Genomic DNA, 223,964 nt, shown 5'->3' with positions numbered 1-223,964 from the left:
TCGGGCTGGACGGGCTGGGCTTCCTGTTCCAGATCGCGGCACTGCGCTCGCTGCCGATCTACGCGGTCGGCGCCGCCCTCGCGGCCAGCCTCGCGGTGACGGCGGTGGTCGCGGCGCGGCTGCTGGGGGTGCGGCTGCGCGGCATGGAATGGGGCGCGGTGGGCGTCGTGTGCGCCGGGCTCGCCATGCTGGGCCTCGCCTCCGGACCGGAGGGCGGCAAGGCCGGTTCGGACACGCTGCGGTGGGTGATGCTCGGGGTGGGGGTCGGGCTGCTGCTGCTCGGGCTCGCGGGCGGGCGGCTGTCCGGGCGGGCGCGGGGGCTGGTGCTCGGGCTCGGCGCCGGGTTCGGGTTCGGGGTGGTCGAGGTGTCGGTCCGGCTGATCGACAGCCTCGCCCCCGCCACCCTGCTCACCAACCCGGCGACGTACGCCCTGCTGTTCGGCGGCGGTGCCGCCTTCATGCTGCTGACCTCGGCCCTCCAGCGCGGCTCGGTCACCACGGCGACCGCCGGAATGGTGATCGGCGAGACGCTCGGACCCGCGGCCATCGGCGTCGTCTGGCTCGGCGACCGCACCCGCGAGGGCATGGCCTGGCTGGCCGTGCTGGGCTTCGCGGTGGCCGTGGCGGGCGCCCTGGCCCTGGCCCGCTTCGGCGAGGCCCCGGCGGCGGAGACGGCGGAGGAGACCGCCGAAGGCTGACGAGCGCGGCGGACCGCCGGAGGCTGACGAGCGGCAATCCGCACCGACCGGACTGGCGGCGCGGGGTCCCTGGAGAACGAGGGACCGGCTGCGCCCCCCGCAGCGCAACCGGTCCGCGCACCATCCTGCGGTCTGCGGCCGTCCGTGACCAGGAGCCGGATTTTCCGGAACCGGATTTTCAGGAACGTAGACTTCCGGTATTTGCCGGGCCGGTCAGGCGGCCCGCGCCGAGAGGGAGTTGGGATGGACCGGGATGCCCTGCGGTCGCTGCTGCGGCACAAGCGCTCGCTGATCGATCCCGTCGAGCTGGGCTGGCCCCGGCGCAGCGGCCGCGGCCGGCGGTCCGCCGGGCTCTCCCAGGCCCAGGTGGCGCACGCGCTGTACGTCTCCGAGCGCACCTACGCCCAGCTGGAGCGGGGCGACATGTCCTCCCCCGCGTCCGAGTTCCTCGACGCGGTCGCCGGGGTGCTGCGCATGGCGGAGCCGGAGCGGACCGCGCTGTACGTCTACGCGCTGGGCCACGAGCCGCCGGTCCCCATGAACCCGGAGGCCGGCACACGGGTGGACCCGGCCTGGTTCACGGCCGTCCAGAGCATGTCCGGCGTGCCCTGCTACGTCAACGACGTGGCGTGGAACCTGCTCGCCTGGAACGACGACTTCCTGCGCATGTTCCCCCGGCGAGCGGGCGCGCGGCCGGAGTTGCCCGAGCGGAACGTGATGCGCTGGCTGCTGCTGCGCGAGGAGGCGCGCGAGCACCATCTGGTGGACTGGGAGCAGCGGTGGGCGGCGCCGGTGGCGGCCCAGCTGCGGGCGGCGGTGGCGGCCCACCCGGACAACCCCGATCTGCGGCAGCTCGACGCGGAGGTGAACGACGACCCCGTGGTGGGGCCCGTCTACCGCCGGCACGACATCACCTACGTGCAGCAGGACGGGGACACCCGGCCGGTACGGCACGCGGGGCTCGCCGCCGACGGGGCCGACCGGTGCTGCGCCGAACACGCGCCGTCCACGCGGGGCTTGGTGACCCTGTGCGCGGCGCAGCCGCTGGGCTCACCGGGCGCCCGGTTCTTCTCCCTGGTCTTCCGCCCGGCCGCCGACTGACCCGCCGCCGCTCAGGGCAGCACCCTGCACAGCGCCTCCAGCGCGCCCGCCCACGCGCTGTCCGGTGGCGTCCCGTACCCGACCACCAGCGCGTCCACCTGCTCGGCGACGGCCTCGGGGTGGCGGTGGAAGGAGAGGCCGTGCAGGGCGAGGCCCTGCCAGGCGGCGGCCTGGACGACGGCGGCCTCGGTGCCCGGCGGCAGCCGCAGCAGCGCGTGCAGACCGGCGGCGACCCCGGTGACCCGGACGCCGGGCGCGCGCTGGGCGACGGCCGCGGCGAGGGCGTCACGGCGGCGCCGGTAGCGCAGGCGGGCGGCGCGGACCTGGCGGTCGTAGGCGCCGGAGGTGAGGAACTCGGCGAGGGTGAGCTGTTCGAGCGCGCCCACGGTGTCGGCGTGCCCCTTGGCCGCGAGCACCTCCCCGACGAGGGCCGGCGGCAGCACCATCCAGCCCAGCCGGAGGCCGGGCGCGAGGGACTTGCTGGCGGTGCCGAGGTAGACGACACGGTCGGGATCGAGACCCTGGAGGGCGCCGACGGGCTGTCGGTCGTAGCGGAACTCGCCGTCGTAGTCGTCCTCCAGGACGAGGGAGCCGGTGCGGCGGGCCCAGTCCACCACCGCCGTGCGCCGGTCGGGGTGCAGGGGCATGCCCATGGGGAACTGGTGGGCGGGGGTGAGGAGTACGGCGCCCTCGGTGGTCAACGGGCCCGGATCGGTGCCGAGTTCGTCCCAGGGCAGGGCGGGGGTGGCGAGCCCGGCGGCCTGGAGGAGTCCCCAGTAGGCGTCGAGGCCGTACGACTCGACGGCCACCGAGCGGACCCCGCGGGCGCGCAGCACCGGGCCGAGGACGCGCAGCGCGTGCGAGAAGCCGGCGGTGACGACCAGGTTGCCGGGGTCGGCGCGGACGCCCCGGACGCGGGCGAGGTAGCCGGCGAGGGCGGTGCGCAGTTCGATGCGGCCGCGCGGATCGCCGTAGCCGAGCGCTTCGTTGGGGGCGGCGGCGAGGGCGCGGCGGGCGGCCCTGGCCCACTCGGCGCGCGGGAACGCGGCGAGGTCGGGGGTGCCGGGGACGAGGTTGTGGGTGGGCCGGGCCGGGGTGCGGGGCCGGCGGGCGGGGCCGCTCGGCGGGACCACGGTGCGTGCGGCGACGCGGGTGCCGGAGCCCTGCCGGGCGGTGAGCCAGCCCTCGGCGACCAGGTCGGCGTACGCCTCGGCGACGGTGTTGCGGGCGATGCCGAGGTCGGTGGCGAGGGCCCGTGAGGAGGGCAGCCGGGTGCCGGGGGCGAGTCGGCCGGTGCGGACCGCGTCGCGCAGGGCGTCGGTCAGCCCCCGGCGCAGCCCGCCGGGGCCGGCCGGTTCCAGATGTAGGTCGACGCCCGAAGTGGCCCAGGATTCCGCCATGGAAATGGACCATACTCCTGGGCTGCCCCGCTTCTAGGTTGGAGGCATGAACACGGATGAGAAGACCGAGTACGCCCCCGAGCACGCCCCCCGTCTGAACTGGAGCGAGCACGCTCCGGACGTGTACAAGGCGATGGTGCGGCTGGACATCGCCGCACGTCAGGGGCTGGATGCGAAGCTGCTGGAACTGGTGAAGATCCGCGCCTCGCAGCTGAACCACTGCGCGTTCTGCCTGGACATGCACACCAAGGACGCGCTCGCGGCCGGGGAGAGCGTGGAGCGGATCGTCCAGCTCGGCGCGTGGGAGGAGTCGCGGCACTTCTACACCGAGAAGGAGCTGGCGGCGATCGAGCTGACCGAGGCGATCACCGTGCTCACCGACGGCTTCGTGCCGGACGAGGTGTACGAGCGGGCCGCCAAGCAATTCGACGAGGCCGAGCTGACCCGGCTGATCGCCGCGATCACGGTGATCAACGCCTGGAACCGGTTCGGCGTCACCGCCCGGATGACGCCGGGCCACTACGAGCCGGGGCAGCACCGCTGAGCGACGGCGGGCAGACGCCGCGCGCGAGGCGCCCGTAGGCGGGCCCTCCCCCACGGCCACGGCCCCGCGCCCGCCGCGCTCGGCGGACGCGGGGCCGGGCTGCGCCGGCCGAGGCTCAGGACAGCCACTTCCTCCAGACCGAGGGGTGGCTGTCCACCCACTTCTTGGCGGCGGCGTCCGGGGACATCTTGTCCTGGGCGATCAGCAGCGAGACCTCGTTCTGGTCGTCGGTGGTCCAGCGGAACTTCTTCAGGAACTCCGCCGCCTTGCCGCCCGACTTCGCGAAGTCCGCGTTCAGGTACTTCTGGAGCGGGGTGCGCGGGTAGGCGCAGGCGATCTTCGCCGCGTCCGCGTCGCAGCCGTCCTTGTACGGCGGCAGCTTCACCTCCGTCATCGGGACCTTCTTGAACAGCCACTGCGGCGAGTACCAGTACGTCAGGAAGGGCTTCTTCTCCTTGGCGAACTGCTTCATCTGCGTGATCTGCGCGGCCTCGGAACCGGCGAAGACGACCTGGTAGTCCAGCTTCAGGTTCTTCACCAGGGCCTTGTCGTTGGTGACGTAGGACGGGGAGCCGTCCATCAGCTGGCCCTTGCCGCCGCTCTCCGCGGTGCGGAAGAGGGAGGCGTACTTGTTCAGGTTGTGCCAGTCGGTGATGTCGGGGTGCTCTTTGACGAGGTACGTCGGCACGAACCAGCCGATGTGCCCGGTCACCCCGAGACCACCGGCGCGGGCGATCGTCTTCTTGTCGTCGACGTAGCGCTTCTCCTGGTCGGGGTGGCCCCAGTCCTCCAGGATGGCGTCGACCCGGCCCTGGCTCAGCGCGTCCCACGCGGGCACCTCGTCCACCTGCACGGTGTCCACGCGGTAGCCCAGCTTGTGCTCCAGCAGGTACTGGGCGACGGCCACATTGGACTCGGCGCCCACCCAGGACTGCACGGACAGCGTGACGCTCTTGCCGCCGCCGGTGTGCGCGAACGGGCTGGCCTGCTTGGTCATGTCGGCGGCGCCGCAGCCGGTGGTCAGGCCCAGCACGGCGAGCGCGACGGGAATCGTCGGGCGCAGTCGGATCCGCATGTCAGGCTCCCTTCGCCGGGCGGCGCTCGGTCGGCTGGGTCACCCGGTCCAGCATCAGGCCCAGGCAGACGATGGCGGCACCGGCCACCAGACCGGTCGCCAGGTCGCCCTGGGCGAGGCCGAAGGCGACGTTGTAGCCGAGGGCACCGCCGCCGACCAGGCCGCCGATGATGACGACCGCGAGGACCAGGACCACACCCTGGTTGACTGCCAGCAGCAACGAGCGCCGGGCGAGCGGGAGCTGGACCTGCCACAGCTGCTGCCGCCCGGTCGCGCCGAGCGAGCGCGCCGACTCCAGCGCCGCCGGGTCCACCTCGCGCAGGCCCTGCGTGGTGATGCGGACGACGGCGGGCAGCGTGTAGACGACGGCCGCGGCGACCGCGGGGGCGCGGCCGACGCCGAACAGGGCGACGACCGGGATCAGGTACACGAACTGCGGCATCGTCTGGAAGACGTCCAGGACCGGGCGCAGGGCACGCTCGACCCGGTCGCTGCGGGCGGCGGCGATGCCGGTGGCGAAGCCGAGCACCAGGGTGACGGCGACGGCGGCCAGCACCTGGGAGAGGGTGTCGAGGGAGGGCTCCCACACGCCGAGCACGCCGATCGCGGCCATGGCGAGCACGGCGGTCAGCGCGGTGCGCCAGGTCCCGATCAGCCAGGCGAGGGCGGCGACGATCAGCAGCACCGACCACCAGGGCAGCCACTGGAGTCCGTCGCGGATCGGGTCCAGCACCCAGGTGGTGAAGTGGGCCGCCCAGTCGGCGGTGCCGCCGATGACCGGGACGCCGGTGTAGAGGTGGCTGGTCATCCAGTCGACGGCGCGGTTGACGGGGGCGGCGATCTGCACGCTCCAGCCGTTCGGCCAGTCGAGGGCGCCGAGCAGGCGGGCGGCGAGGGCGGCGGCCGCGGTGACGGCGAGGGCGTACGGCCAGCCGATCGTCCGGGCCCCCTTCGTGCCGGCGCCGGCCGCGCCGGTCACCCGGTCCAGGACCACGGCGAGCAGCACGATCGGGATGCCGGCGGCGAGGGCCTGGCCGACGTCGACGGTGGACAGGGCCTGGTAGACGCGGTCGCCGAGGCCGCCGGCACCGATGACCGAGGCGATGACGGCCATGGACAGCGCCATCATGATCGTCTGGTTGAGACCCAGCAGGAGTTCCTTGCGGGCCAGCGGGATACGGGCGGTCAGCAGCCGCTGGCGGCGGGTGGCACCGAGCGACTCCACGGCCTCCAGGACCTCGGGGTCGGCGCCGCGCAGGCCCAGCGCGGTGAGGCGGGCCATCGGCGGGGCGGCGTAGACGACGGTGGCGAGGACGGCCGCGGGGACGCCGATGCCGAAGACCAGGACGACGGGGAGGAGGTAGGCGAAGGCCGGGAGGACCTGCATCGTGTCAAGGACCGGGCGCAGGGCGCGGTCGAGGCGCGCGGAGAGACCGCCGGCCAGGCCGAGGGCGGTGCCGACGAGCACCGAGGCGAGCACGGCGGCGACCATCAGCGCGAGGGTCTGCATCGTCGGTTCCCACATGCCGAGGGCGCCGCAGGCGAGGAAGGCGACGGCGGTGCCGGCGGCGAGGCGGGGCCCCGCGACGCGCCAGGCGACGAGGGCGCCCAGCGCGGTGACGCCCGGCCAGCCCAGGGCGAGGAGGGCGACGTAGACCCCTCGGACGGACAGGACGACGGCGTCGCTGATGTAGCCGAAGAAGTACAGGAACAGGGGGTGGGTGTCGCGGTTGTCGATGATCCAGTCGCTGGCGCTGGTCAGCGGCTTGGCGAGGCTGACCGTGAGGTGGTGGGGCCAGGCGCGGCCGTGCAGCACCGGGAGCAGGACGGCGGTGATCAGGGCGAGCAGCAGGAGCTTGCCGACGGCTCTGTTGCGCAGCACGGCGGGGGTCCTGGTGCGCAGGGCGGGGACGGTGAGGGTGGCCATCAGACGGCCTCCGGGGTGGAGGTCGCCGGGTTCTTCGCCCGTGCGCGCTCGCGGGTCGAGGCGACGGTGCCCGCCCGCGCCGGTTCCGCGGTACGGCCGCTCGGGGCGGCGGACGCGTTGTCCACCCCCGCGACGACGCCCAGCAGTTGTTCGGAGTCGACCACGCCGAGGCACCTGCCGTGGTCCATCACACGGGCCGGTTCACCGGCGCGGGCGACGGCCTCGATGGCCTCGGCGACCGTGGCGTCGGGGCGGACGGCGGGGCCGCTGCCGGTCTCGTCCGGGGAGGAGGCGGGACGCATGGCCGTACGGGCCGTCAGCACCTGCTCGCGCGGCACGTCCCGGACGAACTCGCGGACGTAGTCGTCCGCCGGGGAGCCGACGATCTCCTCGGGGGTGCCGAGCTGGACGACCTGGCCGTCGCGCATCAGGGCGATGCGGTCGCCGAGCTTGAGGGCCTCGCTGAGGTCGTGGGTGATGAAGACCATCGTGCGGCCCTCCTCCTCGTGGAGGCGGGCGACCTCGTCCTGCATGTCCCGGCGGATGAGCGGGTCCAGGGCGCTGAACGGCTCGTCGAACAGCAGTACTTCGGGGTCGACGGCGAGCGCGCGGGCGAGGCCGACGCGCTGGCGCTGGCCGCCGGAGAGCTGGCCGGGGCGGCGGTGCTCCATGCCTTCGAGGCCGACCTTGGCGACGATCCGGGCGGCGCGCTCGCGGCGCTCGGCCTTGCCGACGCCCTGGATCTCCAGGCCGTAGGCGACGTTGTCGAGCACGCTGCGGTGCGGGAGCAGGCCGAAGTGCTGGAAGACCATCGCGGCGCGGTGGCGGCGCAGTTCGCGCAGCCGGGACCTGTCCATGGCGCGTACGTCCTCGCCGTCGATGGCGATGGTGCCCGCGGTCGGCTCGATCAGCCGGGTCAGGCAGCGCACGAGGGTGGACTTGCCGGAGCCGGACAGGCCCATCACCACGAAGACCTCGCCCTTGCGGACGTCGAAGGAGACGTCCCGGACGGCGGCGGTGCAGCCGGTGCGGGCACGCAGCTCGGCCGCGTCGAGGGTGCCCAGCTCGGGGTCGGCGGGGACGCGCTCCGGCTTGGGGCCGAAGACCTTCCACAGGCCGGAGACCGAGAAGACCGGGGCATCGTCGGTGGTGGGGGGTTTGCGGGTCGGGACGGTAGTGGTGGTGGTACTCATCGGCGATCGCCTCCGATCAGATCGACGGCCTTCTCCCCGACCATCAGCACCCCGATCATCGGGTTGACGGCGGGAAGGGTCGGGAACACGGACGCGTCCGCGATGCGAACGCCGTCGAGACCGCGGATGCGCAACTCCGGGTCGACCACGGCGAGTTCGTCATCGGCCGCGCCCATCCGGCAGGTGCCGGCGGGGTGGTAGACGGTGTGGTGGGCCTTGCGCAGCAGTTCGCTGAGCTGTTCGTCGTCGGTGACCTCGGGACCGGGGAAGACCTCGCGCTTCAGCCAGCCCGCGAACGGCTCGGTCCGCGCGATCTCGCGGGCTATCTTCACGCCGTCGACGAGGGTCCGCGCGTCGTAGCCCTCCTCGTCGGTGAAGTACCGGAAGTCGAGGGCGGGCTTGACCTCGGGGTCGGCGCTGGTGAGGTAAAGGCGGCCGCGGGCGCGGGACTTGGGGATGTTCGGGGTCATCGACACGCCGTGCTCGGGGCGTTCGTAGCCGAGGCGCTCGGGGTTGTCGGTGAAGGGGATCTGGTAGAAGTGGAACATCAGGTCGGGGATGTCCAGCGACGGGTCCCGGCGCACGAACAGCGCGGCGTCGGAGTCCATCGCCGAGTTCTTTGGCAGCGGCCGTTCGGTCTCCCACACGATCACCGACTCGGGGTGGTCCTGGAGGTTCTCGCCGACGCCCGGCAGGTCGTGCACGACCGGGATGCCCAGCTCCTCCAGATCCCGCTTCGGGCCGATGCCGGACAGCAGCAGCAGCCGCGGCGAGTCGACGGCGCCGGCGCAGACGACGACCTCCCGGCGGGCGCTGATCAGCTCGTCCGCGCCGTCCTTGGTGCGCACGCGGACACCGGTGGCGCGCTTGCCGTCCAGCTCCAGCTTGTACGCCCAGGTCTCCAGCAGCAGCGTGAGGTTGGGGCGGTCGCCGGCCTCCAGATGCGGGTGGAGGTAGGCGACGGAGGCGGAGGAGCGCTTGTTGTCCTCCGGGTGGTAGGCGAGGTCGAGGAAGCCGACCCCCTCGTAGAACGGCTTGTCGTTGAAGCCGATCACCTCGGGGACGCCGATCGCGGTCTTCGTCGCGTCGATCCAGTCCTTGGCGATGGCGTTCTGGTCCTTGTCGGCGACGCGCACGATGTTGTTGCGCAGCCGGGCGTAGTACGCCTCCATCGGCACCGCGCCCCAGCCCTCGGCGCCGGCCTGCTCCCACTCGTCCCAGTCGGTGGGCAGCGGCTTGAAGGAGATCAGGGTGTTGTGCGAGGAGCAGCCGCCGAGGACCCTGGCGCGGCTGTGCAGGATGTGCGAGTTGCCCTGCGGCTGCTCGACGGTGGTGTACTCGTAGTCCAGGTCGCCGCCGAGCAGGCCCAGCCAGCGGCGCAGGGTGAGGACGTCCTCGCGGTCGATGTCGCTCGGGCCGCCCTCGATGACGGCGACGGTGACGTCGGGGTCCTCGGTGAGGCGGGAGGCGATGACCGAGCCCGCGGTGCCGCCGCCGATGACGACGTAGTCGTAGACGTGGGGGGTGTGGGACATGGGGGGCGCTACTCCAGGTGGGGAAGGGGTGGGGACGGTCTCAGCCGGCGAACCAGCGCACCGGCTTCGGCGCGAGGTTCTGGTAGACGTGCTTGGTCTCCCGGTACTCGGCGAGCCCGGCGGGGCCCAGCTCGCGGCCGGTGCCGCTCTTGCCGAAGCCGCCCCACTCCGCCTGCGGCAGGTAGGGGTGGAAGTCGTTGATCCAGACGGTGCCGTGGCGCAGCCGGGCCGCGACGCGCCGGGCCCTGCCGGGGTCGGCGGTCCACACCGCGCCGGCGAGGCCGTACTCGGTGTCGTTGGCCAGGCGGACGGCCTCGTCCTCGGTGGTGAAGGTCTCGACGGTGAGGACGGGTCCGAAGACCTCCTCGCGGACGACCTTCATCTCGCGGTGGCAGCCGTCGAGGACGGTCGGCTCGTAGAAGTAGCCGGACTCGGGCCGCTCGGGCGCGGGTTCGGGGCGCTTGCCGCCGCAGCGCAGGATCGCGCCCTCGGCGAGCGCGGAGGCGACGTACGCCTCGGTCTTGGCCCGCTGCTGCTCGGAGACGAGCGGGCCGACCTCGACGCCGTCCTCGGTGCCCCGGCCGATCCTGATCTTCTGGGCGCGGCGGGCGAGTTCGGCGACGAAGCGCTCGCGCACCGACTCCTCGACGATGAGCCGGCCGCCGGCCGAGCAGACCTGGCCGCTGTGGATGAAGGCCGCGTTCAGGGCCTGGTCGACGGCGGTGTCGAAGCCCTCGTCGGTGGCGCAGGCGTCGGCGAAGACCACATTGGGGTTCTTGCCGCCGAGTTCGAGGGCGACCTTCTTCACGCCGGGGGCGGCGGCCTGGGCGACCTTGGTGCCGCTGGCCAGTCCGCCGGTGAAGGAGACCAGGTCGACGTCGGGGTGCTCGGCGAACCGGGCGCCGACGGTGTGGCCGGGTCCGGTGACGATGTTGGCGACGCCCGCGGGCAGTCCGGCCTCCACCAGCAGCCCGATCAGCGCGACGGTGGTCATCGGGGTGATCTCGCTGGGCTTGATCACGAAGGTGTTGCCGGCCGCGAGCGCCGGGGCGACCTTCCAGCTGGCCTGGAGCAGCGGGTAGTTCCAGGGGGTGATCAGCGCGCAGACGCCGACCGGCTCGTGTACGACGACGCTGTGGATGTCGGGCGAGCCCGCGTCCACGACGCGGCCGGGGGCCTCGGCGGCCACCAGGTCGGCGAAGTAGCGGAAGGCGTCGGCGACACAGTCGATGTCGATCCGGCCCTCTTCCACGGTCTTGCCCGCGTCCTGGGCCTCGAGCCGGCCGAGCGCTTCGCGATCGCGCACGAGCAGGTCGGCGACGCGGCGCAGCAGCGCGGCGCGCTCGGCGACGGGGGTGCCCGGCCAGGGGCCGTGGTCGAACGCCTGCCGGGCCGCGGCCACGGCGCGCTCGGCGTCCTTCTCGTCACCCTCCGCGACCACGGCGAACGGCCGGGCGTCCGCGGGGTCGAGGATCTCGCGGGTCGCCCCGGAGATCGCCGTGAGCCACTCTCCTCCCGCGTGGATGGTCGCCTGGGTCTGTCGTGCCGTACTGTCCGCCATGATCGGTGTTGCCTTCCGTTACTGTTCGACGCCCCCGTGTCACGCGAAGGGCGGGCTCAGGGACCGTGGCCCCCTGCCCAAGAGCCCCGTTTGCATGCGGAATCGGCGGCCGAAAGTGCGCGGCGTCACTGAAAAGACGGTGGAAAACGGTCGGAAACGCCCTATCCGGGGCGCTGCGTTCGGTCCATGGGACCGCCACAGCGCGTGGCGGCGGGACCGGCGCCCTCCCCGATCAGCTCGCGGACCCGCTCGCGCAGCCAGGCGTGGGCCGGATCGGCGTCATGGCGGGGGTGCCAGGCGAGGCCGACCGGGAGAGCCGGGAGCCGGAGCGGGATCTCGAAGACGGTCAGGCCGAGGGGCTCGGCGAGCGGGCGGGTCCAGGGGCTGATCAGGCCGATGAGATCGGTCTCGCGGAGCACGAACAGCGACGCCGGGTAGGTGCCGACGCTGGCCACCACCCGCCGGCTCAGCCCCAGTCCGGCCAGCGCCTCGTCGACCGGCCCGCGCAGCCGGCCGCGCCGGGAGACGACGAGGTGGCCGGCCGCGGTGGCGAACCGTTCGGGGGTCAACTCCCCGTCCAGCAGCGGGTGTCCGCAGCGCACGACGCCGAGCATGCGGTCCTCGTAGACCGTCTCCTGGTGCACCTCGGGCGCGCTGGTGTCGATCATGCCGATCTCCAGGTCGGCGGTGCCCTGGCGCAGGAAGGGGGCGTCGACGTGGCTCTCGGACAGGAAGCGCAGCCGGATGCCGGGGGCCTCGCGCGCGGCGCGGGCGAGCAGGGCGGCGCCGTGGGTGGCGACGATGGCGTCGTGGCCGAGGATCGTGAAGGTACGGCTCACCGTGCGCAGGTCGGTGTCCCGGCCGGGCGCGAACAGGGCACGGGCCCGCTCCACCACGGCGCTCACCTCGGCGCGTACGGCCAGCGCGTGCGGGGTCGGCACCATCTGCCGGCCGGCCCGCACCAGGACGGGGTCGCCGAGCGCCTTGCGGATGCGGCCGAGGGTGCGGCTCATGGCCGGTTCGGACAGGTGCAGCCGGCGCGCGGCCCCCTGCACGCTCTGCTCGTCGAGCAGCACGTCCAGCGCGACCAGCAGATTCAGGTCGAGGCGCGTGGATTGCGTCATACGCATTCATCCCTTGCATAAGTTGCACTGGAGTGCAGGTCACAGGCGAGCCTACGGTGAGCGGGCATCCCTTTCACCCGTTCGAGCTCCTCGGGAGGAGCCGTGCCCTCGCACGCCCTGAAACGCCCCGCCCTGCTCGCCCTGTGCGCCTGTGTCCTGGTCGCGCAGAGCATGGTGGCGGCGATCAACCTGCTGATACCGCAGCTGAGTTCGTCCGCGCTGCGGCCCTCGGGCGCCGAGGTCCTGTGGACGGTCGACGCCTACGTCATCGTCTTCGCCGGTCTGCTGATCCCCGCCGGGGCGCTCGGCGACCGACACGGGCGCAAGGGCGCGCTGCTCGCCGGGCTCGCGCTGTTCGCGGCGGGCGCGGCGACCAGCGCGCTGGCGGGGGCGCCGCTGGTGCTGATCGCGGGCCGGGGGCTGTCCGGCGCGGGCGCCGCGCTGATCACCCCGGCCACGCTGTCCCTGCTGATGCGGCTCGCGGCACCCGCGCAGCGGCTCGGCGCGATGGCCGCGTGGACCCTGTCGATCGGCCTCGGCGGGGCGGCGGGCAACCTCGGCGGCGGGCTCGCGGGTCAATTCCTCGGCTGGCGGGCGCTGTTCTGGGCCATGGTGCCGCTCGCGGCGCTGCTGGTCGCGGTGGTGGCGCGCGTCGTCCCCCGCACGGAACGCCCGACGTCGGGCCACACCGATCCGCTCGGCGCGGTCCTGCTGATCGCGGGGCTGGTGGCCGTGCTGTTCGGGATCATCGAGGGGCCGTCGTACGGCTGGCTGTCGGCGCGGATCACCGGCGCGTTCGGCGCGGGGGCGGTGCTGGTGGCGGCGTTCACGGTGCACGCGCTGCGGGCGCGGGGACCGCTGTTCGACCCGCGGGTGTTCGCCTCGCCCCGGCTGCGGGCGGCGTCCCTCGGCACGGCGACGGGGTTCTTCGGCCTCTTCTCCCTCTTCTTCGTCAACTCGCAGTACCTCCAGGACGTCAAGGGCTACGGTCCCGCCGTCACCGGGGTGGCGATCATGCCGCTGGTGATCGGGATGGCCGGCGCGCAGAAGCTGGCCGCGCGCTGGTCCGACCGGCCGCGCGTCCTCGTCGGTACGGGGCTCGCGCTCATCGGCGCCGGGCTGCTCTGCGCGTCCACGGCGACCGCGGCCACTCCGTACGCCCTCTTCGTCTGCTGGCTCCTGGTCATCTCCACCGGCGCGGGCCTGTCCATGCCGCCGCTGACGATGGGCGTCGTCACCTCCCTCCCGGCCCACCAGGCGGGCCTGGGCTCGGGTCTGGGCACGACGGCCCGCGAGACCGGCGCGGCCCTGGGCGTCGCGGTGACCGGCACGGTGCTGTCCGGCCACACCGACCTGGCCCAGGGAATGGGCCCGGCGCTGCGGGTGGTGGGAGCGGTGGTGCTGGTGGCCACGGCGGTGGTGGTGAGGGGGTACGGCGGACGCGAGACGCCGGCTTCACGGCCGGCGCCGGCGGCGACCCCCTAGTGGTGCGGGGCCGGGGGACGGACATGCACGCGGGCCCCGCTCCGGAGGAGAACCGGAGCGGGGCCCGCGTACGGGGCTACCGTCAGATGAGGCCGAGCGCGCGGACCGCCTCGCGCTCCTCGGACAGCTCCTTCACCGAGGCGTCGATGCGGGCGCGGGAGAACTCGTTGATCTCCAGGCCCTGCACGATCTCGTACGCGCCGTCCTTCGTGGTGACGGGGAAGGAGGAGATCAGGCCCTCCGGCACCCCGTACGAACCGTCGGACGGGATGCCCATGGACGTCCAGTCGCCCTCGGCCGTGCCGTTCACCCACGTGTACACGTGGTCGATCGCGGCGTTCGCGGCGGACGCCGCCGACGACGCGCCACGGGCCTCGATGATCGCCGCACCGCGCTTGGCGACGGTCGGGATGAAGTCCTCGGCCAGCCACTTCTCGTCGCCGACGACCTCCGCCGCGTTCTTGCCGCCGACCGTCGCGTGGAAGATGTCCGGGTACTGCGTGGCGGAGTGGTTGCCCCAGATCGTCAGCCGCTTGATGTCGGCGACGGTGGAGCCCGTCTTCTTCGCCAGCTGCGTCAGCGCGCGGTTGTGGTCCAGCCGGGTCATCGCGGTGAACCGCTCGGCCGGTACGTCCGGCGCCGCCGCCTGCGCGATCAGCGCGTTCGTGTTGGCCGGGTTGCCGACGACCAGGACCTTGATGTCGTCCGCGGCGTGGTCGTTGATGGCCTTGCCCTGCGGCTTGAAGATGCCGCCGTTGGCCTCCAGCAGGTCACCGCGCTCCATGCCCTTGGTGCGCGGGCGGGCGCCCACCAGCAGGGCCACGTTGGCGCCGTCGAAGGCGACGTTCGGGTCGTCGGTGATGTCGATGCCCTGGAGCAGCGGGAAGGCGCAGTCGTCCAGCTCCATGGCCGTGCCCTCGGCGGCCTTGAGCGCCGGGGTGATCTCCAGGAGGCGCAGGCGGACCGGCACGTCCGCGCCGAGCAGCTGGCCGGAGGCGATGCGGAAAAGCAGGGCGTAACCGATCTGGCCGGCCGCGCCGGTGACGGTGACGTTCACGGGAGTGCGGGTCATGGCGTTCTCCGTATGACAGCTGGCGGTGGGGCGTCCCTGCCCCGGTTGGATGATCGATCTCTTGGCATCAAGAGAGATCCACCGGTCAGGCTATCGCGCATCCGGCATGCGAGACGTGCGGGGCCCTGTGGCTCAGCCCACAGAGATCGCGCGGCGCGGGAAAAGGCGGCCGTCCGTCCGGAGAGGGTGGACGGATCGGCCGCCGGTGGGGGTACCGGCGGACCGGTCTCCCGTGGGGGGTACCAGCTCGCGTGCCCGGAATCCGGCCGGGCATGCCCGCCGGTCCGGAATTCATCCGTTCGGCTTCACCGCGTGCACCCCGTGCGCCCCGACGCGAGCGTGGCGCACGCCGTCGCCCGGTCCGGACCCGTGACGGCGATCATCGGGGTGTAGGCGATGGTGTCGCCCGCCTCGGTGGCCTCCCCGGTCTCCCGGACCTTGCCCCGCGCCCCGGTGACCTGGACCTTGTCGCCGGGCACCGCACCGGTGATCCGTCCCCATGCCGTGCCGCAGACCTTGCTGTAGCGCACTTCCAGGGTGGTGGTGCCCAGGGAGACGGTCTGGGCGGTGGCCACCTGGTCGCCGCTGCACCCCATCGACTCGGCGTCCTTGCCCACGCAGTCCGCGCCGGAGCAGTGGACCCCGGCCGGGAGGCTCGTCTTGGGGCCGGCGCTCCGGGCGGGCCGCTCGGGCGCGGCCTCGTGTCCGCCGCCGCCGTGCGCCCCGGTGAGGAAGAAGACGCCGAGGATGATCGCCAGCACGGTGACGAACCCGCCGAGGAACATCAGCACCGGCTGCCGGTACCCGGACGCGCCGTCGGGTCCGGAGGGCCGTACCGCGTCGATCCCCCGAGTGGCCTGCGGGCCCGGAGAGTTCCGCGGGATCTCAGGAGGCCGGGGGCCCGCAGGGGACGGAGAGGCCGCAGAGGTCCGGGGCCCCGCAGAGACCCGAGAGACCACAGAGGAGTGCGGCTCCGCAGAGGGCTGAGGGCCCTGCGCGCTCCGCAGGCTCCGGGGAGACTGCGGTTCCGGCGCGCCGGGGACCCGTGCCGGCTCCGGCCACGCCCCCGGCCGCCCGCTCGCCCGTGACGGCCCCTGGTACCCGGCCAGTCCCCACGAACCACCTGCGGACGCGCCCTTCCCGGTGCCCCCGGTGTCCCCGCGCTCCGCCGCCTCCGCGGCTTTCGGCTGGGCGGGGATCTTCGGGACGGTGAGCGTGCCGCCCTCGGCCCCGTTCGCGGCCCGGCGCCCGGCCATGGCGTGCTCGTGCCCCAACTCCGCCCGGCTCCACGCCCGTTCGGCCAGCTCCCACATGGTGATGATCGGCACCGGGCTGGTGCCCGCCGCCTCGGCGAGCGCGACCGCCGCGCCCTTGGGGGCGAGGAGCCGGCCGTCGAGGTAGTCCTCCCAGGACGCCCTGCCATAGCCCGTGCGGTCGGCCAGGGCCGCGCCGCCGAGCCCGCCGAGGTCCACCAGCCACCGCAACTGGCTGACGAACTCCTTGATCTCCGGGTCGAGTTCGTTCGGCAAGGTCTTCCAACGAGGCATCGTTCTCCCCCCTCATCCCCACTTTCGTACCGGACGGTCACCGTTGCGCGGAACGGTCACCTCCGTGCCACAGCGCGAAGACAGCCGTTGATCAGGCCGTTCACCGGAAGCCAGGGTGTGTCCGGCGGCGGTTCGCCCCGCAACGGGGGTGGGGGCGAACCGCTCTGCCGCCGGCCCTATTTGGTCATCGTGAAGTGCAGTGTGTTGCTCAGGAACGGGATCTCCAGCAGGGGATGCGGCTGGGCCATCAGGGCCAGCAGGACGATCGCCAGACCGAGGACGCCGTAGGTGCTGATGTCGGTGAAGCGGGAGCGGACCGCGAGCATGCCGACGCCGGGCAGCATCCACCGCAGCACCGCGCCGGCCAGCAGCGCGGCGCCGATCAGCACGGTGCCGACGCGGAACGCGTCGAACGCGGTCAGCAGCAGGCCGAGCGCGACCGTGCCCAGCACCACCAGCAGGGGCCACTGCCGGGCGGGCGCGGGGGCGTCGCCGGACGCGGCCCGGCCACCGCCCTCGGGCCGCGCGGTGTCCCTGGTGAACAGCGGGAAGCGGCGGGTGACCCGCCGCGGGCGCCCCTCGGCGTCGGGGGCGCTGATCGCGTCGCGGACGGTCTCCTCGCCGTCCCGCGTGTCCTCAGCCGGCACTGCGCTCCGCCGCCTCGACCACGTTGACCAGCAGCTGGGCCCGCGTCATCGGGCCGACACCGCCGGGGTTGGGGGAGATGAAACCGGCCACGCCGGTCACGTCCGGGTGGACGTCGCCGACGATCCTGCCCTCGGCGTTGCGCGAGACGCCCACGTCGAGGACGGCCGCGCCCGGCTTGATGTCCTCGGCGCGGATCAGGTGCGGGGAGCCGGCCGCCGCGATCACGATGTCGGCCCGCTTGAGGTGGGCGGACAGATCGCGGGTGCCGGTGTGGCACTGGGTCACGGTGGCGTTCTCGCTGCGGCGGGTGAGGAGCAGCGGCATCGGGCGCCCGATGGTGACGCCCCGGCCGACGACCACGACCTCGGCACCCTTGATCTCCACGCCGTAGCGGCGCAGCAGGGTGAGGATGCCGTTGGGCGTGCAGGGCAGCGGGGCGGGCTCGTTGAGGACCAGGCGGCCCAGGTTCATCGGGTGCAGGCCGTCCGCGTCCTTGGCCGGGTCCATCAGCTCCAGGATGCGGTTCTCGTCGATGCCCTTGGGCAGCGGCAGCTGGACGATGTAGCCGGTGCAGGCCGGGTCCTCGTTCAGCTCGCGGACGACCGCCTCGATCTCCTCCTGGGTGGCCGTGGCCGGCAGCTCCCGCTGGATGGAGGCGAGGCCCACCTCGGCGCAGTCGCGGTGCTTGCCCGCGACGTACTTGCGGCTGCCGGGGTCCTCCCCGACCAGGATCGTGCCGAGGCCGGGCGTGACGCCCTTCTCCTTCAGCGCCGCCACGCGGGCGGTCAGATCGGACTTGATCGCGGCTGCGGTGGCCTTGCCATCGAGAATCTGGGCGGTCATACCCCCATCCTCCAGGATGACCGCCCCGTGGTTCCAATCCGGGGCCGCACCGGGCCCCCACCAGGGGTCGCGCGCCGGTCTTGGTGATCACCGATGTTGCACTTGCACAACGCCGGGGGATTCCCGCTGGACAAGTCACTATCCGGTCAAGAACGATGAACAGCACAGTGCAGCGGGCAGCTCATCGGGGGGACGGACCGCATCTGTAGAACTCTCCTCCGTGCAGTGCCGCGCCTCGTCCCCGCACTCGCTCGACACGACGGAGGAAACACCAGCCATGAGTTACGGCGACCCGAACAACCCCTACGGCACCCCGCAGGGGCAGCCGCAGCAGCCCGGCTACGGCTACCCGGCCGCGCCGCCGGTGCAGCAGTCGTACGCCGCCGCCCCGATGACCACCATGCCCGGCAAGGTCAACGCGGCCCGCGTGATGCTGTGGGTGATCGTCGGCCTCCAGGTCATCGGCGTGGCCCTCTTCGCCTTCTCCGCCGTGGCCGTCAACAAGGCCAAGCACGACAACTCGATACCGGGGCTCTCCGACTACCCGGTGGGCGCGCTGTGGGCCTTCACCGTGCTCGCGCTCGCCTGGCTGGTGTGGGCGGCCGTGCTGGCCGCGAAGTTCGGCTCCGGCGGCAACGGCCTGCGGGTCACCACACTGGTCTTCGGCATCCTGACCGCGGTGCTCGGCGTCTACCCGTTCGTCGTGATCGTGGGCATCTTCCACATCGTGCTCGGCATCCTGATCGCCTGCTTCGTCGGCAGCGCCGACGGCAAGGCCTGGTTCGGCCGGCCGCGCTACTGAGACCGCGGGCGCCCGGACACCGCGGGCGCCGCGGAGCGATTCGCGCCATTCACCATCCGGGGCCGTGTCTCACCCTTCCGGGGGGAGACACGGCCCCGGTGCGTCGCCCTACTCTGAGAGCAGCCGTCGGGGCTGAGAGAAGCCGCCGGGCACGGGGAGACGCACCTTGTACAGCATCATCGTCGTACCTCCGCCGACCACGGAGGACCGGCAGCGGCGCGGCCAGATCCGCCTCGCCCCCGGCGAGCGCCTCCGCTTCGGGCGCTCTCCCGGCAACGATCTGCCGATCCCGCACGAAGGGGTCTCGCGCCGCGCCGGGGAACTCGCCGCCCAGGGCGCGTTCTGGACGCTGAGCAACCTGTCCGCGCACCAGACGTACGTCGTGGAGAACCCGGAGGGCGCGGGCGAGCACATCAAGGTGGGGCCGGGCCGGCTGGAGGCGCCGGTGCCCTTCGAGTTCTCCCGGATCGTGCTGCCCGCGGGCGGCGACCTGCTCGCCGTCGAGGTGTGGGCGCCGCGCCACGACTATCTGCGCGACGGCTGCGGGGCGGACGGCGACACCACCGCCCCGGCCTTCTCCGTGGACCGCACCAAGCGCTACTTCGCCGTGCTGGCCGCGCTGTGCGAGCCCCGGCTGCGCGGTGATCCGCACGCCCCGCTGCCCACCGTCGACCAGGTCGTCGCCCGGCTCGCCCCCGTCTGGCCGGCCGCCTCGCGCACCTCGGTGCAGTGGAACATCGACTACCTCGCGGTGAAACTGCGGCTCAAACCCGGCCCGGACACGGCGGATCCGGGCCCGCGCCTGAACGGCAAGAAGGAGTCCCTGGTCTCGCTGGCGCTCCGCTTCGACCTGGTGCGCGAGGACGACCTGGTGGTGCTCTCCGGCACCGGGTCCGGGAGGACCCCCACCGGGCGTGCGCGGTGACCGGGCCGTACGCCGTACCGGTCCCCAGGGGCTACCGGGTCGGCTCCTGGGAGGTCCGCGAACCGCTCGCGACGGGCGCCTTCGGCAGCGTGTACGCGGCGCGCCGGATCGGCGGGCCGGACGAACGGCTCCCCGGCACCGCCGCCCTGAAGTTCCTGCCCACCGGCACCGGCACCCCACGCCACCTCGCCCACCTGCGCGAACTCGTGGAACGCGAGGTGGAGTTGTTACGCCGGCTGCGGCGACCGCGCCTGATCCGGATGTACGAGACCCTCGTCGTCGACGACCCCGGACGCCCGGCCCTCGACGGCGCCACCGTCCTCGTACTGGAGCGCGCCGAGGGCTCCCTGTCCGCGCTGCTCGCCGCCGCGCCCCGGCCGCCCGCCGGGCCCGCGCTGCTGGCCCAGATCGCCGAGGGACTCGCCCAGTTGCACCGGGCGGGCTGGGTGCACGGAGACCTCAAACCGGCCAACGTGCTGCTGATGGCGGACGGTTCGGCGCGGCTCGCCGACTTCAACATGGCCGCCGAACTGGAGGGCACCCACGGCTACACGCCCGCCTTCTCCACCCCCGACTACACCCCGCCCGAGCTTCTGTGGGCGGAGATCGGCGAACGCGGCCGGCCGATCCGCCCGTCGGCCGACATCTGGGCCTTCGGGGTGCTCGCCCACCTCCTGCTCAACGGCTCCTTCCCGCTGCCCGGCGGCACCCCGTCGGCCCGCCGGGACGCCGCCGTCGCCTATGCGCGCGGCACCGAGGAACTGCGTCTGGCGGCCGAACTCCCGGACGTGTGGCGGGAGATCGTACGGGACTGCCTGACGCGTACGCACGCGGGGCGGATCGGCACCGAGGCGCTGCTGCGCCGGGTCACGGCCGCCGCGGGCACCGGAAGCGCACCCCGGCCGCCCCGGCTCACGCGCGCCGGCCACCGTCGCCGTACGGCCGCCCTGGCCCTCGCGGCCACCGCCCTCGCCGCCCTCCTCGGCTACGGCCTCGACCAGCGGCAGACCGGTGACGACAAGGGCCTGGCCCGCTACGGCGCCGCGGAACTGCGCACCGACCGGGGCGTGCCGGTGCGCTACCGGCGGCTGATCGTGGACGCCGCCCACGGCTGCCCCCGCCCGGACGTCAGCCCGGCGCTGATCGCGGCCATGCTGAAGGCCGAGAGCAACTTCGACGCGGGCCTCGCCGATCCGGGCGTCCAGGAGTACGGCATCGCCCGCTGGACCCCCTCCGTGCTGCGCTGGTGGATGCGGGACGACGGCATCCCCGCCGCCGCGACCCCCACGCCCCCGCTGACCCCGGCCGTGTCCATCCCGGCCATGGGGCGCTATCTCTGCTACATCGACGCCCATCTGAAGACGGGACTGCCCGGCGACCGGCGGGTGCTGGACGCGGCCGGATACCGGACGTCGTACAAGACGGTCAACGCCACCGGTGGTATCCCGGCGCGTTACCGCGCCTACTGCGCCGAGGTCGCCCGCCACCTCGTGGAGTACACACCCTGAGACGTCCGAGGTACCGGCGGCGGGGCCCGGCTGGGACCGTGAAACCACTCCGCCACGGCGGAGCGACCACCCCCTCGTTCGCACGAGGGAACAGTGAATCGTTCACATGGGGGAACAGTGAAGATCGCCAAGCCCGCCGCGCTGCTCGTCGCGGCCACCGCCCTGCTCGCCGGCTCCACGGCCGCGGCCACCGCCGCCGTCCCGGACGGCACCCGCGTGACCGCCGTCGAGCGCGCCGCCGACCAGATGCTGCCGGGCCACCCGGCCGCGCTGGAGGTGACGAAGGACCGGGTCCGCTACGACGGCCTCACCCTCACGAAGGCCCCGGCGGGCAGGCTCGCCGCCAAGGACCTGGCCTGCGCGTACGGCCACCTCTGCATGGTCGTCAGGGGCACCACGTTCGACTTCTACAAGTGCCAGACCTGGACGGTGAGCAACTGGACCGGTGACGGCCCGTTCACCAACAACCAGACGCCCGGCACGGTCGCCCGGTTCTTCAACCAGGACGGCAGCGTCCGCTGGACCTCGACCGCCTACCAGGCCGGCACCGCCACCTGGGACCCGATCTACTCCCTGCGTCCCTGCTGACCGGAGAAGGACGCGGCGGCCTCCGGCCCCCTCGGGGGAGGGCCGGAGGCCGCCGTGCGCCCGTTTGACGTGCTCAGTGGAAGAAGTGCCGCGTGCCCGTGAAGTACATGGTCACGCCCGCCTTCTGCGCCGCCTCGACGGCCAGCTCGTCGCGGACGGAGCCGCCGGGCTGGACGATCGCGCGGACGCCGGCGTCGATCAGGATCTGCGGGCCGTCGGGGAAGGGGAAGAAGGCGTCGGAGGCCGCGTAGGAACCGCGGGCCCGCTCCTCGCCGGCCCGCTCGACCGCGAGCTTGCAGGAGTCGACGCGGTTGACCTGGCCCATGCCGACGCCGACCGAGGCGCCGTCCTTGGCGAGCAGGATCGCGTTCGACTTGACCGCGCGGCACGCCTTCCAGGCGAAGGCGAGGTCCTTCAGCTCCTCGGCGGACAGCGCCTCGCCGCTGGCCAGCGTCCAGTTGGCGGGGTCGTCGCCCTCGGCCTGGAGCCGGTCGGCGACCTGGAGCAGCAGACCGCCGTCCACCGGCTTGGCCTCGACCCGGTCGGCCGGCGCGCCCGCCGCCTTCAGCACCCGGATGTTCTTCTTCCGGGTGAGGGCCTCCAGCGCCCCCTCCTCGTAGTCCGGGGCGACGATGACCTCGGTGAAGATCTCCGCGACCTGCTCGGCCATCTCCTTGCTGACCGGCCGGTTCACGGCGATGACGCCGCCGAACGCGGACAGCGGGTCGCAGGCGTGCGCCTTGCGGTGCGCCTCGGCGACGTCCGCGCCGACCGCGATGCCGCAGGGATTGGCGTGCTTGATGATCGCGACGCAGGGCTCGTCGTGGTCGTACGCGGCACGGCGCGCGGCGTCCGTGTCCGTGTAGTTGTTGTACGACATCTCCTTGCCGTGCAGCTGCTCCGCCTCGGCCAGACCGCCCGTGCCGTCGACGTAGAGCGCCGCGCCCTGGTGCGGGTTCTCGCCGTAGCGCAGGGTGTTCTTGCGCTCCCAGGTGGCGCCGGCGAAGTCCGGGAAGGACGAGTCGTCCGCGGGGGCGTAGTCGGCGGCGAACCAGGAGGCGACGGCCACGTCGTAGGCCGCGGTGTGTTTGAACGCCTCGGCGGCCAGCCGCTTGCGGGCGGCCAGGTCGAAACCGCCGTCCTCGACGGCCGCGAGGACGTCCGCGTACCGGTCGGGGCTGGTGACCACGGCGACCGAGGGGTGGTTCTTGGCGGCGGCGCGGACCATCGAGGGGCCGCCGATGTCGATCTGCTCCACGCACTCGTCGGCCGAGGCGCCGGAGGCCACGGTCTCGCGGAACGGGTAGAGGTTGACCACCACCAGGTCGAACGGGGCCACGCCCAGCTCGGCGAGCTGCTCGCGGTGGCTCTCCAGGCGCAGGTCGGCGAGGATGCCGGCGTGCACCTTCGGGTGCAGGGTCTTGACCCGGCCGTCCAGGCACTCGGGGAAGCCGGTCAGCTCCTCGACCTTGGTGACCGGGACGCCGGCGGCGGCGATGCGGGAGGCCGTGGAACCGGTCGACACCAGCTCGACACCGGCCTCGTGCAGCCCGCGCGCCAGGTCTTCCAGCCCGGTCTTGTCGTAGACGCTGACGAGCGCCCGGCGAAGGGGCCGCTTGTTGCTCTCGGCGGTCACTGGATAACTACCTTTCGTCCCTCGATGCGATAGCCGTGCCGGGCGAGCCGGCTCACGACCTCGACGAGCAGCCTTCGCTCGACTTCCTTGATGCGCTCGTGCAGCGCGCTCTCGTCGTCCTCGTCCCGGATCTCCACCACGCCCTGCGCGATGATCGGCCCGGTGTCGACGCCGTCGTCGACGAAGTGGACGGTGCAGCCGGTGACCCGGACGCCGTACGCGAGCGCGTCGCGGACCCCGTGGGCGCCGGGAAAACTGGGCAGCAGGGCCGGGTGGGTGTTGACGAACCGCCCGCCGAAGCGCGCGAGGAACTCCTTGCCCACGACCTTCATGAACCCGGCGGAGACCACGAGATCGGGCTCGTACGCCGCGACCGCCGCGGCCAGGGCAGCGTCCCACTCCGCGCGGCTCGCGTGGTCCTTCACCTTGCACACGAACGTCGGCAGCCCGGCCCGCTCGGCGCGGGCGAGCCCCTCGATGCCGTCGCGGTCGGCCCCGACGGCGACGATCCGCGCGCCGTACGCCTCGGCTCCGGTGCGCTCGATCTCGTCCAGGAGCGCCTGGAGGTTGGTGCCGGATCCGGAGACCAGCACGACGAGGCGCTTGGCCACGGGGTTGGCGGCCACGGTGGGGCCCTTTCTCACGAAGCGGTCTGTACGTCGGCGGTTTGTATGGTCATACGAATGCTTCGCGCCCCGTGATACGGGGAAGTCTACGAAGCGGCCGACCGCCAGCAACGATACCGGCACCCCGGACGGCCCCCACGGGACGGGTGCGTGGCCGGGAGGTAGCGTTCGGGGGGAATCGACAGGAGCAGCCCCGGGAACGCGGTCGTCGTGCGACGCGTTGACAAGGTGGAAGCTCACGACGACCAGCCGTGTTGATCTAGGGGAAGACGCTCTTTTGATGCCCGTCCGCAGCCTGCGACTCCGCACGTTCCCGCCAGCTCCGGCCCAGGGAGGGGAGCGTCACGGAGTGCTGCTGCGCGAGCGGCCCTCGACGCCCCCCGACGCTCCGCGGGGCGGGGCGCAGGGCTCCGGCGCGGGGCAGGGCGGCGAGTCCGGCAGCGGTGGCCGCGCCGGTGAGGGCGAGCAGGACAACCCGTTCGCGCCGCCGCCGGAGGGCGCACCGGACCGGCCGTGGCAGCCGCGCCATCCGGGCGGGGCCTCCGGTCCGCAGGGTCCCGGTGGCGGCCAGGGCGGTCGCGGCGGCGGCCCCTGGGGCAGCCAGTGGAGCGACCGGCAGCCCGGCCGGTCCTCCGGCGGCTTCGGCGAGCGTCCCGGCGCGGGCCCCCAGGGCGGGCAGGGCGGACCCGGCGCGGGCACGCGCTGGGACCCCACGGACCCGGTCCAGCGCCGGGCGCGCTACGCACTGCTGTCCGGGATGTGGGCCATCTTCTTCGCCCTGTTCAGCTGGCCGTACGTCTCGCTGCTGCTGGGCGCGCTGGCGCTGTACTGGGGCATCAGCTCCCTGCGCGCCAAGCCCCGCACCCCCGACCCGGCCAAGCCGGCGGCCCCGGCCCCCGGCCGGCCCCAGACGACGGCGGCCGTCGCCGGCCTGGTCACGGCGTCCCTGGCCCTGGTGCTGGTCGCCTCCACGTTCACGGTCCAGTTCGTCTACCGCGACTACTTCACGTGTGTGAACGACGCGCTCACGCACGAGGCGAAGCAGTCGTGCCAGACGCTGCTGCCGGAGCAGCTGCGGAGCGTGCTGGGGGCGGGGAACGAGTAGGACGGGCCGGGGTCAGGGGTTTTCGGGGGTTGCCTCGGGAGCTCCGGGCGTCTCGGCGGCGGGCCGGGGTGCGGCGGGTTCGGCGGGTTCCTTGGTCCCGGCGGGCTCCTTGGTCCCGGCGGGTTCCTTGGTCCCGGCGGGCTCCTTGGTCCCGGCGGGTTCGGTGGCTCCCGCGGTTTCCGTGGTTCCGGCGGTTTTCGGGGGTTCCGTGGTGGGCGGCTCGGCTGCGGGCCGCTCGGGGCGGAAGCCGGTGGGCAGTTCGATGCGGAGTTCCGCCGGAGGCTCGGCGGGGAGGATGTCGTAGGCGTCCTCGTCCCGGCGGTCGTCCTCGCGCTTGGCCTTGCCGTCGCCCTTCCCGGTGTCCTTCGCCTTCCCGGTGTCCTTCGCCTTCCCTGAATCCTTCGCCTTCTCCGGGGCCTTGGGCTTCTGCGAGTTCATCGGCTTCTGAGCCCCCGCCGGCTTCTGTGCGCCCGGAGCCGTCGCCGGGGACCCCGCGCCCCGCAGTCGCCACGCCCGTACGACGAGGGCCGTCGGCATGCCGAGCAGCGCGGTCCAGACACCCGCCGCCGGACCCGTCTGCCACCACAGGGGCCCGAAGCGGGAGAGCGCCCCGACGCCCAGGGCGCCACCGGAGAGGCCGGCGAGCACGGCCAGCAGAAGGATGCAGAGCGCGGCCGTCAGCAGGGTGACACCGGCGGTGCGGGCCGCCGACCAGCGCGGCCGGGGCGGCTCGCCGTGCCCGCGGCGCCGTACCGCGCCGCGGGCCACGAACCACCCGGCCACCACCCCCGCCACCACCGGCACCAGCGCGGCCGCCCAGTTCAGCCGGGTGCCGGGGCCCGCGTCCGGGACCGCCGCGAGCAGCGGGAACGGCGGCAGCAGCGGCGCCGGGTCGGAGGCGAGCGGGTGCACCGGGTGCCCGGCGCCGAGCACGAAACCCGGTCCGAGGGCGTAGGACGCCGCCCACACCGCGGCGTTGGGGACCAGCGCCATACCGAGCAGCAGCACCGCGAACCGGCCCGTCCACCCGTCCGTCAGCTGGACGAACGAGGCCCGCGCCGCACCCCCGTGCCACACCGTCGAGGCGGCGACGAGCAGCGCGCCACCGCCGACCAGCACGGCGGTCGAGGCACCGGCGGCCCGTACCGCCGTGGCCACCCGCGCCCGCGCGTCCGCGCCGAACACCACCCGCCGTACCGGCCCCGGCACCGCCTTCAGCACGACCAGCAGCGGCGCGGGCGGGCAGCCGTGCGCCGACCACACCCCGGCGCCCGCCCCGGCCGCCGCGACCAGGGGGAAGGAGACCGCCAACCAGGCCCAGGAAGGCCGGAGTTCGCCACCGGAGCAGTACAGGGCGACGGCGGTGCCGACGGCGAGGTAGCCGAGGACCACCCCGAGCCAGGCCGTACGCACGGGCACGGGCGGCGGTCCGTCGGGCTCGGCGGAGGCGTCCGTGGCGTACCGGCCCGCCCGGTACAGCAGCCACGCGGGCAGCGCGAGCAGCAGCAACGGGGTGACGCCCACCGGGAGGGGCGCGCCCGAGAGGGTGTCGGTGCGGACCAGTTCGACGCCGTGGCCGAGCAGCCACAGCGCGGCGGCGATGTGCAGCGCGCCGCCCGGCCCGCTGTCGGGGTACGGCGAGCTGATCCACAGGCCCAGGACCAGCACGGTGAGGGCGCCGAGGCCGAGTCCGGCCGCGACCACGCCGTTCAGCAGGCTCGCGGACAGTCCGGGCGAACGGTCGCGCAGCCGGGTGGACAGGGGGGTGAGCGACGGTCGGCGCGCGGTCATCTGGGTCACCCGGCCATGGTCCCAACGACACGCGCTTTCCCGGCGTAACAGGTGAAGCACCGTAGTGTCGCTCAATATATGTTTATGTCACTTATCGTACGAAAGGGCGCATGGTGAGCACGAGCACGCAGATCCCCACCGGGCCGTTGCCACCGCCGAAGGAACGCCGACGCCTGCGCCAGGCCCGCTCCCTGACGCAGGTTCAGCTGGCCAGACGCCTCGGCGTGGCCCGCGCCACGGTGCGCGCGTGGGAGTCCGGGCGCCGGGCGCCGGCCGGTGCCGAGGGGCGGGCGTACACCGAGTTCCTCGGCGCGGTCGCCCGGCCGGCAGATGCTGACGAACCGTCCGGGAAGCCGGAGCCCGGCGGGCCCGAGCCGCTGACGCCCGCTCAGGCCTTCGACGCGCTCTACGCCTTCTGCGCGCCGGCCCTCGTCCGCCAGACCTATCTGCTGTGCGGGCGCCGCGAACTGGCCCGCGAGGCGGTGGAGCGCGCCTTCCAGCTGGCCTGGCAGCGCTGGCCCGAGGTCGCCAGGGACCGGGATCCGGCCGGGTGGGTGCGGGCGGTGGCGTACGACTGCGCGCTCTCGCCCTGGCACCGGTTCCGCCCCTGCTACCGGCAGCCGGAGCCGCCGCCCGCGGATCCGGCCGACCGGGATCTGCTGAACGCGCTGCTCACGCTGCCGCCGTCGTACCGGCGCACGCTCGTGCTGTACGACGGCGTCGGGCTCGACCTCCCGGAGACGGCGGCGGAGACGGAGGCCAGCACACCGGCGGCGGCGAACCGGCTGACGCACGCGCGGGAGGCGATGGCGGCGCGGGTCCCGGAGCTCGCGGACACGGCGCTGCTGCACCGCCGGCTGGCGGAGCTGGCCTCCCGCGAACGCCTGCGCGCGTCCCGGCCGCCGACGGTGCGCACCGTCGGCGAACGCCGCAACGTCTTCTGGACCCGCGCGGCCATCGCCTTCACGGTGACGATCATCGGCGCGACGGCGCTCACGCTGCGGACGGCGCCGACCCACTACGAGCCCCCGATCGCCCCCGCCCGCGCCGTCGAGGGCGTCCCCCGCGCGGTCCCGATGGGCCCGCTGTCCCCCGAGGAACTGGCGCTGCGGACGAAGCTCCGCCGGGAGGCGTCATCGGGCGCCGAACGCGTCGAACCGACACCGCGGTGACCTCCGGCCGCCCGCCCTGAGCCCTCTCGGGGCAGCCACCAGGGTGGCGAGCGCAAACGCCGGTAGGCCCGCCCCGGCGAAACGGGACGGGCCTACCGGCGTTCAGGTCAGAGGCGCACGCTCATCGGAGGGCACGGCTCTGCCGGGGGTTCACGCGCCCAGGATCTCGCGGGCGAGCTTCGCCGTCTCGGTCGGGGTCTTGCCGACCTTGACGCCCGCCGCCTCCAGGGCCTCCTTCTTCGCCTGCGCGGTCCCGGAGGAGCCGGAGACGATCGCACCGGCGTGACCCATGGTCTTGCCCTCCGGCGCGGTGAAGCCCGCGACGTAACCGACGACCGGCTTCGTCACGTTCTCCTTGATGAACGCGGCGGCACGCTCCTCAGCGTCGCCACCGATCTCACCGATCATCACGATGAGCTCGGTCTCGGGGTCCTCCTGGAAGGCCGCGAGCGCGTCGATGTGCGTGGTGCCGATGATCGGGTCGCCACCGATGCCGACGGCGGTCGAGAAGCCGATGTCCCGCAGCTCGTACATCATCTGGTACGTCAGCGTGCCGGACTTCGAGACCAGGCCGATGCGGCCCGGCTTGGTGATGTCGCCCGGAATGATGCCGACGTTCGACTGACCCGGCGTGATGATGCCGGGGCAGTTCGGGCCGATGATCCGGGTCTTGTTGCCCTTCTTGCCGGCGTACGCCCAGAACGCCGCCGTGTCGTGCACGGCGATGCCCTCGGTGATCACGACGGCCAGCGGGATCTCGGCGTCGATGGCCTCGACGACCGCGTCCTTCGTGAACTTCTCCGGCACGAAGATGACGGAGACGTCGGCGCCGGTCTTCTCGATGGCCTCCTTGACGGTGCCGAAGACGGGTACCTCGGTGCCGTCGAAGTCCACGGTCTGACCCGCCTTGCGCGGGTTCACGCCGCCCACGACGTTCGTGCCGTCACCGAGCATGAGCTTGGTGTGCTTCATGCCGGTGGCGCCGGTCATGCCCTGGACGATGACCTTGCTGTCCTTGTTGAGCCAGATAGCCATGGTGTGTCGGTGTCCTCGTCCTCGTGCTTACTTGGCGGCGGCCAGCTCGGCGGCCTTCGCGGCCGCGCCGTCCATGGTGTCGACGCGCTGCACCAGCGGGTGGTTGGCGTCCGTGAGGATCTTCCGGCCCAGCTCGGCGTTGTTGCCGTCGAGGCGGACGACGAGCGGCTTCTCGACCTTCTCGCCGCGGTCCTCCAGAAGCTTCAGGGCCTGCACGATGCCGTTGGCGACCTCGTCGCAGGCGGTGATGCCGCCGAAGACGTTCACGAAGACGGACTTGACGTCCGGGTCGCCCAGGATGATCTCCAGGCCGTTCGCCATCACCTGGGCGGAGGCGCCGCCACCGATGTCCAGGAAGTTGGCGGGCTTCACGCCACCGTGGTTCTCACCGGCGTACGCGACGACGTCCAGGGTGCTCATGACGAGACCCGCGCCGTTGCCGATGATGCCGACCTCGCCGTCGAGCTTGACGTAGTTGAGGTTCTTCTCCTTGGCGGCGGCCTCCAGCGGGTTGGCCGCGGCCTTGTCGTGCAGCGCCTCGAAGTCCGGGTGACGGAACTCGGCGTTGTCGTCCAGGGAGACCTTGCCGTCCAGGGCGATGACGTCGCCGGAGGCGACCTTGGCCAGCGGGTTGACCTCGACCAGGAGGGCGTCCTCCTTGATGAAGGTGTCCCACAGCCTGACCAGGACGTCGGCGACCTTGTCGGCGACCTCGGCCGGGAACTTGGCGGCCGCGACGATCTCGCGGGCCTTCTCGGGGGTCACACCGTCGATCGCGTCGATCGGCGTCTTGGCGACGGCCTCGGGGCGGGAGGCCGCCACCTCCTCGATCTCCATGCCGCCCTCGACGGACGCGATGGAGAGGAAGGTGCGGTTCGCACGGTCGAGGAGGAAGGAGACGTAGTACTCCTCCACGATCTCCGGAGCGGTCTCGGCGATCATCACCTTGTGGACCGTGTGGCCCTTGATGTCCATGCCGAGGATGTCCGTCGCGCGGGCGACGGCCTCGTCCGGGGTGGCGGCCAGCTTGACGCCGCCGGCCTTGCCACGACCACCGACCTTCACCTGCGCCTTGACGACGGACTTGCCGCCCAGACGCTCGGTGATCTCGCGCGCCGCCTCAGGCGTGTCGATGACTTCACCGGCCAGCACCGGTACATCGTGCTTGGCGAAGAGGTCCCTCGCCTGGTACTCGAACAGGTCCACGCGCTTCCGTCCCTATCAGTGATCTCGCGGTTCGTTGGATGCGTGGGCGTGCCGCGAAGGGCAACGTGACGTCCGCTTGTCACTAGGGGGGCGCACACGGTGTCCGAGCGCGCGGCATGTCCGTCTCGCAGGTTATCGCCGCTTGCGGGGGCTCCCTAAATCGAGGGTCACACGCGAGCGGTGATACCTGTCACATGATGCCGGGTTCTCTGGCACGCGGTGCCGCGCCCTCCTCGTCCTACCGGTGGGTACGAGGCCTCACCGGGCTGGGGCCGACCCGGCGAGGCCTCCGGTCGGCCCCGATGGCGCCGGGGTCGCAGCGGGTGGTCCCCACCCCAATGGGGACCACCCGCCCCAGCCGCGGGGCGCGCCCCCGCCGGACCGATGGCGTTCGGCCGACCGGGTGCGACTGCCCCGCGGAGCGAGGGGTCCGGGCGGTGGCCGGAGGTGCCGGCTGCCCGGTGCCCCCTCCGACGCCGCCTACGCCGCACGGGTTCCCGGTTCCGCCCCTCCCTTACGCCGTCTCCGGTATCGGCAGGGGCCGCTTCTCCAGCGCCGCCGCCATCACCTCGGGGAACAGGTCGGGGGTGCAGGCGAAGGCCGGGGCGCCGAGCGCGCCGAGCGCGGCCGCGTGCTGCCGGTCGTAGGCCGGCGCGCCCTCGTCCGACAGCGCGAGCAGTGTCACGAACTGCACCCCGGACGCCTTCATGGCCGCCACCCGCTTGAGCATCTCGTCCCGTATGCCGCCTTCGTACAGGTCGCTGATCAGCACGACGACGGTCTCGGCGGGCCGGGCGATGCGGTCCTGGCAGTAGGCGAGCGCCCGGTTGATGTCCGTGCCGCCGCCGAGCTGGGTGCCGAAGAGGACGTCCACCGGGTCGTCCAGCTGGTCGGTGAGGTCGACCACCGCCGTGTCGAAGACGACCAGGCGGGTGCTGATCGACCGCATGGAGGCGAGGACCGCGCCGAAGACGGACGCGTAGACGACGGACGCCGCCATCGAGCCGGACTGGTCGATGCAGAGGATCACCTCCTTCTTCACCGACTGCGCGGCCCGCCCGTAGCCGATGAGCCGCTCCGGTACGACCGTGCGGTACTCGGGCAGGTAGTGCTTGAGGTTGGCCGCGATGGTGCGGTTCCAGTCGATGTCGTGGTGGCGCGGCCGGCTGACGCGCGCGCTGCGGTCCAGGGCGCCGGTCAGGGTGGCGCGGGTGCGGGTGGCGAGCCGCTTCTCCAGGTCGTCCACCACCTTGCGCACGACCGCCCGCGCCGTCTCCTTCGTGGTCTCCGGCATCGCCTTGTGGAGCGAGAGCAGCGTGCCGACCAGGTGCACGTCGGCCTCCACCGCCTCCAGCATCTCCGGTTCGAGGAGCAGGGCGGACAGTCCGAGCCGGTCGATGGCGTCGCGCTGCATGACCTGGACGACGGAGGAGGGGAAGTAGGTGCGGATGTCCCCGAGCCAGCGCGCCACGGACGGCGCCGAGGCCCCGAGTCCGGCCGCGCGCTCCCGGCCCGGCTGCGGCTTGTCCCCCTTGCCGTAGAGCGCGGCCAGCGCCCCGTCCATCCCCGCGTCCCGCCCGGACAGCGCGCATCCGGTGCCGTCGGCCTGCTCCCCGCCGAGCACGAGCCGCCAGCGCCGCAGCCGCTCGCGTGCCGGGTCCTCGCATCGCGTCGGTACCGTCTCGGTCGTCATGCGCCCACCCCCGTGAGGCTCTTGTCGTCGGTGGCCGTCCCGAGCAGCAGCCGCAGCACGGGGAGCACGGCGTCGGCGCGCCCGGTGTCGGGCTCGGCGGCGAAACCGGGTGCGCCGGGCCCGTGGGCCGCCGGACCGGTCCGCTCTCCGGGTCCGCGCCGCACCAGTTCGCCGAGGGTTCTGCGCACCCCCGGCTCGTATGCCGCGAAAGTGCGCCGCAGCAGCGGCAGTACGTCGGTGAACGCCTCCGCCGGCACGCCGGTCAGCCAGCTGTCGACCAGGCCGAGCAGCCGCTCGTCGTGCACCAGCAGCATGCCGCCCCCGCCGCCGACGAAGCCCTCGATCCAGGCGGCCGCGTCACCGGGCGGCGTCCCCGGTGACAGCGCGAGCCCCATCAGCCGCGCCGCCTCGTCGGCCCCCAGCTCCCCCTCGTCCAGCAGCAGCCGCGCCGCCCGCCCCCGGACCACCCCGGCGACGGTGTCCCGCCCGGCGAGACCGCGCAGCACCCCCCGCCACCGCCGCCGCAGCCCGCCGAGCCCCCGGACGCCGTCACCGGTGCCGGGCGCCGAGGACTCCGCCGCGCCGTCACCGGCGCCGGGGCCGGCGCCGTCCCAACCGGTCGCCCCGGCTCCACCGGTGCCGCTCCCCGACCCGGCGCCCGCATCGGCCGCGTCCGGCTCACCGCCGAGTGCCTCCCCCAGCAGCCCCACCGCCGTATGCACCGCGTCCACACGGCCCCGCATCCGCTCCGCCGCGTCGGTGTCCAGGGAGGTGCAGGCCGGGGGCAGGCCGACGAAGACGCGTTCGGCGAGGCCGGCGGCGACGCCGGCCAGGGCGCGGGTGTCGGTGCCGCGCACGTCGCCGTAGCGCAGGGAGCGGACCAGGGCGGGCAGGGCCTGGGCGAGGTGGCCGACGTCCGTGTCCAGGGCCGCGCGGTCGGCGAGCGCCCGCATGACCGCGGGCAGGGCGTCGGACAGACCGGCGAGCAGGCACCGTTCGGCGAGTGCCGTGACGTCCGCGAGGGCGGCCGCGGCGGCCGCGTCGGCCTCCGCCCTGGCCCGCGCCGCCGCGGCCACGGTCGTCCCCCATACGCCCGCCTCCGCGACCCGCACCGACAGCTCCGGCTCCCAGCGCAGCCGCCAGGTCTCCCGGAACGTGCCCGTGCTCCCCCGCGAGGGGCCCGGCTGCCCCCAGTCGACGCCGAGCAGCCGCAGCCGGTGCAGCAGTCTGCTGCGGCCCGCGTCCGTGTCCCCGCGCAGATCCAGCTCCAGCTCGCGCTCCAGCGCCTCCGGCTTGAGCCGCAGCGCGCGCTGCCGCCGCGCCAGGTCCCGCTGCAACGGCACGGCGGGCGCCGACTCCGGCACCTCCCCCAGGGCGTCCCCGACCACCAGCCGGTCGTGCACCAGCGCCAGCGGCACGTCCGAGCCGTCGCACATCACCGCGCGCACCGCGTCGGTGGTCTCGCCCAGGCCGGGCAGCGGGCGCCCGCGCAGGGCCGCGAGAGTGCCGGCGAGCCGTACGGCCTCGATGACATGCGCCGAGGACACGATCCGGTCCTCCGCCCGCAGCAGCCCCGCCACCTTGGTCAGCCACCGTTCCACCGGCCGGTCGGGGGCGTGGAAGAGATGGCCGTACCAGCCGGGCGAGTCGATGCCCGCGCCGTAGCCGCTCGACCGGGCCAGCCTGCGGTGTGTCCAGGGCACCCAGGTCAGGTCGGCCTTGACCTTGGGCAGCCCCTTCAGCAGCGCCCGGTCGGCGGTGACGGTCGTCTTCTCGCGCAGCGCGGGCACATGCCAGGCCCCGCACACCACGGCCACCGCGTCCCCGAACTCCTTGCGCGCGGCGCGCAGCCGCAGCCGCATCTGCGCCTCGCGCACCAGGTCGCGGGGGTGCCCGCCCGCGCCGTACCGCTCGCGCAGCGCACCCATGGCCTCGGCCAGCGCCTCGAACGGGGCGAAGGGGTCCCGCTCCCCCGCCCCCCGGTGTTCCACGGCGTCCTCCCACCAGCGCTCGGGATCGTCGTACCCGGCGGCCCCGGCGAGCGCGGCGAGCGGGTCGATCCGCAGCCGCTCGTCCTCGGCGACCTCGCTCTCCTCCCCTTCTCGGGGCGGGAGCCCGGTGTCCCGGGCGAGGGTGTGGGCGGCGGGCAGGTCGATGAAGCCGGCCGGTACGCCGTGCTCCAGGGCCCAGCGCAGGGCCACCCACTCCGGGCTGAACGCGGCGAACGGCCAGAACGCGGAGCGGCCGGGCTCGTCCACGGCGTGGGCGAGCAGGGCGACCGGTGGCCGCAGATCCGGGTCGGCGGCCAGCGGGATCAGCGCGTCGGCCTCGGGCGGCCCCTCGATCAGGACGGTGGCGGGCCGGGCGGCGTCCAGGGCGGCCCGCACCGCGCGGGCGGAACCGGGCCCGTGGTGCCGCACCCCCAGCAGCAGCGGACCGGCGCCGGTCATGCGCTCACCTCCCGGCACGCCCGGTAGAAGTCCGTCCAGCCCTCGCGCTCGCGCACGACCGTCTCCAGGTACTCCTGCCAGACCACCCGGTCGGCCGCCGGATCGCGGACGACCGCGCCGAGAATGCCGGCGGCCACGTCCGCCGGGCGCAGCACGCCGTCGCCGAAGTGGGCGGCGAGCGCCAGGCCGTTGGTCACGACGGAGATCGCCTCGGCCGTGGAGAGGGTGCCGCTGGGCGACTTCACCTTCGTACGGCCGTCGTCGGTCAGGCCGTCGCGCAGTTCGCGGAAGACCGTCACGACGCGGCGGATCTCCGCCGTCCCGTCGGGCGCGGCCGGCAGGTCGAGGGAGCGGCCGATCTGTTCGACGCGGCGCGTGACGATGTCCACCTCGGCCTCCGCGCTCTCCGGCAGCGGCAGCACGACGGTGTTGAAGCGGCGGCGCAGCGCGCTGGAGAGGTCGTTGACCCCGCGGTCGCGGTCGTTGGCGGTGGCGATGAGGTTGAAGCCGCGTACCGCCTGGACCTCTTCGCCCAGCTCCGGGATGGGCAGGGTCTTCTCGGACAGGATGGTGATGAGGGTGTCCTGCACATCGGCCGGGATGCGGGTCAGCTCCTCGACGCGGGCGGTCATGCCCTCGGCCATGGCGCGCATGACCGGGCTGGGCACGAGGGCGTCGCGGCTCGGGCCGTGGGCGAGCAGGCGCGCGTAGTTCCAGCCGTAGCGGATGGCCTCCTCGGGGGTGCCGGCGGTGCCCTGGACCAGCAGGGTCGAGTCGCCGCTGACGGCGGCGGCCAGATGCTCCGACACCCAGGTCTTGGCGGTGCCGGGCACGCCGAGCAGCAGCAGGGCGCGGTCGGTGGCGAGCGTGGTGACGGCGACCTCGACGATCCGGCGCGGCCCCACGTACTTCGGCGAGATCACCGTGCCGTCCGGCAGGGTGCCGCCGAGCAGGTAGGTGGCCACCGCCCACGGCGACAGTCTCCAGCGGGCCGGGCGCGGCCGGTCGTCCTGCGCGGCCAGCGCGGCGAGTTCGTCCGCGAACGCCTGCTCGGCGTGCGGCCGCAGGGCCGCCGTGTTCTCGCCCGCGTGCGGTGCCGCGGACGTCGAAGGCGTGGACGCAAGGTTGGCTGACATGGCTGAGGCCCCCTCCAGCTCGGCCGGTTCGGATCTGCCACCAACGATGAACCACCCCACTGACAATCGCTCTGACCAGCGCAAACGCCCGCGCAGGGCCGATTGTCAGTGGCGGGACCTACCGTCGGAGACATGACTGAGCAGGGGGTGCGCTGGACCGCGGACCAGGTGCTGGCACTGGCGCCTGACGCCGCGTCACGCAAGGCCGGAAGCAGGCTCGGCACGGCCGGTCCGTGGTCCGGGGCGGGGAGCGGGAAGGAATCGGTGTGGGGGCTGTGCAAGGGCAGCGGCAGCAGGCCGTACCAGACGGTGGTCGATCTCGACGGGCCCGCGTACAAGTGCAGTTGTCCGAGCCGTAAGTTCCCGTGCAAGCACGCGCTCGGGCTGCTTCTGCTGTGGGCGGGCGGCGACGGCTCGGTGCCGGTGTGCGCCGATCCGCCGGACTGGGCCGGGCAGTGGCTCGCGGGCCGGCGCGAGCGCCCGCGGGACAAGCGGCCGGAGGGTGGTGGCGGCGCGGCCGGCGATCCGGAGGCGGCCCGGCGCCGCGCGGAGCGCCGGGCCGAGCGGGTCACCGCGGGCGCGACCGAGCTGGAGCAGCGCCTCGCCGATCTGCTGCGCGGCGGCCTCGCCACGGCCGAGCAGGCGGGATACGGACTGTGGGAGGAGACCGCGGCCCGCATGGTCGACGCCCAGGCACCCGGACTGGCCGCGCGCGTACGCGAGTTGGGAGCGATACCGGGGTCCGGCGCGGGCTGGCCGGCCCGGTTGCTGGAGGAGTGCGCGCTGGTGCACCTGCTCGACCAGGGCTGGCTGCGCCGCGACCGGCTGCCGGAGCCCCTCGCGGCCACCGTCCGCTCCCGGCTCGGCCTGCCCGCCCCGGCGGACGGCCCGCCCGAGCGCGACCGCTGGCTGGTCCTCGCCCAGTACGACACGGCGGACGCGAAACTGACGACCCGGCGGATATGGCTGTACGGCACCGCGTCGCACCGCACCCGGCTGCTGCTGTCCTACGGCGCGGGCGGCCGGGCCCCGGAGCTGTCCCTGCCGGTGGGTCTCGCCGTGGACGCCGCGCTGTCCGCGTATCCGGGTGCCGGTCAGCCGCGGGCCGCGCTGGGCGAGCGGTTCGCCGCGCCCGCTCCGGCGGGTGTGCGCCTCCGGGGGGTCGGCACCGCCGAGGCGGTGGCCCGGTACGGCACCGCCCTGCGCGAGGACCCCTGGCTGGAGTCGGTCCCGGCGGTCCTGGAGCGGGTCGTGCCGGTCCCGGACGGCGAACAGTGGCAACTGGCCGACGCCGACGCGGACTCGGCGCTGCCCCTGTCCCGCTCCGCCCGCTCCCGTCCCGGCCTGTGGCGCCTGCTCGCCCTGTCCGGCGGCGCCCCGGTGACGGTCTTCGGCGAGTGCGGCCACCGGGGTTTCACGCCGCTCACGGCCTGGCCGGAGGGCGGCGGGGAGGCGGTGCCGCTGTGCTGACCCGCCCGCCCCACTCCACCCGAAGGGATGACCACGCGATGAACGGCACCGCAGCCCGACCGGGCGCCGTGGACGACTGGGAGGACCTGGTCACCACCGCCCTCCTCGGCACCGACCGGCGCCCGCCCGCGCGGCTCGCGCCCGGCCGGTCCGCCCCCGTCACCCTGCTGGACGCGGCCGCCGAGGCGACCGTACGGCGGCGGGCCGGGCTGCGGACCGCACCGGCCGGGCAGCGGCCGAAGCGGGCGCCCGAGGACCCCCGCCCGGCCCTGCCACCGGCCGCGGCCGGCCGGCTGGCGTCGCTGCTCGCCGACCGCTCCGGCGGCGCCGGCGGCGGGCGGCGGGGCGGCTCCCCGGACCTGATGGAGCTGCTCCCGCAGTGGCTCGCGGCGGCCAACGCGCACGGGTACGCGGCCCCCGCGCAGGCGCTCCCCGCGCTGCTGGACGCCGCTCGGGGACGTACGGACCTGCGTCCGGCGGCGCTGGCCTTCGCGGGGCCGCGGGCGCTGTGGCTGGCCCGGTTCAACCCGGACTGGCGGTTCGCCCTGCGCTCGGCCCCCGGCGGCGGTGCGGCGCTCCCGGATCCGGGGGACGCGGAGGCGGTACGACGGCTGTGGGAGGAGGGCCTGTTCGCCGAGCGGGTGGCCCTGCTGGGCGCGCTGCGGGCCCGTATGCCCGAGCGGGCCCGCGAGGTGCTGGCCGGGACCTGGGCGACGGAGCGGGCGGAGGACCGGCTGATGTTCCTGGACTCACTGCGCTCGGGCCTGTCCGCGGCGGACGAGCCGTTCCTGGAGCAGGCGCTGGGCGACCGCAGCCGCAACGTCCGGGCCACGGCGGCGGAGCTGCTGTCCGCGCTGCCGGGTTCGGCCCTGGCCGGACGGATGGCCGTACGGGCGCTGGCGTGTGTGGCCCTGGACCGTTCGGGAGACGGTCCGGTGATCGTGGTGGAGGCGCCGCACGAGTGCGACTCCGGCATGGAGCACGACGGCGTGGTGGCCGGCCCGCCCGTCGGGCGTGGCGAACGGTCCTGGTGGCTGGGGCAGTTGGTGGAGTCCGCGCCGCTCGGCATATGGCCGGACCGGCTCGGCGGGCGCGACGCGCGGGAGATCGTGGCGCTGCCGGTGGCGGACGGCTGGCAGGGCGAGCTGCACGCGGCCTGGTGCCGGGCGGCGGTGCGGCAGCGGGACGCGCGGTGGTCGCGGGCGCTCCTCGGTGCCCCGTCGGCGCCGGAGGCGGGCGGGCCGGGCGCGGTGTCCCTGGCGGAGCGGGCCAAGCTGCTGGCCACGCTGGAGCCGGCGGAACGCGCCGAGTGGGTCGCCGGGTTCATCGCGACGCACGGCCTGTCGGAGGCGTTCCAGCTGCTCGGGGTGTGCGCGGTTCCCTGGTCCGCGCCGCTGGGCCGGGCCGTCGTGGACGCCCTCAACATCGCGCGGGACGCCGGGAGTTATCCCTGGAGCTTCAGCGGCGTGATGGGCCTCGCGGAACGCTGCCTGGACCCGGCCGAGGCCGCCCGCTTGCAGTCCCTGCTGGCGATACCCGACGAACACGAGGACACCGCGCCGGGCGCCGGCGGCTACTGGTCGGAGGCGTTCCAGCGGCTCGTCACCACACTGCGGCTGCGGGCGGCGATGGCCGACGAGCTGACACCGGCGGGGGCGGCCGACGCGGGGTGACGACGACACCGGCGGACGGGAGGGGATGAGGCGGGACAGGGGGTGGGGCATGGCACCCGGCTGAACCGGATGCCGGCACCGCGGGCACGGCCACGCGGCGACAGCGGGCACCGCGCGCCACCGGCGCTCCGGGGCCGCCGCCCCGCCCGACACCCCGGCGGACCAGCGCGCCGCGCCGCCTCGCGCCGCCCGCATCACCCCACGGCCGCGTCGCCCCCGGAACCCCACGCGGGCATCACCCCACGTCGCCTCAGCCTCCCGACGCCGCCGGCTGGCGCGCGTTCTCCCTGACCCACTCCACGATCGACGCGGTCGTCGCCCCCGGAGTGAAGATCTCCGCGACGCCCTTCTCCTTCAGCGGCGGGATGTCCTCTTCCGGGATGATGCCGCCGCCGAAGACGAGGATGTCCTCGGCGTCGCGCTCCGCGAGCAGGTCGATGACCGCGGCGAACAGGGTGTTGTGCGCGCCGGAGAGGATGGACAGGCCGATCGCGTCGGCGTCCTCCTGGATCGCGGTGTCGACGATCTGCTCGGGCGTCTGGTGCAACCCGGTGTAGACGACCTCCATCCCGGCGTCCCGCAGGGCGCGCGCGATGACCTTGGCCCCACGGTCATGGCCGTCGAGGCCCGGCTTGGCCACCACCACCCGGATCGGACCGGCTGCCACACCCATCACTGCCTCCCTCGCACGACCACGTCCCGCGCCACCTCACGCGGCCGGCGGAGACGCTCGCCGCCGCCCTCCGACAAGTACCGCACCCACGGCACGCCCCGCCACCCGTCGCGGGATGAACGGATGTTGTCTCCAGCATCCCGCGCCCGGCTGTTTTACGGTGCGCGACGACGGGGAATTCTTTGAGTGGGACATACAGGCACACGGGGGATGGAGCCGTCCTCGGGTGTGCCGACGGGAGGTCGGCCATGAAGGTCACCGGAGTAGTGCCACTCATCTCCCCGTACTCGTACTGCCGCCGCCTGTGGCCCGGCAGGCTGGCCGGGCTGTCGGTGACGCTGCTGAAGGCGACCGCTCTGGACGCCGCGATCCTGGCGGGACACGTCCTGCTGTATCCGACCGGCCTGTTCCAGGAGCGCTGCGCCCCCGCGCCCGTGGCCGGCGGCGCCGCCCGGCTGCCCGTCCGCCCCAGCCCCCCGGTCGTGCTGCTGCACGGCTTCATCGACAACCGCTCGGTCTTCGTGCTGCTGCGCCGCAGCCTGGCCCAGCACGGCGGACAGCGCGTGGAATCGCTCAACTACTCGCCGCTGACCTGCGACATCCGCGCCGCCGCCGAGCTGTTCGGGCGGCATGTGGAGGAGATCTGCGAGCGCACCGGCAGCGACCGGGTGGACATCGTGGGACACAGCCTGGGCGGTCTGATCGCCCGCTACTACGTGCAGTGCCTGGGCGGTGACCTGCGGGTCCGCACACTGGTCACGCTCGGCACCCCGCACTCCGGCACCCGTGTCGCGCCGCTGGCCGACGCCCATCCCATCGTGCGCCAGATGCGGCCGGGTTCGCAGGTGATCGAGGAGTTGGGCCGGCCCGCGCCCGGCTGCCGTACCCGGTTCGTCAGCTTCTGGAGCGACTTGGACCCGCTGATGGACCCGCTGGAGACGGCCTGCCTGGACCACCCCGACCTCGACGCGCGCAACATCCGGGTGACCGGCATCGGCCATCTCGCGCTGCCGGTACACCCCGCCGTGGCGGCCGGGATACGCGAGGCGCTGGACTTCACCGACGCCGGGGAGCGGCCCGCGAACGGGCTGACCGTGGCATGAGGGGCGTGCGGGGACGGCACACAGCCGACTGACATCGAACACACATCGAACAGAAAGCCAAACTCACGTCGGGTACCCCCGAAACAAGGCCGAATGCCCGTTTCCGGCCCGCGCGGGACCGGTCGAAGATTGTCGCGCCAGCAGACCGCCGGGTACAGTCGCCGCACTGCTCTGGCAGCCCCTGTTGTCGAGGCGAAAGAGAAGTTGGTGAACGACCGTCACCCGTCGGGGACCCTGACCACCCCGGCCCCGGCTTCCGACGCCTCCGCGGCGCCCCCGGCGTCGTACGGCACTCCGGAAGTCCCCTACGACGACTTCACCACGTACGGCGGCCACGACGCCACCGGTTTCACCAGCGGTCCCGCCGGGGGTTTCGACCCGGACCCGCTCTACGGCCACCTCCCCGGCGACACGCAGACCACGGGTGAATATGCCACCGGCCCATGGCACACCGACACCGGCCACACCCCCGCCTACGGCGTCTACGCCCATCAGCATCAGGCCGGTTACGACACCGGCGCCTATGACGGCACCGCCTGGACCTTCCCCGCGCAGGCCACCGGCAACGAGGTGAGCGGCCAGTGGGACACCGGCGCCTGGCAGCACGCCGACCCGTCCGGCCCCGCCGACGCCACTCAGCAGTGGGAGTGGGGCACCCAGACCTTCGACACGGGCGCGTACGACGCCACCCAGTGGAATTCCGCCGGCCCGGCCGCGGTGACGGGCCCCGAGCAGGACGCCGTGCCGTTCGACCAGCAGGAGACCGCGGCCTTCGAGGGGTTCGGGGACCTGGACGGGACCGGTGAACTCGCCGCCGTACCGCAACTGCTGGAGGAGCAGCAGGAGTCCGCTCCGGCTCCGGCCCCCTCGGGTGGGCGTGCGGGAGCGCGGGCCGGGGCGCGTTCCCGGCGTCGTACGCCCGCGAAGCGCTCGGCGCTGCTGACCGTCGCCGTTCCCTCGGCCTGTGTGATGGGGGTCGCCGGGATCGCCGCGGCCTCCGTCGGCGCCCTGCATGACGGCGGCTCCACCGACACCACCGCCTCCGCCTCGGACGCGCACGCGGTCCAGCCGTCGATCGCCAACAGCAAGCTGGACACCCAGCTCCGGGGGCTGTCGGCCGGCGCCGACGACTTCGCCGACCGGGCGAGCCGCACCCAGGAGCGGATCGACCTCAAGCAGCAGCAGGAGCAGGAGAAGAAGAAGGCGGCCGCGGCGGCCGCGCTGAAGGAACGGCTGCGGCCCAAGTTCGTGCTGCCGGTCCTCCAGAAGGGGCTCAGCGCCTACTTCGGCCAGGCGGGCGTCAACTGGATGTCCGTGCACACCGGCATCGACTTCCCCGTCGCCTACGGCACCACGGTAATGGCGGCGACCGACGGCACCGTCGCCACCAAGTGGAACAGCGCCTACGGCAACATGCTGATCCTGACCGCGAAGGACGGCACGCAGACCTGGTACTGCCACCTCTCCCGCTACGTCGTCGCGCCCGGTACGACCGTCAAGGCCGGCCAGCCGATCGCCGACTCCGGCAACTCCGGCAACTCCACCGGCCCGCACCTGCACTTCGAGGTGCGGCCCGGCGGCGGGGCGGCGGTCGACCCGCTGCCCTGGCTGCGCAGCCACGGGCTCGACCCCACGTAGACAGAGCTACCGGAGGAACGGGGCCCGGCCGGTCGGCGCGGGCCCCTTTTCCTGCCCGCCTACAGCTTCTCCACCGGCGCGTACCGCAGCAGCAGCCGCTTCGGCTTGGTGTCGCCGAAGTCGATCGTCGCCTCCGCGTTGGCACCCGTGCCCTTGACCCCGACGACCGTGCCGAGCCCGAACTGGTCGTGGGTGACCCGGTCCCCGACGGACAGCCCGACCACCGGCTTCTCCGCGGTGCGCCGCGTGGCGAAGCCGGACGCGCCGGAGGCCGAGGAGCGCGAACGGGACGAGGACAGCGAGGCCGCGATCCCGGACGCGGGCCCGGAGGACACCGGCGCCGTCGCCCCCGTGCGCTTCCAGTCCACATGGGTGGCGGGGATCTCCTCCAGGAAGCGGGAGGGCGGGTTGTACGACGGCTGCCCCCAGGCGCTGCGCATCGCGGCCCGCGTGAGGTACAGCCGCTCGCGCGCGCGGGTGATGCCCACGTACGCCAGGCGCCGCTCCTCCTCCAGCTCCTTGACCTGCCCGAGGGCGCGCATGTGCGGGAAGACGCCGTCCTCCATGCCGGTCAGGAAGACGACCGGGAACTCCAGGCCCTTGGCGGTGTGCAGGGTCATCAGGGTGATGACGCCGTCGCCGTCCTCCTCGTCGGGGATCTGGTCGGAGTCGGCGACCAGGGCGACCTGCTCCAGGAAGTCGGCCAGCGTGGCCCCCGTGGCGGGGGCGTCCGGGGCCGCTTCGCCCTCGCCGCGCTCCTGCTCGAACTCCAGGGCGACGGCGGCGAGTTCCTGGAGGTTCTCGATACGGGTCTCGTCCTGCGGGTCGGTGGAGTTCTGCAACTCGGCCAGGTAGCCGGTGCGTTCGAGTATGGCCTCCAGGACCGTGGCCGGTCCGGCGCCGGACTCCACGATGGTGCGCAGGTCCTCCATCAGCGTGTTGAAGCGCTTGACCGCGTTGGTGGAGCGCGCGGCCATGCCGTACGCCTCGTCCACCCGCTTGAGCGCCTGCGGGAAGCTGATCTTCTCGCGCTGGGCGAGGGCGTCGATCATCGCCTCGGCGCGCTCGCCGATGCCCCGCTTGGGCACGTTGAGGATGCGGCGCAGCGGCACCGTGTCCTCGGGGTTGGCGAGGACACGCAGGTAGGCGAGGACGTCCCGGACTTCCTTGCGCTCGTAGAAACGGACGCCGCCGACGACCTTGTACGGCAGGCCGACGCGGATGAAGACCTCTTCGAAGACGCGGGACTGGGCGTTGGTCCGGTAGAAGACGGCGACGTCACCGGCGCGCGCCTCGCCCGCGTCCGTGAGGCGGTCTATCTCGTCGGCGACGAACTGGGCCTCGTCGTGCTCGGTGTCGGCGACGTAGCCGGTGATCCGCGCGCCCTGGCCGGCGTTGGTCCACAGGTTCTTCGGGCGGCGGGACTCGTTGCGCTCGATGACCGCGTTGGCGGCGGACAGGATGGTCTGCGTGGAGCGGTAGTTCTGCTCCAGCAGGATCGTCGTCGCGTTCGGGTAGTCCTCCTCGAACTGGAGGATGTTGCGGATGGTCGCGCCGCGGAAGGCGTAGATCGACTGGTCCGCGTCACCGACGACGCACAGCTCGGCGGGCGGCAGGTCGTGCTCGCCGGGCGGTACGTCCGTGTCGTGCTCGCCGGTGCCGACCAGCTCGCGGACCAGCGCGTACTGGGCGTGGTTGGTGTCCTGGTACTCGTCCACCAGGACGTGCCGGAAGCGGCGGCGGTAGTGCTCGGCGACGTCCGGGAAGGCGCGCAGCAGGTTGACCGTCGTCATGATCAGGTCGTCGAAGTCGAGCGCGTTGGCCTCGCGCAGCCGCGACTGGTAGAGCGCGTACGCCTGGGCGAGGGTCTTCTCGAAACCGTCGGCGGCCCGGGCGGCGAAGTCCTCCTCGTCGATCAGCTCGTTCTTCAGGTTGCTGATCTTGGCGCTGAAGGACTTGGGCGGGAACCGCTTGGGGTCGAGGTCCAGGTCGCGGCAGACCAGGGCCATCAGGCGCTTGCTGTCGGCGGCGTCGTAGATCGAGAACGACGACGTGAAGCCGAGCCTCTTGCTCTCCCGGCGCAGGATGCGCACGCACGCGCTGTGGAAGGTCATCACCCACATCGCGTTCGCGCGCGGGCCGACGAGCTGTTCGACGCGCTCCTTCATCTCGCCCGCGGCCTTGTTGGTGAAGGTGATCGCGAGGATCTGGCCCGGATGCACATTCCGCTCGGCGAGCAGGTGGGCGATGCGGTGGGTGAGCACACGGGTCTTGCCGGAGCCGGCGCCGGCCACGATGAGCAGCGGGGAGCCGGCGTGCACGACCGCGGCGCGCTGGTTGTCGTTCAGCCCCTCCAGCAGGGCCGCCGCGTCGATCGGGGGGCGCGGAGCGCCGTCGCGGTAGTGGGTGTCCCGGTCCGGCGGCACGTCGAACTTCCCGCCGAACAGATCCTCCGGAACCGGTTCCGGAGCGGGATCGTCCTCGGGCGGTGGCGGGAGTTCCTCCTCGTGCCCACGCGGGGCCTGGAGATCCGCCAGGAAGCTGTCGTCAAAGAGGCTGCTCATCGCCTTCCGAGTCTAGGGCGCCCCACCGACAACCGGTCCCGCTCCCCGGAACCCGAGGGTAAAGCCGGGGGAATCACGGACGCCGTCCCCGGATCCGTCCCGTACGGGTGCTTTTGCGCCCCCGCGCGCGTGCCCGCGGCGCCCGGCTCGCGAGCCTGCCTAGCATCGGGCGCATGTCCGGTCTGCGCAGCTGGTGGGCGGGCCAGTCGCCGGCCACCGGCGCCGCCGCGATGGCGACCGCCATCGTGTCGACGGGGCTGCACCTGGCCGGCGCCGAGGCACCCTCCCTGGCGGCGCTGGCCCTGGCGGGCGCCGTCTGGGTGCTCCTGGGCATCGGTTTCGGGCGCCGGCTGGTCCTGGACCGGAGACGCTGGTCGGCCGAGGCGCGGAGCCCCGCGGCGCTCACGGCCGCCGCCGCGACCGCCGTCCTGGCCTCCCGGCTGGCGATCCTGGGCAGACACCTCCTGGCCGAGGCGCTGCTGGCCCTCGCGGCGGTGCTCTGGGCGGTGCTGCTGCCGGTCGTCGTACGGCACTGGGACTCGCGCATGCCGGGCGCGGTGTTCCTGTGCTGCGTGGCCACCCAGGGGCTCGTCGTGACGGTCGCGGCGCTCGCGGCGGCCGAGCGCACGGCGTGGCTCGCGCACACCGCCCTGGTGCTGTTCTGGCTGGGCCTGGCGCTCTACGCCCTCGCGCTGCCCCGCTTCGACGGGCGGCAGGTGCTGGAGGGGCCCGGAGACCACTGGATCGCGGGCGGGGCGCTCGCCATCTCGGCGCTGGCCGGGGCGGGGCTGCTCACCGCCGGGGACGCGAGCGGGGCGTATCTGTGGAACGACGACGACCGCGACACCCTGCGCACGACGACGGTCCTGCTGCTCGCCCTGTCCCTGACGGCCTGCGTGGTGCTGCTGGCCGCCGAGGCGGCCCGGCCCCGGCTCCGCTACGACCAGCGCCGGTGGGCGACGGTCTTCCCGCTCGGCATGATGTCCGCGGCAACGCTGTCCGTCGCCACCGCCGCGGGGGTCCCCTGGCTCAGGGGGCCGGGGCGTGTGCTGGTCTGGGTGGCGGTGGCGGGGTGGCTGTGGGTGGCCGCCGGCACGGTCGCCGACGCGGTGCGCACGGCCCGCGCCGGGTCCGGCGAGGTCAGGTCCAGAGCACCGCGATGAAGATGTTCGTCGCGGTCAGCGCGCCGACCAGCCCGAACTGCGCCTTGTCGATCCGCTCCTCGTCGCGCTTGACGTAGACCAGGCCGAGGATCACGATCAGCAGCGCCAGCTTGATGCCGATCTTGACGGTGTTGATGTGGGCGCCCTGTGCCTGGTTCAGCCCGACCAGGGCCACACCGGTGACCAGCATGGTCAGCGCGCCGTGCAGCATTCCGGGCACGAACCGCGCCGTGCCCTGGCCCATCGCCTTCATCTGGGTGAGGAAACCGCCGAGCAGCGCGGCGATGCCGATGATGTGCAGGCCGACGAAGAGATGGATGAGTACGTCCATGGAGCGGGAGCCTAGCCAGCGCACCGCGGCCTCCCGTCACCGCCCCCGGTCCCGCGCATCCGGCGTGAACGCACCCCCATAGCACCTCACTACTCCCCCTTTCGTCACTTATCGCTCTTTGATCACCACACCGCGCGAAGGCGACGCTTCGAACCTCCCGCCCCGGTCGTGTACGGACACATGCCGCCCCATCCGGATCAGTTCCGCACAGTGCGTTACCAACTCGTCACTGTCCGGCCTAGCGTCCTCCCCCAGGCACCCGGCCCCCACCGCCGGGTGCGCATCCCACGCGACGACCACACCGGTCGTATCAGTCGCATGAAAGGACGTGACGGCACAGGTGGCAGCGCACCGCAGGCCACGGCAGCACCCGTTCAGGGGTCAAACGGCCCGGACGGCGGCCATCCTCGCCATGGCGGGGGCGGCCACCGCGACGGGCTTCGACGGCACCGGACAGGCCGAGCCCCGGCTGACGCCCACGCAGGTGAGGACCGAGGTGGACACCCTGTACCGGGAGGCCGAGACCGCCACGCAGAAGTACGACGGCGCCAAGGAGCAGGCCGACGCGGGCGAGCGCCGGCTGAACGCGCTGCGCGACGAGGCCGCCCGCGAGACGCAGAAGCTCGACTCCGCCCGCGACGCACTCGGCACCTTCGCCGCCGCGCAGTACCGCTCCGGGGACATCGCCCCCGCCTGGCAACTCGCCCTCTCCGGCGACCCGGACCGCTACCTGGACGACGCCGCCCTCGCCGAACGCGCCGGTGACCGGCAGACCGCCGCCGTCTACCGGGTACGCCGGCAGCTCCAGGAGATCGAGCGGCTGCGCGGCGCCGCCCGCGTCGAGCTGAAGTCCCTGAAATCCCATCAGGCGGAGCTGCGGCGGCAGAAGAAGACCGTCACCGGCAAACTGGCCGAGGCCCGACGGCTGCTGGCCGAGCTGACCCCGTCGCAACGCGTCCAGGCGGCCGGCGCGGAAGGCACCGGCGGCACCACTCCGGGCGACGCGTCCGGGACGGCCGAGGACACCCGGCAGGCGTCGGCACGGGCCGGGGGCGTCGCGGCCCCCGACTCCCGCGCCGCCGCGGCCGTCGCCTACGCCTTCGCCAAACTCGGCAGCCCCTATGTGTGGGGCGCGACCGGCCCCCACGCCTTCGACTGCTCGGGCCTCGTCCAGGCCGCCTACCGCTCCGCCGGGGTGTCCCTCCCCCGCACCACCTACGCCCAGATCGACGCGGGCCGACGCGTCTCCCGCTCCGAACTGCGCCCCGGCGACCTGGTGTTCTTCTACTCCGGCATCAGCCACGTCGGCCTCTACATCGGCGACGGCCGCATGATCCACGCCCCCAACCCCTCGGCACCGGTCCGCGTGGCCCCGATCGACGAGATGCCGTTCGCGGGGGCGACACGGGTGGTGTGAGGGACCGGGCGAGGCGGGTGTGCGGGTGGCCCCGGCCTCTACGTGGGTCCGCTCCGCCGGGGTCAGACCAGGCGCCGCGCCGTCGCCCAGCGGGTCAGCTCGTGGCGGTTGGACAGCTGGAGCTTGCGCAGGACCGCCGAGACATGGGACTCGACCGTCTTCACCGAGATGAACAGCTGCTTGGCGATCTCCTTGTAGGCGTAGCCGCGGGCGATCAGCCGCAGCACCTCGCGCTCGCGCTGGGTGAGGCGGTCCAGGTCCTCGTCCACCGGCGGGGCGTCGGTGGAGGCGAAGGCGTCCAGCACGAAGCCGGCCAGCCGCGGGGAGAAGACCGCGTCGCCTTCCTGCACCCGGAAGATCGAGTCCACCAGGTCGGTGCCGGTGATGGTCTTGGTGACATAGCCGCGGGCACCGCCGCGGATCACCCCGATCACATCCTCCGCCGCGTCCGACACGGACAGCGCGAGGAAGCGCACCGGCTGCTCGGCGTCGGCCATCAGCGCCGCGCACCGGCGCAGCACCTCGACCCCGCCGCCGCCCGGCAGATGGACGTCGAGGAGGACCACCTCGGGCCGGGTCGCGGTGATGACGGTGACCGCCTGGTCGACGTCCGCGGCCTCGCCCACCACCTCGACACCGGTCGTCGCGGTCCGGCCGATCTCCGCCTGGACGCCGGTGCGGAACATCCGGTGGTCGTCCACCAGCACCACCCGTACGTGCCGCCCGCCCGCCCCGCCGTCGGCGAGCCCGCCGATCGCGGCCGCCTCCGCCGTACCGTTCGTCTCGGTCGCGTCGCTCATGCCGTCTTCTCCGCCCTTTCCATCTCCAGCTCGACCTCCGTGCCGCCCCCCGGCACCGCCCGCAGCCGGGCCGTGCCGCCGTTGCGCTCCATGCGTCCGATGATCGATTCTCTGACGCCCATGCGGTCGGCGGGTATCGAGTCGATGTCGAAGCCCGGACCGCGGTCGCGCACGGAGACGAACACCGTCTTGCACTCGACCTCGGCGTAGACCTGCACGGCGCCGCCGTCGCCACCGTACTTGGCGGCGTTCACCATCGCCTCGCGCGCGGCTTGCATCTGCGCGGCGGTCCGGTCGTCCAACGGGCAGTCGCCGACGACGACCACCTCGATGGGCACCCCGTGCTTGTCCTCGACCTCGGCCGCGTTGCGCCGCACCGCCTCGGCGACCGTGTCCGGTTCGTCCGCCTCGTCCTTGCCGGTGCCCTCCGGCTTGTAGAGCCAGGTGCGCAGGTCGCGCTCCTGGGCGCGGGCGAGGCGGCGGACCTCGCCCGCGTTGTCCGCGTTGCGCTGGATCAGGGTGAGGGTGTGCAGCACGGAGTCATGGACATGCGCGGCGACCTCGGCCCGCTCCTGGGCGCGGATGCGCATCAGCCGCTCCTCGGAGAGGTCCTGGGTCATCCGGACCAGATACGGGCCGGCGAGCAGGGTGATCCCGACGAGGACGGCGAGCGCGGCCTGGAGGACGGCGCCGAGGTGGGCGGCCGAGCCCTGGAGGACGAAGATCGCCGAGACGCCGGCCGTGACCAGCAGGACACCGGCGGCCGCGCGCACCAGCGTCAGGGTGCGGCGGTGCCGGCCGACCTCGACCCAGCGGGCCCGGCGGGCGTTGTCCGCCTGGCGCCAGACGAGGGCGACACCGGCCGCGACGAGCACGGCGGGCACCAGATACGCCTTGGCCGCGCCGGTCGGATTGACGCTGCTCACGAAGACCATGGACACGATGACCATGAGGAGCAGCGCGACCATCTGGCCCCGGTCCGGCTTGCGGGCCACGAGTCGTCTGCGGCCGCCGGGCGCGGTCTCGGCGGTGATCGGGGACGTCTTCTGTTCACCGACGCCACCGACACCGAGCGGGACGAAGAACCAGAACGCCGCGTACAGCAGCGCGCCCAGGCCGTTGGCCATGAACAGGCCGACGAACGCGAGCCGGACCCAGATGACGGGCAGCCCGAGATGCCCGGCGAGACCCCGCGCCACTCCACCGAGCCAGCGTCCGTCGCCGCTGCGGTAGAGCTTGCGCGGCGGCCGCGGGTCGTCGAGTGGCAGGCTTGCGGCTTCCGGCATGGCATCGATGGTCACACGCCCGGCCGGGGCGGGGCATCAGGGTCGGTCCCCGAGACGTCCCTGATCTTCCCCGAGGCCGGGTCGGGGGCCTCGTTCCCGCACGGGCTGCGGCCGGTGCGCACCGCCCGAACGCTTCCCCGGTCCGCGTCAGGGCCGATTTCAGGGTTCGCCCAGGGTTGTCCCGACTGCCGCCGCGCCGCACCGGCCGTCACCATGGACTCATGACGGATCACGAGCATGCCGCGACGGGTCCGGGACCCGGCGGCCCCCGCCCGGCCTCGGGCACCGGGCCGACGGATGCCGCGCCCGCCGCGACGGAAGGGACGGGCGCGGCCGCCGGCGGCGCCGCCCCTCGCGCGCACAGCACAGGCGCGCACGGCACAGAGAAGGCGGAGAGGGCAGTCGGCGCGGAGGGGGTCGGCAGCGCGGACGCGGACCCCCGCACCCGCGCCGGCGCTCAGGAACGGGGACAGGAGCGGGGGCAGGAAGAGAGGCAGGACCTGGGGCGCGGGGAGGGACCGGGGCAGAGGGAGGGACAGCCGCAGGAGTCCGCGCGGCAGCCCGGCCCGGCCGAGACCGCCCCTGACCGGTTCCGGCGCGGGCGACGGCACAAGATGATCGCGGGCGTGTGCGCGGGACTCGGCCGGCAGGCCGACATGGACCCGGTGATATTCCGCATCACCCTGGCCGTCCTGTCCGCGACCGGCGGCATCGGTCTCATCTTCTACGGCTTCGTATGGCTGCTGGTGCCGTACGAGGACGAGGAGGAGAACGAGCTGCGCAAGCTGCTGACCGGCCGGGTCGACGGCCAGGCCCTGGCCGCGGTGCTGTTCGCCCTGGTCGGCTGCGGGACGTTTCTGACCATGCTGAGAAACGGCGGGGCGCTGACCTTCGCCGCGGTGCTCTCGCTGATGCTCGCCGGGGCCGGGTACTGGTCGCGGCGCCGTGGCGCCCCCGGCCCCGACCCGTTGGCCGCGCAGGCCGCCGCCGACGCACCGCCGGAGGCACAGGCACCGCCGGTCGCCATCAGCTATCCCTCCTGGTGGCGGGACCCGATCGTCAAGGACGGCACGCATGTCGGCGGCACCGGCTATCTGTGGGGCCCCGGCGACGCGCGGGTCCGGGAAAATGACCTGCTCTCGGTCGTCGACGTCCGCCTCGCCACCCCCTGGACCCACCCTGGAGCCGCATCGCGGCCTGCAAACCCCGCGCCCCCCAAGCCGCGCGGACCGCGCTGGATAGGCGGCCCGGTGTTCCTGCTGGCGCTGCTGGCGGGCGGCCTGGGCTCCGGGCTGACCTGGCGCACCGAGGCACTGGGCACCAGCCTCCAGACCGGGCTCGCCTGTGCGCTGGCCGTCTTCGGCCTGGGCATCGCCGTCAGCTCGTTCCTGGGCCGCACCGGCGCGGGCACGGTGTTCCTGGCGATCGTCACGGCAGCCCTGCTCGGCGGGGCGGCGGCGATGCCCCGCGACATCACCACGCACTGGCGGGAGACGTCCTGGATACCCGGCGCCGCGGCGCAGGTCCGTCCGGCGTACGAACTGGGGACGGGGCAGGGCAGCCTCGACCTGACCCGGATACACCCGGCCAAGGGGCGGACCGTCGCCACGGACGCGCACATCGGGGCGGGCCGGCTGAAGGTGATCGTGCCGGCCGACGCGACCGTGCGGATGGACATCGAGGTGGGTGTGGGCGACATCAAGCTGCCGGGAGAACACGGAAAGGACGTGGACGTGCTGCCGCGACGGCACCGGGAAGTGACCCTGGCACCGGCCAGGGGCGGAAAGGACAGCGGCACCCTGGACCTCACCCTCCAGGTCGGGGCCGGAGAAGTGGAGGTGGACCGTGCTGCGCCATGAGTTCCGGCCAGGAAAGCTGGTCGCCGGGCTGTTCCTCGCCGCGACCGGGGTGGTGTACGCGGGGGACGCGGGCGGCCTGTGGGGGACACCGTGGTTCGCGATCGTCCCGCTGGTGGTGGGCGGCCTGTGCCTGGCCGGCGTCACGGCGGCACTCAACCGGGCGATACGCGGCCGGGACGGGACCGAGCGGAGCTAGGCGGGGCTGGAGGGCGGGGGGCGGAGCTGGGCGCGCTGGAGGCCGCCGACCGCCCAACGCCGCCCCCACCACCAGCGCGCGCAGCCCTTAGCGTCGCCCAGCCCCCGCCTCCACCCGCACCCGCACCCGCACCCGCACCCGCACCCGCACCCGCCTACAGATAACCGAAAGTCCGCCGTCGGCCCCGCGCGCGCCAGGCGGCGTCCAGGGAGAGGTAGGGGGCGCCGGCGAGGATCAGGGGGAGCCAGGCCATCAGGTACGCGAGGTCGTTGCCGTAGTAGTAAGGGGTCGTCGCCCAGCTCATGGTCAGCCACAGGCTGAGGGAGATCAGCGCGCCGCCCAGTGCGGCGAGGCGGCCGAACAGGCCGAGGAGGGTGGCGATGCCGACGGCGACTTCGCCGAGGGCGATGGCGTAGCCGAAGCCGACCGGACTCCTCAGGGCGAGGTCGATCAGGGCGGGGAGGGCGGCGGTGCCGCGGGCCGCGTGCATGGTGTCGCCGATCGAGCCGGCACCGGCGGCCTTCATGAAGGTGCTGTCGGTGAGCTTGTCCAGGCCCGCGTAGAGGAAGGTGACGCCGAGGAAGACGCGCAGAGGCAGCAGGGCGTAGCGGGCGGCGGTGTCCCGCCAGCCGTTGCGGCTGTCCAGCCGTGTGGTGCGCGTGTCCATCCGGATACCGGTCATCCTGCCCGCCGCCTCTCGCCCGCTGTCCCTGCTGTGCCTGCCCGTTCTCCCGACCATACGTATGACAAGGAGGAGACGCTCAATCATCTCCTGGGGATTTTTCCGGATTTCAGGCGTTCGTATGAGAGGAGGGTCGCGAGCGGAGGACGCTCACTCGGTGATCTGGACCGTGTAGCGGTTGGTCGGCACCCCGGCCGCGGTCACCACCTGGACCTCCACCGAGCCGGGCTCGACGTCGGCCGGGACGGGGACGGTCAGGACGGTGTCCGTGGGGTTGCGGAAGCCGCCGGTGACCGGGACCAGCGGGACATGGACATCGACGGCGCCGATGCGGACGACCATGCGGGAGAGGCGTTCGGCGGTCTGGGCGCCGGGCGGGACGAAGCCGGTGCCGCGGATCTCGATGTCGTCGCCGGTGCGGATCGGACCGTCCAGGTCGCCGGGTTCGCGGGCGCGGACCACGGAGAGGATGACCGCGCGGCCGCCCTCCGCGTACTTGCCCGCCAGATAGGTGGCGGCCGAGATCAGGACGACGACCGCGAGTCCCCAGGGCAGGTCGGGCAGTTGGTCGGGGCGACGGGCGAGCCGTACGGCGGCGAAGACCAGGGCGACGGCGCTGATGGCGACGTACTGGATGTCGGTGAAGGCGCCCCGGCCGGAGTCGTCGGTGAGCAGGTCGGCGGCGCGCGGGCGGTGGGCCGGGACCTTCTGCAGCCGCTGGGCGAGGATGCGCAGGCCCACCACCCGGCGGACCAGGACGGCGATGCCGCACACCACGGCGAGGACGGTCACCACGCCGGCGCCGCGGGCGAGATCGAGGCCCGAGATGAGCGCGTCGCGTTCGGCGTGGCCGGAGGCGGCGGCCAGGCGGGCGGCGAGCAGCAGGACGGCGTAGCCGATGAACAGGACCCAGCAGACGGCGACGGAACGGGAGGTGGACATGCGATGGTCCTCGCCGATCACCGGGGCGAGGGCGCCGCCGCGCGCCCGGTGGAACCAGCAGGCGGCGCTCAGCGCGCCGGCCACGAGGAGGGCGGCGAGCAGGGCCGCGGTGCGGGCGGTGGTCCAGCCGGCACCGATCGCGGTCAGCGCCTCGCCGAGCAGCAGGGCGACGACCGCGCCCCACACCGCGCACAGGGTCCGCAGCCACAGCCGGGTGAGCCACATCTCGCCCTCGGCGCGGCCGCGTTCCGCGACGGCCTCCGCGCGCTGGGTCAGTTCCTCGGAGACCCACTGGCGGGAGGCCGAGGGAGAGTAGGCCACGGCGGCGGGCAGGCCCTGGCCGGCGGCGAACTCGTCGCGGCGGCGCAGGAACGCGGCGACGGCCCGCCGGTGTCCCTCGCGGGCGCCGTGCGGACAGTCCCCGCAGCCGCAGCCGCCCTCGTGGACGCCCTCGGCGTCCGCGTCCTCTCTCGCCTCCTGCACCGCCACGTCCGACGCCCGCCTTCCCCGCGACCTCGCGGCACGGCCGCCGGCCCCTCGGTGAGCCGTCCCATTACCGTGCAACTCCCGTACATCACCAGCGAATTGTGCCCTACCGGGACCGGCCGGGGGCCGCCGACATGATCCTGGAGGGTGAACTGCCGGGCAAGGTGTTGACGCAGCCGCTCCCGGCCGCCCCAGGGGCCTCAGTCGAGCAGGTCGGGTTCGCTGCGGGTGACCTCCTGCCACAGGGGCTGGTAGTTGATCCAGGCCACGAGGTCGCCGCCGAGCTGTTCGCGGGTGGCGACGGCGAGTTCGTGGTCGATGAGGACCGGGCGGCCGGCCGCGCGGGCCAGCAGCTGCACCTGGCAGGCGCGGTCCATGGACAGGAACCACCAGGCGGCGGCGTCCACGGAACCGCCGACGGTGAGCAGCCCGTGGTTGCGCAGCACCAGCGCCTTGCGGGAGCCGAGCGCGGCGGCGATACGGCGGCCTTCGCGGGCGTCGACGGTGACTCCGGTGTAGGCGTCGTAGAGGGCGGCGTCCTCGTAGAAGGCGCAGCTCTCCTGGGTGAGGGGGTCGACGAGGTCGCCGAGGGCGGCGAGGGCGCGGCCGTGCACCGAGTGGCAGTGGGCGACGGCGACGACGTCCGGGCGGGCGGCGTGGATCTGCGCGTGCACGGTGAAGGCGGCCTGGTTGACGTGGTAGCGGCCCTCGACGACCTGCCCGTCCTGGTTGGCGAGGACGAGGTCGCTGACGGTGACGTGCTTGAAGGGCATGCCGAAGGGGTTGACCCAGAAGCAGTCGCCGAACTCCGGATCGCGGACGGTGATGTGGCCGGAGACGCCGTCCTCGAAGCCGCGCCACCCGAAGATCCGCAGGGCTCCGGCGAGCCGTTCCTTGCGGTGCCGGCGCTCGTCCTCGACCGAGTCGTGCGTCGGCGGCATGGCGAACTGCAACTGGTGGGTGGGCAGCGGCAGCGGCGGGGTGGGCCCGGCCATAGGTCCTCCAGCGCTGGGAGTGCGGTACGGGCCGGAAGTTACCGCCGGTCAGCGCGGAAGGGCAGGGCCGTGCCGTAAAGATGACGCGCAGATCGGAAAGGTGACAGAAGATGTCAGGGTTGGGGAGCACACTCGGCCGGTATGAACTGGGCAGACTTCATTGCGGCCGAACCGGACTTCGCCAGCACCGTCGAGGAGCGCTTCGGCGCCTTCCGCCACCACGTCTTCGTCACCCTGCGCCGGGACGGCTCCCCGCGCGCCTGCGGTCTGGAGGTGGACTTCCGCGGCGGCGAGCTGTGGCTCGGCATGATGCCGGATTCGCTGAAGGCCCGCGATCTGCTGCGCGATCCGCGGTTCGCGCTCCAGGCCAATCCGGGCGAGGGGACCGGCATGGGCGGCGGGGACGTACGGATCAGCGGGCGGGCCTACGAGGTCGGGGACGGGGAGACGAAGGCCGGATATGTGAAAGAGGCGGAACCGCCGGAGCCGTTCCACCTCTTCCGCACCGAGCTGACGGAGGTCGTGCGGACCTGCGTCGAGGACGACCGGTATCTGGTCGTCCAGGTCTGGAAGCCGGGAGGGCCGGTGCGGACCTTCCGGCGGACCTGAGCCTCAGCGGAGCCGGGCTCCGCTCAGGCCTACTCCCACTCGATGGTGCCCGGCGGCTTCGAGGTGACGTCGAGGACGACGCGGTTGACGTCCCGGACCTCGTTGGTGATGCGGGTCGAGATGCGGGCGAGGACGTCGTAGGGCAGCCGGGACCAGTCGGCGGTCATGGCGTCCTCGGAGGAGACCGGGCGCAGCACGATCGGGTGACCGTAGGTGCGGCCGTCGCCCTGGACGCCCACGCTGCGCACGTCGGCGAGCAAGACCACCGGGCACTGCCAGATGTCGCGGTCCAGGCCGGCCGCGGTCAGCTCCTCGCGGGCGATGGCGTCGGCGTCGCGCAGCAGGTCCAGGCGCTCCTTCGTCACCTCGCCGACGATCCGGATGCCGAGGCCCGGACCCGGGAACGGCTGCCGCTGGACGATCTCGTCCGGCAGGCCCAGCTCCTGGCCGACCATCCGGACCTCGTCCTTGAACAGCTTGCGCAGCGGCTCGATCAGCTTGAACTCGAGGTCCTCGGGCAGGCCGCCGACGTTGTGGTGCGACTTGATGTTGGCGGTGCCGGTGCCGCCGCCGGACTCGACGACGTCCGGGTAGAGGGTGCCCTGGACCAGGAACTCCACGGCCGGGCCTTCGTCCGCGATGATCTCGGCCTGCGCCTGCTCGAAGACGCGGATGAACTCGCGGCCGATGATCTTGCGCTTCTCCTCGGGGTCGCTGACCCCGGCGAGGGCGTTCAGGAAGCGCTCCTCGGCGTCGACGACCTTCAGCTGCACGCCGGTGGCCGCGACGAAGTCCTTCTCGACCTGCTCGGTCTCGCCCTTGCGCATCAGGCCGTGATCGACGTAGACGCAGGTCAGCTGGGAGCCGATGGCCTTCTGCACCAGGGCGGCGGCCACCGCGGAGTCCACGCCGCCGGACAGGCCGCAGATCGCGCGCTTGTCGCCGACCAGCTCGCGGATGGCCTCGACCTGCTCCTCGATCACATTGCCCGTGGTCCAGGTCGGCTCCAGGCCCGCGCCGCGGTACAGGAAGTGCTCCAGCACCTGCTGACCGTAGGTGGAGTGCATGACCTCGGGGTGGTGCTGGACGCCGTAGAGCTTCTTCTCGTCGTTCTCGAACGCGGCGACCGGGACCAGGTCGGTGGACGCGGTGACGGAGAAGCCCTCGGGGGCGGCGGAGCAGGCGTCGCCGTGCGACATCCAGACCTGCTGCTCGGCCGGGGTGCCCTCGAAGAGGGTGGAGGAGCACTTGGAGACGTGCAGGTCGGTGCGGCCGTACTCACGGGCGCCGTTGTTGTCGACGGAGCCGCCGAGGGTGAGCGCCATCAGCTGGAAGCCGTAGCACATGCCGAAGACGGGGACGCCGGCCTCGAAGATCTCGCGGTCGAGGGAGGGCGCGCCCTCCTCGTACACCGACGAGGGGCCGCCGGAGAGGATGATCGCCGCGGGCTTCTTGGCGAGCATCTCCTTGACCGGCATGGTGCTCGGCACGATCTCGCTGTAGACCCGCGCCTCGCGGACGCGTCGGGCGATGAGCTGGGCGTACTGCGCACCGAAGTCGACGACCAGGACGGTGTCGGGGGCAGTGGGAGTCGCTGATGACACGGGGTGCCTTCTGGTGGTCCGGGCGGGGGTCTGTACTACGAGTCTAACGGTGCGGGCGCGGAGCGCTCCGCCGAGCCGGGAGCGCACTCCGCCGGGCCGCGACCGTGATCCGCCGGGCGGGGAACGCCGTGACGGCGGGGCCGTCGCACCGGCCGTGGCATACTGGCCCCATGCTTCAGCACACGACCTTCGTCTTTACCTATGGCATCCGGCCCGCCGGTTGCCATGGTCGTGCTGCTTAGCCGAACGCTTAAGCGACATCCCAGGCGCTCCGGGCCGACAAGGCCCAGGGGCGCCTGTCGTTTCTCCGGGTCACACGGTTCCGGGGCATCCGCACCCGTACGAAACGATCAGGAGCCCCCGGCATGACCACCACCACCCCCGAAGAGACCACCACCCCCCAGGAGACCCCCGAGGGGACCGGCGCGACGCCGGAGGCGGCCATCGCCGCCGCCCGTGAGCGCATCGACGCGATCGACGACCGGATCATCGGCCTCATCCAGGAGCGGACGGCCGTCTCCGCCGTCGTGCAGCAGACCCGCATCTCCTCCGGCGGCCGGCGGCTCAGCCTCAACCGCGAGATGGAGATCCTCTCCCGCTACCGCGAGGCGCTGGGCAAGCCCGGCACCGCGCTCGCCATGACCATGCTGGAGCTGTGCCGGGGCCGGGTCTGAGTCACCCGATTATCCGACGTGAGTTCGGCCGCCGTCTCACCCGTACGGCGCCGTGACCGCCCCGCGGGCGGCTTCGTTAGCGGGGTGTCCGTGCCAGCCAGGGGCGGGCCCGACAGAACCACGCGTGGCTCGCTGGAGCGATGAGGCGTACGGGTCGTGCCGTACGCCGTGGGACCTCGCTCCAGGGAAGTGACCGGACGGCAGGGGACAGCAGCCCGGTCACCAAGAGAACGGTCGGCTCCGGGGACGCCCGGAGCCGACCGGCGGAACACCGGTCCCCGTCCCCGCGCAGACCACGACACCCCTCAGGGCCCTCGGCACACGAGAAGAGGGACCTGCATCCCCCTCCGAAGGCAGGTCCCTCACCACCGTCTTCTCGATCCGGTAGCAGGTTTGATCGGCGACAACGCGGAAGGGTTGCGCCGGAACCGGCCATTGACGAGTGACCTGCATCACATTCGATTACTTTGCCTTCGGCGGCACCGTCGGCATCCCCAGGAACGGCAGCCGCAGGGCGCCGAACGCCTCCGCCGGGACCGCGGGCGACCGCGGCTCCACCGGCTTCAGCCGCTCGTACGCCGCTCCCGGCGCCGGCCGCGGGTCCTCCTCGCCCTTGTTCGGCCAGAACGACATGGCCCGCTCGGCCTGCGCGGTGATCGTCAGCGAGGGGTTGACGCCCAGGTTCGCCGAGACCGCGGCGCCGTCCACGACCGAGATGCCGGGGTGGCCGTACAGCCGGTGGTACGGGTCGATCACCCCGGTGTCGGGCGAGTCGCCGATGGGGCAGCCGCCGAGGAAGTGCGCGGTGAGCGGGGTGCCCATCAGCTCGCCGACGTTGCTGCCGGGGAAGCCGTTGATCTCGGCGGCAAGCGCGGTGGCGGCCTCGGTGGCGGCCCTGATCTGCTTGGGGTTGGGCGCGCCGTGCCCCTGCCGCGCGGTGAGCAGTCCCTTGCCGACGCCGTCCGGTTTCAGGTACGTCGTCAGCGAGTTGTCCAGGGACTGCATCACCAGGCCGATGATGCTCCGTTCCGACCAGCGACGGTTGGACAGCGAGCGCAGCACCAGGGCGGGATGCCGGGCCGCGTTCGCCAGCCAGGCCAGCGCCCGCGAGGAGCCCTCGGTGTACGGCACCTGGAGGATGGACAGGCCGCCCATCGCGTTGGAGCCCTTGCCGTAGCGGACCGGCTCGATGTGGGTGTTCTCGTCCGGGTGGATCGAGGAGGTGATCGCGACGCCTCGGGTGAAGTCGGCCCGCGGGGCGCCGTGCGCCTTGCGGTAGCGGTGGTTGTCGGTCTGCGCGCCCACCAGCGCCTCGGAGTTGGTGCGGGTCAGCACACCCAGTTTGCTTGAGACGTACGGCAGTTGGCCGTTCGCTTTCATCCGGTGCAGCAGGGTCTGGGTGCCGTACGTACCGGCGGCGAGCACGACCCGGCGCGCGGTGAACAGCCGTCCCGCGCCCTTCTTCCTGCGGTCCGTCGGCAGGGTGGCCACCGCGTACCCGCCGCGCGAGTCGTCGGTGACCGACACCACCGTGGTCATGGGGTGGACCACCGCGCCCGCCTTCTCGGCGAGGTGGAGGTAGTTCTCGTTGAGGGTGTTCTTGGCGCCGTGCCGGCAGCCGGTCATGCACTCGCCGCACTCGGTGCAGGCGGTGCGCTCCGGGCCCGCCCCGCCGAAGTACGGGTCGGGTACGCGCTGTCCCGGCGCCGCCTTCGCCGTGCCGTCCGCGTCCTTGCCGTCGCCGAAGAAGACGCCGACCGGCGCGAAGTGGAAGGTGTCGCCGACGCCCATCCGCTCGGCGGCGGCCTTGAGGTGGACGTCCGAGGGGGTCATCGTCGGGTTGAGCCGCACGCCGAGCATGCGCTCGGCCTGGTCGTAATACGGCTTCAACTCCTCCTGCCAGTCGGTGATGTCCTTCCACTGCGGGTCCTCGAAGAACGCCTTCGGGGGGACGTAGAGGGTGTTGGCGTAGTTGAGCGAGCCGCCGCCGACGCCCGCGCCGGCCAGCACCATCACATTGCCGAGCAGATGGATGCGCTGGATGCCGTACAGGCCGAGCTTCGGGGCCCAGAGGTAGTTCCTCAGGTCCCAGGAGTTCTTCGGCAGCGACTCGCGGGTGAAGCGGCGCCCGGCTTCGAGGACGCCGACCCGGTAGCCCTTCTCGGTCAGGCGCAGGGCCGACACGGAGCCGCCGAAGCCGGAGCCGACCACGATGACGTCGTAGTCGTAGGAGTCCTGGGGCACGGGTCTCTCCTCGTTGTGTCTCGGGTGCGGGCCGTCCGTGGCTTCTCGCGCGGTTCCCCGCGCCGCCGGGCGGCCTACCTGAACCGGAACGCCTTCAGCAGGCGCAGGCTCGTGGTCATGAGGCGGGCGTAGCCCTCCTCCGTCATGCCCAGCGAGGGCGCCATCGGCAGCAGCCGCTGCTGGGCGACCGTCTGGGCCTCGGTGTACTTGAGGATGCCCTCGGAGCCGTGGCGGCGGCCGAGCCCGGAGTCCTTCATGCCGCCCATCGGGGACTGGACGCTGCCGTAGGCGGGGGCGTAGCCCTCGTTGATGTTGACCGTGCCGGTGCGCAGCCGGGCGGCGACCTCGCGGCCGCGGCTCGAACTGGTCGTCCACACGGAGGCGTTGAGGCCGTACGGCGTGGCGTTGGCGCGCTCGATCGCGTCGTCCAGGTCCGAGAAGCGGTAGACGGACACGACCGGGCCGAAGGTCTCCTCCTCGCAGACCGCCATGGAGCGCTCGACGCCGTCGAGGATGGTGGGCTCGTAGAAGTAGGGGCCGATGTCGGGCCGGGCCATGCCGCCGGCGAGCACCTTGGCGCCCTTGTCGACGGCCTCGCGCACATGCCGTTCGACGGTCTCCAGCTGGCGCTCGCCGACCAGGGAGCCCATCTCGGCTCCGTAGGTGAGGGAGTTGCCGAGCCGCATGGCCTTGGTGCGGGCGGCGAAACGCTCCAGGAAGGCGTCGGCGATCGACTCGTGGACGTACAACCGCTCGATGGAGATGCAGAGTTGGCCGGCGGAGGAGAAGCAGGCGCGGACGGCACCGGCGGCAGCCTTCTCGATGTCGGCGTCGTCGAGCACCAGCATGGCGTTCTTGCCGCCGAGTTCGAGGGAGACGCCGATCAGCCGGGCGGCGGCACCCCGGGCGACCTCGCGGCCGGTGCGGGTGGAGCCGGTGAAGGAGACGTAGTCGGCGTACTTGACCAACTCGGGTCCGACGACCGGGCCTTCGCCGATGACGACCTGGAAGGCACCCTCGGGCAACCCGGCCTCGATCAGCAGATCGCGGGCCCACAGCGCGGTGAGGCAGGTCTCGGTGTCCGGCTTCATCACGACCGCGTTGCCCGCGACGAAGGCGGGCAGCGCGTCGCCGACGGACAGCTCCAGGGGGTAGTTCCAGGGCGCGATCTGGCCCACGACCCCGCGCGGGTGGCGCAGTTCGGTGACCTTCGTCAGGGTCGGCACGGCGCCGGTGTGCCGCTTCGGGCGCAGGTAGGCGGGGGCCTTGCGGCCGTAGTGGCGGGCCGCGATGGCGACGGCCAGCACCTCCTCGTGCGCGTGCAGCCGGGCCTTGCCGGTCTCCAGCTGGATCAGGTCGAGGACCTCGGCCTGGCGTTCGAGGATCAGGTCGTGGAAGCGGAGCAGGACGGCGGCCCGCTGCCGAACCGGGGTGCGCTCCCAGACGGCCTGCGCGGCACGGGCCGCCTCGAACGCCTCGAGCACGTCGTCGGGGGTGGACTCGGGCAGGTCGGCCAGCTTCTCGCCGGTGAACGGCGTGTGGTTGGCGGTCCGGCCGGAACCGGTGACGCCCTTGGCCAGCCGGGCCACCAGTTCCGGGGTGACCACGTCGGCGGCGGTGCGGGCGCCCGCGGGGGAGGGCGCGAGGGGGTTGGTGCCGGCGATGGCCGGGGCCTGCGGGTCCGGGGCCTGCGTGTCCGTCATGAGGCGCAGGGTATGCCGCGGCGAACGCTTTGTGTACCCGTCGGTAACGGGGATTCACCGAGTACTCACACCTTGCCAGTGATCACTGGCAAGGAATGGCCTGATCAGCGGGTTGCCGGTTCGAACACCCGCCCGATCAGTCGCCCGCGGGTTTTCTCGCCAGGAGAAGGGCGAGAGAGGCGAAGGGGGTCCGGCGACGGGGGGCGGGCTCGGGGGCCGGCCGGGGCCTCGGCTGCGGGTGCGGCTGCGGCTGCGGCTGCGGCTGCGCGTCCGGTACGACGTCGGGGTCCCGCCCGTCTCGTGCGTCCCGCGCGTGTACGTCTCGTACGTCTCGTACGTCTCCCCCGGCGGCCGGCTCCGGTACGCCGGTCACCCCCAGGCACTCCCGCAGCTCCGCCGCCACCTGCTCCGCGTCCGGCCGGGCCGCGGGCCGCTCGGCGTGGAGCCGGTCCAGGAGGGAGGCGAGCGGGCCGGGGTCGGTGCCGCCGAGGGCCGTGTGCAGCAGGACGCCCAGGGACCACAGGTCGGAGGCGGGCCCCGCGCCGGGACCGGCCGCGCGCTCGGGAGCGACGAAGGGGACCTCCCCACCGAGCCGGCTCCCGCCGCCTACCGCACCGACTCCCCCACCCCTCCCGTCCCCGATCCCGAAGTCCGTGAGGATCACGCGGCCGGTGCCCGCTTCCAGCAGGACGTTGGCCGGCTTGAGGTCGCGGTGGACGATGCCGACGGCGTGCGCGGCGCGCAGGGCGCCGAGGACGGCGAGACCGATGCGCGCGGCCTCGGCGGGCGGCAGGGGGCCCCGGCGCAGCGCCTCGCCCAGGGACTCGCCCTCCACCAGCTCCATCACGATCCACGGGACGCCCGCCTCGGTGACGACGTCGTACACCGTGACGGCGGACGGATGCCGCACCCGCGTGGCGGCGCGGGCCTCCCGGTACAGCCGGTGGGCGAGCCGCCGGCTCTCCTCGTCGGCGGCCGGGTCGCCGGGCAGCGACGGCTCCTTGACGGCGACCGGGACGCGTCCTTCGCCGCGCTCGTCCTCGGCGCGCCAGACGGTTCCGGTGGGACCGGTGCCGAGACGCCCGGTCAGCCGGTAGCGCCCGCCGATCAGCCGCGTGCCGATCGGACCCGTATCGATCAGAGGTTCGCCGAGCGGGTGTCCGCCGTCGTCAGCCATGCCCCATCAGTACCGCGCGCACCGCGCCGTTGTCGAAGCGGGCGGCCTGGGCGGCCCACCGGCGCGACCCGAACCCGCTTGTCTCCTCCCGCACTTCTACCACACCGGTGCCCGCGAAGTGCTCGGCGAACACCAACGTGCTCTCTTGCCAAGCCTGTTGGCGCACGGGGCGGCAGGCGGCGGCGTACGGCTCAGGGCGCCGAGAACGTGTCCAGCGCGACGTCGAAGTACTCCCGCGCCTCCCGCACCTTCCCCACCGGCGCCGACACCCACACGTCGTACAGCCGCCCGGACTGCTCCCAGCACAGGTCGTACGTGTGCCGTGGTCCCTCGGCCGCGCTGTAGCCGTTCCAGGTGAACTCCCAGAGCGCGGCGGGGTGTCCGGCGTGCGTGGTGCGGGTGACCCGGCCGTCGTGGTAACCGGGGTTCGAAACCGACCCGTTGGCCGCCTGGCCCTTCATCACGGTCTGCGGGCCGCCGGGTTGGGGAGCGGAGACCCTGACGCCGAGGCGGTACGTGCCCTCCGGCGAGAGGTAGAACACCCGCTCCCCCTCCGGGCTGCGGGTGAAGTCGTCGGGCACGGCGAGCGAGAACCCGGCGGGGTCGCGGGCGGTGCGGTAGCCGGAGGGCGCGGTGCCGGGGGCCGGGGGCGGCGAGCCGGACCGGGACGGCGACGGGGTCGTGGCCGAGGGCGAGGGCCCGGTGCTCGTGCCGCTCGCGCCCCCGGTCGCCGGTGTCGTCGCGGTACCTCCCGGACTCCCGCCGCCCCCGCCCTCGTTCCGGTTGATCAGCAGGGTCGCGGCCGAGCCGCCCGCCGCCGCGAGCGCCGCGATCAGCAGCGCCGCCAGCAGCACCGAGCGCGTCGAGGAGCGGCCGGGCGGCGCCTCCGCCGTGACCGGGCCCGTGCCCGCCGCCGGGCCGGACAGCGGCTCGGCGTCGCCCGGCAGGACGAGCGGCGGCAGGGTCCGCGGCGGGCGCCCCACCACGAGCCGGTGCCCGCGCGAGGTGCCCGCGGGCTCCGGTGGCGTCTCGGGGGTCCGCCCGGTCTCCAGGTAGACGCGCAGCATCCGCTCGGCCTGTGCCGCGTCGAGCCGGCGGTCCGGGTCGCGCTCCAGCAGCCCCCGTACGACGGGCCCCAGCGGCTCGGCCTCGACGGGCGGCCGGATCTCGGCCGCGACCACGGCGTGCAGGATGCCGCCGAGCGAGTCGCGGCGGAACGGCGACTCGCCGCTGAGCACCGTGCACAGCAGCGCGCCGAGCGACCACAGGTCGGACTCCGGGCCGGTGCGCACCCCGGACATCCGCTCGGGCGCGGTGTACTCGGGCGAGCCGACGAAGGAGCCGGTCTCGGTGAGCGTGGTGGCGCCCGCGACCTGCGCGATGCCGAAGTCGGTGAGCACCACCCGCTCGGTGCCGGACTCGATCAGGACGTTCGCGGGCTTGATGTCCCGGTGCAGCACCCCGGCATCGTGCGCGGTGTCCAGCGCGCTGAGCAGGGCGATCCCGATCCGGGCGGCCTCGGCCGGGGTCACCGGGCCGTGCCGGGCGATCCGGTCGGCGAGCGAGCAACCGTCGATCAGCTCCATGACCAGGTACGGCCGTTCGTCCTGCTCCACCACGTCGTGCACCACGATGATGTGCGGGTGCCGCAGTTGCGCGACCGCGCGCGCCTCCCGGAACGTACGGTCACGGCGGCGCCGCGCGTCGTCCTCCGGGAGCGCGTCGTCCGCCAGGATCTCCTTGACCGCGACGAGCCGGCCCAGCAGCTCGTCGCTCGCCCGCCATACGACGCCCATGCCGCCGCGCCCGATACGCGCCTGCAGGCGGTACCGGCCGGCGATCACCCGGAAGTCGGCGCCCTCGGTCCCCATGGGGCCCATCATGCCGCAACGGACCCACCCGCTCCGGGGCTCCGATCGGCCAAGCCGCGCCGTTCAGTGACTCGTTTTCGGCCGTTTCAGTCGCAAAGAGCACCCGTTCGGCGCAGCGCCGGTCAGCCCGTCTGCCCCGGCTGCTGCCAGCTCTGGAGCACCCACGTGAACTGCTTGCCGGTCCTCGGCCAGTCGGCGGCGGGCCCGGACATGTAGATGGCGTACTCGGTGCCCTCGCGCGAGAAGTACGTCTCCTCGATCGCGTGCCGCGGGCCCGCCACGTGCGGCGGGTCCTTCTTCAGCGCGTCCCAGGTGTACTCCCACAGCGAGCCGCTGCGGTCGCGGTAGATGTTCTGCTTGAGGGTCACCCGCTGGTAGCCGACCAGCCGTTGGAGCTGCTGCTCCAGGTCCTTCTGGTGCTCGTAGGCGTCGACGAAGTCCGGCGAGCTGTCGATGGAGATGCGGACGAAGTGCTTGCCGCCGTCGGGGGTGTAGTCGATCTGCTTCAGCGGGCCGTTGATGCCGTAGACCTGGCGTTTCCAGCCCTTGGGCAGGGAGAGGCTGAAGCCCAGCGGGTCGTGGTGGGTCTCCCAGCTGGCCGGTACCGTGCCGGTGTCCTGGTCGCCGGGGCTCGCCGAGGAGGCCGTGCCGGGGGTCGTCCCGTGATCCGCGGAGTCCTGCCGGGAGCTGTTCCACTCCTGGAAGCCCACCGCGGCGCCGCCGCCGAGCACGGCCGCGACGGCGACGACGAGCGCGAGGGTGCGCAGCTTGCGCCGGGGGCGCACCGGGCGGTCGCCGCCGTGTCCGCCCGGCACGGGGCCCACGGCCGTGGGCCCGACGGCCGGCGGCCCGGCCGGGGGCGGGCCTCCCAGATACGTGCCGGACCCGGTCACGCCCGCCGCGGACGAGCCGTTCACGATCTGACCGTTCAGGGCCTGACCGCTCAGGTCCTGGCCGTTCAGGGCCTGACCGTTCGCCGCCTGACCGGGCGTGCCGTGGCCCCCGCCGTCCCCCGGACCGTGCAGACCGGAGGTCTGGGTCGGCACGTACGCCTGCGCGGTGCTCGGCCGGCGGCCCTCCGCGGCCTCGGCGAGCATCTGCTCGGCCTCCTCCGCGCCCGGCCGCCGCTCCGGTTCCTTGCGCAGCAGCGCGGAGATGACCGGGCCGAGCGGACCGGCGTTGCGCGGCTGTTCGGCCTCCTCCTCGACGACCGCCTGCATGGTGCTCAGCGGCGAGGTACGGCGGAACGGCGAGCGCCCCTCCACCGCCGTGTACAGGGTCGCCCCGAGCGCCCACAGATCGGAGGAGGGGCCGGGGTCGTGGCCACGCACCCGCTCGGGCGCGAGGTAGTCGACCGAGCCGACGACCTCTCCGGTGCGGGTGATGGTGGAGTCGCCCTCGATCTGGGCGATGCCGAAGTCGGTGAGCAGCACCCGCCCGTCGCGGCCGAGGAGAACGTTGCCAGGCTTCACATCGCGGTGCAGCACACCGGCGGAGTGCGCGGCGCGCAGCGCCCGCAGCACCCACAGCCCGATCCGCGCGGCCTCCCGCGGCTCGATGCGCCCCTGCTCCTTGACCGCGTCGGCCAGCGAGTTGCCCTCGACCAGCTCCATCACGATCCACGGGCGGCCGTCGTGGTCGAGGACGTCGTGCACGGTGACGACCGCGGAGTGGTTGATGCGCGCCGCGGCCCGTGCCTCGGCGCGGGTGCGGGCGAGCAGTACGGCCTGGTCGCTGTCGGAGACGTAGAGCGCGGCGGTCAACTCCTTGACCGCGACCGCCCGGTGGAGCACCTCGTCGTGGGCGCGCCACACCCGGCCCATGCCGCCGCTGCCGATGGATTCGGCAAGCCGGTAGCGGCCCGCTATGAGCAGGCCCTGCATCTGATTCACGTTGCCCCGCAATGCTTTTGTCAGGGGTCAGACTAAGGACCGGCCCGTTCGCAGGGAACAAGCGGGGTCCCAAGGAAACCGCACTGTGACGATGGTCATTTCCGCGTGAGAACGGGAACCGGCGCGCCGGGCCGGAGCCGTCGTGTACGCCGTGCTCAACCGGTGTAGCGGTACGTCGCGGTAGCTTCCTCGTACAACCGGGTCACCTCGTCCCGGTCGGCGTCCGGGCCGCGGACCTGGAGGATGTGGTAGCGCCCGTCGAGCAGGATCGCCATGTTGCGGACGAAAAGGTCCCGGCCCTGCCCGTCGGTCCAGGTGAACTGCCCCTCGGCCATGGTCCGTCCGCCCACCTCGATGGTGCGCAGCCCGGTGGCGGTGGCCCAGCTGGAGTCGCGGTACGGCTGGAGTTCGCGCTCCTTGTCCCGCTGATAGGCCATCGGATCGCCGCCGTACGCCGCCGAGGTGTCCCGGCCGGGTACGACCATCAGCGCGAAGTCGCCGTGCGCGTAGACGATTTCACCGCTGCCGTTCTTCGGGGTGCGCATCCAGCCCTTGGCGACGGCGACGTCGAAGCCCTCGGGGTCCTTGCGCAGGACGAAGCCGGTGGGGACGGAGGAGGTGCCGCCCGCCTGGGTGTCGGAGGCGGAGGGGCCCTGCCCGGAACCGGAGGGCGCGGGGCTCGCCGGGCCGGCCGGGGAGGTCGTACCGGCCCCGCCCCGCGTGGGGTGCGCGTGCTGTTTCGGCATGAACAGCATCGCGTAGGCGACCGCGCCGGCCAGCAGCAGGAGGATCAGCGCCAGCAGCAGCCGGCCGAGACGGCGCGGCGAACCCCCCTCCTGCCGGTCCCGCTTGTGTCTGGCGTGCTCGGGCAGCCCGGCGCGCCGCCGCCGCACCAGCTCGCCCCGGCGCCGGACGATGGGCAGCCGCCGGGGATCGGGCGGCACCGGCACCACATGGGTACCGGCCTCCGGCTCGGGCGCGGACCGCACCAGCGAGCGCAGCCAGCCGCCCAGTTCCTCGAAGTCCGGCCGCTCGGTGGGGTCCTGACGCAGCAGGGACTCCACCACCGGGCGCAGCGGCCCGCACTCCTCGGCGTACGCGGGCGGCTCCGCGCACACCAACTGCACCAGTTCGGCGGTGGATTCCTCCGGGTAGGGCGCGTGTCCCTGCACGGCCCGGAACAGCAGCGCGCCCAGCGCCCACAGATCGGTGGCGGACCCGACCGGCGCCGCGAGCTGCCAGTTCTCGTGCACGGGCCCGGCCTGTTCCGGCGCCCACCGCTCGGTCACCGGCCCCACCAGGGCCATCCGCGCCTGCCGGGCCCGCTCGGCGGCGAGCGCCCCGGCGGGCCGCCGGGCACCGGCACCGGCACCGGCACCGGGCCCCGCCTCGTCCCAGCGGGCCTGCGCCTGCGCGGGTACGGCGGCCATCGCGGCCGGGGTGTCGTGCCGCGCGGGTTCGAGATCGTGCGGGCCGGGGGCGGGCGCGGCGTGCGGCTCCTGTGCCTCGTACGGCCCGCGTCCCGCCTGCGCCTCGTGCGGCCCGCGCGGCTCGTAGGCGGGGTGGCCGGGGTACGGCGCCGACCGCGCCGTGCCCTCGCCTTCGCCGCCGCTCCGTTGGGCCGCATCGGTGCCCGCGTCGCCCCCGGTGGGCCGCCGGGCACCGGGCAGCGCGGCCCGGTCGTCCCGCTGAGCCTCCTGCACCCTCGCCGCGGCACGGGCCCCCGCCCGGTACGCCGCGATCGCCCCGGCCCGCGCGGCACGGATGTCGGCACCGCTCTCCAGCGCCCGCTGCCCCGCCGTACCGGGCGCCTCGGGCCCGCCGGACACCCCGTTCGCCCCCGGAGCCCCCGGAAGGCCTGGAACTCCCGGCGCACCCCGCAGCTCCGGCGCCGCCGGCCCGCCCGCCGCCCGTGCCTGGATGGCGGCCCGCCGGGCGGCCTCGGGGTCCACGGCGTCGGGCACAACGATGTCATCGCGCCGCGCGGCGCCCGCCGCGGCCTCACCGGCGCTCCCCGCGCCGGCCGCGAAGCCGGCCGCCGCCGTGTCCTCCTCCGCCCCCGGCACCGGGTCGTATCCGCACAGCGCCTCCTCCGCGGCACCGGCGGCCAGACCGGTCAGCATGACGCGGCCGTCGTCGCAGACGAGGACCGTGCGGGCGGTGACATTGCGGTGGACCCAGCCGTGGGCGTGCAGGACGCGCAGGGCCATGAGGACGTCGGAGGCGACCTCGGCGGCGCGGTAGGGCGTGAGGGGGCGCTCGGCGAGCAGCGCGGACAGCGGGCGGGCGGCGACCCACTCGCTGACGATCCACAGCGAGCCGCCCTCGGCGAAGACGTCGAAGACCTGGTCGAGACGCGGATGGTCGGGGATGCGGGCCGCCGCCTGCGCGGCCTCCACGGCGCGCCGCACCGCGGGCTCGGCGGGCCGGCGGGTCGCGGCCCGCGCGGCCGGTACGGGGCGCGGTCCGCGCCCGTGCGGGGTGAACCCCTCGGGCAGCCCGTCCGCGTCGAGCACCTCGGCCTCGACGACCTCGGGCAGCGGCACCTGACGGACCAGCACCTCCTGGCCGCTGTAGGTGTCGAAGGCGCGGGTGACGAGCGGTTCGTACGCGTCGGACGGCGGCAGCGGCAGGCGGTAGCGGTCGGCCAGCACCCGGCCCGCGTACTCGTCCATTCCGCCTCCCCCTCCCCCGGCCGCCCGGTCTGGTCACATCCGTTCGTCTCGTGGCCCGATTCGGGGCCGCATCCGGCTCCGTACGGTCCTCAACCATTCACGATACGTGCCGGAGGCAACCCGCACCGCGCGGTTGCCCGATTCCGGCGCGGGGAACCGCCCTGGAGCGCCTAGGACTTGGGTTTGAAGGACGCCGTCAGCGTCTGCCAGGTGTCCTTGCGCAGATCGCCGTCCCAGTCGGCGGCCTTCGCGGTGTACATCAGCGCGTACCCGAGCCCGCCGTTCACCACGAAGCCGCGGTCGATGGTGCGGTACCCGGTGCCGCCGTCGGTGTAGGTGAACTCCCAGTCGGCCGTGTTCCAGCCCCGGTAGTCCGCCTTCTCGATCCGGATCCGGTGGTACTGGGAGCGCACCATGTAGTGCTCCTGGTTCTTCCAGTCCGCCACCGGGTCGTCCTTGGGCGTGCCGGTCCAGGCCACCAGCAGCTTCTGCCCGCCGGGGCCGGTGTAACGGTCACCGGCCGATCCGTGCGACTGGTACGACCATCCCTTGGGCAGCCCGATCGAGTAGCCCTGGCCGCTCGTGCGGGTGGAGACGGCCGGCGCGCTCCCCGCACCGGCCGGCGCGCTCGCGCCGACGTCCTTGCCGGTGGCGGCACCGGTCCCGGTGCCCGTGGCGGTGGGGGCCGAACTCCCGCCGTCCGTACGGGCTCCCCCGGCCGTGCCCTTGCTCCGCCCCGCCCCGGTGGACGCGCCCGCGGTGGCCGTGTTCCGGGCGGCGCCCTTGTCGTCCTTGCCGCCGCTGCTGAGGGCGACGGCCAGCACGGTGCCGATCACCGCGAGGGCCACCACCACGGCCACGACCACCAGCGTGCGCTTGGGCACCACGTCCGTGAGCGAGGCCTTCGGCGCCGGCCGCGGCGGCAGGTCCAGATCCGGCGGGGGCATCACGGGCCAGCCCGAACCCGCCTTCGCCGGGCCGGAGTCGCCCGCCTTGCTCACGGCGGGCTTTCCGGCGGAGGCCGGCCCGGCGGCCGTGCCCGGCGTCTTGGCGGAGCCGCCGGAAGCCGGCACCGGACCGCCGTTCCTCGGCCGCGCCGAGCCCGCCGCGGCACCGGTGGCGGCGCCCGATCCGGCCCCGGTCGCCCCCGCCGCCGCCTTGCGCACCGAACGCAGCGCGCCGCGCAGCTTCTCCGCGGCCTCCTCGCTCCGCTTGCCCTCGCCGTCGCCCGGCCGCCCCGGCAGCGGTACGACACGGGTGGCGTCCAGCGGTTCCGGCTCGCGCGCGTGGATGACCTTGCCGAGCAGGGCCCGCGCCCCGGCGTCGTCGAGCCGCTCGGCCGGGTCCTTGGTGAGCAGGCCGTAGATGACGTCCCGCAGCGGGCCCGCGTTCTTGGGCTCGTCCAGCTGCTCGGTCATCACCGCGGTGAGCGTGGCGATCGCCGAGCCCTTGTCGTACGGCGGCACGCCCTCGACCGCCGCGTACAGCAGCCCGCCGAGCGACCACAGGTCGGCCGCGGGCCCCGGCTTGTGGCCGCGGGCGCGCTCCGGGGAGATGTAGGAGGGGGCGCCGACGAGCATGCCGGTCGAGGTGATGGACGGGTCGCCCTCGACCTGCGCGATGCCGAAGTCGGTGAGGACGACGCGGCCGTCGTCGGCGATGAGCACGTTGGACGGCTTCACGTCCCGGTGCAGGATGCCCTCGCGGTGGGCGGAGCGCAGCACGTCGAGGACGGCGAGGCCCACCTCGGCGGCGCGCCTGGGTTCCAGCACGCCGTCCTCGCGGATGACCTCGGCGAGGGACTTGCCCTCCACCAGCTCCATGACGATCCAGGGCCGGTCGTCCTCGTCGACCACGTCGAAGACCGTCACCGCGCTGTTGTTGCGGATCCGGGCGATCGCCTTGGCCTCGCGCAGGGTGCGCGTGATCAGGCGCCGCTTCTCCTCCTCGTCGATGTTCGACGGGAACCGCAGCTCCTTGACGGCGACGGTACGGCCGAGGGTCTCGTCCTCGGCACGCCAGACCGTGCCCATGCCGCCGCGGCCCAGGACGTCTCCCAGCCGGTACCGCCCCGCGAGGAGACGCCGTCCGCTCTTGTCCTGCCGAGTCTCCTGACGAGATGTCCCCGCCCGCTCCGCCTCCGACATGCGTCCCCTCATGCAACCCGCCCTGACAGAGGCTCCATTGTCTCTCACCCGGCGAGTGCTCCACGCCCTGGGGCCCTCGGCGGGGCCTGCCCCCGCCCACCGCGAACCTCCCCGAAGCCCCCCGCGCGTGCGGCGTCATGACGGCCCGTGAGACCCCGGCGACCCGCGGTGCCGACCCTTCGGTCACACCAGGTCAAACCGCTGCGCCGGATCCCGGCCGGCGCTCTCTCAGCCGAGCGGCACGATGTCCGGCGCGCCCAGCCGCGCCGCGTCCGCCGTCTGGTCGTCGGGCTGGAGTTGGGACTCGCGTTCGGCCTCGACCCGCTTCTCGTAATGTTCGACCTCGCGTTCGATCCGGTCCTTGTCCCAGCCGAGGACCGGCGCCATCAGCTCGGCGGCCTCGCGGGCGCTGCGGGTGCCGCGGTCGAAGGTCTCGATGGATATGCGGGTGCGCCGGGTGAGGACGTCGTCCAGGTGGCGGGCGCCCTCGTGCGAGGCGGCGTAGACGACTTCGGCGCGCAGATAGTCGTCGGCGGCGCGCAGCGGTTCGCCGAGTGCGGGGTCCGCCTCGATGAGGTCGAAGATCTCCTCGGCCATCGAGCCGTACCGGTTCAGCAGGTGCTCCACCCGGACCGTGTGCAGTCCGGTGCGGGCCGCCGTGCGGGCCCGCGCGTTCCACAGCGCCTGGTAACCCTCCGCGCCGAGCAGCGGGGTCTCCTCGGTGACACAGCCGGCGACGCGCCGGTCCAGGCCGTGCACCGCCTCGTCGACGGCGTCCTTCGCCATCACCCGGTAGGTGGTGTACTTGCCGCCCGCCACCACGACCAGGCCGGGCGCCGGGTGGGCCACCGTGTGCTCGCGGGAGAGCTTGCTGGTGGCGTCGGACTCGCCGGCCAGCAGCGGCCGCAGTCCCGCGTACACCCCCTGTACGTCCTCGCGGCGCAGCGGCACGGCCAGCACCGAGTTGACGCGTTCCAGCAGGTAGTCGATGTCGGCGCTGGAGGCGGCCGGGTGCGCCTTGTCGAGGTCCCAGTCGGTGTCGGTGGTGCCGACGATCCAGTGCCGCCCCCAGGGGATGACGAACAGGACGGACTTCTCGGTGCGCAGGATCAGGCCGCTGGTGGAGTGGATGCGGTCCTTGGGCACGACGAGGTGGATGCCCTTGGAGGCGCGGACGTGGAACTGGCCGCGCTCGCCCACCATGGCCTGGGTGTCGTCGGTCCACACCCCGGTGGCGTTGACGATCTGCTGGGCGCGCACCTCGTACTCCCCGCCGCCCTCGACGTCCTGCACACGCGCGCCGACGACCCGCTCGCCCTCGCGGATGAATCCGGTAACCCGCGCCCGGTTGGCCACCTTCGCGCCGTACGACGCCGCCGTGCGCACCAGGGTGGCCACGAAGCGGGCGTCGTCCACCTGGGCGTCGTAGTACTGGAGGGCACCGACCAGGGCGTCCTTGCGCAGGCAGGGGGCCACGCGCAGGGCCTGACCCCGGCTCAGGTGGCGGTGCACGGGCAGGCCCCGGCCGTGGCCGCGGGCCATGGACATCGCGTCGTACAGCGCGACGCCCGAGCCCGCGTACAGCCGCTCCCAGCCGCGGTGCTGCAACGGGTAGAGGAACGGCACCGGTTTGACCAGGTGCGGGGCGAGCCGTTCCAGGAGCAGGCCGCGCTCCTTCAACGCCTCGCGGACGAGCGCGAAGTCGAGCATCTCCAGATAGCGCAGCCCGCCGTGAATGAGCTTGCTGGAGCGGCTGGAGGTGCCGGACGCCCAGTCGCGGGCCTCGACCAGGCCGGTGGACAGTCCGCGGGTGACGGCGTCCAGCGCGGTGCCCGCGCCGACCACTCCGCCGCCGATCACCAGTACGTCCAGCTCGCGCTCGGCCATCGCCGCCAGTGCCTCGGCACGCTGCACCGGTCCCAGAGTCGCTGTCCTCACCGCTGCCTCCCGCTGTCGCTGACTCGCCCGCGTCGGCCGCACCCGGAGGGCGAGGCCCGGTTCACCACCACCTCATGCCCAGATTCTGACCGGCTTGCCGGTCTTCAGCCACCACGCGCCCGCGGCCTGTGGACAACCCGCGTACATCCCACGGGAGACACACGAACAGAATCCCACATAACGGTCATATTTACTCCTAGTGTGACAGTGCGCTCGCTCATCCTGTCCACAGCGGTTGCGCATCTTTTCCGCTTCGGTAATGGGAAGGACGGCCCACGCCATGCCCGCAGACCTCGCCGTCATCGGACTCGGCCCCTACGGTTTGCCGCTGGCCCAGGCCGCGGTGGCCGCCGGCATCGCGACCCTCGGCTACGCCACCGGACCCGAGGCGGGGCCGCTGAGCCCCGCCGAGCTGCGCCGGATGCACGCCTCCGGGTTCCGGCGCGCCACCGACCCGGCCCAGCTCGGCCGGGTGCGTACGGCGGTGATCTGCGCGCCCACCCCGCGCGGCGCCGACGGCGGCGTGGATCTCGGCCAGGTCGAGGCCGCCGCCCGCACCCTGGCCGGATGGCTGCGCCCGAACACCACGGTCATCCTGGAGTCGCCCGTCCTGCCGGGGACCACCGAGGACTTCCTGCGCCCCCTCCTGGAAGAGGGCTCCGGACTGCTCGCGGGCCGGGACTTCCACCTCGCCTACGCCCCCAGCCGGGTCGACCCCGGCAACCGCGCGCACACCCCGGCCGGCACCCCCAAGGTCATCGGCGGTCTCACCCCCGCCTGCACCGAGTCGGCCGCCGCCTTCTACGGTCGGCTCACCGACAAGGTGGTCCGCGCGCGCGGACTGCGCGAGGCGGAGGCGGTGCAGCTCCTGGAGACCAACTTCCGGCACGTCAACATCGCGCTGGTCAACGAGATGGCCGTGCTCTGCCACGAACTCGGCGTCGACCTGTGGGACGTCATCCGCTGCGCCGAGACCAAGCCGTTCGGCTTCCAGGCGTTCCGGCCGGGCCCCGGTGTCGGCGGCCACGCCGTCCCGCAGGACCTCACCGGCCAGGCGAGCCGCGGCCTGCGCATGGTGGAACTCGCCCAGCAGGTCAACAGCCGGATGCCCGCGTACGTGGTGCAGCGCGCCGCGGCACTGCTGAACGAGCACGGCAAGTCGGCGCGGGGCGCGCGCGTGCTGCTGCTCGGCGTGACCTACAAGGCGGACCTCCCCGACCAGGAGGGCGCCCCGGCACGGGAGATCGCCGGGCGTCTGATGGAACTCGGCGCCTCCGTGAGCTACCACGACCCCTATGTGCCCGCGTGGAGCGTCCTGGACCGCCCGGTGCCGCGTGTCGACTCCCTCTACGAGGCCGCCGCCGGCGCCGATCTGACGATCCTGCTCCAGCAGCACCGCACCTACGACCTCCAGGGCCTGTCGGTGAAGGCCCAACTCCTCCTGGACACCAGGGGTGCCACCCCGACGGGGGCGGCCCACCGGCTCTGAGGCGCCTGCGTCCGGAGCCCCGCACCGATCACGACAGGAATACAAGCCGGGCGTTGTCGGCGCCGCCTGTTAATCTCCCCCGGACTTACCGCACACAGGTGCGAGCGAGTCTTCCGTTTCCATTGCATCCAGTTGTGCCACACCACGGGGGGATTCCTGTCATGAGCCAGTCAGCACCGCCGCCGCAGCCGCAGCCCGGCCCGGTCGACGCCAACCCGTACGCCCAGCAGCCGCCGGCCGGCCTGCCGTACCCGCCGCAGCCGGGCGCCCCCGGCGGCATGCCGATGGCCCCGATCGCACCCGCGCCGGTCCGGGGCAACGCGGCCCTCGGGCTGGTCGCCGCGGTGGCCGCCGCCGTGGTCGCCGCCGCGCTCTACGGCCTGATCATCGGCGCCACCAAGCACCAGATCGGCTACGCGGCCGTGGGCGTCGGCTTCGTCATCGGCCTCGCGGCGGGCAAGGCGGGCGGCCGCAACGCCGTCCTGCCGGTCGCCTCCGTGGTGCTGGCCCTGGTCTCGGTGTACTTCGGGCAGCTGGTGGGCGAGGCGATGATCGGCGCCAAGGAGCTGGGCGTGAACTTCACCGAAGTCTTCTTCGACCACTTCGACCTGGTGCAGAAGGCATGGAAGGAGACCGTCGACCCGCTGAGCTTCCTGTTCTTCGCCATCGCCGGTTTCGCCGCGTTCTCGGCGACCAAGAAGGCCGCCCAGTAGCCACCGCCGTCCGCTCCGCCCGCCGGCGGCACCGGTTTGTCGTACAACCGTTCGCGCCCTCCGCCGGTCTCCTGTGACGCAGCCCTGATCCGAAACAACGGGTTTCCCCAGGGCTGACGCAGGACGAAAGGACGGATGCATGCGCAGAGTTCGGAGACTGGCCGCGCTGGCCACCGCGACGGCCGTGTCGGTGGGCGCGGCCGTCCTGGGCGCGGGCGCTCCCGCCGGTGCCGCGCCGAGCACCAAGGCACCGGCGACCGGGAAGAAGGCCGACTTCAACGGGGACGGCTACGGTGACCTGGCCATCTCGGCGAACGGCTACGTCACGGTGATGTACGGGTCGAAGGCGGGGCTCACCGCCTCCCGGCACCAGGTGCTGGCCGCCAATCCCGGCTCCACCGCCGGCGGGGCGTACTCCGGCTTCGGCGACTCGATGGCGACCGGCGACCTGGACGGCGACGGCTACGACGACCTGGTGGTGGGCTTCGACCGGGTGGCCCCCGCCGTGTCGATCGTCTGGGGCGGTCCCAAGGGGCTGTCCGCCCGCACCCCCCTCTCCTTCACGCCGAAGTCCTCGCCAAGCCCGATGGTCGTGGGCGACTTCGACGGCGACGGGAAGAACGACCTCGTCGCCGCCACGCGCACGAGCCTCGGCTACACGCAGACCGAACTGTTCCGGGGCCCCTTCGGCCGGGACGGCACGAACGCCTCGACGAGCCTTGTGAACTCCGGGATCATGCCCGACAGTCTGGCCGCCGGGGACGTCAACGGCGACCACGTGCCCGACCTGCTCTCCGTGGGCAGACGCGGCGGAGCCGCCGACGCCTCCCTGCTACTGGGCTCGAAACAGGGCTTCGGGCCCGCCACGTACTTCTCCACCAAGGTCGACTCCGGGAGCATCGCGGACACCGACGGCGACGGCTACGGGGACGTCGTCCTCGGTGCCGGGCTGGAGGGGTACCAGCCCAAGGGCGTCGTGGGCGGCTCGATCGTCGTCCGGTACGGCGGCAAGGGCGGCGTGAGCACCACCCGCAAGCCGGTCCGCATCAGCCAGGACACCGCCGGTGTGCCCGGCGTGGGCGAGAAGTACGACCGGTTCGGCTACGACCTGGCCACCGGCGACGTGAACGGCGACGGCTACGCCGACGTGGCGATCGGCGTGATGCAGGAGAGCATCTCGGGGGTCGGCACGACCGGCGCGGTGACCGTGCTGCGCGGGTCGGCCAAGGGACTGACCGGGACCGGCGCCGTGTCCCTGGACCAGAACACCGCAGGAGTGCCCGGCGCCAACGAGCCGTACGACATGTTCGGCTCCCGGGTCTCCCTGGTCGACATGAACGGCGACGGACGCAGCGAGCTGGCCACCGGTACCGACCACGAGAACGGCACCGAGGGCAACCTCTGGTACTTCGGCTCGGGCAGCAAGGGCCTGACCACGAGCGGGGTCGTCTCCATCGGCCCCAAGACGGTCGGCCTCACCGCCAAGTACCGCTACTTCGCCCGCTGGATGACCGGCTGACCGGGACGGTCCACGGCGTGGCGGAGGGGCCCGGCCACCGCATCGGCGGCCGGGCCCCTTCGCGGACCGCTCGGGTCAGCGCTTGTGCTGGCTGTCGGCGACCGTGACCTCGACCCGCTGGAACTCCTTGAGCTCGCTGTAGCCGGTGGTGGACATGGCGCGGCGCAGGGCGCCGAAGAGGTTCATCGAGCCGTCCGGGGTGTGGGACGGGCCGGTGAGGACCTCTTCGAGGGTGCCGACGGTGCCGAGGTCGACCTTCTTGCCGCGCGGCAGCTCCTCGTTGACCGCCTCCATGCCCCAGTGGTGGCCCTTGCCGGGCGCGTCCGTGGCACGGGCCAGCGGGGAGCCCATCATCACCGCGTCCGCGCCGCAGGCGATCGCCTTGGGCAGGTCACCGGACCAGCCGACGCCGCCGTCCGCGATCACGTGCACATAGCGGCCGCCGGACTCGTCCATGTAGTCGCGGCGGGCCGCGGCCACGTCGGCGACGGCGGTGGCCATCGGGACCTGGATGCCCAGTACGTTGCGCGTGGTGTGCGCGGCGCCGCCGCCGAAGCCGACCAGGACGCCGGCCGCGCCGGTGCGCATCAGGTGCAGCGCGGCGGTGTAGGTGGCGCAGCCGCCGACGATCACCGGGACGTCCAGCTCGTAGATGAACTGCTTCAGGTTCAGCGGTTCGTGCGAGGACGAGACGTGCTCCGCGGAGACCGTCGTACCGCGGATGACGAAGATGTCCACGCCCGCGTCCACGACCGCCTTGGAGAACTGGGCGGTGCGCTGCGGGGAGAGCGCGGCGGCCGTGACCACACCGGAGTCGCGCACCTCCTTGATGCGGGCGCCGATCAGCTCCTCCTTGATGGGCGCCGCGTAGATCTCCTGGAGGCGGCGGGTGGCGCGCTCGGCCGGCAGCTCGGTGATCTCGTCCAGCAGCGGCTGCGGGTCCTCGTACCGCGTCCACAGGCCCTCGAGGTTGAGCACGCCGAGGCCGCCCAGTTCGCCGATGCGGATCGCGGTGGCCGGGGAGACCACGGAGTCCATGGGAGCCGCCAGGAAGGGCAGCTCGAAGCGGTAGGCGTCGATCTGCCAGGCGATCGAGACCTCCTTCGGGTCCCGCGTACGGCGGCTGGGGACGACGGCGATGTCGTCGAAGGCGTACGCCCGGCGGCCGCGCTTGCCGCGCCCGATCTCGATCTCAGTCACGTCTGTGGCCTTTCCTGTTGCGTTTCAGCGCCTTCCAGTATCGCCGACGGGTAAGACAAAGGCGGCCCCGGATGTTCCGGGACCGCCTTCCGCGCGCTGTGGCGGCTACTTGGCGCTGTAGTTCGGCGCCTCGACCGTCATCTGGATGTCGTGCGGGTGGCTCTCCTTGAGGCCCGCCGAGGTGATCCGCACGAAACGGCCCTTGGACTCCATCTCCTCGATGGTGGCGGCGCCCACGTAGCCCATGGTCTGGCGCAGACCGCCGACCAGCTGGTGCAGCACGTTGGCCAGCGGGCCGCGGTAGGGCACCTGGCCCTCGACGCCCTCGGGCACGAGCTTGTCGTCGGACGCCACCTCGGCCTGGAAGTAGCGGTCCTTCGAGTACGACCGGCCCTGGCCGCGGGACTGCATCGCGCCCAGCGAGCCCATGCCGCGGTACGACTTGAACTGCTTGCCGTTGATGAACAGCAGCTCGCCCGGCGACTCCTCGCAGCCGGCCAGGAGGCTGCCCAGCATCACGGTGTCGGCGCCGGCCGCGAGGGCCTTGCCGATGTCGCCGGAGTACTGGAGGCCGCCGTCGCCGATCAGCGGGATGCCCGCGGGACGGGCGGCGCGGGACGCCTCGTAGATGGCCGTGACCTGCGGGACACCGATACCGGCGACCACGCGGGTGGTGCAGATCGAACCCGGTCCGACACCGACCTTGATGCCGTCCACACCGGCGTCGATGAGCGCCTGGGCGCCGTCGCGGGTGGCGACATTGCCGCCGATCACGTCCACGCCCACGCTGGACTTGATCTTCGCCATCCAGCTGAGGGCGTTGCTGTTGTGGCCGTGCGAGGTGTCGACCACCAGGAAGTCCGCGCCGGCCTCGGCGAGCGCCTGGGCGCGCTCCAGTGCCTCCGGGCTCGCGCCGACGGCGGCACCGACGAGCAGCCGGCCCTCGGCGTCCTTGGCGGCGTTCGGGTACTGCTCGGCCTTGACGAAGTCCTTGACGGTGATCAGGCCCTTGAGGACGCCCGCGTCGTCCACCAGCGGCAGCTTCTCGATCTTGTGCTTGCGCAGCAGCTGCATGGCCTCGGGGCCGGAGATGCCGACCTTGCCGGTGACCAGCGGCATGGGGGTCATGACCTCGTGCACCTGGCGCGTGCGGTCGCTCTCGAAGGCCATGTCACGGTTGGTGACGATGCCGAGCAGCCGGCCGGCCGGGTCGGTGACCGGGACACCGCTGATGCGGAACTTGGCGCACAGGGCGTCGGCCTCGGCGAGCGTGGCCTCCGGGTGCACCGTGATCGGGTCGGTGACCATGCCGGACTCGGACCGCTTCACCAGGTCCACCTGGTTGACCTGGTCCTCGACGGAGAGGTTGCGGTGCAGGACGCCGACGCCGCCCAGCCGGGCCATGGCGATCGCCATGCGCGACTCGGTGACCTTGTCCATCGCGGCCGACAGCAGCGGGATGTTCACCCGGACGTTGCGGGAGATGCGGGACGAGGTGTCGACCGCGTTGGGGAGCACCTCGGAGGCCCCCGGCAGCAGCAGCACGTCGTCGTAGGTCAGCCCGAGTGTCGCGAATTTTCCGGGCACTCCGTCGACGTTGGCAGTCATGACACCTTCCCCAAATGGCCTTGCTCGGTGCGGATGTCCATGCTAACGGGAAGCGCGGCCCCCGAATTCCACGAGAGAAGATCACCTTCTGCTTCGTATGTTCGTACGGATGCCCCTGCGGAGTTCACGGGAATGCCGTACGGCGCGGCCGCTACTGCTCGGCCAGCGCCCGCAGCCGGCTCAGCGCCCGGTGCTGGGCGACCCGGACCGCTCCGGGTGACATTCCCAACATCTGTCCGGTTTCCTCCGCCGTGAGGCCCACCGCGATGCGCAGCAGCAGCAGTTCGCGCTGGTTCTCGGGGAGATTGGCCAGCAGTTTCTTGGCCCACTCGGCGTCGCTGCTGAGCAGGGCGCGCTCCTCGGGGCCGAGCGAGTCGTCCGGCCGCTCGGGCATCTCGTCGGAGGGCACCGCGGTCGAACCCGGATGGCGCATCGCGGCGCGCTGGAGGTCGGCGACCTTGTGGGAGGCGATGGCGAAGACGAACGCCTCGAAGGGGCGGCCGGTGTCCCGGTAGCGGGGCAGCGCGAGCAGGACGGCGACACAGACCTCCTGCGCAAGGTCCTCCACGAAATGGCGCGCGTCGCCCGGCAGCCGCGAAAGGCGGGTGCGGCAGTAGCGCAGCGCCAGCGGGTGGACGTGCGCGAGCAGGTCGTGCGTGGCCTGCTCGTCGCCCTCGACGGCACGAAGCACGAGGGCACCGATCGCCCCGTGGGCCGTGCCCGCCTCGTCGTCGCGCATCGGTCCATGGTGCCCTGCGGCCGTCCGGTCCGTCGCATCGTGCTGATGGTTGTGCACCGAAGCGTTATGAGCAGGTGCGCCGGCACTCATCCCCTGCGCCCTCCCCTTCCGCTCGACCGACTCGTCCCCGAGAGACTCCACACCCCAAGGATGCGGCATCCGCGCCGAAACGAGCAGCGCCCGTCCGGTGGGCCGCCTCGTACGCCGCCGCACGGCACGTCCTCGCGGAGCGTACGCGGTGCCTTCCGGCCGGTCCCGACGGGCACCGGCCTGCCGGGAAACCACCGCCACGCGCACCGGGGTACAGGAACACGTACACCGGAGTGCCGGAAGCCGCCAGGGGTACGGCGCGGACGGCGCCGCCGGGAGCGGGGCGCGCCGGACGGAGGTCGCCGCATCGACCGGGATGGCGCGATGGGCCGGGGTTCGGGGTTTGCCGCGGATCCGCTCGCCAAGCGGGCGGGATGGCCGGGCACCGGGGCGCCTTCACGGCGGTCCCGGAGGACCGCTCCGAAGGGGCCGCTCCTGGAGCCGCCCGCGCACGGGCCGCTCCGCGGGACCTGCCCGGCCCCGCGCGGTGGGCGCGCGGGGCCCGCCGGGTCCTACCTCACCAGGCCCCAGCGGAAGCCGAGGGCCACCGCGTGGGCACGGTCCGAGGCGCCGAGCTTCTTGAACAGGCGCCGGGCGTGGGTCTTGACGGTGTCCTCGGAGAGGAACAGCTCTCGGCCGATCTCGGCGTTCGAGCGGCCGTGGCTCATGCCCTCCAGGACCTGGATCTCACGCGCGGTGAGCGTGGGCGCGGCGCCCATCTCGGCCGAGCGCAGCCGGCGCGGGGCCAGCCGCCAGGTCGGGTCGGCGAGGGCCTGCGTCACCGTGGCCCGCAGTTCGGCGCGCGAGGCGTCCTTGTGCAGATAGCCACGGGCACCGGCGGCGACCGCGAGGGCCACGCCGTCCAGGTCCTCGGCGACGGTGAGCATGATGATGCGCGCGCCGGGATCGGCGGACAGCAATCGGCGCACCGTCTCGACGCCGCCCAGGCCGGGCATGCGGACATCCATCAGGATGAGGTCGGAGCGGTCGGCGCCCCAGCGGCGGAGGACTTCCTCGCCGTTGGCCGCCGTCGTCACACGCTCGACACCGGGCACGGTCGCGACCGCGCGGCGGAGCGCTTCTCGGGCAAGCGGGGAGTCGTCGCAGACGAGGACGGATGTCATGACCGCCCTCCGCAGCTGATGCGCGTCACCTTGAGCCTCCAGGCTGGTACGGAATCTCACCTGTGCGGTCGACCGTCTCGGACGCCTGCCCGAGCTCTTGTGTTTTCAACCGCCTCCGCACTCTCAACGACGGTCACTCGAAAGAGTTACGGGGCTGCACACCGTCATCGGCACTCTACGTGAGGGCACCGACACGGTGCAGACATGCCCAACGGACTCTCAACTTTTCATCACAACCCATGCCCCATTCAGATGCTTTTCTTCCCGTTTCGAGGTGTTCGGGGCTAGATTCGCAATGAGTCATATTTACATCTCCTTAGACCGGAGATGTACGGTCGTTGGCACCGTATCCGCCCAGAACGGCTACAAGGGGTCACGTAATGGCAGATTTCTCCCGCCTTCCAGGACCGAACGCGGACCTGTGGGACTGGCAGCTGCTGGCTGCCTGCCGCGGGGTGGACAGCTCGCTTTTCTTCCACCCGGAGGGCGAGCGCGGGGCGGCACGGAGCGCTCGCGAGAACTCGGCCAAGGAGGTCTGCATGAGGTGCCCGGTCCGCGCGGAGTGCGCGGCACACGCGCTCGCCGTCCGCGAGCCGTACGGCGTCTGGGGCGGACTGACCGAGGACGAGCGCGAGGAGCTGATGGGGCGGGCGCGCAACCGTCTGGTGACGGCGTCGGCCTCCGGCGGCGACACCGCCGAGAGTCACTGAAGGAACGTTTCTTCATCGCACTCAGGGGCGCCGCACCCCCGGTAGCACCCGCGCGGCCGGCCGGGTGCGCGGACACTCCCCTTCGGGCACGCCCCGCGCGCGCCCGCGACTCTGCGCGGCTTCACGCCACGGCGCCGCCCAGGGTTCGCCACAGAGCTTCCTCAGCGGGCCTGCTCAGTGGGCCTCTTCAGCGTGGGTCTCTCCAGCGGTGTCGGCTTCTCCGCGGCGCGGTGTCACACCGCGCGTCCGGCCGCTCGGGCCAGCTGTTCCAGCGTCGCCGCCACCGCGGGCACCTGTGCCAGGTCGGGCAGGGTGAGCGCGACGATCTCCCGCCGCACCGCCGGCTCCAGCCGGACCGTGCGCACCCCCCGCGGCCGTACCGACTCCACCGCGAGCTGCGGCAGCACGGCCACGCCCAGACCCGCGCCCACCAGCCCCGCGACGGCCGGATAGTCGTCGGTGGCGAAGTCGATGCGCGGCGCGAACCCGGCGCCCTGGCATACCTCGACCAGCTGGCCGCGGCAGCGCGGGCAGCCCGCGATCCAGGGTTCCCCGGCCAGTTCCCCGATGGCGACGGTCTCCGCGCGCGCGAGCCGGTGCCGCTCGGGCACCAGGGCCACCAGGCGGTCCGTCAGCAGGGGGCGTACGACCAGGTCGTCCCAGTCCTCGGTGACCGCAGCGCCCTCGTAGCGGAAGGCCAGGGCGAGATCGCAGTCGCCCTCGCGCAGGAGTTCGACGGAGCGCGGGGGCTCGGCCTCCTCCAGGGAGACGCGGGTGCCGGGGTGGGCGGCGCGCAGGGCGGCCAGGGCGCTGGGGACCAGGGTGGAGCTGCCGCTCGGGAAGGAGACCAGCCGGACCCGGCCGGCCCGCAGGCCCGCGATGGCGGCGACCTCCTCCTCCGCGGCGGTGAGCCCGGCGAGGATGCCGGAGGCGTGCCGGACCAGGGCCTCGCCGGCCTGGGTCAGCCGCATCTCGCGGCCCGCCCTGATCAGCAGCGGGGTGCCGACCGAGGTCTCCAGGGCCTTCATCTGCTGGCTGACGGCGGGCTGGGTGCAGCCCAGTTCGCGCCCGGCCGCCGAGAAGGAGCCGGTGGCGGCGACGGCGCGCAGGACACGGAGATGACGGGCCTCGATCACCCCTTAAGCATAAGGCCCTCTTGGGGACGGCGCCCGAAACTGGCTCGACGCTTTGAGTAACGATCCCGTACGGTGCGGGCATGAAGCTTCTCTCCGTCAATGTGGGGCAGGCACGCCCGGTGCCGTACACCAGCCAGCCGGAGGGCCTGACGGGCATCGACAAGAAGCCGGTCGAGGGGCCCGTACGGGTGTCCGCGCCGGGTCCGAAGGGGACCGCGGGGAGCGGGCTCGCCGGGGACGCGGTGTGCGACCTGCGCCACCACGGCGGCGACGACCAGGCGGTGTACGCGTTCGCGCGCGAGGACCTGGACGACTGGGAGCGCGAGCTGGGCCGCACCCTGGCCAACGGCTGCTTCGGGGAGAACATCACGACCGCCGGGCTCGACGTCTCGGGGGCGCTGATCGGCGAGCGCTGGCGGATCGGTCCGGCGGTGGTGCTCCAGGTGACCTCGGGCCGTATCCCGTGCCGCACCTTCCAGGGCCATCTGGGCGAACCGGGCTGGGTCCGCAGGTTCACCCGGAAGGGCGCCACGGGTGCCTACCTCCGGGTGATCGAACCCGGCGAGATCCGCGCGGGCGACGACGTCGAGGTCCTGCACCGGCCCGGCCACGGGGTGACCGCGGCGCTGGAGTTCCGCGCGACCACCACCGAGCGGGAACTGCTGCCGCGACTGCTCGCCGCGGGCGCGGACCTGCACCCGGAGGCGCTGGCCGCGGCCCGCTCCTACGTCGCCGCGCAGACCCGCTGAGGCCCCGTCACCGCATGGCGGACAGCTCCTGCCCGGCGCGCCCGCGATCACTACCCTTGGGCCATGACAACGGCTCTGATTACGGGATCGACCGCGGGCATCGGCGCCGCCTTCGCACGTCGGCTGGCGGCTGACGGGCATGACCTCGTCCTGGTGGCGCGGGACGCCAAGCGGCTGCGCGAACAGGCGACCGAGCTGCACGACCGGCACGGCATCGAGGCGGAGGTGCTGGCCGCCGACCTCTCCGCGGACCAGGGCATCGAGACCGTCGCCGACCGGCTCGGCGACCGCAGGAACCCGGTCGACCTGTTGGTCAACAACGCCGGTTTCGGCAACAAGGGCCGCTATCTGGACGTCTCCATGGCCGACGAGCTGACGATGCTCAAGGTGCACTGCGAGGCGGTGCTGCGGCTGACCTCGGCGGCGGCCGCGGCGATGCGCGAGCGGGGCCGGGGCGGGGTGGTCAACGTCGCCTCGGTGGCGGCCTTCGTGCCCCGCGGCACCTATGGCGCGTCCAAGGCGTGGGTCGTGCAGTTCACCCAGGGCGTGGCGCGGGACCTGGCCGGCACCGGTGTGCGCCTGATGGCGCTGTGCCCCGGCTTCGTGCGCACCGAGTTCCACCAGCGGGCCGGGATGGGCACGGACAACATCCCCGGCTGGATGTGGCTGGACGCCGACAAACTGGTCGCGGCGGCCCTCACCGACCTGGCCCGCGGCAAGTCCCTCTCCATCCCGGACCCCCGCTACAAGGCCCTGATGGGCCTGGTCAAGATCACCCCCCGCGGCCTCCTCGGCGGCGTCACCTCCCGCACCGGCCGCAAGTACGGGCCGCAGTAGGCGCGGGCCGCGCGCGGGTGCCGTCGGTGACCCGGTGGGGGACGGGGCGAGACGAACCGGATCGTGGACCACTGGATCGCACGGGCCGGGGGGCGGCGACCGGGCCGCACCGTCGAAGACGTCCCCGTCCGGAAGGCAGCGGAGCGCCGGAGCGGGGCACGCCGAAGGCCCGGCGCCCCCAAGGGGCTGCCGGGCCTTCGGGCGGAGCGGTGGGGCTCAGTGGGCGTGGCCGTGGCTGTGGCCGTGGCCCGCGGCGGCCTCCGGCTCCTCTTCCTTCTTCTCAACGACCAGGGTCTCGGTCGTGAGCAGCAGGGAGGCGATGGAGGCGGCGTTCTCCAGGGCGGAGCGGGTCACCTTGACCGGGTCGATGACGCCGGCCTTGATCAGGTCGCCGTACTCGCCGGTGGCGGCGTTGTAGCCCTGACCCTTGTCCAGGTCCTTGACCTTGGAGACGATGACGTAGCCCTCCTGGCCGGCGTTCTCGCCGATCCAGCGCAGCGGCTCGACGACCGCGTTGCGGACCACGGCGACACCGGTGGCCTCGTCGCCGGTCTTGTCGAGGTTGCCCTCGAGGACCTTGGAGGCGTGCACCAGGGCGGAGCCGCCACCGGAGACGATGCCCTCCTCGACCGCGGCGCGGGTCGCGGAGATGGCGTCCTCCAGACGGTGCTTCTTCTCCTTCAGCTCCACCTCGGTGGCGGCGCCGACCTTGATCACGCACACGCCGCCGGCCAGCTTCGCGAGGCGCTCCTGGAGCTTCTCGCGGTCCCAGTCGGAGTCGGTGTTCTCGATCTCGGCCTTGATCTGCGCGACGCGGCCGTTCAGGTCCTCGGCCTTGCCGGCACCCTCGACGATCGTGGTGTCGTCCTTGGTGACGGTGACGCGGCGGGCGGAGCCCAGCACCTCGAGACCGACCTGGTCGATCTTGAGACCGACCTCCTCGGAGATGACGGTGGCGCCGGTGAGGACGGCCATGTCCTGGAGCATCGCCTTGCGGCGGTCGCCGAAGCCGGGGGCCTTCACCGCGACGGCGTTGAAGGTGCCGCGGATCTTGTTGACGACCAGGGTCGACAGGGCTTCGCCCTCGACGTCCTCGGCGATGATCAGCAGCGGCTTGGAGGAGCCGGCCTGGATGACCTTCTCCAGCAGCGGCAGCAGGTCCGCGATGGCGGAGATCTTGCCCTGGTTGATCAGGATGTACGGGTCGTCGAGGACGGCCTCCATACGCTCCTGGTCGGTCACGAAGTACGGCGACAGGTAGCCCTTGTCGAAGGCCATGCCCTCGGTGAAGTCCAGCTCCAGACCGAAGGTGTTGGACTCCTCGACGGTGATGACACCGTCCTTGCCGACCTTGTCCATGGCCTCGGCGATCAGCTCGCCGACCTGCTGGTCCTGGGCGGACAGCGCGGCGACGGCGGCGATGTCGGACTTCTCGTCGATCGGGCGGGCCGTGGCGAGCAGGTCGTCGGAGACGGCCTTGACGGCGGCGTCGATGCCCTTCTTCAGGGCGGCCGGGGAGGCACCGGCGGCGACGTTCTTCAGGCCCTCGCGCACCAGCGCCTGGGCGAGCACGGTGGCGGTGGTGGTGCCGTCACCCGCGATGTCGTTGGTCTTGGTCGCCACCTCCTTCACCAGCTGCGCGCCGAGGTTCTCGTACGGGTCCTCGATCTCGACCTCGCGGGCGATGGTGACGCCGTCGTTGGTGATGGTGGGGGCGCCGAACTTCTTGTCGATGACGACGTTGCGACCCTTGGGGCCGATCGTCACCTTCACCGTGTCGGCCAGCTTGTTGACGCCGCGCTCGAGGGCGCGACGGGCGTCCTCGTCGAACTTCAGGATCTTCGCCATGACAGCGGGAGCCCTCTCGAAATCTGTGGGTGAAAAAAGACGAACTGCGCCCCTGGGCGCCCGGCTTCGTTATCGGTTGCGGGGGCCAGGGGCGCAGTTCAGAGCAAAGGTTCGCTCGGGTGAATTACTTCTCGATGATCGCGAGCACGTCGCGAGCCGAGAGGACGAGGTACTCGTCGCCGTTGTACTTCACCTCGGTGCCGCCGTACTTGCTGTACAGGACGACGTCGCCGACCTTGACGTCGAGCGGCAGGCGCTCGCCGTTCTCGAAGCGACCCGGACCGACGGCGAGGACGGCGCCCTCCTGGGGCTTCTCCTTCGCGGTGTCCGGGATGACCAGGCCAGAGGCCGTGGTCTGCTCGGCGTCGAGCGGCTGGACCACGATGCGGTCCTCGAGCGGCTTGATGGCAACCTTGGAGCTGGCGGTCGTCACGATCCGACCTCCCCCTTCGGAGATCTCACGGGGTTAACTGTCTGAGGTGGCGACCAGGTCGATCCGTCGTCGCGGGTGCCGGACCTGCCCGTCGCGTTGTTGGCACTCTCCAGTGGGGAGTGCCAGAGCCGAGACTATGGCGGGGATTAGCACTCGGTCAAGCGGAGTGCCAATCCCGTGCGGCGCGTCGGCCGAAATCGGGGGTGCGGCGGCGGCCGGCGCCGGTGGTTCCGCTGCCGGGTGCCGCGCGCCCCGGCCCCCCGTCGGCCTGCGGCCTCGCCCTCGAACGCCGGACGGCCCGCGGTGGCTACAGGTAGTCCTCGAGGCGGGCCGGCGCCAGGTTCCCGCTGCGGATGGCGGCCAAGAGGCGGGCCGTGGGGGCGCCGGGGGTCAGCCGGACGATGTCGCCCCGGCGGAGGTGGTGCGGGCCCCGCGGGTAGGTGAGGCCCGCCGGAGTGAGGGTGGCGCGCCACAGGACGACGGCGGTGGTGCCGCAGTCGGCGGCCGCGCGCAGGGTCGTACGGTCGTACGCGCCCCGCGGCGGGCGCAGGAGCCGGGCGCGGAGGGCGCAGAGCTCGGCGCGCTGGGTGGCGTACGGCGCTCCCGCCAAGGTTTTGCGCACCAGGGTGAACCGGCTCACCGGAAGGCGCGGTTCGCGCGGGGCGGAGGTGGAGCGGGGGCCGCGGTCGTCGGCGTCGTAGGTGAGGAAGACGACCCGGTCGCGGGTGCGGACGTGGTCCACGACCGGGGGCAGGGCGCGGCCGGAGGGGGGCGCCGCGAGGGGGCGTCCGTGCGGGCGTACTCCCTCCGCCGCCTTCCTGCCGAGGCGTTCGATGGGCACGACGGGCTGGGCGCACCCGGCGAGGACCAGGGCCGCGGCGAGCACCCCGGCCACCAGCGGGACCGGTCTCCGCGGGGCCGGCGCCCCTTCGGCCCCGCGCCTCACGGGCACCCTTCGCGCCCCGCGTCCCGCCCGCACCAGACCGGCCACCCGCCTCACCACCCTTCCGGCCGCATGGCTTACCGGCACCTCACCGGATGCCTCGCGGCGCCCGAGGTCCGCTCACAGGTAGTCCTCCAGCCGGGCCACCGCGTAGCCCTCGCGCGTCACCTTGTTCAGGAAGCGGCGCATGTCGTCGACCATCGTGCCGTCCCAGTCGCTGCGGCCCCGGAAGTGGGTGAGGACGATGTCGCCGCGGCGCAGCTGCTGGTCGTCCTCGCGGAACTCCCAGTGGTCGACGTACACCTCCTCGTTCCAGATCGGGGCGTACTTGATGCCGCAGGACTTGGCGGCGACCAGGGTGTCCTGGTTGTAGTTGCCGTAGGGCGGGCGCAGGACGGTCGGGCGTCTGCCGAACTGCTTCTGCATGATGTCCTGCATGTCGCAGATCTCGTGCTTCTGCTCCTCGTAGGACAGCCCCGGCAGGTAGGGGTGGGTGAGGGTGTGGTTGTTCAGGGTGTTGCCGTAGGACTGGGCCTTGCGGAAGTAGCCGTAGTCGTCCTTGACCAGGTAGTTGCTGAGAAAGGCGGTGTACGGGATCTTCAGGTCCCGCATCATCTGGAGGAACCGGGGGTCCTTCTCCGAGCCGTCGTCGATGGTGAGGAAGACGACCTTGTTCCTGGTCGGGACCGTGGTGAAGACCGGCGGCAGGGCCCAGTCGACCTGGTGGTCCACCTCGAAGCCGGGGCGCGCGGTGATGCGGGGCTTCACCTTGGGCGGCGCCGGGGGCGTGAGCGGGACCTCGTCCAGGCCCCAGCGCTTCGCCGCCGCCACCATGCGGGCGTGTTCGGCGGCCCGGACGGCGCGGGGGTCCGGGGCGGCGTGGCCGGTCGCGCCCTGGCCGGCGGCCGGGCGGGCGGCGTGCGGGTCGGAGCCGGCGCCGGAGCAGCCGGTGACGAGTGCGGTCGAGGCGAGGACGGCGGCGGCACAGCCGAGAGCGGCCCGCGCCCGACTTTTGTCATTTTGTACTACTAGTCGCATGGTGCTGGATCTTCGCAGCCCCCGCCCCCGATCCCCCGCCGACACCGCCGCCGTGCCGCGCACCATCCACCGACTGGCCCACAATGACCCGGTGAACGACCTCGCTCCTCTCCTCACCCCCGAAGGCCGGGCCCTCCTCGAAGAGGTCCGCGGCACCGCCCCGGCCGACGAACTCGCCGTCGCCACCAGGCTGCGCCGCGACCACCCCGCCGAACTGGTGTCGGCCGCGCTCGGCCAGGCCCGGCTGCGGCAGCGCGCGGCGGCCAAGTTCGCGGCGGCGGACGCGGAGCGGATGTTCTTCACGCCGAACGGGGTCGAGCAGTCGACGCGGGCGAGCGTGGCGGCGTACCGGGCGCGGCGGCTGACCGATCTCGGGGTGACCTCGGTGGCGGACCTGTGCTGCGGGATCGGCGGGGACGCCATCGCGCTGGCGCGGGCCGGGATCCGGGTGCTCGCCGTGGACCGGGACCCGCTGACGGCGGCCGTGGCGCGGGCGAACGCCGAGGCGCTGGGGCTCACCGGCCTGATGGAGGTGCGGGAGGCGGATGTCACGGAGGTGGACACCGCCGGGTACGACGCCGTGTTCGTGGACCCGGCGCGAAGGGGCGGGAGGGGCAGGATCTTCGACCCGGAGGCGTACTCGCCTCCGCTGTCGTGGGCCGTGGACGCCGCGCGCCGGGCGCCGCACGCGGCGCTGAAGATCGCGCCCGGCATCCCGCACGAGGCGGTGCCGCCGGAGGCCGAGGCGGAGTGGATCTCGGACGGCGGCGATGTGAAGGAAGCGGTGCTCTGGTTCGGGACCGGGGCGCCGGGCGCGGTCCGCGCCACCCTGCTGCCCGGCCCGCGCACCCTGCTGGGGCGGGGCCTGCCGGACCCCGGAACGCGCCCGGTGGGGCGGTACGTGTACGAGCCGGACGGTGCCGTGATCCGCGCGCATCTGGTCGCCGAGGTGGCCGAGGAGGTCGGCGGCGGACTGATCGACGCGACCATCGCGTACGTCACCGCCGACGAGCTGCACCCGACCCCGTACGCCACCCCCTACGAGATCACCGACCAACTCCCCTTCAATCTCAAGAAGTTGAAGGCGCTGCTGCGTGAACGCGAGGTCGGGACGCTGACCGTGAAGAAGCGCGGCTCGGCGGTCGAGCCGGAGGAGCTGCGGCGCAAGGTGAAACCGCAGGGGCCGAACGCGGCGACGGTGTTCCTCACTCGGGTCGCGGGCGCGCCGACGATGCTGGTCGGCGGTCCCGCCCGGCCGCCCGAGGGCCCCTGACCGGCGGTCAGCGCAGGCTCGCCCACAGGTTCCCGGCGTCCGGCTCCTTCGCGATCACCCGGTTGGGGTCCGAGGGCGCCGTGACCACCGGCATCATCACGGTCTTCACCCGGTCCGCGCCCAGCCCCTTCAGGCTCTCGCCCAGCTCGGTCAGCCCGGTCAGGGAGGCGAGGCCGGTGTCGGTGGTGAGGCTCTTGGTGGCCGCGTCGGCGACCTGGTAGAGCCTGGCCGGGTCGGTGAGCAGGTTCGTGCCGGATATCCGCTCCAACAGGGCCTTCACGAGGAGCTGTTGGAGACCTATGCGGCCGAGGTCGCTGCCGTCGCCGATGCCGTGCCGGGTGCGGGCGAGGGCCAGTGCCTGTCTGCCGTCGAGGTGGTGGGCTCCGGCCGCCAGGTGCAGATGGCTCCTGTCGTCGTCGATGTTCCGGGTGGTGGTGACGTCGACCCCGCCGAGCGCGTCGACCAGCTTGGCGAAGCCGGAGAAGTCGATCTCGACGAAGTGGTCCATGCGCACCCCGGTGATCGACTCGACCGTCTTGACCGCGCACACCGGACCGCCCACCGAGAAGGCGCTGTTGAACATGGAGCCGTACGCCACCGCCGTCGAACCCCCGTCGGGCAGCGGGCAGGAAGGGCGGGTGACGAGGGTGTCGCGCGGGATGCTGACCACGGTGGCGCGGGTGCGGCCCGCGTCCAGGTGCACCACCATCGCGGTGTCCGAGCGGGCGCCCGAACTGTCGCCGCCGCCCAGCTCCTTGTCCGCCTTGCCGCTGCGCGAGTCCGAGCCCAGCACCAGGATGTTGAGGGAAGTGGCCGGCAGCGGGGCGTCCGTGGAAGCGCTCGCGGAAGGCGCGATCATCGCGTGCGCGGGGCGGTCGTCGCCGAGCGCGCCCTCGATGTCGACACCCTTGATGTTGCGGTTCAGATGCCAGTAGGCGTAGCCCGCGGTGGCCGTCCCCAGCACCAGGGCCGCCGCCAGGGTGAGCCCGGCGATCCGCAGCACCCTCGAACGCCGGCCGTGCTCCTCGTGTCGCGTCACGGCAGGAACGTAAGTCCGAATTATTAGCGGACTGTTAGCGGAAGCCGTACGACGGGATTTTCTTCCGGAATTCTCATCGGCGGCGGGCCGGCGACACTCTTTCGAAAGTTTCGGTCAGGCGGTCGCGCGGCGCGGCTCCGCGGTGCTGGAGCGCACCACCAGGCTGGTCGCCAGCTCCAGCCGGGTGGCGGCGCGCTCCCCGTGCGTGCCGCCCAGTTCGAGCACCAGACGGGCCGCGGCCTCGGCCATCTCGGTCAGCGGCTGCCGCACGGTCGTCAGCGGCGGGCCGACCCAGCGGGCCACCGGCAGATCGTCGAAGCCGACCACGCTGAGGTCCTCCGGAACGCGCAGCCCCAGCTCCCGCGCGGCCTCGTACAGCCCCAGGGCCTGGAGGTCGTTGCCCGCGAAGACGGCGGTCGGCCGGTCGGGGCGGCGCAGCAGCTCCAGGCCCAGGCGGTAGCCGGCGTCGTGGTGGAAGTCCCCGGCCACCACCAGCGAGGGATCGGCGGGCAGCCCGGCCGTCTCCAGCGCGGCGCGGTAGCCGTCGATGCGGGCGCGGCTGCACATCATCCGGGACGGGCCGCTGATCGCGCCGATCCGGGTGTGGCCCAGCTCGACCAGGTGGCGGGTGGCCGCGAGCCCGCCCTGCCAGTTGGTGGCGCCGATGGACGGCACGTCCGGGCCCGGATCGCCGGCCGGGTCCACCACCACGAACGGGATGGACCTGCTGGTCAGCAGCGCCTGCTGGGCGCCGTCCAGCTCGGACAGGACGAGGACGACGCCGTGCGGGCGGCGGGCGGCCACCTGGTCGGCCCAGGAGCGGCCGGGGGTGAGCCGCCCGGCGGACTCGGACAGCACCACGCTGAGGCCCGCCGACTGCGCCACGTTCTCCACGCCCCGGATGACCTCCATCGCCCAGGCGCTCTCCAGCTCGTGGAAGACCAGGTCGATCAGCGGGGAGCGGGACGACTCGGCGCGCCTGCGCCGGTAGCCGTGGGCGCGCAGCAGCTCCTCGACACGGGTGCGCGTCGCGGCGGCGACATCGGCTCTGCCGTTGAGGACCTTCGAAACAGTCGGAGCGGACACCCCTGCCTCACGGGCGATCTCCGCGAGCGTCGCGGTCTGCGTTTCCACGGACTTCCCAGGCTTCATGCCGCGATCGTAATCCCTGCGCGACCCCTTGACGACGCCCCTCTTCCGCCATACGTTCCCGGAACATTCGGAACTGCACTCGAAACATTGCGAGAGGCCAGGGTCATGGAGTCCACCACGTCCAACGGCGGGCGCACGTTCAGCAGGCGCTGGGTGCTCGGCGCCGGTGCCACCACACTTCTCGCCGCCGGCACCGCCGGACTCACGGCCTGCGGCTCCTCCGGCGGATCGGGGGGCGGCACCCTCACCGCGTTCGTGTACGGCGACGACGCGGCCAAGATCCAGGTGGCGGCCATCGACCGGTTCAACGCCTCGGCCGCGGCGAAGAGGACCAAGGGGAAGATCAGGCTGGAGAAGGTCCCCGGCGACCAGTACCCGGCGAAGCTGCGCACGGCGATGGGCTCGCCCAACGCGCCGGACATCTTCTTCAACTGGGGCGGCGGCTCCATCAAGGCGTACCGGGACGCCAAGCAGCTGGTGGACCTCACCGACGTCATCGCCTCCGACCCGGTCCTCAAGGGCGGCTTCCTGCCCTCGGTGATCACGGCCGGCGGCATCGGCGGGCGCGACTACGGCATACCCATGCGCGGCATGCAGCCCGTGATCCTCTTCTACAACAAGACCCTGTTCGCCGAGCACAAGCTCCAGCCGCCCACCACCTGGGACCAGTTGCTGGACATCAACACCCGGCTGAAGAAGGCCGGGATCACCCCGTTCGCGCTGGGCGGCGCGGACATCTGGCCCGAGCTGATGTGGCTGGAATACCTGGTCGACCGGATCGGCGGCCCGCAGGTCTTCGACCGGATCAAGAACGGCGACGCCTCCGGCTGGGGCGACCCGGCCGTCCTGAAGGCCGCCCAGACGGTCAGGCAGCTCATCGACGACGGCGCGTTCGGCAAGGGCTTCAGCTCGGTCGCCTACACCAACGGCGGCGCCCCGGCCGTGTTCGCCAAGGGCAGGGCCGCGATGCACCTGATGGGCTCCTGGGAGTACTCCACCCAGCTCGCCAAGTTCCCGGACTTCGCCCGCAGGAACCTCGGCTGGACCGCGTTCCCGACCGTCGAGGGCGGCGCGGGCGACATCCGCAACGTGGTCGGCAACCCCACCAACTACTGGTCGGTCAACGCCCGTACGGCCGACAAGGACGCGGCGCTCGCCTTCCTGCGCGACTGCGCCTCCGAAACCTACGCCAAGGCGCTGGTCGCCAACGGCGACATCCCGACTACGACCAACGCCGAGAAGCTGCTCGACGCCTCGCCGAACCCGGAGTTCGCCAAGTTCCAGTACCGGATGGTGCAGCAGGCACCCGCGTTCACGCTGAGCTGGGACCAGGCCGTCGATCCCGACGTGTCGACGCCGATGCTCACCGAGGTCAACAAGCTGTTCGCCGGCAAGTCCTCGCCGAGCCGGTTCGTCTCGGCGCTCCAGGGACTGAAGTGAGCGCCGGCCCGTCCCGGAGCACGGGGGCGAACGCGGGCCGCCCGCATACCGCCCTGGCGCTGCCCGCCGTACTGTTCTTCGCCTTCTTCGCCGTCGTCCCCATGGTGATGGCTTTCTGCCTGTCCTTCACCCGGTGGAACGGCCTCGGCAACCCCGAACCGGTGGGCCTCGCCAACTGGCACAAGCTGCTCGACGACGACCGGCTCACCCAGTCCCTCACCGTCACCGTGCTGCTCACGGTGGTCAGCTGGGCCTTCCAGACGGTGGTCTCCCTGCTGCTCGGCGTCTGGGCGGCGGGCAGGCAGCGCAACCGCGCGATCCTGTCGGCGGTCTTCTTCGTGCCGTTCCTGCTCTCCTCGACGGCGATCTCGCTGCTGTTCTACGCCCTGCTCGACCCGAACTTCGGCATCGTGCCCGGCGACACCCTCGGCACCACGAACGGCGCCTTCCTGGCCCTCGTCTTCGTCGGCGGCTGGCAGTTCATCCCCTTCCACACCCTGATCTACCAGGGCGGGGCCCGGCAGATCCCGGAAGTGCTCCACCAGGCGGCCGCGATCGACGGCGCCGGCCGCTACCGCCAGTTCTTCTCCATCACGCTGCCCCAGCTGCGCAACACCGCCACCACCTCGGGCGTGCTGATGGTCGTCGGCTCGCTGACCTACTTCGAGACCGTCCTGATCCTCACCCAGGGCGGCCCCGGCACCGACACCGCGACCCTGCCGTACCTGATGTACGAGGCCGGCTTCAAGACGTACGACTTCGGCTACGCCAGCGCCATCGCCTCCTTCCTGGTGGTGGCGGCGACCGCGCTGTCGCTGCTGCTGGTGCGGCTGTCCGGCTTCGGCACGATGCGCAGCACGCGGGAAGGAATGTGACACGGTGTCCCACGACACGCTGCCCCACCCCGTGAAGACCGGCGCCGCGCCCGCGGCCCGGCCGGACGGGCGCCGCCGCCGGCACTGGACCCGGCGGCCCAACCCGCTGGCCGGCCTCGGCTCGCTGGTCTGGCTGGTCGTCGTCATCGTCCCGGTCTACGCGATGATCACGGCCTCGCTCACCCCGCGGGACGAGGCGCTGGGCCACAACGCCCTGAAGCCGCCGAGCCATCCGACGTTCGCCAACTACGGCACCGTGCTGCGCAACGGGCTCCCCCACTACCTGGGGAACACCGTGCTGGCGGCGGCCGCCGTCGTGGCGATCGTGCTGGTGCTGTGCGTGCCGCTCGCCTACGTCGCCGTACGCACCCGCGGCTTCTGGTCCGGGGCGGCCTTCCGGCTGTTCCTGCTCGGCGTCGCCATCCCGGCGCAGGCCGTGGTCGTACCGCTGTATCTGATGATCACCAAGCTCGGCCTCTACGACAGCCTGGCCGGCATCATCCTGCCGACGGCCGCGTTCGCCATGCCGGTGGCCGTCCTGGTGCTCACCGGCAGCCTCCGGGACATCTCGGAGGAGGTGTACGAGGCGATGGCCCTGGACGGCGCCTCGCCGCTGCGGATGCTGTTCCAGCTCGTCATCCCGATGTCCAAGGGCGCCATCGGCACCGTCGGCATCTACTCGGCGCTCCAGGCGTGGAACGGCTTCCTCTTCCCGCTGATCTTCACCCAGTCCGAGGGGCCGCGGGTGCTGACCCTCGGGCTGTTCAACTACGTGACCCAGTTCGGCGTGGACATCCCCGCACTGCTCGCCTCGGTCGTCCTCTCCGGCATCCCGATCTTCGCCGTGTATCTCGTGGCCCGGCGCGCCCTGGTGGGCGGCCTGATGGGTGTGGGCGGCAAGTGACCCGCGCCCGCGCCCCCTTCCCGACAGGAGTTTCATGAGCACCACCCCCGGCACCGCGCCCGGCGCCGACCCCGCGACCCCCGCCGGCGCCACCCCCGCCGCCGCCCCCTGGCGCGACCCCGCCCTGCCCGCCGCCGTCCGGGTCGACGACCTCCTGGCCCGGATGACCCTGGAGGAGAAGACCGCCCAGCTGTACGGGGTCTGGGTGGGCGCGGCCACGGACGGCGCCGGGGTCGCGCCGTTGCAGAGCGAGATGTCCGCGGACTACGACTGGGACGAGCTGATCGCCCACGGCCTCGGCCAGCTCACCCGCTCCTTCGGCACCGCCCCGGTGGAGCCGGCGCTCGGCGCGCGGGCGCTGGCGCTGGCTCAGCGGCGGATCGCCGGGGCGAACCGCTTCGGCATCCCGGCCGTCGCCCACGAGGAGTGCCTCGCCGGCTTCACCGCGTGGCAGGCGACCGCCTACCCGGTGCCGCTGGCCTGGGGCGCCGCCTTCGATCCCGCGCTCGTCGAGGAGCTGGGCGGGCGCATCGGCCGGGACCTGCGCGCGGCCGGCGTCCACCAGGGCCTCGCGCCCGTCCTGGACGTGGTGCGGGACCTGCGCTGGGGCCGGGTGGAGGAGACCATCGGCGAGGACCCGTACCTGGTCGGCACCATCGCCACGGCGTACGTCCGGGGACTGGAGTCGGCCGGGATCATCGCCACGCTCAAGCACTTCGCCGGGTACGCGTCCTCGGCCGGGGCCCGCAATCTCGCGCCGGTGCGGGCGGGCGGGCGGGAGCTGGCGGACGTGACGCTGCCGCCGTTCGAGATGGCGCTGCGCGAGGGCGGCGCCCGCTCGGTGATGGCGGCCTACACCGAGACGGACGGCGTCCCGGCCTCCGGCGACCCCCGGCTGCTGACCGGGCTGCTGCGCGAGGAGTGGGGGTTCACCGGCACGGTCGTCTCCGACTACTTCGGCGTCGGCTTCCTCCAGTCCCTGCACCGGGTGGCCGGCAGCCCCGCGGAGGCCGCGCACCTCGCGCTGGAGGCGGGCATCGACGTCGAGCTGCCCACGCTGAGCTGCTACGGCAAGCCGCTCGTGGCGGCCGTGCGCGCCGGGCGGGTGCCCGAAGCGCTGGTGGACCGGGCCGCGCGCCGGGTGCTGCTGCAGAAGTGCGAGCTGGGCCTGCTGGACCCGGACTGGCAGCCGGAGCCCGGCGCGGAGATCGACCTGGACTCGGCCGGGAACCGGGCGCTGGCCCGGCGGCTCGCCGAGGAGTCCGTGGTGCTGCTGGACAACCCGGACGGGGTGCTGCCGCTGGCGCCGGACGCGCGGATCGCGGTCGTCGGGCCGCGCGCGGCGGACGCGCTGGCGATGCTGGGCTGCTACTCCTTCCCGTCCCATGTGCTCACCCACCACCCCGAGGTGCCGCTGGGCATCGACATCCCGACCGTGCTGGACGCGGTGCGGGCCGAGTTCCCGGCGGCCGAGGTGGCGTTCGCCGAGGGCTGCGGGGTGTCGGACCCGGACACCGCCGGCTTCCCGGAGGCGGTGGCGCGGGCGTCCGGGGCGGAGGTGTGCGTGGCCGTCCTCGGCGACCGGGCCGGGCTGTTCGGGCGCGGCACCTCGGGCGAGGGGTGCGACGCCGAGGACCTGCGGCTGCCCGGCGTCCAGGCGGAGTTGCTGGACGCGCTGGTCGCCACCGGCGTCCCGGTGGTGCTCGTGCTGCTGACCGGCCGCCCGTACGCGCTGGGCCGCTGGCAGGGCCGGCTCGCGGCGGTCGTGCAGGCGTTCTTTCCGGGCGAGGAGGGCGGTCCGGCACTCGCCGGGGTGCTGTCCGGCCGGGTGAACCCCTCCGGGCGGCTCCCGGTGAGCGTGCCGCGCCGGCCCGGCGGCCAGCCCTGGACCTACCTCCAGCCCCCGCTCGGGCTGGCCGGCGAGGTCAGCAACCTGGACCCGACCCCGCTGTACCCGTTCGGGCACGGCGGCTCGTACACCGCCTTCGCCTGGGAGGACTTCACCGGGACCGGGGACGAGATCCCGACGGACGGGTCGTACGAGCTCTCGGTCACCGTCCGCAACACGGGTGAGCGCGCGGGCGCCGAGGTCGTCCAGCTGTATCTGCACGACCCGGTGGCCTCGGTGACCCGGCCGGACGTCCGCCTCGTCGGGTACCGGCGGGTGGAGCTGTCCCCCGGCGAGGCCCGCCGCCTCACCTTCCGCTTCCACCCGGACCTGGCCTCCTTCCCGGACCGCACGGGCACCCGGATCGTGGAGCCGGGCGAGCTGGAGCTGCGGCTGGCCGCGTCGAGCGCGGACGTACGGCACCGGGCGCGGCTGCGGCTGACGGGTGCGGTGCGGGCGGTGGGCGCCGGGCGGGTGCTGCGCTGCGAGGCGCGGGTCACGGAGGTCTGAGGGCCGGGCGTACGCGAACACCCCGCCTCCGGAACACCGGAGGCGGGGTGTGAGTGGAGCGCCGGGCAGGCCTTGCACCTGCATCTCCCCGCAGGAAGCGGGACGTCTTTCCTTGGACCACCAACGCACTGCGTTCGTACCGGCTTTCCGGCCGTTCGCTGTGTGATGATCATAGACCGACGCGGGCGACGGCCGCAAACTCGCCCGGAACGAACGGGACTTATGCGCCCCTACTCGGACGCGACCGCCTCGAAGCGCCAGCGGTGCACGGCACGGGTCACCAAATCGGGTCCGGGCTCGGGCAGTTCCGGCACCACCGCGTCGTACGCGTCCGGCCACCAGGTGATGACCAGCACCCGGTCCTGCGGTGCCCGGAAGGTCTCGCGGCGCAGCGGCTCCCGCTCCAGCCGCTGTGCGCGGGCCCAGGCGAGGAGTTCCCCGCCCCGGCCCTCGGCCGCACGCGCCTCCCACATCAGCGCGACCGTCATGAGTACAGGTTCTCCTTGCTGACCTCGTGCACATGGTCGTGATCGCCCGGCACATGCGGGTCGGTGACCGGCAGGGAGGAGTCGGCCGACAGGTCCCAGGCGGAGGCGGCCCGGTTGCGGGCGACCATCTCGGCGCCGAGCGCGGCCACCATCGCGCCGTTGTCGGTGCACAGCTTGGGGCGCGGCACGCGCAGCCGGATGCCGGCCGCCTCGCAGCGCTCCTGGGCGAGGGCGCGCAGCCGGGAGTTGGCCGCGACCCCGCCGCCGATCATCAGATGGTCGACGCCCTCGTCCTTGCAGGCGCGCACGGCCTTGCGGGTGAGCACGTCCACCACGGCCTCCTGGAAGGAGGCGGCCACATCGCGCACCGGGACCTCCTCGCCGGCCGCGCGCTTCGCCTCGATCCAGCGGGCCACGGCGGTCTTGAGGCCGGAGAAGGAGAAGTCGTACGCCGGGTCGCGCGGGCCGGTCAGACCGCGCGGGAAGTTGATCGCGGCCGGGTCGCCCTCCTTGGCGTACCGGTCGATGACCGGGCCGCCGGGGAAGCCGAGGTTCAGCACGCGGGCGATCTTGTCGAAGGCCTCGCCGGCCGCGTCGTCGATGGTCGCGCCCATCGGCCGCACGTCGGAGGTGATGTCCGAGGACAGCAGCAGCGAGGAGTGGCCGCCGGAGACCAGCAGCGCCATCGTCGGCTCGGGCAGCGGGCCGTGCTCCAGCTGGTCCACGCAGATGTGGGAGGCGAGGTGGTTGACGCCGTACAGGGGCTTGCCCAGCGCGTAGGCGTAGGCCTTGGCGGCGGAGACGCCGACGAGGAGGGCGCCCGCGAGGCCGGGACCGGCGGTCACCGCGATGCCGTCGAGGTCCCTGGCGGTGATCCCGGCGTCCTTCAGGGCGCGTTCGATGGTCGGGACCATCGCCTCCAGGTGGGCGCGGGACGCGACCTCGGGGACGACGCCGCCGAAGCGGGCGTGCTCGTCCACGCTGGAGGCGACGGCGTCGGCCAGCAGGGTGGTGCCGCGCACGATGCCGACGCCGGTCTCGTCGCAGGAGGTCTCGATGCCGAGGACGAGGGGTTCGTCAGCCATTGATCTCGGTTCCTTGAACAGATGCGGAAGGGTCGGTCAGGCGCATCACCAGGGCATCCACGTTCCCCGGCTGGTAGTAGCCGCGCCGGAACCCGATGGGGGCGAAGCCGAAGCGCTCGTACAGCTTCTGCGCGCGGATGTTGTCCACCCGGCATTCGAGCATCACCTCGTGGCACTCGAACGCGGTCGCCGCCCGCAGCAGATCGGTCAGCAGCCGCCCGCCGAGCCCGGTGCCCTGGAGGCCGCGGCTGACGGCGATGGTCTGGACGTCGGCCAGGTCGCCGGAGGCGGCGAGGCCCGCGTAGCCGACGATCCGGCCGGTGCCGTCCTGGGCCACCACGTAGCGGCGGCTGGCCTCGGGGCCCCGCGAGTGGGCCAGCTCGGACCAGAACATGCCCCGCGACCAGGCGTCCTCGGGGAACAGGTCCTTCTCCAGCTCCAGCACCGGGTCGATGTCCCACCAGCGCATCTCGCGCAGTTCGACGGTCACTTCGGGGTGACCACCTTGTAGTTCTTGGGGACCTGCGCGTCCGGCCGGCGCAGGTACAGCGGCCGCGGCGCGGGCAGTTCCTCCCCGGCGGCCAGCCGCTCGGCGGCGAGCGCGGCCAGCGCGGCGGCGGACACGTGCTCGGGCTCGTGGGCGCTCGGGAACGTGTCCGGGTAGAGCAGGGCGCCCGCGCCGACCGCCGGGAGCCCGGCGACCTGCTCGGCGATATCGGCCGGACGGTCGACGGCCGGGCCGGTCAGCCGGGTGCGGGAGTCGGCGTACGTGGCCCAGTAGACCTCCTTGCGCCGGGCGTCGGTCGCCACGACGAAGGGGCCCTTCTCGATGTCGGCGGCGTAGGCGAGGCCGTCCAGGGTGCACACGCCGTACACGGGGACGCCGAGCGCCAGGCCGAAGGTGTCGGCGGTCATCAGGCCGACGCGCAGTCCGGTGTAGGGGCCGGGGCCGGTGCCGACGACGATCGCGGTGACCGCCTCCAGCGTGCGGCCGGCCTCGGTGAGGACCCGGTCGACGGCCGGCAGCAGCAGCTCCCCGTGCCGGCGCGCGTCCACCTGTTTCGACGAGGCGATGGTGTCCGTGCCGTCGTGCAGGGCGACGGTGACGGCGGGCGTTGCGGTATCCAGAGCGAGCAAGAGCACGCGAACAGCCTACGGCGCCCGCGCCCCGTGCACGGCCGACCGGGGCGGACGGTCACCGGCTGCTACGGTCTGTACGAAGTACGACATATCGCACGCGGCGGAGGTGGAAGCAGGTGGCAGGGACCAGCTCGGGAATCGTGGCCGGCCTCACCGCGGCGGCCCTCGGCGTGGTCGGCTTCCTGGCCTACGAGGCGTCCGCGACGGTGCCGGCGGGGCTGGGCGGCCGTCCCGCGGCGAACGGCTCGCCCGGCGGACAGGCCACGAAGGCGCCCCGCGACCGGCAGCACCCGACCGCGCTGCCGAGCGGCTCCGGCAAGGGCGAACGGGTGGTCTACTCGGTGGACGACGACCGGGTGTGGCTGGTCAGCGCGGGCAACCGGGTGCTGCGCACCTTCCGCGTCCACCCCGGCACGGTGGACCCGCCCCTCGGCACGTACTGGGTCACCTCCCGCTCGCACGCCGTGACCGGTACCGACGGCATCCCCATCGAACACGTGGTCCGCTTCACCACGGTCGACGGCGTCACCATCGGCTTCTCCGCCCCCGCCACCGCGGACACCGTCCCACCCGCCGACGCGAGCACCAAGACCGGCGGCATCCGCGAGTCCCGCCCCGACGGCGCCGCCATGTGGAACTTCGCGACCATCGGGGAACGGGTCCTGGTCATCCGCTGAGGGGCCGTTCCGGAACCGGCGGCCCGGCGGACCGGGGCGTGCGTGGCCCGCTGGTACCGGCTCTCCCGCCGGTCGCCGTGCCCGGCGGCGGGCGGCGGGCGGCGGGCGGCGGACTACGCCGCCTGTTCCGGGGCGGTCGTCCGGTGGGGGGTCCGGGGCTCCGGGGGGCGTGGCGGACGGGAGATCGCGGCCGCGGCGGCGCAGGCGGCCAGGAGGGTGCGCATGGGGACCGGCGGCGGGGGCTGCGGGGCGGACACGGGCGCCTCCTGAGGTGCGGCGGCGTAGCGAGGCATGCCTGACTACGGGCTGGACACCATGTCATCACGCCCGCGAGGGCCACGCAACGTCTTGCCGACGGCCTGTCGGAAAACCGGCGGTGCTCAGGCCGTGAGCGTCTCCAGACCCGCGTCGGCCCAGCGCTCGCCGAGCCCGGTGAGGGTCACGCGCCGCACCTCGTCCGTGGTGTCGCCGACCGCCCGGTGGATGACCAGCTGGAGCCGGTCCTCGGTCAGCTCCTCGACCTTGCCCTCGCCCCACTCCACGACGATCACCGAGTCGGACAGCGAGACGTCGAGGTCCAGGTCCTCCATCTCGTCCAGACCGCCGCCGAGCCGGTAGGCGTCCACGTGCACGAGCGGCGGACCGTCGCCCAGGGACGGATGCACCCGCGCGATCACGAAGGTCGGCGAGGTGACCGCGCCCCGCACCCCGAGACCCTCCCCGAGCCCGCGGGTCAGCGTGGTCTTGCCCGCGCCCAGTTCCCCGGAGAGCATCACCAGGTCCCCGGCGCGCAGCAGCTTGGCGAGGCGGCGGCCAAGCTCGCGCATCTGCTCGGGCGAGGTGATCGTCAGCCGGGTCCCGGCGGTGCCGTGCTCAGCGGGGTCGTACGGTGCTGCTGCTGGACGTTCCATAGGAACTTACGGTAGCCGCTGCGGGCACCGCGCCCGCGCGGGTGAGCAGATCGGCGAGGCGGTCGGTGACCACCTCCGGGTGCTCCAGCATCACCAGATGCCCGGCGTCCGGCACCAGCACCAGCTCGGCGTCGGGCAGTTCGCCGGCTATGGCCTCGCTGTGCGCGCTCGGCGTCACCAGGTCCCGCACGCCCGCCAGCACCAGCACCGGCAGCCCGCGGAAGCAGGCCAGCGCGGCCGTCTTGTCGTGGTCGGTGAACGCCGGGTAGAACTCCGCGACCACGTCGATCGGCGTGGACTCGATCATCCGCTCGGCGAACCGCTCCACCGCCGGATCCACGTCCCGCCCGGCGAACGAGTACCGCTTGATGATCCCGGCGAACAGCTCCGATGTCGCCCGGCGCCCCTTCTCCACCAGCTCCGCCTGCTGCCCGAGCGCCCGGAGCACTCCGGGCAGGATCCGGCGTATCGCGTTGACCCCGGCCACCGGCAGCCCGAAGTTCACCTCGCCGAGCCGCCCCGGCGACGTGCCCACGAACGCGGTGCCGACCACCCGTTGCGCGATCAGCTCCGGGTACTGGGCGGCGAGCGCCATCACCGTCATCCCGCCCATCGAGTGGCCGACCAGCACGACCGGCCCTTCGGGCACGGCCGCGTCGAGGACCGCCTTCAGATCACGGCCGAGCTGGTCGATGGTGAGCGGCTCCCGGTCCCGGAGCTGCGCCACGCCCCGCCCGGAGCGGCCGTGGCTGCGCTGGTCCCAGTGCACGGTGCGCACCACCCCCCGCAGGGCCGCCCGCTGGAAGTGCCAGGAGTCCTGGTTGAGGCAGTAGCCGTGGCAGAAGACGACGGTGACCGGGGCCGGCGCCTTGCGGCCGAACAGTCTGAGCCGGCGCGCGGAGGGCGGCGCGGCCGCGTCCGGCTCCACCTCGTCGACCTCGTAGTACAGCTCCGTGCCGTCGTCGGCGTACGCCTTGCCCGGCGTGCCGCGCAGGGTGCCGTAGGGCCCAGCGGAGTCCAGGGCGAGACGTGCCTTGCGGCGCACCCCGCGGCCCACCGTCATCCGCTCGACGGCGACGCCGGCCGCCGCGCCCGCGGCGAGGACGCCCAGCGCGGCACCGGCGATGCCGGTCGCCCGGCGCCAGCTCCCGGCCGCCTCCGCGGCGGCCGAGACGACGGTGTCCGCGACGGCGTCCGCCGCCCTGCTGTCGCTCACGTGCCGCTCCTTCTCGCCGTCGTGCTGCCTGGCCCGTCCGCGCACCTCGTGCCGGCGCGCCGTACCGATGGTCGCCGAGACAGGTGGGACCGGGTGTGCGGATGTGACCGTTGTTACACGTGATATGGAGCAGTCGTCCTCGAACGGGTTATCCGCGCACTTCCTCGTTGACTTCAGGGACGTAGACGCGCGGCACCCGGCTCCCGATGCGGGTGACGATCTCGTACACGATCGTGCCGCCGGCCGCCGCCCAGTCCTCGGCGGTGGGCTCGCCCCGGTCGCCGGGGCCGAAGAGCACCGCGTCCGCGCCGACGGGCGGTTCGTCGCCGCCGAGGTCCACCACGAACTGGTCCATGGCGACCCGCCCGGCGGCCGTCCGCCATTTGCCGTCGACCAGCACCGGACCGGCGCCGGAGGCGTGCCGCGGGATGCCGTCGCCGTAGCCGAGCGGGACGAGGCCGAGGGTGGTGGCGCCGGGGGTGACGTAGTGGTGGCCGTAGCTGACGCCGTGCCCGCCGGGTACGTGCTTGACCAGGGCCAGCGAGGCGCTGAGCGTCATCACCGGGCGCAGCCCGAAGTCCGCGGGGGTGCCGATCTCGGGGCTGGGCGACAGGCCGTACATGGCGATACCGGGACGGACCAGGTCGAAGTGGGTCTCGGGAAGGGTGAGCGTGGCGGGCGAGTTGGCGATGTGCCGCACCTCGGGGCGCACGCCCTGTTCCTCCGCGTACGCCACCATCTCCCGGAAGCGTGCGAGCTGGGCGGCGATGGAAGGGTGGCCCGGCTCGTCGGCGCAGGCGAAGTGCGACCACAGGCCGGTGACCCGGACCAGCCCCTCGGCCTCGGCGCGCAGGGCGGCGGCGACCAGTTCCGCCCAGTCGGGGCCGGGCTGGCAGCCGTTGCGGCCGAGCCCGGTGTCGGCCTTGAGCTGGACGCGCGCGGTCCGCCCGGCGGCGCGCGCGGCCCCGGTGACCTCGCGCAGCGCCCACATCCCGCTGAGCGACACGTCGATGCCGGCCTCGATCGCCTGCCGCCAGGGGCCGCCGGGCACCCACAGCCAGCACAGGACCCGCTGGGTCAGCCCGGCCGCGCGCAGCGCGAGGGCTTCCTCCGGCAGCGCGGTGCCGATCCAGGTGGCCCCGGCCTCGACCGCCGCGCGGGCGCAGGGCACCGCGCCGTGGCCGTATCCGTCGGCCTTGACGACGGCCATCACGGCCGCGTCCCCCGCACGGGCGCGCAGGGTCCGCACATTGGCGCGCAGCGCGCCCAGATCGATCTCGGCACGGGCACGCAGGGAGGCGGTCGGCACAGCTGGAGTCTCAGTCATGGCGCTCCCAGTCTCTCAGAGCGTGCGCCCGGCTCCCGGCCGTGGTGCCGGTACGCCCACCGCGCGGGGCCACGGGGCGGTACGGGTACGGCAGTTCACCGGGGCCGGTGGGTCGCGCGTCCCGCACCGGGAACGGGCCGCCACCGCCACCGCGCCCTCAGTCCCGCACGTCCCGCCACGCCCGAGGCACGCACTCCGCCACGTCGTGCGCGCCCGCCGGTGCCCCCCGGGCCGCGAACCGGCCCGCCAGGCCGTGCAGATACGCCGCGACGCTGCCCGCGTCCAGGGCGGACAGGCCCGCGGCGAGCAGCGAGCCGCCGAGCCCGGAGAGCACGTCGCCGCTGCCCGCGGTGGCCAGCCAGGGGGTACCGGTGGCGTTCACCCGCACCGCACCGCCCGCCGCGTCCGCGACCAGCGTGGTCGAGCCCTTGAGCAGCACCGTCGCCCGGTACGCGGCCGCCAGTTCGCGCGCCGCGGCCAGCCGGGCGCCCTCCACCTCCTCGCGCGCCACGCCGAGCAGGGCCGCGGCCTCGCCCGCGTGCGGTGTCATCAGGGTGGGCGCGCCGCGCCCGCGTACGGTGTCCCGGTCCGCGAGCCGCAGCCCGTCCGCGTCCAGCAGCACCGGCACCTCTTCGGCCAGCACCTCGGCGACGGTCGCGGCGTCGTCGCCCGCGCCCGGACCGGTCACCCATGCCTGCACCCGGCCCGCCTTGGCCGGGCCCCGGTCGGAGACCAGGATCTCGGGGAAGCGGGCGATGACCGCCTGCGCGGCCGGCCCGACGTACCGCACGGCCCCGGCGCCGCCGCGCAGCGCACCGGAGACGGCGAGCACCGCGGCACCCGGATAGCGCGCGGAGCCGGCCGCGATGCCGACCACGCCGCGCCGGTACTTGTCGCTCTCGGCGGCGGGGCGCGGCAGCAGACGTGCCACGTCGGCGTGTTGCAGCGCCTCCAGCTCGGGCCCGGCGGGCAGCTCCAGGCCGATGTCCACGAGCCGGACGACCCCGGCGTACTCCCGCGCCGGGTCCACCAGCAGTCCGGGCTTGTAGGCGCCGAAGGTGACGGTGAGGTCCGCCCGTACCGCCGCGCCCCGCACCTCGCCGCTGTCCGCCTCGACCCCGCTGGGCAGGTCCACCGCGACCACCGCGGCCCGGCTCCGCGCCACGGCCGCCGCCAGCCGCTCGGCGTCGGGCCGCAGCCCGCCCTTGCCGCCGATCCCGACGATGCCGTCCACCACGAGGTCGGCCCGCCCGATCGCGTCCCCGGCCGCCTCGGGTGCGGCGCACACGCCCCCGGCCCGGCGCAGCGCGGCCAGTCCCCCCGCGTGCGCCCGCTCGGGCGACAGGAGTACGGCCGTCACTCCGGCCCCCCGCCGCGCCAACCGGGCGCCCGCGTACAGGGCGTCGCCGCCGTTGTCGCCGCTGCCGACCAGCAGGACCACCCGGCTGCCGTACACCCGGCCCAGCAGTTCGGCGCAGGCGGCGCTCAGTCCGGCCGCCGCCCGCTGCATCAGCGCCCCCTCGGGCAGCCGTGCCATCAGGGCCCGTTCGGCCGCCCGTACCGTCTCCACGCTGTACGCACTCCGCATGGCACCGAGTCTGCCCCGTAACCCCCACCGCCCACACCCGGACCCGGCCGGCGCCGGGCGGGCGCGCCGGAGCCGGTCAGTCCTCGGCGACCACCACGGCCGAGGCGACGCCCGCGTCATGGCTGAGGGAGAGGTGCCAGGACCGCACCCCCAGTTCGGCGGCGCGCGCGGCGACCGTGCCCCGCACCCGCAGCCGGGGCCGCCCGCTGTCCTCGACGTACACCTCGGCGTCCGTCCACAGCAGTCCGGGCGGTGCGCCGAGCGCCTTGGCCAGCGCCTCCTTCGCCGCGAACCGGGCCGCCAGCGAGGCGATGCCGCGCCGCTCCCCGCTGGGCAGCAGCAACTCCGCCGCCACGAACAACCGGTCGGCCAGCTGCGGGGTCCGCTCCAGGGACGCCCGGAAGCGGTCGATCTCCGCCACGTCGATCCCGACTCCGATGATGCTCATGGGGAGCACCCTAGGGTCTTTCCTTTGGATCAGGCGGCGCCCGCATCCCTCTACTCTTCCGGTATGACCGGTACCGCGTCCCAACAGACCTATCTCGCCGACCTGTTCTCGCTGGACGGCCGCGTCGCCGTGGTGACCGGGGGAAGTTCCGGCATCGGCCGGGCCGTCGCCGGGGCGCTGGCGCGGGCCGGGGCGAGCGTGGTGATCGTGAGCCGGCGCGAGGAGCAGAGGACCGCCGCCGTAAAGGAGTTGAGGGCGGACGGCGGCCGGGCGGCCGGGGTCGCCGGGGACCTCGGCAGCCGGGCGGGCGTGCGCGCGGCCGCCGAGGCAGCGGCGGAGGTGTTCGGGGAGCCGGACATCCTGGTGAACTCCGCCGGGATCAATCTGCGGCCCCCGATGGACGAGCTGACAACGGAGGTCTGGGACGCCACCATGGCCGTGAACCTGGAGGCGCCCTTCCTGCTGGGGCAGCGGTTCGGGCCCGGCATGGCCGAGCGCGGCTTCGGCCGGATCATCCACATCAGCTCCCAGCAGGCGCACCGGGCCTTCGTGAGCAGCGGCGCGTACGGCGTCTCCAAGGGCGCGCTGGAGTCGCTCGCCCGTTCCCAGGCGGAGGCGTGGTCGCCGTACGGGGTCACCTGCAACACCCTGGTGCCGGGCTTCGTCATGACCCCGCTCAACGCCCGGCTCTCCGCCGACCCGCGGAAGGTGGCGGCGCTGGCCGCGCGCACCCTGACCGGGCGCAACGGCCTCGCGGAGGACTTCGCGGGCGCCGCCGTCTTCCTCGCCGGCCGCGCCTCCGCCTACGTCACGGGCCAGTCGATCCACGTCGACGGAGGCTTCTCGGTGCACTAGGGCCGCCCGTTCGGCTCAGGCCGGGCGGCGAGGCGCGGTTCACTCCACGGTCACCGACTTGGCCAGGTTCCGCGGCTGGTCCACCTCGTTGCCGCGCGCCACGGCCAGCTCGCAGGCGAAGACCTGGAGCGGCACCGTGGCCACCACCGGCTGGAGCAGGGTCGGGGTGGCCGGGATGCGGATCAGGTGGTCGGCGTACGGGACGACCGCCTCGTCCCCCTCCTCCGCGATCACGATGGTGCGCGCCCCGCGCGCCCGGATCTCCTGGATGTTGGAGACGATCTTGTCGTGCAGCAGGGAGCGGCCTTGCGGCGACGGTACGACGACCACCACCGGCATGTCCTCCTCGATCAGCGCGATCGGCCCGTGCTTCAGCTCGCCCGCCGCGAAGCCCTCGGCGTGCATGTAGGCGAGTTCCTTGAGCTTGAGCGCGCCTTCCAGGGCGACCGGGTAGCCGACGTGCCGGCCCAGGAAGAGCACGGTGTCCTTGCCGGCCAGGGTGCGCGCCAGCGCCCGTACCGGCTCCATGGTCTCCAGGACGCGCTCGACCTCGTCCGAGATCTTCGACAGGTCCTTGATCACCGCCTGGATCTCGTCGCCCCACTTGGTGCCGCGCACCTGGCACAGGTACAGGGCGACCAGATAGCAGGCGACCAGCTGCGTCAGGAACGCCTTGGTGGAGGCGACCGCGACCTCGGGCCCGGCGTGCGTGTACAGCACCGCGTCCGACTCGCGCGGGATCGTGGAGCCGTTGGTGTTGCAGATGGCCAGCACCTTGGAGCCCTGCTCGCGGGCGTGCCGCAGCGCCATCAGGGTGTCCATGGTCTCGCCGGACTGGGAGATCGCGATCACCAGGGAACGCCCGCCCAGGATCGGGTCCCGGTAGCGGAACTCGCTGGCCAGCTCCACCTCGCAGGGGATCCGCGTCCAGTGCTCGATGGCGTACTTGGCGATCAGCCCGGCGTGGAAGGCCGTACCGCACGCCACGATCACGACCTTGTCGATCTGGCGCAGCTCGGCGGGGGTGATCCGCAGTTCGTCCAGGGTCAGCGAGCCGGACGGGTCGATCCGGCCCAGCAGGGTGTCGGCCACCGCCTTGGGCTGCTCGGCGATCTCCTTGAGCATGAAGGAGGCGTAGCCGTCCTTCTCGGCGGCCGAGGCGTCCCAGTCCACGTGGTACGAGTGCACCTCGGCGGGCAGGCCGTCGAAGCCGGTCACGGTCACCCCGTCCCGGCGCAGCTCCACCACCTGGTCCTGGCCCAGCTCGATCGCCGCGCGGGTGTGCGCGATGAACGCGGCGACGTCGGAGGCGAGGAACGCCTCGCCCTCGCCGACGCCGACCACCAGCGGGGAGTTGCGGCGCGCGCCGACCACCACGTCCGGGGCGTCCGCGTGCACCGCGACCAGCGTGAAAGCGCCCTCCAGGCGCCGGCACACCAGCCGCATCGACTCCGCGAGATCGCCGGTCGCCGAGAACTCCTCGGCCAGCAGGTGGGCGACGACCTCGGTGTCCGTCTCGGAGTTCAGCTCATGGCCGCGCTCGGCGAGTTCGGCGCGCAGCAGCGCGAAGTTCTCGATGATGCCGTTGTGGACGACGGCGACCCGGCCCGCGTTGTCCAGGTGCGGGTGCGCATTGCCGTCCGTGGGGCCGCCATGGGTGGCCCAGCGGGTGTGTCCGATGCCCGTCGAGCCGGCCGGCAGCGGCCGCTCGACCAGTTCCTTCTCCAGGTTGACCAGTTTCCCGGCCTTCTTCGCGGCGGCCAGACCGCCGTCCGCCAGCAGGGCGACGCCCGCCGAGTCGTACCCCCGGTACTCCAGCCGCTTCAGCCCGGCCATCACGACATCGAGCGCCGACTGCGACCCTACGTATCCCACGATTCCGCACATGAGTCGCAGCCTACGGGCCGATCGGCCGTCAAAACCGGCGCAGCGTGCCCGAATTCGGAAATCCTCGGCCCGTTCAGCGCACATCCGCGGGGCGTCTGCCGCGCATCCGGACCACCCGCACAACCGTGCGACCGGATCGGGGGTCTACCGGCTGAACCGCACGTGGCGGGTGGGCGCGGTCAGCGTCCTGCCGGGCTCCGCCCGCGGCGTGACGCACCCCACCCCGCCACCCCGTTCAAACTCCGTTAACAATGGATTGTGATCTCACCGGTCCCCTCGATGCCCCGGAGCGCCCACCGGCACAGGCCGGAGGCGACTCCCTACGTCGACCTCACCCGCGCCGAGTGGAGCGCGCTGCGTGACAAGACGCCGCTGCCGCTCACCGCCGAGGAGGTGGAGAAGCTGCGCGGTCTGGGCGACGTGATCGACCTGGACGAGGTGCGCGACATCTACCTCCCGCTGTCGCGCCTGCTCAACCTGTACGTCGGCGCGACCGACGGCCTCAGAGGCGCGCTGAACACCTTCCTCGGCGAGCAGGGCTCCCAGTCCGGCACGCCGTTCGTGATAGGCGTCGCCGGCTCCGTCGCCGTCGGCAAGTCCACCGTCGCCCGGCTCCTCCAGGCCCTGCTGTCCCGCTGGCCCGAGCATCCGCGCGTGGAACTGGTCACCACCGACGGCTTCCTGCTGCCCACACGGGAGCTTGAGGCGCGCGGCCTGATGTCCCGCAAGGGCTTCCCCGAGTCCTACGACCGCCGCGCGCTGACCCGCTTCGTCGCCGACATCAAGGCCGGCAAGAGCGAGGTGACGGCCCCCGTCTACTCGCACCTCATCTACGACATCGTCCCGGACCAGCGGCTCACCGTCCGGCGCCCCGACATCCTGATCGTGGAGGGCCTGAACGTCCTCCAGCCCGCCCTGCCCGGCAAGGACGGCCGCACCCGCGTGGGACTCGCCGACTACTTCGACTTCAGCGTGTACGTCGACGCGAGCGCCGAGGACATCGAGCGCTGGTACCTCAGCCGCTTCCGCAAGCTGCGCCAGACCGCCTTCCAGGACCCCGACTCGTACTTCCGCAAGTACACCCAGGTCTCCGAGGACGAAGCCCTGGACTACGCCCGCACCCTGTGGCGCACGATCAACAAGCCCAACCTGACCGAGAACATCGCCCCGACCAGGGGCCGCGCCACCCTGATCGTCCGCAAGGGCCCGGACCACAAGGTCCAGCGCCTGCGCCTGCGCAAGCTGTAGGACGCGGCCCACCTGCTACAAAGGCGCCATGCTGCATCTGCGCCTGATCACCCCGGCCGATCGGACCGACGAGGTGGTGCGGCTGATCGGGGAAACGGTCGGCACCACCCACCTCGCGGTCATACCGGGGGCCGCCCGCGAGCCGGCCGGAGACCTGGTGATGTGCGATGTCGCGCGCGAGGCGGCCGACGCCCTGATCGCCGGGCTGCGGCGCCTGGGGCTGGACGACACCGGCTCCATCGCCGTGGAGGACATCGACCTGTCGCTGTCCCGGCGCGCCGACCAGGCCGAGCGGGACGCGCCGGGCGAGGGCGCGGACGCGGTGCTGTGGGAGGGCCTGACCGAGGCCACCCACGAGGAGTCGACCCTGTCGGTCACCTACGTCGCCTTCATCACGCTGGCCACGATGATCGCGGCCTGCGGTGTGGTGCTGGACAACGCCATCCTGATCGTCGGCGCGATGGCCGTGGGACCGGAGTTCGGCCCGCTGGCCGGCATCTGCACGGCCACGGTACGGCGCCATCCGCGCCTGGCGCTGCGTTCGCTGACCGCGCTGCTCGTGGGCTTCGCGGTGGCGATGGCGGTGACGGTCCTCTTCACCCTGTTCATGGACGCCGTCGGCCTGTTCCACCGCTCCGCCCTGGAGGGCCGGCGCCCCAACACCGCGTTCGTCTACGCCCCCGACGCCTTCTCGTTCATCGTGGCGCTGCTGGCGGGCGTGGCCGGCACCCTCTCCCTGACCTCCGCCAAGTCCGCCGCGCTGGTGGGCGTCGCCATCTCCGTCACCACGGTCCCCGCCGCGGCCAACGCCGCGATCGCCCTGGCCTACGGCGACACCACGCAGACCCTGGGCTCGACCGACCAGCTCCTGCTGAACCTGCTGGGCATCATCCTCGCGGGCACCCTCACCCTGCGGGCACAGCAACTTCTCTGGAAGCGCCGGCAGCAACGCCTCTAGGGGCGCGGGGCCGGACACACAGGCGGCTCCGGCGCGTGGGCGGGAGAAGCCACGAGCCACCCGCCGCCCGCCGCCCGCCGCCCGCGGTCCCCGGAACTATCCCAGCGCGGACTTCACCGCATCGGCGAGCCGGGACGCCACCGACCGCGCCTGCTCGATATCCGCCGCCTCGACCATCACCCGGACCAACGGCTCCGTACCCGAGGGCCGCAGCAACACCCGCCCCGTCGCCCCGAGTTCCCGCTCCGCCTCGGCAACCGCCGCGGCCAGGTCGGCGGACGTCCGCACCCGCGACTTGTCCACATCCGGGACATTGATCAGCACCTGCGGCAACCGCTCCATCACGGATGCCAGTTCCCGCAGACTGCGACCGCTCTGTGCCACCCGCGCCGCCAGCAGCAGCCCCGTCAGCGTCCCGTCACCCGTCGTCGCGTGGTCGAGGATGATCACATGCCCGGACTGCTCGCCGCCGAGCGCGAACCCGTGCTGCTTCATCTCCTCCAGCACGTACCGGTCCCCGACCGCCGTCTGCACCAGCCGGATCCCGGCCTGCTCCATCGCCAGCTTGAAGCCGAGGTTGGACATCACCGTCGCCACCACGGTGTCGGCCCGCAGCGCGGACCGCTCCCGCAGCGCCAGCGCCAGCACCGCGAGGATCTGGTCGCCGTCGACCTCCTCGCCGGTGTGGTCCACCGCGAGGCACCGGTCGGCGTCACCGTCGTGCGCGATGCCGAGATCCGCGCCGTGCTCGACCACCGCCGCCTTCAGCCGGCTCAGGTGGGTCGAGCCGCAGCCGTCGTTGATGTTGAGCCCGTCCGGCTCCGCACCGATCGTGACGACCTGTGCACCGGCCCGGCTGAACGCCTCCGGCGAGACCCCCGAGGCCGCGCCGTGCGCTTCGTCCAGGACGATCTTCAGCCCGTCGAGCCGGTTGGGCAGCGCCGCCAGCAGATGGCCGACGTACTGCTCGAAACCCTCGTCGTACGGCCGTACGCGCCCCACCCCGGCGCCCGTCGGACGCTGCCAGGGCTCACCGTGCCGGTGCGACTCGTAGACCGCCTCGATCCGGTCCTCCAGCTCGTCGGCGAGCTTGTGCCCGCCGCGGGCGAAGAACTTGATGCCGTTGTCCGGCATGGCGTTGTGGCTCGCGGAGAGCATCACACCGAGGTCGGCGCCGAGCGCGCCGGTGAGATGGGCGACCGCCGGCGTCGGCAGCACCCCGACCGTCAGGACGTCCACGCCCGCGCTCGCCAGGCCCGCGACCACCGCGGCCTCCAGGAACTCCCCGGACGCGCGCGGGTCCCGGCCGACCACGGCCTTCGGCCGGTGGCCCGCGAAGGTACCCGCCTCGGCCAGCACATGCGCCGCGGCCACGGAGAGGCCGAGGGCCATCTCGGCGGTCAGATCCGCGTTGGCGACACCGCGCACGCCGTCCGTGCCGAAGAGTCGTCCCACTTGTCCTCCTGAGGAAGCGTCGATGGCGTAAACGGACGGGCGCCGCATCGATGGGGGGCGCCTCGCCATCCGATCACACAAGCCTTTGAGCGTCTTGTGTCGTTATACGCCCTTGGCTGAGATATGCGAACGCCCCGGCGGCACATGTGGCGTGCCGCCGGGGCGTTCGGAGTACGAGCAGGCAGCTCGGGTTTCTTTAGCGCTTGCTGTACTGCGGAGCCTTGCGGGCCTTCTTCAGACCGGCCTTCTTCCGCTCGACCGCGCGGTCGTCGCGGCGCAGGAAGCCGGCCTTCTTCAGGGCACCACGGTTGTTGTCGACGTCCGCCTCGTTCAGCGCACGGGCGACACCGAGACGGAGCGCACCGGCCTGACCGGAGACGCCGCCACCCGCGATGCGGGCGATGACGTCGTAACGGCCCTCGAGCTCGAGCACCTTGAAGGGCTCGTTGACCTCCTGCTGGTGCACCTTGTTCGGGAAGTAGTCCTCGAGGGTGCGGCCATTGATCTTCCACTTGCCGGTGCCCGGAACGATCCGGACGCGGGCAATGGCATTCTTGCGGCGGCCCAGGCCGGCGGCCGGCTGGGGCTCGCCGAAGCGGGAGGCCATGGACTCCGAGGTGTACTCGCCCTCGACGGGCACCTCGGACTCGGTGGTGTAGCTGTCGATGTCGATCTCTTCGAGCGGCTGCTCGGCAGTGGTCTCGGCCACGATTCTCCTCAGATTCTCTTCAGCTTTGGGGGTGGCCGGACTTACTGCGCGACCTGGGTGATCTCGAACGGCACCGGCTGCTGGGCAGCGTGCGGGTGCTGGTCACCCTTGTAGACCTTCAGCTTCGAGAGCATCTGACGGCCCAGGGAGTTCTTGGGGAGCATGCCCTTGACGGCCTTCTCGACGGCCTTCTCGGGGTTGTTGGCCAGCAGGTCGTCGTAGCGGACCGACCGCAGACCACCCGGGTAGCCGGAGTGGCGGTACGCCATCTTCTGGGTCCGCTTGTTGCCGGACAGGTGCACCTTGTCGGCGTTGATGATGATGACGAAGTCACCGGTGTCGACATGCGGCGCGTAGATCGCCTTGTGCTTGCCCCGGAGGAGGGATGCGGCAGTGGTGGCGAGACGACCCAGGACGACGTCCTGAGCGTCGATGACGTGCCACTGGCGCGTCACATCGCCGGGCTTGGGGCTGTACGTACGCACGGTTCGTAGCCTTCGCTTCGAGTGAATGGTCCTGAACAGGTCACCGAAACGATCACGACAGCCTCGATCGCACCGCGGTGACGCAAACCGCGTGCTGATCGCTGGTCATCGGCCCGGTGGACCGGTGTAAGGGCCCGTCCCGTGAGAATGAGCAAGCCAATACACAACGAAGAAGCAGGTTACCCGGCGGCCCCCGGACGGGTCAAAACGAGGCAGGCCGCCCGGCGGGCCGCCGCGCGGTACACCCCCGTGATCCCCCGCGTCTAAGATGCGCCCCATGAGTCACGGGCAGGGGGGTCCCCAATCTCAGTGGGATCCCTGGAAACCGCAATCCCAGCAACCCCAACAGCCCCAGCAGGCCCAGCAGGCCCAGCAGGCATGGAGCAGCGGCGGCGACGAGGGGACACCCGACTGGGCCGCGCTCGCGGCGGCCTCCGAGGCCCGCGGCAAGCGGCGCAAGCTGCTGTTCATCGGCGGCGGCGCGCTCGCCACGGTCGCCGTCGGCGCCGCCGTCGCCCTGGCCGTCGTCTCCGCGAACCGCCACGACGACGCCTCCGGACACCCCACGCAGGGGCCCAGCGCCTCGCTGCCCCACGGCTCCCCCACCGCGCCGTCCTTCGCGCCCACCAGCGCCCCGCCGCCGCTGGACCCGAAGGCGTTCATATCCAGCGCCAGGAAGGACACCGCCCCGCTGAGCCCCGCCACCCTGTTCCCCGGCGCCCGGCTCACCATGGGCGGCACGGTGTACAAGAAGGGCGCCACCGGCGACACCACCGACTGCGCCACGGCGACCGGCGGCTCCCTGCCCAGGATCGTCACCGCCGACGGCTGCACCCGCGTCCTGCGCGCCACCTACACCAACGGCGACATCGCGGTCACCGTCGGTGTCGCCCTGTTCGACACCGAGGCCCGTGCCACCAAGGCCCGCGAGCAGACGGACGACCACAGCATCGTGCGCGCGCTGCCCGGTAAGGGCGTCCCCGCCTTCTGCGACGGCGCGACCTGCCGCTCCACCCGCAACGCCTACGGCCGCTACGCCTACTTCACCCTCGCCGGCTTCACCAACGGCAAGGACGTCACCACCAAGGACACCGCGGTCTTCCGCGCCGGCGACGACGTGGCGGAGTTCACCTTCCAGCAGATCCACCGCCGCGGCCAGGCCCAGGCGTCGGCGGCGGCGAACCAGTAGCTCAGCAGCACCCCGCCGACGGCAGCGTGCGCTTGTTGCGGGCCTCCTTGTTCCGGGCGGCCAGCAGCTCGTCGGCGGGGTAGCCGACCTCCTCCAGGGTCAGCCCGTGGGGCCGTACGACATGGACGGCGGAGTCGCGCACCCCCGCGGCCAGCACCTTTCCGGGCCACTGCGGGCCCCGGTGCCCGTCGCCGACGAACAGCAGCGCGCCGATCAGCGAGCGCACCATGTTGTGGCAGAACGCGTCCGCCCGGACCGTCGCCGTGATCACCCCGTCCGCGCCGCGCACCAGGCTCAGCTCCTGGAGCGTGCGGATGGTGGTCGCGCCCTCGCGCTTCTTGCAGTACGCCGCGAAGTCGTGCTCGCCCAGCAGCGCCCGCGCGGCCTCGTTCATGGCGTCCACGTCGAGCGGCCAGTCGTGCCAGAGCACATGGCCGCGCAGCAGCGGGTCCACACCGCCGGGGTGGTCGGTGACCCGGTAGGCGTACCGCCGCCAGATCGCCGAGAACCGGGCGTTGAAGCCCTCCGGCGCCTCGGCCAGCCGCCAGATCCGCACGTCCTTCGGCAGCCGCCCGGCGAGCCGCTTGAGCAGCTTCTCGCGGTGCTCCGCCCACAGCCCGGCCGGCAGGTCGACGTGCGCCACCTGTCCGCGCGCGTGCACGCCGGCATCGGTGCGCCCGGCCACGGTCAGCTCGTACGTCTCCCGCGACCGCGTCACCGTGCGCAGCGCGTCCTCGATCTCCCCCTGCACGGTCCGCTTCCCGCCGGCCTGCTTGGCCCAGCCGTGGAAAGCGGTGCCGTCGTAGGAGAGGTCGAGGCGGATACGCACATGTCCGGGCAGCGCTTCGTCACTCACACACAGATCCTCTCAGCCACAAAAAAGCGGGCCCGCCCCTGGGAAGGGAACGGGCCCACAAAACGCGCCCCGAAGGGGCACGGGAGAACGCTTACGCGTCCTTCGACTCCTCGGCAGCAGCCTCGGTCGCCGGAGCCTCGTCGGCCTCCTTGACGGCGCGCTTGGTCGCGGCCTCGGCCTCGCCCACGGCCTTCTGCTGCACCGTCAGCGCCTCGACCAGCTCGATGACGGCCATGGGCGCGTTGTCGCCACGGCGGTTACCGATCTTGGTGATGCGGGTGTAGCCACCGGGACGGTTCTCGTACCGCGGGCCGATCTCGGTGAACAGCGTGTGCACGATGCTCTTGTCCGTGATGACCTGGAGCACCTGACGGCGGTTGTGAAGGTCGCCCTTCTTCGCCTTGGTGACCAGACGCTCGGCGTACGGGCGCAGGCGGCGGGCCTTGGCCTCGGTGGTGGTGATGCGGCCGTGCTCGAAGAGAGCCTTCGCCAGGTTGGCGAGGAGCAGCTTCTCGTGCGCGGCGCTGCCGCCCAGACGGGCACCCTTGGTGGGCTTCGGCATTGTTCTTCTCCTGTGTGTCTGCCCCGGCCGTATCAGGTACCGGGGTCAGTATCCGAGCGAGCGGTTGCCCGTCGGAGATCCGGGCGCCTCATGGACACCCGGAGGGTCCGCGCCCCCGAAGGGGCGCGGGGAACTGCGCGACCAGCCACAGCCGGCCCGCAGCCGCAGTACGGCCTCCTCGCGGAGCGCTCAGTACTGCTCGGTCTCGACGAACCCGGCGTCCGCGTCGTCGTCCGCGCCGAACGCGTCCGCCGCGGCCGTGGGGTCGAATCCGGGCGGGCTGTCCTTGAGCGCCAGGCCCATGCCGGCCAGCTTCGCCTTGACCTCGTCGATGGACTTCGCACCGAAGTTGCGGATGTCCAGCAGGTCTGCCTCGGAACGCGCCACGAGCTCACCCACGGAGTGGATGCCCTCGCGCTTGAGGCAGTTGTAGGAGCGGACCGTGAGCTCCAGCTCCTCGATCGGCAGCGCCAGATCCGCGGCGAGCGCGGCGTCCGTCGGGGACGGACCCATGTCGATGCCCTCGGCGTCGATGTTCAGCTCGCGCGCGAGACCGAACAGCTCGACCAGGGTCTTGCCCGCGGAGGCCATGGCGTCACGCGGACGCATCGCCTGCTTGGTCTCGACATCCACGATCAGCTTGTCGAAGTCGGTGCGCTGCTCGACACGCGTGGCCTCGACCTTGTAGGTGACCTTGAGAACCGGCGAGTAGATGGAGTCGACCGGGATACGGCCGATCTCCTGGCCCACCTGCTTGTTCTGCACGGCGGAGACGTAGCCGCGACCGCGCTCGACGGTCAGCTCCATCTCCAGCTTGCCCTTGCCGTTGAGCGTGGCGAGGACGAGGTCGGGGTTGTGCACCTCGACACCGGCCGGAGGCGCGATGTCGGCGGCGGTGACCAGACCCGGACCCTGCTTGCGCAGGTACATCACGACCGGCTCGTCGTGCTCCGAGGAGACGACCAGCTGCTTGATGTTGAGGATCAGGTCGGTGACGTCCTCCTTGACGCCCGGCACGGTGGTGAACTCGTGCAGCACGCCGTCGATCCGGATGCTGGTGACAGCGGCACCGGGGATCGAGGACAGGAGGGTACGGCGGAGCGAGTTGCCGAGGGTGTAGCCGAAGCCCGGCTCCAGCGGCTCGATCACGAACCGGGAGCGGAACTCGTCGACGACCTCTTCGGTCAACGAGGGACGCTGAGCGATCAGCATGGAATGAATCCTTCAGTCAGGGGCGCCCGCTATTTGACGCCCGACTCTGTACTGCAAGGGTACGGGCGGTACGGCCTCGACACGGAGGCCGTACCGCCCGCAACCGCGAAACCAGCGGAGCGCTGTGCGTCAGACGCGGCGGCGCTTCGGCGGGCGGCAGCCGTTGTGCGGGGTCGGGGTGACGTCCTGGATGGAGCCGACCTCGAGGCCCGTGGCCTGGAGGGAGCGGATCGCGGTCTCACGACCGGAACCCGGACCCTTGACGAACACGTCGACCTTGCGCATGCCGTGCTCCTGGGCGCGGCGGGCAGCCGACTCGGCGGCCATCTGCGCGGCGAACGGCGTCGACTTCCGGGAACCCTTGAAGCCGACGTGGCCGGCGGAGGCCCAGGAGATCACGTTGCCCGAGGGGTCGGTGATCGAGACGATCGTGTTGTTGAACGTGCTCTTGATGTGCGCGTGGCCGTGAGCGACGTTCTTCTTTTCCTTGCGGCGCACCTTCTTGGCAGCGCCCTGACGACCCTTGGGGGGCATCTACAAACTCCTAGAGGGAGGTGGTCGGTCCTACAGCGAAGACCGTGGACAGAGGTCCGCTGCGGACTACTTCTTGCCCGGCTTCTTCTTGCCGGCGATGGCGCGACGCGGGCCCTTGCGGGTGCGGGCGTTGGTGCTGGTGCGCTGACCGCGGACGGGCAGACCGCGACGGTGACGGAGACCCTGGTAGCAACCGATCTCGACCTTGCGGCGGATGTCGGCCTGGATCTCGCGACGGAGGTCACCCTCGGTCTTGATGTTGCTGTCGACGTACTCGCGGATCGCGACGAGCTGCTCTTCGCTCAGGTCGCGGACGCGGGTGTTCGGGTCGACGCCGGTCGCAGCCAGCGTCTCCTTCGAGAGGGTCCGGCCGATGCCGAACACGTAGGTGAGGGCGACCTCCACGCGCTTTTCGCGCGGGATGTCAACACCGGAAACGCGTGCCATTCAATGGCTCCTGGTGAATCTTCGGAGGTCTTCCGCAGAACCGGCTCCCGGCCGCCGTATGAGGTACGGACCGGGTCCCCGGCCTCCGAACCGGGGGTGTCGAGCTGGTGGGCTCGGGTTCTGCGTATGAACAATTCAGCTCGCGTCGCGCGAAAACTCTGCGATAGAGGTGCAGAGAGGGTGGTCGTGCGTCAGCCCTGGCGCTGCTTGTGGCGCGGGTTCTCGCAAATGACCATGACCCGACCGTGACGGCGGATCACCCTGCACTTGTCGCAGATCTTCTTGACGCTCGGCTTGACCTTCATGGGGTGAGGTTCTCCGGGTCAGTGCCATCGCACCGGGCGGACCCGATGCGCGGGCAAGATCTACTTGTACCGGTAGACGATCCGGCCACGCGTCAGGTCGTACGGAGAAAGCTCCACCACGACCCGGTCGTCAGGGAGGATACGGATGTAGTGCATACGCATCTTGCCGCTGATGTGTGCCAGGACCTGGTGGCCGTTCTGGAGCTCGACCCTGAACATGGCGTTCGGCAGAGACTCGACGACAGTGCCCTCGATCTCGATGGCACCTTGCTTCTTGGCCACGCTTCGCCCTTCGAATCGACTACCTTGATCGACTCCCCTGCGTCCCTTACGGGTGCATGCGGACATGCGGGTGCACGAGAGCCGACGAGTCAGTCTACGTCGGAGGAACCCGAAACGCGAATCGAGGGAGTCTTCCCCACCGGAGCGCCCCCTATGCGAGCTCTGTTCAGTGGGCGAGGGGGTCGGGAGCGGTCGTGATGCCGAACTCGGCCAGCTTCGCCTTGCCGCCGTCGACCGCGGTGAGCACCAGCGGCCCCTCCTCGGTCAGCGCGACCGAGTGCTCCCAGTGGGAGGACCAGGTGCCGTCGGTCGTGATGACCGTCCAGTCGTCCTCCAGGACCTCGGTGCGCGGGGTGCCGAGGGAGACCATGGGCTCGATGGCCAGGCAGAAGCCGGGGACCAGCTTGGGGCCCTTGCCGCGCCGCCGCTCGACGTAGTTCAGCAGGTGCGGGTCCATGTGCATCTCGGTGCCGATGCCGTGGCCGCCGTAGTCCTCGATGATCCCGTACTTGCCGCCGCCGGGCTTGGGCTGGCGGCGGATGTACGTCTCGATGGCGCGGGAGATGTCGACCAGCCGGTTGCCCAGCTTCATCGCGGCGATGCCGGCCCACATCGAGCCCTCGGTGACCCGCGACAGCTCGATCAGCTCCGGGGCGTGACCGGAGCCCACGAACGCGGTGTAGGCCGCGTCGCCGTGCCAGCCGTCCACGATCGCGCCGCAGTCGATGGAGATGATGTCGCCGTCCTTGAGGACGACGTCGTCGGAGGGGATGCCGTGCACCACCACGTCGTTCACGGAGGTGCAGATGGTCGCGGGGAAGCCGCCGTAGCCCAGGAAGTTCGACTTGGCGCCGTGCTCGGCGAGCACCTTGCGCGCGACCTCGTCCAGATCCTTCGTGGAGGCGCCGGGTACCGCGGCCTCACGGGTGGCCGCGTGGATCGCGGCGACGACCAGGCCCGCCGCACGCATCTTGGCGATCTGCTCGGGCGTCTTGATCTGCACCATGGGGGCCTGCGCTCTCCGTCACTCACGTCGGCTGGGTGTACCTGTACAACACTACGGCCGCGGCGCCCCCGTCAGGGCACCGCGGCCGGTAGGCGGCCGGACTCAGTGGTTCTCGGCCTGCTCGCTCTTGAGCGCCTCCAGCGCGCGCTCGGTGACCTCGTCCACCGGGCCCATCGCGGAGATCGTGCGGACCAGGCCCTGCGACTTGTAGTAGTCGATGATGGGCTCGGTCTGCGTGTGGTAGACCTCCAGGCGCGTGCGCACGGTCTCCTCGGAGTCGTCGGCGCGCTGGTACAGCTCGCCGCCGCAGATGTCGCAGACGCCCTCCTGACGGGGCGGGTTGTACGCCACGTGGAAGACGTGCGAGGAGTCCTTGCGGCAGATCCGGCGGCCGGCGATGCGCTTGACCACCTCTTCCTCGGGGGCCTCCAGGTCAAGCACCGCGTCGAGCGTCATCTTCTCGGTGCGCAGCAGCTCGTCCAGCGCCTCGGCCTGGGCGACGTTGCGCGGGAAGCCGTCGAGCAGGAAGCCGTTCACGGCGTCCGGCTGCTCCATCCGGTCCTTCGCCATGGCGATGGTGACCTCGTCGGGTACGAGGTTGCCGGCGTCCATGTAGGACTTCGCGAGCTTGCCCAGCTCGGTCTGCCGGCTGATGTTGGCCCGGAACAGGTCGCCCGTGGAGATGTGCGGGACGGCCAGCTTCTCGGCGAGCCGGACGGCCTGCGTTCCCTTACCGGCACCGGGCGGCCCGACGAGGACGATACGCATCAGCGGAGGAACCCTTCGTAATTGCGCTGCTGGAGCTGGCTCTCGATCTGCTTCACCGTCTCGAGACCGACACCCACGATGATGAGGATGCTGGTACCGCCGAAGGGGAAGTTCTGGCTTGCTCCGAAGCCGACCAACGCCATTGTCGGTACGAGAGCGATCAGACCCAGATACAGCGAACCCGGCCAGGTGATCCGGTTGAGCACGTACGAAAGGTACTCAGCGGTCGGTCGGCCAGCCCGGATGCCCGGGATGAAGCCACCATACTTCTTCATGTTGTCGGCGACTTCTTCGGGGTTGAAGGAGATCGCCACGTAGAAGAACGCGAAGAACACGATGAGCAGGAAGTACAGAACGATGTACACGGGGCTCTCGCCCTGCTTGGTCAGGTTCTGCTCGATCCAGGACTTCCAGCCCGAGTTGCCGCCCGCGAACTGCGCCACGAGAGCCGGGATGTACAGCAGCGACGAGGCGAAGATCACGGGGATCACACCCGCCTGGTTCACCTTGAGCGGGATGTAGGTGGACGTACCGCCGTAGGAGCGGCGGCCGATCATCCGCTTCGCGTACTGGACCGGGATGCGGCGCTGGGCCTGCTCGACGAAGACCACGAGCGCGACCATGACCAGGCCGACCAGGATCACCGTGCCGAACTCGATCCAGCCGTCGGCCAGGGTGCCCTGCTTCTTGATGGCCCACAGCGCGGACGGGAAGGTCGCGGCGATCGAGATGAACATCAGGATCGACATGCCGTTGCCGATGCCGCGGTCGGTGATCAGCTCGCCGAGCCACATGACGACACAGGTACCGGCGGTCATGCAGACGACCATCGTGATCGTGGTGAAGATCGACTGGTTGGGGACGATCCCGTTGGCGACCGGGCAGCCGCTGAAGAGGGCGCCGCTGCGCGCGGTGGCCACCAGGCCGGTGCCCTGGAGGACGGCCAGTGCCACCGTCAGGTACCGGGTGTACTGCGTGATCTTCGTGGTACCGGCCTGCCCCTCCTTCTTGAGGGCTTCCAGGCGCGGGATGACCACGGTCAGCAGCTGGAGAATGATGCTCGCCGTGATGTACGGCATGATGCCGAGGGCGAAGATCGTGATCTGGAGCAGCGCGCCGCCGCTGAACATGTTGACCAGACCGAACAGGCCCTGGTTGGCGGACGCCTCGTCCATGCACTGCTGGACGGCCTTGTAGCTGACGCCGGGGATCGGGATGTGGGTCCCGACCCGGTAGACCACGATGATGCCCAGCGTGAAGAGTAGTTTCTTACGCAGGTCGGGCGTCCTGAACGCCCGGGCGAACGCGGTGAGCACGGTTCCTCCTGCGACCCCCGCGACGCGCGCGATAGGGACTAGTCGTATCAACAAGGCCCAACGGGCCGAACGATGTTTTCTGCCACCCCGTCGCCGTACGACGTCTCACGCGCGGGCACAGGTGGACCTCAAGGACTCTAACAGTGCGCGCCCAGCCTGGTGAAGTTCGCCGGTCCGTCAGCCCCGTTGGTGTACGCCGGCGGATGGCTCGATCTTCCCCCGAGCCGCTCGGATCCATGCCGGTTTCCGTAAAACGAGAAGGGCCGGGCAGCTCCCCGGAGGGAACTGCCCGGCCCTGTCGCTTACGCGGCGGTGCCGCCGGGCTCAGACGAGCTCGGTGACCGTACCGCCGGCGGCGGTGATCTTCTCCTTGGCGGACCCGGAGACGGCGTCGACCGTCACCTGGAGCGCCACGGAGATCTCGCCCTGGCCGAGGACCTTGACGAGGCTGTTCTTGCGAACGGCACCCTTGTCGACCAGGTCCTGGACGGTGACCTCGCCACCCTGCGGGTAGAGCGCGGCCAGCTTGTCCAGGTTGACGACCTGGTACTCGGTCTTGAACGGGTTCTTGAAGCCCTTGAGCTTCGGGAGACGCATGTGGAGGGGCATCTGGCCACCCTCGAAGCGCTCCGGAACCTGGTAACGGGCCTTGGTGCCCTTGGTACCACGACCGGCCGTCTTACCCTTCGACGCCTCACCGCGACCCACACGGGTCTTCGCGGTCTTGGCGCCCGGGGCGGGACGGAGGTTGTGGATCTTGAGCGGGTTCTGCTCCGCCATGATCAGTCGACCTCCTCGACCGTCACGAGGTGGCGGACGGTGTGCACCATGCCGCGGAACTCGGGGCGGTCCTCCTTGACGACCTGCGTGTTGATGCCCTTGAGACCAAGGGACCGCAGGGTGTCGCGGTGGTTCTGCTTGCTGCCGATGTAGGACTTGACCTGCGTGATCTTGAGCTGCGCCATGATTACGCACCCGCCCCGGCACGCGCACGCAGCAGAGCGGCGGGAGCGACGTCCTCGAGCGGCAGACCACGGCGAGCCGCGATCTCCTCGGGACGCTGCAGACCCTTCAGGGCCGCCACGGTCGCGTGCACGATGTTGATCGCGTTGTCGGAGCCGAGCGACTTCGACAGCACGTCGTGGATACCGGCGCACTCGAGCACGGCACGCACCGGACCACCGGCGATAACACCGGTACCCGGAGACGCGGGCTTGAGCAGCACGACGCCGGCAGCCTTCTCACCCTGGATCGGGTGCGGGATGGTGCCCTGGATACGGGGGACCTTGAAGAAGTGCTTCTTGGCCTCCTCAACACCCTTGGCGATGGCGGCCGGCACCTCCTTGGCCTTGCCGTAACCGACACCCACGGTGCCGTCACCGTCGCCCACCACGACCAGCGCGGTGAAGCTGAAGCGACGACCACCCTTCACAACCTTGGCGACACGGTTGATCGCGACGACGCGCTCGACGTACGCGGTCTTCTCGGCGGCAGCAGCGCCGCCGTCACGGCCCTTCCGGTCCCGCCGCTCGCCGCCACCGGCACCGCCACCGCGGCGCTGGGGTCCAGCCATTGGAATTACCTCTCTCTTTTTCCGCTAGCTACGGAACCGGCTCAGAACTTGAGCCCGGCCTCGCGGGCGGCGTCCGCCAGAGCCGCGATGCGGCCGGCGTACTGGTTACCACCACGGTCGAACACGACGGCCTCGACACCGGCGGCCTTGGCACGCTCGGCGACCAGGGCGCCGACCTGCTTGGCCTGCGCGGACTTGTCGCCCTCGCCACCGCGGATCGAGGTGTCCAGCGTGGACGCCGACGCGAGGGTGTGACCCTTCAGGTCGTCGATCACCTGCGCCACGATGTGGCGGTTGGAGCGGGTTACGACCAGACGGGGGCGCTCCGCCGTACCGGCGATCCGCTTGCGGATCCGGATGTGACGGCGCTTGATCGCGGCGCGCTTGTAGGCGTCGCCCTTGAGGATCTTCTGCCCGTATGCCATGGCTTACTTGCCCGCCTTTCCGACCTTGCGGCGGATGACTTCGCCCTCGTACTTGACGCCCTTGGCCTTGTACGGGTCAGGCTTGCGCAGCTTGCGGATGTTGGCCGCAACCTCGCCGACCTTCTGCTTGTCGATGCCCTCGACCGAGAAACGGGTCGGGGTCTCCACCTTGAAGGAGATTCCTTCCGGGGCCTCGACCAGGATCGGGTGGCTGTAACCGAGAGCGAACTCCAGGTTGGAACCCTTGGCGGTGACTCGGTAACCGACACCGCTGATCTCGAGCTTCTTCACGTAACCCTGGGTCACGCCGGTGATCATGTTCGCCACCAGCGTGCGGGACAGGCCGTGCAGGGCCTTGTTCTGACGCTCGTCGTTGGGGCGGGTCACCTGCAGGGTGCCGTCCTCGCCCTTGGCGATGTCGATCGGTGCCACGACGGTGTGGGTCAGCTCGCCCTTGGGGCCCTTGACCTTGACCGTGCGGCCGTCGATGGTGACGTCCACGCCGGCGGGAACCGCGATGGGGAGCTTGCCGATACGCGACATAGCTGTTTCCTCCGTTCCCTTCTGCTACCAGACGTAGGCGAGGACTTCCCCACCCACGCCCTTCTTGCCGGCCTGCTTGTCGGTGAGGAGCCCGTGCGACGTGGAGATGATCGCCACGCCGAGGCCGCCCAGCACCTTGGGCAGGTTGGTGGACTTCGCGTACACCCGGAGACCGGGCTTGGAGATCCGCTTGATGCCCGCGATGGAGCGCTCACGGTTCGGGCCGAACTTCAGCTCGAGGACGAGGTTCTTGCCGACCTCGGCGTCCTCGGTCTTCCAGCCCGTGATGAAGCCCTCCTGCTGGAGGATCTCCGCGATGTGCGACTTGATCTTGGAGTGCGGCATCGACACCGAGTCGTGGTAAGCCGAGTTCGCGTTCCGCAGACGCGTAAGCATGTCTGCGATCGGATCAGTCATGGTCATGAATTGGCCTGTGGCCTTTCTCGCCGGGGTTTCCTATATGCGCCATCCCTCTCCCCGTACTGGGACGGGACGGGTGCGGCGCGGGGACCTACGGCGTAGTAAGTCGTTCAGGGCGGCAGAGGCCCAACCCTCCTAGCCTAAGCCATGAGAGTCGGCGCCCCTGCCGTCCCGGTTGCTTACCGAGAGGTCCAGGAATCCCTGAAAGTGGGGATTACCAGGAGCTCTTGGTCACGCCCGGCAGCTCGCCACGGTGAGCCATCTCACGAAGGCACACGCGGCACAGGCCGAACTTGCGGTACACGGAGTGCGGGCGGCCGCAGCGCTGGCAGCGGGTGTAGCCACGCACACCGAACTTGGGCTTGCGAGCAGCCTTAGCGATCAGAGCCTTCTTCGCCATCTCGCTCACGCCTCCTTGAACGGGAAGCCGAGGTGACGAAGGAGCGCGCGGCCCTCAGCGTCATTGGTCGCCGTGGTGACCACGGTGATGTCCATACCCCGGACGCGGTCGATCTTGTCCTGGTCGATCTCGTGGAACATGACCTGCTCCGTGAGACCGAAGGTGTAGTTGCCACGGCCGTCGAACTGCTTGGGGGACAGGCCGCGGAAGTCGCGGATGCGCGGGAGCGCCAGCGACAGGGTGCGGTCCAGGAACTCCCACATGCGGTCGCCACGGAGCGTGACGTGGGCACCGATCGGCTGACCCTCACGCAGCTTGAACTGCGCGATGGACTTCCGGGCCTTGGTGACGGCCGGCTTCTGACCGGTGATCGTGGTGAGGTCGCGGATGGCGCCCTCGATCAGCTTGGAGTCGCGGGCGGCGTCGCCCACACCCATGTTGACCACGATCTTGACGAGGCCGGGGATCTGCATGACGTTCTCGTACTTGAACTCGTCACGCAGCTTGCCCGCGATCTCGTCACGGTACTTCTGCTTCAGACGCGGAGTGGTGGTGGTAGCCATCAGATGTCCTCACCCGTCCGCTTGGCAACGCGGATCTTGTTGCCCTCTTCGTCGAAGCGGTAGCCGACACGCGTGACGACCTTCTGGCCATCCTTCTCCACGACCAGCTGGACGTTGGAGACGTGGATCGGCGCCTCGGTGGTCACGATGCCGCCGGCCTGGGAGCCACTGGCGGTCGGACCGGCCTTCGTGTGCTTCTTGACCCGGTTGACACCCTCGACCAGGACACGCTCGTCGCGCGGGTAAGCGGCAATGACCTTGCCCTGCTTGCCCTTGTCCTTGCCGGTGATGACCTGGACCAGGTCGCCCTTCTTGATCTTCATGCTTACAGCACCTCCGGCGCGAGCGAGATGATCTTCATGAACTTCTTCTCGCGCAGCTCACGGCCGACCGGGCCGAAGATGCGGGTGCCGCGAGGGTCGCCGTCGTTCTTCAGAATGACGGCGGCGTTCTCGTCGAAGCGGATGTACGAGCCGTCCGGACGGCGGCGCTCCTTGACGGTGCGAACGATGACCGCCTTGACGACGTCACCCTTCTTCACGTTGCCACCGGGGATCGCGTCCTTGACGGTGGCGACGATGACGTCACCGATGCCCGCGTAGCGGCGACCGGAGCCACCGAGCACACGGATGCAAAGGATCTCCTTCGCACCAGTGTTGTCGGCGACACGCAGTCGCGACTCCTGCTGGATCACGTCTATCTCCTGAATGTCTGCCGGTTCCCGGCAGGGGTCCCGTCACGGAACCCCTGCCGAGCCTGGCGGAACTGTCCTGCGAGGCAACTGCCCCGCAGGAGAATTACTTGGCCTTCTCGAGGATCTCGACGACGCGCCAGCGCTTCGTCGCGGACAGCGGCCGGGTCTCCATGAGGAGGACGCGGTCGCCGACACCCGCGGCGTTCTGCTCGTCGTGCGCCTTGAGCTTGTTCGTACGGCGGATGACCTTGCCGTACAGCGCGTGCTTCACGCGGTCCTCGACGGCGACGACGACGGTCTTGTCCATCTTGTCGCTGACGACGAGACCCTCACGGGTCTTGCGGAAGCCGCGGGCCTCTGCGTTCTCAGTCACGTTCTTCTCGCTCATCAGGCGTTCTCCACCGTTTCGATGCCCAGCTCACGCTCGCGCATCAGGGTGTAGATCCGCGCGATGTCCTTGCGGACCGCCTTCAGACGGCCGTGGTTCTCGAGCTGCCCGGTCGCCGCCTGGAAGCGGAGGTTGAACAGTTCTTCCTTGGCCTCGCGGAGCTTCGCAAGAAGCTCCTCGTTGCCCAGCTCGCGCAGCTCGGACGCCTTGGTACCGGCCGACATCACGCTTCACCTGCCTCGCGCTTGACGATCCGGCACTTCATCGGCAGCTTGTGGGCCGCACGAGTCAGCGCCTCACGGGCGATCTTCTCGTTGGGGTACGACAGCTCGAACATGACGCGTCCGGGCTTGACGTTGGCGATCCACCACTCCGGAGAACCCTTACCGGAACCCATGCGGGTCTCGGCAGGCTTCTTGGTGAGGGGACGGTCCGGGTAGATGTTGATCCAGACCTTGCCGCCACGCTTGATGTGGCGGGTCATCGCGATACGAGCCGCCTCGATCTGGCGGTTCGTGACGTAGGCCGGGGTCAGCGCCTGGATGCCGTACTCGCCGAACGCAACCTGCGTGCCACCCTTGGACATGCCGTCACGCTTCGGGTGGTGCTGCTTGCGGTGCTTGACCCTACGGGGGATCAGCATGTCGGTCAGGCCTCCGTTCCGGTGCTCTCAGCCGGAGCGGCGGCGGGAGCCTCGGCCTTGGGGGCCTCGGCGCCGGCAGCCTGCTGCGGCTTGCGACCGCGCCGCTCGCCACCGCGGCCACCACGGGCCGGGCGGTCGGCACCACCGCGGGCCGGGCGGTTACCCGCACGGGCCGCAGCGTTCTCGGCGCGGACCTCGGCGATGTTCTTGACGTCGCCCTTGTAGATCCAGACCTTCACACCGATGCGGCCGAAGGTCGTCTTGGCCTCGAAGAAGCCGTAGTCCACGTTCGCGCGGAGCGTGTGCAGGGGCACACGGCCCTCGCGGTAGAACTCCGAGCGGGACATCTCGGCGCCACCGAGGCGGCCACCGCACTGGATCTTGATGCCCTTGGCGCCCGCCTTCATCGCCGACTGCATGCTCTTGCGCATGGCACGGCGGAAGGAGACACGGGAGGAGAGCTGCTCGGCGACGGCCTGGGCCACCAGCTGAGCGTCCGTCTCCGGGTTCTTGACCTCGAGGATGTTGAGCTGGACCTGCTTGCCGGTCAGCTTCTCCAGGTCACCGCGGATGCGGTCGGCCTCGGCGCCGCGGCGGCCGATGACGATGCCCGGACGAGCGGTGTGGATGTCCACGCGGACACGGTCACGGGTGCGCTCGATCTCAACCTTCGAGATGCCGGCGCGCTCCATGCCGGACGTCATCATCCGACGGATGGCGACGTCTTCCTTGACGTAGTCCTTGTACAGCTTGTCGGCGTACCAACGCGACTTGAAGTCGGTCGTGACACCGAGCCGGAACCCATGCGGGTTAACCTTCTGGCCCATTACCGGGTTCCTTCCTTGCTGCTGACGACCACGGTGATGTGGCTGGTCCGCTTGCGGATCCGGTAGGCACGGCCCTGGGCGCGCGGCCGGAACCGCTTCAGGGTCGGGCCCTCGTCGACGTAAGCCTCGGAGATGAAGAGGCTGTCGGCGTCGGTGTGGTCGTAGTTGTGCGCGGCATTGGCAATGGCGCTGTCCAGCACCTTGCCGACCGGAACCGAGGCTGCCTGCGGGGCGAATCGCAGAACAGCCTGGGCCTCCGTGGCGTCCATGCCACGGATGAGGTCCACCACACGGCGGGCCTTCATGGGCGTGACGCGGATGTACCGCGCCTGGGCCCTGGCTTCCATGGTTGTCCCTTCAGAGTTTCTTACTTGTCTGAATGCGATCCGCGATTAGCGGCGCTTCGACTTCCGGTCGTCCTTGACGTGGCCGCGGAAGGTGCGCGTCGGCGAGAACTCGCCGAGCTTGTGGCCGACCATCGACTCGGTGACGAACACCGGGATGTGGGTCTTGCCGTTGTGCACCGCGATCGTGTGACCGAGCATGGCCGGGACGATCATCGAGCGACGGGACCAGGTCTTGATGACGTTCTTGGTGCCGGCTTCGTTCTGGGCGTCCACCTTCTTGATCAGGTGGTCGTCGACGAAGGGCCCCTTCTTCAAGCTACGAGGCATCTCAACCCGTCCTTAGCGCTTCTTGTTCGTCTTGCGGCGGCGGACGATGTACTTGTTCGACGCCTTCTTGGGCGAACGAGTACGGCCTTCCTTCTTGCCCCACGGGGACACGGGGTGGCGACCACCGGAGGTCCGGCCCTCACCACCACCGTGCGGGTGGTCGACCGGGTTCATGACGACACCACGGACGGTCGGGCGAACGCCCAGCCACCGCTTGCGGCCCGCCTTGCCCCAGTTGATGTTGCTCTGCTCGGCGTTGCCGACCTCGCCGACGGTGGCGCGGCAGCGGACGTCGACCAGGCGGATCTCGCCGGACGGCATGCGCAGGTGGGCCATGGAGCCCTCCTTCGCGAGCAGCTGCACGGAGGCACCGGCGGAACGGGCGAACTTGGCGCCGCCACCGGGACGGAGCTCGATCGCGTGGATCGTGGTACCGACCGGGATGTTGCGGAGCGCCAGGTTGTTGCCCGGCTTGATGTCGGCCCCCGGACCGTTCTCCACGCGGTCGCCCTGCTGCAGGTTGCGCGGGGCGAGGATGTAGCGCTTCTCGCCGTCGGCGTAGTGCAGCAGCGCGATGCGCGCGGTGCGGTTGGGGTCGTACTCGATGTGCGCGACCTTCGCCGGCACGCCGTCCTTGTCGTGACGACGGAAGTCGATCACACGGTAGGCGCGCTTGTGTCCGCCACCCTGGTGGCGAACGGTCACACGACCGGCGTTGTTACGGCCGCCCTTGCTGTGCAGGGGACGGACCAGCGACTTCTCCGGCGTGGACCGCGTGACCTCGACGAAGTCGGCGACGCTGGCGCCACGACGGCCCGGCGTAGTCGGCTTGTACTTGCGGATTCCCATTTCTCAGTCCTCGTCCGATATCGGACGATCCGGACCGCCCTCAGGCGGTCGGACCGCCGAAGATGTCGATACGGTCGCCCTCGGCGAGGGTCACGATCGCGCGCTTGGTGGCGGCACGCTGACCGAAGCCGGTCCTCGTGCGCTTGCGCTTGCCCTGGCGGTTGATCGTGTTGACCCCGGTGACCTTGACGTCGAAGACCGCCTGGACGGCCTGCTTGATCTGGGTCTTGTTGGCGTTCGGGTCGACGATGAACGTGTACTTGTTCTCGTCCAGGAGCGCGTAGCTCTTTTCCGAGACGACCGGCTTCAGCAGGACGTCACGGGGGTCCGTGTACGCCTTGCTCAGCGGGGTCTCGACGGTGTTCTTGCCCTCGGCGGCGTGGCGACGCGCCTTGGCGACGCGCACGGCCTTGGCGGCCTTGGCGGCCTTCGAGGCAATAGCGGGGTGACGGATAGCCATCAGACCTCGCTCCCTTCGGTGTCAGCAGCCGACGGCGCGCCAGACACGAAGGACTCGAAGGCGGCCTGGGTGAAGACCACGTCGTCCGAGACGAGAACGTCGTACGTGTTCAGCTGGCCCGGCTCCAGGATGTGGACCTGGGGCAGGTTGCGGGCGGACAGCCACGCGGCCTCGTCGGAGCGGTCGGCGACCAGGAGCAGGTTCTTGCGCTCCGAGATCTTGCCGAACAGGCTCTTGGCGGCCTTCGTGGAGACCTGGCCCTCGACCACGCCGGAGACGACGTGGATGCGGTTGTGACGCGCCCGGTCGGTGAGGGCACCGCGCAGGGCGGCGGCCTTCATCTTCTTCGGGGTGCGCTGCGAGTAGTCACGCGGCACGGGACCGTGCACGACGCCACCACCGGCGAACTGCGGCGCGCGGGTCGAACCCTGGCGGGCGCGACCGGTGCCCTTCTGGCGGTACGGCTTCTTGCCACCACCGCGGACCTCGCCACGCGTCTTGGTCTTGTGCGTGCCCTGACGGGCCGCGGCCAGCTGCGCGACGACGACCTGGTGGATCAGCGGGACGCTGACCTTGGCGTCGAAGATCTCCGCGGGGAGCTCGACGGAACCGGCCTTCTCGCCCGCCGGCGAAAGGATGTCAACAGTGCTCATCGGTTACCTCAGGCCCCCTTGGCCGCGGTGCGGACCAGGACGAGGCCGCCGTTCGGACCGGGAACCGCGCCCTTGATGAGCAGCAGACCCTTCTCCGCGTCAACGGCGTGGACGGTCAGGTTCTGGGTGGTGACCCGCTCGTTGCCCATACGACCCGCCATGCGGAGGCCCTTGAACACGCGGCCCGGAGTGGCGCAGCCACCGATGGAACCGGGCGAGCGGTGCTTGCGCTGGGTGCCGTGTCCGGCGCCGAGGCCCTTGAAGTTGTGACGCTTCATGACACCGGCGAAGCCCTTGCCCTTGCTCTTGCCGGTCACGTCCACCTTGACGCCCGCCTCGAAGACCTCAGCAGAGATCTCCTGGCCCAGCGTGTACTCGGAGGCGTCCGCGGTGCGGATCTCGACGAGGTGGCGGCGGGGGGTGACGTCGGCCTTGGCGAAGTGGCCCTTGAGGGGCTTGTTCACCTTGCGCGGGTCGATCTCGCCGAACGCGATCTGGACGGACTCGTAGCCGTCGACGTCGTTCGTGCGGACCTGGGTGACGACGTTGGGGCCGGCCTTGACGACGGTGACCGGGACGACACGGTTGTTCTCGTCCCACACCTGCGTCATGCCGAGCTTCTCGCCCAGGATGCCCTTGATCTGCTTAGCCATTCTCAGATCACCAGCCCTCAGAGCTTGATCTCGATGTCGACACCGGCCGGGAGGTCGAGTCGCATCAGAGAGTCAACGGTCTTGGGGGTCGGGTCGAGGATGTCGATCAGGCGCTTGTGCGTGCGCATCTCGAAGTGCTCGCGCGAGTCCTTGTACTTGTGCGGCGACTTGATGACGCAGTACACGTTCTTCTCAGTGGGCAGCGGCACCGGGCCCGCGACCGACGCACCAGTGCGGGTCACCGTCTCGACGATCTTCTTCGCCGAAGAGTCGATGACCTCGTGGTCGTAGGCCTTGAGCCGGATGCGGATCTTCTGTCCCGCCATGGCTACTCAGTAGTCCTGTCTCTTCTTACGCTCTGGGACCCGGTGGTTTCCGGTACCCGCTTTCTCCGACCCACGCGGTCGGGCGTGTCGCGCTCCCGCTGACATGAATGTCCCTTGTTCGAACATCCCTGCGGGGAATGCGCACGGCCCTTCCGGAAACCGCGGACCGGGGACCTCGGGTCCACCGGGCGCCTGGCCGGTATCGCGCCCACACTTCCCGGAAGATTCCCGTACGTCCGCCCCAGTGCTGCCCGAGGGCAGTTAGGGCGACGAGTACTGTGGGACTCGCTTCCGGTCCTCCCGGCGGGAGGCGCGCAGCATCAACACTCGACCGAGCAACTCGGACAGTCTGCCATACAGCCGGGGTGCTCCGCCAATCGAGCCGAAGAGATTACCCGCGGAGTGACGTAGGTCAAACCGCACCCGCGGTCGGCGCACCGGTGAGCGCTGAACGTGCGGCCGCGCCGCTCAGAAATGTTCGACCTGCTGACCGTCCGGGACCTTGTAGCAGCCGGAGACGACATGGAGGCTCAGCTTCGGCGGGTCGTTCTTGGCCATCTGGACGATGTTGACGCCGGCCTTCCGCTGATCGTTGTCGGCGGTCAGGTTGACGTTCTTGTTCCTGCTGGTGTCCGGCCCGTACGTGACGATCTTCCAGCCGTGCCGGGGCAACTCGGTCCTGAGCCGGTCCATCGCCACGCCGAGGTCCTTCGCCGACGCCGGGTAGAAGCTCCACCAGTGGAAGATCCGGAAATAGGTCTTCGTGTCCTTGCCCGGGCATTCGGCGACGAACGGACGACTGTCCGAGGTCCTCCCCTTGACGCCGATCAGGTCGTAGATGCCACTGGACAGCTTCACCATCGCGTCGGAGGCGTCACGCGAGGTACTCGTACCGGCGCGCGGAGTCGTGCCGGAGTCTTCGTCGGTCATGCCGCATCCAGTGAGGGTGGTCGTTACAAGGGGCAGGGCGAGCACACAGGCGCTCAGTCTGGTCTTCACGTCGGCGAGCCTTACGTCGTCGTAGCTACTTCACATGCGCCCACTCGTTCGGCGGCGGCTTCAGCGCCACGTCGTCGCCCTTCCCGACGACGACCAGGGCCTGGTTCTTCAGGCTCTGCGAGGGACCGTGGGACGTCTCGTCCCAGTAGCCGCTGTGCCCTTCGGTGTCCGTGGTCATCTGGTTGGCACCGAAGTGCGGATCACTGGGGATGATGAAGCCGTCCCCGCCGTGCCCCCAACGGCCGATGTCCGGGACCACGTCCCCGTCGGCCTCCTCGTTCCACACATGCCCCTTGGGCACGTCCAGCTGGTCGGCATCGGACACCTTGACTCCGGGACTGCCCGCGAAGACGAGGTCGTCGGCGCTGATGTGTCCCTTCTGGGCCGCGGCGCCGACGAGCGTCGTCCCGTAGGAGTGGGCGATGACCGTACGGTGCGGATCCGTATCCCCGGTGTGGGAGGTGTCGAGCCCGTCCAGGAACGTGTCGAACGCCGGCGCCCCGTCGTACGCGTAGTGCTCGAACGGCGCGTCCTTCCAGACACTGTCCGGCGCGTCGTAGCCGAGCCAGGTGATCGTGGAGACGGACTTCCCGTCGGCCTCGTCGTTGGCCGCATGCCAGACCTTGGTCATCCGGTCGATGCCGCCACCGATGTTCCCCAGTTCCGACCCGGTACCGGGCACATAGACCGCCTGGTGGTCCGCGGTGTCCGGGTTGCCGTTGGCGATGATGGCGCGGCCGTCCCCGTCCGTACTGAATCCCAGCAGGTACGCCTCGGGCAGCCCGTTCACCCCTGTCGCGTCGAAGCGTGTCTGGATCGCGTCCATGCCATCGAGGGACTTGCGCGCGTTCTTCCGCGCCTCCTCCCAGTCCTTCCATTCCTGGCTCTCGACGCTGAGGCCTTTCGGCATGGACCCGGTGTACGGGTCGATGTAGGGCTGGTACCGCTCGGGCTCCGGGTGCTTCTTCAGCCAGGCGTCGTAGTCCAGCCGGGCCTTCGCGTGCGCCTCGTCGAGCACGGTGCGGTTGGCCTGGTCCCGCGCGGTGGCGGGCAGTCCGTCCATCGCGCCCACCGCGTCTGGGTTCGTCGACAGGTAGTCCGATCGCTGCTCGTCGGTCAGGCCCTGCCACCAGGCGGCGTTCTTCTTGGGGTCGTCGTGCTCAGGCGGTCGGGGCAGTGAGTCGAAATAGTCCTTGCCCGCGTCGCGTACCCCGGCCGTGTCCGACTTGACGTCGGCCCAGTCCTTGTCGGAGACCACCAGGTCGTCGTCGGCCTTCAGGGCGCGCAGCTTAGGAGCCCACTTGACGTCGGCGTCCGTGGCCTCCTTCAGGGCGTCGCCGATGCGGTCGGCGAAACCGACGGCCTTGCCGAAGTTCGGGTTCGGGTGCATATGGACGGCCTGGCGCTCCAGCGCGGCCGACGTCGGGTCCGTCGGACTGGTGCTCACCCGCACCGTGCCGCCCTCCGGCACCTTGCCGTCGGCCTCCTTGCCCCCGGCCGGGAAGCTCACCGAGCCGTCCGCGCCGACCGTGCAGCCCGCCGCCGCGGCGTCCTCCAGCGCGGCCTCCAGCTTCCGCTTGGCCGCGGCCATGTCGAAGGCGAAGCCGTCCAGCGCGGCGCCCGCCAGCGCGCACTCGGCGGCGGCGTAGTGGAAGTCCTTGGACAGCTCCTTCAGTTCGCGCAGGGCCGCCTTCGCGGTCTCGCCGGAGAGCTGGTTGCGGATCCCCGCCGAGATCCGGTTGTCCAGCGCCTCCCCGGCCTTGCCCGCCATCTCGCTCGTGGCGCGGTAGCCGTCGGCGGCGTCCTGGTACTCGGACGGCTTGAGGGCCTTCAACGCGGCAAGATCCACGACCCGCTCACTTGCCCTTCGCCCGGCCGCCGACGGCCTCGGTGTCCTGGTACTCCGTCTTGATCTTCTGCAAGCCGTCCCGGACATCCCCGTCGGTCATCGACAGATCGCGTCCCGCGCGCTCCAGCAGTCCGCCCAGCTTCCCGCAGCGGCCGCTCACCTCACCGACGTACTTCTTCCAGGAGTCGTAGAGCTCCTTCTGCGCCGCGGCCGACTCGCACCCGGCTCCATCCCCCAGCCCCGACTGCCCGTGCTCCAGCTTCCCCAGCGCCGTGCTCACCTCGGTCCGCAGCCCCGTGACGTCTCCGCCGGCGGCCGACCAGACCTTCCGGTCCGACTTCAGCGAGTCTCCGTCGCCGCCGGCGCCCGGCGCGTGGTTCAGCCGCATCCGAGTGGAACCGGAACGCGTGGCGGCATCCGCCTTCAGCTGCTCCCATTCGTCCCAGGGCATGCCCGTGGTCCTCCCCCGCACCCCACCTTATGAGTGAGGTATGAACTTCTTACGATCCTCCTAAGTTAACAAGGCGTCACCGACGCCACATCCGCCGTGGGAGCTACAGCAGTTGAGTACCTGTACTCATTGCGTCCGCGCCGAGTACATGACGAACGCGGTCCAGGTGCCGGGCGCGACGGTGAGGCAGGGGCCCTCGTCGATAAGGCCGTTCAGTCCAGGGTGATCCCACCGTCCGGTCGGCATCACCTGGAACTCCACATTGGGCCGCTCAGCCACTTCCAACTGTCTACGCAGCACCGTTGCCCCTGCGACGAGGCGTTCGAGTGTCGCCTGCTCTCCAGCACGTCCGGCCAATGTGCAGGCCGATGCACACCGAACATCGCCCGCGCGTACTCCTCCGTCTGCAAGGGCCCATGGATGTGAAGGGTGCTGTACCGGAGCACGTCGATGGCCCGCCCCTCCAACTCCGCCAGCTCCCGGACCTTCTTCGGATACCGCGCCTTCCTCATGTCCTCCACGAAGGCCCGAGGACGACCCTGCGCCTTCAGGAGCGTGTCTGCCTTGTCGAGGAACTCCGGCCGGGGGATACGCGCTCCCCGCTCGATCCCGGCCGCTTCCCGGCAGACTTTGAGCAGGCGGCCCACCGCTTGCGCGATCGACTCGATCTCGTCGCCCGGCTCGACATCCCAACCCGCCTCGTCCACACCTTCGCTCACAGCTCCTCCTCCGGCGCGTGCTCCCTCGTACTCCGCGACCCATGGCCGGGTGCCGGGACGGAACTTCCAGCTCACGCTGAACGTCGTCGGCGACACGCTCCGCGTCGAGGTGACCGACACCCGCTGCGAGCGCCTACCCGAGGCCCAACACCCGTGCGCGGACGAAGAGTCGGGGCGCGGACTGCTCATCGTGGAGGCGCTGGCCGACCGCTGGGGCGTGTCGTCGGACGTCGTGCCGCGCAAGACCGTGTGGGCCGAGATCAGCGTCACGGGTCCTTGATGAATACGCGTCCAGGCGAAGACACAGCACCCGACGGGACCTGCTCGCCGCCGTGGCGGTCAGGCCGCCGGCCGTACGCCGGTGCAGCCGCGCCGCTCCGCCTCCTGGCCGGCGAAGGCCCGCAGGGCGTCACGGGCGAACGAGGCGGAGTAGTGCGGGACCGGGTAGGAGTCGGTGTCCCCGTCGTGCAGGTGGTAGAGCACGAACACCGCCCGCTGCGCGGACCGCGGGCACGTCGCGGTGGCCCAGGCGTAGTCCCGGTCGCCGTGCGTGGGCCCGTAGCCCTTCTCCAGCTGGTCACCCTCGCTCGCCAGGAAGTCCTTGGCGGCCGCGCCGTAATAGGCGTAGAGGCCGTAGCCGGGCTTCTTCGCCTCGGTGACCAGGTAGCAGTTGGTCTGCGGGGCGTCCGGGTCCGCCGGGTACTCCATGACATCGGGCGTACCGCTTCCCGCCGCGTCCGTTCCGCGCAGCGCAGCGCAGGAGCCCTGGGCCCGCGCCAGCGGCTTCGCCGTGCCGGGCGCGCCCAGCCGTGCGGTGGACAGGCCGGTGAGTCGCTTGCCCGCCTTCACCTGGCAGCCGTGCTTCTCGGCCGCCTTCCGGGCGGTCTCGGTGGTCACCCGGCCGAGACCGGTCAGGGTGGTGCCGTTCGCCGTGCCGAGCAGGTCACCGTAGGCGACCAGGGCCTTGTCCTTCTGGTCGAGGCAGTCCAGCGCGGCCATGACCTGGTAGGTGCCGCTCGCGTACCTGACGACACCGGACCAGCCGTGGCCGAGCGGCGCCGCCTGCTCCCGCACCCCGTCGTAGTCCGCGTTGTACCAGGTGAGCGTGGAGGCAGGGGCCTTCGCGGTGCTCCAGCGGAGCCTCAGCTCCAGGGAACTGCCCTGCGGCCCGGACTCCTCGGCGCGGACCCGGCAGGCGGCCAGGTAGTCGCCGTCGCCCGCATCCTCTGCCCGGAAGTCCGACGCATGCAGCGCCTCGCTCAGGCCGCCCTGTGCCAGCGAACCGCCGCACGCCCGGTCCAGCGACTCCTCACCACCCCCGGAACCGAAGGCACCGCTGCCGTAGAGCACCGCCCCCACCAGCGCCAGAACGAGCAGGACCGCCCCTGCCCACCACCCGGCGCGCATCCGCCGGGACCCGGATTTCGTCTGCATCGTGCTCATTTCGTCGAAGGCCGTCGCCCGCCGGTCAGCGGTCCGCGCGCAGCGTGCTCAGGGTCCGGTCCCGTCCGTGCGCGTAGTCGTCCTGACCCGCGTGGACGTAGTACTTCGTCCAGTCGCTGTCGACGGCGTGACCGCGGCTGTCCGCCCATGACCTGACCAGCTTCTCGACGTCGTGCTGGCCGGCGTCGTAGGTCTGGGCGTTCTGCTCGGTCGCGGCGAGGTTCGCCTCCGCCACGTGCTCCTTGTTCGACTCGTACGCCCACACGTCGAGCGCCTTCTGGCTGAGGTCTCCCACGGGGCTGAGGTCCTTGACCGGGTTGAACATCAGCGCCGTGCCGAGGGAGGTGCCCAGGCCGTGGTTGAAGTCGGCGGCCCACTGCGTCTTCTTGAACCGCTCGTCGTAGATGATGTCCGACCGTATGCCGTCGTAGGCGCCCATGGCACGGGACGACTCCACGATGCGGTCCCGGATCGTCTTGTCGCCGGCGTCCGGCGGGATCGAGTCCAGCACGTGGTGGGCGTACTGCTGCTCGGCGCCGTAGACGTGCCCGAACGCCTCCGGGTCGTTGGCGATACCGCGCATGACGGCGGCGAGCCGCTGGTGCCCCACGGCCAGGTGCGCGCCGTCCTTGTCGCTCCAGACGGAACCCGGACTGTCCCAGTCGATGTCGTACTTCGACGACGACTCCGCGTAGGTCTCGTGGGTGTCGGCCGTGTACGACGTCATGATGTGGGCCAGCGGCTGGACGAGGTTCTTCGGCAGGTCCTGGGCGTGCTTGTCGGTGTACAGCGTGTTGATCGTCTGCTGGAGGATGCGGGCCTGCGGCTCGCTGTGGCCGCCGATCGGGTGGTAGTCACCGGGCGCCTGGCCGGTCGTGGCGGCCTCCAGGGCCGCGCCGAAGCCCTTGCGGACGTCGCCGTCCTCCGCCATGACGGGAATGCCGACCGTCGTACCGCCGGGCGGGGTCGCGTAGTGGTCCACGACCGTGTCCCAGTCCCGGCCGTGCAGCAGGTACTGCAGGTTGTCGTTGTGGGCCGGGTCCAGGTAGTCGGTGCTCGTCCTCGGGTCGTGCGACATGATGCCGAGCACGCCGTCGAGCGGGTCGTTGGCGAACCAGCCCCGGTCCGTGCCGCTGAACTCGTCCCGCAGGCCCCAGATGGACTCGCTCGGGTTGTCGCCCTTGGACACGTACGACTCCTCCGCGTGCCGGATGTCGTCGGCGGTGTCCTCCAGGAACTTCCCGTTGTAGCCGCCTCCTTGCTGCATCAGGGTGACGAGACTCTGGTAGCCGCGGACCTTCTCGTCCGGGATGGGGCTGAGGCCGTCGATGGTGAACTGCTCGGTTCCGGCCTTCCGCATGTCCGCGCGGAACTTCTGGTAGAAGGACGAGTCCGTGTCCCGGGTCGCGGTCGCCAGTGTCGTGGCGAGCCCCTTCTGGATGTCCAGGTACTGGCCGCTGTGCTGCTTGTCGCCGTGATGGGCGAGGCCGTCGAGGCTGTTGGAGAGCTGGAGAGTGCCCTTGGCGCCCAGCTCGTCCAGCAGGGTCTGGCTGAACGCCTTGTCACCGGAGTTGTCGTGGAAGAGGCGCTGCAGCTCCTTGTAGTCGGCCGCCGAGGCGTTGCCCGCGTTGACGCGCCGCGCGATGTCCCTGCCCTCGTCGGCTTCGTACTTCTCGATGTCGCCCCGGGCCTTGCCGTTGAAGTCAGGGACCTTGCCGAAGCCCGTTTCCGGGCCCTTCACCACGGCCGTGAAGGCGACCTCGACGCCCTTGTCGGCGTCGTCCACGTCCTTCACGCACTGGTCGATGCGGGCCTGCCAGGAGGCGACGGCCTCGCGGACGCTGTCCTGGTAGGAGGGGTCGTGCACGTAGGCCGTCCGCGCGTCCTGGCTCAGCTTCCCGGTGTCGTACGAGACCACGCCCTGGTCCGACACCTTCATGCCCTTGGCGACCGCCTCGTCCCGAGCCGACTCCAATTTCCCCCGCAGGTCCACGAACTGGGTGTGGGCGTCACGCAGTAGCGAGGCGATGGCCCTGGCCTCGGTCTGGGCGTTCTGGAACTCCGTGAGCCGGATCCCGAAGCGCGCGTTGGCGGTCTGCTGGCTCTCCCCCGCCCAGGTCGGGCGCAGGGTGATGCCGTGCACGTCGTTCCGGTAGGCGGTCTCCTGCTTGCCGAGCTCCGTCGCCATGCCGTCCCAGCGTGTGGCGGCCGTGGTGAGCGTGGACAGGTCCGTCGTCAGTATCTCGTGGTACGTCGGCATGGTTCCCCGTTGCAATGCGGTGGCGTACGAGCGGACCCGGTCGCGTCAGTTCGCCGGCGGCGGTGAATACCCGTCGAACACCGACACCTTGCGCGTCCCGTCGCCCACTGCGACGTCCGTACCGAACAGCGCAGTGGTGTTCGTCCGGAGAGCCGATTCGTCTCCGGACAACTGGTTCACCAGGTTCTGCACCTGCTCGCCCCAGATCTTGTGCGCCTTGCCGACGGCGCCGGACGTGAGCCAGCCGTGCCCGTCCTTCGCGTCGAACGCCTTCACCACCGCGCTCGTCTCGTCGTCCGCCCAGGCCCCCGCCGTCCTGGTGTCCGGCTCGATGTCGTTGTGGAGCGCGTTCGCCGCGGCCGTCTTCTCCGCGGGCGAGGACGCGAGATCGGGCCCGCCGCTGCTTCCCGTCACGATGACAACCCCCGTATGCCGATCTGGCGTGACCGCGTCACCGTAGCAAATACCCATGCCCCAGGGGGAAGTTGAGCGACGGCGACCCCGTCGACCTTCGCCGACTCCGGGTGGAAGCGCCACCAACGGCTGCCGGACGGCTTCTCCACCGCGTCGCAGGCGTCACGCCGGCGGCATCGGCGGAGCCATCAGCCGGCGGCGGTGGCGGCCGCGGCGGATCGCGGTCACGACGCAGATGGCCGGGACCGCGAGGGCCGCCGTGAGGAAGCAGCCGACGGCCGCGAGCATGCCGACGGCCATGCCCCGTATCCGGGGCTTGTCGCCGAGGGCGAAGTGGGCGGCGGGGACATCCGAGGTGCAGACGACGGGGAAGTCGCCGGTGGTCTTCGGAGTGAACTCGAAGACACGTTCCCAGGAGCGGGCGCCGAGAGTGACGCGGAAGGTGCCGGACGGCTGGGTCAGGGAGTCGGCGAGGGCCCGCGGGACGCGGCAGTCGACGTGGCCCGGCGCGGACCGGGAGACGTAGATCGTCCGGGCCTTGCCCCGCGTGAAGCCGAAGGTGCGCTGCTCGCCGCCGGTGAACGTCCGTGCCGTGTCGACCATGTGCACCGTGTCCTTGACCGCCAGCACGCCGAACGCGATGCCGGCGCCGACCAGGACGAGGCCGAGCAGCGCCGCCACGACGTACCAGATACCGCGGGGCCGTAGACCCCTCGCGGGGAGCGGCGGGGCGACGCGGCCGCCGTACGGTGTGCCCCGGGTGTTGGGTATGGACATGACGCCGCATCGTAGAGGAGGGGGCTGGATGGGGACCCGAGAGGAAGCCGTGGCGGCGGCCGGGCGATGGCTGCGGACGACCATGTATCCGGCGCGCGCGGATTCCGTCGTGGTGCTGCCGGAGACGGCCGCGTGGCACCCGTACGCCTGGACGGTCCGCTTCGACTTCCGGGAGCATCTGGACACCGGGGACCCGGCGCAGGCCCCGTTCAGCTCCCTCGTCGTGGTGCCGCACGACGGTACGGGGGCCCACTGGTCGCCCACGCACATGCCGGTGGAGCAGTACCTGGCGATGCGGGCGGCGGAGGGACCGCGGGCGGACGGTCCCTGGGCGCGCGCCGCCGCGTGGCTGCGGGACGTCTACGGCGGCCTGGTCGAGCTGGCCGTGCCGCTGAACCGGGAGCCGGTGTACGAGACGAGCGCCGCCTGGCTGCTGGCCTGCCGGGCGGTCCCCCAGCCCGGTTTCCCCGAGGAACCCATGCTCGCGGCCTCCGTCGTGGTGCCGAAGGACGGCGGCACGCCCTTCCACCCCTCCCCCGGCGACCCGCTCGCCGACCTGGAGGCGCCCGGCACGGCGGCCCGGCGCGCGGACGGAGGGCATCTGCACGCGCGCGGCTGCCTCGTCGCCGTGCACTGCGGGATCGACGGGACACCGGTGAGCGCCCTGCCCTGGCGCCCCTTCCACGAGGCCCCCGGCTGGTGGCAGCGGCTCGGACGGCGGTACTTCCCGGAGTTCGAGCCGGTCGGCGTGAGCGGCTGGGACGACGTGGCCGGGGCGGTCGCGGAGCCGGGGCCCGGCACGCGGGGGGTCGTATGGGTGCGCCGCCAGATCAGGGGCCACGAGATCAGCGGAAACCTGGTCTACGTGCACAACAACCAGGGCCGCGTCGTCTTCCTCGACGGCCTGTCCGGCTCCCTCGCCCGTCTCGATCCCCCGCTCCTGCTGCGCGAGTTGGTCCTGCTGCGGCGGTAAAACCGGTGGGTCGCTGTCAGTGGCCTGTGTCACGATCCACAGCGGTCACAACCGGCGGCGGAGGCGACACGCTTCCGCCTGCCCACACCGGCAACGTCTGTGCACGTGTACCTGGGGGGTACCACATGTCACGTCTCCTGGTCATTCCGTCCCGCGGCTCCCGCCTCGCCCGTCTCTCCACCGTCTTCGCCCTGACGCTGGCCTGTGCCGGTGCCACCACCGGCCTGCTGAGCGGCCCCGCGGCGCAGGCCCAGACCGTCTCCGCGGGCTCGCTCGCGTTCAGCGGCGACGAGGGCGACTACATCAGCGGCGGCCAGTCCTACTCCTACTCTCCGGCGTCCGGGGACGGTCTGAACGTCTTCGCCTCCGACGACCACAGCCACATATCCGTCGACGTCAGCGGCGCGAACGGCGACTGGTGGTACCTGGACCTGGCCGCGCCGGGCGGTCGGGCGCTCGCGCCCGGCGACTACACCGGTGCCACCCGCTACCCGTTCAACTCCGCGTCCGAGCCCGGACTTTCAGTGGACGGCAACGGCCGCGGCTGCAACACCCTGACCGGCTCGTTCCACGTCGCCGACGTGACCTTCGGGCCGCACGGGTACGTGCAGAAGCTGGACGCCACCTACGAGCAGCACTGCGAGGGCGGCACCGCCGCGCTCCGCGGTGAGGTGCACATCGACAACCCGGCGCCGCCGGCCGAGCTGGACCTCGGTGTCTCCGTCGCCGTGAAGGGCACGGCGAGCACGCTGAACGGCAAGGCCACCATCGGCGGCACCGTCAGCTGCAACGCGCCGGCCACCGTGAACGTGTCCGGCACCATCACCCAGGTCGCCAAGCGGGTCCTGATCAAGGGCTCGTACGCCACGACGGTCGCCTGCGCGCCGGGCACCCCGGCCGCCTGGACGGCCACGGCCGAGCCCACCGGCACGACCCCGTTCCAGAAGGGCGACGCCGAGGTCGACGCGCAGGCCACCGCCACCGACCCGGCCTACGGCGACACCGTGACGGCGACCCAGACCGCCGTGGTCTCCCTGGCCAGGAGCAAGTCGGTGAACTGATCGAGGACGCGCCGCGGGGGCGGCGGGTGACATCGCGGAGGAGACCGCCGGCGAAGACCGGTGGCCGCCAGTGGTGTCCCCCGCCGCCCCTGGCCGTTTCCGGGGTCAGGAACGCGCGTCCGGGGCCAGGTTCTCCGCGCTGAGCAGGCCGCCGCCCGCCGGGAGGCCCAGGGAGGTGCGCAGGGTGCCTATCGCCGGGTCGCGCAGGGCGACGACCAGGCGGTAGGGCGGGCGGCCGGTGACGGTGCCGGCGGAGTCGGTGGGCGGTACCAGGGACTTCGCCACGGACTTGCCGTCGTGGCCGGGGCACAGGGCCCGGGCGGGGAGGACGACCTCACCGCCGCTCCCGTCGCCCACGTCCACGGAGGCGCCCGACCGGACAGCGGCGGAGGCCCAGGCGACGGGCAGGCCGTGGGCGCCAGCCACCAGGCCGTCCGGGCTCTCGATCTCCACGGCCACCCCCTCGCCGCCGAGCGTGCGCGAGAGCCGGAGCGGCTTTCCGGTACCGGGAGCGGTGAAGCGCAGCCCGATGAACAGGCGGCCCTCGCCGTCGGGGCCCTCCGCGTAGCCGTAGTGGCTCAGCGACAACCGCGGACCGCTGGACGACGGCCCGGCAGCGGGCGCGGCCACGGCCGCCGTCTCGGTCGCGCCCGCCGTCAGCGGGAAGTAGTGGTAGCCCCTGGTGCCGCACCGGTCGCCGTCGGAGGTCCCGCCGCCGGGCAGGGACACCGCCCTGGCCGGTCCAAAGGCGGGCCCGGCGGCCGGTGCGGACGGCGCGGAGCGCGGGAAGAGGCCCAGCTGGAAAGCGCCGAAGGCGACCACCGCCGCGGCCGCCGCCCAGGGCGCCGCGTTCGCCAGCCAGGCGGTCACCGGCCGGGGGCGCCTCGGCCGACGCGGGCGTCGTACCCGGACGGCCGCCAGCCGGTCCCGTGCCGACGGCTCCTTGGGGGCACCCGCGCCACCGCCCGCCATCGCGTCCCGCAGGAACGCCTCCCACTGCTCGTCGGACGGGGACTCGTCGGGGCCTTCGGCGGGCGGGAGAGCGCTCACGGGCTCGCTTTCGTCGGACGATCGGACGGTCGTACGGGAGCGGTGACACGCAGAGGGTACGACGAAGAGGCCCGCACGACCGAAGTCGTACGGGCCTCTCCAGGGTCAGTCAGTGACCTTCAAGCAAGCGGAACTTACTTGACGATCTTGGTGACCTGGCCGGCGCCCACGGTGCGACCACCCTCACGGATGGCGAACTTCAGGCCCTCTTCCATGGCGACCGGCTGGATCAGCTGGACGGTCATCTCGGTGTTGTCGCCCGGCATGACCATCTCGGTGCCCTCGGGGAGGGTCACAACGCCCGTCACGTCCGTCGTACGGAAGTAGAACTGCGGACGGTAGTTGTTGAAGAACGGCGTGTGGCGGCCACCCTCGTCCTTGGACAGGATGTAGGCCTGCGCCTCGAACTCGGTGTGCGGGGTGACCGAGCCCGGCTTGATGATGACCTGGCCGCGCTCGACGTCCTCGCGCTTGATACCGCGGAGCAGCAGACCGACGTTCTCACCGGCCTGGCCCTCGTCGAGCAGCTTGCGGAACATCTCGATGCCGGTGACCGTGGTGGTGGTCTTCTCGGTCTTGATGCCGATGATGTCGACGGTCTCGTTGACCTTGAGGACACCACGCTCGATACGGCCGGTGACGACCGTACCGCGACCGGTGATCGTGAAGACGTCCTCGATCGGCATCAGGAACGGCTTGTCGACGTCGCGCTCCGGCTCCGGAATCGCGGTGTCGACGGCGTTCATGAGGTCCAGGACGGACTGGGTCCACTGCGCGTCGCCCTCGAGGGCCTTCAGCGCGGAGACACGGACGACCGGCAGGTCGTCGCCCGGGAACTCGTACTCGGAGAGAAGCTCACGGACCTCGAGCTCGACGAGCTCCATGATCTCCTCGTCGTCCACCATGTCGGCCTTGTTCAGGGCGACGACGATGTACGGAACGCCGACCTGGCGGGCCAGGAGCACGTGCTCCTTGGTCTGCGGCATCGGGCCGTCGGTGGCGGCGACCACCAGGATCGCGCCGTCCATCTGCGCGGCACCGGTGATCATGTTCTTGATGTAGTCCGCGTGACCCGGGCAGTCGACGTGGGCGTAGTGACGCGCCTCGGTCTGGTACTCGACGTGCGCGATGGAGATGGTGATACCGCGCTGGCGCTCCTCGGGCGCCTTGTCGATGTTGTCGAACGGGGTGGCCTCGTTCAGCTCCGGGTACGCGTCGTGCAGCACCTTGGTAATGGCGGCCGTGAGGGTCGTCTTACCGTGGTCGATGTGACCGATGGTGCCGATGTTGACGTGCGGCTTAGTCCGCTCGAACTTCGCCTTCGCCACTGGGGTCCTCCTGTGGAGTGGTTCTGTACGCCTTACTCATCGGCGCCAGGTGATCTTTGCTGGATAGCCCGGAACCCAGGGCATTCATCCTGGTATGCGGCTGAATGCCCCTTGAGGCTCCGGAGTCAAGCCTAAAGCGTGCGAACGCGGTGCGTTACTCGCCCTTGGCCTTCGCGATGATCTCCTCGGCGACGTTCCGCGGAACCTCGGCGTAGGAGTCGAACTGCATCGAGTAGCTTGCGCGACCCGACGTCTTGCTGCGGAGGTCGCCGACGTAGCCGAACATCTCCGACAGGGGCACGAGGCCCTTCACGACGCGGGCACCAGCCCGCTCCTCCATGGCCTGGATCTGGCCACGGCGGGAGTTGATGTCGCCGATGACCTCACCCATGTAGTCCTCGGGCGTGGTGACCTCGACGGCCATCATCGGCTCCAGGAGCACGGGCGAAGCCTTGCGCGCGGCCTCCTTGAAGGCCTGCGAACCGGCGATCTTGAAGGCGAGCTCGGAGGAGTCGACCTCGTGGAAGGCACCGTCGTGAAGGATGACACGGACACCGGTCATCTCGTAGCCGGCCAGGATGCCGAACTGCATGGCCTCCTGCGCACCGGCGTCCACCGAAGGGATGTACTCCTTCGGGATGCGGCCACCGGTCACCTTGTTCACGAACTCGTACGAGGTGTCGCCGCCCTCGATCGGCTCGATGCCGATCTGCACCTTCGCGAACTGACCGGTACCACCGGTCTGCTTCTTGTGGGTGTAGTCGACGCGCTCGACGGCCTTGCGGATCGTCTCGCGGTAGGCCACCTGCGGCTTGCCGACGTTGGCCTCGACCTTGAACTCGCGCTTCATCCGGTCGACCAGCACCTCGAGGTGAAGCTCGCCCATACCGCCGATGACGGTCTGGCCGGTCTCCTCGTTGGTGTGCACCTGGAAGGAGGGGTCCTCCTCCGCGAGACGCTGGATGGCGACACCCAGCTTCTCCTGGTCGCCCTTGGACTTGGGCTCGATCGCGACCTCGATGACCGGCGCCGGGAAGTCCATGGACTCCAGGATCACCGGGTTCTTCTCGTCGCACAGCGTCTCGCCGGTCGTGGTCTGCTTCAGACCCATGACGGCGACGATGTCGCCGGCGCCCACCGACTCGATCTCCTCACGCTTGTTGGCGTGCATGCGGTAGATCTTGCCGATGCGCTCCTTGCGGCCCTTGACGGAGTTCAGCACGGCGGTGCCGGACTCCAGGCGGCCGGAGTACACGCGGACGAAGGTGAGCTTGCCGAGGTGCGGGTCGCTCATGATCTTGAACGCCAGCGCCGACAGCGGCTCGTCGTCGGACGGCTTGCGCTTGACGACCGTCTCCGGGTCCTTGACGTCGTGGCCCTCGATGGCCTCGATGTCGACCGGCGACGGCAGGTAGCGCACGACCGCGTCGAGCAGGGGCTGGACGCCCTTGTTCTTGAACGCGGTACCGCAGAACACCGGGGTGACCGTGGTGCCGACGCCCTTGCCGGACGCGATGGTGATACGACGGATCGCGGCGTACAGCTGCTCCACGGAAGGCTCCTCGCCCTCCAGGTACAGCTCCATGATCTCTTCGTCGTTCTCGGCCACGGCCTCGATCAGCTTGCCGCGGTACTCCTCGGCAGCCTCGGTGTGGGTGTCCGGGATGTCGACGGTGTCGTACATCTCGCCCTTGGTGGCCTCGGCGGACCACACGTAGGCCTTCATCGTCACCAGGTCGACGACGCCCTTGAAGTCCGCCTCGGCACCGATCGGCAGCTGCATGACCAGCGGCTGGGCGCCCAGACGGTCGACGATCATGTCGACGCAGCGGTGGAACTCGGCACCGGTGCGGTCGAGCTTGTTGACGAAGCAGATGCGCGGAACGCCGTAGCGGTCCGCCTGACGCCACACCGTCTCGGACTGGGGCTCAACGCCGGCGACGCCGTCGAACACCGTCACGGCACCGTCGAGCACGCGCAGGGAACGCTCCACCTCGACGGTGAAGTCGACGTGACCCGGCGTGTCGATGATGTTGATGGTGTGGTCGACGTCTTCCAGCGACCAGTGACAGGTGGTGGCAGCAGAGGTGATCGTGATGCCACGCTCCTGCTCCTGCTCCATCCAGTCCATGGTGGCAGCGCCGTCGTGGACCTCACCGATCTTGTAGGACACACCGGTGTAGAACAGGATCCGCTCGGTGGTGGTCGTCTTGCCCGCGTCGATGTGGGCCATGATCCCGATGTTGCGGACCTTGGCCAGGTCAAGTGAAGTGGTAGCCATAAGGCTTCAGTCTTCTCTCGGTCTCGATGTGGGTAGCGACTACCAGCGGTAGTGCGCGAAGGCCTTGTTGGACTCGGCCATCTTGTGGGTGTCCTCGCGCTTCTTCACAGCGGCGCCGAGGCCGTTGGACGCGTCGAGAAGCTCGTTGAGCAGACGCTCGGTCATGGTCTTCTCGCGACGGGCGCGGGAGTAACCGACGAGCCAGCGCAGCGCGAGCGTGTTGGCGCGACCGGGCTTGACCTCGATCGGAACCTGGTACGTCGCACCACCGACACGGCGGGACTTGACCTCGAGGGTCGGCTTGATGTTCTCCAGCGCGCGCTTCAGCGTGATGATCGGGTCGTTGCCCGTCTTCTCACGCAGACCCTCCATGGCGCCGTAGACGATGCGCTCGGCGGTGGAGCGCTTGCCGTTCAGCAGCACCTTGTTGATGAGGGAGGTCACCAGAGGAGAGCCGTACACCGGGTCGATGATGACCGGGCGCTTCGGGGCGGGGCCCTTACGAGGCATTCTTACTTCTCCTTCTTGGCGCCGTAGCGGCTGCGGGCCTGCTTGCGGTTCTTGACACCCTGGGTGTCGAGGGAGCCGCGGATGATCTTGTAGCGAACACCCGGCAGGTCCTTCACACGGCCGCCGCGCACGAGCACGATGGAGTGCTCCTGGAGGTTGTGGCCCTCACCCGGAATGTAAGCGGTGACCTCGATCCCGCTGGTCAGACGCACACGCGCGACCTTACGCAGGGCCGAGTTCGGCTTCTTCGGGGTGGTCGTGAACACACGCGTGCAGACGCCGCGGCGCTGAGGGGAACCCTCGAGTGCGGGCGTCTTGTTCTTCTCGACCTTGTCCTGCCGGCCCTTACGGACCAGCTGCTGGATCGTAGGCACTACTTCTCCGGTTTCTGTGTGCCGAATAGGTAAAGCTAACCTGGAACGCCTCCGACCCACGCGGTCGGGTGTGTCGAATCCGCCAGACTCCCGCCGCAAGGCGAGAAGGGCGCGAATTACGGTGGCCGTTCGAGGCTCGCCATACGGTTTCAAGGCACGCACAGCAGCCAGGGCACACCCCAGGCACAAGGTCTGAGGGTACCTAGCTCATTCGCTGTGGTCAAAACAAATGAAGCCGCCCCCGACACGCCGGGGCTTGACACGCTCCATGTTCACCCACCTGAGTGACTTCCCGCGAGCGGAGCGCACGGCGCCGGGCCGCTCCGCGCCTGCCGCCGGCGAGCGCCGTACGGGCGCCGTCGCGGTCGCGGCCAGGCCCCGGCGACCGCATGACCGCGGCGAGCCGTACGGAGGCGAGTACGGCCGCACGGCCGCTCCTCGGCGGCTCCCGCGGCACGGGGCCGGCGCGGCCCCGTGCCGGTCGAGGCCCCTGCCGCTCCGCGTCCCCGCCGGTCCTGGTCCCTGCGGCGGCAGACACGCCGAAGGGCGGCCGCCCCCGAGGGGAGCGGCCGCCCTTCAGAGCGACTGCTTCAGACTGCCCGCTTACTGGTTGTACGGACCGTAGTCGTAGTCCTCCAGCGGAACGGCCTGGCCGGAGCCCGTGCCGAACGGCGAGTAGTCGATGTCGTCGTAGCCGACGGCCGAGTACATCGCGGCCTTGGCCTCCTCGGTCGGCTCCACCCGGATGTTGCGGTAGCGGGACAGACCCGTACCGGCCGGGATGAGCTTACCGATGATGACGTTCTCCTTGAGGCCGATGAGGCTGTCGGACTTGGCGTTGATCGCCGCATCCGTCAGGACTCGGGTCGTCTCCTGGAAGGAGGCGGCCGACAGCCAGGACTCCGTCGCCAGCGAGGCCTTGGTGATACCCATCAGCTGCGGACGACCGGAGGCCGGGTGACCGCCCTCCTGGACCACACGACGGTTCTCGGTCTCGAACTTCGAGCGCTCGACCAGCTCGCCGGGCAGCAGCTCCGCGTCGCCCGACTCGATGATCGTCACCCGGCGCAGCATCTGCCGGATGATGATCTCGATGTGCTTGTCGTGGATCGACACACCCTGCGAGTTGTAGACCTTCTGGACCTCGCCGACCAGGTGGACCTGGACGGCACGCTGACCCAGGATGCGCAGCACGTCGTGCGGGTTGGTGGCACCCACGGTGAGCTGCTGGCCCACCTCGACGTGCTCGCCCTCGCGGACCAGGACCTTGGCACGCTTCGAGATCGGGAAGGCCGTCTCGTCGCTGCCGTCGTCCGGAGTGACGACGATCTTCTTCGTCTTCTCCGTCTCCTCGATCCGCACCCGGCCGGAGGCCTCGGAGATCGGGGCGACACCCTTCGGGGTACGGGCCTCGAACAGCTCGACGACACGCGGCAGACCCTGGGTGATGTCGTCACCGGCCACACCACCGGTGTGGAAGGTACGCATCGTCAGCTGGGTACCGGGCTCACCGATGGACTGGGCGGCGATGATGCCGACCGCCTCACCGATGTCGACCAGCTTGCCGGTGGCCAGCGAACGGCCGTAGCACATCGCGCAGGTGCCGACGGCGGACTCGCAGGTCAGGACCGAGCGGGTCTTGACCGTCTCCACACCGTGCTTGACCAGCTCGTCGATGAGCACGTCGCCGAGGTCGGTGCCGGCCGGGGCCAGCACCTTGCCGTCGACCACGATGTCCTCGGCGAGGCAGCGCGCGTACACCGACGTCTCGACGTTGCCCGTCTTGCGCAGGACACCGTCCTCGCCGCGCTCGGCGATCGCCAGCTTGAGGCCGCGCTCGGTGCCGCAGTCCTCCTCGCGGATGATGACGTCCTGGGAGACGTCGACCAGACGACGGGTGAGGTAACCCGAGTCGGCGGTACGCAGAGCGGTGTCCGCCAGACCCTTACGGGCACCGTGGGTGGAGATGAAGTACTCCAGCACGGACAGGCCCTCACGGAACGAGGCCTTGATCGGACGCGGGATGGTCTCGTTCTTCGCGTTCGACACCAGACCGCGCATACCGGCGATCTGCCGCATCTGCATCATGTTTCCTCGGGCACCCGAGTCGACCATCATGAAGATGGGGTTGGTCTTGGGGAAGTTCTCGTTCATCGCCTCGGCGACCTCGTTGGTCGCCTTGGTCCAGATCGCGATGAGTTCCTGAGTGCGCTCTTCCTTGGTGATCAGACCGCGCTCGTACTGCTTCTGGACCTTCTCGTCCTGGGCCTCGTAGCCCGCGACGATGGCCTTCTTCGCCTCGGGGACGACGACGTCGGAGATGGCCACGGTGACACCGGAGCGGGTGCCCCAGTAGAAGCCGGCCGCCTTCAGGTTGTCGAGCGTCGCCGCCACGATGACCTTGGGGTAGCGCTCCGCCAGGTCGTTGACGATCTCGCCGAGCTGCTTCTTGCCCACCGAGTAGTCGACGAACGGGTAGTCCTCGGGCAGCAGCTCGTTGAACAGCGCCCGGCCCAGGGTGGTGCGCAGGCGGAACGAGTCCCCCGGCTGCCACTCGGGCTCGCCCTCCTCGCGGGCCGGCGGGGTCCAGCCGCGCGGCGGGATGGTGCCCACCGGGAAGCGGATGTCGACCGACGCCTGGAGGGACAGCTCGCCGGCGTCGAACGCCATCGTCGCCTCGGCCGTGGAGCCGAACGCGCGGCCCTCGCCCTTGACGTCGCGCAGCTCGCCGTCGGTGGTGAGGAAGAACAGACCGAGGACCATGTCCTGGGTCGGCATCGTCACCGGGCGGCCGTCGGCCGGCTTGAGGATGTTGTTCGAGGACAGCATCAGGATGCGGGCCTCGGCCTGCGCCTCCGCGGACAGCGGCAGGTGCACGGCCATCTGGTCACCGTCGAAGTCCGCGTTGAACGCGGTGCAGACGAGCGGGTGGATCTGGATGGCCTTGCCCTCGACCAGCTGCGGCTCGAAGGCCTGGATGCCGAGACGGTGCAGGGTGGGCGCACGGTTCAGCAGCACCGGGTGCTCGGCGATGACCTCTTCGAGGACGTCGTACACCACGGTGCGGCCGCGCTCGACCATGCGCTTGGCCGACTTGATGTTCTGCGCGTGGTTCAGGTCGACCAGGCGCTTCATCACGAACGGCTTGAACAGCTCCAGCGCCATCGCCTTGGGCAGACCGCACTGGTGCAGCTTGAGCTGCGGGCCGACGACGATGACGGAACGCGCCGAGTAGTCGACACGCTTGCCGAGCAGGTTCTGGCGGAAACGGCCCTGCTTGCCCTTCAGCATGTCGCTGAGGGACTTCAGCGGACGGTTGCCGGGGCCCGTCACCGGGCGGCCGCGGCGGCCGTTGTCGAAGAGGGCGTCGACCGCCTCCTGGAGCATGCGCTTCTCGTTGTTCACGATGATCTCGGGCGCGCCGAGGTCGAGAAGCCGCTTCAGGCGGTTGTTGCGGTTGATGACACGGCGGTACAGGTCGTTCAGGTCGGAGGTCGCGAAGCGGCCACCGTCCAGCTGCACCATCGGACGCAGGTCCGGCGGGATGACCGGGACGCAGTCCAGGACCATGCCCTTGGGGCTGTTGGAGGTCTGGAGGAACGCGGAGACGACCTTCAGCCGCTTGAGGGCGCGGGTCTTCTTCTGGCCCTTGCCGGTGCGGATGATCTCGCGGAGCTTCTCGGCCTCTTCCTCCAGGTCGAAGGACTCCAGGCGCTTCTGCAGCGCCGCGGCACCCATCGAACCGTCGAAGTACGTGCCGAAACGGTCGCGCAGCTCGCGGTAGAGCAGCTCGTCGCCCTCCAGGTCCTGGACCTTGAGGTTCTTGAACCGGTTCCACACCTCGTCGAGGCGGTCGATCTCGCGCTGCGCACGGTCGCGCAGCTGCTTCATCTCGCGCTCGGCACCCTCGCGCACCTTGCGGCGCACGTCGGCCTTGGCGCCCTCGGCCTCCAGCTCGGCCAGGTCGGACTCGAGCTTCTTGGCGCGGGCCTCCAGGTCGGCGTCGCGGCGGTTCTCGATCTGCTGGCGCTCGACCGAGACGTGCGCCTCCAGGGAGGGCAGGTCGCGGGTACGACGCTCCTCGTCGACGTACGTGATCATGTACGCCGCGAAGTAGATGACCTTCTCCAGGTCCTTCGGGGCGAGGTCCAGCAGGTAGCCCAGGCGGGACGGGACGCCCTTGAAGTACCAGATGTGGGTGACGGGAGCGGCCAGCTCGATGTGGCCCATCCGCTCACGGCGCACCTTGGCGCGCGTGACCTCGACGCCACAGCGCTCGCAGATGATGCCCTTGAAGCGGACGCGCTTGTACTTGCCGCAGTAGCACTCCCAGTCCCGCGTCGGACCGAAGATCTTCTCGCAGAAGAGTCCGTCCTTTTCGGGCTTCAGGGTGCGGTAGTTGATCGTCTCGGGCTTCTTGACCTCGCCGTGGCTCCACTGACGGATGTCGTCAGCGGTGGCCAGGCCGATCCGGAGCTCGTCGAAGAAGTTGACGTCGAGCACTATGCGTCAATCCCTCTCAGGGTCGTTAAGTCTGTGGTCTGAAACGGGGGCCTGGGGGTCGGCGGGGCCCTGTGGGTGAGGGCCCCGCCGGACTCCCGTCAGACCTCTTCGACGCTGCTCGGCTCGCGCCGGGACAGGTCGATACCGAGCTCCTCCGCAGCGCGGAAGACATCCTCGTCGGTGTCACGCATCTCGATGGACATACCGTCGCTGGACAGCACCTCCACGTTCAGGCAGAGCGACTGCATCTCCTTGATGAGCACCTTGAAGGACTCGGGGATGCCGGGCTCGGGGATGTTCTCGCCCTTGACGATGGCCTCGTAGACCTTCACGCGGCCGGTGACGTCGTCGGACTTGATGGTCAGCAGCTCCTGGAGGGCGTACGCGGCGCCGTAGGCCTCGAGGGCCCACACCTCCATCTCGCCGAAGCGCTGGCCACCGAACTGCGCCTTACCACCCAGCGGCTGCTGGGTGATCATCGAGTACGGACCGGTCGAGCGCGCGTGCAGCTTGTCGTCGACCAGGTGGTGCAGCTTCAGGATGTACATGTAGCCGACCGAGATCGGGTCCGGGAACGGCTCACCGCTGCGGCCGTCGAACAGCCGCGCCTTGCCGGACGGGAGCACCATGCGCTCGCCGTCGCGGTTCGGGATGGTGTGCTGGAGCAGACCCGCCAGCTCGTCCTCGCGGGCACCGTCGAACACCGGGGTGGCGACGTTGGTGCGCGGGGCGACCTTGTCGGCGCCGATGGCCTGCAGGCGCTGGGCCCAGTCGTCGGCGAGACCGGAGACGTCCCAGCCGCGGCTGGCGAGCCAGCCGAGGTGGATCTCCAGGACCTGTCCCGGATTCATTCGGGACGGCACACCCAGCGGGTTGAGGATGATGTCGACCGGGGTGCCGTCCTCCAGGAACGGCATGTCCTCGATCGGCAGGATCTTGGAGATGACACCCTTGTTGCCGTGGCGGCCGGCGAGCTTGTCACCGTCGGTGATCTTGCGCTTCTGCGCGACGTAGACGCGGACCAGCTGGTTCACGCCCGGCGGCAGCTCGTCGCCCTCCTCGCGGTCGAAGACGCGCACGCCGATGACCTTGCCGGTCTCGCCGTGCGGCACCTTCAGCGAGGTGTCGCGGACCTCACGGGCCTTCTCGCCGAAGATGGCGCGCAGCAGGCGCTCCTCCGGGGTCAGCTCGGTCTCGCCCTTGGGCGTGACCTTGCCGACGAGGATGTCGCCGGCGATGACCTCGGCACCGATGCGGATGATGCCGCGCTCGTCCAGGTCGGCGAGGACCTCCTCGGAGACGTTCGGGATGTCCCGCGTGATCTCCTCGGGGCCGAGCTTGGTGTCACGGGCGTCGACCTCGTGCTCCTCGATGTGGATCGAGGAGAGGACGTCGTCCTGCACGAGGCGCTGCGACAGGATGATCGCGTCCTCGTAGTTGTGACCCTCCCACGGCATGAACGCCACGAGCAGGTTCTTGCCGAGGGCCATCTCGCCGTTCTCGGTGGCCGGACCGTCGGCGAGGACCTGGCCCTCGATGATCCGGTCACCCTCGTTGACGATGACCTTCTGGTTGACCGAGGTGCCCTGGTTGGAGCGGGAGAACTTGTGCAGGCGGTACGTGATGTACGTGCCGTCGTCGTTCGCCGTGGTGATGTAGTCCGCGGAGACCTCCTGGACCACACCCGCCTTCTCGGCCTTGACCACGTCGCCGGCGTCGACGGCGGAGCGGTACTCCATGCCGGTGCCGACGAGCGGGGCCTCGGACTTAATCAGCGGAACGGCCTGACGCATCATGTTCGCGCCCATGAGGGCACGGTTGGCGTCGTCGTGCTCCAGGAAGGGGATCATGGCCGTCGCGACCGACACCATCTGGCGCGGCGAGACGTCCATGTAGTCCACGTCCTCGCCGCCGACGTAGTCGACCTCGCCGCCGCGGCGGCGGACCAGCACGCGGGCCTCGGCGAAGCGGAGGTCGTCCGTCAGCGGGGCGTTGGCCTGCGCGATGACGAAGCGGTCCTCCTCGTCGGCGGTCAGGTAGTCGACCTCGTCGGTGACCTGGCCGTCGATGACCTTGCGGTACGGGGTCTCGACGAAACCGAACGCGTTGACCCGGCCGTAGGAGGCGAGCGAGCCGATCAGACCGATGTTCGGGCCTTCGGGCGTCTCGATCGGGCACATGCGGCCGTAGTGCGAGGGGTGCACGTCACGGACCTCGAAGCCGGCCCGCTCACGGGAGAGACCACCCGGACCAAGGGCCGACAGACGGCGCTTGTGGGTGAGACCCGACAGCGGGTTGTTCTGGTCCATGAACTGCGACAGCTGGCTGGTGCCGAAGAACTCCTTGATGGAGGCGACGACCGGCCGGATGTTGATCAGGGTCTGCGGCGTGATCGCCTCGACGTCCTGGGTCGTCATGCGCTCGCGCACGACGCGCTCCATACGGGCCAGACCCGTGCGGACCTGGTTCTGGATGAGCTCGCCGACGCTGCGCAGACGGCGGTTGCCGAAGTGGTCGATGTCGTCGGTCTCGACGACGATCGTGTCGCCGTTGGCACCCGTGGTCTCGGTCTCGCCGGCGTGCAGCTGCACCAGGTACTTGATCGTCGAGATGATGTCCTCGACGGTCAGGATGCCCGCGTCCAGCGGGGCGTCGGCGCCCAGCTTCTTGTTGACCTTGTAGCGGCCGACCTTGGCGAGGTCGTAGCGCTTCGGGTTGAAGTAGAGGTTCTCAAGGAGCGTCTGCGCGGCCTCGCGCGTGGGGGGCTCGCCCGGACGCAGCTTGCGGTAGATGTCGAGCAGCGCGTCGTCCTGGCCCTGGGTGTGGTCCTTCTCCAGGGTGGCGCGCATCGACTCGTAGTCGCCGAACTCTTCGAGGATCTGCTCGGTGGTCCAGCCGAGGGCCTTCAGAAGGACGGTGACCGACTGCTTGCGCTTGCGGTCGATACGCACACCGACCATGTCGCGCTTGTCGATCTCCATCTCCAGCCAGGCACCCCGCGACGGGATGATCTTGGCGGAGAAGATGTCCTTGTCGGACGTCTTGTCGATGGAGGAGTCGAAGTAGACACCGGGGGAACGGACCAGCTGAGACACCACGACACGCTCGGTGCCGTTGATGACGAAGGTGCCCTTGTTCGTCATGAGCGGGAAGTCGCCCATGAAGACCGTCTGGGACTTGATCTCACCGGTCTCGTTGTTGGTGAACTCGGCGGTGACGAAGAGGGGAGCGGCGTACGTGAAGTCGCGCTCCTTGCACTCGTCGATGGAGTTCTTCGGCGGCTCGAAGCGGTGGTCCCGGAACGTCAGCGACATCGACCCGGAGAAGTCCTCGATCGGGGAGATCTCCTCGAAGATCTCCTCCAGACCGGACTTGGTGGGGACGTCCTGGCCGTTCTCCAGAGCCTCCTCGACCCGACTCTGCCAGGCGGTGTTGCCGAGCAGCCAGTCAAAGCTCTCGGTCTGCAGCGCGAGCAGGTTCGGAACCTCGAGAGGCTCCTTGATCTTTGCAAAGGAAATGCGCAGCGGGGCGGTGCTTGCGCCGTTGTTCGTATTCGCGGTCGAGGCGTTGCGCGAGGCGGCCAAGAGGGGGTCCTTCCGAGGGCTCGGACTCACTACGCGCGTACCGGCCCCTCCCTCCAGCACGGAGACGGAAACCCCAGGTCAGGGGGATCGGTCATCGATGCTTGAGTGAGGGCAGACCCCTGGTGACGGGCAGGGGACAGCTAACAGGCAGCGCAAAGGGTCAGTGTAGCCACTTGGCACACTGATGTCCAGTGCGGGTTTGTCGAGACCCTCGCTGTGCTCACCGCTCTTGTCAACGCCCTCGGCATGCTGCCCTTCAACGCACGTTGATACTGCCCTCTTCGTCGTCGATCCATGCCTCGGATTCGGATCCTTGTGACGACGCGTCCTGAGAATTGCGCGCTGCGTGCGGTTCGTCAAGAGCCTCCCACCCGGAAGCGGGCCGTCCGGAGACACGACGAAGATCACCATACCTCTCGCCACCGCGAGCGCAAGGCAACCGCGGTCACCCTCCGCATACGCCGAAAAGCGACCACCCGGATGGATGATCGCTTCTCGGTGCGTTCGCGTTACAGCCCTACAGGGCCGATCTCAGCGCGCGTTCGAGTCCTGCGGACCCGTGAGGTCTTACTTGACCTCGACGGAGGCGCCGGCGCCCTTGAGGGCCTCGGCAGCCTTGTCCGCGGCCTCCTTGTTGACCTTCTCGAGGACGGGCTTCGGGGTGCCGTCCACCAGGTCCTTGGCCTCCTTCAGGCCGAGGGAGGTCAGCTCGCGCACGACCTTGATGACCTGGATCTTCTTCTCGCCGGCACCGGTGAGGATGACGTCGAACTCGTCCTTCTCCTCGGCGGCCTCGGCGGCGGCGCCACCAGCGGCACCACCGGCGACGACGACCGGCGCGGCAGCGGCGGCGGTGACGTCGAACTTCTCCTCGAAGGCCTTCACGAACTCGGAGAGCTCGATGAGGGTCATCTCCTCGAACTGGGCAAGCAGCTCGTCCTGGGTGAGCTTCGCCATGATGGCGGTCCTTCCACTCAATCGGCAGGTGCCGGATGTACTGGGTAAGGCGGGCGTACGTCGGCCCGCTGCGACCCGCGCCGGATGGTGCGGGTCAGAAAGCGAGCCGAATTACTCGGCACCGCCCTGCTCGGCCTGCTTGGCGCGCAGCGCGTCCACGGTGCGGACGAGCTTCGACGGCAGCGCCTGGAAGAGAGAGGCAGCCTGGGACTGCTTCCCCTTGAAGGCACCGGCCAGCTTGCTGAGCAGAACCTCGCGGGACTCGAGGTCCGCAAGCTTCTTGATCTCGTCGGCGGTCATCGCCTTGCCGTCAAGGACACCGCCCTTGATGACGAGATTCGGGTTGTCCTTGGCGAAGTCACGGAGACCCTTCGCCGACTCCACCGGGTCACCGGTGACGAAGGCGACGGCCGTCGGACCAGCGAAAAGCTGGTCGTCCAGCGCGATCCCGGCCTCGTTGGCCGCAATCTTGGTCAGCGTGTTCTTCACCACGGCGTACTGGGCGTTCTCACCGAGCGACCGGCGCAGCGTCTTGAGCTGCGCCACGGTGAGACCGCGGTACTCGGTCAGCACGGCGGCGTTGGAGCTGCGGAACTTGTCCGTCAGCTCCGCAACCGCGGCAGCCTTGTCGGGCCTCGCCATAGAGCCTCGGCCTCCTTCCGGGTGATTCGGACCGCGCGGACCCGAAGGAGGACTGGGTAAAACGAAACGCCCCGGCGCAGGCGCTCGGGGCGGACTCGACCGGCCGCACACGCGCTCGGCGCGCGCACTCCGGGAGTTCTTCCACTGACACCTGCGCGGGTCGTCCACTTTTCAGCGGATCCTTCGGCCACCGCGCCCTCTGCGAGCGCGCGGCAACGACCAGCGGTCTTTGGCTTCGGGGATGAGCGTACGGGACCGGGGCGCCATGGAGCAAATCGGTCCCCGGTCCCCTGGGGATCGGGAGCCGGCCCGCCGGGATCAGGAGGTGAGGCCGGTGCCGCCGGACGTGGTGCCGCCCGAGGGGGCATCGACGCCGGCCGACTTCATCATGTCGGCGATGTCCAGCGTGTCGGAGGCCGGCGGCGCCTCGGCGGAGACCGGCACGCCGTAGTCGCTGTAGTGGGCGGTGGTGGTCAGCGTGCCGTTGGCGGTGGCCGCCTTCACGCTCTGCTTGACCAGCAGGTTCTGGTCGTTGATCCAGATGTCGACGGTCTCGGTGGTGATCCCGGACTTGGTCAGCTGCTGCTTGAGCTCCGAGAGCTGGGCCGCGGTGAGGTTGCTGGTCCGGCCCGCGAGGGCGGCCACGTCCACGGTGCCCGCGTAGTGCCGGGTGTGCGTGCCGTCGACCGTCTCCTGGCCGACCTCCTTGACGTCCCCGGAGGCCAGCAGCACCTTCACCGACTGGTTCGGCGTGGACGACTGGAGCTGCTCCTTCGTGAACGCTCCGGACGCCCCGCCGGCCTTGGCCAGGTAGTCGTAGTCGTACTTGATCCAGTGCTTGCCGCCCCCGGCCTGCCGGGCGAAGGTGTCGCTCATCTTCGCGTAGTAGCCGTCCCGCAGGTAGCGGATCGCCATGCTGGAGCTGCCGGCCTTGCTCATCATCTCGGCCATCTTGCCGCCGGTGTAGTCGACGGTCACGTTGCCCTTGAGGCCGTCCCTCCAGTCGAAGGAGCCGTTCTCCGTCAGCTTCATGACATCGCCCATGGAGATGTCGGCGCGCACCTTGGCCGAGTCGGCCTTGTCGGTGGACTGCTGGACGCTGCGCAGTACGGCGGCGACGGGGCTGAGGTGGACCGTGCCGTCACCCGACGCCTTGCCGCCGCCCTTCCCGGAGTCCGAGGAGCCGCACGCGGCCACCCCGGTCAGCGCTGCCACCACGGCCACGGAAAGGGTCACCCGGCGTGCGGTGCTCGTCATCTGGTCCTACCCCCATACAAGAGTCACGTCGTACGACAAGCTCGTACACAGAAAGGACGGGCCCCGCACCTCAAAGGTTGCAGGGCCCGCCCTTCGGTCACGCGTACCGGACGCGGCTACCGGGTGAGCTCGGGGCTCAGACGGCGGCCGGGTCCTCCTCGACGAGGAGGTTGCGGGTGCGGTTCGGGTCGAGCTGGATGCCGGGGCCCATCGTGGTGGTGATGGCGGCCTTCTTGATGTAGCGACCCTTGGCGGCGGACGGCTTCAGACGGAGGATCTCCTCCAGCGCGGCGCCGTAGTTCTCCACCAGCTTGGTGTCGTCGAAGGACACCTTGCCGATGATGAAGTGCAGGTTCGAGTGCTTGTCGACGCGGAACTCGATCTTGCCGCCCTTGATGTCCGTGACGGCCTTGGCCACGTCGGGGGTGACGGTGCCGGTCTTCGGGTTCGGCATCAGACCACGGGGGCCGAGGACGCGGCCGAGGCGGCCGACCTTGCCCATGAGGTCCGGGGTGGCGACGACGGCGTCGAAGTCCAGGCGGCCCTTCGAGACCTCGTCGATCAGCTCGTCGGCGCCGACGATGTCGGCGCCCGCGGCACGCGCGGCCTCGGCACGGTCACCGGTCGCGAAGACCAGGACCCGGGCGGTCTTACCGGTGCCGTGCGGAAGGTTCACGGTGCCACGGACCATCTGGTCGGCCTTGCGCGGGTCGACACCCAGGCGGAAGGCGACCTCGACGGTGCCGTCGAACTTGGTCGTGGAGGTCTCCTTGGCGAGACGGACGGCCTCGAGCGGGGCGTACAGCTTCTCCCGGTCGATCTTGGCGTCCGCAGCGCGGAGAGCCTTGCTGCGCTTGCTCACAACTTGCTCCTGTGTGTTCTGTAAGGAGTCGTGGTATCCGGGCCGAGCAGGCCCTGCCACGTGCGGCCGGCGGCGGCCGCATTACCTGCTGGTGGTGGTCAGCCCTCGACCGTGACGCCCATGGAGCGCGCGGTACCGGCGATGATCTTCGCCGCGGCGTCCAGGTCGTTCGCGTTCAGGTCGGGCATCTTGGTCGTGGCGATCTCGCGGACCTGCGCCTCGGTGATCTTGGCGACCTTGGTCTTGTGCGGCTCGCCGGAGCCCTTCTCCACACCCGCGGCCTTGAGGATCATCTTGGCGGCCGGCGGCGTCTTGGTGACGAAGGTGAAGGAGCGGTCCTCGTAGACCGTGATCTCCACCGGGATGACCCAGCCACGCTGCGACTCGGTCGCGGCGTTGTAGGCCTTGCAGAACTCCATGATGTTGACGCCGTGCTGACCCAGCGCCGGGCCGACCGGCGGAGCCGGGTTGGCGGCACCGGCCTGGATCTGGAGCTTGATGAGCCCCGTGACCTTCTTCTTCTTGGGAGGCATAGCTCTCCGGGTCCTTTCGGTTCGGGTCCTGCCCGCTTCCGGGAACGACCCGGATGCAGGCATACCGCACAACGATAACGGGTATAGATGCGCGGCTGAAAACCGAGCAGGTCAGACAGGCTGCGATCAGCCCGTCCGACCTGTTCGGAAGCGGTGGTCCAGAAGGACTAGTTCTTCTGGATCTGGTCGAAGGAGAGCTCGACCGGCGTCTCGCGGCCGAAGATCTCCACCAGGCCCTTGACCTTCTTGGAGTCGGCGTTGATCTCGTTGATCGTCGCCTGGAGGGTGGCGAACGGGCCGTCGGTGACGGTGACCGAGTCGCCGACCTCGAAGTCCAGCACCTGGACCTCGACCTTGCGCTGCGGGGCGGGCTTGCCCTCGGCCTCGGCGGCCTCGCGGGCGGCCTTCTCCTCGGCCTCCGGGGCGAGCATCTTGACGATCTCGTCCAGGGTCAGCGGGTACGGGTCGTACGCGTTGCCCACGAAGCCGGTGACGCCCGGCGTGTTGCGGACGACGCCCCAGGACTCGTTGGTCAGGTCCATGCGGACCAGGACGTAACCCGGCAGCTTGTTCTGCTTGATCGTCTTGCGGTCGCCGTTCTTGATCTGGACGACCTCTTCCTGCGGCACCTCGGCCTGGAAGATGTAGTCCTCGACGTTCAGCGAGACGGCGCGCTGCTCCAGGTTGGTCTTCACGCGGTTCTCGTAGCCGGCGTACGTGTGGATGACGTACCACTCGCCGGGCAGGGTGCGCAGTTCCTCGCGCAGGGCCTGGACGGGGTCGACCGGAGCGGCCGGCTCCTCCTCGACGGCCTCGGCGGCGGCGTCCTCGTCGCCCTCCTCGGCGGCCTCGACGGCAGCGTCCTCGTCCTCGGCGTCCTCGACGGCAGCGTCCTCGTCCTCGGCGTCCTCGGCGGCCTCGTCGTCCGCTTCGTCCGCGTCCTCGGTGTGCAGCGCGGCCTCCTCGGCCGGCTCGCCCGCCTCGGCCTCGGCAGCCTCGAACTCGTCCTGCTCGTCCGCGCCCTCGACGATGTCGAGCTCGTCGTCCACCATCTCGGCAGCGTTCCCGCGAGACTCGGTGGCGTCGTCGTTCAGGTTCGGGTCAGACACGATGGCTGCTTCTTCCTGGATACATAGGGGTGGAACATGCGAAAACGGGCGCCGGTGCCACGGCGCCCTTCGCTCTTGGCTCAGCCGAAGACGTACTTGGCCGCGTGGTTGAGCCCATAGTCAATCACGGTCACCAGCGCGATCATGATGGCGACGAAGAAGATCACCACAGTGGTGTACGACGTCATCTGGTTGCGCGAGGGCCAGACGACCTTGCGGAGTTCCGCGATGATCTGGCGGTAGAAGGTGGCCAGCCGCTTCAGCGGACCCTTCTTGGCGCGCTTGCCGCCCTTGCGGGCCTTCTTCTTGGCCTCAGGCACTTCGTCCTGGGCATCAGGCGTGTCGATGGAGCCCACGGCGTCCGTCATAATCCTCACCTGATCCCGGGTCGTGGCCGTGCCGCGCCCGGTTACTGAGCCGCACGGCGGTGCATTGCTGTACGTACAAGCGCACACATCCTGGCGGTGTGTGTAGCAGGGCCGGAGGGACTTGAACCCCCAACCGCCGGTTTTGGAGACCGGTGCTCTACCAATTGAGCTACGACCCTTTGTGTGTCCCCAACGTACCGCATCCGAGCGGGTGCTCGGTGGCACCGGCCGCATCGGGCCGCTGGAGGCCAACGAGGTGAGAGTGTACGTGGTCGCGGGCCCGGCGTCGAACAGAAAGTGGCCGCCCGTGCTCGGCGCGGTGAAGATCGTCCAGGCCGGGCGGTGTATTCGGATACGCGTTCACGCCCCGACCCGAAGCCGTTCAGACTGTGAAACCCGTGTGCCCGGTGCATTTCCGGTCTGGAAGCATGGGCTCCATGAGCGCTGCAACCCCTCCCACCGAGCGCCGGGTCTCCGCCCGAGTCGGCGCGATCTCCGAGTCCGCCACTCTCGCCGTGGACGCCAAGGCCAAGGCCCTGAAGGCCGCCGGGCGGCCGGTGATCGGCTTCGGTGCCGGTGAGCCCGACTTCCCGACCCCGGACTACATCGTCGAGGCCGCGATCGAGGCCTGCAAGAACCCGAAGTTCCACCGCTACACGCCGGCCGGCGGACTGCCCGAGCTGAAGGCCGCGATCGCCGCGAAGACGCTGCGCGACTCCGGCTGGGAGCCCGACGTCTCGCAGGTCCTCGTCACCAACGGCGGCAAGCAGGCGATCTACGAGGCGTTCGCCGCGATCCTCGATCCGGGCGACGAGGTCATCGTCCCGGCGCCGTACTGGACCACCTACCCGGAGTCGATCCGCCTCGCGGGCGGTGTCCCGGTGGAGGTCGTGGCCGACGAGACCACCGGCTACCGGGTCTCCGTCGAGCAGCTGGAGGCGGCGCGCACGGAGAAGACGAAGGTCGTGCTGTTCGTCTCCCCGTCCAACCCGACCGGCGCGGTGTACTCCGAGGCCGAGACCGAGGCGATCGGCCGCTGGGCCCTGGAGCACGGCCTGTGGGTGCTCACCGACGAGATCTACGAGCACCTGGTCTACGGCGACGCCGTCTCCGTCTCCCTGCCCGCGCTGCTGCCCGAGCTGCGCGACAAGTGCATCGTGGTCAACGGCGTGGCGAAGACGTACGCCATGACCGGCTGGCGGGTGGGCTGGGTCATCGGCCCCAAGGACGTCGTCAAGGCCGCGACCAACCTCCAGTCGCACGCCACCTCGAACGTGTCGAACGTCGCGCAGGCCGCCGCGCTCGCCGCCGTCTCCGGTGACCTGGAGGCCGTGGCGAAGATGCGCGAGGCGTTCGACCGGCGCCGCAAGACGATCGTGCGGATGCTGAACGAGATCGACGGCGTGCTCTGCCCGGAGCCCGAGGGCGCCTTCTACGCCTACCCGTCGGTCAAGGCCCTGCTCGGCAAGGAGATCCGCGGCAAGCGCCCGCAGAACTCGGTCGAGCTGGCCGCGCTGATCCTGGAGGAGGCCGAGGTCGCGGTCGTACCGGGTGAGGCGTTCGGCACGCCCGGCTACCTGCGGCTGTCGTACGCGCTGGGCGACGAGGACCTGGTGGAGGGCGTGAGCCGGATCCAGAAGCTGCTGGCGGAGGCCAGGGACTGACCTCCGGCCGCTTGGGAGGGGCACATACGGGCACCCGTATGTGCCCCTCGTTCGTTTGTCCGGGCAAGACCTCGACCGGGGAAACGGCTACCGGGAGGGCAGGGGTGTGCGGCAGGATCTGGGAATGGAGCGTGTACGTGATCTCTCTGAGCTGCCGAAGGCCCATCTGCACCTGCACTTCACCGGCTCGATGCGGCCGGCCACCGTCCTGGAGCTGGCCGACAAGTACGGCGTACGGCTGCCCGAGACGCTGTCGGAGGCGCTGACCAGCGGCGAGCCGCCGAAACTCAGGGCCACGGACGAGCGGGGCTGGTTCCGCTTCCAGCGGCTGTACGACGCGGCGCGGTCCTGTGTGCGCGGGCCGGAGGACATCCGGCGCCTGGTGCGGGAGGCCGCGCTGGAGGATCTGCGGGACGGCTCCGGCTGGCTGGAGATCCAGGTGGACCCCACCTCGTACGCGCCCCGACTCGGCGGCCTGATCCCCACCCTGGAGATCATCCTGGACGCGGTGGAGGGCACCTCGCGGGAGACCGGGCTCGGGATGCGGGTCGTGGTGGCCGCGAACCGGATGAAGCACCCGCTGGACGCCCGCACGCTGGCCCGGCTCGCGGTGCGGTACGCGGACCGGGGCGTGGTGGGCTTCGGCCTCTCGAACGACGAGCGGCGGGGCATGGCGCGGGACTTCGACCGGGCCTTCCACATCGCGCGCGAGGGCGGCCTGCTGTCGGCGCCGCACGGCGGCGAGCTGACCGGCCCGGCCTCGGTGCGGGACTGCCTGGACGATCTGCACGCGGGCCGGATCGGGCACGGGGTGCGTGCGGCGGAGGACCCCCGGCTGCTGAAGCGGCTGGCGGACCGGCAGGTGACCTGCGAGGTGTGCCCGGCGTCCAATGTGGCCCTCGGTGTGTACGAGAAGCCGGAGGACGTGCCGCTGCGCACCTTCTTCGAGGCGGGCGTCCCGATGGCGCTGGGCGCCGACGACCCGCTGCTGTTCGGCTCCCGGCTGGCCGCCCAGTACGAGATCGCGCGCCATGCCCACGGTTTCTCGGACGCCGAGCTGGCCGAACTGGCCCGCCAGTCCATCCGCGGCTCGGCCGCCCCGGCGGACGTCAAGGCGCGGCTGCTGGCGGGCGTGGACGACTGGCTGACGTCCTAGGGGGCCGCGGGCGGGTTCCTCAGAGACCCACGCCCACCATGACGGGCTCGTTGACGAGGGTGATCCCGAAGGCCTCGCGGACCCCGGCGACGACCTCGCGGGCCAGGCCGAGGAGGTCCTCGGTGGTGGCCTCGCCGCGGTTGGTGAGGGCGAGGGTGTGCTTGGTGGAGATGCGGGCCGGACCGGTGCCGTAGCCCTTGGTGTAGCCCGCCTTGTCGATCAGCCAGGCGGCGGAGGTCTTCCTGCGGCCCTCACCCGCCGGGTACGCGGGCGGCTCGACGCCCTCCCCCAGCCGCTCGCGCACCCGCTTCCGGAACGCGGCGAACTGCTCCTCGGTGAGGATCGGGTTGGTGAAGAAGGAGCCGGCCGACCAGGTGTCGTGATCGTCGGCGTCCAGCACCATGCCCTTGCCCGCGCGCAGCTTCAGCACCGTCTCGCGGGCGCGGGCCAGCGGCACCCGGTCCCCCGCCTCGACGCCGAGCACACGGGCCGTCTCGGCATACCTGACCGGCGCGGACAGCCCGCCCGCGTCCTCCAGCTCGAACCGGACGCGCAGGACGACGTACCGCTCGGGGTCGGCCTTGAAGCGGCTGTGCCGGTACGAGAAGGCGCACTCCTCGTTGGCCAGTGTGACCGTCTCGCCGGCGCGCCGGTCATAGGCGATCACCTCGGAGATGGTCGCGGAGACCTCCTGGCCGTACGCCCCCACGTTCTGGATCGGCGTGGCGCCCGCGGACCCCGGAATCCCGGCCAGGCACTCGATTCCGGCGAGCCCGGCCTCGACACTGCGCGCGACGGCGTCGCTCCACACTTCCCCGGCCGCCAGCTCCAGGGTGGTCCCCCGCAGCTCGACCCCGCGGGTGGCGATCCGCAGCGCGGTCCCCTCGAATCCCTTGTCCCCGATGACGAGGTTCGATCCCCCGCCGATCACCAGCAGCGGTGTCCCGCTGTCGTCCGCCTCCCGGACGGCATCGATCACCTCGGCATCGGTGACGGCGGTCACCAGCCGCAGCGCGGGACCGCCCAGCCGGAACGTGGTCAGCGGGGCAAGGGGGGCGTCGTGGAGTACGTGCACGGGGGCAAGACTACGAGAACCGCCGGGCGGGGCCGGTCACGGCCACGGTTGCAGCGGGCGGACGAGGGTCCGGCTGCCGTTGTGGCGGAACACCGTGAGACCGGCCTGCGGGGCGGGCGCCGCGAACTCCGCCCATGCCTCCGGCGTGAGCGCCAGTCGGAGGCCGTCGGTGCTCCTCGCGGACCCTCCGGCGGACCGCCTGGGTGCCGGAGGGCCGGTTTCCGTGCAAGACAGCGTGGGCGGAGTGCTCGATCGGCTGATCAGCCGGCCGCGCTCTCCAGGACCGGCGCGGCCGGGCCCTCGGCCGTGGTCTTCGGCCCGGCGGCGCGGCCCCGGCCCGGAATGGCCAGCGCGGCGAGGGCCGCGAGGGCGACCACGGCGGCGCCGGTGACCAGGGCGGGGCGCAGGCCGTCCACGAAGGACTGGGCGGAGGTGTAGCCGCCGTACGCCGAGAAGATCGAGGACATGACCGCGATGCCGAGCGCCCCGCCGACCTCGCGCAGGGCGTTGTTCGCGCCGGAGGCGATGCCCTGCTCGTGCGGCCGGACGCTGGACATCACGAGGTTGGCGGCCGGGGCGAAGTAGAGGGCCATGCCGACGCCGCTGAGGATCAGGGCGGGCAGCTGGACCCCGTAGGAGGCGTGCGCGGTGACGACGCAGGCCATGTAGGCGAGGCCGCCGGCCTGGAAGATCAAGCCCGCGGCGACGACCGGCCGGCCGCCCACCCGGTCCGAGAGCATCCCGGCGAGGGGCGCGACGAGCATCGGCATCCCGGTCCAGGGCAGCATCCGCAGGCCCGCGTCGGTGGGCGAGTAGCCGAGGACGCCCTGCATGTACTGGCTGAGCAGGAAGATCGAGCCGAACATGCCGACGAACATCAGCAGGCTGGCCGCGTTGATCCCGGAGAAGGCGCGGGAGCGGAACAGGCGCATCGGCAGCATGGGGTAGGCCGCGCGGGAGCCGTAGACCACGAAGGCGACGAGGAGCGCGCCGCCGGCCGACAGGGCGGTGAGGACCACCGGGTCCGTCCAGCCGTCGGAGGGGCCGCGGACCAGGCCGTACACGATCCCGAAGAGGCCGCCGCTGGCGAGCAGGGTGCCGGGGACGTCCAGGCGGGCGCCGGTGCCGTGGGACTCGGCGAGGCGGAGGCGGGCGAGGGGCAGCGCGATCAGGCCGAGCGGAACGTTCAGCCAGAAGATCCAGTGCCAGGACACGTGTTCGGTGAGGCTGCCGCCGATGAGGGGTCCGGAGGCGACGGCGAGGCCGTTGACGGCACCCCAGATGCCGTACATCGTCCCCCGTTTGGCGGCGGGCACGGCCGCCGTCAGCAGGGTCAGGGTGAGGGGCATCATCACGGCCGCGCCGACGCCCTGTACCGCGCGGGCGGCGATCAGGGAGTCGATGCCGGGGGCCATCGCCGCGGCGGCGGAGGCGCCGGTGAAGATCGTGAGTCCGGCGATGAACAGCCGCCTGCGGCCGAACCGGTCACCGAGCGCGGCGCCGAACATCAGCAGGCAGGCGAAGGTGAGCGTGTACGCGCTCACCGTCCACTCCAGGTCGTCCAGCGCCCCGCCGAGGTCCTTGCGGATGGCGGGCAGGGCGGTGGTGACGACGAGGTTGTCCAGAGCGGCCATGAATCCGGCGACGCTGGTGACGAGGAGGGCCCAGCCGGCGCTCCCGCGCGGCTGTCCGGTCGGTTCCGTCTGCTCGTTCTGCTGGGTGGGCTCGGTTTGCTGGGTCTGCTGTGACATCGCTCCCCCGGAGAAGTGAGTTCTCGGTGTCTTGGGTGTGCCGGTTTGATTAGTGATTGATGACTAACTTTTGCGGCCATCGGTGTGCCCGCCCCCGTAGGTCCCCCCGGACCCGGCTCAGGCGTCCGGTTCGTCCGACCGCCGCTCGAACGGGACGGTACGCAGGCCCTCCCACACGCGGTGCTCGCGCGGGAAGCCCATGGCCACCAGGCAGTTGATGAGCATTCCGTACGCAATGAACTCGGTCGTGTCGGCCACGCACGTGCCGGGCGGCAGGTCGACCGTGTCCCACAGCCGCATCCAGCCGGCCCGCACGGCTTCGCCGAACTCCCGGTCGCCCTCCTGCTCGGCGGCGGCGACGGCCAGGTACATCTGCATCTGCATCATCAGGCGCGAGGGCTGTTCCGCGATGGCCCTGGTGTACGCCTCGGCCATGGCGTGCAGGGCGTCGTCGCCCTCCAGGCCCTCGGTGGCCTGCTCGAACATGCGGATGGTGTCCTCCACGCAGCGTTCGGCCGCCGCGAGGAAGATCGCCCGCTTGCCCGGAAAGAGCCGGAAGAGGTACGGCTGCGACACGCCGACCCGCTTGGCGATGGCCTCGGTGGAGGTGCCGTAATAGCCACCCCGGCCGAACTCCTCCGTCGCCGCACGGATGACGCTCTCACGCCGTTCTTCTGCACTCATCCTGACCACGAAAGTAAGTTAGTGCTCAATTACTACATTCGCAAGGGGCGCTCTGGGTGCCCTGGGCGCGCGTAAGGGGCGCCTCGCCCTGGAGGACGCCCCTTACACATGCGCACCGGTTTCCGCGGCCGGTCCGTCCGCCGTCAGGCGAGCCGTACGACCGCCCGTGACATCCCCAGCACCTTCTGGCCGGCGCTGGTCGCCGTGAGGTCCACGCGGACCGTGTTGTCGTCCAGCTTGGCCGCGACCTTGGCGCTGACCTCGATCAGGGCGCCCTGGTCGTCGTTGGGCACCACGACCGGCTTGGTGAAGCGGACGCCGTAGTCCACGACCGCGCCCGGATCGCCGAGCCAGTCGGTGACCACGCGGATCGCCTCGGCCATGGTGAACATGCCGTGCGCGATGACGTCCGGCAGACCCACCTCCTTGGCGAACTTCTCGTTCCAGTGGATGGGGTTGAAGTCCCCGGAGGCGCCCGCGTAGCGCACGAGAGTGGCGCGCGTCACGGGAAAGGTCTGGGCCGGCAGTTCGGTGCCGACCTCGACATCGTCGTAGCCGATCTTCGCCGTCATCAGCTTCTCAAACCTCCTCGGCCGCGCGGGCCACGAGCTTGGTCCAGGCGGTCACGACGAGTTCGCCCGCCTCGTCGTGCACCTCACCGCGGATGTCCAGGATGTCGTTGCCCGCGAGGGACTTGATCGCCTCGATGGTGGAGGTGACCGTGAGCCGGTCGCCGGCGCGGACCGGGCGGCGGTAGGCGAACTTCTGGTCGCCGTGCACGACCCGGCTGTAGTCCAGGCCGAGCTGCGGGTCCTCGATCACCTGGCCGGCGGCGCGGAAAGTGATCGAGAACACGAAGGTCGGGGGGGCGATCACGTCGGAGTGCCCGTACGCCTTGGCGGCCTCCGGGTCCGTGAACACCGGGTTGGTCTCCCCCACGGCCTCGGCGAACTCGCGGATCTTCTCCCGGCCCACCTCGTAGGGCGCGGTGGGCGGGTAGGTCCGTCCCACGAAGGACTGGTCGAGCGCCATGGCCCGGCACCTCCTGAAGTCTGGATGTGAGGGTCCCAAACTATCCGGGGCCCGGAACCGGCCGGAGGCCCGACCGTGAAAACGCCGCGAGGCCGCCCCCTCGAAAGGGGACGGCCTCGCGAACGAGCCTATTTATCGCGTTTCGCGGTGCGCGGTGTGCGCGTTGCAACGCGGGCAGTGCTTCTTCATCTCCAGTCGGTCCGGGTTGTTACGCCGGTTCTTCTTGGTGATGTAGTTCCGCTCCTTGCACTCCACGCAGGCCAGCGTGATCTTCGGGCGGACGTCGGTGGCAGCCACGTGAGTGCTCCTAAGACGAACAGAATGGGCTAGTTCAACGCAAGAAAGAGTAGCCGATTGAAGGACCGACCCCACAATCGGCTACTGTCAGTAGCGGTGACCGGACTTGAACCGGTGACACAGCGATTATGAGCCGCTTGCTCTACCGACTGAGCTACACCGCTTTGATGAGATCGGAACCCGTCTTGCGACGGGAACCTCTCACACCAGAGCCCCAAAACGGAATCGAACCGTTGACCTTCTCCTTACCATGGAGACGCTCTGCCGACTGAGCTATTGGGGCGAGCGATGAAGACATTACACGGTCCGCCGCCGTTCACCCAAATCCATATCCCCGCGGGCGCGAGCCGCCTGTCGCGGAGCCTGGCGGGTGGGGCTCCGGGGGCCGTGGGGGCGGCTGTTCAGGGGCCGTTGTGGGCTCTCGGGAGCCGGCCGCGTGCCTGCCGGGGCTCGTGCCGGGGGGGGTCGGCGGAGATCACTCTGGGTAAGGCCAAGCGGAAGGCGGCAAGCCGCGCGCCCTGGGGTGGGTCCGGTCGCCCGGCGGACCGGAGGCCACCCGCCTGCGCGCCAGCCAGTCGGCCCGGTATGCCGGCGGCAGCCCCGCACGCCGGCGGTCGCACCCCCCCCCCCCCGCCCCGTGCCGCGGCGCCCGCGCGGCCTCGTGCACCACGCCGGTACGACTATTGCGCTCCTGCGGGACCTGTGCCGTTCGTCACCCTAGGCTCGACACGCCCTGTGTGATCTTGGGGCGCCCCGAACCCCCGGTCGCCGGTCACGGCGCGTCACCGGCACCCTCATGCCCTCCCGAGTTTCCCGACCGCCCCGGCCGCCCGACCCACCCGACCTACCGACCTTGGAGCGCGATGCCCGACAGTCAGCCGCAGCCGCACCTGCCGTCGAACTCGTCGAATCCGTCGGGCGGTCTGCTGCTGTGCGGGGCGCGGCTGACCGACGGCCGGACCGTGGACGTACGGCTGGGCGGCGGCCGGATCGAGGCCGTGGGCACCGCGGGCAGCCTGGCGCAGGGGCCGGCCCGCGCGGGCGCCCAGCGGGTCGATCTCTCCGGCTACCTGTTGCTGCCCGCCCCGGCAGAGCCGCACGCGCACGGCGACACCGCTCTGTCCGCCGAACAGGCGGGCCCGGCCTCCTGCGCCCCCGAGGACGTCCAGCGCAGGGCCACCGAGGCGGCGCTGCTCCAGCTGGGCCACGGGGCGACGGCGGTACGGGCGCACGTGCGCGTGGGCGACGTACAGGGGCTCGGCGCGCTGGGCGCCGTACTCCAGGCGCGGCGGGCGCTGCGCGGGCTCGCGGAGCTGACGGCGGTGGCGATGCCCCGGCTGCTGACCGGGATGGCCGGGGCGGACGGTCTGGCGATACTGCGGGACGCGGTGAAGATGGGCGCCGCGGCGGTGGGCGGCTGTCCCGACCTGGACCCGGATCCCACGGGGTACGTGGAGGCGGTCCTGGAGGTGGCCGCCGAGCACGGCCTGCCGGTGGACCTGCACACGGACGCCGCCGACCCGGCCCGGCTGTCCCGGCTCGCGGCGATGGCGGGTGGTCTGCGCCCCGGCGTGACGATCGGCCCGTGCGCCGGTCTCACGCGCCTGTCTGCCGACGCCGCCTCCCGCGCCGCGGACCAGCTCGCGGCGGCCGGGGTGACGGTCGTATGCCTGCCCCAGGGCGGTTGCGGCGGCAGTGACCGGCGGGGCACGGCCCCGGTACGGCTGCTGCGCGCGGCCGGGGTGCGGGTGGCGGCCGGCAGCGGCGCGCTGCGGGACGTGTCGAACCCGGTGGGCCGCGGCGACCCCCTGGAGGCCGCCTACCTGCTCGCCTCCGCCCACGGGCTGCGCCCGCAGGACGCGTACGAGGCGGTGAGCGCGACGGCCCGCGCCGCGCTCGGCCTGCCCGGCGTCCGCGTGGAGGCGGGGTTCCCCGCGGAGCTGCTCGCCGTGCGCGGCGAGCATCTGCCGGGCGCGCTCTCCCTGGCGTACAGCCGGATCGTGATCCACCGCGCGCGGGTGGTGGCCCGTACGAGCGCGGTCCGCGAGTACTGCAACTCGGCGGCGGCCCCGGAGCCGGGGCTGCCGCGGCAGGGGCGCGGCGAGGTGCCGTAGCGCGCGCCGGGGCCGGGCGCGGCCGGGGTCAACCCGTGCGGCACACGGGGGTTTTCGGGCGTACGGTCTAAAGCATGCGCATTGTCATCGCTGGTGGTCACGGTCAGATCGCGCTGCGGCTGGAACGGCTGCTCGCCGCGCGTGGGTACGAGGTCGCGGGGATCATCCGCAAGCCGGCGCAGAGCGGCGATCTGCGGTCGGCCGGGGCTGAGCCGCTGGTGCTCGACCTGGAGTCCGCCTCGGTGGAGGAGGTCGCGGAGCTGCTGCGGGGCGCGGACGCGGCGGTGTTCGCGGCGGGCGCGGGTCCGGGCAGCGGTACGGACCGCAAGGAGACGGTGGACAAGGGCGCGGCGGTGTTGTTCGCGGATGCGGCCGTGCGCGCGGGCGTACGCCGGTTCGTGGTGGTGTCCTCGATGGGCGCGGACCCCACGCACCAGGGCGACGAGGTGTTTGACGTCTATCTGCGCGCCAAGGGCGAGGCCGACGCGTACGTCGCCCGCCAGAAGGACCTGGACTGGACGATCCTGCGGCCCGGCACGCTGACCGACGACGCCGGCACCGGGCTGGTCCGCCTGGAGGCGCACACCGGGCGTGGCATGGTCCCGCGGGACGACGTGGCCGCCGTACTCGCGGAGCTGGTGGAGACCTCGGCGACGGCCGGCCTGACGCTGGAACTGACGGCCGGTTCGACGCCGGTGTCGGTCGCGGTGAAGTCGGTGGCCGGCAACTGAGGCGACGGCGACGGGCGTTGGCCGCGTCTCAGAACAACGGCAGCTGACCGGGGATCTCCGGCACGACGTACCCGTCCAACGTGGGCTGTGCCGCGCCGAGTTGCGCCTTCCGCAGCGACCCCTCACAGGAGACGAGCCGCGCGTCCCCCCGCCCCGCGGGCGGATCATGCCGCGCGAAGCGTCCCGCGACGACGGCGATCTCACGGTGGCATACGGGGCAGGTTCTGCGTCGGGATGAGGACATACGGCCAGTGTGCCTGGTCCGGTCACGCCGACGGCCGCTCGCTGCGGACGGGCGGATGGTCGCGCCCGCTTCGGGGGGCGGTGCTTGTGCCCGCTTCGGGGGCGGGGACCGTGCCCGCTCCGGGGGGCGGGGACCGTGCCCGCTTCGGGAGCGGTGGGGGCCGTGCCTGCTTCAGGTCCGTCGGCGGGCACGTCCGCTTCAGGAGGGGTGGTGGCTGCGCCCCCTGCTGGCGCGTCGGCGGTTCTGCCCGCCTCGCGTCGGCACCGGCGACCGCGTCCGCCTCGGATGAGCCGACGGTGGTGTCCGCCTCAGGTGCGCGACTCCGCCTCCCAGCGCTCGGGGCCGACGCCACGCCAGTCGATCAACGGCGAGTCCGCGACCTGCTCCGGCTCGATCTCCAGCCCGGCTCTGCGCAGGAACTCCACCAGATCCCGCACGTTGTGCGCGAGCCCCAGGATCTCCCCGTCCACCCGGACCCGCCGCCCACCGCTCGGCGAGGGCAGCTGGACGACGATGGGTCGCTTCCCGGACATGCCTCCAGCATCGTCCGGACGGGGAGCGACCGCACCCGCACCGGGTCCTGCTTCTGGTTCCGCAGATCGATATTCGCTCACTCGTTCGAGTCTAGCCCCGCCCCCGAGCCACGCCGTGCCCGGCGACCTCCAGCCGTCCCGCCGGAACAAGAAGAAGCCCCCTCCGTACTGCGTTCGCAGTTCAGAGGGGGCTTCCCCGAGTGTGGCGGCGCCAGGATTCGAACCTGGGAAGGCTGAGCCGGCAGATTTACAGTCTGCTCCCTTTGGCCGCTCGGGCACACCGCCAAGTTTGCTGCCAATCGAACCCGCTTTCGGCGGTGTTCCCCGGCAACGACGTAAACAATACCTGATCCGCAGGGGTGCTTCGCCACCCGATTGATCTCCAGTCCTCGGGTCACGGGGTGGCTAGGCTGGTGCGGATGCGGCCCGGCTGGATGCCGGGCCCGGCGGCCGCCGCCACGCACGCCGGCACGCACCGACACGCACCCGATACAAGGAGCCACAGGACATGGCCGACTCCAGTTTCGACATCGTCTCGAAGGTCGAGCGGCAGGAGGTCGACAACGCCCTCAACCAGGCCGCCAAGGAGATCTCGCAGCGCTACGACTTCAAGGGCGTCGGCGCCTCGATCGCGTGGTCGGGGGAGAAGATCCTCATGGAGGCGAACTCCGAGGAGCGGGTGAAGGCCGTCCTCGACGTCTTCCAGTCCAAGCTGATCAAGCGGGGCATCTCGCTGAAGGCGCTGGACGCGGGCGAGCCCCAGCTGTCCGGCAAGGAGTACAAGATCTTCGCCTCGATCGAGGAGGGCATCTCCCAGGAGAACGCCAAGAAGGTGGCGAAGATCATCCGCGACGAGGGCCCCAAGGGCGTCAAGGCCCAGGTCCAGGGCGACGAGCTGCGCGTCAGCTCCAAGAGCCGCGACGACCTCCAGACCGTGATCGCCCTCCTGAAGGGCAAGGACTTCGACTTCGCGCTTCAGTTCGTGAACTACCGGTAGGAATCCGGGCGGGGAACGGAGAGAAGGGTGGGCCCCTGCGGGCGCCCACCCTTCCGTGTCGCCGGGGCGGTGCTCAGCCGCGGCGGGAGTCGCCGAAGACCAGGCGGTAGGCGATCAGCAGGACCAGGGAGCCGCCGATGGCCGACACCCAGGTGGCACCGTCGAAGAAGTGCCTGCTGACCGGGTGATGCAGCCAACGGGACGAGATCCAGCCACCGACGAACGCGCCCACGATGCCGATGACGGTCGTGCCCAGGAGCCCGCCGGGGTCGCGGCCCGGCAGCAGGAACTTGGCTATGGCTCCGGCCAGCAGCCCCAGAATGATCCACGCGATGATGCCCATAGCGCCAACCCTGCCCTTTCGCGCCCGGTGCGCACAGGCCCGGTCGTGAGATCTTGGTGAAGACCGGCGGTCCGCCGTGCGCGCCTTCGTACCGTCTTGGTGAACAGGACGCCGGCAAACCTCCGCCCGGTTGCCGCCGCCCGGTCGGGCTTTCGTCCCGGATCGTTCCCGATCTCGCCACAGGACGCTCCGGCACCGCTCGAAGCGCTGTGACCGGCCGATACTGGTGGCAGCGGGGAAGCCCGGCGCAGTGACCTGAGAGGTACCGATCATGAAGGTGTTCAACCTGCTGCTCAACATCCTGTGGCTGCTTTTCTGCGGCATCTGGATGTCGATCGGTTATCTCATCGCCGCGCTGGTCTGCTTCGTCCTGATCATCACGATCCCCTTCGGCATCGCCTCGCTGCGCATCGCCGGATTCGTCCTGTGGCCGTTCGGCCGGACCGCCGTGGACCGGCCGGACGCCGGCGCGGGATCGTTCGTCGGCAATGTCATCTGGGTGGTCTTCGCGGGCTGGTGGCTCGCCCTGGGGCACCTGATCACCAGCATCCCGCTGTTCCTGTCGATCATCGGCATCCCCTTCGGCTGGGCGAACCTGAAGCTCATCCCGGTCTCGCTGATGCCGCTGGGCCGCGAGATCGTCCCCACGGACCGGGGGTTCGGCGACCGCTGATCGATGTGCGGGGGCGCCGTACCTCCGGAATCATCGCTACAGGGGCGGCGAGCCGGGGGCTCAAAGCCTGTCCAGGGCTTGGGGGAAGCGCATATCCGGCATCCGTACGGAGTCCTCAGATGCCCAGGAACCACATCGACCCGTCCACCGCCGCCGCACCGCCGGCCGGCAGGCAGGGGGCCGGCCGTACGGGGGTGAGCGCCGCGGACTGCGGACTGCTGCTGCTCCGGCTCACCTTCGGCCTGCTTCTCGCGGGGCACGGGTCCCAGAAGCTTTTCGGACTGTTCGGCGGGCCGGGGCTGACCGCCACCGGCAAGGGCTTCGCGTCCCTCGGCTACCGCCCCGGCAGACTCTTCGCGGCCATCGGCGGCCTCTCCGAACTCCTCGGCGGCCTCGGCCTCGCCGCCGGACTGTTCGTCCCGCTCGCGGCCGCCGCGATCGTGGGCGTGATGATCAACGCCATGGTCACCGTGAGCGCCGCCCACGGGGTGTGGGTGGAGCAAGGCGGAGTGGAGTACAACATCTGCATCGCCGTCGTCGCCCTCGCCGTCGCGGCCATCGGGCCCGGCCGGCTCGCCCTGGACCGCTTCTTTGCGTGGGGGAAGGGCGGCTGGCTCCAGGGGGCCTTCGCCCTGGGGCTCGGAGCCCTGGGAGCGGCGCTCGCGCTGGCCTTGTGACGGGCGGCCGGCGGTCGGGGAAGTGCCGGGTTCCCGGAGCGCCGGGCCGGTGGCGGCGGTCCCGGACTCAGGGCCTGCGGCCGGCCATGCCCTCCAGGCGCGCGATCCGCTCCGCCATCGGCGGGTGCGTGGAGAACATCTTCGACAGCCCCTGACCCGGACGGAAGGGGTTCGCGATCATCATGTGGCTCGCCGTCTCGATCCGCGGCTCGGGCGGCAGTGGCAGCTGCTGGGTGCCGGTCTCCAGCTTGCGCAGGGCGCTGGCGAGGGCGAGCGGATCGCCGGTGAGCTGCGCGCCGGAGGCGTCCGCCTCGTACTCGCGAGAGCGGCTGATGGCCAGCTGGATCAGGGTGGCGGCGAGCGGGCCCAGGATCATGATCAGGAGCATGCCGAGCAGGCCGGGGCCCTCGTCGTCGTCCGAACGGCCGATCGGAATCAGCCAGGCGAAGTTCACCAGGAACATGATCACCGAGGCGAGCGCGCCGGCCACCGAGGAGATGAGGATGTCCCGGTTGTAGACATGGCTCAGCTCATGTCCGATGACGCCGCGCAGCTCGCGCTCGTCCAGCAGGCGCAGGATGCCCTCGGTGCAGCACACCGCCGCGTTGCGCGGATTGCGGCCTGTGGCGAAGGCGTTCGGGGCCTCGGTCGGGGAGATGTAGAGCCGGGGCATGGGCTGGCGGGCCTGCGTGGACAGCTCGCGGACCATCCGGTAGAGCGCCGGGGCCTCGAACTCGCTCACCGGGCGGGCCCGCATGGCGCGCAGGGCCAGCTTGTCGCTGTTCCAGTACGCGTACGCGTTCGTGCCGAGGGCGATCAGGAGCGCGACGATCAGCCCGGTGCGGCCGAAGAAGCTGCCGATGATGATGATAAGCGCCGACAGTCCCCCGAGGAGTACTGCGGTCCTGAGCCCGTTGTGCCGGCGGTGCACGGTACGCCCTCCAAGTGGTTCAGGGACCCTTCGGTCCAGTGGACCCTCCCGCACTCCCCAACGCCAGGCGGCGGCCACAAGTTCCCAGGTGGGCGGGGGCGGGCGTGGCGCCCGTACGAGTGAAGGGGGGTCCGTGGCCGAGGGGAGGGGGTCGGCGGGCTGCCGGGGAGGGGGCCCGGCAGGCCGCCCTGGAGGGCCCGCCGGGGCGCCTCAGAAAAGCCCGGTGGCCGCGAACCGCAGCACCAGCTGGGGTGCCCCGGACAGGGCGACGCCCGCCACCCCGGCGAGGGCGATCGCGGCCGTGAGCGGGGCCGGGACCCGGTGCCGGGCGGCCTCGCCCTCGGGGGCGCGGAACAGCAGGGCGGTCCACTGGAGGTAGTAGTAGAGGGCGATCACCACGTTGACGGCCATGCCGACCGCGAGCCAGCCGAGGCCCGCGTCGACGGCCGCCGAGAACACGGTGACCTTGGCGAACAGGCCGATGATGCCCGGCGGCAGCCCGGCCAGGCAGAGCAGGAAGAAGGCCATCAGGAGAGCGGTCGCCGGGTTGGTGCGGTACAGGCCCCGGTAGTCGGAGATCCGGTTCTGGCCGCGGTTGCGGCCCACCACGGCGGCCACCGCGAACGCACCGAGGTTCACGACGGCGTACATGAGGGCGTACGCGACGGTCGAACCGATCGCCTTCTGCGCGTCCTTGGCGTACCCGGCCGCCGCGATCGGTACGAGGAGATAGCCGGCCTGGCCGACGGAGGACCAGGCCAGCAGTCGTACGGCGCTGCGTGCGCGCGTGGCCCGCTGGCGCAGCGCGCCGACGTTGCCGACGGTCATGGTGAGCGCGGCCAGGACGGCGAGCGCGGGCCCCCAGACGCCGGCGTACGACGGGAACGCGACCACGGTGACGAGGATCAGGCCGGAGAAACCGACCGCCTTGCCGACGACCGACAAGTAGGCGGCGACGGGCAGCGGCGCGCCCACGTAGGTGTCGGGCACCCAGAAGTGGAAGGGCACGGCGGCCGTCTTGAAGGCGAAACCGATCAGGGTGAGGACGACGCCCGTCTCTGCCAGGGTGTGCAACTGACCGGGGGTGGCCGGAAGTCGCTGCGCCACCTGGGTGAGGTAGAGGGTTCCGGTGCAGGCGTAGACGAAGCTGACGCCCATCAGACTGACCGCGGTGGCGGTGACCGAGGACAGGAAGAACTTCAGCGCGGCCTCGGAGGAGCGCTTGTCTCCGTGCCGGATGCCGACGAGGGCGAAGGCGGGCAGGGAGGCGGTCTCCAGGGCCACGATCAGGGTGGCCAGGTCGCGGGCGGCGGGCAGCAGGGCGGCGCCGGCGGTGGCGGACAGCAGCAGGAACCAGAACTCGCCGGGCGGGACGCGCCGCCGGTCGTCGTCCAGGGTGGTGATCGACAGCAGGGCCGCGAGCAGGGCGCCGCCGAGGACCAGGAACTGGACGACCAGGGTGAAGTGGTCGGCGGTGTAGCTGCAGGCGCGCGGGACGCCGGTACCGGTCCCGGCGCCGGTCAGGCAGAAGGTGGCGCGGTCGCCGTCCAGCAGCGGCAGCAGCATCAGCGCGGCGGCGGCGAGTCCGGCGACCGAGATCCAGCCGAGGACGTTCTTGCGGGCCTCGGCCAGGAAGAGGTCGGCGACGAGCACGCCGAGCGCCACGACCGCGGTGATCAGGGGCGGGGCGACGGCGAGCCAGTCGACGGACTGGACCAGCGACGCGGCGGACGCGGCGAGGGGCTGGGCGCTCATCGGGTGCCTCCTGCGAGCAGCTGGTGCACGGCCGGGTCGGTCAGGCCGAGCAGGGCCCGCGGCCACAGTCCGGCGACGACGGTCAGAACGACGAGCGGGGTCCAGGCGGCGAACTCGTAGCCCTGGACGTCGGCGAGCTCGGGGACCTCGCGCTCGGCGCCACCCATGCACACCCGGCGGACCACGATCAGCATGTACGCGGCCGTCAGCAGGGTGCCGAACGCGCCGATCGCCATGAAGGTGAGGAACGCGGGACGGCTGAGGCCCCCCGCGGGTTCGAACGCGCCGAACAGAGACAGCATCTCGCCCCAGAACCCGGCGAGTCCGGGCAGCCCGAGGGAGGCGACGGCACCGAAGGCGAGCAGCCCGCCGAGGCGGGGCGCCTTGCCGTAGAGAGCGAGGCCGGTCTCCTCGGCAAGGGCGTCCAGGTCGGTGCTGCCGGTGCGGTCCTTCAGGGCGCCGACCAGGAAGAACAGCAGGCCGGTGATGAGGCCGTGGGCGATGTTGGCGAACAGGGCGCCGTTGACGCCGGTCGGGGTCATGGTGGCGATGCCGAGGAGGACGAAGCCCATGTGGCCGACCGAGGAGTAGGCGATCAGCCGTTTGAGGTCGCCCTTCGCGCCCTGCCTGGCCAGCGCCAGACAGGCAAGGGACCCGTAGATGATCCCGACGACGGCGAACGCGGCGAGGTACGGCGCGAAGACGCGGAACCCGTGCGGCGCGACCGGCAGCAGGATCCGGACGAACCCGTACGTGCCCATCTTCAGCAGGACCCCGGCGAGCAGCACCGAGCCGGTGGTCGGGGCGGCGGTGTGGGCATCGGGCAGCCAGCTGTGCAGCGGCCACATCGGGGTCTTGACCGCGAGCCCGAGACCGATCGCCAGAACGGCGATGACCTGCACGGACGCGGTCAGCGACCGGCCGTTGTCAGTGGCGAGTGCCACCATGTCGAACGTGCCCGCCTTGATTCCGATCAGGAGCAGGCCGAGCAGCATGACGACGGAGCCGAGCAGCGTGAACAGGATGAACTTCCACGCGGCCCGGTTCCGCCCCTCGCCGCCCCAGCGGGCGATGAGGAAGTACATCGGGATCAGCACGGTCTCGAACGCGAGGAAGAACAGCAGCAGATCGAGCACGGCGAACGTCGCGAGCGTGCCGGTCTCCAGCAGGAGCAGCAGGGCGACGAACGCCTTCGGGGACGGTCCCGTGGGCGGCTTGAAGTAGGAGTACAGCGCGCACAGGAAGGTCAGCAGCGCGGTCAGCACGACAAGGGGGAGGGAAATGCCGTCGATGCCGAGGTGGATCCGCACGTCGAGCGCGGGGATCCAGCTGATGTCGGTCGTGGCCTGCATCCTCGACGGATGGTGGTGGTCGAAGCCGAGCGCGAGCAGGACCGCGGCGGCGAGGACCACCCCGGTCACGGTGACGCCGTGGCGCAGCACGGACTGCTCGGGCGACTTCCCCTTCAGTCCGGGCGGGGCGGGCAGGAGGGCGGCGACGGCGCCGATGAGCGGGCCGACGACGATCAATGCCAGAAGGACTCGCATCAGGGACTCGTTGATATCGATCACGCCTGCTCACGCTCCCGTGGCGACGAGGACGACGGCGACCGCCAGGACGACGGTGCCGGCGAGCAGCGCGCTCACATAGGTCTGCACATTGCCGGTCTGGGCGCGGCGTACGGCGGCCCCGAGCAACCGGGGCAGCGCGCCGGCGGCGCCGACGTAGGTGTCCACGACCTCCCGGTCGAGGAAGCGGACGAGGCTCGCCGCACCCTGCACCGGGCGGACGAACAGCGCGGCGTAGACGGCGTCGAGGTGGAAGCCGGCGGCCGCGTGCCGGTGCAGCGGGCCGAGCAGCACCCGTCCGGGGTCCGCCGGGTCGGGGGCGTAGGCGATGTCGCCGTAGGCCGGGGTGTGGCTGGCGATGGCCTCGGCCTCGACCAGTCCCGCATCGCCCTCGGGGTGGGCGGCGACCGCGCCGAGCGGGGGGCTGACGAGGCTTCGGGTGGTGCGCTGCCAGACGCCGTAGGTGAGGAGGGCGCCGACCACGGCGAGACCCGTGCCGAGGATGGAGGTGAGCAGGGTCGGGGTCAGCGAGGTGCCGTCGAACCAGGCGGGCAGCGCGCGGTAGGCGAGCCCGCCGAAGGCCAGCGAGGGCACCGTGAGGACCCACAGGACGGCGGTCATGGTCAGCGGCTGGCGGCCGTGGTCGGGGACCTCGGCGCCCCGGCCGTGGAAGGCCAGCAGCCACAGCCGGGTGGCGTAGGCGGCGGTGAGTACGGCGGTGACCAGACCGGCGACGAGGACGAGCCAGCCGGCCGCGCCGGGCACGTGCGCGGTGTCCCCGTGGGCCGCGTGTTCGGCGGCGCCGAGGACGGACTCCTTGGAGAAGAAGCCGCTGAAGGGCGGGATCGCGGCGAGCGCGAGCAGAGCCACGGTCATCGTCCAGTAGGCGTCCGGGATCCGCTCACGCAGGCCGCGCATGCGGGACATGGCGGCCAGCGAGTTGGTGCCGGAGGCGTGGATGATCACACCGGCGGCGAGGAACAGCAGCGCCTTGAAGGCGCCGTGGGACAGGAGGTGGAAGACGGCGGCACCGCGGTCGCCGACGGCCAGGGCGCCGGTCATGTAGCCGAGCTGGCCGATCGTCGAGTAGGCGAGGACGCGCTTGATGTCGTCCTGGGCGAGCGCGGCGAGTCCGGAGCCGGTCATGGTGACGGCGGCCATCGCGGCGAGGACCAGCATCGCGGCACCGGATGCCTCGAACACCGGGAGGAGACGGGCGACGAAGTAGACACCGGCGGCGACCATCGTGGCGGCGTGGATCAGCGCCGAGACCGGTGTCGGGCCGGCCATGGCGTCCGGCAGCCAGGTGTGCAGCGGGAATTGCGCCGACTTTCCGGCCACGCCCGCGAGCAGCAGCAGGGCGACCAGGGTCGGATGGTGCAGCCCGCCGTTCGCGACCGTGCCGAGGACGGAGGTGATGCGGAAGGAGCCGGCGTCGGTGGCGAGCGCGAACAGGCCGATCAGGAACGGCACATCGCCGAGCTTGGTGACCAGGAACGCCTTGAGGGAGGCGGCGCGGGCCTCGGGGGTCTCCCAGTAATGGCCGACCAGGAAGTAGGAGCAGATGCCCATCACCTCCCAGCCGACCAGCAGCACGATCAGGTCGCCGGAGTAGACGACGAGCAGCATCGCGGAGGTGAACAGGGAGACGAGGGCGGCGTACGAGGGGTAGCGCTGGTCCTCGCGCAGGTAGCCCGTGGAGTAGATCTGCACACAGGCCGCCACGAAGGCGACCAGGACCGCGACGAGCGCGGCGAAGCCGTCGACGTGCAGGGCCAGTTCGACGGGCACCGAACCGGTGGGGGTCAGCTCCGTGTGCGCGTCCACGGCCGGTTCGCCGCCCTGGCGGACGGCGACCAGCGCGGCCAGCACCAGTGAGGCCAGCGGCGGCAGCACGGCGAGCGGGCGCACGAAGCCGGGCGCGGTACGGCCGAGCAGCAGCCCGGCCACGGCGCCGAGGAACGGCAGGAGGGGGACGAGTACGGCGAGGGTGGTCGTGGTCACGCGGTGGCCTCGGTCTTCTGTGCCCGGACGGCATCCGGTTCCGCGTCGTCGGGGCCTTCGGCGGTGTCGCGGAGCTTGTCGATGTCGGAGGTGCCGCGGTTGCGGTACACGGCGAGCACGATCGCCAGGCCGATGCCGATCTCGGCGGCGGCGATGGCGATGGTGAACAGGGTCAGCGCCTGGCCGGAGTGCAGGGTGTCGCGGGCGGCGCGGCTGAGCCAGACGTCGAAGGCGACCAGGTTGAGGTTGACGGCGTTGAGCATCAGCTCGACCGACATCAGGACCAGGATCGCGTTGCGGCGGGCGAGGACGCCGTACAGGCCGGTGCAGAAGAGGAGGGCGGAGAGTACGGCGGGGTAGACGAGGTGCATCAGCGGGCGCCGTCCTTCTGGACGGGGACGGGGGCCGGCGTACGGGATGCCGGGCCGTCACCGCCGCGGGCGTCGGCTTCCAGGCCGGCCGCGGCCCCGGCCTTGGCTTTGCGGGACAGGACGATCGCGCCGACCAGGGCCGCGAGGAGCAGCACGGACAGGGCCTCGAAGGGCAGCACCCAGTGCCGGAACAGGCTCGCCCCGGTGACGCGGGTGGTGCCGGCGGCCGGTCCGGTCAGGTCGATCCAGGTCGTACGGAAGGCGTCGGCGACCACCCACACCAGGGCGACGGCGGCGGCGACCGCGACCGCGAGGGCGGCCCAGCGGTTGCCCGAGTCGGCGTCCGGGGAGCGGCCGATGGGGGCCCTGGTGAGCATCAGCCCGAACAGGAGGAGTACGACGACGGAACCGACGTAGATCAGGACCTGCACCCAGGCGATGAACTCGGCCGTGAGCAGCAGGTACTCCACGGCGAGGCCGCCGAGCGCGACCACCAGCCACAGGGCGGCGTGCACCAGTTGCCGGGTGGTGACGGTGATCAGCGCGGCGCCGAGGGTGACCAGGCCGACGAGGAGGAAGGCGATCTCGACGCCGGTCGGGGAGAGGAAGCCGTGCGGGGCCGCGGCGAGGGGGCCGTGGCTCGGGGCGGGGATCACGCGTCGCCCTCCTTCGAGGCGGCGCGCGCCGCCTCGGCCTGTGCCGCGGCCAGCTTCTCGGCGTTCTTGCGGGCGGCGGCGATCTCCTTCGGCTCCTCCGCACCCGGATCGAGCGCGGGCGGGGCCGGCACGGTCCACATCCACTCGCGGAGCTTGTCCCGCTCGTGGGTGAGCTCGTGGATGTCGGTCTCGGCGTACTCGAACTCCGGGGACCAGAACAGCGCGTCGAAGGGGCAGACCTCGATGCAGATACCGCAGTACATGCACAGCGAGAAGTCGATGGCGAACCGGTCGAGGACGTTGCGGCTGCGCTCGCGCCCGCCGGGGGCGGCGGGCGGCACCGTCTCCTTGTGGGAGTCGATGTAGATGCACCAGTCGGGGCATTCGCGGGCGCACAGCATGCAGACCGTGCAGTTCTCCTCGAACAGACCGATCACGCCGCGGGTGCGGGGCGGCAGTTCGGGCAGCGTGTCCGGGTACTGCTCGGTGCCGTGCTTGCGCGTCATCGTGCGCAGGGTGACGGCGAGGCCCTTGGCGAGCCCGGAACCGGGGATGCGGGGCCGGGTGGGCGGAAGCGACTCGGCCATCAGGAGATCACCACCTTGACGATGCCGGTGAGGGCGATCTGGGCGAGGGAGAGGGGGACGAGGAGGGTCCAGGACAGCTTCTGGAGCTGGTCCTCGCGCAGCCGTGGGTAGGTGACGCGGAGCCAGATGACGAGGAAGGCGAGGATCGCGGCCTTCAGCAGCGTCCAGACCCAGCCGAGCCCGTCCGCGCCCCAGGGGCCGTGCCAGCCGCCCAGGAAGAGGACGGTGGTCAGGCCGCACAGCACGACGATGCCGGCGTACTCGGCGAGCAGGAACAGGGCGAAGCGCAGACCGGTGTACTCGGTGTACGCGCCGAAGATGATCTCCGAGTCGGCGACGGGCATGTCGAACGGCGGGCGTTGCAGCTCGGCGAGCCCGGCGACGAAGAAGACGACCGCGCCGATCAGCTGCCAGGGCAGCCACCACCAGTGGAAGGCGTGCAGGATGCCCGGCAGGGAGACGGTGCCGGCCGCCATCGCGACGGAGGCCGCGGCGAGCAGCATCGGCAGTTCGTAGGCCAGCAGCTGGGCGGCGGTGCGCAGGCCGCCCAGCAGGGAGAACTTGTTGGCGCTGGCCCAGCCCGCCATGAGCGAGCCGAGGACGCCGACGCCCATCACCGCGAGCGCGAAGAACACACCCGCGTCCAGCGCCTGCCCGACGGCGCCCTCGCCCGGTCCGATCGGGATGACGAGCAGGACGAGCAGGTACGGCAGCAGGGCGACGGCGGGCGCGAGCTGGAAGACCCGGCGGTCGGCCTGCGCCGGCACCACGTCCTCCTTCTGCGCGAACTTCACACCGTCCGCGACGAGCTGGGCCCACCCGTGGAACCCGCCCGCGTACATCGGCCCGAGCCGCCCCTGCATGTGGGCCATCACCTTGTGCTCGGTCTGCCCCACGACCAGCGGGAAGACGAGAAACACGACGAACACGGCCACGAGCCGCAGGGCGACGTCGAGTGCGCCGTTCACTGCGGGCCTCCTGGGGAGTCGGTCGGGGGGACTTCGGGGGTCGGGGCGGGGTCAGGGTCCGGGGTGGGGTCCGGGCCTGAATCCGGGGTGGGGTCCGGGGTCGAGTCCGGGGTGTCCGGGGCGACCGGGGCCGTGTCCGGGGCGGATTTCGGGGTCGCGTCCGGGTCGGACGAGGGTTGGCTGGTCCGGGGCTGCGAAGCGGTCGGTTCCGAGGGCTCGGCCGGTTCCGAAGGCTCGGCAAGCCGCGACGGCTCGGGCGACTGCGACGGCTCGGGCGTGGGCTGCGGCTCGGGCGCGGGCTGCGGCTCGGCGGATCCGGCGGACCGCGAATCAGCGGCCTCGCGCGGTTCTACGGCATCTCGCCCGGCCCCCTCGTGACGCTCCTGTCCTGCGGCCCGCTCCGGCTCCGCGGCCCGCCCAGCCTCGTCGAACGCCGGCCGGGCGTGGTGCCACGGTGCGTCCGCGCTGCGCGGTGCCGTACGGCCGGCGGGGCGGTCGGCGTCGCCGGGGCCCGCGGGCCCCTCCGCCGAGTCGGTCGCCGGGGGCTCCGGGGTGCGCTGGGAGGCCGAGCCCTGCGACGCGCTGCGGGCACGCCGGGGGCGAGCCGGTGCCGGGGCGGAACCGGCGGCGGGACCCTCCGCCCCGGACCGCGCGGCATCGCTCCCGGCCGCCTGGCTCGCCGAGCCCTCGCTCGCACTCCGCATCCGCCGCGGACGCGCCGGCGCACCACCAGCGGCACCGGCACCGGTCGCCCCCGCCGGGGGACCCTCCCCCACCGGCGGCCGACCGGCCGGCTCCTGGCTCGCCGAGCCCTCGCTCGCGCTCCGCGTCCTGCGCGGACGCGCCGGGGCAGTGCCCTCCGTCGCGCCCGGCTGACCGGTCGAACCCTCCGCCGCGGTGCGGGTGCGCCGTACCGGACGGTCTCCGGCGGCGCGGGCCGGCGCGGCGGGAAGCCGGCCCTTGAGCGGGCCCCACTCGTTGGGGTCGGGGACGCCCGGCGGAAGCATCTGGCGGCGCTTGGGACCACCGTGCTCGGACTCGCCGGGCTCCTTCGCGCCGGGCCACGCCTTGGCGACACGCGCGGCGAGCACGAAGTCCTTGCGGAGCGGATGGCCCTCGAAGTTCTCCGGGAGGAGCAGGTGTTCGAGTCCCGGATGTCCCTCGAAGGTCACCCCGAACATCTCGTACGTCTCGCGTTCGTGCCAGGCCGCACCGGCGTACACCCCGACGGCGGTCGGCAGCACCGGCGCCGCGTGCGGCACCGTCGTCCGCACCAGGAGGCGGCGGACCGGGTTCAGGGCCACCACGTGAGCGGACACGCACAAGCCCGCGCCCGGTTCGTCGACCGCGCTGAGCCAGTCGAAATAGGTGCAGGTCAGCGTCGTACGGGCCGTCTGAAGCGCGGCGAGCCAGGCGGACGGCGGGACGTCCACCGTCAGGACCTCGTACGCCTCCTCGGCCACCGCTTCCGGGCCGAACAGTTCGTCGACAGGGGCGGGCAGCCAGCCGGCCGTGCTCATCACGCGCCCTCCTCGCCGGCCGGGGCGGGCGGCCGTACCAGACCGCTCTGGAGCGCGGCGGCGGACGGCCGGGCGGCGCCGTGGCCGTACCGCTCCCCCAACGACTCGGCGGCGATCTTCTCCTGGAGCTTGAGGATGCCCTGGAGCAGCGCCTCGGGACGCGGTGGGCAGCCGGGCACGTACACGTCCACGGGGATGATCTGGTCGACGCCCTTGGTGACGGAGTACGAGTCCCAGTAGGGGCCGCCGCAGTTGGAGCAGGCGCCGAAGGAGATGACGTACTTGGGCTCGGGCATCTGCTCGTACAGGCGCTTGACGGCGGGGGCCATCTTGTCCGTGACCGTGCCCGAGACCACCATCAGGTCGGCCTGGCGGGGCCCCGGCGCGAACGGGATGACGCCGAGCCGGATGAAGTCGTGCCGGGCCATCGACGCGGCGATGAACTCGATCGCGCAGCAGGCGAGGCCGAAGTTGAAGACCCAGAGCGAGTAGCGGCGGCCCCAGTTGAGGACCACCTTCATGGGCTCGGGCGCCAGCCTGGCCAGCGCGCCCAGCCGCTTGGGCTCGGGGAGGTACACGGGATCCGGGGTCACGTCCATGCCAGGACGCCCTTCTTGTATGCGTACAGCAGGCCGACGGCGAGGAAGCCGAGGAAGACGAACATCTCCACGAGGGTCGTCGCGCCGTAGCCGGGGGCGGCGAAGACCGTCGCCCAGGGGAACAGGAAGACCGAGTCGACCGCGAAGATCACGTACAGGAAGGCGTAGACGTAGTAGCGGACCTGGGTGTGGGCCCAGCCCTCGCCTACGGGGTCGACACCGCACTCGTAGGTCAGGAGTTTCTCCGGGGTGGGCACTACGGGCCGCAGCAGCCGGCCGGCGCCGAACGCGACCGCGACGAACAGCACGCCGACGACGGCGAGCAGCCCCACGGCCGAGTACGACCGGAAATAGCCGGCCGCGGTGACGACGTGTGTCGCGGCGATGGTCGAGTCCCCCAGTGTCTCCCGCACCGTCCGTCCCTCGCTCCCTGACCTCGTGACCTGTACGCACGGGAGTCTAGGCCCTGATAAAGAACCGGTAAGCAGGCAGTCACGCCGCGAGACGCCCCGCGACGGCCGGGGGTGGGGTTTTCCCCCGTGGGCGGAGGGCGGCGTACCACATGGCGCGGAAGGTGCCGCATTCGGCAGGCTGTCCGGTATGACCGCTCCCAGCTCCGCCGCCGACCGGCCCGACGGCACCGACCGGCACAACGGCTTCGACCGGCCCGACGGGCCCGTCCGGCACGACGGCTCCGACCGGCCCGGCATACCCGGTCGGCCCGACGGCGCCGACGGCACGGACCGCGTTCCGCCCCCGAGGCCGGCCTACGACATCCATACGTGGAAGGAGATCGCGCATCTCCTGCTGAACCTGCCGACGACGGTGTTCGGCTTCGTCTACGCGATCACCGTGCTGTCCGTCGGCGGCGCCCTCACCGTCACCGTGATCGGCCTGCCGCTGCTGGCGCTGTCCCTGCTGGGCGCCCGGCAGCTGGGGAAGCTGGAGCGGGCGCGGGCCAGGGCACTGCTCGGGGTGCGGGTGGAGGAGCCGTCACCGCTGCCGCTCGCCCGCGGCGGGACCATGCTCCAGCGGGCGTGGATGGCCCTGAAGGACCCGGTGGGCTGGCGCGCGCTGCTGTACGACGCGATCCGGCTGCCCTGGGGCGTCCTCACCTTCTGCACGGTGCTGGTCTCGCTGTTCGTGCTGTGGCCCCTGCTGCCGTACCTCGCCCGCGCTCTGGCGAACGTCGACCGGGCGATGGTGCGCGGTCTGCTCTCCCCCTCCGACGAGCTGGAGCGCCGCATAGCGGAGCTGGAGTCGGACCGGGGCGTCGTGGTGGACACGGCCGCCGCCGACCTGCGCCGCATCGAACGCGATCTGCACGACGGCGCCCAGGCCCGGCTGGTCAACCTGGCCATGGGGCTGGGCCTGGCCAAGGAGAAGCTGCTGGAGGACCCGGACACCGCGGCGGCGATGGTGGCGGAGGCGCACGGCGAGGTGAAGCTGGCCCTCCAGGAGCTGCGCGACCTGGCCCGCGGCATCCATCCCGCCGTCCTCACCGACCGTGGTCTGGACGCCGCCCTGTCCTCGGTCGCCGCTCGGTGCACGGTGCCGGTCAAGGTGACCGTGGACCTCGCCGACCGCCCCGCCGCGGCCATCGAGGGCATCGCCTACTTCACCGTCTCCGAGCTGCTCCAGAACGTCAGCAAGCACAGCGGTGCCCGCTCCGCCTCGGTGGACGTGTGGCGCACCGCGGACCGGCTGCTGATCCAGGTCCACGACGACGGCCGGGGCGGCGCCAGCCTGGACGGCGGCAGCGGGATGCGGGGCCTGGCGGACCGGCTGGGCGCGGTGGACGGCCTGTTCGTGGTCGACTCCCCGGCCGGCGGCCCGACCGAGGTCACGGCCGAACTGCCGTGGCGGGACCGGGAGAAGTAGCCCCGAGGAGCGGCGGGGGACGCCGGCCGGACCGGCGGGGGTGGGGAAAACCCCCGGTTCAGGACGCCGACGGACTCCATGGTTCCCAGGGCCTCGGCACACGACTCTTGAGTTACGGCTGAACCGCCGCTGGCACGAGGAGAACGGGACGACATCGATGGCCACTCAGTACGGACACGGCGGGTACGGCCAGGGATACGACGTGGGTGACGACGAACGGCGGTACGGCTCCGGCCCGCACCCCGGCCCCCGCCCCCGGCTGCCCGCCGCGCTGCGGGCGCCGTTCGAGGCCCGCACCTGGCGGGAGCTGGGTTACGTCCTGCTGAGCCTGCCGGTCTCGGTCGCGCTGTTCAGCTGGGCGGTGACGATGGTGTCGCTGGGCGCGGGCCTGCTGGTGACCTTCCTCGGCGTGCCCGTCCTCGCGGCGGCGCTGGCCGGCTGCCGGGGCTTCGGTGCGCTGGAGCGGGTGCGGGCGCGGGCGCTGCTGGGCGTGGACGTGCCGGGTCCCGAGCCGCTGCGGGTGCGCAAGCCGGGCGCGCTGGCCTGGATGGGCGCGGTCCTCAAGAGCGGCGCCTCCTGGCGGAGCCTGCTGTACGCACTGGTCCAGTTCCCCTGGGCGGTGTTCGCCTTCACGGTCGCGGTGGTCCTGTGGACGCTGAGCCTGACCTTGCTGACCTACCCGCTGTGGTTCTGGGTCTTCCCGGCATACGCGGGAGAGGGCGGTATCCAGCTGTACGGCGACGAGCACCACCGCATCTACCTGGACACCCCGTTCGAGATCACCGTGACCGCGTTGGTCGGGCTGCTGTTCACGCTGGCCACGCCCTGGCTGGTGCGCGCCCTGACGACGGTGGACGGGCTGCTGGTGCGCGGGCTGCTCGGCCCGTCGCCGCTGTCGGAGCGGGTGGTGGAGCTGGAGTCGGACCGGGGCGTCGTGGTGGACACGGCCGCCGCCGACCTGCGCCGCATCGAACGCGATCTGCACGACGGCGCCCAGGCCCGGCTGGTCGGCCTGGCGATGGACCTGGGGCTGGCGAAGGAGAAGATGCGGGAGGACCCGCAGGCGGCGGCGCGCATGGTGGAGGACGCGCACGGCGAGGTGAAGACGGCGCTCCAGGAGCTGCGCGCGCTCGCCCGTGGCATCCATCCGGCGGTGCTGACCGACCGTGGCCTGGACGCGGCCCTGTCGGCGGTGGCCTCCCGGTGCACGGTGCCGGTCCGGGTGGAGGTCGATCTGCCGTCCCGTCCGGCACCGGCCATCGAGGGCATCGCCTACTTCACGGTCTGCGAACTGCTCCAGAACGTCGCCAAGCACAGCGGGGCGCGCTCCGCCTCCGTCGATGTGTGGCATGCGGAGGGCCGCCTGATGCTCCAGGTGGCCGACGACGGAGTGGGTGGCGCGGACGCCTCCGCCGGCTCGGGTCTCGCGGGCCTCAAGGGCCGCTTGGGCGCCGTGGACGGCATCCTGCTGGTGGATTCCCCGGCGGGCGGCCCGACGCGCGTGATAGCGGAACTCCCCTGGCGGGGCCGACTGGCCGCCGACTAGCTTCTGACCAGCGGCTATACCGGCACTCGAACCAGTTATCCACAGGGCGTGGGGCGCTGTGTGCCGATTCCTGGAATGCTTGGTCCTCGTACACGGCGCGTCCCCGGTGGGCGTCGCCACGGGACCGCGCATGACGGGGGCGAAGGACGTGGAGAACAGGGTGCGGGTGGTCATCGCCGAGGATTCGGTGCTGCTCCGAGAGGGGCTGACCCGGCTGCTGAACGACCGGGGACACGAGGTGGTGGCCGGGGTCGGGGACGGGGAGGCATTGGTGAAGACCATCGCCGACCTGGCCGGCGAGGGCGCGCTGCCCGATGTGGTGGTGGCGGACGTGCGGATGCCGCCGACGCACACCGACGAGGGGGTGCGGGCGGCCGTGGCCCTGCGCAGGATGCATCCCGGCCTCGGCGTGCTGGTGCTGTCGCAGTACGTGGAGGAGCGGTACGCCACCGAGCTGCTGGCCGGTTCCACACGGGGCGTGGGCTATCTGCTCAAGGACCGGGTGGCGGACGTCCGGGAGTTCGTGGACGCGGTGGTGCGGGTCGCCGAGGGCGGTACGGCGCTCGACCCGGAGGTGGTCACGCAGTTGCTGGGCCGCAGCCGCAAGCAGGACGTGCTGGCCCGGCTGACCCCGCGCGAGCGCGAGGTGCTGGCACTGATGGCGGAGGGGCGTACGAACGCGGCGATCGCCCGGCAGCTGGTCATCAGCGACGGCGCGGTGGAGAAGCACGTCAGCAACATCTTCCTCAAGCTCGGCCTGTCGCCGAGCGACGGGGGCCACCGGCGGGTGCTCGCGGTGCTCACCTATCTGAACTCCTGACCGGGCGTCCGGGCCTTTGACCGGGCTCCTGAGCGGAGGCCCCGGCGGGTGGGGTCGGCCGGGCGTCAGGGGCGTATCAGGGGGTCCGGCTTCCGTGGGAATGAGGAGTCCCCGGCAGGAGAGCGGAGGGGTGAACCGGGGAAGGAAGCCCTGACATGTCAGCGCTACACGTCGTCTCGAAACATCATCCGAATCCGCGGATGACCACGGGAAGGCGACCCTAACCGACGTAGGGTTGATCCTGGGATTGGTCCGTGGGACGACCACGCCCCGGACAGCCGCCTCGAAGGAGGTCCAGTTCAGTGACCAGCCAGGTCAGTAGCCCAACGGAGCAGGCCGACGGATCTGTCGTCGGGGAGCAGCGCAAACCGGGCGGCGCGAAGGATGTGCGGCGCCTGGACCGGGTGATCATCCGGTTCGCGGGGGACTCGGGTGATGGTATGCAGCTCACCGGGGACCGGTTCACCTCGGAGACCGCTTCCTTCGGCAACGACCTCTCGACCCTGCCGAACTTCCCCGCCGAGATCCGCGCGCCTGCCGGGACCCTGCCCGGTGTCTCCTCGTTCCAGCTCCACTTCGCCGATCACGACATCCTCACACCGGGCGACGCGCCGAACGTCCTCGTCGCGATGAACCCGGCCGCCCTGAAGGCCAACATCGCCGATCTCCCGCGTGGCGCGGAGATCATCGTGGACACGGACGAGTTCACCAAGCGGGCCCTGCAGAAGGTCGGCTACGACACTTCGCCGCTGGACGACGGCTCCCTGGACGCCTACCACCTGCACCCGGTACCGCTGACCACGCTGACGGTGGAGGCCCTCAAGGAGTTCGACCTGTCCCGCAAGGAGGCCGAACGCAGCAAGAACATGTTCGCGCTCGGCCTGCTGTCGTGGATGTACCACCGGCCCACCGAGGGCACGGAGAAGTTCCTGGCGTCGAAGTTCGCGAAGAAGCCCCAGATCATGGCGGCGAATATCGCCGCGTTCCGGGCGGGCTGGAACTTCGGGGAGACCACGGAGGACTTCGCCGTCTCCTACGAGGTCGCCCCGGCCGCGGCCGCGTTCCCGCCCGGTGTCTACCGCAACATCTCCGGCAACCTCGCCCTGGCCTACGGCCTGATCACCGCCTCCCGCCAGGCCGACCTCCCCCTGTTCCTGGGCTCCTACCCGATCACGCCCGCCTCGGACATCCTTCACGAGCTGAGCCGGCACAAGAACTTCGGCGTACGCACCTTCCAGGCCGAGGACGAGATCGCCGGCATCGGCGCCGCCCTCGGGGCCGCGTTCGGCGGGTCCCTCGCGGTGACCACCACCTCCGGTCCCGGTGTCGCGCTCAAGAGCGAGACGGTCGGGCTGGCGGTCTCCCTGGAGCTGCCGCTGCTGGTGGTGGACATCCAGCGCGGCGGTCCCTCCACCGGCCTGCCGACCAAGACGGAGCAGGCGGACCTGCTCCAGGCGATGTACGGGCGCAACGGCGAGGCGCCGGTGCCGGTCGTCGCGCCGCGCACCCCGGCGGACTGCTTCGACGCCGCCCTGGAAGCCGCACGGATCGCCCTGGCCTACCGCACCCCGGTGATGCTGCTCTCCGACGGCTACCTCGCCAACGGCTCCGAGCCCTGGCGCATCCCCGAAATCGACGAACTTCCGGATCTGCGCGTCCAGTTCACCACCACGCCCAACCATCGGCTGGCCGACGGCACCGACGTCTTCTGGCCCTACAAGCGTGACCCGCAGACCCTCGCGCGGCCGTGGGCGGTGCCGGGCACGCCTGGTCTGGAGCACCGTATCGGCGGGATCGAGAAGCAGGACGGCACGGGCAACATCTCCTACGATCCCGCCAACCACGACTTCATGGTCCGTACCCGCCAGGCCAAGATCGACGGCATCACCGTCCCCGACCTCGACGTGGACGACCCGCACGGCGCCCGCACCCTGGTCCTCGGCTGGGGCTCGACCTACGGCCCCATCACCGCGGCGGTGCGGAGGCTGCGGGCGGCCGGCGACGCGATCGCCCAGGCCCACCTGCGCCATCTGAACCCGTTCCCGGCCAATCTCGGCGCGGTCCTCGCGCGCTACGACAAGGTCGTCATCCCTGAGATGAACCTCGGCCAGCTGGCCACCCTGATCCGCGCGAGGTACCTCGTCGACGCCCACTCCTACAACCAGGTCAACGGCATGCCGTTCAAGGCGCAGCAGCTCGCCACCGCACTGAAGGAGGCCATCGATGACTGACGCCGGCAACCACCTCCTCCAGCTGGTGCCCAGGGCCGAGGCCAAGCAGTCGATGAAGGACTTCAAGTCGGACCAGGAAGTGCGCTGGTGCCCCGGCTGCGGCGACTACGCCATCCTCGCCGCCGTCCAGGGCTTCATGCCCGAACTCGGCCTGGCCAGGGAGAACATCGTCTTCGTCTCCGGCATCGGCTGCTCCTCCCGCTTCCCGTACTACATGAACACCTACGGGATGCACTCCATCCACGGCCGCGCCCCCGCCATCGCCACCGGCCTGGCCACCAGCCGACGCGACCTGTCCGTGTGGGTCGTCACCGGTGACGGCGACGCGCTCTCCATCGGCGGCAACCACCTCATCCACGCCCTGCGCCGCAACGTCAATCTGAAGATCCTGCTGTTCAACAACCGGATCTACGGCCTGACCAAGGGCCAGTACTCGCCCACCTCCGAGGTCGGCAAGATCACCAAGTCGACGCCGATGGGCTCGCTGGACGCCCCCTTCAACCCGGTCTCCCTCGCCCTCGGCGCCGAAGCCACCTTCGTGGCCCGCACCATCGACTCCGACCGCAAGCACCTCACCGAGGTCCTGCGCGCCGCCGCCGAACACCCCGGCACCGCACTGGTCGAGATCTACCAGAACTGCAATATCTTCAACGACGGCGCCTTCGACGCGCTCAAAGACCGCCAGCAGGCCCAGGAAGCGCTGATCCGCCTGGAAGACGGGCAGCCGATCCGGTTCGGAGCCGACTCCTCACGCGGCGTCGTACGCGACCGGGCCACCGGCGACCTCGACGTGGTCACCGTCACCCCGGACAACGAGGCCGACATCCTCGTCCACGACGCCCACGCCGCCTCCCCGACCACCGCCTTCGCCCTCTCCCGCCTCGCCGACCCCGACACCCTGCACCACACCCCCATCGGCGTCTTCCGCGACATCCAACGCCCCGTCTACGACGAGCAGATGAGCCGGCAACTCGACACCGCCATCGAGCAGACGGGGAAGGGCGACCTCGCCGCACTCCTCGCGGGCGGCGACACCTGGACGGTCGTCGGCTGACACCGGCCGACCGCACCACTACACCACCGCACCACCGAGGCCCGGAACGACCGTTTCCGGGCCTCTTCGCGTGTCCCGGCGAGGGAGCACTTTCTTTTAGTTAGCGCTAGCCGTATGGTTAGTGCCCTAGCCCCCTCGCAAGGAGTGTCAGAGACCATGAGCATCATCGTCACCGGAGCCACCGGACACCTCGGCCGGCACGTCGTGGAGCAGTTGCTGGAGAAGGTTCCGGCGGAGCAGATCACCGCCGTCGTACGCGACGAGAAGAAGGCCGCGGACTTCGCGGCGCGCGGCGTCCGGCTGGCCGTCGCCGACTACAACGCCCCCGAGACCTTCGACGGCCTGTTCGCCGCGGGTGACAAGGTCCTGCTGATCTCGGGCAACGAGTTCGACAACGACCGGGTGCGCCAGCACACCGTGGTGATCGAGGCGGCGAAGGCGGCGGGCGTGGCGCTGCTCGCGTACACCAGCGCGCCGAGCAGCCTGAAGGCCACGCTGGCGGACGACCACCGGGCCACCGAGAAGGTGCTGCTCGCCTCCGGTCTGCCGTACACGCTGCTGCGCAACGGCTGGTACCACGAGAACTACACCGAGCGGCTCGCCCCGGTGCTGGAGCACGGCGCGGTCGTGGCCGCGGCCGGCGATGGCCGGGTCTCCTCGGCCGCCCGCGCCGACTACGCAGCCGCCGCGGTCGCGGTGCTGACCGGCGAGGGTCATGAGAACCGGGCGTACGAGCTGGGCGGCGACGTGGCCTGGAGCTTCGCCGAGTACGCGGCCGAGCTGAGCCGCGCGGCCGGCCGGGAGATCGCCTACAAGGCGGTCACCGAAGAGGCGATGCGGAACATCCTCACCGGCGCCGGTCTGCCCGAGCCGCTGGCCGCCGTCTTCGCCGGGGTGGACACCTCGATCTCGCGGGGCGAGCTGGTCGTCGACTCCGGCGACCTCTCCCGGCTGACCGGCCGTCCGACGACCCCGCTGGCACAGGCCGTCGAGGCCGCGTTCAAGGACTGACCTCCGCCTGGCCCCCACCTGGCCGGCGCCCGCCCCCGCACGCCCCCGGCTGTCATGACCGTATGGCGATACGGACATGACAGCCGGGGGCGTGCAGCGTTACCTTCGTGCCCGCGCGCACGTCGGCGCATGGAGGAGCAGAGGGAGGGCCCGTGTCCGGGACGTCCAGGGGTGAGCACCGCATAGGTCTGCTGAACGGTTTCGCCGCCTACGGCATGTGGGGCCTGGTGCCCCTGTTCTGGCCGCTGATGAAGCCCGCCGGGGCGATGGAGATCCTCGCCCACCGGATGGTGTGGTCGCTGGTCTTCGTCGCCGGGGCCCTGCTGTTCGTACGGCGCTGGGCGTGGGCCGGGGAACTCCTGCGCCAACCGCGCCGGCTGGCGCTGGTGGCGGTGGCCGCCGCGGTGATCACCATCAACTGGGGCGTGTACATCTGGGCGGTCAACGCCGGCCATGTGGTGGAGGCGTCCCTGGGGTACTTCATCAACCCGCTGGTCACCATCGCCATGGGCGTGCTGCTGCTGAAGGAGCGGCTGCGGCCTGTGCAGTGGATGGCGGTGGCGACGGGTTTCGCCGCGGTCGTCGTCCTGACCGTCGGCTACGGCCGCCCGCCGTGGATCTCGCTCTGCCTCGCGTTCAGCTTCGCCACCTACGGGCTGGTGAAGAAGAAGGTGGGGCTCGGCGGCGTCGAGTCGCTGGCCGCGGAGACCGCGATCCAGTTCCTGCCCGCGCTCGGCTATCTGCTCTGGCTCGGCGCGCAGGGGCACTCCACCTTCACGACCGAGGGCGCGGGCCACGGGGTGCTGCTCGCCTCCACCGGCGCCGTCACCGCGCTGCCGCTTGTCTGCTTCGGCGCGGCGGCGATCCGCGTGCCGCTGTCCACCCTGGGCCTGCTCCAGTACCTGGCCCCGGTCTTCCAGTTCCTGCTGGGCATCCTGTACTTCCACGAGGCCATGCCGCCCGAGCGCTGGGCCGGTTTCGCGCTGGTCTGGGTGGCCCTGCTGCTGCTCACGGGCAGCGCCCTGCACTCGGGGCGGCGGTCGCGGAAAGCCGTGGCGGACCTGGAGGCACGGGTCGCGGAGGCTCGGACCGGCACGCCCCGTACGGAGGCTCCGGGCGGGACCGCGGTCGACGCCTGATCGTTTCCCCAGGCGGGCGCGGAACGGTTACGCCGCCCCGTGCCCGGCCGCACGGGAGGCCCGGTCGGTGAGGCGGAGCATGCGGGCGCGGGCGGATTCCAGGGGGCGGGGGTCTTCGGCGGCGGGGCCCGGTTCGGCGGCGAGGTCGGCCCAGAGGTCTATCAGGTCGCGGCCCAGCCGCAGGCCCTCCTCCGGGTCCCTTACCGCACGCCAGGCGGTCGAGGCGCTCTGCACATTGCCGTAGGCCGCGTCGGCGTCCCGCGCGGTGCGGCGCAGTCGGGCGAGGTCCAGGGAGAGCCGGCAGGCGCGGACCGGTTCGCCCGCGAGGTAGGCGATGTAGGCGGCCAGTTCGCGCAGGTGCAGCACCTCGGCGTGGTCGGCGCCGAGAACGGCGGTCGCCTCGTCGACGGTGCGCTCGACGAGCCCCGCCGCGTCCTCGATCCTGCCCGCCCGCACGGCCTCGTTGATCCGCTTCATCGGCTCGGTGAGCAGTTCGGCCCCCTCCGCCGTCTCGGTCACCGGCCCCTCCCCGAGCACCTCTTCGGCCACCGCGTCGAAGCCGCGGGGCGGGGTGGGGGTGGCAGTGGTCGCCGCGACGGACTCGGCGGGCCAACCCGCGGTCACGTCAGCCTCGGGGGCCGGCGCGGGAGTGAGCGGCGGGGTCGCGTCCGAGGGGGGCGCAGGGGCGTACGCCGGGGACGCGGGAACGTTGACGACGGGCGCGGGCGCGTCGCCCGGGGGGGACGTGGGAGCTTCGTCAGCAGGCGGGGGCGCAGGGGCGTGCGCCAGAGACGCGGGGGCCTCCGCGACCGGCGTCCCCGTACCCGCGCCCGGCGCCTCCGCCCCCGCCCCCATGACCGGTGCCGGGCCGAACTCGCCCCGTGGGGTGCGGAGGAATTCCGGGGCCTCCGGCTGAGCCACCCGTACGGCCTTGCCCGTGACCCGGCTGGAGCCGTCCGCCGACACCTCCAGCGGGACGACGCAGCCGGCGCGGTCGTCCTGGACGGTGGCCCGGACGGGGGTGCCGAGGCTGATGGCGAGGCGCTGGAGGTGGTTCAGGACGGCCTGCTGGATCTCCTCGCCCGGTGCCGGCACGACCGCCGCTCCGCCCACGGACGCGCCGCCCGCGCCGTACACCCGGACGGGCACCGCCGCCGGATGCGCCACGGGCCCCGGCACCCGCTTCTTCTCGAAGCTCAGTCGAGCCATCGGTCCTTCCCTCACTCCCCCGCGCCGCACACCGGCCGCACGCGTCCTGCGAACCAGTGTGTCCGTTCCATGCCCGCCTCCGCGTCACCACGAGGTCACAGCCTCGTCCCAACGGACCGCCCGGTCCGCCCCGCCCGGCCGGGAACCGCCACGGCCACCGCGGAGGTGCTGTTCAACGACGCTACCCGGAGGGAGGGACGGCACCATGAACGGCTCCACGGACGGCTCCACGAACGGCACCGCGACCAGCGCTCGCGAGATCGCCGCCGCGGTGTGCGCCGGCGCCTCGACGGCCGTCGGGGCGGTCACCGCCGCGCTGGCGCGGATCGAGCGCGCCGACCCGGTGCTCTGCGCCTTCGCGGAGGTGTGGCAGGAGGAGGCGCTGCGCGGCGCGCGGGCGGTGGACGACCGGATCGCGGCGGGGGAACGGCCGCCGCTGGCCGGGGTGCCGATCGGGGTGAAGGGACGGCACGGGCTGCGCGGGGCGGGGCCGCTGATCGCCGCCGGCTGCGTCCCGGTGGGGGCCACCGCCGTGCCGGGGCCGGAAACCCCCTGGCGGACATGGGGACTTGGGCGCCACGGCCGTACGGTCAACCCCTGGCGGTACGACCGTACGCCCGGCGGTTCCTCGGCGGGTTCCGCCGTCGCCGTGGCCGCCGGGCTGGTGCCGCTGGCCACCGGCACCGACGGGGCGGGGTCGGTGCGGATACCGGCCGCGTGGTGCGGGGTGATCGGGCTGAAGGCGACCAACGGGCGGCTGCCCTCCACCGACCGCAGCGGCCTCGCGGCGCCCGGTGTGCTGACCCGGTGCGCCGCGGACACCGAGGCGTACTGGCGGGTGATGACCGGACAGGCCGGGAGCTCCGGCATCGATACCGGTGCCGGTGAGCGCCGTACTCCCACCGCCCTCTGGTCGCCCGACCTCGGCTTCGCCGACCCCGACCCCGAACCGGTCAGGCTCGCCCACGCCGCGGCCCTCGGGCTCGCCAGGGCAGGGGCAGTACGCCTCCTGCCCGGCTCGCCCCTCCGCCTCGACGACCCGGCCCCGGCCTGGCTCGCCCTGCGCGGAGACGGCGATCGCCGTGCGGCCGCACGCGTCCGCGCCGTCAACGACCGCCGCCTCGCCGACCTCTTCCGCCGCGCCGACCTCCTGCTGACCCCCACCACGCCCTGTCCCGCCCATGGCCACGGCGGTCCGGGAGACCGCTACTCCACGGCCCTCACCTGGGCCTTCAACCTCAGCGGACACCCGGCGCTCAGCCTCCCGGCGGGACTCGGCCGCGACGGCTGCCCGGTGGGGCTCCAGCTCGTGGCGGCGCCGGGACGGGAGGAACTGCTGCTGGCGGTGGCCGGTTCGGCTACGGGTTGACGTCCTGCGTCCGCGGCGGCGTAGGCGCGGTTACTTCGCCGTGTCCGCCGCCTTCACCAGCGCGTCCTTGGTGACCGCGCCGGCGTAGACCTTGCCGTCGTCGGTCATCAGGACGTTGACCAGGCGGGTGGAGAAGACCGTGCCCTTGCCGAACGTCCCGGAGACCTTGTCGCCCAGCGAGCCGAGGAAGCCGCCGAGGTCGCCGCCCTTGGCACCGGTGGGCAGGCCGCCCCGTGCACCGGTGTCGAAGGTGGCGATGGAGGTCCAGCCCTTGCCGATCACCTTGCCGCCGGACTCGCCCCGCTTCCCTTCGAGGCCCTTGGCGCCGTCCATGCCCTCCAGGCCCTTGCCGGGGCCGGTCGTCCCGGCGCCCTTGCCCGCGCCCTCCGTCCGCTCGGTGACCTTCGCGCCCTTCGGCGGCGTGAAGGCGAACGTGGCGGCGGCGGGCCGGGCGAAGGAGACCCGGGTGAAGCCCGCGTCGAGCACGGCGGCGCCACCGCTCCTGGGGGTCAGGGTGAACTTCAGCGGCATGCCGGTCTTCGCGTCCACGGCGATGTTGATCGCGCCGACCGTGGTGCCGGACTGGCGGGGCTTGATCTGGAGCTTGTAGGCGTCGCGCCCGGCGACCCGCGCGGTGCCGTCGACGGTCACCGAGGTGGTGTCGTCCACCGCCTTCAGCGCCTGGTCGGCGAAGTCCTTGGGCGTGGCCGGGGGCTGGGACCGGTCCTTGCCGGCGGCGGGTGCGGTGCCGTGGGTGACCTGGTCGCTCTTGCTGTCGTAGCCCCAGACGTCCTTGCCGTCGTGGATGACGCTGTACTCGGCGCCCTGCTCCACGAGCGAGAGCTTCTGCCGGTCCGGGCCGTCGGCGGCGACGCGCACGGTGTGGGTGCCGGAGAGCAGTTCGGTCAGCCGGGCGCTCGGGTCCGCGGCGGAGTCGGAACGGGAGCCGGAGCCCTGGGCCAGGCCGGAGGCGAGGCCGCTCTCCAGGCCGCCGAGGTCGGGCAGACCCAGGTCGGTGCTGACCTTCACGGTGCCGGACAGCTGCTGCACGTCCGACTTGGCGATCTTGTCGATGAGCTGCTGCGCGGTGATCCTGGGCAGGTCCGGGTCGCCGGAGTCGGCGAGTGCCGGGACCAGTCCGATGGTGGCCGCGGCCACACCGACCACCGCGACCGGGACGGCGTACCGCGCGGCCCTGCGGCGGCCCGAGCGTGTCTCCTCGTCCCGAGCGGCGTTCACTGCGTCGTCGGATTCGTACGGTGCCATGTGTGCCTTACCTCCGTCGTCGGCGGCGGCTGCCCTCACGCTGGTCCACCCGAGCCGCCATTCTCACCCGAACCGGTGATCAGTGGTGATGTCCGTGGTGTCCATACGACCAAATCCGCGCCGCGGAATCGTCAGCCCACGGGGCCAACTCGGCGTACGACTGCGGTATGACGCGCGGGGGGCACCCCTAGGGGCTCGAACGCAATCCCCCAGGGCAGGATGCGGCAGACATCCGGGGTACGGCCACCCGGCGGACGCCGGACGGGTGGCCGGACGGGTGGCCGGGCGGCGGACACCGGGCGGTCAGGCGCGGGCGGTCATCCGGCGCGGTGCACCACCGCATCGCACAGCTCCGTCAGCGCCGCCTTGGCGTCGCACTCCTGAAGCGGGGCGAGCGCGGCGCGCGCCTCTTCCGCGTACCGCACGGTGTCCCGGCGGGCCTGCTCCAGGGCCGGGTGGGCGCGCAGCGCGGCCAGCGCCTCGGCGTGCCGGGCGTCGTCGCTGAGGTCGGAGTCCAGCAGCTCGCACAGGGCGAGGTCCTCGGGCAGGCCGAGCCGGGCGGCCCGCTCGCGCAGCCGCAGCACGGGCAGGGTCGGGATGCCCTCGCGCAGGTCGGTGCCGGGGGTCTTGCCGGACTCGTGGGAGTCGGAGGCGATGTCCAGGTAGTCGTCGGCGAGCTGGAAGGCCACGCCGAGCCGCTCGCCGTACTGGGTGAGCACGTCCACGACCGTCTCGTCCGCGCCGGACATCATCGCGCCGAACCGGCAGGCCACCGCGACCAGCGAGCCGGTCTTGCCGCCGAGCACGTCGAGGTAGTGCTCGACCGGGTCGCGGCCGTCGGTGGGGCCGGCGGTCTCCAGGATCTGGCCGGTGACCAGGCGTTCGAACGCGAGGGCCTGGACCCGGACCGCCTCGGGGCCGAGGTCGGCGAGGATCTGGGAGGCGCGGGCGAAGAGGAAGTCGCCGGTGAGGACCGCGACGGAGTTGCCCCAGCGGGTGTTGGCGCTGTCCACGCCCCGGCGCACGGCGGCCTCGTCCATGACGTCGTCGTGGTAGAGCGTGGCCAGATGGGTCAGCTCCACGACCACGGCCGAGGGCACCACACCGGGCGCGTAGGGGTCGCCGAACTGCGCCGCGAGCATCACGAGGAGCGGCCTGAAGCGCTTCCCGCCGGCCCGCACGAGGTGCTGCGCGGCCCCCGTGATGAACGGGACCTCGCTCTTGGTGGCCTCTAGCAGGCCCTCCTCGACAGCCGCCAATCCGGCCTGGACATCGGCTTCGAGAGCCTGGTCCCGCACGCTCAGCCCGAACGGCCCGACGACGGTCACGAGGGGTCTCCTGTCTGCTGGTGTCTGCTGGCGATTACGCGGTTTGTCGATAGGTCGCTGCCATCACTCAAGTCAGCGTATCCGGTCCGGTTTCGATCACCGAGAGCGCCCACCCTGCGCCCACCCGTCCAGGACGGGACGTATCGGGTCATGACTGGCATACCCCTGGTCGGATGATGACAACGGACATTCATCGATTTAACCGGTAATCGGGAACTTCTTCGCGATCCCCGAGAGGGATGGAGCACCGACTCCACCCCACCGAGGGACGAATCCCCCATGCCCGATTTTCCATAGTTTGCCATTTCGTGAATTGGGTCACCCGACCGCGTTCCCGCCCACGGCCCCGCGACACCTCTCCACGCCGTGCCCCGCAAGCGAGTTGAGCGTTGGCATTCGCAAAGGATCAAGTACCCCATAGGCTGCTGATCAAGGTCAAATGCCTCGATATAACAATTCCGCGCTTGTTCCCGGCATGTGCTCTCGCATACCTTCCCGAGCCATCGGGCGGACGCCGAATCCTGCCGCCGCCCGTACACCCATCGACGAACTCATTCGTACGGCAGGAGCGGGGGACCCAGGTAAGTCGCCGGACCCGGACGACTCACGTGGCGCAGCGCGGGACACACCGCGCCGCACCGCGTGTTCGCACCGGGACCGGCTTGGGGTCAAGCCACGCCTCTCACCAGGCACGGCCGGGCACCTCCCCGCCCGAACCCGACAGCTCACCTCGCAGGCGTAGGAGAGGAACGTCCCCATGTCTGCTGCCGTTCAGCCGCGCCGCACCCGTGCCAACCGCCTCGTCCGCCTCATCGCCGTCGCCGGCACCGGCGCGGCCGTGCTCGCCATGCCTCTCGTGGGCGCCGCCACCGCGTCCGCCACCACCGGCACGACGTCGGCCGCCACCACGCCCGCCGGGTACCCGAACAACCTCGACGGCTGGATCCGCGAGTCCCTCGCGATCATGGCCCAGAAGGGCATTCCGGGCTCCTACAACGGCATCTACCGCAATGTCATACGCGAGTCCTCGGGCAACCCGAACGCCATCAACCTGTGGGACTCCAACGCCGCCAAGGGCATACCGTCCAAGGGCCTGCTCCAGGTGATCGACCCGACCTTCAACGCGTACCACGTGGCCGGAACGTCGTTCAACATCTACGACCCGGTCGCCAACATCACCGCCGCCTGCAACTACGCGGCCGCCCGCTACGGCTCGATCGACAACGTCAACGGCGCCTACTGAGGCGTCTGCGGCGCCATACCACCGCTGCTCCCGGTCACCCGGCCGGGAACAGCCTTTCGAGGACGACGGCGATGCCGTCGTCCTCGTTCGACGCCGTGACCTCGTCGGCGACCGCCTTCAGCTCGGGGTGGGCGTTCGCCATCGCGACGCCGTGCGCCGCCCAGCGGAACATCGGGATGTCGTTGGGCATGTCGCCGAAGGCCAGGGCGCGTTCCGCGGGGACCCCGAGCCGCTCGGCGGCCAGCGCGAGCCCGGTGGCCTTGGTCACCCCGCACGGCTGGAGCTCCACGGTTCCGGGCCCCGACATGGTGACCGTGGCCAGCGAGTCCACGACCGAGCGGGCCACCGCCGCCAACTCGTCGTCGGACAGGGTGGCGTGGCGCAGCAGCACCTTGCTGATCGGCGCCCGCCACAGGTCGTCGCGCCGGGCCACCCGGACCGCGGGCAGGGTCGGGTGGGGCATCCGGTATCCGGGTTCGATCAGGGTGAGCCCGTCGGTGCCGTCCTGGTCGACGGCGGCGAACACCGGGCCCGTCTCGGCCTCGATCTTGCCGAGCGCGGTCTCGGCGAGCTCCCGGTCCAGCCGGACCGACCACAGCATGCGGCCGGACGCGGCGTCGTACAGCTGCGCGCCCTGCCCGCACACCGCGAGCCCGGTGGCGCCGAGGGCGGTCAGCAGGGGGCGCACCCTGGGGGCCGGGCGGCCGGTGACGACCAGGTGCCGGGCTCCGGCCCGCGCCGCCCGCGCGAGCACGGCCAGCGAGCGCTCGGAGACGGTGTCGTCGCCGCGCAGCAGCGTCCCGTCCAGGTCGGTGGCGATCAGTGCGTACGCGGGGGAGGCAACCATGATCAGAGAATACGGACCGATCCCCTCCACCGGCCTGCGTGTCCTCCCCCGACTCCCGTGTCATTGCCCGGACTTGCGCCTTCGCCGACTTCAAGTGGGTTCGAGGGCAGGCGTGGTGGGGTGGTGGTGGCCGGGCGCGCGTCCGTGGGACGGCCGGGGCGGGGGCTCGTACGGCGGTGGGGGTGGCGGCCGGTACGGGGTCGCCGCTCGCCACCCCCCGGCCACCCCCCGCTCCGGGCATCCGGCGCCGTCGGCACTCACCCGTGTTCCCGCGCCAGATGTCCCGCCAGTCTCGGGGACGCGAATTCCGTGCCGCACACGAAGCGCATCACCGGGCCGTAGGAGGAGGCGGCCGGGAGGCCGGTGAAGTAGAGGCCGGGGAGCGAGGAGACGTAGCCGGTGCCGAGGCGCGGGGTACCGCGGCTCGTCGCGAGGCGGCTGCGCAGGGTGGGGCCGAGGAAGTCCATCGCGGCCGTGTCCACCCGGTAACCGGTCGCCGCGATGACATGGTCGGCGCTCAGGCGGTCCACGCGGCCGCCGTGCGTGCGCACCGTCAGCACCGGCCGCCCGTCCTCCGCCGCCGCGCCCAGCACCCGTTCGACGTCGTCCACCTGCACCGCGCCCTCGAACCGCTCCCGCAGCCACCACGCGCCGAGCGGCCCGAGCACCCGGCGGACCAGGAGATGCCGGGTGGCCTCGGGCAGGAAGCGGTAGGGGTGCGGGCAGTAGCTGAACGCCCACAGCGACCAGGCCCGCCCGAACGGCGACTCGGGGCGCAGCCTCGGCTGCTCCCAGGGCGGCGCCCCGAAGGCGACCCGCCCGCGCCCCCGCGCCACCACCCGCACCCGCGCCCCGGCCTCCGCCGCCAGCACGGCCGTCTCCAGCGCGGACTGCCCGGCGCCGACCACGATCAGCTCCCTGCCGCAGAAGCGCCCGAGGTCGTGGTGCTGGGAGCTGTGCGAGACGGGGCCCTCCGGATCGGGCCCGGCACCGGACGCCGCCCGCAGCTCCGCCGGGAGATGGGCGAGACCGGACAGCCCGGTGGCCACGACCACCGCCCGCGCGGCGAACGACTCCCCCGAGTCCAGCTTGAGTTCGAACCCCCCGCCCGCCTCCTGCCCGGCCGGCTCGACGCAGACCACTCGCACCCGTTCGAGATCCGGCACGAGCCGCCGCTGGAACCACTCGCCGTACCCGACGAAGGTCTCCACCGGGATGACGTCCGCGTCACCGGCGAGCCGGCGGATCCCGGTCGCGTCGCAGTAGTCGGCGAGGGTGTGGCCGGGCTGCGGGCAGTCCAGGCTGGAGGCGGCGGGGGTCGATTTCAGCAGCATGCCCGCGGGCATATGGGCGCGCCAGCTGACCATGGGGTCGCCGAAGACCCGTACGGGCAGGCCGCGCGCCCGCAGATGGGCGGCGGTGGACAGGCCGAACGGCCCCGCTCCGATGACTGCAACCGGTCGGATCACGAAGTCCCTCCCCAGAACGCGTTCCTTCGTGGCCACCGCCACTTCGGTGGCCTACTCCGTGGTGCCGCCGCGGCGGCGGGCCCGCCACAGCTGGCGCAGATGCCGCGCGCCCGGACGCGCGCACCGGGCGAGCATCGTGAGGAACGGCAGCGGATCGTCCCCCGCGAACCACGCCAGCTCCGTCCCGCTCGCCCGCGCCGGCGCGTGCGGGGTCGTATAGCCGCCGCGGCGGTAGGCGACCAGGGCCGGCAGGTCGATGTTCTCCACCAGGTAGCGCCGCCCGGCCCGCTGCTCCCCCTCGGGTACCGGCCGCCCGGTCAGATCGAGGTGCAGTGCCCGTACGACGTCCACGCCCGCCGCGCTCTCGAACAGCCGGAACTGCGCGCCCATCCGCGGATTGAAGTCCAGCAGCTTGTACCGCCCGTCGCGCCGGTCCAAGCGCACGTCCAGGTCGGCCACCCCGCTGAACCCGATCCGCTTCACGAATCGCGCCGCCAGGTCCGCGAGTTCCGGGTTGTCGACCACGTACGCGTGCGCGGTCATGCCCGCGTGCGGCGGCCAGGAGCGCACCTTCACCCCGGTGAACAGCGCGAGCGGGTTCGCCTCCCGGTCGAAGCAGGCGTGCACGATCCAGTCCTCGGCCTGCTCGCGCGGCAGGTACTCCTGGAGGATCACCCCCGGATCCGGCCCCCACTCGCGGGCCAGCGCGAGCAGGCGCGCGCGGGTGGCGATCCGTGTGGTGCCGCCCACCGCGGGCCGGCTGCGCCGCAGGAACGCCTCCCGGTTCTTCGCCACCACCGGGAAGCTCGCGGTGTCGGCGAAGGCCACGACCTCCTCGTACGACCGCGGGAAGGCCGCCGCCGGGGAGGCGAACCCGTGCCCGTGCTCCGCGCACAGTTCGTGCAGCCCCTGCTTGCTGGCCACCCGGCGCGGCAGCGCCGGGTCCACCCGCGGGCAGAGAAAGGATCCGGCCAGCGCGTCGCGGTGCTCGGCGATCAGGACGGCCGCCTCCTCGTCCGTCGGGATCAGCACGGCGGGCCGGCCGATCCGGCGGCCGATGCGCAGCAGCCCCTCGACCAGACGACCGGGGTCCTCCGCGCCGGTCGTCGGCCAGACGAACGCCCGGCGCAGATAGCGGGAGGCGGCCGCCGGGGTGTACGGGTCCTCGGTGATCGCGTACATGGGCACGCCGAGCCGGCCCAGGCTGCGGATCGCGCCCACCCCGCCGTGGTGCAGCGGATAGGCGCCGAACTTGACGATCAGTCCCGGCACCCCGCGGTCGGCCTGCACGGGCACACCGGCGGTGTCTTCGGCCACGGGTCCCCCCACGTGTCCTCCGGGGACGGCCCCACCCTCCCCCGGAGGACGCTAAGCCGGAACTACCGCCTCCGACAAGGTCCTTTCGGACATTGCGAACTCTTGAGGCACTACGCGGGCAACCCCCCAGCCACTGCCCAAGACCGGTGTCCCGGCCGTAACGTGTGGCTCGATCACGTGCAACGCATCGCCATGCATGGCCTGGATGAGAGCGAGGCAGTACCCCGATGCCCCCCTTCGACGTCCCCGAGGGCGACCCCTTCGGCCCGCACAACCTCCCCTATGGCGTGTTCTCGCCCTCCGGCAGCCCGGAGCGCAGGGTCGGTGTCCGGCTCGGGGACCAGGTCCTCGACGCGGGCGCCGCGGCCGCGGCCCTCGGCTCGCCGCACCACGCGCTGCTCGCCCGCCCCACCCTCAACCCGCTGCTGGCGGCCGGGCGCGCCGCGTGGAGCGAGGTGCGCGCCGCGCTCACCTCCTGGGTCACCGACCCCGCGTACCGCGAGACGCTCGCGCCGCTGTTCCACCCGCTGTCCGAGGTGACCCTGCACCTGCCCTTCGAGGTCGCGGACTACGTCGACTTCTACGCCTCCGAGCACCACGCCCGCAATGTCGGCAAGGTCTTCCGCCCGGACGCCGAGGACTCCCTCACCCCGAACTGGAAGCACCTGCCGATCGGTTACCACGGCCGCTCCGGCACCGTCGTGGTCTCGGGCACGGATGTCGTACGGCCCTCCGGGCAGCGCAAGGGCCCCGCCGACCCGGCGCCGGTGTTCGGGCCCTCGATCCGGCTGGACATCGAGGCCGAGGTCGGCTTCGTCGTCGGCGTGCCCAGCGAGCAGGGGACCCCGGTCGCGCTCGGCGACTACCGTGAGCACGTCTTCGGGCTGTGCCTGCTCAACGACTGGTCCGCGCGCGACATCCAGGCCTGGGAGTACGTCCCCCTCGGACCGTTCCTCGGCAAGTCCTTCTCGACCTCGGTGTCGGCCTGGATCACCCCGCTGGACGCCCTGGAGCACGCGCGGGTGGCCCCGCCCGAGCGCACCCACCCGCTGCTGCCCTACCTGGACGACGCGGCCCCCGGCATCGAGCCCGGCGGCTACGACCTGCGGATCTCGGTCGTCCTCAACGGCGAGGTGGTCTCCGAGCCGCCCTTCTCCGCCATGTACTGGACCGCCGCCCAGCAGCTCGCCCAGATGACCGTCAACGGCGCCAGCCTGCGCACCGGCGACCTGTACGGCTCCGGCACCGTGAGCGGGCCCGAGCAGCACCAGCGCGGCTCCCTGCTGGAGCTGACCTGGAACGGCCGCGACCCCCTCGAACTCCCCGGCGGCAAGCGCGCCTTCCTGGAGGACGGCGACGTGGTGACCCTGACCGCGTGGGCGCCCGGCCCGGACGGGACCCGTGTCGGCCTCGGCGAGGTGACCGGCCGGATCGTGCCCCCGGCCTGATCCGGCGGGCGCCGCGCGGCGGGCCGGGACCGGACGGTTCGGCCCCGACACCTGACTCGCGGCGCCCCTCTTCGTCATACTGGCGGCAGCACGCACCACCCACGGCGGTCGCCCGCGCCGCCCCCTTGCGCACCGCCCCTCCGCGCATCCCCTCTCCGACCAGGAACCGGAGCCCCGGCATGACCGTCTGCCTGCTCCTGCTCAGCGTCGTCGCCCTGACGGCGGCCGGCCCGGCACCGCGCGCGCTGACCCGCGCCGACTGGCCGGAACGGGAACCCGTGGTCGCGCTCTGGGTGTGGCAGTGCCTGGTCGCCACCGTCCTGCTGTGCTGTCTGGCGGCGCTGACGCTGGGCACCGCGGCGGTCTTCCACACCGTGCGCGACCGTGTGTTCGCCCCCGCGCCGCCCGCCGTCACCGCCGCCTACGACCTCTCCGCCGCGCCGGTGTGGGCCGCCGCCCTCACCGTCCTGCTCGCCTGCGGGGCCGCCTGGACCACCGCGATGCTCGGCCGGGAACTGGTCGAGGCCCGCCGCCGCCGCGGCCAGGCCCGCGCCCAGCTGCGCGAACGCGCCCCCGATCTACCCGCCGGACTGCCGGTCGCGCGGGGTCCGATGCTGGTGCTGGAGGACGAGTACCCGGACGCCTGGTGGATGCCGGGGCACCCCCCGCAACTGGTGGTCACCACCGGTGCGCTGCACCGGCTGACCGGCCATCAGCTGGACGCCGTGCTCACCCATGAGCGCGGCCACGCGCGCGCCCACCACGACTGGCTGCTGCACCTGTCCGCCGCGCTCGCCGGCGGCTTTCCGCGGGTGCCGCTGTTCGCCCACTTCCGGGACCAGACGCACCGCCTGGTGGAACTGGCCGCCGACGACGCCGCCTCCCGCCGCTGCGGTCATCTGACCACCGCCCTCGCGCTGATCGAGCTGAACCAGCACCGGGGCGTTCTGTCCTGCGCCTCCAGCCGCCGTCTGCTGGGCGAGCGGGTGGACCGCCTGCTGGAGCCGCCCCCGCGGCTGCTGCGCCGCCAGCGCGCCCTGACCACGACGGTCGCCGCGCTGGTGCCGCTCCTCCCGCTGCTGATCACCTTCGCGCCGGGGCTGCGGGCGCTGTCCTGAACGGCGGACGCCGGTCCGGGGCGACGGCGGGCCGCCGGGGCGGCTATATCCAGTCGTCCGGCTCCGGTTCGTCCTCGGGGCCCGGCCAGTCGTCCTCCGGGGCCTCGCCCGGCGCGGGCGGCTCGGCGGCGGCCCGGACCTGGCCGGACCCGCCCGGGGAGGCCAGCACGGCGAGCACCTCCTCGCCGTACGTCGCCAGCTTCTTCTCGCCGACCCCGCTGATGCCGGCCAGCTCCCGCAGTGAACCCGGCATACGGGAGACGATGGCGCGCAGGGTGGCGTCGTTGAAGATGATGTACGGCGGCACGCCCTGCTCCTTGGCCTGCCCGGTGCGCCAGGCGCGCAGCGCCTCGAAGGCGGGCTGGAGCTCCTCGGGCAGCTCGGCCACGGCCGCCTTGGCCTTGCCGCCGCCCCGGCCGGAACCGGAACCGGAGCCCGACCGGGAGGCGGCCGGCCGCTTCGGCTCCTTGCGCAGCGGCACCTCCCGCTCGCCGCGCAGCACGGTGCCGCTCGCCTCGGTGAGCACCAGGGTGCCGTATTCCCCCTCGACCGCGAGCAGGCCCTGGGCCAGCAGCTGCCGGATGGCGCCGCGCCACTCGCCCTCGGAGAGGTCCTGGCCGATGCCGAACACGGACAGCTGGTCGTGGTCGAACTGGATCACCTTGGCGGTGCGCTTGCCGAGCAGGATGTCCACGATCTGGAGGGCGCCGAACTTCTGTCCGCGCTCGCGCTGCAACCGCACCACCGTGGACAGCACCTTCTGCGCGGCGACCGTGCCGTCCCAGGTCTCCGGCGGGGTCAGGCAGGTGTCGCAGTTGCCGCAGCCCGCGGCGCCGGGCTCCTGGCCGAAGTAGGCGAGCAGCTGGCCGCGCCGGCACCCGGCCGTCTCGCACAGCGCGAGCATCGCGTCCAGATGGGCGGCGGCCCGGCGGCGGAACGCCTCGTCGCCCTCGCCGGACTGGATCAGCTTGCGCTGCTGCACCACGTCGTTCAGGCCGTACGCCATCCAGGCGGTGGAGGGCAGTCCGTCGCGGCCCGCGCGGCCGGTCTCCTGGTAGTAGCCCTCGATGGACTTGGGCAGGTCCAGATGGGCGACGAAGCGCACATCGGGCTTGTCGATGCCCATGCCGAAGGCGATGGTCGCCACCACGACCAGGCCGTCCTCGCGCAGGAACCGGGACTGGTGCGCCGCGCGGGTGCCCGCGTCCAGGCCCGCGTGGTACGGCACCGCCTCGATGCCGTTGGCGCTCAGGAACTCCGCGGTCCGCTCCACCGAGTTGCGCGAGAGGCAGTACACGATGCCCGCGTCGCCCGGATGCTCCTCGCGCAGGAAGGCGAGCAACTGCTTGCGCGGGTCGGCCTTGGGCACGATCCGGTACTGGATGTTCGGCCGGTCGAAGCTGGCGACGAAGTGCCGGGCCTCCGGGAGGTTCAGCCGCTGGGTGATCTCCTGGTGGGTGGCCCGCGTGGCGGTGGCCGTCAGGGCGATGCGCGGGACGTCCGGCCAGCGCTCGCCGAGCAGGCTCAGCGCGAGGTAGTCGGGGCGGAAGTCGTGGCCCCACTGGGCGACGCAGTGCGCCTCGTCGATCGCGAAGACGGAGATCTTGCCGCGCGAGAGCAGATCCAGGGTGCTGTCCAGGCGCAGCCGCTCCGGCGCCAGGTAGAGCAGGTCCAGCTCGCCGGCCAGGAACTCGGCCTCGACCGTCCGCCGCTCGTCGAAGTCCTGCGTGGAGTTGACGAAGCCGGCCCGCACACCGAGCGCGCGCAGGGCGTCCACCTGGTCCTGCATGAGCGCGATCAGCGGCGAGACCACCACACCGGTGCCGGGTCTGACCAGGGCCGGGATCTGGTAGCACAGCGACTTGCCGCCGCCGGTGGGCATGAGGACCAGGGCGTCGCCGCCCGCCACCACATGCTCGATGATCGCTTCCTGCTCGCCCCGGAAGGCGTTGTACCCGAAGACCCGGTGCAGCGTGGTCAGCGCCTCGCTCGCGTCCGCGCCGGGTCCCTCGGTCACCACTGGCATCTCGCTGATCCCGCCCGTCGCATCCATCGTCCTGTCCCCCGCCGGTCCCCCGTGTGCCGTCGTGCGCCCTCCGCCCACCACTGCCTCAACGATAGGGGTCCGCACCGACAGCCCCGGAGTTATCCACAGATTGCGAACATCAGTACGAATAAAGCGGGCCGTCCGTCACCCGAACAGCCGCTTCCGATGGCTCCCCGGCCGACCCGCGGCACATCCTGCTCGATGCGACCCCCCGTCTCCTCCCCCAGGAGCAAGGAGCCCCGCACGATGCCCGCTCACCTGACCCGACCCGCCCTCGCCCTCGTCGCCTCCGCCGTCGCCCTCGGCCTCGCGACCGCGCCCGCACGGGCCGACCGGGGGCCCGTCGATCCCTCCGTCCAAAAGCAGCTCGCGCCGACGGTGTCGGCCACCGCGAAGTACCGGTCCGTCCAGCTCGCCGTGGCCGCCGGTTACCGGCCCAACCCCTGCACCATGGACATGAACGACGGCATGGGCGCCATGGGCTACCACTACATCAACCCCAAGCTCTACGGCTCCCTCGACCCGGCCAGGCCCGCCGCCCTGCTCTACGAGGACGACGGCAAGGGCGGGCGCAGGCTCACCGGGGTGGAGTGGATCGTGAAGGCCGGCAAGAACACCGCGCGGCCCACGATGTTCGGCCGGAAGTTCGAGGGCCCGGTCACCGCGCACCACAACTCCACCATCCCGACCCACTACTCGCTGCACGCCTGGCTCTACAAGACGAACCCCAGCGGCCTGTTCTACGAGTGGAACCCCGACGTGAAATGCCCCTATCCGGGCGCGCCGGGCTGACCCCGCGGCAGCGCGAAGGCCCCGGTTCCGGAGACGGAACCGGGGCCTTCCCATGAGCACACGCGCACGCGGCGCACGAAGCGCGCTCGGCACGCTCAGCGCACGAACACGCTCGCCTGATTCGCCAGGTCCAGGAAGTACTGCGGCGCCACACCCAGCACCAGCGTCACCGCCACGCCGAGCCCGATCGCCAGCATCGTCATCGGCGACGGCACCGCCACCGTCGGCCCCTCCGGCGCGGGCTCGCTGAAGAACATCAGCACGATCACGCGGATGTAGAAGAACGCCGCGATCGCCGAGGAGATCACACCGATGACCACCAGCGGGACCGCGCCCCCGGCCGCCGCCGCCTTGAACACCGCGAACTTCCCCGCGAAGCCGGAGGTCAGCGGGATACCGGCGAAGGCCAGCAGGAACACCGCGAAGACCGCCGCCACCAGCGGGGAGCGCCGGCCGAGCCCGGCCCACTTGGACAGATGGGTCGCCTCGCCGCCCGCGTCCCGCACCAGCGTGACCACCGCGAAGGCGCCGATCGTCACGAACGAGTAGCCGGCCAGATAGAACAGGACCGACGACACGCCGTTCTTCGAGGTCGCGATGACACCCGCGAGGATGAACCCCGCGTGCGCGATGGACGAGTACGCCAGCAGCCGCTTGATGTCGGTCTGGGTGATCGCCACGATCGCGCCGCCCAGCATGGTGATGATCGCCACCGCCCACATCACCGGCCGCCAGTCCCAGCGCATGCCCGGCAGCACCACGTACAGCAGCCGCAGCAGCGCGCCGAACGCGGCCACCTTCGTCGCCGCCGCCATGAAGCCGGTCACCGGGGTGGGCGCGCCCTGGTAGACGTCGGGCGTCCACATGTGGAACGGCACCGCGCCCACCTTGAACAGCAGGCCCATCACCAGCAGGGCGGCCCCGATGAGCAGCAGCGCGTCATTGCCCATGGTGCCGGCCAGCGCCGGGTTCACATCGGTGACCGAGCCGTCCACGACCTGGGCGATGCGGGCGTACGACACCGAGCCCGCGTAGCCGTACAGCAGCGCGATGCCGAACAGGGTGAACGCCGAGGCGAACGCGCCCAGCAGGAAGTACTTGACCGCGGCCTCCTGCGACATGAGCCGCTTGCGGCGGGCCAGCGCGCACAGCAGGTACAGCGGCAGGGAGAAGACCTCCAGGGCGACGAACAGCGTCAGCAGGTCGTTCGCCGAGGTGAAGACCAGCATGCCGGAGACCGCGAACAGCAGCAGCGGGAAGACCTCGGTGGTGGTGAATCCGGCCCTGACCGCGGCCCTCTCGGTGTCACTGCCCGGCACGGCGGCGGCCTGCGCGGCGAAGGAGTCCACCCGGTTTCCGTGGGCCGCCGGGTCGAGCCGCCGCTCGGCGAAGGTGAACAGGCCCACGAGACCGGCCAGCAGGATGGTGCCCTGGAGGAACAGGGCGGGGCCGTCGACCGCGATGGCGCCCATGGCGGCGATGTGCGCCTTCGTGGTGCCGTACCCGTCGGCGGCGAGCCCGATGACCGCGGCGAACGCGGCGCACAGGGCGACGGCCGACACGAACACCTGTGCGTGGTAGCGGGACCTGCGCGGGACGAACGCCTCGACCAGCACCCCGACCAGCGCGGCGCCGAGGATGATCAGCGTGGGCGACAATTGCCCGTATTCGATCTTCGGCGCGCCGATCTGGGGGATGCGGTCCGCCGCGGTTGTCCACAGGCTGTGGACGGCTGGGGTGCTCACTTGGCCGCCTCCACCTCGGGCTTGGGGTCCTTCTTCTGGACGTCGGACATGGTGTGCTTGACCGCCGGATTGACGATGTCCGTCACGGGCTTCGGGTAGACGCCCAGGAAGATCAGCAGCACGATCAGCGGGGCGACCACCAGGACCTCGCGCACCCGCAGGTCGGGCATCGCCGAGACCTCGGGCTTCACCGGGCCCGTCATGGTGCGCTGGTAGAGCACCAGCGTGTAGAGCGCGGCGAGCACGATGCCGAAGGTGGCGATGATCCCGATCACCGGGTAGCGCGTGAACGTGCCGACCAGGACGAGGAATTCGCTCACGAAGGGCGCGAGGCCGGGCAGCGACAGGGTGGCCAGGCCGCCGATCAGGAAGGTGCCGGCGAGCACCGGGGCGACCTTCTGCACCCCGCCGTAGTCGGCGATGAGCCGCGAGCCGCGCCGGGAGATCAGGAATCCGGCGACCAGCATCAACGCGGCCGTGGAGATGCCGTGGTTGACCATGTAGAGGGTGGCGCCGGACTGGCCCTGGCTGGTCATCGCGAAGATGCCCATGATGATGAAGCCGAAGTGGGAGATCGACGCGTACGCCACCAGGCGCTTGATGTCCCGCTGGCCGACCGCGAGCAGCGCCCCGTAGACGATGCTGATCAGCGCCAGCACCAGGATCACCGGCGTCGCCCACCTGCTGGCGTCCGGGAACAGTCCGAGGCAGAAGCGGAGCATCGCGAAGGTGCCCACCTTGTCGACCACCGCCGTGATGAGGACGGCGACCGGGGCGGTGGACTCCTGCATGGCGTTGGGCAGCCAGGTGTGCAGCGGCCACAGCGGCGCCTTCACCGCGAAGGCGAAGAAGAAGCCGAGGAACAGCCAGCGTTCGGTGCTCGTCGCCATGTGCAGCGAGCCGTTGGCGCGCGCCTCGGCGATCTGCTGGAGGGAGAAGTTCCCGGCGACCACGTAGAGGCCGATCACCGCGGCCAGCATGATCAGACCGCCGACCAGGTTGTAGAGGAGGAACTTCACCGCCGCGTACGAGCGCTGGGTGGCCGCCGCCTCCTCGCCCTGGGCGTGGGCGCGGTCCCCGAAGCCGCCGATGAGGAAGTACATCGGGATCAGCATGGCTTCGAAGAAGATGTAGAAGACGAAGACGTCGGTGGCCTCGAAGGAGATGAGGACCATCGCCTCGACCGCCAGGATCAGCGCGAAGAAGCCCTGGGTGGGGCGCCAGCGGCGGCTGCCGGTCTCCAGCGGGTCGGCGTCGTGCCAGCCGGCCAGGATGACGAACGGGATCAGTACGGCGGTCAGCGCGATCAGCGCCACCCCGATGCCGTCGACCCCCAGTTCGTACCGCACCCCGAAGTCGCGGATCCAGGAGTGGGATTCGGTCATCTGGTAGCGGGCACCGCCCGGATCGAAGCGGACCAGGACGGTGACCGCCAGCGCGAGCGTGCCGAGCGAGACGAGCAGGGCCAGCCACTTGGCGGCGGCCCGCCGGGCCGCCGGTACGGCGGCGGTGACGACGGCTCCCACGGCGGGGAGCGCCGCCGTCGCTGTCAGCAGGGGAAAGGACATCGGTATCAGACCGCCCTCATCAGCAGGGTCGCGGCGACCAGGAGGGCCGCGCCGCCGAACATCGAGACCGCGTAGGAGCGGGCGAAGCCGTTCTGGAGCCGGCGCAGCCGCCCGGACAGGCCGCCGAAGCCGGCCGCCGCGCCGTTGACGACCCCGTCGACCAGGCTGTGGTCGACGTAGACCAGCGAGCGCGTGAGGTGTTCGCCGCCGCGCACCAGGACCACGTGGTTGAAGTCGTCCTGGAGGAGGTCGCGGCGGGCCGCGCGGGTGAGCAGGGAGCCGCGCGGAGCGAGCGCCGGGACGGGCTTCCGGCCGTACTGCGCCCAGGCGATGCCCACGCCGATCACCAGGCAGACCATGGTGGCGATGGTGACCTCCCCGGCGCTGACCGGGGAGTGGCCCTCGCTGTGTCCGGTGACCGGCTCCAGCCACTTCAGGAAGCGGTCGCCGACGCTGAAGAAGGCACCGCCGAAGACCGAGCCGACGGCCAGCACGATCATCGGGATCGTCATGACCTTCGGGGATTCGTGCGGATGCGGCTCGGCGTGTTCGCCGCGGTGCTCGGCGGCGGGCTCGGCGCTCGGGGCCTCGGGCGACCGGGTCGCCCGGTCGCGCCAGCGCTCCTCGCCGAAGAACGTCATCAGCATCACGCGCGTCATGTAGAACGCGGTGATGGCCGCGCCCACCAGGGCCGCGCCGCCGAGGATCCAGCCCTCGGTGCCGCCCTTGGCGAAGGCCGCCTCGATGATCTTGTCCTTGGAGAAGAAGCCGGACAGGCCCGGAAAGCCGATGATGGCGAGGTAGCCGAGGCCGAAGGTGACGAAGGTGACCGGCATGTACCTGCGCAGGCCGCCGAACTTGCGCATGTCGACCTCGTCGTTCATGCCGTGCATCACGGAGCCCGCGCCGAGGAACAGCCCGGCCTTGAAGAAGCCGTGGGTCACCAGGTGCATGATCGCGAAGACGTAGCCGATGGGGCCGAGGCCCGCGGCCAGCACCATGTAGCCGATCTGCGACATGGTCGAACCGGCCAGCGCCTTCTTGATGTCGTCCTTGGCGCAACCGACGATCGCACCGAACAGCAGCGTGACCGCGCCCACCACGGTGACGGCGAGCTGGGCGTCCGGCGCCGCGTTGAACACGGCCGCCGAGCGGACGATCAGATAGACGCCCGCGGTCACCATGGTCGCCGCGTGGATCAGGGCCGAGACCGGGGTCGGGCCCTCCATCGCGTCCCCGAGCCAGGACTGGAGCGGCACCTGGGCGGACTTGCCGCACGCGGCGAGCAGCAGCATCAGCCCGATCGCCGTGAGCTTGCCCTGAGAGGCGCCGTCGGCGTGGGCGAAGACCGGGCCGAAGGCGAAGGTGCCGAAGGTGGTGAACATCAGCATGATCGCGATCGACAGGCCCATGTCGCCGACGCGGTTGACCAGGAACGCCTTCTTGGCGGCCGTGGCGGCGCTGGGCTTGTGCTGCCAGAAGCCGATCAGCAGGTAGGAGGCGAGGCCCACGCCCTCCCAGCCGACGTACAGCAGCAGGTAGTTGTCGGCGAGGACGAGCAGCAGCATCGCCGCGAGGAACAGGTTCAGATAGCCGAAGAAGCGGCGGCGCCGTTCGTCGTGCGCCATGTAGCCGACCGAGTACAGATGGATCAGCGAGCCGACACCGGTGATCAGCAGGACGAAGGTCATCGACAGCTGGTCGAGGCGGAAGGTGACGTCCGCCTGGAAGCTCTCGACCGGGATCCAGGTCCACAAATGCTGGATCAGCGTGCGGTGTTCGGCGTTCTTGCCGAGCAGGTCGGCGAAGAGGACCAGGCCGACGGCGAAGGACGCGGTCGACAGCAGGGTGCCGATCCAGTGGCCGACGCGGTCCAGGCGCCGGCCGCCGACCAGGAGGACGGCCGCTCCGAGCAGGGGCGCCGCGATCAGCAGCGCGATCAGTTTCTCCACGATTCTCCCGACCCCTTACAGCTTCATCAGGCTGGCGTCGTCGACCGAGGCCGAGTGGCGGGCACGGAACAGCGACACGATGATCGCGAGACCGACCACGACCTCCGCGGCGGCGACGACCATCGTGAAGAAGGCGATGACCTGGCCGTCCAGGTTGCCGTGCAGCCGGGAGAAGGTGACGAACGCGAGGTTGCAGGCGTTCAGCATCAGCTCGACGCACATGAAGACCACGATGGCGTTGCGCCGGATCAGCACGCCGGTGGCGCCGATCGTGAACAGCAGGGCCGCCAGATACAGGTAGTTGACCGGGTTCACTTCGACGCCTCCTCGGGCCGCTTGAACGTCTCCGGTTCGATCGGCGTCCGCTCCAGGCGGTCCTCGGAACGCTGCTCCAGCGCCCGCAGATCGTTGATGGCCTGCGTGGACACGTCCCGGATCTGGCCGCGTTCGCGCAGCGTCTTGCTGACGGTCAGCTCGGAGGGGGTGCCGTCGGGGAGCAGGCCCGCGATGTCCACCGCGTTGTGCCGGGCGTAGACACCCGGCGCGGGCAGCGGCGGTACGTGCTTGCCCTCGCGGACGCGCTGTTCGGCCAGCTCCCGCTGGGTCTTGGCGCGCTCGGTGCGCTCGCGGTGGGTGAGCACCATGGCGCCGACTGCGGCCGTGATCAGCAGGGCGCCGGTGATCTCGAAGGCGAAGACGTACTTGGTGAAGATGAGGGCGGCCAGGCCCTCCACATTGCCGTCGGCGTTCGCCTGGCCGGTGCCCGCGAAGTCCTTCAGGGAGGCGTTGGCGATCCCGGCGAGCAGCAGCACGCCGAAGCCGGCCCCGCACAGCAGGGCCAGCCAGCGCTGGCCCTTGATCGTCTCCTTCAGCGAGTCCGCGGCGGTGACGCCGACGAGCATCACCACGAACAGGAACAGCATCATGATCGCGCCCGTGTAGACGACGATCTGCACGACTCCCAGGAAGTAGGCGCCGTTGGCGAGGTAGAACACCGCCAGGACGATCATGGTCCCGGCGAGGCTGAGCGCGCTGTGCACGGCCTTCTTCATGAAGACGGTGCACAGGGCACCGATCACCGCGACGGTGCCGAGGACCCAGAACTGGAACGCCTCACCGGTGGAGGTCGTGTAGGCGGCGAGCTGCGCGCTCATGCGTCCACCTCCTGGTCCGCTTCCGTGCCGGCGCCGGAGCCCTCTTCCCCGGCGGTCTCCCCCTTGGAGACGGCGGTCTGGCGGACCGTGCCGGGCGCGGCCTGGGTGACCAGGCCCCGGTAGTAGTCCTCCTCGGTGGTGCCCGGAAAGATGGAGTGCGGGGTGTCGACCATGCCCTCGTCGAGGCCGGCCAGCAGCTGTTCCTTGGTGTAGATGAGGTTCGCGCGGCTGGAGTCGGCCAGTTCGAACTCGTTGGTCATCGTCAGCGCGCGCGTCGGGCACGCCTCGATGCACAGCCCGCACAGGATGCAGCGGGCGTAGTTGATCTGGTAGACGCGGCCGTAGCGCTCGCCCGGCGAGTAGCGTTCCTCGTCGGTGTTGTCGGCGCCCTCCACATAGATGGCGTCGGCGGGGCAGGCCCAGGCACACAGCTCGCAGCCGACGCACTTCTCCAGGCCGTCCGGATGGCGGTTGAGCTGGTGCCGTCCGTGGAAGCGGGGAGCGGTGGTCTTCTTCTGCTCCGGGTACTGCTCGGTCAGCCGCTTCTTGAACATGGCCTTGAAGGTCACGCCGAAGCCGGCCACGGGGTTCTGGAAACCGGGCTTGATCTCCTTGGGCTCCTCAGCCATCGGACGCCTCCTTTCCATCCGAAGTTCCGTCCGAAGCACGCCCGGACGATCCGTCACTCACAGTGTCGGTCCCGCCACTGACAATCAGCTCCCGCTCCCTGCGCGGGCGGCGCCTGGGCACCGGCGGCAGTTCCTGTCCGGGCAGCGGCGGTACCGGGAACCCGCCCGCCATCGGGTCGAACCCGCTCTCGCCGGCGGCGGTCCGCTCGGCCGTCTGCGCCTTCTCGCGGAAGATGTCGGCGATGAAGGAGATCAGCAGCAGGGCGAGCACCCCGCCGCCCACGTAGAGGGCGATGTCCGCGAAGTCGTAGTGCTCGTTGCGCAGCGCCCGCACGGACGCGACCAGCATCAGCCAGGTCACCGAGACCGGGATGAGGACCTTCCAGCCGAGCTTCATCAGCTGGTCGTAGCGGACGCGGGGCAGGGTGCCGCGCAGCCAGATGAAGAAGAACAGCAGCAGCTGCACCTTGACGACGAACCAGAGCATCGGCCACCAGCCGTGGTTCGCGCCCTCCCAGAAGGTGCTGATCGGCCAGGGAGCCCGCCAGCCGCCGAGGAAGAGGGTGGTGGAGACGGCGGAGACCGTCACCATGTTCACGTACTCGGCGAGCATGAACATCGCGAACTTGATGGACGAGTACTCGGTGTTGAAGCCGCCCACCAGGTCGCCCTCGGACTCCGGCATGTCGAAGGGGGCGCGGTTGGTCTCGCCGACCATGGTGACGATGTACAGGAGGAAGGAGACCGGCAGCAGCAGGATGTACCAGCGGTCGTGCTGCTGGGCCACGATGGTCGACGTCGACATGGAGCCGGAGTAGAGGAACACCGAGGCGAACGCGGCGCCCATGGCGATCTCGTAGGAGATCATCTGCGCGCAGGAGCGCAGACCGCCGAGGAGCGGATACGTGGAGCCGGAGCTCCAGCCGGCCAGGACGATGCCGTAGATGCCGACCGAGGCGACCGCGAGGATGTAGAGCATCGCGATCGGCAGGTCGGTGAGCTGCATCGTCGTACGGGTGCCGAAGATGGAGATCTCGTGGTCGGCGGGGCCGAACGGGATCACCGCGATCGCCATGAAGGCCGGGATGGCCGCCACGATCGGCGCGAGGACGTAGACCACCTTGTCCGCGCGGCGGACGATCAGGTCCTCCTTGAGCATCAGTTTCACGCCGTCGGCGAGCGACTGGAGCATGCCCCAGGGGCCGTGCCGGTTGGGCCCGATGCGCAACTGCATCCAGGCGACGACCTTGCGCTCCCAGACGATGGAGAACAGCACGGTCACCATCAGGAAGGCGAAGCAGAAGACGGCCTTGACGACGACCAGCCACCAGGGGTCGCGGCCGAACATCGAGAGGTCTTCAGCGGCGAGGTACGGGCTCATGCCTCCACCTCCTTGGGGGCCGTCACGGCGGGGGCCGCCGGGCCGATGCGGACGAGGTTGCCGGGCTGTGCCCCGGTGTCGGAGGCGACGCCGCCGCCGGCGGAGTTCAGCGGGAGCCAGACCACCCGGTCCGGCATCTCGCTGACCTGGAGCGGGAGTTCGACGGTCCCGGCGGGGCCGGTGACGGCGAGGCGATCGCCGTCCGCGACGCCCGCCTCGGCGGCCGTGGCGGCCGACAGGCGGGCGCGGGCGGCGTGCCGGGTGCCGGCCAGCGCCTCGTCGCCCTCCTGGAGGAGGCCCTGGTCGAGCAGCAGCCGGTGGCCCGCGAGCACGGCCTCCCCGGCGGCCGGGCGGGGCACTGCGCCCGCCGGTTCCCGCGGCTCGGTGGCGTACGGGCCGTCCCAGGAGCCGAGCCGGTCGATCTCCGCGCGGATGGTGCGCAGGTCCGGCAGCCCGAGATGGGCGTCCATGGCGTCGGCCAGCATGTGCAGCACCCGCGCGTCGGTCGGGGCGAGGCGGCGCGTCATCTGGTCCGGCTTGAGCGCGGCCTCGAAGAAGCGGACCCTGCCCTCCCAGTCGAGGAAGGAGCCGGCCTTCTCGGCGACCGCGGCGACCGGCAGCACCACGTCGGCGCGCTCGGTGACCTCGCTGGGCCGCAGCTCCAGCGAGACCAGGAAGCCGACCTGGTCCAGCGCCTCGCGGGCACGGGCCGGGTCGGGCAGGTCGGCGACCTCGACGCCCGCGACGACCAGGGCCGCCAGCGCGCCGGTCGCGGCGGCCTCGAGGATCCGCTCGGTGGCGCGGCCGTAGCCCAGCGGGAGTTCGGACAGGCCCCAGGCGGCGGCCACCTCGTCGCGGGCGCGCGGGTCGGTCGCCGGGCGGCCGCCCGGCAGCAGCGCGGGCAGCGCACCGACCTCCAGGGCGCCGCGCTCCCCGGCCCGGCGCGGGATCCACACCAGCCGGGCGCCGGTCGCGGTGGCGGCCCGTACGGCGGCGGTGAACCCGCCGGCGACCGAGGCCAGCCGCTCGCCTACGACGATGACGGCGCCCTCGCCGCGCAGCGCCTCGGCGGCGCGGGTGCCGGGCGCCTCCAGGCCCACGCCGCTCGCGAGCGCGTCCAGCCACTCGGTCTCGGTGCCGGGCGCGGCCGGCAGCAGGGTGCCGCCCGCCTTCTCGAGGCCGCGGGTCGCGTGCGTGGCCAGCGAGAACACCAGCTGCCCGTGCCTCCGCCAGGCCTTGCGCAGCCGCAGGAAGACGCCGGGCGCCTCCTCCTCCGACTCGAACCCGACGAGCAGGACCGCGGGCGCCTTCTCCAGCAGGGAGTACGTGACCCCCGTACCGTCCAGGTCCCGGCCGCGGCCGGCCACCGTGGCGGCGAGGAAGGCCGCCTCCTCCGCGCTGTGCACCCGTGCGCGGAAATCGATGTCGTTGGTGTCCAGGGCGACCCGCGCGAATTTGCTGTACGCGTAGGCGTCCTCCACGGTCAGCCGGCCGCCGGTCAGCACGGCGGCACGGGAGCGGGCGGCGGTCAGACCGCGCGCGGCGGCCGCCAGCGCCTCCGGCCAGGACGCGGGCTCCAGGACGCCTCCGGCATTGCGCACCAGCGGCGTGTCGAGGCGGTCCCTG

The 223,964-nt window shown here is 71.7% G+C and carries 206 protein-coding genes, 4 tRNA genes, 1 pseudogene and 1 riboswitch (2 of these 212 running past the window's edge); of the genes and pseudogenes, 58 read left to right on the top strand and 153 right to left on the bottom strand.

Annotation, left to right across the window (positions count from 1 at the left end; translation table 11 throughout):
• A protein-coding gene (locus tag ACZ7EC_RS17545; RefSeq protein ID WP_471063632.1) for a DMT family transporter crosses the window boundary here: on the top strand, positions 1 to 698 show its 3' portion. The gene continues 145 nt to the left of window position 1, outside the view; only the last 698 of its 843 coding nucleotides appear in the window; the start codon falls outside the window, past its left edge; the stop codon is at positions 696 to 698.
• A gap of 243 nt (positions 699 to 941) precedes the next feature.
• Positions 942 to 1,799: a helix-turn-helix domain-containing protein gene (locus tag ACZ7EC_RS17540; protein WP_471063375.1), complete on the top strand. Its 858-nt coding sequence runs from the start codon at positions 942 to 944 to the stop codon at positions 1,797 to 1,799.
• A gap of 11 nt (positions 1,800 to 1,810) precedes the next feature.
• Here ACZ7EC_RS17540 and pdxR read toward each other — a convergent pair whose 3' ends face one another.
• Positions 1,811 to 3,199 (bottom strand): MocR-like pyridoxine biosynthesis transcription factor PdxR, encoded by a 1,389-nt coding sequence (gene pdxR, locus ACZ7EC_RS17535; protein ID WP_471063373.1) that lies wholly within the window; start codon positions 3,197 to 3,199, stop codon positions 1,811 to 1,813.
• A 46-nt stretch (positions 3,200 to 3,245) separates the two neighbouring features.
• Between pdxR and ACZ7EC_RS17530 the strand changes: the two genes are divergently transcribed.
• Positions 3,246 to 3,743, top strand: a complete 498-nt coding sequence (locus tag ACZ7EC_RS17530) for a carboxymuconolactone decarboxylase family protein (RefSeq protein ID WP_471063371.1) — start codon at positions 3,246 to 3,248, stop codon at positions 3,741 to 3,743.
• 115 nt (positions 3,744 to 3,858) lie between these two features.
• Here ACZ7EC_RS17530 and ACZ7EC_RS17525 read toward each other — a convergent pair whose 3' ends face one another.
• From ACZ7EC_RS17525 to ACZ7EC_RS17500, 6 genes are all read right to left on the bottom strand, one after another.
• A complete protein-coding gene (locus ACZ7EC_RS17525; RefSeq protein WP_471063369.1) occupies positions 3,859 to 4,818 on the bottom strand; it encodes an ABC transporter substrate-binding protein in 960 nt (319 codons plus the stop codon).
• A gap of 1 nt (position 4,819) precedes the next feature.
• A complete protein-coding gene (locus ACZ7EC_RS17520) occupies positions 4,820 to 6,745 on the bottom strand; it encodes an ABC transporter permease (RefSeq protein ID WP_471063367.1) in 1,926 nt (641 codons plus the stop codon).
• Entirely contained in the window at positions 6,745 to 7,938 is a 1,194-nt protein-coding gene (locus ACZ7EC_RS17515) for a quaternary amine ABC transporter ATP-binding protein (RefSeq protein WP_471063365.1), read from the bottom strand. The genes ACZ7EC_RS17520 and ACZ7EC_RS17515 overlap by 1 nt, the downstream gene beginning before the upstream one ends.
• Positions 7,935 to 9,473: a GMC family oxidoreductase gene (locus ACZ7EC_RS17510; protein ID WP_471063363.1), complete on the bottom strand. Its 1,539-nt coding sequence runs from the start codon at positions 9,471 to 9,473 to the stop codon at positions 7,935 to 7,937. Before ACZ7EC_RS17510 ends, ACZ7EC_RS17515 begins: the two co-directional genes overlap by 4 nt.
• Positions 9,474 to 9,513: 40 nt before the next feature.
• The gene (locus tag ACZ7EC_RS17505; RefSeq protein ID WP_471063361.1) at positions 9,514 to 11,034 is read right to left on the bottom strand and encodes an aldehyde dehydrogenase family protein; all 1,521 of its coding nucleotides are present in this window, start codon (positions 11,032 to 11,034) and stop codon (positions 9,514 to 9,516) included.
• Between the two features lie 161 nt (positions 11,035 to 11,195).
• Positions 11,196 to 12,164, bottom strand: a complete 969-nt coding sequence (locus ACZ7EC_RS17500; protein WP_471063359.1) for a LysR family transcriptional regulator — start codon at positions 12,162 to 12,164, stop codon at positions 11,196 to 11,198.
• A 96-nt stretch (positions 12,165 to 12,260) separates the two neighbouring features.
• Here ACZ7EC_RS17500 and ACZ7EC_RS17495 point away from each other — a divergent pair, with 96 nt between their 5' ends.
• Entirely contained in the window at positions 12,261 to 13,643 is a 1,383-nt protein-coding gene (locus ACZ7EC_RS17495; RefSeq protein WP_471063357.1) for an MFS transporter, read from the top strand.
• 82 nt (positions 13,644 to 13,725) lie between these two features.
• Here ACZ7EC_RS17495 and ACZ7EC_RS17490 read toward each other — a convergent pair whose 3' ends face one another.
• The 4 genes from ACZ7EC_RS17490 to ACZ7EC_RS17475 all read right to left on the bottom strand — a co-directional run bounded on the left by ACZ7EC_RS17490 (position 13,726) and on the right by ACZ7EC_RS17475 (position 17,753).
• The gene (locus ACZ7EC_RS17490; protein ID WP_471063355.1) at positions 13,726 to 14,715 is read right to left on the bottom strand and encodes a malate dehydrogenase; all 990 of its coding nucleotides are present in this window, start codon (positions 14,713 to 14,715) and stop codon (positions 13,726 to 13,728) included.
• A 305-nt stretch (positions 14,716 to 15,020) separates the two neighbouring features.
• A complete protein-coding gene (locus tag ACZ7EC_RS17485; protein WP_471063353.1) occupies positions 15,021 to 16,262 on the bottom strand; it encodes a DUF2690 domain-containing protein in 1,242 nt (413 codons plus the stop codon).
• Positions 16,263 to 16,438: 176 nt separating this feature from the next.
• Positions 16,439 to 16,909 carry a DUF3017 domain-containing protein gene (locus ACZ7EC_RS17480; protein WP_397984413.1) on the bottom strand — a complete coding sequence of 157 codons (471 nt, stop codon included), beginning with the start codon at positions 16,907 to 16,909 and terminating at the stop codon, positions 16,439 to 16,441.
• Positions 16,899 to 17,753 carry a bifunctional methylenetetrahydrofolate dehydrogenase/methenyltetrahydrofolate cyclohydrolase gene (locus tag ACZ7EC_RS17475; RefSeq protein ID WP_471063351.1) on the bottom strand — a complete coding sequence of 285 codons (855 nt, stop codon included), beginning with the start codon at positions 17,751 to 17,753 and terminating at the stop codon, positions 16,899 to 16,901. Before ACZ7EC_RS17475 ends, ACZ7EC_RS17480 begins: the two co-directional genes overlap by 11 nt.
• A 277-nt stretch (positions 17,754 to 18,030) precedes the next feature.
• On the opposite strand from ACZ7EC_RS17475, the gene ACZ7EC_RS17470 reads away from it, so the two are divergent.
• The 4 genes from ACZ7EC_RS17470 (at position 18,031) to ACZ7EC_RS17455 (ending at position 21,576) form a co-directional block, all read left to right on the top strand.
• Complete coding sequence (locus tag ACZ7EC_RS17470) at positions 18,031 to 18,555, top strand: hypothetical protein (protein ID WP_471063349.1); 525 nt, start codon at positions 18,031 to 18,033, stop codon at positions 18,553 to 18,555.
• Positions 18,556 to 18,721: 166 nt separating this feature from the next.
• Positions 18,722 to 19,480, top strand: a complete 759-nt coding sequence (locus ACZ7EC_RS17465; protein WP_471063347.1) for an FHA domain-containing protein — start codon at positions 18,722 to 18,724, stop codon at positions 19,478 to 19,480.
• Entirely contained in the window at positions 19,477 to 20,988 is a 1,512-nt protein-coding gene (locus ACZ7EC_RS17460) for a protein kinase domain-containing protein (protein WP_471063345.1), read from the top strand. Before ACZ7EC_RS17465 ends, ACZ7EC_RS17460 begins: the two co-directional genes overlap by 4 nt.
• Before the next feature lie 117 nt (positions 20,989 to 21,105).
• Positions 21,106 to 21,576, top strand: a complete 471-nt coding sequence (locus ACZ7EC_RS17455; protein WP_471063343.1) for a hypothetical protein — start codon at positions 21,106 to 21,108, stop codon at positions 21,574 to 21,576.
• Between the two features lie 73 nt (positions 21,577 to 21,649).
• On the opposite strand, the gene purH is transcribed toward ACZ7EC_RS17455, so the two are convergent.
• On the bottom strand, positions 21,650 to 23,212 hold the full coding sequence (purH, locus tag ACZ7EC_RS17450) for a bifunctional phosphoribosylaminoimidazolecarboxamide formyltransferase/IMP cyclohydrolase (protein WP_471063341.1): 1,563 nt from the start codon (positions 23,210 to 23,212) through the stop codon (positions 21,650 to 21,652).
• Positions 23,209 to 23,838, bottom strand: coding sequence for a phosphoribosylglycinamide formyltransferase (gene purN, locus ACZ7EC_RS17445; protein WP_471063630.1), 630 nt, complete (start codon positions 23,836 to 23,838; stop codon positions 23,209 to 23,211). Before purN ends, purH begins: the two co-directional genes overlap by 4 nt.
• Positions 23,839 to 24,118: 280 nt before the next feature.
• Here purN and ACZ7EC_RS17440 point away from each other — a divergent pair, with 280 nt between their 5' ends.
• Positions 24,119 to 24,943, top strand: a complete 825-nt coding sequence (locus tag ACZ7EC_RS17440) for a hypothetical protein (RefSeq protein WP_471063339.1) — start codon at positions 24,119 to 24,121, stop codon at positions 24,941 to 24,943.
• A 12-nt stretch (positions 24,944 to 24,955) separates the two neighbouring features.
• On the opposite strand, the gene ACZ7EC_RS17435 is transcribed toward ACZ7EC_RS17440, so the two are convergent.
• Positions 24,956 to 26,734, bottom strand: a complete 1,779-nt coding sequence (locus ACZ7EC_RS17435) for a cell division protein PerM (RefSeq protein ID WP_471063628.1) — start codon at positions 26,732 to 26,734, stop codon at positions 24,956 to 24,958.
• 110 nt (positions 26,735 to 26,844) lie between these two features.
• Here ACZ7EC_RS17435 and ACZ7EC_RS17430 point away from each other — a divergent pair, with 110 nt between their 5' ends.
• On the top strand, positions 26,845 to 27,906 hold the full coding sequence (locus ACZ7EC_RS17430; RefSeq protein ID WP_471063337.1) for a helix-turn-helix domain-containing protein: 1,062 nt from the start codon (positions 26,845 to 26,847) through the stop codon (positions 27,904 to 27,906).
• 150 nt (positions 27,907 to 28,056) lie between these two features.
• Here ACZ7EC_RS17430 and sucD read toward each other — a convergent pair whose 3' ends face one another.
• The 5 genes from sucD to ACZ7EC_RS17405 form a co-directional block, all read right to left on the bottom strand.
• On the bottom strand, positions 28,057 to 28,941 hold the full coding sequence (gene sucD / locus ACZ7EC_RS17425) for a succinate--CoA ligase subunit alpha (protein WP_471063335.1): 885 nt from the start codon (positions 28,939 to 28,941) through the stop codon (positions 28,057 to 28,059).
• A 27-nt stretch (positions 28,942 to 28,968) separates the two neighbouring features.
• A complete protein-coding gene (sucC, locus tag ACZ7EC_RS17420; RefSeq protein WP_471063333.1) occupies positions 28,969 to 30,147 on the bottom strand; it encodes an ADP-forming succinate--CoA ligase subunit beta in 1,179 nt (392 codons plus the stop codon).
• Between the two features lie 514 nt (positions 30,148 to 30,661).
• Positions 30,662 to 31,840, bottom strand: coding sequence for a VWA domain-containing protein (locus ACZ7EC_RS17415; protein WP_471063332.1), 1,179 nt, complete (start codon positions 31,838 to 31,840; stop codon positions 30,662 to 30,664).
• A complete protein-coding gene (locus ACZ7EC_RS17410) occupies positions 31,837 to 34,290 on the bottom strand; it encodes a DUF5682 family protein (RefSeq protein ID WP_471063330.1) in 2,454 nt (817 codons plus the stop codon). The genes ACZ7EC_RS17415 and ACZ7EC_RS17410 overlap by 4 nt, the downstream gene beginning before the upstream one ends.
• A complete protein-coding gene (locus ACZ7EC_RS17405) occupies positions 34,287 to 35,426 on the bottom strand; it encodes an ATP-binding protein (protein WP_471063328.1) in 1,140 nt (379 codons plus the stop codon). Before ACZ7EC_RS17405 ends, ACZ7EC_RS17410 begins: the two co-directional genes overlap by 4 nt.
• A gap of 132 nt (positions 35,427 to 35,558) precedes the next feature.
• Between ACZ7EC_RS17405 and ACZ7EC_RS17400 the strand changes: the two genes are divergently transcribed.
• Together ACZ7EC_RS17400 and ACZ7EC_RS17395 are read left to right on the top strand one after the other, a co-directional pair.
• On the top strand, positions 35,559 to 36,896 hold the full coding sequence (locus ACZ7EC_RS17400; protein WP_471063326.1) for an SWIM zinc finger family protein: 1,338 nt from the start codon (positions 35,559 to 35,561) through the stop codon (positions 36,894 to 36,896).
• 38 nt (positions 36,897 to 36,934) lie between these two features.
• A complete protein-coding gene (locus ACZ7EC_RS17395; RefSeq protein WP_471063324.1) occupies positions 36,935 to 38,569 on the top strand; it encodes a DUF5691 domain-containing protein in 1,635 nt (544 codons plus the stop codon).
• A gap of 250 nt (positions 38,570 to 38,819) precedes the next feature.
• On the opposite strand, the gene ACZ7EC_RS17390 is transcribed toward ACZ7EC_RS17395, so the two are convergent.
• A complete protein-coding gene (locus ACZ7EC_RS17390) occupies positions 38,820 to 39,242 on the bottom strand; it encodes a cobalamin B12-binding domain-containing protein (RefSeq protein WP_471063323.1) in 423 nt (140 codons plus the stop codon).
• A 248-nt stretch (positions 39,243 to 39,490) separates the two neighbouring features.
• Between ACZ7EC_RS17390 and ACZ7EC_RS17385 the strand changes: the two genes are divergently transcribed.
• Positions 39,491 to 40,345 carry an esterase/lipase family protein gene (locus ACZ7EC_RS17385; protein WP_471063321.1) on the top strand — a complete coding sequence of 285 codons (855 nt, stop codon included), beginning with the start codon at positions 39,491 to 39,493 and terminating at the stop codon, positions 40,343 to 40,345.
• Between the two features lie 207 nt (positions 40,346 to 40,552).
• Positions 40,553 to 41,983 (top strand): M23 family metallopeptidase, encoded by a 1,431-nt coding sequence (locus ACZ7EC_RS17380; protein ID WP_471063319.1) that lies wholly within the window; start codon positions 40,553 to 40,555, stop codon positions 41,981 to 41,983.
• Positions 41,984 to 42,042: 59 nt separating this feature from the next.
• On the opposite strand, the gene pcrA is transcribed toward ACZ7EC_RS17380, so the two are convergent.
• Positions 42,043 to 44,547 (bottom strand): DNA helicase PcrA, encoded by a 2,505-nt coding sequence (gene pcrA / locus ACZ7EC_RS17375; RefSeq protein ID WP_471063317.1) that lies wholly within the window; start codon positions 44,545 to 44,547, stop codon positions 42,043 to 42,045.
• A 173-nt stretch (positions 44,548 to 44,720) separates the two neighbouring features.
• Between pcrA and ACZ7EC_RS17370 the strand changes: the two genes are divergently transcribed.
• Positions 44,721 to 45,710, top strand: coding sequence for an SLAC1 family transporter (locus ACZ7EC_RS17370; protein ID WP_471063315.1), 990 nt, complete (start codon positions 44,721 to 44,723; stop codon positions 45,708 to 45,710).
• Here ACZ7EC_RS17370 and ACZ7EC_RS17365 read toward each other — a convergent pair.
• Complete coding sequence (locus ACZ7EC_RS17365) at positions 45,688 to 46,041, bottom strand: hypothetical protein (protein WP_471063314.1); 354 nt, start codon at positions 46,039 to 46,041, stop codon at positions 45,688 to 45,690. The two genes, ACZ7EC_RS17370 and ACZ7EC_RS17365, sit on opposite strands and share 23 nt — an antisense overlap.
• A 340-nt stretch (positions 46,042 to 46,381) precedes the next feature.
• Between ACZ7EC_RS17365 and ACZ7EC_RS17360 the strand changes: the two genes are divergently transcribed.
• Positions 46,382 to 47,458: a C40 family peptidase gene (locus ACZ7EC_RS17360; protein ID WP_471063627.1), complete on the top strand. Its 1,077-nt coding sequence runs from the start codon at positions 46,382 to 46,384 to the stop codon at positions 47,456 to 47,458.
• A gap of 62 nt (positions 47,459 to 47,520) precedes the next feature.
• Here the strand turns inward: ACZ7EC_RS17360 and ACZ7EC_RS17355 are convergent, their stop codons facing one another.
• Positions 47,521 to 48,258 carry a LuxR C-terminal-related transcriptional regulator gene (locus ACZ7EC_RS17355; protein ID WP_471063312.1) on the bottom strand — a complete coding sequence of 246 codons (738 nt, stop codon included), beginning with the start codon at positions 48,256 to 48,258 and terminating at the stop codon, positions 47,521 to 47,523.
• Positions 48,255 to 49,544 carry an ATP-binding protein gene (locus ACZ7EC_RS17350; protein ID WP_471063309.1) on the bottom strand — a complete coding sequence of 430 codons (1,290 nt, stop codon included), beginning with the start codon at positions 49,542 to 49,544 and terminating at the stop codon, positions 48,255 to 48,257. The genes ACZ7EC_RS17355 and ACZ7EC_RS17350 overlap by 4 nt, the downstream gene beginning before the upstream one ends.
• Before the next feature lie 221 nt (positions 49,545 to 49,765).
• Here ACZ7EC_RS17350 and ACZ7EC_RS17345 point away from each other — a divergent pair, with 221 nt between their 5' ends.
• Both ACZ7EC_RS17345 and ACZ7EC_RS17340 read left to right on the top strand, forming a co-directional pair.
• Positions 49,766 to 51,403 (top strand): PspC domain-containing protein, encoded by a 1,638-nt coding sequence (locus tag ACZ7EC_RS17345; protein WP_471063307.1) that lies wholly within the window; start codon positions 49,766 to 49,768, stop codon positions 51,401 to 51,403.
• The gene (locus tag ACZ7EC_RS17340) at positions 51,390 to 51,599 is read left to right on the top strand and encodes a hypothetical protein (protein ID WP_471063305.1); all 210 of its coding nucleotides are present in this window, start codon (positions 51,390 to 51,392) and stop codon (positions 51,597 to 51,599) included. The genes ACZ7EC_RS17345 and ACZ7EC_RS17340 overlap by 14 nt, the downstream gene beginning before the upstream one ends.
• Before the next feature lie 154 nt (positions 51,600 to 51,753).
• Here ACZ7EC_RS17340 and ACZ7EC_RS17335 read toward each other — a convergent pair whose 3' ends face one another.
• From ACZ7EC_RS17335 to ACZ7EC_RS17325, 3 genes are all read right to left on the bottom strand, one after another.
• Positions 51,754 to 52,266: a DoxX family protein gene (locus tag ACZ7EC_RS17335; protein WP_471063625.1), complete on the bottom strand. Its 513-nt coding sequence runs from the start codon at positions 52,264 to 52,266 to the stop codon at positions 51,754 to 51,756.
• A 165-nt stretch (positions 52,267 to 52,431) separates the two neighbouring features.
• The gene (locus ACZ7EC_RS17330) at positions 52,432 to 53,712 is read right to left on the bottom strand and encodes a hypothetical protein (protein ID WP_471063303.1); all 1,281 of its coding nucleotides are present in this window, start codon (positions 53,710 to 53,712) and stop codon (positions 52,432 to 52,434) included.
• Between the two features lie 197 nt (positions 53,713 to 53,909).
• The gene (locus ACZ7EC_RS17325; RefSeq protein WP_471063301.1) at positions 53,910 to 54,704 is read right to left on the bottom strand and encodes a class II aldolase/adducin family protein; all 795 of its coding nucleotides are present in this window, start codon (positions 54,702 to 54,704) and stop codon (positions 53,910 to 53,912) included.
• Between the two features lie 141 nt (positions 54,705 to 54,845).
• Here ACZ7EC_RS17325 and ACZ7EC_RS17320 point away from each other — a divergent pair, with 141 nt between their 5' ends.
• Complete coding sequence (locus ACZ7EC_RS17320; RefSeq protein WP_471063299.1) at positions 54,846 to 55,313, top strand: pyridoxamine 5'-phosphate oxidase family protein; 468 nt, start codon at positions 54,846 to 54,848, stop codon at positions 55,311 to 55,313.
• A 29-nt stretch (positions 55,314 to 55,342) separates the two neighbouring features.
• Here the strand turns inward: ACZ7EC_RS17320 and guaA are convergent, their stop codons facing one another.
• Positions 55,343 to 56,917 (bottom strand): glutamine-hydrolyzing GMP synthase, encoded by a 1,575-nt coding sequence (gene guaA, locus ACZ7EC_RS17315; RefSeq protein ID WP_471063298.1) that lies wholly within the window; start codon positions 56,915 to 56,917, stop codon positions 55,343 to 55,345.
• Positions 56,918 to 57,282: 365 nt separating this feature from the next.
• Here guaA and ACZ7EC_RS17310 point away from each other — a divergent pair, with 365 nt between their 5' ends.
• Positions 57,283 to 57,591, top strand: coding sequence for a chorismate mutase (locus tag ACZ7EC_RS17310; protein WP_471063296.1), 309 nt, complete (start codon positions 57,283 to 57,285; stop codon positions 57,589 to 57,591).
• A gap of 462 nt (positions 57,592 to 58,053) precedes the next feature.
• On the opposite strand, the gene ACZ7EC_RS17305 is transcribed toward ACZ7EC_RS17310, so the two are convergent.
• The 9 genes from ACZ7EC_RS17305 to ACZ7EC_RS17265 all read right to left on the bottom strand — a co-directional run bounded on the left by ACZ7EC_RS17305 (position 58,054) and on the right by ACZ7EC_RS17265 (position 73,238).
• Positions 58,054 to 59,835, bottom strand: coding sequence for a GMC family oxidoreductase N-terminal domain-containing protein (locus ACZ7EC_RS17305; RefSeq protein WP_471063294.1), 1,782 nt, complete (start codon positions 59,833 to 59,835; stop codon positions 58,054 to 58,056).
• A gap of 74 nt (positions 59,836 to 59,909) precedes the next feature.
• Entirely contained in the window at positions 59,910 to 61,538 is a 1,629-nt protein-coding gene (locus ACZ7EC_RS17300; RefSeq protein WP_471063292.1) for a succinic semialdehyde dehydrogenase, read from the bottom strand.
• A gap of 136 nt (positions 61,539 to 61,674) precedes the next feature.
• Entirely contained in the window at positions 61,675 to 62,715 is a 1,041-nt protein-coding gene (locus ACZ7EC_RS17295; protein ID WP_471063290.1) for a serine/threonine-protein kinase, read from the bottom strand.
• Positions 62,708 to 62,851 (bottom strand): hypothetical protein, encoded by a 144-nt coding sequence (locus tag ACZ7EC_RS17290; RefSeq protein WP_471063288.1) that lies wholly within the window; start codon positions 62,849 to 62,851, stop codon positions 62,708 to 62,710. Before ACZ7EC_RS17290 ends, ACZ7EC_RS17295 begins: the two co-directional genes overlap by 8 nt.
• 55 nt (positions 62,852 to 62,906) lie before the next feature.
• On the bottom strand, positions 62,907 to 64,586 hold the full coding sequence (locus ACZ7EC_RS17285) for a serine/threonine-protein kinase (RefSeq protein ID WP_471063286.1): 1,680 nt from the start codon (positions 64,584 to 64,586) through the stop codon (positions 62,907 to 62,909).
• Between the two features lie 122 nt (positions 64,587 to 64,708).
• Complete coding sequence (locus ACZ7EC_RS17280; RefSeq protein ID WP_471063623.1) at positions 64,709 to 66,469, bottom strand: serine/threonine-protein kinase; 1,761 nt, start codon at positions 66,467 to 66,469, stop codon at positions 64,709 to 64,711.
• Positions 66,470 to 66,633: 164 nt separating this feature from the next.
• Positions 66,634 to 69,153 carry a protein kinase gene (locus ACZ7EC_RS17275; protein WP_471063284.1) on the bottom strand — a complete coding sequence of 840 codons (2,520 nt, stop codon included), beginning with the start codon at positions 69,151 to 69,153 and terminating at the stop codon, positions 66,634 to 66,636.
• 170 nt (positions 69,154 to 69,323) lie between these two features.
• Positions 69,324 to 71,300, bottom strand: a complete 1,977-nt coding sequence (locus ACZ7EC_RS17270; protein WP_471063282.1) for a serine/threonine-protein kinase — start codon at positions 71,298 to 71,300, stop codon at positions 69,324 to 69,326.
• A 228-nt stretch (positions 71,301 to 71,528) separates the two neighbouring features.
• Entirely contained in the window at positions 71,529 to 73,238 is a 1,710-nt protein-coding gene (locus tag ACZ7EC_RS17265) for a glycerol-3-phosphate dehydrogenase/oxidase (RefSeq protein ID WP_471063280.1), read from the bottom strand.
• A gap of 280 nt (positions 73,239 to 73,518) precedes the next feature.
• On the opposite strand from ACZ7EC_RS17265, the gene ACZ7EC_RS17260 reads away from it, so the two are divergent.
• The 3 genes from ACZ7EC_RS17260 to ACZ7EC_RS17250 all read left to right on the top strand — a co-directional run bounded on the left by ACZ7EC_RS17260 (position 73,519) and on the right by ACZ7EC_RS17250 (position 76,959).
• Complete coding sequence (locus ACZ7EC_RS17260) at positions 73,519 to 74,727, top strand: nucleotide sugar dehydrogenase (protein WP_471063278.1); 1,209 nt, start codon at positions 73,519 to 73,521, stop codon at positions 74,725 to 74,727.
• 161 nt (positions 74,728 to 74,888) lie between these two features.
• Positions 74,889 to 75,440, top strand: coding sequence for a hypothetical protein (locus ACZ7EC_RS17255; protein ID WP_471063276.1), 552 nt, complete (start codon positions 74,889 to 74,891; stop codon positions 75,438 to 75,440).
• A 139-nt stretch (positions 75,441 to 75,579) separates the two neighbouring features.
• Complete coding sequence (locus ACZ7EC_RS17250; protein ID WP_471063274.1) at positions 75,580 to 76,959, top strand: FG-GAP and VCBS repeat-containing protein; 1,380 nt, start codon at positions 75,580 to 75,582, stop codon at positions 76,957 to 76,959.
• Between the two features lie 75 nt (positions 76,960 to 77,034).
• Here ACZ7EC_RS17250 and ACZ7EC_RS17245 read toward each other — a convergent pair whose 3' ends face one another.
• The 4 genes from ACZ7EC_RS17245 to ACZ7EC_RS17230 form a co-directional block, all read right to left on the bottom strand.
• On the bottom strand, positions 77,035 to 78,159 hold the full coding sequence (locus ACZ7EC_RS17245) for a GuaB3 family IMP dehydrogenase-related protein (protein ID WP_471063272.1): 1,125 nt from the start codon (positions 78,157 to 78,159) through the stop codon (positions 77,035 to 77,037).
• Between the two features lie 105 nt (positions 78,160 to 78,264).
• Complete coding sequence (gene guaB / locus ACZ7EC_RS17240) at positions 78,265 to 79,767, bottom strand: IMP dehydrogenase (protein ID WP_471063270.1); 1,503 nt, start codon at positions 79,765 to 79,767, stop codon at positions 78,265 to 78,267.
• A 151-nt stretch (positions 79,768 to 79,918) separates the two neighbouring features.
• Positions 79,919 to 80,506 carry a sigma-70 family RNA polymerase sigma factor gene (locus tag ACZ7EC_RS17235; protein ID WP_397984455.1) on the bottom strand — a complete coding sequence of 196 codons (588 nt, stop codon included), beginning with the start codon at positions 80,504 to 80,506 and terminating at the stop codon, positions 79,919 to 79,921.
• Between the two features lie 602 nt (positions 80,507 to 81,108).
• Entirely contained in the window at positions 81,109 to 81,720 is a 612-nt protein-coding gene (locus ACZ7EC_RS17230) for a response regulator transcription factor (RefSeq protein WP_003948568.1), read from the bottom strand.
• 380 nt (positions 81,721 to 82,100) lie between these two features.
• Here ACZ7EC_RS17230 and ACZ7EC_RS17225 point away from each other — a divergent pair, with 380 nt between their 5' ends.
• A complete protein-coding gene (locus ACZ7EC_RS17225; protein ID WP_471063267.1) occupies positions 82,101 to 82,430 on the top strand; it encodes a WhiB family transcriptional regulator in 330 nt (109 codons plus the stop codon).
• 233 nt (positions 82,431 to 82,663) lie between these two features.
• Here the strand turns inward: ACZ7EC_RS17225 and ACZ7EC_RS17220 are convergent, their stop codons facing one another.
• Complete coding sequence (locus tag ACZ7EC_RS17220; RefSeq protein WP_471063265.1) at positions 82,664 to 83,566, bottom strand: LysR family transcriptional regulator; 903 nt, start codon at positions 83,564 to 83,566, stop codon at positions 82,664 to 82,666.
• Between the two features lie 80 nt (positions 83,567 to 83,646).
• Here ACZ7EC_RS17220 and ACZ7EC_RS17215 point away from each other — a divergent pair, with 80 nt between their 5' ends.
• Positions 83,647 to 84,315, top strand: coding sequence for an MOSC domain-containing protein (locus ACZ7EC_RS17215; protein WP_471063263.1), 669 nt, complete (start codon positions 83,647 to 83,649; stop codon positions 84,313 to 84,315).
• 63 nt (positions 84,316 to 84,378) lie between these two features.
• Positions 84,379 to 85,152, top strand: a complete 774-nt coding sequence (locus ACZ7EC_RS17210) for an SDR family NAD(P)-dependent oxidoreductase (RefSeq protein ID WP_471063261.1) — start codon at positions 84,379 to 84,381, stop codon at positions 85,150 to 85,152.
• 216 nt (positions 85,153 to 85,368) lie between these two features.
• On the opposite strand, the gene groL is transcribed toward ACZ7EC_RS17210, so the two are convergent.
• The 4 genes from groL to ACZ7EC_RS17190 form a co-directional block, all read right to left on the bottom strand.
• Complete coding sequence (groL, locus tag ACZ7EC_RS17205) at positions 85,369 to 87,000, bottom strand: chaperonin GroEL (protein WP_397984460.1); 1,632 nt, start codon at positions 86,998 to 87,000, stop codon at positions 85,369 to 85,371.
• A 124-nt stretch (positions 87,001 to 87,124) separates the two neighbouring features.
• Positions 87,125 to 87,433 (bottom strand): co-chaperone GroES, encoded by a 309-nt coding sequence (gene groES / locus ACZ7EC_RS17200; protein WP_004955293.1) that lies wholly within the window; start codon positions 87,431 to 87,433, stop codon positions 87,125 to 87,127.
• A gap of 307 nt (positions 87,434 to 87,740) precedes the next feature.
• Positions 87,741 to 88,328, bottom strand: coding sequence for a hypothetical protein (locus ACZ7EC_RS17195; RefSeq protein ID WP_471063259.1), 588 nt, complete (start codon positions 88,326 to 88,328; stop codon positions 87,741 to 87,743).
• Between the two features lie 168 nt (positions 88,329 to 88,496).
• Positions 88,497 to 89,414 (bottom strand): polysaccharide deacetylase family protein, encoded by a 918-nt coding sequence (locus tag ACZ7EC_RS17190; RefSeq protein WP_471063257.1) that lies wholly within the window; start codon positions 89,412 to 89,414, stop codon positions 88,497 to 88,499.
• Positions 89,415 to 89,505: 91 nt separating this feature from the next.
• Here ACZ7EC_RS17190 and ACZ7EC_RS17185 point away from each other — a divergent pair, with 91 nt between their 5' ends.
• A complete protein-coding gene (locus ACZ7EC_RS17185) occupies positions 89,506 to 90,687 on the top strand; it encodes a THUMP-like domain-containing protein (protein ID WP_471063621.1) in 1,182 nt (393 codons plus the stop codon).
• Positions 90,688 to 90,694: 7 nt separating this feature from the next.
• Here ACZ7EC_RS17185 and ACZ7EC_RS17180 read toward each other — a convergent pair whose 3' ends face one another.
• Together ACZ7EC_RS17180 and ACZ7EC_RS17175 are read right to left on the bottom strand one after the other, a co-directional pair.
• Positions 90,695 to 91,726, bottom strand: a complete 1,032-nt coding sequence (locus ACZ7EC_RS17180; RefSeq protein WP_471063255.1) for an LCP family protein — start codon at positions 91,724 to 91,726, stop codon at positions 90,695 to 90,697.
• A 114-nt stretch (positions 91,727 to 91,840) separates the two neighbouring features.
• Positions 91,841 to 92,878 (bottom strand): LacI family DNA-binding transcriptional regulator, encoded by a 1,038-nt coding sequence (locus ACZ7EC_RS17175; RefSeq protein ID WP_471063253.1) that lies wholly within the window; start codon positions 92,876 to 92,878, stop codon positions 91,841 to 91,843.
• Between the two features lie 105 nt (positions 92,879 to 92,983).
• On the opposite strand from ACZ7EC_RS17175, the gene ACZ7EC_RS17170 reads away from it, so the two are divergent.
• Genes ACZ7EC_RS17170 through ACZ7EC_RS17155 form a run of 4 tightly spaced genes read left to right on the top strand, consistent with a single transcriptional unit; the run spans position 92,984 to position 98,495 of the window.
• The gene (locus ACZ7EC_RS17170) at positions 92,984 to 94,318 is read left to right on the top strand and encodes an ABC transporter substrate-binding protein (protein WP_471063251.1); all 1,335 of its coding nucleotides are present in this window, start codon (positions 92,984 to 92,986) and stop codon (positions 94,316 to 94,318) included.
• On the top strand, positions 94,315 to 95,193 hold the full coding sequence (locus tag ACZ7EC_RS17165) for a carbohydrate ABC transporter permease (RefSeq protein WP_471063249.1): 879 nt from the start codon (positions 94,315 to 94,317) through the stop codon (positions 95,191 to 95,193). The genes ACZ7EC_RS17170 and ACZ7EC_RS17165 overlap by 4 nt, the downstream gene beginning before the upstream one ends.
• Before the next feature lie 4 nt (positions 95,194 to 95,197).
• Positions 95,198 to 96,097 carry a carbohydrate ABC transporter permease gene (locus ACZ7EC_RS17160; protein WP_471063247.1) on the top strand — a complete coding sequence of 300 codons (900 nt, stop codon included), beginning with the start codon at positions 95,198 to 95,200 and terminating at the stop codon, positions 96,095 to 96,097.
• 34 nt (positions 96,098 to 96,131) lie between these two features.
• Positions 96,132 to 98,495: a beta-xylosidase/alpha-l-arabinosidase gene (locus ACZ7EC_RS17155; protein WP_471063245.1), complete on the top strand. Its 2,364-nt coding sequence runs from the start codon at positions 96,132 to 96,134 to the stop codon at positions 98,493 to 98,495.
• 230 nt (positions 98,496 to 98,725) lie between these two features.
• On the opposite strand, the gene ACZ7EC_RS17150 is transcribed toward ACZ7EC_RS17155, so the two are convergent.
• Genes ACZ7EC_RS17150 through tsaB form a run of 4 tightly spaced genes read right to left on the bottom strand, consistent with a single transcriptional unit; the run spans position 98,726 to position 101,211 of the window.
• Complete coding sequence (locus ACZ7EC_RS17150; protein WP_471063243.1) at positions 98,726 to 98,983, bottom strand: hypothetical protein; 258 nt, start codon at positions 98,981 to 98,983, stop codon at positions 98,726 to 98,728.
• Positions 98,980 to 100,068: a tRNA (adenosine(37)-N6)-threonylcarbamoyltransferase complex transferase subunit TsaD gene (tsaD, locus tag ACZ7EC_RS17145; RefSeq protein WP_471063241.1), complete on the bottom strand. Its 1,089-nt coding sequence runs from the start codon at positions 100,066 to 100,068 to the stop codon at positions 98,980 to 98,982. Before tsaD ends, ACZ7EC_RS17150 begins: the two co-directional genes overlap by 4 nt.
• Positions 100,061 to 100,537, bottom strand: a complete 477-nt coding sequence (gene rimI, locus ACZ7EC_RS17140; RefSeq protein ID WP_471063619.1) for a ribosomal protein S18-alanine N-acetyltransferase — start codon at positions 100,535 to 100,537, stop codon at positions 100,061 to 100,063. The genes tsaD and rimI overlap by 8 nt, the downstream gene beginning before the upstream one ends.
• 17 nt (positions 100,538 to 100,554) lie before the next feature.
• Positions 100,555 to 101,211, bottom strand: coding sequence for a tRNA (adenosine(37)-N6)-threonylcarbamoyltransferase complex dimerization subunit type 1 TsaB (gene tsaB / locus ACZ7EC_RS17135; RefSeq protein ID WP_471063239.1), 657 nt, complete (start codon positions 101,209 to 101,211; stop codon positions 100,555 to 100,557).
• Between the two features lie 113 nt (positions 101,212 to 101,324).
• On the opposite strand from tsaB, the gene ACZ7EC_RS17130 reads away from it, so the two are divergent.
• Positions 101,325 to 101,885, top strand: coding sequence for a hypothetical protein (locus tag ACZ7EC_RS17130; RefSeq protein WP_471063237.1), 561 nt, complete (start codon positions 101,325 to 101,327; stop codon positions 101,883 to 101,885).
• Positions 101,886 to 102,265: 380 nt separating this feature from the next.
• Here ACZ7EC_RS17130 and tsaE read toward each other — a convergent pair whose 3' ends face one another.
• The 5 genes from tsaE to ACZ7EC_RS17105 all read right to left on the bottom strand — a co-directional run bounded on the left by tsaE (position 102,266) and on the right by ACZ7EC_RS17105 (position 107,375).
• On the bottom strand, positions 102,266 to 102,796 hold the full coding sequence (tsaE, locus tag ACZ7EC_RS17125; protein WP_471063235.1) for a tRNA (adenosine(37)-N6)-threonylcarbamoyltransferase complex ATPase subunit type 1 TsaE: 531 nt from the start codon (positions 102,794 to 102,796) through the stop codon (positions 102,266 to 102,268).
• The gene (locus ACZ7EC_RS17120; RefSeq protein WP_471063233.1) at positions 102,759 to 104,012 is read right to left on the bottom strand and encodes an alpha/beta fold hydrolase; all 1,254 of its coding nucleotides are present in this window, start codon (positions 104,010 to 104,012) and stop codon (positions 102,759 to 102,761) included. Before ACZ7EC_RS17120 ends, tsaE begins: the two co-directional genes overlap by 38 nt.
• A 148-nt stretch (positions 104,013 to 104,160) precedes the next feature.
• Complete coding sequence (alr, locus tag ACZ7EC_RS17115) at positions 104,161 to 105,339, bottom strand: alanine racemase (protein ID WP_471063231.1); 1,179 nt, start codon at positions 105,337 to 105,339, stop codon at positions 104,161 to 104,163.
• Between the two features lie 157 nt (positions 105,340 to 105,496).
• Positions 105,497 to 106,927 (bottom strand): NAD(P)H-hydrate dehydratase, encoded by a 1,431-nt coding sequence (locus ACZ7EC_RS17110; RefSeq protein WP_471063229.1) that lies wholly within the window; start codon positions 106,925 to 106,927, stop codon positions 105,497 to 105,499.
• A gap of 76 nt (positions 106,928 to 107,003) precedes the next feature.
• On the bottom strand, positions 107,004 to 107,375 hold the full coding sequence (locus tag ACZ7EC_RS17105) for a holo-ACP synthase (RefSeq protein ID WP_397984479.1): 372 nt from the start codon (positions 107,373 to 107,375) through the stop codon (positions 107,004 to 107,006).
• Positions 107,376 to 107,438: 63 nt separating this feature from the next.
• Here ACZ7EC_RS17105 and ACZ7EC_RS17100 point away from each other — a divergent pair, with 63 nt between their 5' ends.
• Positions 107,439 to 108,230: an SDR family NAD(P)-dependent oxidoreductase gene (locus ACZ7EC_RS17100; RefSeq protein WP_471063227.1), complete on the top strand. Its 792-nt coding sequence runs from the start codon at positions 107,439 to 107,441 to the stop codon at positions 108,228 to 108,230.
• A gap of 39 nt (positions 108,231 to 108,269) precedes the next feature.
• On the opposite strand, the gene glmS is transcribed toward ACZ7EC_RS17100, so the two are convergent.
• A complete protein-coding gene (gene glmS, locus ACZ7EC_RS17095; RefSeq protein WP_471063225.1) occupies positions 108,270 to 110,117 on the bottom strand; it encodes a glutamine--fructose-6-phosphate transaminase (isomerizing) in 1,848 nt (615 codons plus the stop codon).
• 279 nt (positions 110,118 to 110,396) lie between these two features.
• Between glmS and coaA the strand changes: the two genes are divergently transcribed.
• A complete protein-coding gene (coaA, locus tag ACZ7EC_RS17090; protein ID WP_397987208.1) occupies positions 110,397 to 111,365 on the top strand; it encodes a type I pantothenate kinase in 969 nt (322 codons plus the stop codon).
• Between the two features lie 28 nt (positions 111,366 to 111,393).
• A complete protein-coding gene (locus ACZ7EC_RS17085; protein ID WP_471063223.1) occupies positions 111,394 to 112,323 on the top strand; it encodes a DUF389 domain-containing protein in 930 nt (309 codons plus the stop codon).
• A 96-nt stretch (positions 112,324 to 112,419) separates the two neighbouring features.
• Here the strand turns inward: ACZ7EC_RS17085 and glmM are convergent, their stop codons facing one another.
• The 3 genes from glmM to rplM all read right to left on the bottom strand — a co-directional run bounded on the left by glmM (position 112,420) and on the right by rplM (position 114,972).
• On the bottom strand, positions 112,420 to 113,778 hold the full coding sequence (gene glmM, locus ACZ7EC_RS17080) for a phosphoglucosamine mutase (RefSeq protein ID WP_471063221.1): 1,359 nt from the start codon (positions 113,776 to 113,778) through the stop codon (positions 112,420 to 112,422).
• A 196-nt stretch (positions 113,779 to 113,974) separates the two neighbouring features.
• Entirely contained in the window at positions 113,975 to 114,487 is a 513-nt protein-coding gene (gene rpsI / locus ACZ7EC_RS17075) for a 30S ribosomal protein S9 (protein ID WP_391083534.1), read from the bottom strand.
• Positions 114,488 to 114,528: 41 nt separating this feature from the next.
• On the bottom strand, positions 114,529 to 114,972 hold the full coding sequence (rplM, locus tag ACZ7EC_RS17070; RefSeq protein WP_397984485.1) for a 50S ribosomal protein L13: 444 nt from the start codon (positions 114,970 to 114,972) through the stop codon (positions 114,529 to 114,531).
• A 277-nt stretch (positions 114,973 to 115,249) separates the two neighbouring features.
• On the opposite strand from rplM, the gene ACZ7EC_RS17065 reads away from it, so the two are divergent.
• On the top strand, positions 115,250 to 116,161 hold the full coding sequence (locus ACZ7EC_RS17065; protein WP_471063219.1) for a hypothetical protein: 912 nt from the start codon (positions 115,250 to 115,252) through the stop codon (positions 116,159 to 116,161).
• A 1-nt stretch (position 116,162) separates the two neighbouring features.
• Here the strand turns inward: ACZ7EC_RS17065 and truA are convergent, their stop codons facing one another.
• From truA to ACZ7EC_RS16890, 35 genes and pseudogenes are all read right to left on the bottom strand, one after another.
• Entirely contained in the window at positions 116,163 to 117,017 is an 855-nt protein-coding gene (truA, locus tag ACZ7EC_RS17060; RefSeq protein WP_471063217.1) for a tRNA pseudouridine(38-40) synthase TruA, read from the bottom strand.
• A 91-nt stretch (positions 117,018 to 117,108) separates the two neighbouring features.
• Positions 117,109 to 117,579, bottom strand: coding sequence for a 50S ribosomal protein L17 (gene rplQ / locus ACZ7EC_RS17055; protein ID WP_471063215.1), 471 nt, complete (start codon positions 117,577 to 117,579; stop codon positions 117,109 to 117,111).
• Positions 117,580 to 117,768: 189 nt separating this feature from the next.
• On the bottom strand, positions 117,769 to 118,791 hold the full coding sequence (locus ACZ7EC_RS17050) for a DNA-directed RNA polymerase subunit alpha (RefSeq protein ID WP_003966937.1): 1,023 nt from the start codon (positions 118,789 to 118,791) through the stop codon (positions 117,769 to 117,771).
• Positions 118,792 to 118,920: 129 nt separating this feature from the next.
• Positions 118,921 to 119,325 carry a 30S ribosomal protein S11 gene (rpsK, locus tag ACZ7EC_RS17045; RefSeq protein WP_003956432.1) on the bottom strand — a complete coding sequence of 135 codons (405 nt, stop codon included), beginning with the start codon at positions 119,323 to 119,325 and terminating at the stop codon, positions 118,921 to 118,923.
• 66 nt (positions 119,326 to 119,391) lie between these two features.
• Positions 119,392 to 119,772, bottom strand: coding sequence for a 30S ribosomal protein S13 (gene rpsM / locus ACZ7EC_RS17040; RefSeq protein WP_037657579.1), 381 nt, complete (start codon positions 119,770 to 119,772; stop codon positions 119,392 to 119,394).
• Between the two features lie 191 nt (positions 119,773 to 119,963).
• Positions 119,964 to 120,077 (bottom strand): 50S ribosomal protein L36, encoded by a 114-nt coding sequence (gene rpmJ, locus ACZ7EC_RS17035; RefSeq protein ID WP_003998809.1) that lies wholly within the window; start codon positions 120,075 to 120,077, stop codon positions 119,964 to 119,966.
• A 60-nt stretch (positions 120,078 to 120,137) separates the two neighbouring features.
• Positions 120,138 to 120,359 (bottom strand): translation initiation factor IF-1, encoded by a 222-nt coding sequence (gene infA / locus ACZ7EC_RS17030; RefSeq protein ID WP_004927214.1) that lies wholly within the window; start codon positions 120,357 to 120,359, stop codon positions 120,138 to 120,140.
• 166 nt (positions 120,360 to 120,525) lie between these two features.
• Positions 120,526 to 121,365: a type I methionyl aminopeptidase gene (gene map / locus ACZ7EC_RS17025; RefSeq protein WP_471063212.1), complete on the bottom strand. Its 840-nt coding sequence runs from the start codon at positions 121,363 to 121,365 to the stop codon at positions 120,526 to 120,528.
• 102 nt (positions 121,366 to 121,467) lie between these two features.
• On the bottom strand, positions 121,468 to 122,133 hold the full coding sequence (locus ACZ7EC_RS17020) for an adenylate kinase (RefSeq protein ID WP_471063210.1): 666 nt from the start codon (positions 122,131 to 122,133) through the stop codon (positions 121,468 to 121,470).
• Positions 122,133 to 123,449, bottom strand: coding sequence for a preprotein translocase subunit SecY (gene secY / locus ACZ7EC_RS17015; RefSeq protein ID WP_471063208.1), 1,317 nt, complete (start codon positions 123,447 to 123,449; stop codon positions 122,133 to 122,135). Before secY ends, ACZ7EC_RS17020 begins: the two co-directional genes overlap by 1 nt.
• A 324-nt stretch (positions 123,450 to 123,773) precedes the next feature.
• Positions 123,774 to 124,229: a 50S ribosomal protein L15 gene (rplO, locus tag ACZ7EC_RS17010; protein ID WP_037657572.1), complete on the bottom strand. Its 456-nt coding sequence runs from the start codon at positions 124,227 to 124,229 to the stop codon at positions 123,774 to 123,776.
• 2 nt (positions 124,230 to 124,231) lie between these two features.
• Positions 124,232 to 124,414 carry a 50S ribosomal protein L30 gene (rpmD, locus tag ACZ7EC_RS17005; protein ID WP_003974250.1) on the bottom strand — a complete coding sequence of 61 codons (183 nt, stop codon included), beginning with the start codon at positions 124,412 to 124,414 and terminating at the stop codon, positions 124,232 to 124,234.
• Between the two features lie 2 nt (positions 124,415 to 124,416).
• Positions 124,417 to 125,022, bottom strand: coding sequence for a 30S ribosomal protein S5 (gene rpsE / locus ACZ7EC_RS17000; RefSeq protein WP_003992370.1), 606 nt, complete (start codon positions 125,020 to 125,022; stop codon positions 124,417 to 124,419).
• 41 nt (positions 125,023 to 125,063) lie between these two features.
• Positions 125,064 to 125,447 carry a 50S ribosomal protein L18 gene (gene rplR, locus ACZ7EC_RS16995; protein ID WP_030174556.1) on the bottom strand — a complete coding sequence of 128 codons (384 nt, stop codon included), beginning with the start codon at positions 125,445 to 125,447 and terminating at the stop codon, positions 125,064 to 125,066.
• Positions 125,448 to 125,450: 3 nt separating this feature from the next.
• The gene (gene rplF / locus ACZ7EC_RS16990) at positions 125,451 to 125,990 is read right to left on the bottom strand and encodes a 50S ribosomal protein L6 (protein ID WP_397984492.1); all 540 of its coding nucleotides are present in this window, start codon (positions 125,988 to 125,990) and stop codon (positions 125,451 to 125,453) included.
• A gap of 24 nt (positions 125,991 to 126,014) precedes the next feature.
• Positions 126,015 to 126,413 (bottom strand): 30S ribosomal protein S8, encoded by a 399-nt coding sequence (gene rpsH, locus ACZ7EC_RS16985; RefSeq protein ID WP_037657563.1) that lies wholly within the window; start codon positions 126,411 to 126,413, stop codon positions 126,015 to 126,017.
• Between the two features lie 211 nt (positions 126,414 to 126,624).
• On the bottom strand, positions 126,625 to 126,810 hold the full coding sequence (locus ACZ7EC_RS16980; RefSeq protein ID WP_003948630.1) for a type Z 30S ribosomal protein S14: 186 nt from the start codon (positions 126,808 to 126,810) through the stop codon (positions 126,625 to 126,627).
• A 5-nt stretch (positions 126,811 to 126,815) separates the two neighbouring features.
• The gene (gene rplE, locus ACZ7EC_RS16975; RefSeq protein ID WP_037657562.1) at positions 126,816 to 127,373 is read right to left on the bottom strand and encodes a 50S ribosomal protein L5; all 558 of its coding nucleotides are present in this window, start codon (positions 127,371 to 127,373) and stop codon (positions 126,816 to 126,818) included.
• Entirely contained in the window at positions 127,373 to 127,696 is a 324-nt protein-coding gene (gene rplX, locus ACZ7EC_RS16970) for a 50S ribosomal protein L24 (protein ID WP_067045328.1), read from the bottom strand. The genes rplE and rplX overlap by 1 nt, the downstream gene beginning before the upstream one ends.
• A gap of 2 nt (positions 127,697 to 127,698) precedes the next feature.
• Positions 127,699 to 128,067, bottom strand: coding sequence for a 50S ribosomal protein L14 (rplN, locus tag ACZ7EC_RS16965; RefSeq protein ID WP_003998823.1), 369 nt, complete (start codon positions 128,065 to 128,067; stop codon positions 127,699 to 127,701).
• 103 nt (positions 128,068 to 128,170) lie between these two features.
• Positions 128,171 to 128,455 (bottom strand): 30S ribosomal protein S17, encoded by a 285-nt coding sequence (gene rpsQ, locus ACZ7EC_RS16960; protein ID WP_018543912.1) that lies wholly within the window; start codon positions 128,453 to 128,455, stop codon positions 128,171 to 128,173.
• Positions 128,455 to 128,679 carry a 50S ribosomal protein L29 gene (rpmC, locus tag ACZ7EC_RS16955; RefSeq protein WP_007494763.1) on the bottom strand — a complete coding sequence of 75 codons (225 nt, stop codon included), beginning with the start codon at positions 128,677 to 128,679 and terminating at the stop codon, positions 128,455 to 128,457. Before rpmC ends, rpsQ begins: the two co-directional genes overlap by 1 nt.
• On the bottom strand, positions 128,679 to 129,098 hold the full coding sequence (rplP, locus tag ACZ7EC_RS16950) for a 50S ribosomal protein L16 (protein WP_046418010.1): 420 nt from the start codon (positions 129,096 to 129,098) through the stop codon (positions 128,679 to 128,681). The genes rpmC and rplP overlap by 1 nt, the downstream gene beginning before the upstream one ends.
• Before the next feature lie 5 nt (positions 129,099 to 129,103).
• The gene (gene rpsC, locus ACZ7EC_RS16945) at positions 129,104 to 129,925 is read right to left on the bottom strand and encodes a 30S ribosomal protein S3 (RefSeq protein ID WP_014674374.1); all 822 of its coding nucleotides are present in this window, start codon (positions 129,923 to 129,925) and stop codon (positions 129,104 to 129,106) included.
• Positions 129,925 to 130,272, bottom strand: coding sequence for a 50S ribosomal protein L22 (gene rplV, locus ACZ7EC_RS16940; protein WP_003974262.1), 348 nt, complete (start codon positions 130,270 to 130,272; stop codon positions 129,925 to 129,927). The genes rpsC and rplV overlap by 1 nt, the downstream gene beginning before the upstream one ends.
• Positions 130,273 to 130,317: 45 nt before the next feature.
• Positions 130,318 to 130,599, bottom strand: coding sequence for a 30S ribosomal protein S19 (gene rpsS / locus ACZ7EC_RS16935; protein WP_010036728.1), 282 nt, complete (start codon positions 130,597 to 130,599; stop codon positions 130,318 to 130,320).
• 12 nt (positions 130,600 to 130,611) lie between these two features.
• Positions 130,612 to 131,448: a 50S ribosomal protein L2 gene (gene rplB / locus ACZ7EC_RS16930; RefSeq protein ID WP_030811669.1), complete on the bottom strand. Its 837-nt coding sequence runs from the start codon at positions 131,446 to 131,448 to the stop codon at positions 130,612 to 130,614.
• Positions 131,449 to 131,488: 40 nt separating this feature from the next.
• Entirely contained in the window at positions 131,489 to 131,908 is a 420-nt protein-coding gene (gene rplW / locus ACZ7EC_RS16925; RefSeq protein WP_471063203.1) for a 50S ribosomal protein L23, read from the bottom strand.
• Positions 131,908 to 132,561: a 50S ribosomal protein L4 gene (rplD, locus tag ACZ7EC_RS16920; RefSeq protein WP_471063201.1), complete on the bottom strand. Its 654-nt coding sequence runs from the start codon at positions 132,559 to 132,561 to the stop codon at positions 131,908 to 131,910. The genes rplW and rplD overlap by 1 nt, the downstream gene beginning before the upstream one ends.
• Positions 132,562 to 132,569: 8 nt before the next feature.
• Entirely contained in the window at positions 132,570 to 133,214 is a 645-nt protein-coding gene (rplC, locus tag ACZ7EC_RS16915) for a 50S ribosomal protein L3 (protein WP_005481233.1), read from the bottom strand.
• Positions 133,215 to 133,231: 17 nt separating this feature from the next.
• The gene (gene rpsJ, locus ACZ7EC_RS16910) at positions 133,232 to 133,540 is read right to left on the bottom strand and encodes a 30S ribosomal protein S10 (protein WP_003948644.1); all 309 of its coding nucleotides are present in this window, start codon (positions 133,538 to 133,540) and stop codon (positions 133,232 to 133,234) included.
• A 468-nt stretch (positions 133,541 to 134,008) separates the two neighbouring features.
• Positions 134,009 to 134,470, bottom strand: coding sequence for a hypothetical protein (locus ACZ7EC_RS16905; protein ID WP_471063199.1), 462 nt, complete (start codon positions 134,468 to 134,470; stop codon positions 134,009 to 134,011).
• A 94-nt stretch (positions 134,471 to 134,564) separates the two neighbouring features.
• On the bottom strand, positions 134,565 to 136,388 hold the full coding sequence (locus ACZ7EC_RS16900; RefSeq protein ID WP_471063197.1) for an alpha/beta hydrolase: 1,824 nt from the start codon (positions 136,386 to 136,388) through the stop codon (positions 134,565 to 134,567).
• Positions 136,389 to 136,395: 7 nt separating this feature from the next.
• Positions 136,396 to 136,839: a hypothetical protein gene (locus ACZ7EC_RS16895; protein ID WP_471063195.1), complete on the bottom strand. Its 444-nt coding sequence runs from the start codon at positions 136,837 to 136,839 to the stop codon at positions 136,396 to 136,398.
• 126 nt (positions 136,840 to 136,965) lie between these two features.
• Positions 136,966 to 137,351: pseudogene (locus ACZ7EC_RS16890) on the bottom strand (Scr1 family TA system antitoxin-like transcriptional regulator).
• Between the two features lie 154 nt (positions 137,352 to 137,505).
• On the opposite strand from ACZ7EC_RS16890, the gene ACZ7EC_RS16885 reads away from it, so the two are divergent.
• Positions 137,506 to 137,838: an ATP-binding protein gene (locus tag ACZ7EC_RS16885; protein ID WP_471063617.1), complete on the top strand. Its 333-nt coding sequence runs from the start codon at positions 137,506 to 137,508 to the stop codon at positions 137,836 to 137,838.
• A 59-nt stretch (positions 137,839 to 137,897) separates the two neighbouring features.
• Here the strand turns inward: ACZ7EC_RS16885 and ACZ7EC_RS16880 are convergent, their stop codons facing one another.
• The 4 genes from ACZ7EC_RS16880 to ACZ7EC_RS16865 all read right to left on the bottom strand — a co-directional run bounded on the left by ACZ7EC_RS16880 (position 137,898) and on the right by ACZ7EC_RS16865 (position 142,452).
• Positions 137,898 to 138,992: a hypothetical protein gene (locus ACZ7EC_RS16880; protein ID WP_471063194.1), complete on the bottom strand. Its 1,095-nt coding sequence runs from the start codon at positions 138,990 to 138,992 to the stop codon at positions 137,898 to 137,900.
• 34 nt (positions 138,993 to 139,026) lie between these two features.
• Entirely contained in the window at positions 139,027 to 141,261 is a 2,235-nt protein-coding gene (locus ACZ7EC_RS16875) for a hypothetical protein (protein WP_471063192.1), read from the bottom strand.
• 45 nt (positions 141,262 to 141,306) lie between these two features.
• Positions 141,307 to 141,675: a hypothetical protein gene (locus ACZ7EC_RS16870; protein ID WP_471063191.1), complete on the bottom strand. Its 369-nt coding sequence runs from the start codon at positions 141,673 to 141,675 to the stop codon at positions 141,307 to 141,309.
• 162 nt (positions 141,676 to 141,837) lie between these two features.
• A complete protein-coding gene (locus tag ACZ7EC_RS16865; protein WP_471063189.1) occupies positions 141,838 to 142,452 on the bottom strand; it encodes a serine/arginine repetitive matrix protein 2 in 615 nt (204 codons plus the stop codon).
• Between the two features lie 28 nt (positions 142,453 to 142,480).
• Between ACZ7EC_RS16865 and ACZ7EC_RS16860 the strand changes: the two genes are divergently transcribed.
• Positions 142,481 to 143,425, top strand: a complete 945-nt coding sequence (locus tag ACZ7EC_RS16860; protein WP_471063187.1) for a toxin glutamine deamidase domain-containing protein — start codon at positions 142,481 to 142,483, stop codon at positions 143,423 to 143,425.
• A 125-nt stretch (positions 143,426 to 143,550) separates the two neighbouring features.
• On the top strand, positions 143,551 to 144,486 hold the full coding sequence (locus ACZ7EC_RS16855; RefSeq protein ID WP_471063185.1) for a hypothetical protein: 936 nt from the start codon (positions 143,551 to 143,553) through the stop codon (positions 144,484 to 144,486).
• A gap of 105 nt (positions 144,487 to 144,591) precedes the next feature.
• Here the strand turns inward: ACZ7EC_RS16855 and ACZ7EC_RS16850 are convergent, their stop codons facing one another.
• From ACZ7EC_RS16850 to ACZ7EC_RS16780, 15 genes are all read right to left on the bottom strand, one after another.
• Positions 144,592 to 145,536, bottom strand: a complete 945-nt coding sequence (locus ACZ7EC_RS16850) for a hypothetical protein (protein ID WP_471063183.1) — start codon at positions 145,534 to 145,536, stop codon at positions 144,592 to 144,594.
• Positions 145,537 to 145,670: 134 nt separating this feature from the next.
• Positions 145,671 to 146,864, bottom strand: coding sequence for an elongation factor Tu (tuf, locus tag ACZ7EC_RS16845; RefSeq protein ID WP_471063180.1), 1,194 nt, complete (start codon positions 146,862 to 146,864; stop codon positions 145,671 to 145,673).
• 154 nt (positions 146,865 to 147,018) lie between these two features.
• On the bottom strand, positions 147,019 to 149,145 hold the full coding sequence (fusA, locus tag ACZ7EC_RS16840) for an elongation factor G (RefSeq protein WP_397984506.1): 2,127 nt from the start codon (positions 149,143 to 149,145) through the stop codon (positions 147,019 to 147,021).
• A gap of 39 nt (positions 149,146 to 149,184) precedes the next feature.
• A complete protein-coding gene (gene rpsG, locus ACZ7EC_RS16835; RefSeq protein WP_003992340.1) occupies positions 149,185 to 149,655 on the bottom strand; it encodes a 30S ribosomal protein S7 in 471 nt (156 codons plus the stop codon).
• A gap of 2 nt (positions 149,656 to 149,657) precedes the next feature.
• Positions 149,658 to 150,029, bottom strand: coding sequence for a 30S ribosomal protein S12 (rpsL, locus tag ACZ7EC_RS16830; RefSeq protein ID WP_003948652.1), 372 nt, complete (start codon positions 150,027 to 150,029; stop codon positions 149,658 to 149,660).
• A 603-nt stretch (positions 150,030 to 150,632) separates the two neighbouring features.
• Positions 150,633 to 154,532, bottom strand: coding sequence for a DNA-directed RNA polymerase subunit beta' (locus ACZ7EC_RS16825; RefSeq protein ID WP_471063179.1), 3,900 nt, complete (start codon positions 154,530 to 154,532; stop codon positions 150,633 to 150,635).
• A 98-nt stretch (positions 154,533 to 154,630) separates the two neighbouring features.
• Entirely contained in the window at positions 154,631 to 158,116 is a 3,486-nt protein-coding gene (gene rpoB / locus ACZ7EC_RS16820) for a DNA-directed RNA polymerase subunit beta (protein ID WP_397984508.1), read from the bottom strand.
• 567 nt (positions 158,117 to 158,683) lie between these two features.
• Entirely contained in the window at positions 158,684 to 159,073 is a 390-nt protein-coding gene (gene rplL, locus ACZ7EC_RS16815) for a 50S ribosomal protein L7/L12 (protein WP_412824445.1), read from the bottom strand.
• Positions 159,074 to 159,184: 111 nt separating this feature from the next.
• The gene (gene rplJ / locus ACZ7EC_RS16810; protein ID WP_366667759.1) at positions 159,185 to 159,715 is read right to left on the bottom strand and encodes a 50S ribosomal protein L10; all 531 of its coding nucleotides are present in this window, start codon (positions 159,713 to 159,715) and stop codon (positions 159,185 to 159,187) included.
• A gap of 318 nt (positions 159,716 to 160,033) precedes the next feature.
• A complete protein-coding gene (locus ACZ7EC_RS16805; RefSeq protein WP_471063176.1) occupies positions 160,034 to 160,972 on the bottom strand; it encodes an SCO4651 family lipoprotein in 939 nt (312 codons plus the stop codon).
• A gap of 136 nt (positions 160,973 to 161,108) precedes the next feature.
• Positions 161,109 to 161,834, bottom strand: coding sequence for a 50S ribosomal protein L1 (gene rplA, locus ACZ7EC_RS16800; RefSeq protein WP_145482786.1), 726 nt, complete (start codon positions 161,832 to 161,834; stop codon positions 161,109 to 161,111).
• Between the two features lie 98 nt (positions 161,835 to 161,932).
• Positions 161,933 to 162,367 carry a 50S ribosomal protein L11 gene (gene rplK / locus ACZ7EC_RS16795; RefSeq protein WP_046419431.1) on the bottom strand — a complete coding sequence of 145 codons (435 nt, stop codon included), beginning with the start codon at positions 162,365 to 162,367 and terminating at the stop codon, positions 161,933 to 161,935.
• 167 nt (positions 162,368 to 162,534) lie between these two features.
• Positions 162,535 to 163,476, bottom strand: a complete 942-nt coding sequence (gene nusG / locus ACZ7EC_RS16790; protein ID WP_471063173.1) for a transcription termination/antitermination protein NusG — start codon at positions 163,474 to 163,476, stop codon at positions 162,535 to 162,537.
• 80 nt (positions 163,477 to 163,556) lie between these two features.
• Positions 163,557 to 163,844 (bottom strand): preprotein translocase subunit SecE, encoded by a 288-nt coding sequence (gene secE / locus ACZ7EC_RS16785; RefSeq protein WP_397984512.1) that lies wholly within the window; start codon positions 163,842 to 163,844, stop codon positions 163,557 to 163,559.
• Between the two features lie 106 nt (positions 163,845 to 163,950).
• A tRNA-Trp gene (locus ACZ7EC_RS16780) sits at positions 163,951 to 164,023 on the bottom strand.
• Between the two features lie 258 nt (positions 164,024 to 164,281).
• On the opposite strand from ACZ7EC_RS16780, the gene ACZ7EC_RS16775 reads away from it, so the two are divergent.
• Together ACZ7EC_RS16775 and ACZ7EC_RS16770 are read left to right on the top strand one after the other, a co-directional pair.
• Positions 164,282 to 165,508 carry a pyridoxal phosphate-dependent aminotransferase gene (locus tag ACZ7EC_RS16775; protein ID WP_471063171.1) on the top strand — a complete coding sequence of 409 codons (1,227 nt, stop codon included), beginning with the start codon at positions 164,282 to 164,284 and terminating at the stop codon, positions 165,506 to 165,508.
• Between the two features lie 124 nt (positions 165,509 to 165,632).
• Positions 165,633 to 166,664: an adenosine deaminase gene (locus ACZ7EC_RS16770; protein WP_471063169.1), complete on the top strand. Its 1,032-nt coding sequence runs from the start codon at positions 165,633 to 165,635 to the stop codon at positions 166,662 to 166,664.
• A gap of 19 nt (positions 166,665 to 166,683) precedes the next feature.
• On the opposite strand, the gene ACZ7EC_RS16765 is transcribed toward ACZ7EC_RS16770, so the two are convergent.
• The 8 genes from ACZ7EC_RS16765 to ACZ7EC_RS16730 form a co-directional block, all read right to left on the bottom strand.
• Positions 166,684 to 167,739 carry a UDP-N-acetylmuramate dehydrogenase gene (locus ACZ7EC_RS16765; protein ID WP_471063167.1) on the bottom strand — a complete coding sequence of 352 codons (1,056 nt, stop codon included), beginning with the start codon at positions 167,737 to 167,739 and terminating at the stop codon, positions 166,684 to 166,686.
• A gap of 260 nt (positions 167,740 to 167,999) precedes the next feature.
• Positions 168,000 to 169,373 carry an MFS transporter gene (locus tag ACZ7EC_RS16760; RefSeq protein ID WP_471063615.1) on the bottom strand — a complete coding sequence of 458 codons (1,374 nt, stop codon included), beginning with the start codon at positions 169,371 to 169,373 and terminating at the stop codon, positions 168,000 to 168,002.
• Positions 169,374 to 169,607: 234 nt separating this feature from the next.
• Positions 169,608 to 170,183 (bottom strand): TetR/AcrR family transcriptional regulator, encoded by a 576-nt coding sequence (locus ACZ7EC_RS16755; protein ID WP_471063165.1) that lies wholly within the window; start codon positions 170,181 to 170,183, stop codon positions 169,608 to 169,610.
• A gap of 134 nt (positions 170,184 to 170,317) precedes the next feature.
• A complete protein-coding gene (locus ACZ7EC_RS16750) occupies positions 170,318 to 170,746 on the bottom strand; it encodes a MaoC family dehydratase (protein ID WP_471063164.1) in 429 nt (142 codons plus the stop codon).
• A gap of 7 nt (positions 170,747 to 170,753) precedes the next feature.
• Positions 170,754 to 171,206 (bottom strand): FAS1-like dehydratase domain-containing protein, encoded by a 453-nt coding sequence (locus ACZ7EC_RS16745; protein ID WP_471063162.1) that lies wholly within the window; start codon positions 171,204 to 171,206, stop codon positions 170,754 to 170,756.
• Between the two features lie 132 nt (positions 171,207 to 171,338).
• Positions 171,339 to 171,503 (bottom strand): 50S ribosomal protein L33, encoded by a 165-nt coding sequence (rpmG, locus tag ACZ7EC_RS16740; protein ID WP_003948671.1) that lies wholly within the window; start codon positions 171,501 to 171,503, stop codon positions 171,339 to 171,341.
• Between the two features lie 91 nt (positions 171,504 to 171,594).
• Positions 171,595 to 171,667, bottom strand: a tRNA-Met gene (locus tag ACZ7EC_RS16735).
• 46 nt (positions 171,668 to 171,713) lie between these two features.
• A tRNA-Thr gene (locus ACZ7EC_RS16730) sits at positions 171,714 to 171,786 on the bottom strand.
• 580 nt (positions 171,787 to 172,366) lie between these two features.
• Here ACZ7EC_RS16730 and ACZ7EC_RS16725 point away from each other — a divergent pair.
• Both ACZ7EC_RS16725 and ACZ7EC_RS16720 read left to right on the top strand, forming a co-directional pair.
• Positions 172,367 to 173,617, top strand: a complete 1,251-nt coding sequence (locus ACZ7EC_RS16725; protein WP_471063160.1) for an amidohydrolase family protein — start codon at positions 172,367 to 172,369, stop codon at positions 173,615 to 173,617.
• Positions 173,618 to 173,691: 74 nt separating this feature from the next.
• The gene (locus ACZ7EC_RS16720) at positions 173,692 to 174,348 is read left to right on the top strand and encodes an SDR family oxidoreductase (protein WP_471063158.1); all 657 of its coding nucleotides are present in this window, start codon (positions 173,692 to 173,694) and stop codon (positions 174,346 to 174,348) included.
• A gap of 28 nt (positions 174,349 to 174,376) precedes the next feature.
• On the opposite strand, the gene ACZ7EC_RS16715 is transcribed toward ACZ7EC_RS16720, so the two are convergent.
• The 3 genes from ACZ7EC_RS16715 to ACZ7EC_RS16705 form a co-directional block, all read right to left on the bottom strand.
• Positions 174,377 to 174,592: a hypothetical protein gene (locus ACZ7EC_RS16715; RefSeq protein WP_471063157.1), complete on the bottom strand. Its 216-nt coding sequence runs from the start codon at positions 174,590 to 174,592 to the stop codon at positions 174,377 to 174,379.
• A gap of 308 nt (positions 174,593 to 174,900) precedes the next feature.
• A complete protein-coding gene (locus tag ACZ7EC_RS16710; protein WP_471063155.1) occupies positions 174,901 to 175,125 on the bottom strand; it encodes a hypothetical protein in 225 nt (74 codons plus the stop codon).
• A 203-nt stretch (positions 175,126 to 175,328) separates the two neighbouring features.
• Positions 175,329 to 175,410, bottom strand: a tRNA-Tyr gene (locus tag ACZ7EC_RS16705).
• 223 nt (positions 175,411 to 175,633) lie between these two features.
• Between ACZ7EC_RS16705 and ACZ7EC_RS16700 the strand changes: the two genes are divergently transcribed.
• On the top strand, positions 175,634 to 176,122 hold the full coding sequence (locus ACZ7EC_RS16700) for a YajQ family cyclic di-GMP-binding protein (RefSeq protein ID WP_397984548.1): 489 nt from the start codon (positions 175,634 to 175,636) through the stop codon (positions 176,120 to 176,122).
• 73 nt (positions 176,123 to 176,195) lie between these two features.
• Here ACZ7EC_RS16700 and ACZ7EC_RS16695 read toward each other — a convergent pair whose 3' ends face one another.
• On the bottom strand, positions 176,196 to 176,465 hold the full coding sequence (locus ACZ7EC_RS16695) for a GlsB/YeaQ/YmgE family stress response membrane protein (protein ID WP_471063153.1): 270 nt from the start codon (positions 176,463 to 176,465) through the stop codon (positions 176,196 to 176,198).
• Positions 176,466 to 176,736: 271 nt separating this feature from the next.
• Between ACZ7EC_RS16695 and ACZ7EC_RS16690 the strand changes: the two genes are divergently transcribed.
• Positions 176,737 to 177,138, top strand: a complete 402-nt coding sequence (locus tag ACZ7EC_RS16690) for a YccF domain-containing protein (protein ID WP_471063151.1) — start codon at positions 176,737 to 176,739, stop codon at positions 177,136 to 177,138.
• 119 nt (positions 177,139 to 177,257) lie between these two features.
• Positions 177,258 to 177,815: a DoxX family protein gene (locus ACZ7EC_RS16685; protein ID WP_471063149.1), complete on the top strand. Its 558-nt coding sequence runs from the start codon at positions 177,258 to 177,260 to the stop codon at positions 177,813 to 177,815.
• Positions 177,816 to 177,882: 67 nt separating this feature from the next.
• Here ACZ7EC_RS16685 and htpX read toward each other — a convergent pair whose 3' ends face one another.
• The 11 genes from htpX to ACZ7EC_RS16630 form a co-directional block, all read right to left on the bottom strand.
• Positions 177,883 to 178,746 (bottom strand): zinc metalloprotease HtpX, encoded by an 864-nt coding sequence (gene htpX, locus ACZ7EC_RS16680; protein WP_471063148.1) that lies wholly within the window; start codon positions 178,744 to 178,746, stop codon positions 177,883 to 177,885.
• A gap of 210 nt (positions 178,747 to 178,956) precedes the next feature.
• The gene (locus ACZ7EC_RS16675; RefSeq protein ID WP_471063146.1) at positions 178,957 to 180,501 is read right to left on the bottom strand and encodes an NADH-quinone oxidoreductase subunit N; all 1,545 of its coding nucleotides are present in this window, start codon (positions 180,499 to 180,501) and stop codon (positions 178,957 to 178,959) included.
• The gene (locus tag ACZ7EC_RS16670; RefSeq protein ID WP_471063144.1) at positions 180,498 to 182,072 is read right to left on the bottom strand and encodes an NADH-quinone oxidoreductase subunit M; all 1,575 of its coding nucleotides are present in this window, start codon (positions 182,070 to 182,072) and stop codon (positions 180,498 to 180,500) included. The genes ACZ7EC_RS16675 and ACZ7EC_RS16670 overlap by 4 nt, the downstream gene beginning before the upstream one ends.
• 6 nt (positions 182,073 to 182,078) lie before the next feature.
• On the bottom strand, positions 182,079 to 184,073 hold the full coding sequence (locus tag ACZ7EC_RS16665; protein WP_471063142.1) for an NADH-quinone oxidoreductase subunit 5 family protein: 1,995 nt from the start codon (positions 184,071 to 184,073) through the stop codon (positions 182,079 to 182,081).
• Positions 184,070 to 184,444, bottom strand: coding sequence for an NADH-quinone oxidoreductase subunit NuoK (gene nuoK / locus ACZ7EC_RS16660; protein WP_471063140.1), 375 nt, complete (start codon positions 184,442 to 184,444; stop codon positions 184,070 to 184,072). Before nuoK (ACZ7EC_RS16660) ends, ACZ7EC_RS16665 begins: the two co-directional genes overlap by 4 nt.
• Positions 184,444 to 185,097, bottom strand: a complete 654-nt coding sequence (locus ACZ7EC_RS16655; protein WP_471063614.1) for an NADH-quinone oxidoreductase subunit J family protein — start codon at positions 185,095 to 185,097, stop codon at positions 184,444 to 184,446. Before ACZ7EC_RS16655 ends, nuoK (ACZ7EC_RS16660) begins: the two co-directional genes overlap by 1 nt.
• Complete coding sequence (locus tag ACZ7EC_RS16650; RefSeq protein ID WP_471063138.1) at positions 185,097 to 185,687, bottom strand: NuoI/complex I 23 kDa subunit family protein; 591 nt, start codon at positions 185,685 to 185,687, stop codon at positions 185,097 to 185,099. Before ACZ7EC_RS16650 ends, ACZ7EC_RS16655 begins: the two co-directional genes overlap by 1 nt.
• Complete coding sequence (locus ACZ7EC_RS16645) at positions 185,687 to 186,655, bottom strand: complex I subunit 1/NuoH family protein (RefSeq protein WP_471063136.1); 969 nt, start codon at positions 186,653 to 186,655, stop codon at positions 185,687 to 185,689. The genes ACZ7EC_RS16650 and ACZ7EC_RS16645 overlap by 1 nt, the downstream gene beginning before the upstream one ends.
• Entirely contained in the window at positions 186,652 to 188,175 is a 1,524-nt protein-coding gene (locus ACZ7EC_RS16640; RefSeq protein ID WP_471063134.1) for an NADH-quinone oxidoreductase subunit C, read from the bottom strand. Before ACZ7EC_RS16640 ends, ACZ7EC_RS16645 begins: the two co-directional genes overlap by 4 nt.
• Positions 188,175 to 188,774, bottom strand: coding sequence for an NADH-quinone oxidoreductase subunit B (locus ACZ7EC_RS16635; protein WP_397984563.1), 600 nt, complete (start codon positions 188,772 to 188,774; stop codon positions 188,175 to 188,177). The genes ACZ7EC_RS16640 and ACZ7EC_RS16635 overlap by 1 nt, the downstream gene beginning before the upstream one ends.
• Positions 188,765 to 189,187 (bottom strand): NADH-quinone oxidoreductase subunit A, encoded by a 423-nt coding sequence (locus ACZ7EC_RS16630; protein WP_397984564.1) that lies wholly within the window; start codon positions 189,185 to 189,187, stop codon positions 188,765 to 188,767. The genes ACZ7EC_RS16635 and ACZ7EC_RS16630 overlap by 10 nt, the downstream gene beginning before the upstream one ends.
• Positions 189,188 to 189,374: 187 nt before the next feature.
• On the opposite strand from ACZ7EC_RS16630, the gene ACZ7EC_RS16625 reads away from it, so the two are divergent.
• From ACZ7EC_RS16625 to rarD, 7 genes are all read left to right on the top strand, one after another.
• On the top strand, positions 189,375 to 190,655 hold the full coding sequence (locus ACZ7EC_RS16625) for a sensor histidine kinase (protein ID WP_471063132.1): 1,281 nt from the start codon (positions 189,375 to 189,377) through the stop codon (positions 190,653 to 190,655).
• A 157-nt stretch (positions 190,656 to 190,812) separates the two neighbouring features.
• Entirely contained in the window at positions 190,813 to 192,201 is a 1,389-nt protein-coding gene (locus ACZ7EC_RS16620; protein ID WP_471063130.1) for a sensor histidine kinase, read from the top strand.
• A gap of 130 nt (positions 192,202 to 192,331) precedes the next feature.
• Positions 192,332 to 193,021: a LuxR C-terminal-related transcriptional regulator gene (locus ACZ7EC_RS16615; protein WP_471063128.1), complete on the top strand. Its 690-nt coding sequence runs from the start codon at positions 192,332 to 192,334 to the stop codon at positions 193,019 to 193,021.
• A 302-nt stretch (positions 193,022 to 193,323) separates the two neighbouring features.
• Positions 193,324 to 195,252, top strand: a complete 1,929-nt coding sequence (locus tag ACZ7EC_RS16610; RefSeq protein ID WP_471063126.1) for a 2-oxoacid:acceptor oxidoreductase subunit alpha — start codon at positions 193,324 to 193,326, stop codon at positions 195,250 to 195,252.
• Entirely contained in the window at positions 195,245 to 196,306 is a 1,062-nt protein-coding gene (locus ACZ7EC_RS16605) for a 2-oxoacid:ferredoxin oxidoreductase subunit beta (protein WP_471063125.1), read from the top strand. The genes ACZ7EC_RS16610 and ACZ7EC_RS16605 overlap by 8 nt, the downstream gene beginning before the upstream one ends.
• A gap of 156 nt (positions 196,307 to 196,462) precedes the next feature.
• Positions 196,463 to 197,317, top strand: a complete 855-nt coding sequence (locus ACZ7EC_RS16600) for an SDR family oxidoreductase (RefSeq protein ID WP_471063123.1) — start codon at positions 196,463 to 196,465, stop codon at positions 197,315 to 197,317.
• Positions 197,318 to 197,469: 152 nt separating this feature from the next.
• Positions 197,470 to 198,456, top strand: a complete 987-nt coding sequence (gene rarD, locus ACZ7EC_RS16595) for an EamA family transporter RarD (RefSeq protein ID WP_471063121.1) — start codon at positions 197,470 to 197,472, stop codon at positions 198,454 to 198,456.
• Positions 198,457 to 198,483: 27 nt separating this feature from the next.
• On the opposite strand, the gene ACZ7EC_RS16590 is transcribed toward rarD, so the two are convergent.
• On the bottom strand, positions 198,484 to 199,665 hold the full coding sequence (locus ACZ7EC_RS16590) for a hypothetical protein (RefSeq protein ID WP_471063119.1): 1,182 nt from the start codon (positions 199,663 to 199,665) through the stop codon (positions 198,484 to 198,486).
• 205 nt (positions 199,666 to 199,870) lie between these two features.
• Here ACZ7EC_RS16590 and ACZ7EC_RS16585 point away from each other — a divergent pair, with 205 nt between their 5' ends.
• Positions 199,871 to 201,034 carry an amidase family protein gene (locus ACZ7EC_RS16585; RefSeq protein ID WP_471063117.1) on the top strand — a complete coding sequence of 388 codons (1,164 nt, stop codon included), beginning with the start codon at positions 199,871 to 199,873 and terminating at the stop codon, positions 201,032 to 201,034.
• A gap of 30 nt (positions 201,035 to 201,064) precedes the next feature.
• On the opposite strand, the gene ACZ7EC_RS16580 is transcribed toward ACZ7EC_RS16585, so the two are convergent.
• Both ACZ7EC_RS16580 and ACZ7EC_RS16575 read right to left on the bottom strand, forming a co-directional pair.
• Positions 201,065 to 202,300 carry a LolA family protein gene (locus tag ACZ7EC_RS16580; protein WP_471063115.1) on the bottom strand — a complete coding sequence of 412 codons (1,236 nt, stop codon included), beginning with the start codon at positions 202,298 to 202,300 and terminating at the stop codon, positions 201,065 to 201,067.
• A 317-nt stretch (positions 202,301 to 202,617) separates the two neighbouring features.
• Positions 202,618 to 203,628, bottom strand: a complete 1,011-nt coding sequence (locus tag ACZ7EC_RS16575; RefSeq protein WP_471063113.1) for a polyprenyl synthetase family protein — start codon at positions 203,626 to 203,628, stop codon at positions 202,618 to 202,620.
• Positions 203,629 to 204,249: 621 nt separating this feature from the next.
• A riboswitch (cyclic di-AMP (ydaO/yuaA leader) is annotated at positions 204,250 to 204,382 on the top strand.
• A gap of 3 nt (positions 204,383 to 204,385) precedes the next feature.
• Here ACZ7EC_RS16575 and ACZ7EC_RS16570 point away from each other — a divergent pair.
• Positions 204,386 to 204,871 (top strand): transglycosylase SLT domain-containing protein, encoded by a 486-nt coding sequence (locus ACZ7EC_RS16570; RefSeq protein WP_471063111.1) that lies wholly within the window; start codon positions 204,386 to 204,388, stop codon positions 204,869 to 204,871.
• A gap of 34 nt (positions 204,872 to 204,905) precedes the next feature.
• On the opposite strand, the gene ACZ7EC_RS16565 is transcribed toward ACZ7EC_RS16570, so the two are convergent.
• From ACZ7EC_RS16565 to ACZ7EC_RS16555, 3 genes are all read right to left on the bottom strand, one after another.
• Positions 204,906 to 205,718 (bottom strand): HAD family hydrolase, encoded by an 813-nt coding sequence (locus ACZ7EC_RS16565; RefSeq protein ID WP_471063109.1) that lies wholly within the window; start codon positions 205,716 to 205,718, stop codon positions 204,906 to 204,908.
• Between the two features lie 257 nt (positions 205,719 to 205,975).
• Entirely contained in the window at positions 205,976 to 207,187 is a 1,212-nt protein-coding gene (locus ACZ7EC_RS16560; RefSeq protein ID WP_471063107.1) for an FAD-dependent oxidoreductase, read from the bottom strand.
• Positions 207,188 to 207,238: 51 nt separating this feature from the next.
• Entirely contained in the window at positions 207,239 to 208,483 is a 1,245-nt protein-coding gene (locus tag ACZ7EC_RS16555) for a carboxylate--amine ligase (protein WP_471063612.1), read from the bottom strand.
• A 248-nt stretch (positions 208,484 to 208,731) separates the two neighbouring features.
• Here ACZ7EC_RS16555 and fahA point away from each other — a divergent pair, with 248 nt between their 5' ends.
• Positions 208,732 to 209,952, top strand: a complete 1,221-nt coding sequence (gene fahA / locus ACZ7EC_RS16550; protein WP_471063105.1) for a fumarylacetoacetase — start codon at positions 208,732 to 208,734, stop codon at positions 209,950 to 209,952.
• A 179-nt stretch (positions 209,953 to 210,131) separates the two neighbouring features.
• Complete coding sequence (locus ACZ7EC_RS16545) at positions 210,132 to 211,070, top strand: M56 family metallopeptidase (RefSeq protein ID WP_471063104.1); 939 nt, start codon at positions 210,132 to 210,134, stop codon at positions 211,068 to 211,070.
• A gap of 43 nt (positions 211,071 to 211,113) precedes the next feature.
• Here the strand turns inward: ACZ7EC_RS16545 and recQ are convergent, their stop codons facing one another.
• Complete coding sequence (recQ, locus tag ACZ7EC_RS16540) at positions 211,114 to 213,123, bottom strand: DNA helicase RecQ (protein ID WP_471063102.1); 2,010 nt, start codon at positions 213,121 to 213,123, stop codon at positions 211,114 to 211,116.
• A gap of 240 nt (positions 213,124 to 213,363) precedes the next feature.
• Between recQ and ACZ7EC_RS16535 the strand changes: the two genes are divergently transcribed.
• Positions 213,364 to 213,909, top strand: coding sequence for a hypothetical protein (locus ACZ7EC_RS16535; RefSeq protein WP_471063100.1), 546 nt, complete (start codon positions 213,364 to 213,366; stop codon positions 213,907 to 213,909).
• A 95-nt stretch (positions 213,910 to 214,004) separates the two neighbouring features.
• Here the strand turns inward: ACZ7EC_RS16535 and nuoN are convergent, their stop codons facing one another.
• The 8 genes in view from nuoN to ACZ7EC_RS16495 are tightly spaced (at most 15 nt apart) and all read right to left on the bottom strand, a layout consistent with a single transcriptional unit that may run on beyond the window.
• Positions 214,005 to 215,654, bottom strand: a complete 1,650-nt coding sequence (nuoN, locus tag ACZ7EC_RS16530) for an NADH-quinone oxidoreductase subunit NuoN (protein ID WP_471063098.1) — start codon at positions 215,652 to 215,654, stop codon at positions 214,005 to 214,007.
• Positions 215,651 to 217,222 (bottom strand): NADH-quinone oxidoreductase subunit M, encoded by a 1,572-nt coding sequence (locus tag ACZ7EC_RS16525; RefSeq protein ID WP_471063096.1) that lies wholly within the window; start codon positions 217,220 to 217,222, stop codon positions 215,651 to 215,653. The genes nuoN and ACZ7EC_RS16525 overlap by 4 nt, the downstream gene beginning before the upstream one ends.
• Before the next feature lie 5 nt (positions 217,223 to 217,227).
• Entirely contained in the window at positions 217,228 to 219,174 is a 1,947-nt protein-coding gene (gene nuoL, locus ACZ7EC_RS16520; protein ID WP_471063094.1) for an NADH-quinone oxidoreductase subunit L, read from the bottom strand.
• Positions 219,175 to 219,189: 15 nt separating this feature from the next.
• On the bottom strand, positions 219,190 to 219,489 hold the full coding sequence (gene nuoK / locus ACZ7EC_RS16515; RefSeq protein WP_145482596.1) for an NADH-quinone oxidoreductase subunit NuoK: 300 nt from the start codon (positions 219,487 to 219,489) through the stop codon (positions 219,190 to 219,192).
• Positions 219,486 to 220,328 carry an NADH-quinone oxidoreductase subunit J gene (locus tag ACZ7EC_RS16510; RefSeq protein WP_471063093.1) on the bottom strand — a complete coding sequence of 281 codons (843 nt, stop codon included), beginning with the start codon at positions 220,326 to 220,328 and terminating at the stop codon, positions 219,486 to 219,488. The genes nuoK (ACZ7EC_RS16515) and ACZ7EC_RS16510 overlap by 4 nt, the downstream gene beginning before the upstream one ends.
• Positions 220,325 to 220,957 (bottom strand): NADH-quinone oxidoreductase subunit NuoI, encoded by a 633-nt coding sequence (gene nuoI / locus ACZ7EC_RS16505; RefSeq protein ID WP_397984589.1) that lies wholly within the window; start codon positions 220,955 to 220,957, stop codon positions 220,325 to 220,327. Before nuoI ends, ACZ7EC_RS16510 begins: the two co-directional genes overlap by 4 nt.
• Positions 220,950 to 222,338 (bottom strand): NADH-quinone oxidoreductase subunit NuoH, encoded by a 1,389-nt coding sequence (gene nuoH / locus ACZ7EC_RS16500; RefSeq protein WP_471063092.1) that lies wholly within the window; start codon positions 222,336 to 222,338, stop codon positions 220,950 to 220,952. The genes nuoI and nuoH overlap by 8 nt, the downstream gene beginning before the upstream one ends.
• Positions 222,335 to 223,964: the 3' portion of an NADH-quinone oxidoreductase subunit G gene (locus tag ACZ7EC_RS16495; RefSeq protein ID WP_471063090.1), read on the bottom strand. The gene runs 875 nt beyond the window's last position; 1,630 of the gene's 2,505 nt are visible here — the last part of the coding sequence; its start codon lies beyond the right edge, outside the window; the stop codon is at positions 222,335 to 222,337. The genes nuoH and ACZ7EC_RS16495 overlap by 4 nt, the downstream gene beginning before the upstream one ends.

Source organism: Streptomyces sp. NPDC037203, assembly GCF_055605065.1.
Note: the sequence above shows the minus strand (reverse complement) of the source record. Positions and strands in the feature narration are given on the sequence as shown.

Bases quoted from the DNA above. Each gene is read 5' to 3' on its own strand.
- ACZ7EC_RS16640 (WP_471063134.1), bottom strand. From the start codon at position 188,175: ATGAGCACGGCCGGCTGGCTGCCCGCCCCTGTCGACGAACTGTTCGGC.
- coaA (WP_397987208.1), top strand. From the start codon at position 110,397: ATGCCCCGGAGCGCCCACCGGCACAGGCCGGAGGCGACTCCCTACGTC.
- ACZ7EC_RS17345 (WP_471063307.1), top strand. From the start codon at position 49,766: ATGACGGATCACGAGCATGCCGCGACGGGTCCGGGACCCGGCGGCCCC.
- ACZ7EC_RS17505 (WP_471063361.1), bottom strand. From the start codon at position 11,034: ATGGCGGACAGTACGGCACGACAGACCCAGGCGACCATCCACGCGGGA.
- ACZ7EC_RS16715 (WP_471063157.1), bottom strand. From the start codon at position 174,592: ATGTCCTCATCCCGACGCAGAACCTGCCCCGTATGCCACCGTGAGATC.
- ACZ7EC_RS17410 (WP_471063330.1), bottom strand. From the start codon at position 34,290: ATGACCGGCGCCGGTCCGCTGCTGCTGGGGGTGCGGCACCACGGGCCC.
- rplE (WP_037657562.1), bottom strand. From the start codon at position 127,373: ATGGCTACCACCACCACTCCGCGTCTGAAGCAGAAGTACCGTGACGAG.
- ACZ7EC_RS16675 (WP_471063146.1), bottom strand. From the start codon at position 180,501: ATGAGCGCCCAGCCCCTCGCCGCGTCCGCCGCGTCGCTGGTCCAGTCC.
- ACZ7EC_RS17320 (WP_471063299.1), top strand. From the start codon at position 54,846: ATGAACTGGGCAGACTTCATTGCGGCCGAACCGGACTTCGCCAGCACC.
- ACZ7EC_RS17175 (WP_471063253.1), bottom strand. From the start codon at position 92,878: ATGAAGCCTGGGAAGTCCGTGGAAACGCAGACCGCGACGCTCGCGGAG.
- ACZ7EC_RS17155 (WP_471063245.1), top strand. From the start codon at position 96,132: ATGAGCACCACCCCCGGCACCGCGCCCGGCGCCGACCCCGCGACCCCC.
- pcrA (WP_471063317.1), bottom strand. From the start codon at position 44,547: ATGAGCAGCCTCTTTGACGACAGCTTCCTGGCGGATCTCCAGGCCCCG.
- rplP (WP_046418010.1), bottom strand. From the start codon at position 129,098: ATGCTGATCCCCCGTAGGGTCAAGCACCGCAAGCAGCACCACCCGAAG.
- rpsH (WP_037657563.1), bottom strand. From the start codon at position 126,413: ATGACCATGACTGATCCGATCGCAGACATGCTTACGCGTCTGCGGAAC.
- nuoH (WP_471063092.1), bottom strand. From the start codon at position 222,338: ATGAGCCCGTACCTCGCCGCTGAAGACCTCTCGATGTTCGGCCGCGAC.
- rplK (WP_046419431.1), bottom strand. From the start codon at position 162,367: ATGCCTCCCAAGAAGAAGAAGGTCACGGGGCTCATCAAGCTCCAGATC.
- ACZ7EC_RS17285 (WP_471063286.1), bottom strand. From the start codon at position 64,586: ATGGGGACCGAGGGCGCCGACTTCCGGGTGATCGCCGGCCGGTACCGC.
- rplD (WP_471063201.1), bottom strand. From the start codon at position 132,561: ATGAGCACTGTTGACATCCTTTCGCCGGCGGGCGAGAAGGCCGGTTCC.
- ACZ7EC_RS16750 (WP_471063164.1), bottom strand. From the start codon at position 170,746: ATGACGGCGAAGATCGGCTACGACGATGTCGAGGTCGGCACCGAACTG.
- ACZ7EC_RS16875 (WP_471063192.1), bottom strand. From the start codon at position 141,261: ATGCCGACGTACCACGAGATACTGACGACGGACCTGTCCACGCTCACC.
- rplW (WP_471063203.1), bottom strand. From the start codon at position 131,908: ATGGCTATCCGTCACCCCGCTATTGCCTCGAAGGCCGCCAAGGCCGCC.
- rplV (WP_003974262.1), bottom strand. From the start codon at position 130,272: ATGGAAGCCAGGGCCCAGGCGCGGTACATCCGCGTCACGCCCATGAAG.
- ACZ7EC_RS17500 (WP_471063359.1), bottom strand. From the start codon at position 12,164: ATGCGTATGACGCAATCCACGCGCCTCGACCTGAATCTGCTGGTCGCG.
- rpmJ (WP_003998809.1), bottom strand. From the start codon at position 120,077: ATGAAGGTCAAGCCGAGCGTCAAGAAGATCTGCGACAAGTGCAGGGTG.
- ACZ7EC_RS17515 (WP_471063365.1), bottom strand. From the start codon at position 7,938: ATGAGTACCACCACCACTACCGTCCCGACCCGCAAACCCCCCACCACC.
- guaB (WP_471063270.1), bottom strand. From the start codon at position 79,767: ATGACTGCCAACGTCGACGGAGTGCCCGGAAAATTCGCGACACTCGGG.
- ACZ7EC_RS17490 (WP_471063355.1), bottom strand. From the start codon at position 14,715: ATGACCCGCACTCCCGTGAACGTCACCGTCACCGGCGCGGCCGGCCAG.
- ACZ7EC_RS16775 (WP_471063171.1), top strand. From the start codon at position 164,282: ATGAGCGCTGCAACCCCTCCCACCGAGCGCCGGGTCTCCGCCCGAGTC.
- ACZ7EC_RS16525 (WP_471063096.1), bottom strand. From the start codon at position 217,222: ATGTCCTTTCCCCTGCTGACAGCGACGGCGGCGCTCCCCGCCGTGGGA.
- ACZ7EC_RS16635 (WP_397984563.1), bottom strand. From the start codon at position 188,774: ATGGACGTGACCCCGGATCCCGTGTACCTCCCCGAGCCCAAGCGGCTG.
- ACZ7EC_RS17400 (WP_471063326.1), top strand. From the start codon at position 35,559: ATGACTGAGCAGGGGGTGCGCTGGACCGCGGACCAGGTGCTGGCACTG.
- rimI (WP_471063619.1), bottom strand. From the start codon at position 100,537: ATGCGCTGGTGGGACATCGACCCGGTGCTGGAGCTGGAGAAGGACCTG.
- rpsG (WP_003992340.1), bottom strand. From the start codon at position 149,655: ATGCCTCGTAAGGGCCCCGCCCCGAAGCGCCCGGTCATCATCGACCCG.
- glmS (WP_471063225.1), bottom strand. From the start codon at position 110,117: ATGTGCGGAATCGTGGGATACGTAGGGTCGCAGTCGGCGCTCGATGTC.
- ACZ7EC_RS17470 (WP_471063349.1), top strand. From the start codon at position 18,031: ATGAGTTACGGCGACCCGAACAACCCCTACGGCACCCCGCAGGGGCAG.
- rplJ (WP_366667759.1), bottom strand. From the start codon at position 159,715: ATGGCGAGGCCCGACAAGGCTGCCGCGGTTGCGGAGCTGACGGACAAG.
- ACZ7EC_RS17335 (WP_471063625.1), bottom strand. From the start codon at position 52,266: ATGGACACGCGCACCACACGGCTGGACAGCCGCAACGGCTGGCGGGAC.
- rpmD (WP_003974250.1), bottom strand. From the start codon at position 124,414: ATGGCGCAGCTCAAGATCACGCAGGTCAAGTCCTACATCGGCAGCAAG.
- ACZ7EC_RS16570 (WP_471063111.1), top strand. From the start codon at position 204,386: ATGTCTGCTGCCGTTCAGCCGCGCCGCACCCGTGCCAACCGCCTCGTC.
- rplC (WP_005481233.1), bottom strand. From the start codon at position 133,214: ATGGCTAAGCAGATCAAGGGCATCCTGGGCGAGAAGCTCGGCATGACG.
- ACZ7EC_RS17310 (WP_471063296.1), top strand. From the start codon at position 57,283: ATGACCACCACCACCCCCGAAGAGACCACCACCCCCCAGGAGACCCCC.
- ACZ7EC_RS17435 (WP_471063628.1), bottom strand. From the start codon at position 26,734: ATGACCGCGCGCCGACCGTCGCTCACCCCCCTGTCCACCCGGCTGCGC.
- ACZ7EC_RS16545 (WP_471063104.1), top strand. From the start codon at position 210,132: ATGACCGTCTGCCTGCTCCTGCTCAGCGTCGTCGCCCTGACGGCGGCC.
- rpmC (WP_007494763.1), bottom strand. From the start codon at position 128,679: ATGTCGGCCGGTACCAAGGCGTCCGAGCTGCGCGAGCTGGGCAACGAG.
- rplQ (WP_471063215.1), bottom strand. From the start codon at position 117,579: ATGCCGAAGCCCACCAAGGGTGCCCGTCTGGGCGGCAGCGCCGCGCAC.
- ACZ7EC_RS17415 (WP_471063332.1), bottom strand. From the start codon at position 31,840: ATGACGACCGAGACGGTACCGACGCGATGCGAGGACCCGGCACGCGAG.
- pdxR (WP_471063373.1), bottom strand. From the start codon at position 3,199: ATGGCGGAATCCTGGGCCACTTCGGGCGTCGACCTACATCTGGAACCG.
- ACZ7EC_RS17540 (WP_471063375.1), top strand. From the start codon at position 942: ATGGACCGGGATGCCCTGCGGTCGCTGCTGCGGCACAAGCGCTCGCTG.
- rplO (WP_037657572.1), bottom strand. From the start codon at position 124,229: ATGGCGGAGCAGAACCCGCTCAAGATCCACAACCTCCGTCCCGCCCCG.
- ACZ7EC_RS16980 (WP_003948630.1), bottom strand. From the start codon at position 126,810: ATGGCGAAGAAGGCTCTGATCGCTAAGGCTGCTCGCAAGCCCAAGTTC.
- alr (WP_471063231.1), bottom strand. From the start codon at position 105,339: ATGACTGAGACTCCAGCTGTGCCGACCGCCTCCCTGCGTGCCCGTGCC.
- ACZ7EC_RS17050 (WP_003966937.1), bottom strand. From the start codon at position 118,791: ATGCTGATCGCTCAGCGTCCCTCGTTGACCGAAGAGGTCGTCGACGAG.
- ACZ7EC_RS17485 (WP_471063353.1), bottom strand. From the start codon at position 16,262: ATGCCTCGTTGGAAGACCTTGCCGAACGAACTCGACCCGGAGATCAAG.
- rpsE (WP_003992370.1), bottom strand. From the start codon at position 125,022: ATGGCTGGACCCCAGCGCCGCGGTGGCGGTGCCGGTGGCGGCGAGCGG.
- ACZ7EC_RS16585 (WP_471063117.1), top strand. From the start codon at position 199,871: ATGAACGGCTCCACGGACGGCTCCACGAACGGCACCGCGACCAGCGCT.
- ACZ7EC_RS17395 (WP_471063324.1), top strand. From the start codon at position 36,935: ATGAACGGCACCGCAGCCCGACCGGGCGCCGTGGACGACTGGGAGGAC.
- ACZ7EC_RS17250 (WP_471063274.1), top strand. From the start codon at position 75,580: ATGCGCAGAGTTCGGAGACTGGCCGCGCTGGCCACCGCGACGGCCGTG.
- ACZ7EC_RS17350 (WP_471063309.1), bottom strand. From the start codon at position 49,544: ATGCCGGAAGCCGCAAGCCTGCCACTCGACGACCCGCGGCCGCCGCGC.
- rplF (WP_397984492.1), bottom strand. From the start codon at position 125,990: ATGTCGCGTATCGGCAAGCTCCCCATCGCGGTTCCCGCCGGCGTGGAC.
- ACZ7EC_RS16760 (WP_471063615.1), bottom strand. From the start codon at position 169,373: ATGGCCGCTCTGGACAACCTCGTCGTCACCACCGCCCTGCCCGCCATC.
- ACZ7EC_RS16620 (WP_471063130.1), top strand. From the start codon at position 190,813: ATGGCCACTCAGTACGGACACGGCGGGTACGGCCAGGGATACGACGTG.
- ACZ7EC_RS17405 (WP_471063328.1), bottom strand. From the start codon at position 35,426: ATGTCAGCCAACCTTGCGTCCACGCCTTCGACGTCCGCGGCACCGCAC.
- ACZ7EC_RS16725 (WP_471063160.1), top strand. From the start codon at position 172,367: ATGCCCGACAGTCAGCCGCAGCCGCACCTGCCGTCGAACTCGTCGAAT.
- ACZ7EC_RS17390 (WP_471063323.1), bottom strand. From the start codon at position 39,242: ATGGGTGTGGCAGCCGGTCCGATCCGGGTGGTGGTGGCCAAGCCGGGC.
- rpsJ (WP_003948644.1), bottom strand. From the start codon at position 133,540: ATGGCGGGACAGAAGATCCGCATCCGGCTCAAGGCCTACGACCACGAG.
- ACZ7EC_RS17215 (WP_471063263.1), top strand. From the start codon at position 83,647: ATGAAGCTTCTCTCCGTCAATGTGGGGCAGGCACGCCCGGTGCCGTAC.
- nuoI (WP_397984589.1), bottom strand. From the start codon at position 220,957: ATGGCTGAGGAGCCCAAGGAGATCAAGCCCGGTTTCCAGAACCCCGTG.
- ACZ7EC_RS17370 (WP_471063315.1), top strand. From the start codon at position 44,721: ATGTCCGGTCTGCGCAGCTGGTGGGCGGGCCAGTCGCCGGCCACCGGC.
- ACZ7EC_RS16710 (WP_471063155.1), bottom strand. From the start codon at position 175,125: ATGTCCGGGAAGCGACCCATCGTCGTCCAGCTGCCCTCGCCGAGCGGT.
- ACZ7EC_RS17105 (WP_397984479.1), bottom strand. From the start codon at position 107,375: ATGAGCATCATCGGAGTCGGGATCGACGTGGCGGAGATCGACCGCTTC.
- ACZ7EC_RS17230 (WP_003948568.1), bottom strand. From the start codon at position 81,720: ATGACATCCGTCCTCGTCTGCGACGACTCCCCGCTTGCCCGAGAAGCG.
- ACZ7EC_RS17225 (WP_471063267.1), top strand. From the start codon at position 82,101: ATGGCAGATTTCTCCCGCCTTCCAGGACCGAACGCGGACCTGTGGGAC.
- tsaE (WP_471063235.1), bottom strand. From the start codon at position 102,796: ATGGAACGTCCAGCAGCAGCACCGTACGACCCCGCTGAGCACGGCACC.
- ACZ7EC_RS17385 (WP_471063321.1), top strand. From the start codon at position 39,491: ATGAAGGTCACCGGAGTAGTGCCACTCATCTCCCCGTACTCGTACTGC.
- ACZ7EC_RS16510 (WP_471063093.1), bottom strand. From the start codon at position 220,328: ATGAGCGCGCAGCTCGCCGCCTACACGACCTCCACCGGTGAGGCGTTC.
- ACZ7EC_RS16600 (WP_471063123.1), top strand. From the start codon at position 196,463: ATGAGCATCATCGTCACCGGAGCCACCGGACACCTCGGCCGGCACGTC.
- rpsC (WP_014674374.1), bottom strand. From the start codon at position 129,925: ATGGGCCAGAAGGTTAACCCGCATGGGTTCCGGCTCGGTGTCACGACC.
- ACZ7EC_RS17085 (WP_471063223.1), top strand. From the start codon at position 111,394: ATGCTGCATCTGCGCCTGATCACCCCGGCCGATCGGACCGACGAGGTG.
- ACZ7EC_RS16580 (WP_471063115.1), bottom strand. From the start codon at position 202,300: ATGGCACCGTACGAATCCGACGACGCAGTGAACGCCGCTCGGGACGAG.
- rpsM (WP_037657579.1), bottom strand. From the start codon at position 119,772: ATGGCACGCGTTTCCGGTGTTGACATCCCGCGCGAAAAGCGCGTGGAG.
- ACZ7EC_RS16590 (WP_471063119.1), bottom strand. From the start codon at position 199,665: ATGGCTCGACTGAGCTTCGAGAAGAAGCGGGTGCCGGGGCCCGTGGCG.
- ACZ7EC_RS16770 (WP_471063169.1), top strand. From the start codon at position 165,633: ATGGAGCGTGTACGTGATCTCTCTGAGCTGCCGAAGGCCCATCTGCAC.
- recQ (WP_471063102.1), bottom strand. From the start codon at position 213,123: ATGGATGCGACGGGCGGGATCAGCGAGATGCCAGTGGTGACCGAGGGA.
- ACZ7EC_RS17525 (WP_471063369.1), bottom strand. From the start codon at position 4,818: ATGCGGATCCGACTGCGCCCGACGATTCCCGTCGCGCTCGCCGTGCTG.
- ACZ7EC_RS16535 (WP_471063100.1), top strand. From the start codon at position 213,364: ATGCCCGCTCACCTGACCCGACCCGCCCTCGCCCTCGTCGCCTCCGCC.
- sucD (WP_471063335.1), bottom strand. From the start codon at position 28,941: ATGGCTATCTGGCTCAACAAGGACAGCAAGGTCATCGTCCAGGGCATG.
- ACZ7EC_RS17365 (WP_471063314.1), bottom strand. From the start codon at position 46,041: ATGGACGTACTCATCCATCTCTTCGTCGGCCTGCACATCATCGGCATC.
- ACZ7EC_RS16805 (WP_471063176.1), bottom strand. From the start codon at position 160,972: ATGACGAGCACCGCACGCCGGGTGACCCTTTCCGTGGCCGTGGTGGCA.
- ACZ7EC_RS16690 (WP_471063151.1), top strand. From the start codon at position 176,737: ATGAAGGTGTTCAACCTGCTGCTCAACATCCTGTGGCTGCTTTTCTGC.
- ACZ7EC_RS17440 (WP_471063339.1), top strand. From the start codon at position 24,119: ATGCCCGTCCGCAGCCTGCGACTCCGCACGTTCCCGCCAGCTCCGGCC.
- ACZ7EC_RS17430 (WP_471063337.1), top strand. From the start codon at position 26,845: ATGGTGAGCACGAGCACGCAGATCCCCACCGGGCCGTTGCCACCGCCG.
- ACZ7EC_RS17065 (WP_471063219.1), top strand. From the start codon at position 115,250: ATGAGTCACGGGCAGGGGGGTCCCCAATCTCAGTGGGATCCCTGGAAA.
- ACZ7EC_RS17100 (WP_471063227.1), top strand. From the start codon at position 107,439: ATGACCGGTACCGCGTCCCAACAGACCTATCTCGCCGACCTGTTCTCG.
- nuoK (WP_471063140.1), bottom strand. From the start codon at position 184,444: ATGCACCTCGTCTACCCCGCCGTACTCTCCGCCCTCCTCTTCTGCACC.
- ACZ7EC_RS16615 (WP_471063128.1), top strand. From the start codon at position 192,332: ATGACGGGGGCGAAGGACGTGGAGAACAGGGTGCGGGTGGTCATCGCC.
- ACZ7EC_RS17150 (WP_471063243.1), bottom strand. From the start codon at position 98,983: ATGACGGTCGCGCTGATGTGGGAGGCGCGTGCGGCCGAGGGCCGGGGC.
- ACZ7EC_RS16625 (WP_471063132.1), top strand. From the start codon at position 189,375: ATGACCGCTCCCAGCTCCGCCGCCGACCGGCCCGACGGCACCGACCGG.
- ACZ7EC_RS16650 (WP_471063138.1), bottom strand. From the start codon at position 185,687: ATGGCCGAGTCGCTTCCGCCCACCCGGCCCCGCATCCCCGGTTCCGGG.
- rplR (WP_030174556.1), bottom strand. From the start codon at position 125,447: ATGGCATACGGGCAGAAGATCCTCAAGGGCGACGCCTACAAGCGCGCC.
- ACZ7EC_RS16565 (WP_471063109.1), bottom strand. From the start codon at position 205,718: ATGGTTGCCTCCCCCGCGTACGCACTGATCGCCACCGACCTGGACGGG.
- ACZ7EC_RS17275 (WP_471063284.1), bottom strand. From the start codon at position 69,153: ATGGACGAGTACGCGGGCCGGGTGCTGGCCGACCGCTACCGCCTGCCG.
- ACZ7EC_RS16895 (WP_471063195.1), bottom strand. From the start codon at position 136,839: ATGCCCTGGGACGAATGGGAGCAGCTGAAGGCGGATGCCGCCACGCGT.
- ACZ7EC_RS17520 (WP_471063367.1), bottom strand. From the start codon at position 6,745: ATGGCCACCCTCACCGTCCCCGCCCTGCGCACCAGGACCCCCGCCGTG.
- ACZ7EC_RS17295 (WP_471063290.1), bottom strand. From the start codon at position 62,715: ATGGCTGACGACGGCGGACACCCGCTCGGCGAACCTCTGATCGATACG.
- ACZ7EC_RS17190 (WP_471063257.1), bottom strand. From the start codon at position 89,414: ATGCGACTAGTAGTACAAAATGACAAAAGTCGGGCGCGGGCCGCTCTC.
- rplL (WP_412824445.1), bottom strand. From the start codon at position 159,073: ATGGCGAAGCTCACCCAGGACGAGCTGCTTGCCCAGTTCGAGGAGATG.
- fahA (WP_471063105.1), top strand. From the start codon at position 208,732: ATGCCCCCCTTCGACGTCCCCGAGGGCGACCCCTTCGGCCCGCACAAC.
- rpsK (WP_003956432.1), bottom strand. From the start codon at position 119,325: ATGCCCCCCAAGGGTCGTCAGGGCGCTGCCAAGAAGGTGCGCCGCAAG.
- ACZ7EC_RS16720 (WP_471063158.1), top strand. From the start codon at position 173,692: ATGCGCATTGTCATCGCTGGTGGTCACGGTCAGATCGCGCTGCGGCTG.
- rplX (WP_067045328.1), bottom strand. From the start codon at position 127,696: ATGAAGATCAAGAAGGGCGACCTGGTCCAGGTCATCACCGGCAAGGAC.
- ACZ7EC_RS16605 (WP_471063125.1), top strand. From the start codon at position 195,245: ATGACTGACGCCGGCAACCACCTCCTCCAGCTGGTGCCCAGGGCCGAG.
- ACZ7EC_RS17170 (WP_471063251.1), top strand. From the start codon at position 92,984: ATGGAGTCCACCACGTCCAACGGCGGGCGCACGTTCAGCAGGCGCTGG.
- groL (WP_397984460.1), bottom strand. From the start codon at position 87,000: ATGGCGAAGATCCTGAAGTTCGACGAGGACGCCCGTCGCGCCCTCGAG.
- ACZ7EC_RS16745 (WP_471063162.1), bottom strand. From the start codon at position 171,206: ATGGCGCTCGACCAGTCCTTCGTGGGACGGACCTACCCGCCCACCGCG.
- ACZ7EC_RS16865 (WP_471063189.1), bottom strand. From the start codon at position 142,452: ATGTCCATACCCAACACCCGGGGCACACCGTACGGCGGCCGCGTCGCC.
- ACZ7EC_RS17510 (WP_471063363.1), bottom strand. From the start codon at position 9,473: ATGTCCCACACCCCCCACGTCTACGACTACGTCGTCATCGGCGGCGGC.
- ACZ7EC_RS16855 (WP_471063185.1), top strand. From the start codon at position 143,551: ATGTCACGTCTCCTGGTCATTCCGTCCCGCGGCTCCCGCCTCGCCCGT.
- rpsS (WP_010036728.1), bottom strand. From the start codon at position 130,599: ATGCCTCGTAGCTTGAAGAAGGGGCCCTTCGTCGACGACCACCTGATC.
- ACZ7EC_RS16880 (WP_471063194.1), bottom strand. From the start codon at position 138,992: ATGCAGACGAAATCCGGGTCCCGGCGGATGCGCGCCGGGTGGTGGGCA.
- ACZ7EC_RS16905 (WP_471063199.1), bottom strand. From the start codon at position 134,470: ATGACCGACGAAGACTCCGGCACGACTCCGCGCGCCGGTACGAGTACC.
- tsaD (WP_471063241.1), bottom strand. From the start codon at position 100,068: ATGGCTGACGAACCCCTCGTCCTCGGCATCGAGACCTCCTGCGACGAG.
- map (WP_471063212.1), bottom strand. From the start codon at position 121,365: ATGGTGCAGATCAAGACGCCCGAGCAGATCGCCAAGATGCGTGCGGCG.
- ACZ7EC_RS17210 (WP_471063261.1), top strand. From the start codon at position 84,379: ATGACAACGGCTCTGATTACGGGATCGACCGCGGGCATCGGCGCCGCC.
- ACZ7EC_RS16685 (WP_471063149.1), top strand. From the start codon at position 177,258: ATGCCCAGGAACCACATCGACCCGTCCACCGCCGCCGCACCGCCGGCC.
- rpsQ (WP_018543912.1), bottom strand. From the start codon at position 128,455: ATGAGCGAGAAGAACGTGACTGAGAACGCAGAGGCCCGCGGCTTCCGC.
- ACZ7EC_RS17260 (WP_471063278.1), top strand. From the start codon at position 73,519: ATGCCCGCAGACCTCGCCGTCATCGGACTCGGCCCCTACGGTTTGCCG.
- secE (WP_397984512.1), bottom strand. From the start codon at position 163,844: ATGACGGACGCCGTGGGCTCCATCGACACGCCTGATGCCCAGGACGAA.
- fusA (WP_397984506.1), bottom strand. From the start codon at position 149,145: ATGGCTACCACTTCACTTGACCTGGCCAAGGTCCGCAACATCGGGATC.
- ACZ7EC_RS17280 (WP_471063623.1), bottom strand. From the start codon at position 66,469: ATGCAGGGCCTGCTCATAGCGGGCCGCTACCGGCTTGCCGAATCCATC.
- ACZ7EC_RS17325 (WP_471063301.1), bottom strand. From the start codon at position 54,704: ATGGCCGGGCCCACCCCGCCGCTGCCGCTGCCCACCCACCAGTTGCAG.
- ACZ7EC_RS17270 (WP_471063282.1), bottom strand. From the start codon at position 71,300: ATGTCGGAGGCGGAGCGGGCGGGGACATCTCGTCAGGAGACTCGGCAG.
- ACZ7EC_RS17255 (WP_471063276.1), top strand. From the start codon at position 74,889: ATGAGCCAGTCAGCACCGCCGCCGCAGCCGCAGCCCGGCCCGGTCGAC.
- ACZ7EC_RS17475 (WP_471063351.1), bottom strand. From the start codon at position 17,753: ATGACCGCCCAGATTCTCGATGGCAAGGCCACCGCAGCCGCGATCAAG.
- ACZ7EC_RS16860 (WP_471063187.1), top strand. From the start codon at position 142,481: ATGGGGACCCGAGAGGAAGCCGTGGCGGCGGCCGGGCGATGGCTGCGG.
- ACZ7EC_RS17020 (WP_471063210.1), bottom strand. From the start codon at position 122,133: ATGCGTATCGTCCTCGTCGGGCCGCCCGGTGCCGGTAAGGGAACGCAG.
- ACZ7EC_RS17300 (WP_471063292.1), bottom strand. From the start codon at position 61,538: ATGACGGACACGCAGGCCCCGGACCCGCAGGCCCCGGCCATCGCCGGC.
- ACZ7EC_RS16700 (WP_397984548.1), top strand. From the start codon at position 175,634: ATGGCCGACTCCAGTTTCGACATCGTCTCGAAGGTCGAGCGGCAGGAG.
- ACZ7EC_RS17355 (WP_471063312.1), bottom strand. From the start codon at position 48,258: ATGAGCGACGCGACCGAGACGAACGGTACGGCGGAGGCGGCCGCGATC.
- ACZ7EC_RS16695 (WP_471063153.1), bottom strand. From the start codon at position 176,465: ATGGGCATCATCGCGTGGATCATTCTGGGGCTGCTGGCCGGAGCCATA.
- ACZ7EC_RS17530 (WP_471063371.1), top strand. From the start codon at position 3,246: ATGAACACGGATGAGAAGACCGAGTACGCCCCCGAGCACGCCCCCCGT.
- ACZ7EC_RS17110 (WP_471063229.1), bottom strand. From the start codon at position 106,927: ATGCGGAGTGCGTACAGCGTGGAGACGGTACGGGCGGCCGAACGGGCC.
- rplB (WP_030811669.1), bottom strand. From the start codon at position 131,448: ATGGGAATCCGCAAGTACAAGCCGACTACGCCGGGCCGTCGTGGCGCC.
- ACZ7EC_RS17235 (WP_397984455.1), bottom strand. From the start codon at position 80,506: ATGCGCGACGACGAGGCGGGCACGGCCCACGGGGCGATCGGTGCCCTC.